The sequence below is a fragment of the Enorma phocaeensis genome, from assembly GCF_016901575.1.
Classification (GTDB): domain Bacteria; phylum Actinomycetota; class Coriobacteriia; order Coriobacteriales; family Coriobacteriaceae; genus Limicola; species Limicola phocaeensis_A.
This window is the reverse complement of the sequence record NZ_JACJKQ010000002.1, coordinates 1-229,695: the sequence shown is the minus strand read 5'-3', so window position 1 is coordinate 229,695 and position 229,695 is coordinate 1. Positions and strand designations below refer to the sequence as shown.

Here is a 229,695-nt window from a genome sequence, read left to right as displayed (position 1 = left end):
CGAAACGACTCTGCATAGCAGCTCGCCCCTCCAAAGCCCACCGACAGCGCAACCTCGGTGACCGAGGCGTCGGTATCCCTCAGCAGCTCCGTGCTTTTCCAGAGCCGATAGCGGTTGAGGTAGGCAACGGGCGACATGTTCACAAATCGGGCAAACAGGCGACAGCACGTGCTCTGCCCCACCATCCCCGCCTCGGATATCTGAGCCAAGGTGACGCGCTCGGTGTAGGAGCGCTCTATGAACAGGAGCATGCGCTTCATGGCGTCGAGGTCTCGGTCCCGGCGAGGAAGGGTTGGGACGGGGGATGCGGCGCCTGGAGGTCGACCCTGTAGGATAAAGCGACGCGGACGCGGCAGGTCTGGTGCCGGCGAGACAGGCTAGGGAGCAGACGCGGCAGGTCCGGAATCGACGCGACGAGCCCGGGGCGGGCGCGACGGGTCCGGTGCCGGCGCGACCGGTCGCGTCGCCATCGCTACTGCTCGGCTCGCGCCGGACGAATCCACGCGAGCAGCTCCTCGGCATCCGATGCCGCGAGGTCGCGCAGGGCGATGTCCCCGCTCGCCGCAGTGAGCGTGGCGAAGGTCGCGAGCTTCAGCCGGCGCTGGAAGGGGGTCGCCGAAACCGTCGCATGCTGGATGCGCGTGCGCGGCACGATCTGCATCCGGCGAAGGACGCCACCTGAGACCAGCACAAGGCGCCTCCGGTCGTGCCCGATGCGACTGCCCCGATATCGGAGGACGGCATGCAGCGCCATGCGAATGCCGAGCGTCGCGCCGACGACGGCAAGCAGCACGTCGAGCACGATCAGCAAAAGCCCCCAGACCTCTCCATCAGGCAGGACATGGCCGGCGAGGACGCCGGCGCCGACCAGCGCGCCAAGAAGCAGCGACACCCTGAGACACGTGCGAAACACCAGCCTGCGCGCCGCGGCGGGCGGAAGCCTCACCAGGCTGGACGCGGCGGGCGCTCCGGCAAATTCCGGCGCCATCGCCTCGAGAAACGCGTCGACCTCCGACAGGCGGATAAACGGATGGAGCACCACGCCGTCGGAGGTGGACGACTCCTCGGAAGAACCGATGCTCCCCACCACCGACGCACGCACCTCGGCATAGCCCATGAGCTGGCGAATCAGTCCCTGACGGATATCGATCGCCTGGATGCGCTCGAGCGCCACCGTATGCGACGTGTGGCTGAGCAGTCCCCGCTCGACCGAGATGCGCCCGCCCGCACGCTCTGCGCGATAGCCGGCAAAGCCTACCAGGCTGATGACAAACGAAGCCGCGAAGCCCACCACGAAGGCGAGCGCGAGCAGAAGCACTGCGGCTCCGACAAGCAGGCTCATCGGAAGCGCGGCGACGCCGCCGGCGGCCTCTGAAAGGTTGACCAGCTGGCTTTCCTGCAAGAAGTTCAGCGCCTGGACGATGAGGATGAGAAAGGCCGCCGCCTGCGCCACGACGCGCACCTCTGACAGCGCCGCCATGATAAGCTGGCCGCCGGTGAGGGTGTAGCGGGCGTCCGGGACAGGAGCGGACGCCGCATCGGAACCTGCCCCTGACGAGGCGGCTCCCTCTGCCAGGGGCCGCGAGGCGTCCGCAGGGCCGCTCTCGATGGCGACGGCTTCGGCAGGAGCCCCTGCATCTGCGGCGCCCCCTTCAAGAACCGCGGCCTTGCGACGAAAGAGCTCCTCGCGCAGGGCGTGCGCCATGCCCGCCTGGAGCCCCTTGATGCACGTCGCCTCGCCCTCGGAATCGGCCGCTCCCGTATCGAGGTCGAGCGTCATGAGGCCCAAGACGCGCTCGACCATGCCTGACGACATGTTGACGCTATGGATATGCTCATAGGGAACCTGGAGCTGCCTGGCGTTGACGACGCCGCTGCGCAGCATGATGCCCGCCTCGGTAAGCTCCCACGTACGCGTGCGCCACGCAACGACCGCGCCCAGCATGTTGACCGCTATGATGGCGGCCGCGATGGCGATCACCTCGGGGACCTCTTCGATCCCACCGCCCGCAAGCATCCGGGCGACGGCCACGAGCGACACGCCAAACGCGACGCCCAGACCGCTCGCCGCGCCCGTTATCAGCGAAAGCGCGCTGCCCCGGTGCACGCCCGCAAGCGTCGGGTCCGTCTGCTCGAACAGCGAGCGCTTCGGGTTGGTGAGCCGCTCCGCCTCAAGCTCGAGGCCCTCCAAGGTCACGTCGCGTGCCGGATCGGCCGAAGCGCCCGCTTCCGGCACGTCCGAGGATGCCTGGCCGGCACGATCCGCGACATCCTCGGCCGAGGCGCGTTCAGCATCGGGCGCGGTCGCGTCCGCCACGTCGGGGGCGGCAGGTCCTGCGGATACCCCCAGCTTGCCGTCTTCGACCTTCTCGTCAGCGGCGCCCATGCTACACGTCCTCCTTGGCGAGACGGGCAAGCTCGGCGACGCGGTCGCGCAGGGTGTTGGCATCGTCCGCCTCAAGCCCGGGAATCTCAAAACTCTCCCCCGCCGTCGAGATGCGCACGGCGGCCAAGCCGTTCGCCTTCAGAAACGGCCCCTGCTTCGTCTCGACGTGCTGCACGCGGACAAGGGGCACGATGACGCGCTTCTTTACGAAGACGCCGTGGTAGAGGTCAACCTCGGTGGGCGTGACGTCAAAACGCCAGGTTGCATATTCCACGCGCGGGCTGATCGCCATGTCGGCAAGCTCGATGACCACCAGCGCCGCCGTAATGATGAGCGGGATGAGCAAGGGACCCTCGAACCAGCGGACGGCAAGCGTCGCCGCCGCGCCTACGACCACGGTTCCCGCGATAAGCGCTAGCGAGCTTGCGTACCAGACCCGCAGCATGCGTGGGTCGAGGCGGCGCGAGGGGAACTCCATCGAAAACTCCTCAGAACACAGGCAGGCACTCATTGCTGAGAATGATAACATCGCAGCCCCGCGCCCCATGGGGCAAACGCGCAGCCGCGCCGAGTCGCTGCGCAGCGTTTGGAAACCCGTCCGGCTTTGTCCGGCTCTGCAATAATCTTTGCAAAGTCTACTTGTCATTTATTGCAAAGCATACTATGCTTATATTGCAAAGCTTGCTTTGCATATCGCAATCCGGATGCACCCAGGGTAAGGAGGACTATGAGGAGCCGTATTCGTGAGCTCAGGCGTGCGCAAAAGCTCAGCCAGGCTGAGCTCGCCGACGCCGTCGGCACGACGCGCCAGACCATCACCTCCATCGAGGTGGGCAAATACACCGCGTCCCTGCCGCTCGCCTACAAGATCGCCCGCTATTTTGGACTCACCATCGAAGAGGTCTTCGACTTCTCGGAAATCGACGAAGAACTGTAAACGCCACATACTGGGCAGCCTCGCCGCGCAGCGCGCCACAAGATGCGCCGCGCAAAAGACGACACGCCGCTCGAAGGGAGATGCAACCACCATGACCACCATGAACGCCCTGCGCGAAGATGCCAGCAGACGCCTCCGCCGCGAAACCGTCTCGGCCGCAGCCATCTGCCTCGTGCTCGTCACGGGAGGCGCGCTCACCGCAACCGAGAACCTGCCCGCCCTGAACGGCACCACCAGCACGTCGGCCTTCCTCTTGGGGGTGGTGATGGGGCTGTGCGCCGTTGCAGCCGTAGCCACCCTCAAAAGCATCGTGGACCTTCGCCGCGCCCTCTCCGACGACCGGGAGCTGCGGCGGCTCCATGCGAAGGAGAACGACGAGCTCCAAGCCCACATGGAGCGCGAGGTCGCACGAACGTTCATCCAGCTCATGCCCGTGCTTGCCGTGATCGCCATCTTCGTCGGGGCGCTCGTGAGCCTCGAGGCCATGGCGGCAGTTGCCGCAACGCTCGTGTTTCTCTCGGTGGCGCTGCTCATCGTGAAGGCCTCGTACAAGATCCGCCTGAAGGGCGACATCGATGGCGGGGAGGAATAGCAGGCACAGTATCTTCTAAACTATATTATGAAGTTTTATTATATACTTCTAACTATAGTTTAGAAGTTAGGAGCGAAGTCATGACAGCTGCCGATGTCACGGCTCTTGTGCGCGAGCGAATGACAGAAACCATCCCATCCCCCTCACCTCGCAAGCACATCATCCGCGAGCTCCCCGAGCCCGCGCGCTTCAACCTCGTTCACATCATTACCGGTATGCGCCGGTGCGGAAAAACGTTTTACCTCTTCCAGCTCATGCAGTCGCTGCTCGCCAAGGGCGTGCGACGCGAGCGCATGCTCTACTTCGACTTCTCAGACGAACGTCTGAAACCCTTAGACCGCAACATCATGCAGGCCATCGTAGAGGAGTACTGGAGGCAAGTGCCCGAGGCGCGCGATCAAGGGTGCTATCTCTTCCTCGACGAGGTCCAAGAGATTGACGAGTGGCAGGGATTCTGCCAGCGCATTGCCGAGCAGGAGACCGTCACCCTCGTCATCACCGGCTCCTCTTCGAAGGTCTCGTCCTCAGAGATAGCCTCCTCTTTCCGCGGGCGCTCCCATGTCCACGAAATGTGGCCGCTTTCGTTTGCCGAATACTGCTCGTTTAACGGCATCGCGATTCCAGACGCAGAACAGACAGCATTTTCCCCGAGGGAAGCAACGCGCTACGAGAGCGCCTTCGACGATTATCTCCAGTGGGGAGGCTTCCCCGGCATCCAGCAACGACCTATCGGCGACCGCATCGAGCACTTGCAGGGCTACGTCCGCGATGTGGTCGCGCGAGATGTCGCCGAGCGCTCCGGGCGAGGAGACATCTCGCTCACGATGCAACTGGCACTGTTCGCCATCCGCAACACAGCTTGTGAGCTTTCGTCTAACGATCTGTCGAAGCGCCTTACGGAGCTGGGCTACAAGGCGTACTGGAACAAGGTGACAAAGCTGCTTGAGCTGCTGCAACAGGCATACCTCATACATTACCTACCGGAATACACCACCATGTTAAAGCCAAACACGACCGCAGTGCCCAAGGTGTATGCCGAAGACCACGGCCTCGCCATGGCGGTTTCGCGCGCCAGCCAGCAAGACCACGGCAAGCGCCTGGAAACCCTGGTATACCTTGAGCTGCGACGTCGATTCTCTGGCAGGAGGACCGACGCCATCTCGTCCCTTTCTGTACCCGACGGCTCGAACGCGAAGGTCGATTTCATCACGGGCGATGCGCTGGGACTCGACCCCTACGAACTGATCCAAGTGTGCTTCGATATGAGCGCCGAGCGAACGAAGAGGCGCGAAATCGGCTCGCTCGAAGCAGGAATGCGCTTCACGCATTTGAGCGAGGGGCTCGTCCTTACGCTCCGCGAAGAGGGCGTCGTTCAAACAGATGCGGGCACCGTTCGCATCATGCCGACCTGGAAGTGGTGCTTGCTGCCCCATGAGTTTACGGAGGGACGAGCACAGGACTGGGATTTGAGAGAACAGCAAGCACAGCAAGTGTATGTACACTTGCTGAAAAGCGGTGCTTGCCATACCGGAGTGGCTTGCTGATTAGCAAGCACATCCGGTGTGGCCACACACCGGAAAAATGACGCTCCGGGCTGTCTGCCGAAGCGCCATTTTTCTATTTTGGGATAGTCCCAAACCCTTAAGCTTCAGCCTTTATCAAAGGCACTCTTGTTTACCCAAAGTTTATCTGGGTTTTACTTTCAAATGGTGGCAACCTTACTGCTTGCAATATATAAGAGACTTGAATGATTGTATACATAGCCGAAAGGAGGAGCGGCTCGTGGACAATTCGACGGCATTTTGGAGTATCATATTCCCGACGCTTCTGCCTTTTATCCTGATTATCGTTTTCTTCCTGCTGTGGCGCGTCATAAAGTGGCTGGAACGACGAAAGTGGAAGCCGATAACAGCCCGTGTCCTGCATATTGAGACAATTGACAAAAAGGATAGCGATGGCGTTTTAGAGCCGCGAAAGTACAAACTGGATCTTGTTTTTCAATGGCAGGGTATAGACTGGTATCGAAGCTGGATATTCCCCCGTATATACGATCTTCCCAAAGTGGGTGATATTCTTCAGCTGCGCTATCATCCGAAGAAGGAGGATTTCCGGCTCGTCATGAGTGCGGCTGAGAAACGGGAATACAGACACGCTCGTGTGGTAACTTGGTTGTTTTTGGTTATGATTGTTACTCTGCCAGTATTGATTAGTTTGGCGTGTTCACATTTGCCACAGGGATTTTCCCTTTCCGAAATGTCATTGTGTTTGTTTTGCGCGGTGCTGTATCTCGTTATATTCTGGATCCGGCGTTTTGTCGGCACTCATCGCTCCCGCCGTAAAATCGAGTTGGGAGAGCTACGGCCTATCACCGCTCAGGTTCATGGATTCCGCAAAGACAGCGAGGGTGATGTTTACGCCTTTTGTGTTGTCAGAGTCAATGGCGAGGAAAAAGAAGTCACCCTGCCCATTATCCATGGCAAGCGTTATGAAATTGGCCAGTGGGTTACACTTTACTTAAATCCAGAGACTGGTGATGTATTGGCCTTGCCCCGAATGGATACAAACGGCTAAGGCATTGTACCTCAACGAATCATGTTCCTATCTGTGATAAAGGGCATACACTATGGACGATGATAGAATTAATCAAGAAAAGCACAACTGCAAATCAGAGAAAAAAGGGATAAAACTATTTGTTTTGTCGCTTGTAATCCTTTTTTTCTTACCTATTACTGCCTTTGCAGTATTGGATTGGTTTGCGAGTTCCGATGCTCTTGCCATCGGAATTACAGGATACATACAAACTGTAATTGTCAATGGCGTTTTGGGACTATTGGCCGTGATTATAGCCCTCGTTTCTATGGTAAAACTGGCTCAGCCAAATAAATCGTTCAAGCAAATAATTGGAAGAACGGTTGTAATCATTGTGTGTGTGGGTGCTGCTTTTTTCCTTGTCCGCCCTCTAATCTTGGATATACCCTATCTCGAGCACCCGGAAGCCGCCTATTTGGAGCGGCTGGAATTTGAATATTCGCGAGGGATCGGGGACTATGGTTCGGACGACTATTATCTGCGCGGCGTAGATATGACCGGCGAGCGGCATTCCTTTGAAATCAGTGAAAAGAGGTACGAGGAAGGGCGCGCGCTGTGGGGCGGGAACGACTACAATCTGTTTGCGAAAGTCACCTACCTGCCGCACACCTCCACCTTGATGTCGCTCGATTTTATGACAGAACTCGACGCGTCAGGGGCAGAATTGTACCCACCATCCCCTGAACTCCCGAATGATTGGGAAAGTTTTTCAATCCAGATCAATGATACGGTTTATACATTACCAGTTCCCCTTGCGGCTTTCCTTGACGATGGGTGGGTGATTTCCGAGGAGGATGCCGGGCTTTCTCTGGCTGGCGCGGAAGGCCCGTATGCGTCCTATGAATGGGAATGGGTCTCGTTGACCAATAACCACGAGCAGGATATCAGCGTCTGTGTCTTCAACACCACCGAAAGCACGATCCCTGTCGCCGAGAGCACGGTGGGAGGTATTCATGTCATATATGGTAACTACGACTTTTCCGGTACGGAACTACGCATTCCCTGTGGGTTGATGCTGGGATGGTCAACCAGAGAAGATGTATTAAAGCTGTATGGTCAACCAAACGATAGCTTTGAGGCAACCTACGGTGGATATAGCTTGAAATACGAAATTGATAATCCTTATGATCCGGCGTCTTGGAGACTTGGTTTTGATGACTCAGGCATTCTAGACGATGTCATGGTACACCATCAGGCATATTTCCGTTCCGATTGACGGCATAGAATAAAGGAGGGACTGATGGGTGACGCTTTCAAGGTTTTTCGGCTCGCATATCACGATATGTATCCCGTGGGGACCATTTCGAGGTCATCAATGACGTTTAGCCATGACCCGAACTATCTTTCCGCGGCCTGGGCTACGCCGCTTTCGTTTTCTCTCCCCCTCTCAAATCTCCCGTACAAGCTTGATGCGTTTCAGCCATATTTCGAAGGTCTGCTACCCGAAGGGGAGGCACGACGCGCCCTGGCGGGAGAACTCAGAATTCCAGAGCAGGACTGGCTCTCTCTCCTGGCGGCTTGCGGTAGAGATTGCAAAGGCGATGTCGTCGTTCGCAGCGAAGACGACCAGGAATCGTTTGACACGCATGGATATGACGCCGTCACACAAAACGACCTTGTCAAGATGTTCATCGACCGACCGAGCCGCACATCAGAGTTCGGTCGATCCGGCGCCCGCCTCACGTGAGCGGGCGCCGGACGTTGCTACTCCCGATCGAGCAGCTGGCCCAAGGCCACGGGGTCGTTTTCGCCGAGCGGCGTCACCACGGGCTTGCCCTCAACGTCGACGAGCACGGTGATGCCGCTGCCGCCCGTCATGTTGGACGACATCAGCAGATAGTTCACCCCTGTCTGCGTGTCGACGATGATCTTGCGCACGTTGGTCACTCCCTGGGAGTACACCTCGACGAAGCGATCTTGTGCCATTGCGGTTCCTTTCTGAGACGGTTGCAAAGCTATCGTTCAAACATGTTTGATTGATACCGATGTGAGCGGCAGGCGTGATGGGACGACATGCGAGGCGACGCCGTGTGGCGAGATGCGCGGCACATGACAAAAGCGCTAGTTGCCCAGAAGCCGGGAGATGATGCCGGCGGCTCCCCATCCGCAGCAAAGCCCGACGACGATGGCGAGAACGGTGAGCAAGACCCGCCGCGCGACCCAGTGCTCGCCGGCGCGTTGGTTGTAGCGGCTGTTCACGTCGGGGTCCTCGCCCGCCAGATACGCCTCGACCGATTGGTAGGCATACAGCTGGTTGTCATGCCGCATCTTGTCGATTTGAAACGCGGCGACCGATGCGGGGATGAACAGCGCCGCGCCAACAGCCACGATGCATGCGGTGTCAAGATCCAGGACGATGCCTACGATCACCCACGCAAGGCAGGCAAGGCCGAATGCCGCCATGACGATGCCGAAGCAGTGCATCCTCTTTGATCCCGCGGCAAGGGCCTCGCGCATCTCGGGCGAGTCTTCCCTCACCATGGAGTCGATGCTCACGCCAAATAGGTTGCTGAGCAGAAGCAAGCTCTGTACGTCAGGGTAGGTGCGGTCGGTCTCCCAGTTGGATATGGTCTGCCGCGACACGAAGACCGCGTTCGCCAGGTCGGTCTGGGACATGCCCAGCCGCTCGCGATGTTGCTTGATGCGCTTTGCGAGTTCCACGCGGCCCCCTTCCGGCTTGTGCAATTTCGAACCGCGGAAACTGTAGCATCCAAGTGCTTTTACGGATACCACATTGGGCGAATAAGGGCTGTCAAAAGTTTTTGGCAGCTACGGTGAGCTGGTGTTTTGTGACGAGTGGAGGGGTTGGGGCGGGTTGTAGGGACAGAGCAGACGCTCGCGGGAACGGGTACTTTTTGGCGCTTGAGAAACCGCCTTTTACCTGCGCGTTCTCACCTGCTCTGTGACAGTGGCGGCATGCCGTGCGCCAGGCCGCGTCATAGGCGGCAATCACCGATCTCGCGCGCCGCACTTCACAACGGCGATGCCTCTGAGCTGGCAAAACCATCCCGATGTAGATATTGAATTGGAAGATATGTAGGCCCCATGACGATTTTCTTCAAGAAGGGCGCTCGCCCGTCCTATGAGGGCCGGCTATGCGCGCCGCACCGGTATCCAGATCTCGCTATACGCGGTGCCGTCATCGCGGACTCTGCTAAACGAAACCATGCGGAAGCCGTCGAGCGCATAGGGCGCGCTGCCAAGCCATTCGGCGTATATGCGCGCCGTCGTCTGCTGCATGTCCTCGGGAAACGGACCGTCGCTCGGAAAGATCGCCCATGTGCCCGCCGCGGCCTCAAGCGTGGCAAGCCCCTCCCCCACCTCAGAGGTGGGCGCCGTCGTGGCGACGCCGACAAGATGCGTGAGCATGCCCTCTTCGCGTTGGAAATCGGTGTCGGAATCCCATGAGACGTTCAGCACCTCGCGCGGCAGCGGAGCGTCCGACAGCTCCATCAGGCGATGCATCTCGTGGCGCTGCCCAGGCGTTATGGACTGCACGAGATCGGCTATCGCGGGGTTTTCGCCCTCGAACTGCATGGGCACGCGTGCCGAGACTCCAGCAAACCGAAAACCCGGTATCTCCGCAATCCTGTACTCCAAAGCCAGCCTCCTCAGACGCGCGCCTGCCTGACAACGATGGTACGCCTTTGCCGTCCCACGCGACATGCTGACAGCCTACCCGTTGGACTAGTGGGGAAAGATGAGCACACCGAGAAGGATTGCGACGACCTTGCTGCGGCGCTCAGCCTACTTCCCAAAGCAGCCCTTCTAACTTCCAAAGCATGTCGTCTCGGTACTTCCGCACCATGTCGCCACTGTACGGGCTGCCCTCGCGCCGGTCGATCTCGCTCTGGATATAGGAGCGCTGGTTTCTGGAAGCCGAGGCGAGATAGTCGCGCAGGACGCCGTACCCGTCTTCGCCGTGGTCTTCGGCGAGCGCAAGCAACCGCACCTTGGCGAAGTGCTCCACATCGAGCGTCATGACGAGAAGCAAGTCTCGCAGCATGCGATCGGTGTTCGAGAGCAACCTAAGCTGGCCGAAGTCGAGCCCGACATACTTGCCGTCGAGGCCTCCACCGACATGTTTGTCGAAGTTCTTGCGTTAGGCATAGATGCGAAAGAACTGGCATTTGGCACGCAGGTGCCCTGCCGCATCGGCCTCGGAGCAAAGGTAGAAGGTGATATCCTTGTCCTTCATGTGGGCGATTTGCTGGTCGACAGTGAGCAGAGGCTTGACGTGGGCGGGCTGCGGCTGCCGGCCACCTTGCGGTCCGGGCCGGCCATAGGCGCCGGAGGGCTGGCAACCCTGCCGCTGAATGGATGTTTCAAGCTGTTCGGCATTTGCGCGCTGGGCATGCGGATGCGAACTCTCTTGTCTCGTGTCGACGGTCATGAGCCTCCTTCGGTTTCTTGAAGGTCATTCTACCAGCGGGCATGCTGCGTGCGGGGACTCGCGCGAGCTAATGCGGTCGCTGCCCGATGCGGGTGCGGGATGGGCGGCACGCCGCCGATAAGAAGAAGGTTTCCATGGCCGGGAGGACGTGCGGATACGCGCGGGTGAAAACGCGAGGGCAGAGCCTGGAAGGACAGTTGGGCGCATTCACCGCGTTCAGGGCGGACGAGGTATTCGCGGACAAGATGCGTGGCAAAGAACTCCGAGCAACCGGAGCCGCGGAGGTTAATGGGAACGCTAAGAGCGAGCGGATGCCGCAACGAAACCATGTGGAACCGTCAGGTGCATATGCCACGCCCATGCCAAAGGAAGGCCTAGGCCCTATTCCGTCGAGTAGTACGGGCACGCGCCGTGGAGGCACGCGCCGTTTGCCTCGGATACTGCGCAGGCAGGGCTCTCGTCGTCAAGCGCGAGGTCGGTGCCCAGCTCTCGGTTAAACCACGGGACCGCCGAGCGTACCGCTATGCGGGCATCGCGCTTGCAGCAGCGCGGCGCGCCGGCATGCGCTATATGCTGCAATATGTCGGCGACCATAAGCTGGCCTTCGCTCCAGCCCTCAGGCCGAAGCGGGGCGTTGCCCGCCCTGATGGCAAACGCCATGCCGCATGAAGCGGCGGCGCCGCAGACGCCCCATTGGGCACAGGCGGCGCCAGGCACGCACGACCCGCGCCGTTCAAGCTCGGCGAGCTCCCTTGCCAGCGCGTCACGCTCCGCGGCGTCCTTCTCGCCCGCCCGGGCGCAGGTGAGAAGCGCCGTGCCCACAAGCACATGGTGCACCGGTCCAAACGCCGGACACTCTTTATGTGCCATCAGCGCCTCGAGCAGCCTTGCCGGGTCGTTTCCCTCCCATGCAAGACAGGCCTCAAGAATCCACGTGCTTTGCATTGCTCCCCCTTCGCCCGCCGCGACTTCTTGCCATGGCGTCATCTGGATATAGTATATATTGATATATATCGATGTGTTATACCAAATTGACGATTGTCGATGTATTGAGGAGCATACGCGCCAAGATGAGCAGCCTTCCCGTTGTCGCCTTTGTCTGCACGCACAACGCGTGCCGCAGCCAGATCGCAGAAGCCGTTGCACGCGCCTGGGCGGGAGACGCCCTGTCCCCCTGCTCGGCAGGAACGCACCCTGCGAAGCGCATCAACCCCGACGCCCTTCGCATGCTTCGAGACCGCTTTGGCATAGATGCCTCGTCCCAGAAGCCCAAGCCGCTCGGCGAGCTGCCCCGCGTCGACGTTCTCGTCACCATGGGCTGCAGCGTCGGCTGCCCTGCGCTTCCCGCGCGGCATCGGGAAGACTGGGGGCTCGAGGACCCCACCGGCAACGGGGACGAGGCGTTTCTCGCCACCGCCGACATGATTGTCGAGCGAACCATCGACCTCAAGGAGCGCATACAGGCAGGCTGCCTGGACGGAAGCGTCGAGCTCACGCGGCAGCTCACGGCGCGGCGCCTCAAGGCCCTCGCCGACCCCACGCGCCTGCATGTCATCCAGCTTCTCTCCCAACAGGGAGAGCTCTGCGCATGCAAGCTGCTCCCCCATCTTGGAGTAGGCCAGCCCACGCTCTCGCACCATATGACGCTGCTCTGTCGCGAGGGGCTCGTCATTCCTCGGAAGGAGGGCCGCTGGACGCACTACCGCCTTAATCGGTATGCCTTTGCCGCCCTGCGCGACATGCTGCCGGCCTGCCTGCCGGACTAGCGGAGGCGAAGCTCCGCGGGCGGCATCCTCACAAGCGCCTGCCGCCGCCCGCTAGCCGGCATCGCGCACGGCGGCGAGCAGCGCGTCGGTCTGGTCGACCATCCACGCCACGTCCTCTTTGCAGCCGCCCTCGATCCACGCGCGGGCCATGCCCACCGCGCCCCGCGCCGCGAACTCGATACGGTATTCCAACGCGCGCCGCTGCTCCTCGTCGCGGACGCCCCGCTCGTCTGCGAGGTCGCCCCACGCATCCATGCAGCCCGCACGCACCACCGTCACCACGTCGCCGAAAAACGCCTCGTTCGGCCCCTGGCCGAACACCACCGAGAACATCTCCCGGTTGTCCCGGAAGTATCCGTACACCGACCGCATGAACCCATGCGCCCCCGACGTCCTCAGGCCGTCCGCCTGCTCCAGCACCACCTGCATGAGCGCCGCCTTGAAATCGGAGCGCATGGTGTCGACCATGTCGTAGATGTCCTGAAAGTGCGCGTAGAACGTCGAGCGGTTTACATCGGCCAGATTCGTGAGCTCGGTCACGGTGATGTTGCTGAGCGGACGGTCGTGCAACAGCGCCATGAGCGCGCCGTAGAGCGCCTCGCGCGTTCTGCGCGTCCGGCGGTCAAGCTTGTCCATGCTGGGGTTGTGCCACCACGTCGGCGCCTCGATTCCCCTCTTCATGATCCCGACATCCTTTCTGCACGGCAGCGTCGGTCAACTCCCGCCGCGGGTGCCGCTTCATCGACGTCCGTCCGCCTGCTCCCTGCGCATCCGTCGTGCGCGAGCTCCTTCGAGGTTTGCAGAGCCGCCCTCGTTATACAACACTTGCCTAGAAATCTACAGGTGAGGTGAAATTACGCATCAATCACATGGCGGTGGGGCGGTCGCGCCGCAGTCCAGCCGCGCGCTTCTCGCCCCGTCGCTTCAGGCTTGCGGACGTTCCCGCCTGCGGCAGCTGTATCAAGCTTCCGGGCGCGTGCGACGCATTGCGGTCGCACAAACGGGCTGCCGGCCATGCCGACATGCAACTTTTTACGTTTTATGCCCAGAAACGTAAAAAGTTGCATGTTTTGTAGGAGCAGGGCGACGTTGACGGAACATCTGCGCCGAGTGAGGAGACCTTTGCCGGGGATGCGCAACTCAGGCCCTCGTTTGCACAACTCGGCTCCGTCGAGCGGGATGGCCGCATGGCATCCTTTACCATAATCACCGACAGAAGGCCCGCGCACGCTACAGGGAAAGGGGGCGACATGGACGTTCGCTTGATCGAAGATGCTGAAAGGGGCTCCATCGAGGTGCAGATCCTCTGTCCTCCAGCATGTGAACGCGCCGAGGCCCTTGCCGAGCGAATCCGCATGCTCGCCGGACGCATCGTTGGATATGAGCCCGGACGCGTCGAGCGCCGCGTCGTCCCCCTCTCGCATGTCGCGAGCATCGAGGTCGGCACAGGCTCGACAACCTGCATCGCCCTGCGCAATGGAAGCCTGCTGGAAACACCCCTTCGTCTCTACGAGCTGGAAGCCGCCTTGGAAGGAACCGAGGTCGTCCGCATCTCGAGACAGGCGCTGGTGAACTTCGACGCGGTCCGCGCCATCCGCCCGGAGCTCAACGGGCGCCTTGCCCTCGACCTCGATAATGGCGCGACCGTCATTGTCACGCGGACCTATGTATCGAACATCAAGCGCAAGCTTGGAATGGTTGGGAGGTAGTCCATGAACGCAACCAATCACGAGAGGACGCAACGCCGCGGGCTGCTCGCCCCCAGCGACACGCCGCCGGAAAATGCCCTCGTACGAGGCCTGCTCACCGGATCGGCCATTACGGTTGCCATGCTCCTTTTCTCCACGCTGATGGGAATTGCGGCCATCGGGATGACAGAGGGCCTCGCCATCAGCCTCTCGTCCATCATCGCAGGCATAGCAGGCGGCATCTTGCAGCAAATTTGGTTCAACCCCAACGTTCTCGGGACACGCCTCACGTACGCCTCGCGCATTCCGCTGTTCGGCATCACGTACTTCGTGGTGCTCGCGGCATGTGCGCTGATGGGCTCTTGGCTGCCGCCCACCACCGAGGCCTGGGCCACCTTCGTCGCCTGCTACCTCGCCGTGTTCTTCATCCTGACGGTCTTGTTCTCATTGAGGTATCGCAAACAGGCAAAAGCATACGCCGAGCGCCTTGCCGAATACCGCAAGCGCCAAAGGTGAGGGCACCAAGGCGCGCCGTCTTGCAGACGCACCCTCCAGCAGCCCATGCTCGGCTTGTTACGATCGCCATGCGACCCGTGTGCCGAATACGACGATGGGGCGCTCCCTTCGCCCGCCATCTGCAGCGAGCGCTCCGCCATCTCTAGCAGCCACCTGCCCCCGCCGAGTTCGCCCGCGCGTCGAGCCCGCTCACGCCGCACGGCCCCGTGCGTCGAGCCCGCTCACGCCGCACGGCCCCGTGCGTCGGCCAGCCTCGCCTTCCCAAAGTTGCATCCAAACAGCAGCCCAGCCAGCAGCAGCGCGGCTCCCAGGCCGGTATAGAAGACCGCGATGAACCGCTCGGGCGCGACCCCGCTTGCCCGCAGCGCGATTCCGCCAGTCATCATCACCGCCATGATGGCGAACGCCTTGGCGTCAAAGAACTTGAGGAAGAACTGCCGCTCCTCAAGATAGGAGCTGATGCGGTCGGTATGCTTGCGCACCAACCTGCCAAACACAAACACCTGGAACGCACCGAAGACCGCCAGGGACAGCAGCACGTTCACCACCGTGAGATAGGCAGGGTACGCCACAAGGCCGATGCGCAAGATGTTGATGCCGGCGGCGCTCCAAACCAAGCAGGCGATCAGCAGCAAGGTGTTGCGTTGCACGTTCATGGATGTCCTCCTCCACGGTGATATGCCCCGACCGCGAGGCGCCGGCATCGAGGAGCCGGCTTGGGCGAAGCGGGGCAGACGGCTAATACAAAACTCTGCGCACGATTTCTATGACGGCGCCGGCGTCATACTCTCCCCGAAACAAGGCAGAGATCATGAGGGAAAGGATGGTGTCGGCAAGGCGCTCGACCGTGATCTGGCCGTCAAACGCGTCGGGGCGAATACCGGCGTCACGCCTGAGCACGCCGCACAGCTCGTCCACGATATGCCGCCACGCCTTCGCCATCCGCTGCCTCCCGTCCACCTTGTCCCCCTGCATAGAGCTGAGGGCATGCAAGGTAAAGAAGCCCGGATAGCGCCTGGAGCCGTCCTCCATGCGGCTATACATCCACGCGATGCATGCCAGCGTGTCCTGAAAAGCTGCCGCGTCGTCGCCTTGATGGAAGATCTCGTGCCAGACGCTCTCCACCGCGGCAGAGAAAAGGTCTGCCTTGGAGTCAAAGTAGTTGTAGATGGATCCAACGGATACGCCGCATGCGGAGGCAACGGAGCGAACGCTGAGAGCCGGCAAGCCCTTCTGCCGGATCAGCTCACGACTCGCCGCGAGGATCTCCTCCCGCGATGTGACGACGGTATTCATGCACCTGCCTCCGTCCGGACGCCTCGCCTTCAAAATGAACGTTGTTCATATTAGAGCCAACGCCTCGTTTGGCAAGGGGCATCACAGAAAACCTCTGGCGGATTATGGCCGAGGAGAGGAATGTATCGGAGCAGGGAGCGGAGCGGTGGCGTCGAGGAAGACCGACGCGTCGACGTCGAGTGAGGCCAACGCGTCGACGTCGGGCGGGAACGGTGCGGTGGCGTCGAGCGGAATCGATGCCTCGACGTCGAGCGGGAGCGGTGCGTCGACGTCGAGCAGGAGCGGCGCGCAGGCACCGAGAAGGAAGGGGTGCCAGCGTTTTCGACGTCCAGGGCATCGATGCGCGGGCGTCAATCAGGGCCGATGATCCGGCACCGGGCATCTGTGTTGCAGAATGGACGCTCCGAAGAAACTTCTTATGCAGAATGGACGATAAGACCCCCTTAGGGGGCCGATAACGGCCATTTTGCACCACAAGCTTGTTTAGTGCGTCCATTCTGCACAAGAAAACCCGCGCACGTCGTCCTCCCGCTCCCTCCTACTCCTTGATGCACGAGACCTCGTCGAACCGTATGACGATGCGCTTGCGGCGCCCCTTGTCGTCGGTGGTCTCCATGAGCATCCATTCGTCGTCCACGTCCACCAGCGTGCCCTCGAGCGTCGCCGCGGGACTTACGTAGTGGGAATCGTTGAGCGAAAGCGAGCACGACCGGCCTCGATAGTCCTGCAGAAGCTTGCGCAGGTCGGCACGGCGACGCTCCCCTGCCTCGGGGTCTGCGAGACGACGGATCTGCTTTTTTGTTGGCATCGCGCAGACGATATAGATGACGAGCGCAAACGTCAGAATCTCAAACATGGCCTACTCCCTCACGTCGACGGAGATCGCCTGGACGTCCGCCAGGTCAATCAGCTGCACAACGTGTTCCTCGCCGACGCGGGGCTTGCCGAACGTAGCGGTCTTCACGACATGCGACACGCGCAGCCATCCGTTGCTCACGCCGAGAATCTCGGCGTCCTGCATGACCACGTCCCCGCATTCGACCACGCCGACCATGCCCACCAAGCCCTCCAGGACATGCAGGTCGCGCACATGGCCGCGGCGGCCCGAGCTCACTATGCTGACCCCGTCGTTTGCCAGGTCATCGAGCGAGACGCCGAAGATGCGGGCGAGCTCTGCCGCCTTGTCGAGCGAGGGGGAACCTTGGCCAAGCTCCCAGTTGCTCACCGTCTGCCGGCTCACCCCGACGGCATCGGCCACCTCCTGCTGGCTCATGCCGGCGCCGCGCCGCAGCGCCGCGATCTTCTCGTGAATCATGCACGACCTCCATCGGACTCAAAACGCTTTCGTCTCCATTGTCTCCTGCGACGGCGCCGGCCGCCAGCAAATCATCTTGGCAATGAGGCAAATCCGCTTGGCACGCGCCCCTTGCCCGGCCCGCTGTCCTCGCAGCAGCAAACATGCCGCCCCGCACGCCGAGCCGCACCCGGTAGCGCCGGAGGCACAGCGATCGAGGCGCGCCGAGGGTCAGGGCGCGGCACACATCAGCGCGACGCACGGCAATGCTGCACACATCAAGCGCCCGTCATGCAGACGTCAGGAGCGGGCAAGGCTTCCTGTCGGCGCGAGGCTCCGCGGCGGGCTGCGCCTACACTGGAGACGACACGACTCCGCGCGACACGGAAAGCGCCATGCTCGAATCACTCATTGGCTTTCTCACCACGACCATTCCAACGATCTTTGTAGGTTGGAGCATCCCGATTGTCTACATTTGCCTCTGCCTCATCTCCGGATTTGCGCGGCGGAGGCGCGAGGCGAAGATACCCGACCGCATCGAGCCCCGGCCCTGCGTGCCCTCGCTGCATCCCGTGATGCTGAGCGCGCTTCAATTCCACGGCGAGACGGCGTCGCAGGACTACAGCAACACGCTGTGCGCCGCGCTCGCCGGCATCGTGCATCTCATCGGACGCGGAAAGGTGGCCTGCACGGAAACGGTGCCGCCACCGGAGGACGAGGCGCCGAGTCCCTTCGTCGAGCGCAGGCGCAGGCGAGCCGGCATGACCGCGCGCGACGAGGTGGCACGCGCCTTCGGAGCGGACGTGCTGCTTGCGAGGCGCGACACCGACGACCGGGACCGATGCGACGCACGCACGCTCGAGCTCTTCATGCCCGACGACGCGCGAACGATAAGCGTCGAGGGCATCTGCCAGCTTCCCCGAACGCGCGACGACCTCTATCGGCGCATCAGGACGTTTCTCGATCCGTTCGAGGACGAGCTCGTCGCCATGGGCCATCCCGGCCTCGCAGCCGACCTTGCCGGGCGCGTCGAGCTGTCCTTCTCCCAGAAGGAGACGCCTCCGGGCAGCCCCAGAGACACGTCGCGCGCCAAGGCGGCGGTGCTCTTTTGCGCGCGACGCACGCGAAGCGTTCACGGGGACGTCAAGATGAGGACCTCGCCTGCCTGCCTCATCTTCGATGACCTGGAACGGCACTGCTCCAGCATGTCGTCGTAGCGCCGAGGCGATGCCTCCGCGCATGGGCGGCGACCGGACGCGCGGCGCCACGCCTCGTGAGGCATCGCGCGTCCGGGCAGCCAGCAGGAGGAGCCAGCCGTCGCGGCAGACTCCAGAAAGATGCGGACGGGCGCATGTGGACACCGGAAGCGGGCGGCGGGATCGAAACGGGCGCCTCGGCCTACTTCCTCCTGCGTCGCCGGCCGCCGAAGCTCAGCCAGCCGCGACGATGGAACACCGCCACCTCCACCAAGACGATGGCGATGCATATGCAGGTCACCAGCGGATAGCCCCACGTCGTGTCCGTCAGCCCCATGCGCGAGAAGTTCATGCCATACCAGCCTGTGATGACGGTGAGCGGCATCGCGATGGTGGTGACCACGGTGAGCCACTGCATGACGTTGTTCTGCCGCACGTCGATGCCCTCCTGATACAGGCCGCTCACCTGGAGCGCATAGTTCTGCAGCGATTCGAGCCGGGCAGAGAGGCGGTCGAGCTGGCGCGAGAGCACCGAGAAGCGGGCGCGGTCCGCCGGGGGCACCCAAGAGGCATCGGACTCTGCAAGAAGGTCGACGATGTCCGAAAGCCCCTGGTAGAAGCTGTTCAGGCCGAGCATGCGGCGCGAGTCCGCCATCATCTTGGCGCGATCGATGCGCTCGCGACCCTCCAGTATGAGCTGTTCGAACGCTTCGAAATCGCCCCGGACGCGGGACAGCGTCTCGGGATGCTCGCGCAGCAGAACGTGGAACAGGGAGCGCAGCACGCCCGCCGGAGAGCCGACGGGCGCCGCCTCGAGCACCAAGGCGTCGAGCAATGGGGCGCAGGTGCCCGTATCGTCAACGATGAGCAGCCTCGTCGGGCCCAGCTCGAAGGCGAAGCGAGGGGCATCCGCGGCGCGGCGGCCGGCCGCCGGCAGCACCACGATGCCCACGGCCCCCTCTTCGGACAGCTCGGCAAACGGCATGGCGGCATGAGGCAGCTGCTCGACCACCTCCGCGGCGAGCCTGTCGCCCAGCGCCTCCGAGGCGCGCTCGACCCCGATAAGACAAACGGTTTGCCCGCCGGCGCGCCGTGAAGCGTCGGCGCCGCCCGCAGGCATGTCCGGCGCGAGCTCGCCGCTCGATGCCAGGCAGCCGTCCAAGATCGTCCAAGCCCTTCCCATAGCCGCACCTCCACCTGAAGTGTCCCTATGTTCCCATGGTAGCCGCAGCGGCCGGGCGCGGCAAAGGCGCGGGGCGGCGCCGTCCAGGGAACGCCGCTTCATCCGCACGAAACAATCGCCGCCACACGGGGCGCCCCTCTCGCCGTGTGACACAATGGCGCATACAGGCAAAGGCGCCGGCCAGGCCAAACGGAAACGGAGGCGGCCGATGTATGACAAACGCGCGATGCTTGAGCTGCTCGACCGCGAGGGCATCGCCTATCAGCTCGCCGAACATGTAGCGGTGTTCACCGTCGACGAGGCGCGCCGGGCGCAGATCCCGTTTGCCGCGTTTGGCGCCAAGAACCTCTTTCTGCGCGACGACAAGAAGCGCGCGTATTACCTCGTCTGCATGCCCGACGATGCCGACGTGTCGCTCAAATCCATACAGGGCCGCATCGGGTCGCGGCGGCTCTCGTTTGCATCCGCCGCCGACCTTGAGCAGATGCTCCGCCTCGTGCCGGGCGCGGTCACCCCGCTCGGGGCGCTCGACGACGGCGCGCGGCACGTCGAGGTCGTCATCGACCAGGCGCTCGTCGACCGCGGCTCGGTCGCCGTGCACCCCTGCGACAACACCGCGACCGTCCTGCTTCAGACGGCAGACCTCATCGGGCTGCTGCGCCGCCACGGGCGGCAGGTGCGCGTCGTCGCCCTGCAAGGCCCGCCGGCCCCCGTCGCATAGCCGCGCTGCCGGCGAATTCGACCTTGTCACCAACGGCGCCAACGACACTCCCTGAGACACGTTTAGTTTTTAGTTCCACCATCCGATCGCTCGCTCAAAGTAATGCATCATGCTATACAATGTCATACAGAGGTGATCGTATGGCACAGTCGGTTTTGAGCGTACGCATGGATAGCGAAACGAAGGCGGCATTTGCGGCATTCTGCGAAGAAGCGGGCATGAGCGTTTCAACCGCCATCAATTTGTTCGCACGCCAGACCGTGCGCGACGGGCGCATGCCGTTCGTCATCTCTTTGCGCCAGGATAAGGGGCGCGCAAACGCCGACCAACGAAACCTCGTTCTCACGCGCGAGCACATCACACAAGCGGTAAGCGAGGCGGCCGCAAAGAAACCCGGCATCTCCAAGGTGATTCTCTTTGGATCTTATGCACGGACAGAAGCTCGCCCAGATAGTGATATCGACCTGCGCGTTGAATACGACGAAGGAAAGCTGTCCCTTCTCGAGCTCACCGATTTCGTCCAGGATGTCCAAGACGCAACCGAGAAACAAGTTGATGTCGTCTCGAGGCGCGACTTGGGCAACGATGCATTCGCCCAAGCAATAGCACGCGAGGGGGTGACCGTGTATGAGCGCTAAAAGCTCTTTGATTGAAGCGGTCCCCGCCTGGAAGTCCCTCCTCACCGAATGTGGCCGGACGCCGTGCGCCGAGGCCAGCCGCTCATGCGCATCGACCGCGAGCTCATCTCCGAGCGCAGCTACAAAACAATCGGAACGTCGTTAGAGCTTTGTTAGTTGTGCCCTCCATCCTTAGAGGCGTACCAGAAGACGCCACAGAGAAAGGATGGGCGCATGGATTGCATGCTGGAGACGCGCGGGCTCACCAAGCGGTTTGGCCGCGGTGCGGACGCGCAGACGGCGGTGGAGGACGTCTGCCTCCATGTGGAGCGAAACCGGGTGTACGGGCTTCTCGGCCCCAACGGTGCCGGCAAGTCCACCACGTTGAAGATGATCTGCGGGATGCTTCGGCCCAGCGCCGGGCAGATCCTTGTCGACGGACACCCATGGGAGCGGCGCGACCTGTACGAGATCGGCTCGCTCATCGAAGAGGCGCCGATCTATCCCAACCTCTCGGCGCGCGAGAACCTGCGGGTCCGCACCACGCTGCTGGGGCTCCCCGAGTCCCGCATCGACGAGGTTCTGCACATAGCCGACCTCGAGAACGCCGGCAAGAAGCGCGCCGGCCGCTTTTCCATGGGCATGCGCCAGCGACTCGGCATCGCGCTGGCGCTGCTTGCCCGCCCGCACCTGCTCATTCTCGACGAGCCCACCAACGGCCTCGACCCCATTGGCATCGAAGAGCTGCGCGACCTCGTGCGCAGCTTCCCCGAGCAGGGCATCACCGTGCTTGTTTCCAGCCACATTCTGCCCGAGGTGCAGCAGATGGCGGACCGCGTCGGCATCATCTGCGGCGGACGGCTCGCCTATGAGGACGAGCTGCGCCGGGACGAGGACCTCGAGCGGCTCTTCATGAGCGTCTGCCGAGAGAGCCGCACGCAGCGTCGGAGGTGGGCGGCATGACAGGCGGTGCCGCAGCCCTTCGCGCCGAGGCGCTCAAGTTTCGCCACGCCGCGCCGCTGAGGATCGCGGTCGCCATGGCGCTGCCGATGCCGGTCCTCGGAGCCATGCCCCTGAACGGCGTCCAGTCCTTCTCGGCGTGGAACTATTGGTATGCCCTGTTCATGCCTGTGGCGATATCCCTCATCGTTGGATGTGTCGCCCAGGCAGACGCCCGCCTGGGCATGCGCGCGATTCTTGGCCAAGGCGTGCCGCTCGGGCGCGCGTGGTGGGCGAAGGCGCTCGTGTGCCTGGGCCTCTCCGCGCTTTCCAATCTCATCGTGTGCGCCATCTACCTCGTCGGGTCCGTCATGAGCGCGCAGGGGCCGACCGTTGCCGGGACGCTCACCATGCTTGCCTGCGCGGCGGCAAACGTCATCACGAGCTCGTGGATGATTCCTGCAGGCCTATTCCTGACCGCGCGCGCCGGCATGCTCGCCGGCATCTTCTGCCCGCTTGCGGTGCAGATTGCCGGCAGCTTCGCCTGGTCGCTCATCCCCGTGCCGCAGCTCTTCCCGCCGTCGGCGACCGTGGTGATCCCCACGTCCTTCATTCCCGTGCTGCCCAGCGGCGAGCCGCTCGGGGCAGACATGGTGCTCGGAGGCGCGCTCGTCGGCGACGGGACGCTCACGCTGGCAGGCCTTGCCCTCGCCGCCGCCGCGTTCGTCATCCTGACTGCGGCGGGCGCCCTGTGGTTCTCGAAGTCGGAGGGACGCTGATGGACAGGTTTGCGACACGGGCCCGCATGAGCGTCCCCCGCGCGCTCGCATCCGAGGCGCTTCGCCTGCGGCGCTCTCCCCTGGCGGCGGTCCACCTCGTCTGCGCCTGCACCGCGGGCGCCGCGATCGGCGCCTACTTTGCCTTCGCCCCCTGGGACGCCGCCCTGGGAGCAGATGCCTACATGCAGATGCTCGGCGCGATGATGCCGCTCATGGTGGGCATCGTCTGCGGACTTGCCGTCGATGAGGAGCGCCGCGCCGGACGCCTTGCAAACCTGACGGGGGCTCCCTCTCGGCACATCGCGATCCTGGCAAAGGCGGCGATGCTCTGGCTTGCCGGAGCGGCGACGCTCGCGCTCGCCACGGCGATCTTTTGCGCCGCGCTTGCGCTGGCGGGAAGGCTCGCGCTCGGGCCGACGCACATCGTCCTCGCCTGGGGCGGGCTTTGCCTGGGAAGCGCCCCTCTGTACCTGCTGGAGCTCGCGCTCGCCATCCGCCTGAGCCGAAACGCCGCCATCGCCGTCGGGTCCGCAGGGCTGGTCCTCGCCTTCTTCTCCGTCGGCGGTCTCGCCCATGGCCTCATGACCGGCGAGCTCACCGGCATCGCGGGCACCGGGGTGCTCGGGACCGTCCCCTTCGCCTGGCCAGCGCGGCTGGGATCGCTCGGCGTCGAGGCGGGCATCGCGGCCGCGGCACGCGATGCCGCCCTGGGCGCGCAGATATGCGGCGCGGCATCGGCCCTTGGATGCGCCTCCCTCGCCGTGAGCGGCGCCGGGACGGCCGCGCTCGCCCTGTGGTTCAACCGTTTTGAAGATAGGAGCACCGATGTCTAGCCGTTTCGTGCACCGCCGCCATCTCGCCGACGCGCACGGCCCCTCCTCCCCATGCCCGTCGCCCATCGAGGGAAGAGGCGCCGTCCATCCTCCCGCGCGCCGGGGCGCCGGAAGGCTCCGCCGGGGAGCCGCCGCCGCGGCACTCGTCGGGGCCATCGTCGTCGCCGGGACGCTCTCGGGATGCGGCTCGTGGGGCCACGTCGCGCAGTCGGCGCTCGACCGCCTCATCAGCCCCGAGGTCACCATGTATGCGCCGGCGCCCGACGCGGAGTCGTTTGTAGATTCCTACGGAGACGCCACCGGCGCCGGGTCGAACTACGTCTACCAGGTGCCCGCCGCCACCGAAGACGGGGGCACGCGCACGCTCACCCTCATCTATTTCGGCCGAAAGGCAGACGATGTCGGGTGGCTCGAGATCGACGCCCAGGGATCTTCGGGCGTGCACTATCGCTCGATAGACGAAGAGAAGGTGCCCGAGGCCGCGGTGAGTGCGCTGGCCGAGGTCGACGCCTGAGGCGCCGGCCGGGCGAGCGCCGGCCGGCCCGCCCCGCGCACCCTTTGTGCCGCGCATCGTTATAGCTTCGTTAGAATGGTGGCGCACCATGATGGCGAGCCGCCGACACCGTCGCGGCGAGACCGCCAGACGCAGGCGGAACGCCTGCGCGACACATGACCCGAGGAGTTGAGATGGCCAACATCGTAGCGATCGATGACGAGCGGTCGATCCTCGACGCCCTGCGACGCATCCTCAAACGTGACGGCCACGAGGTGCGGGGCGTCACGGACCCTGCCGAGGTCCTGGGGCTCGACCTCGGCAGGTTCGACCTCATGCTCTGCGACGTCATGATGCCTGGGATCGACGGCTTCGAGCTCGTGCGCCGGGTGCGCCCCCGCTTTGACGGGCCCATCCTGTTTCTGACCGCTAAGGTCACCGAAGAGGACGCCGTGACGGGCTACGGCATGGGCGCCGACGACTATATCCGCAAGCCCTTTGGCGCCGCCGAGCTGCGCGCCAAGATCGCCGCCCACCTGCGTCGCGAGGGCCGGACCCACACGCATGCGCTCTCCTTCGGCGAGGTGCGCATCGACCTCGGCGCCCGCGAGGTCGCGGTGGCGGGAACGCCCGTCGCCCTCACCCCCACCGAATACGAGATCTGCGAGCTGCTGGCACGGCGACGCGGGCAGGTGCTCTCGCGCCGGCAGATCCTGGAGGCGGTGTTTGGCTGGGAGCGAGAGGCGGACGAGGCCGCCGTCTCCATGCATGTGAGCAGGGCGCGCAAGAAGCTCGCCGCAGCGGGCGTCGACCCTATCGCGACGGTCTGGGGAATGGGGTACAAGTGGCAGCTGTAACCGGCGGGCGCGAACGTCAGACGTGGCGCATGCCGCTCTCCTTCGTCATCGTGCGCTATTTCTTCTACGTGCTCGTCGCGCTCGCCGGCGTATGGACCGCCGCCTTCACCGCGCTGAGCATCGCGCTCAACGCGGGCATCGCCTATACGGCCAACTATGGCGCCGCCCATACCAACGAGACGGCGTCGGCGCTGCAGGCAGACGGATTCAGCGTCGACGCCATTCCCAGCGCCTACCGGTATCTGCTCGTCGACGACGAGGGAGACGTGCTTTGCACCGACCTTTCCGACAGCGCGCTCGAGCAGGCGCTCGACGCGACCGACGAGCTGCGCTCCGAAGGCGTGCGCGGGCCCGAGACGTTCGGCCTCGACGGCACGACCTATACCGTGGCCGAGCTCGGCGACGGCACCTCCTGCGTGCTCACAAGCACCTACCTGCCCGAATACACCTCTCGCGAGCTGCGCGACTCGCTCCCCAACCCCCAAAACCTCATGATCGCGGCAGGATGCGCGCTCAGCGTCCTCGCCATCGCGCTCGTCGCCCGGCGCGCGTCGTCGGTCCTGGTGCGCAAGATGGTCCCGCTCACCGTCGCCGCCGAGCGCATCGGGCGGGAGGAGCTCGACTTCGCGGTGGGCGAGAGCAACGTCCGCCAGATCGACGACGTGCTGGCGGCCATGGATCGCATGCGCGGCTCGCTCGCCGAATCGCTCGATGCGCGCTGGCGCGCCGAGATGGCGCAGCGCGACCAGATGGCGGCGCTTGCGCACGACCTCAAGACGCCGCTCACCGTCGTCCGCGCCAACACGGAATACGTGGCAGAAGAAGCCCTGGCGCTGGCAAAAGGCGATGCGGACGACCTCTCCGACGTCGCCGCGGCGGCACGGGACGCAGCCGACGGCTGCAGGCAGGTCGACCGATATGTGCAGCTGCTCATCGAGGCCTCCCGCGGCGAGGCAGGCGAAAAGACCGGGCGGCGAATCGACGCGTCGGAGTTCGCCCAGCGGATTTCGCGGGCGACGGCGTCGCTCGCACGCGCCGCCGGGGTCTCGTGCGCCGTCGAGCAAGACGACGCCCTGGCAGGCCAGCACCTATACGCACATGCCGAGACGCTTGAGCGCGCCGTGGCAAACGTGGCGTCCAACGCCGTCGACCACGCGCGGACGCAGGTGTGGCTGACGCTGAGGCTCGAGGATGCCGCGACGGGCTCCTGCCCGGGCATCCTCACGATCGCCGTTTCGGACGATGGGCCGGGGTTCACGCCCGCCGCCCTCGAGCACGGATGCGAGCGCTTCTTCCGCGACGACGCCTCACGTACCGGGGCTGCCTCGGGCGAGCACTACGGCATCGGGCTCTTCACCGCCTCCGAGGCCCTGCGCGCCCTCGGCGGCGACCTCGAGCTGTCAAACCGCACCTCAAGCGGAGGCGCTGTGGCGGGTGCCCGCGTCGAGATGCGCGTCCCCCTATGCCGCTAGGCGCCGGGCGGAGTCTCGGCGGCAGGGACGGGCGGCGCGTGCCGCCGCCCCGGAAGATCATTGCGCCGGAGCAAGCCCTTTGAGCTCTGAGATGAGATCTGCCAGGGAAGTCTGCGCCAGGCGGTCCTCCAGCGCCGCCTGCGCCGCGGCCACCTCGCCGTCGAGGAGGGCGTGGACGTTGCCCCCTACCGGACACGCGGGGTTGGGATGCTCATGAAAATGGAACAGGTCGCCCGAGACGCAATCGACCGCATGGTAGATGTCGAGCAGCGTGATCTGAGATGCCGGGCGCGCAAGCGTCGCTCCCCCCACGCCCGCCTCGACCGAGATCATCCCGGCCTCTTTCAGCTGGCCCAGCGTGCGACGAATCACCACGGGATTCACGCTCACGCTTCCCGCGATAAAGGCGGACGTGACCTTTCTGGTCGGCGAGAAATAGGCGATGCACAGCAACGTGTGCACCGCGATGGAAAAACGAGACGATATCTGCATGAGGTCTCCCGACTCCCTCGTTCCCACTCATTGCCCGCTACGATACCGCCCGGTGCCATACATGTACATACGAGAGTTACATCTTGCGGCCGGCGCCGCGGACTCTCCTCAACTCAGCGTCCTCGACACGCCGGCGACACGTTCTGCGCGCCCTCGGGCTTCCAGTCTCGATGGGCCGAGTCCCAGAGCGACCCTCAGGTATGGCGCTCCCGAGCCTTCTTGGCAACCGCCTTTCCACCCGCCGCGGCCACCTTGCCGCCGGTCTTCGCTACGACGGCAGCCGCCTTGGCTGCCACGACCACGCCCTTCGCCGCACCGCGCGCCACCTTGTTCGCGACAGAGGGGCCATGCTTCGCCACGGCATGAGCCGCCGAGCTTGCCAGCGCCGAACCATGCTTGGCGGCGGCATGGGCGACCCTGTCCGCAACGATCGGGGCCTCATGCGCCGCCGTCTTCGCAGCGCGCGCGGCCTGCTCTTTAGCCACCTCGCCCATCTTGGCCGCGGCATGGTCAAGCTTCTCCTCGATGCGCACGGGCTTGCGTCCCGAGAAGGTGCGCTGCCCCTTGCTGGCCAGCGCGACCCCGCCCACAATGGCAGCCGCCCCGGGGCCAGGGAGCACGCACATAGGCACGCCGGTGGCAGCGATCGCCGCGCCCGCAACCATCTGTACTGCGCCCTTCACCTTGTCACCTGCGGGAATCTCGGGACCCGCGTTCTCGCCCTCTCCCGTCGAGCCGGGCACCTCGACGCGCTCCGTCGATGGTCTCTCGTTCCCGAGTTCGACATGTGTCTCCACCGGATCGGATTTGAAATCTGTACGCGCGCGTCGCTTATTCACGAATCCTCCGCTCGCTTGTTCACCGGGTACCACCACCCTTTCGCCACATTATTCCCGTGGCTTGCACAACCGCACACGGCAAGCACCATTCGAACACATATGGGTACAAGCTAAGCAGCCGCGGGCATCAACCGGATACGTCGTTCGCGGCACCACTGAAGGGGAGCAGCATATGGACGTCATGGAAACACTTCTGACCCGCCGCAGCGTCCGCGCCTATCGGGACGACCCGGTTCCCGACGAGGTGCTCGACAAGATCCTCGAAGCGGGGACGTATGCGCCGACCGGCATGGGCGAGCAGTCGCCCATCATCGTCGCCATCACCGACCGCGCGACGCGCGACGCGCTCTCCCGCCTGAACGCGGAGATCATGGGCGCGGACTCTGACCCCTTCTACGGGGCTCCCGCGGTGCTCGTCGTGCTCGCGCGCAAGGACCGGCCGACGCACGTATACGACGGCAGCCTTGTCATGGGGAACCTCATGAACGCGGCGCACGGGCTCGGCATTGCAAGCTGCTGGATCCACCGCGCCAAAGAGGAGTTCGAGCGGCCGGAGGGCCGCGCCATCCTCGAGGGGTTGGGGATCGATCCCGACGCATATGAGGGCATCGGCCACTGCATACTGGGCTATGCGGACGGCCCCGAGCCCGCTGCGAAGCCGCGCAAAGAGGGCTACGTCTACCGCATCGCGTAGCCCCGCCGCCCAGGCTGGCCCAGCAGGCGTCGATAGATGCGCTCGTCCTCCCCGAGAAACACGTTGAAGATGACGCGCACGCCCGCCTCGGGGTGCACGTCGAGCCAATCTCGAACGGTCCCGACGGCGATGCGCGCCGCCTCCATAACAGTCCCTTTTACCTCATGCCCCTCGCCCGCAAAGGGCCGCGCCGCCGGCAATCAGCCCGCGCGGCGCGCTCCTCGGGTCCCTGGGCTTCGTTACTTGTAACTAGTATAGTTACAACACATGAGCGCGCAAGAGCCTCCGCATTTTTCCGAGGCTACGGTCGGCGAAGCACATATACGTGCTCGAGACGCCCGTCATCCTGCCCGCCGTCGGAGCGCGTCAGGCTGTGGTGGTATTCCATGCCCAGGCGCTCCATCACGCGCCTCGAGCGGTCGTTGCCGTCAAAATGGCAGGCCCAAATGGCCGTGAGCCCCGCCTCGCCGAATCCGAAGCGTACGAGCTCCCGCGCGGCCTCGGTCATGTACCCTCTGCCCCAGAACGGCACGCCCAGCCAATACCCCAGCTCCATCTCCGTCTGGCCGGCGGCGTCCACATGCTGCGAGGGCGTCAACCCGGCGCATCCCACGAGCCTGGAGGCGTCGCACGGGCCCGCCGTAGCAGATGCGCCCGCCTTCTCGAAGATCGCAAATATATAGGCGTCGGACAAAACGTCGCGGATAATCTGCCGGCTTTCGGCGACGCTGCCGTGCGCAGGCCATCCGGCGGGCTCGCCGACCCTGGGGTCGCGGGCGAGCCCGTAGAGCTCCTCGGCGTCATCATCGCTCCATGGCCGCAGCACAAGCCGCTCGGTTGTACGCACCACCTGTGGCCAGTCGTCCATCGCCATGTGCCGCCTCCGTCGTCGAGTCCATCGTCCCGCCAGTATAGGGCATTCGCGCCTTCGCGAGGCGGCCGGGCGACCTGCCCTATGCGAGCATGGCGCCAAGCGCCCGGCACGCTTCTGCCGCTGGGCCATCGGGGTAGTCCTTGGCGATGACCGTGTCGGCGACCGTGATGCCGGCGGCCTCGGCGCGCTCGCGCCACAGGTCCATCCACTCGCCGTCCGCCCAGTCGTAGCTGCCGAAAAGAGCCACCTTTCGACCGGGGAGCTCAGGCTCGAGTTCGTCCCACACCGGTTCGAACTCGTCGCTCTCGAGCTCCTCCGACCCCATGGCGGGGCAGCCGAACGCGAAGGCATCGTAGGCGGCCAGGTCGGATACCGAGAAATCAGAAACCTGGATCAGATCGGCCTCTCCGTTCGCACCGTTCACGCCCTCGGCGACGAGCTCCGCCATCGCCTCGGTGTTGCCCGTTCCGCTCCAATACACGATCGCGACCTTGCTCATCTCTCATCCTTTCTGTAGGGTACGTGGCGCCCGGTGGCACCCGGGGCGCCGGGGACCTGTGTTCACGCCCCGCTCGCGCGGGACAGAGAAACCAGCTGCTGGGGACCGGCCAGGTCGGAGAGGCTGGCGCCTCTTTGATAGAGCGCGCAGCACCGGCGCGTGCAGCGCTTGAAGCGCGAGAATCGACGCTGGGCCTGGCGCGCGTTTGCATAGACCTTCCACGCGCCCAGGCAGATGCACGCTTGTCCCCGATACTTGATGAATCCGCTGACGTCCTCGTAGGGATATCCCAAGAAGAACCCGATCTCATGGGGGATGCCGCCCAGAGCGAGCCGCTCTTCGAGCGCCCCGATCAACGCCACGAGGTCCGGCTCCCACACCTGCCGGCACGCGCCCGCCTGCCCCTCCGGCATGCGGTCAGCCGTTCCGAGGCGGCACGCAGGCGCCGGAAAACCAGCTTCTTGGCGCCGGGCCCCCAGCGGATACCCGTTGTCGGCGAGGGCGCGCACGATGCGCGCGTCGCTGAGATGGCGCGCGAGCTCGAGGGGACGATAGACGTAGACGAGCGCGCCGTAGGTCCTGCATGAGAGCACCTTGACCACCACGCCTGCAGACGCGAGCTCGTCGCATGCCTCGTCGACGAAGCGTCGAAGCGTGTTGCGGCGCTCTCGGGCCATGCGACAGGGCCTGCATGCCTCGTCCTCGGCCCTGAAACAACCTGGAAGGGTGAACAGGCTCGCAGGCTTGGCGCCCAGAAGCGTCGGGGCGCAGTTGCGCACCACGGCCTCGGTGAAGCGGCGTCGTGTGAGGGGCTCGTCCATGGGCTTCTCGTCCTTCCGAATGGCACTCCGATCCATCACCATAAGTTAACCTAGTAGAACTTTTACTCCTTGACAAGGCTCATTTAAAGTTTCATATAGATAACTTTCTGGCATACATCCCCGACAGGTCGTCGCGGACAGGGCGGAACGCAAACACGTATCATGTAAAGACGCTCGGAATCTTCCGAGCCCTTATGCCAGAAAGGAAGCCCGTGCTCTCCGACCATATCGCCCAGCGTGCCAACTCGTCCCGTCCCACGTGCGAAGAAGCCCGTGCCGCCCGCGATGCGGTGCGGGCGACGTCGATAAGGCGCCGGCGCTGCGTGCGCCTTGCCGTCGCCCTCGCCGCGGCGCTGCTCGCGCTGCCGCTCGCGGCGTGCTCGCAGGCGGCGACAGATGCCGGCTCCCATGCCGTGCCATCCGGGAGCGGCTCACGCGTCCAGGCGGACTATCGCGACACCGACCTCGGCTGCGGGTGGACCCCCGAGGAGACGGTCGCGCTCTCCTACGCCCGCAACTTCACCATCGACCGATACGCCGGCGGCTACCAGCTCATCTGCGTCTCAAACGGGGACCGGTTCCTCGTGGTGCCCGAGGGCGCGGACGCTCCTGCAGGCCTCGCCGAAGACATCGCCGTCATCCAGCTGCCGCTCGACAGCGTCTACCTCGTCTCGACAGGCATGGCCTGCCTGCTCGACAGCATCGGGGCCATCGATGCGGTCACGGTATCGTCGGTCACGGCCGACGAAAGCCCCGTCGCGGCGCTGGCTGAAGCCCTCAGCGCCGGCACGGCCGCCTTCGGCGGAACATACAGCAGCCCCGACTTCGAGCTCGTAGCCGACCGCCACTGCACGCTTGCAATCGAAAACACCAAGATCAACCATGCGCCGGAAGCAAAGCAAAAGCTCGAGGACCTGGGCGTGGTGGTGCTCACCGAGCAGTCCAGCAGCGAGCCAGAGGTGCTCGGCCGCCTTGAGTGGATCAAGCTCATGGGGGCGCTCTTCGGCCGCGAGGCAGAGGCGCAGCGGCGTTTCGAGGCGATCGCCGAGCGCGTCGAGGACGTCTCCTCGCAGGAAGCGCTGGATGCAACCGTCGCCTTCTTCTATATCAACGACGACGGCGCCGCCGTCACGCGGCGTTCGTCGGACTATTTCTCACAGATGATCGAGCTTGCGGGCGGGACCTTTATGAGCTTCGACCCCGTCGATGAGGACGCCGCGTCGTCATCGGTCCAATCGGTCGTCGATATGGAGACCTTCTACGCCCGCGCCAAAGACGCCGACGTGATCATCTACAACACCACCGTCGACGCCGGGGTCGCAACCATCGACGGCCTCGTCGCGAAAAACCCGCTCCTCTCGGATTTCAAGGCAGTGCAAGACGGCAACGTATACGCATGCGACGAGCACATGTATCAGCGCATGACCGAAATGGACCAGATCATCTCCGACATTCGCGCGGCGCTCGAGGGCACGGGCGAAAGTTCCGGCTTCATTTGGAAGCTCGACCGATGACGGCGCACCGTCCCTGCCTCGATCACAGCGCGGCGGACCCCGCGCCCGAGGGGCAGCGCGAACGCCCAAGGCCCCTTGACGACTTCCCCGCCTCCTCTCGGAGCGCCCGCTCCGGCCGCATGCCCGCGCGGCGTCTTCGGGCGCTCGCCGTCTGGGCCGCGCTGGGATGCGCGCTTGCCATCCTTCTGGTCGCCGGCATCTGCATCGGAAGCGTCGGCGCGACGCCGGCGGAGGTGCTCGACAGCATCTTGTCGGGGCCGGACGGAACGACCCTCTCGCAAATCGTGTGGCAGATCCGCCTGCCCCGCGTGCTGGCCTCGGCGATTCTTGGCGGGGCCCTGTCGCTTTCCGGCTTCCTGCTTCAGACCTTTTTCAACAATCCCATCGCCGACCCCTTTGTGCTCGGCATCTCGTCGGGCGCGCGCCTGGCGGTGGCGCTCGCCATGATCGTGCTGCTAGGCGCCCGCCAGGTCCTGACCCCGTGGGGGTCGGTTGCCGCCGCGCTTGCGGGCTCGCTTGCGACCATGGGGGCGGCCCTCGTGCTGGCACGTCGCGTGCGCACGCAAAGCATGCTCATCATCGCCGGCATCATGGTGGGCTATGTGTGCTCGGCGGCCACCAACTTCCTCATCGCGTTCGCCGACGACCAGGACATCGTAAACCTGCAGAGCTGGTCGCAGGGAAGCTTCTCGGGCTCCTCGTGGTCCGACCTCGGCGTGGCCACGGCGGCGATCGTCGCGGTCTCCATCGTGGTCTTCGCGCTGTCGAAACCCCTGGGCGCCTATCAGCTGGGCGAGGCGTTCGCCCATAGCGTCGGGGTGGACGTGCGCCGCCTTCGCGTGCTCATCGTGCTCGTCTCAAGCCTGCTCTCGGCGACCGTCACGGCCTTCGCCGGCCCCATATCGTTCGTAGGCATCGCGGCGCCGCATCTGGCGCGCCTCGCCGTCGGCTCCTCGCGGCCGCTCCTGGTCATGCCCGCATGCTTTTTGGCAGGCTCGGTTTTCTGCTGCGGCTGCGACCTGCTCGCCCGAACCCTCTTCTCGCCCGTAGAGCTTTCGGTGAGCGCCGTCACCGCCGTGTTTGGCGCGCCGGTGGTGATCGCGCTCATGCTGCGCCGGAAAGGATACCGATGATGGACCTCCGCGCACGACAAGACCGGTGCAGGCGCCCCGCCGCGCCCCATGCGCACGGCATGCGCCCCCATCCGGCCGACGCCTCAACGGGGGACGGCGCCCCGAGCGGCGCCCCAGGCGACACGCCCCTCGCCCTCGAGACGCGCGGGCTTGCCGTCGGCCACGCCTCTCGCGCCCTGGTGAGCGACGTCGATCTTGCGGTACGTCCGGGCGAGCTGCTCGTGCTCGTGGGGCCCAACGGGTCCGGCAAAACGACCATGCTGCGAACCATCGCCGGGCAACTCAAGGCGCTCGGGGGCTCCATCATGCTCTTTGGGCGGGCGCTCGACACGATCCCCGGCACCGAGCGCGCCCGCACCATGGCGGCGCTGTTCACCGACCGCCACAAAACCGACCTCATAACCTGCCAGGACATCGTCGAGGCGGGGCGCCATCCCTATACCGGCAGCCTGGGAGTGCTCTCGCCTGAGGACCGTCGCTGCGTGCGCGAGGCCATGGAGGCGACCGGCACCTGGGGGCTGCGCGACCGAGACGCCGCCCACGTGAGCGACGGCCAACGCCAGCGCGTCCTCATCGCGCGCGCCCTCTGCCAAGAGCCCAAGCTGCTCGTGCTCGACGAGCCAACCTCCTATCTGGACATCCATTCGCAGATCGGCATGCTCCAGCTGCTGAGGAACCGGGCGCGAGAACGGCGCATGGCCGTCGTGGCGTCCCTGCACGACATCGGGATGGCCCTGCGCGCGGCAGACCGCATCGCCTGCATACATGGAGGGCGCGTGATATTCCAGGGCGCGCCCGACGCCGCCCTGTCGACCGAGATGGTCTCGCGCCTCTACGGCGTCGAGCCCGCAAGCTACGACCCGGTCTCAGGCTCCGTCGAGCTTGCCCGCCCCGCCGGCGAGCCGCAGGTCTTCGTGATAGCGGGCGGCGGCACGGGAACGTCGACGTTTCGGGCCCTGCAGCGACGCGGCATCCCCTTCGCGGCGGGCGTCCTCTATCCGGGCGACATCGACGGCCAGCTCGCCGCCCGCCTTGCCGCCACGGCGATCTTTGCCGCAGATTTCGAGCCCGTCGGCCCGGAAGCCGTCGACCGGGCAAAAGAGGCGCTGCTCGCCTGCCGCGCCGTCGTGTGCCTGAGGTCGTCCTTCGGCGCCATGGACGCCCGCAACGCCGAGCTCCTCGAGGCGGCGCGCGCCGCGGGCATCCCCGTCTGCGGCGACATCGGGCAGCTCGATGGCCTCGCGTAGCGCCTGGCGACCCTACGCGAAGCTTACGGAATCGGCCTCGTGAATATGCAGGTCGGCCTCGAAGAACGCCTGGAGCGCACGGGTAGCCAGGCCCACGTCGCGCGTGCCGGCCGTCTCGAAGGCGGAGTGCATGGCGAGCTGCGGGCAGCCCACGTCTACGGCATGCATGCTTGCCTGAATGTTTGAGAGGTTGCCCAAGGTCGAGCCTCCCGCCATGTCGCTGCGGTTGGCAAACGTCTGCAACGGCACGCCCGCCCGGCGGCACACGGCCACAAAGGCGGCGCGGCTGAAGGCGTCGGTGCAGTAGTGCTGGTTTGCCGCCTCTTTGACGGCGAGCCCGCCGTTCAGGCGGCAGCGGTTCTTCTGATCGTGCTTCTCGGGGCGGTTGGGATGCACCGCGTGGGCATTGTCGCAGCTCACCAACATCGACTTTGCAAGGGCGCGCCGGTACTCCTCCGCACCCATGCCCAGCGCCTCGACCGTGCGGACGAGCACGTCGCGAAGCAGCGTGGACATCGCCCCCTGCTTGGTGTTCGACCCCACTTCCTCGTTATCGAAGCAGCAGAACACGTTGACCGAGCCCGGGTTTCGCGCCGCAAGGAACGCCTCCAGCGAGGCGAAGACGCACATGAGGTCGTCAAGGCGCGGGGCGGAGACGAACTCCTGCGCGGCGCCCCACACGCACCCCTTCTGCAGATTCACCAAGAACAGGTCGCGCGCCAGCACCTCTTCGGGGCGCGTGCCGGCGGCGTCCGCCACAAGGGCCTCAAAGCCCGCTGCATCCATGCGCCCGGCAGAGACCATGGGGCAGAGGTCGGTTGCGCGGTTGGGGGCAAAGCCGTCGTTCACACCTCGGTCGAGGTGGATCGCGAGGCTGGGAATCATCGCTATCGGCTGCTCGAGCGACACCAGGCGGCTCTCCACCTTGTCGCCGCGCTGCACGAGCACGCGGCCCGCCAGCGAAAGCGGGCGATCGAACCATGAATAGTCGATCATGCCGCCGTAGGGCTCTGTGTCCAGGCACAACGCGCCCTCCGGTCCGTCGACAACCGGAACGCTCTTCACCTTGAAGGTCGGCGAATCCCCGTGCGCGGCGGTCAGCTGAAAATGGAGCCCCTCCGGGCTGGCGGCGCGCTCCCCCACCTTGAACGCCACGACGCTCGACCCGTTGCGCGCCACATAGCAGCACGAGCCCGGCCGAACATCCCATGCGTCGCCTTCATACAGCCTTGTGAAGCCCGCATCATCGAGGCGTCGAGCGACCTCGTGGGCAGTATGGAACATGCTCGGGCAGCTGGAGATGAACTCGAGCATCCGCCCTGCCGCCGCCACGTCCTCGTCCGTCACCATATCGTCGCGCTGTGCCTGCGTGCCATCCGCTGTCATGGGCCCACCCTTCCGTTGCCGTTTGCCAGACCCATGATACACGGCATGCCCGCACTCGCCCGGCCCGACGCCGTGGACATGGACATCTCATCAAGACGTCCCTAGCGACGCATGACGCTCTTTTCAAGCTCGTCGGACGCCCGCCGGCAAGCATATCGGGCAAGCATGACGGAGGCGGCCGTCCACAGGACCATGAGCGCGACGAGCACCCCGGCGGGCGCCATGGGCTCCATGCCGTTGGCTAGACGGATCAGCTCGACCGCGGACCCCATCGGGAGCAGCCAGGTCACGGCGTGGATGTTGTCTGAGGTGAACGACAGCACGGGAGACACGGCGACCACCATGATGATCACCGACATCCAGCTGGTAGATGTTTGGTCGCGCGACAGCAAGCCGCAGGTGATCCCGCCTATAAGTACCGGCATCGACGCCACCACGCTCCATGCGGCAAACGCCGCCATGGCGCCAGGCGCGATGATGCCCGGGCCGATCGCCAGGTACATCACCGCCTCGGTGACCGCCATCGAGATCGTCGACGCGATGAGCTTCGCCACGGCGACCCTGCCCATCGACACGCCCGCCTCGGCCAAGGTGATGTGCATGCCCCGCTCTCGCTCCTCAGACATTATGTACAGCGACATCGCGCAGCCGACAAACGACGGCGCGCACGCGAGCATCGCCGCCATCAGAAACGCCGGTGCCTCGCCGGGCGCAAAACGGGTCCCGCCGCGTGCGGTCAGGGCAAAGATCGCCGCGATTGCCGCGCACGCGAGAAGCATCGCGACCGCGGTGGGATTGCGCAGCGCATCGAGGAGGTCGCGCCGCACGAGGGCGGCGGTATGTGAGGGGTTGCTTCTACTCATGGCTTCTCATGATACCCGATATACTGTGGACCCAGGGCAAGACCCAGACGCAAGCAAGAGGAGAGACATGGCTGGATACGACTCCATCGAAGAGTTGCTGGACCGCGAAGAAGGCGCGAGCGTACACATCGAGTGCGGGCGCGAGGCGGTCGACCGCGCCGTCCGCCATGTCCATGAGCGCTATGCAGGCCGACGCTGCGCGTTCTTCCTGGAGACAGACAAGGGCTTCGACCGCGACAGCGTCCGGTCATACCTCTCGTTTTTCTCGCGCATCGCGGGCGGAAGCGTCTCGGCACGCGACGCCATCGCGCATTTCGGTCTGGAACACATCGCGAGCAAGCAGCTCAAAAAGCTCACTCCCGAGCAGCGCGCCATCACCAACTTCGCCCGCATGAGCCTGTTTGAGCCCGAGGTGGTCTTTTGCGAGCGCCCCCTTGCCGACGTCACCCCCACCGCCCGCACCGTCGTCCTTACATGGATCGGCCAGGTGGTAGAGGCCGGAGGCACCGTCATAACCTGCGGCGAGCCGCTGCGCGAGGCGCTGCTCATGCCGGGAACCGCCTTCTACGAGGAGGACGGCCGCTATCTGCCGGCAAAGACCGCGCTGGGCGACTCCCCCGAAGACGTTGAGTATGCCGGAGACGAGGTCCATGTGTTCAAGGTCCCCGCGCGCTCGGGCGACGCCACGCTGCTGTTCGATCCGCGCGAGGTCGACTTCATCGAAAGCGTAAATCGCCAGAACTTCGCCTCGGTGCGCGGCGAGCTCTATCCCGTTCAGATGACGCTCGACGAGCTCGCCGACGAGCTTGAGCGCTTCGGCTTCTTCCGCTGCCACCGGTCATACATCGTGAACGTCCAGAAAGTGGCGAAGGTCGAGCGCTTTACCCGCAACAGCTTTAACCTCACGCTCTCGGACGCCGCGCAGACCTCGATCCCGCTCGCGAAGGGGCGTGCCGAAGAGATGCGCTCCCGCTACGGCTGGAAGTGACGCGCAGCGGCGGCCAGGCAGGTCGCGTTGGAGGCCCCTCAGGGGGGTTTCAAGACGCCCCGGCATCCCCCGGGGGAAAGCCGAGGCGGCCACAAGACCCCGCCAGCACCGCGCCGCCCCAAAAGCGTGTCACAACTGACATGAGGGCGCCCCATTCGAGGGGTTCGTGTCAGTTGTGACACGCTTTTTCTCATGAGGATGGAGGAACCGAAGCGGAGACGGGCATCGGACACGGGCGTGGGCGCCCATACCGATCCGCCTCCGGGAGATTCGGCTGCTCCTGTCGTCACCCCTATTGCTCCTTTCGTCGGCATCGCCGCTCCTGATAGACAAAACACCTGGTACACAAGGTGCTTCTCGACAATGATGCAGGTGTGCCGAAACGCCGGCGGCGAGGTCGCCGCCCACAGAAAGGAACGCCATGACCGAACAGCACATCGCCGAGATCGTCACCGACATCCTCGGCCCCAACGCCCCGCTCAGCCTCGAGCAGCTCTCTGTCCTCGTATTCGTGCTTGCCGTCTCGACCGTCCTGCTTGCCATGGGGCTTGGCTACCAGGCGGCAAGACTCGACCGCCGCGTCAAAACCCTCGAGGCCGCGCGCGACGCGCAGCGCGAGGAGGTGCGCTAGCCATGGAGCCCACACTCATGGGAGCGATCATCATCGCATGCTGCTTCGCCGCCGGCGTCTTTTCACACGAGGGCGGCAAGAAGAAAAGTCAGCAACGCCGACGCACGTCGAAGAAAACGATCCACGACCAGGATTCGGAGGGACGCGATGCCTAGCACCATCCTTTCCATGGAAGGCGTGACGCTTTCCTTTGGAACAAAGCGCGTACTCGATGGCCTCACCTTCTCCGTCTCGCGAGGCGAGTGCTTCGGTTTTCTGGGACCCTCCGGTGCCGGAAAAACCACCACCATCAAGCTGCTTACCCGCCAGCTCGTACGCGACGCGGGGCGCATCATGCTGTTTGGGCGGCCGATCGAGAACGCCAGCGACGCCGACTACGACCGCATCGGCATCCTCTCCGACACGAGCGCCCTGTATGACCGCATGTCTATCGAGGAGAACCTGCGCTTCTACGCGCGGCTGCGCGGGCGCGGTGCGGGCGACATCGGCAGGCTCCTCGAGCGCATGAATCTCGCACATGACCGAAAGACCCTTGTAAAGAACTGCTCTAAAGGTATGCGCCAGCGTGCGGCGCTGCTGGCGGCGCTCATCCATAGCCCGGAGCTTCTTTTCTTGGACGAGCCCACCAGCGGGCTGGACCCAGCCGCACGAACCGAGGTGCATCGAATGCTTGCGGAGCTCAGGCGCGCGGGAACCACGATCTTTCTCACCACACATGACATGACAGAGGCGACGGGCGTCTGCGACCGGGTCGCGATCCTAAACGACGGGGCGATCGTCGCATGCGACCGGCCCAAATCCCTTACACTCAAGTTCGCCCGCAATCGGCTGGTGATCGAGACGCGCACCCGCGGAGTTGTCGAGACCACAAAAGATGCCGCCGCTGCCGAGCTCGTTGGCGACCTGCTAACAGCGGGCGAATGCCTCTCCATCCACTCTGACGAGCCCAACCTCGAGGAGGTCTTCCTCGAGCTGACCGGACGGGAGTTTTAACATGAACGCATCGCTGCGCAAGATAGGCGCGCTCCTTCAGAAGGACCTTGTCGACCTGGTAAAGAACCCCGCCATGTCCGTGGTGTGCCTCATGCCCATCGGCTTCATGCTGCTCTACCGCATCGTCATCGGCGATGTCACCGCAGACGCCGGCCTCGACGCCCGGCAGGCCGCCCTTGCGGGACAAGAGATCATAAAATTCACGTTGGGATCGGCCCTCTGCATGACGATCGGCATGGTCGGCTCGATGATCGAGATCTATGGCATCGCCGAAGAAAAAGAGAAGCACACCCTCCGGACCCTCATGCTCGCCAACGTGGGAGCGGGCGAGGTCGCCGCCTCAAAAACCCTGCTCGCCCTGCTTGCGATTTCCGTGGACAACCTCGCCTGCTTCTTTATCGCCGGCGGAGACGTTTCATGGCTCGGCTCCTACATGGCGCTGGGGCTTGTCGGGTCGATTCCCGTGGTGCTCGTCTCGCTGGTCTTGGGACTTGCCTGCCGCGACCAGATGACCGCAGGCTTCTACAGCGTGCCCGTGCTGCTGGTGGCGCTCGTACCCTTGTTTGGCATGGCAGACGAGAACCTCGCCCGGATCGCAAGCCTCACGCCCCTCGGCGGCATTTACGACCTCATGGGCATGGCGGTCGACGGAACGCTGATATCCTCCGAGGCCCTCTCCCCGCTCGCCGTGACCGCCGCATGGATCGCCGCGAGCTGCATCCTGTTCGCGGCCCTCTTCAAGCGCGTGGCAAGAGACAACTAGCGGTCGCCCACCTTGGGCCAACGTGCGGCCCGCCCGTGCGGCCCTCATTGTTTTCGCAGCTCACAGTTTACGTAAAGAACATTTGACGGAGCCATTTCGCTCCAGCCGTGACGTTGTCGGGACCATTTGAGGGTACGCTTTTCCGCGTCATGTCATGGTGCATCTCGACAGGGGTGGCGTCGATCGACCGAAGGGAGCACCGCACGCGATGGAAATCGGGAAGCGCATCAAGGAGCACCGCGCACAGGCAGGCATGAGAAAGAGCACGGCCTGGTAGCCCATAGCGAGGTCTGCGATTTCTGGAGCGGCAAGCCGGTTGACCGCGGCACCGAGCGCGGGCGTCGCGAGCGCATGATTCCTCTGTGGATGAAGGTCATCCGCTCCATATGCTTCATGCTCATCGCCGCCGCCATCGGGGCATTCCTGGGCTACAACGGCACAGCGCTTGCCAACATGCTGTTCGGATAACAAAGCATGCGTCTACGACGAACGGCCGGGTCCCCATGGGGCCCGGCCGCTTCCATCTTGACGCGACCATGCCTGCACGAGCGGTCCGACAGGTCCGCTAGCGGGATTCGTCCCCCTTGTGCGGGCGGATGGAGACCTGCGAGGCGTCGAAGTATTCGATCTTGCCCGGCTCGGTCTCGACGCGCGCACGCCCCCAGCCGTCTACGCCACGCAGCACGCCCGACTCGCGGATGTCGTAGTCGGACCCCTCGGGCGAGAAGACGTCCACCGGCTCCTCGATATATGCCAGGAACTGATGGTAGTTGTCGATGATGCCCGTGAGCGGGACGGCGTTGCTGCCCGCTGCAAGCGCACGGTCCGTCCATTCCTCGACAGACAGGAGGACCCCTTCGCGCAGCAGCTCGGCGAGCTCATCGATTTCGGGAAGCATCGCACCGCTCGGCAGACAGCGCATGAGGCCCACGACCGGCAGCGAGCCGTCCGTGGGATGTTCGACATGGGGCGTGCGGAAATTGATGCCGAACCCGCACACCGCGACCGTTCGGCCTGACGAACGGCTCACCTCGACGAGGATGCCGCCCAGCTTGCCTTCGTCGACGACGATGTCGTTGGGCCACTTGAGGCGCGCGCTCTTGCACCCCAGGTGATACAGGGTCTGGACCACGCCGAGGCCGCACGCGACGGGAAGCCCGGGCAGCAGGCGGTCAGGGACCTCGGGCACCACGAGCACCGACATGTACAGGCCGCCTGCCGGAGAGGACCATAGATGGGCGCGCCGCCCCTTGCCCGAGCTCTGGGAGCGCGCACGCAAGGCGGCGCCGTGCGGGGCCCCGGCACGCGCGCGGGCCATGAGCTCGTCATTGGTAGACCCGACCTCGTCAAGAACCTCGATCCTGCCCAACGCATCTAGCTCGAGCGCTGCCATGGCTACCCTCTCCGTTCTCCACCATTGGGTGGCATCATGTTGACGATATACCGCGCATTGTACCCCCGTGCATCCGGGCGACTCACCCCCTTCCGGCGAGCGGCGCACAAGGATAGGCAGGGTGCAGGACGGGCGCGGCAAGAGGCGGCGGCGACCTGACGCGGGAGCCATGACGGCGCCGGAGGCACAAAGCAAACGGGCCGGCACAAGGGCCGGCCCGCGCATGCAGCATGCGGGATAGGGCTAGATGACGGTGACCCTGCCTTTGTTGCCCACGATCGCCTTGGTCTCGGCGATGAGCGGAACGGAGCGGGCGTTCACCCGGGCGGGAATCTCGGCGCGCATGGTCTGGCCGTCGCCCTGTTCGATAAAGAGCTCGACCCGGTCGCCGCCGGGATTCGTGGAGAGCACCGTCGCGAGGCGCGCCATGTTGCCCTGCGAGAACCGAGAGCTCGGGATCATGATCTCGAACACCTTGGGGCGGTTGTTCTCCTCTGAAAGCTCGAGGGCGACCACCTCCTGGGCGATGATCTGGTCGCCGCGGTCCGAGCGCTCGACCTTGCCGCGCACGCGGATGAACGCGTCGGAAAGCACCGCGCCGGTCTCGGGGTCGGTCTCGCCGTAGAGGAAGTTCTCGCAGCTCTTGTAGACCTTCGGGAAGATGACGACCGTAGCCTCGCCCTCCATGTCCTCAAGGCGCACGATGGCCATGGGGTCGCCATTTTTGGTGACGCGCTTGGAGACCTCGGCGACCATGCCGGCAAACCAGAACGGCTTGTTCTCGGGAATCGCCTGGTTCTGGGTCCCGCCGCCCGGCACCATGACCTCATAGCCCGTATCGATCTGGGAGAGCGCGAACTCGCGCGCCTTGCCGAGCGCATATTCATAGGGGCGCAGCGGATGGTCGGAGACGTAGATGCCCAAGACGTCGCGCTCTGCCGAGAGCTTCATGTGGCGGTCCCACTCCTGGCCGTCCGGCTCGGGCACCACGACCTCGAAGCCCGAGCCCGCCACGTCGCCGAAGATGTCGAAGAACGAGGTCTGGCCGCTCGCGCGGTCCTTCTGGCGCTTGGCTGCGGCGTCGATGATGTTCTCGGGGTTGTTCTTGTCCACGAAGCCCATGAGCTGGCGGCGCGGATAGCCCGTTGAGTCGAAGGCGCCTGCCTTGATGAGGGCCTCGATGACGCGGCGGTTCGCCTGGCTGGAGTCGACGCGGTCGACGAAGTCGTGCAGGTTCTTGAAGGGGCCGCCGTGCTCGCGCTCGGCGATGATGGCGTCGGCCACGCCCTCGCCCACGCCGCGGATGCCCGCGAGTCCGAAGCGCACGCCCTCGGCGGTCGCCGTGAACTCTCGACCCGACTCGTTCACGTCTGGCGGGAGGACGGGGATGCCGTCGTGGCGGCAGGCGGAGACGTAGTGCGTGATCTTCTCGGTCTTGCCGGTATAGGAGGTGAGCACGGCCGCCATGTACTCGTGCGGATAGTGCGCCTTCAGCCAGGCGGTCTGCATGACGAGGATGGCGTAGCCGGCGGAGTGCGACTTGTTGAATGCGTAGGACGCAAACTCGAGAACGTCGTCCCAGATGCGCTGGGCGGTCTCGCGCGAATAGCCGTTCTTCTCGGCCCCGTTCATCCAGTGGTCGTAGATGGTCTCGTCCTCGCCGTCCGACCAGTTGAAGACCTGCTCGGTGAGCATCTTGATCTTCTTTTTCGCCACGGGCTTGCGAATCCTGGAGTCGCTCTCGCCCTTGGAGAAGCCGCACATCTCGACCGAGATGAGCATGACCTGCTCCTGGTAGACCATGGTGCCGTAGGTCTCGCCCAGGATGTCGTCCAGGCGCGGGTCGTAGGAGACGGCGGGCTCCTTGCCGTTCATGCGGTTGATATAGCTTGCAACCATGCCGGCGCCCAAGGGGCCGGGGCGGTACAGCGCGATCAGAGCGACCACGTGCTTGTACTCGGTGGGCTTCATGTTCTTGATGGTCGCCGTCATGCCCGCGGACTCGATCTGGAACACGCCCGCCGTATGGCCGGCCTGCATGAGCTTGAAGATCTCCGGGTCGTCGAAGGGAATCTTGTCCACATCGATATCGATGCCGTGGTTGGCCTTGATGTTCGCCTTCGCCTTCGAGATGACGGTCAGGGTGCGCAGGCCCAGGAAGTCCATCTTGAGCAGGCCCATGTCCGCTACGGTATGGCCTTCGTACTGGGTGATCTCGACGCCGCCCTTGGTGTCGAGCTTGGTGGGCACGTGCTCGTTGACCGGGTCGCGGCAGATGAGCACGGCGCAGGCATGCACGCCCTCGCCGCGCGTGAGGCCCTCGATCGACAGGGCGGCGTCGATGATGCGACGAGAGTCGTCGTCGGTGCGGTATGCCTCGGCAAAATCGGGGTTGTAGTTCTCCTCCTTGCCCGGCACCTGCTCGAGCACCTGCTTGAGCTTCACCTTCGGGTCCGAAGAAATCATCTTCGAGAGGCGCTGCCCCATATAGACCGGGTAGTCCAGCACGCGCGCGGCGTCGTTGATGGCCTGCTTGGCCTTGATGGTCGAGTAGGTGATGACGTGCGTGACCTTCTCGGCGCCGTAGAGCTGACGAACGTGCTCGATCACCTCGAGCCTTCGCTCATCGTCGAAGTCCATGTCGATATCGGGCATCTCGGAGCGCTCGGGCGACAGGAATCGCTCGAACATGAGGCCGTTCTCGAGGGGGTCGAAGGTGGTGATGTCCATGGCATAGGCGACGATGGCGCCGGCAGCCGAGCCACGGCCGGGACCGACGCCGATGCCGTGCTGCTTCGCCCAACGCACATACTCGGCGACGATCAGGAAGTATGCGGCAAATCCCTTGTCGCAAATGACCTTGTATTCGAACTCGAAGCGCTCCTTGATGGACACGCCGTTGATGGTGCGGGTCTCCCAGTCGTCGCCGTAGCGCTTTGCCAGGCCCTCCTCGCATTCGCGACGGAACTGGCTCTCATGGGTCTCCCCCTCGTCGAGCAGGGGGTAGCGGGGCAGGATGATCTTTCCCCATTCAAGCTCGACGTCGCACTTCTCGGCGATCTCGAGGGTGTTGTCGCAGGCCTCCGGGCAATACGGAAACATCGACCGCATCTCTTCCTCGGTCTTCATGTAGAACTCCGAGCCCGTCATGCGGATGCGGTTGGGATCGTCCATCTTTGAGTTCGTGCCGATGCACATCATGATGTCCTGCACCGGCGCGTCGGCGCGGGTGAGGTAGTGGAAGTCGTTGGTGGCGATGACCTTCACGCCGATCTGTCGGGCGATGTCGATGAGCTTGCGGTCGAGCTCCTCGTCGGTAAGGCCGCTGTCGGTGGTGAGGCCGTGCTCCTGGATCTCGATATAGAAGTCGCCCGGGGCGAAGGTATCGCGGAAGGTCTCGGCCCACCTGATGGCGCCCGCCATGTCGCCATGGTCGATATAGCGCGGGATGATGCCCGAGAGGCACGCGGAGCAGCAGATGATGCCCTCGGCATGCTCTCGAAGGCTGGGGAGCGTCACGCGCGGCTTGTAGTAGAAGCCGTTCACCGCGGCGTCCGAGACCACTTTCATGAGGTTCACGTAGCCGGTCTCGTTCTTGGCGATGAGGATGAGGTGGTAGAGCTCCGGCTTGCGGTCGCGCGCGAGGGTCTCGTCGGGAGTGAAGTAGACCTCGCATCCAAAGATGGGCTTGATGACCGCGGGCGGCTTGGTGGAATCGAGCGAGCCCGTCGCCTCCCATGCCGCCATGTCGCGCCCCCACTGGGCATGGGCGCGCGGGTCACGCTCGGCATCGGGCTCTTCGATCTCGTCGGCGCGGCCTTTCTCGAGAAAGCTCTTGTCGTGGCTCCAGGTCTTGTATTCGGGCGTGCCATGGTTCACGGCATCGCAGGCAAGACCGAGCTCGGGGATGCCGTACATGTAGCCGTGGTCGGTGAGCGCCACCGCGGGCATGCCCAGCTCGACGGCGCGCTTCACCATATCGGAGACGCGGGTCGCACCGTCAAGCATGGAATATTCAGAGTGGTTGTGCAGGTGTACGAAAGCCATGGGCGAGACGCTCCTTGCCAGACGCTGTTTGCTGGCAAGCATTTTACCCCAGGGCGCGGACACTCCGCCGCCCCGCCGCCATGAGCGCAACACCTCCAGAGCGATCGTGGGGCGATGCGAGCCTGCGTCCTACGAGATGCGTCCGCGCGAGATCTGGATGTTGCGCTCGATGGAGCGCAGGGCCTTCTTCGCGTTGCGCTTCATGTCCCATTCGTAGACGCGGTCCGACAGGCCGGAGAGCACGCCTCTCGTCTTGTCCTTGGGGCGGAAGCTCTCGCAGAAGGTCACCTCGATGCCGCCCTCGTCCGCGGGCTCCACGACATATCTGATGGTCTTCACGCCTTCCGGCCACGTATGCTTGAGCTCGATGGTGCGGGGCGGCTTGAAGCCGACGCGCGTCTTGCCCCGGACGAGCTTCCTGCCATCCTGCTCGGTGCGGGCGTAGCGATACCCGTCAAGACGCGAGGTCGGAACCTCCTTGCCCGTCTCGTGCTGGATGCTGCGCTTCACGGTGCGCGCCATCTCATCAAAAAACTCCTCGACGGTCGCGTCGAGATGCCGTGCGTACTCCACATGCCCTCCCAGGGAACCACATACAAGGCGGGACGCAGCCTCTCGGCGCCCCGCCATCGCTCAGACGTCGCGCTGCTTGAGCTCGCGCTATGCCTTGTCGGCAGAATCGTGAGAGCCGGGGGCGTTCTCGGCCGCCTGAGGCGCGGCATCTGCCGCGGGCGCATCCGGGGACGGGCCGTCCGCCTCGCCCGTGGGGTCGACCCCCTCCTCTTTCAGCCTTCGCTCCTGCTTGATGTACTTCTCCATGGCAGGCAGGGTGCGCTTGGCGCGCTCGCGGACCTTGAAGTTGTAGCGCATCTGGTTGATCTTGCGGTTGAGGCCGAAGCCCGGATCTTTGGGCGAGAACTCCTCGATGTAGGTGACGTCGGTGCCGCCACCCTCCGCGGGAGCAGCCTGGTAGCTGATCAAGGTCTCGCCCTGCGGGGCGCTGAACTTGACCGTGTAGCGCTCGGGCGGCTGGTAGCTCTTGATGCGCACCTTCATCTCGGATTTGAGCCTGCCCTGGCGAACCACCTTCGTATAGCGGTGCCCGTGAATCTTGCTCGCAGAAATGACCTTGCCCGTGGCATCCTCGATATCTTTCAGGACGTTGCGCTCCAGAAGATCGAAGAACTCCTCGGGCGTGACGTCCAGATGCTGCGTGATCTCCATGGTACTCCCTCGGACGAAACCTAATGCAGTATGGTATACCCCATTTCGCGCGACGGGTCACCTCTCGTCCGCGAACGACGCCGTCTGGAACGCGGAGGGCGCGGGCACCGTAAGCACGAAGGTGGTAAGGCCCGCCTCGCTGTGCGCCGCGATGTCGCCGCCGTGCGCACGCATGATTTCTCGCGCGATGGCAAGTCCGAGCCCCGCGCCGCCGCCTGCCTCATGCGATACCCGACGCCCCACACCGTGTCGATAAAGGGGCGCGACGAATCGATCTGCGCGAGCTTCTTGCGAAGATGACGTATGCAGACCATGACGGAATTGCGCGAGGAGGCGTTATAGACCTCATGCCACACGCTCTCATAGAGCTCTTGCGCAGAGACCGGGGCGTCGCCGGCGCGCATCAGCTCTACCAGCAGCCCGAATTCCGTCGGCGTGAGCGAAACCGGCTCCCCGTTCAAGGTCGCCTCGTGCGCCGAAACGTCCAGCTTGAGCCCTGCAGAGCTCAAGATCTCACGGGGCTGCGCGGCCACGTTCGCGCGGCGGTCTCGCCTCACGCGCGCCTTGATGCGCGCCACGAGCTCGCGCGCCTTGAACGGCTTGGTAACGTAGTCGTCCGCGCCGATGGCGAACCCGCGAACCTGGTCGAGCTCCTCGTTTTTCGCCGACAAGAACAATACCGGGACATCGGACGTCTGGCGGATGCGCCGGCACACCTCGTAGCCGTCCATGCCGGGCATCATGATGTCGAGCACCACCAGGTCGAACGACGTGCGGGCCAGCGCCATGCGCTCAGCGCCGCCGCGTCTGCGCCCGCCGCGCGCATGGCGGCGACACCCCCGAGCTAGAGCCGATAGGTGACCACCTGGGGCTCTCCGGGACGGGACGGGTCTTCGATCTCCACGCGCACGAACTTGAGCGTCACGTCGGCAAACCCCGCACGGTGGAGGGCGTCCGCGTAGACGCGCGCCTGGAGCTCGTGCTTTGCCTGGAGCTCCTCTACCGTCTCGGATGCGGAGCCGCCCGTCTTATAGTCGACGACAAGGGCCTCCCCAGGACGCGCGGGGTCGCGGCACAGGACGTCGATCGAGCCTTCGACATAGGGTCCAAACCGCTCGCGCGCCTCGTCCATGCCCTCGCAGAAAAACGGCACCTCTGCCTGCACGAGAGGCCACCCCATGACCTCGCGCCGCACCGCGGAGCCCTCCCATCGGCCCAGCGCCGACTCGAGCCGCGCCCGCTGGGCATCGGAGACGCCCCAGTACGCGCAAAGCGCATCGATGCGCGCCGCCGGCACGAAATCTCGACGGGTCTCGATGAGCCACTGCGCCGCCGCGTGGAAGGCGGAGCCGAGCGCCGTGGGATCCTCGACAGCGCCGCCGGAGGGCTCGGAGGAGCCTTCGGAGGCGCTGCCAGCCGGGCGTCCGGGGGCGTCCGGGGCGTCATCGTCCCCGGCCTCGCCGTCCACGGCAGCAGCAACGACCTCGAACACCGGCGGCCGCGGAGAGGCCTCCTGCGCATCGGAAGACGGGACGAGCGGGGCGGCATCCTCCTCGAGCGCCATCTCGGCAGCATCCGTCGCGGGCCGGCCGGGCATCTCGCGGTCGGACAGCCCGCCGACGCGGTCCTCGCCCTCCCCGTGGAGCGCCGCGGCCATCGAGGTGTAGCTGTACGAGACGCGCGGAGGCTTTGCCGCCGGCACCGTCCGCACGGGCGCGCGGGCGGGCTCAACCAACGTGAAGGTGTCCATGGGGCCGTCGTCATCCGGCAAGCCGCCTGCAGCATCGGAGCCCGACGTCGGGCCGTCATGCCCGCCTGCGGCCCCTGGCTTCTCGACGCCCTCGTAAGGCACGCCCGCGAAGGTGAACCCGTCGAGCGGGAGAAACTCGAAGTCACCCGCCTGGGACCCTTCGCAATAGAGGCGATCAGCTGCAAGCGATGGCCACCCGGGAAGGATGCGCTCGAGCACGCGGCCGGTCAAGTCGGTCGTCTCGTCGAACTTGAGCGTCGGGACCTTGTTCTCGGACCCGATCTTCTCTCCCATGGCAAGTATCAAGAGCTCGCGTGCGCGCGTCATGGCGACATAGAGCAGACGCGCCCGCTCGGCAAGCTCGAGGTCCAGGTTTTCGGCGCCCATGCCGATAAACGCCCCTGCCACCGAGCCGGTGGCGCACACCTCCTCTGCAAGGTCGCCGTCAAGCCACTTCAAGACCTTCTTGAACTGCTTTTCGACATCGTCTCCCGAAACGGAGGAGCCGTCCGGAAGGCCAAACGAGGGGAACCGCGACGGCAGCAGCGCGGCGTCCACGCGGTCGCTGAAGCGTCGCACGCGAAACCTTGAGGAGTCGCCCCGCACCGAGAAGCACTCCGCGACGGCGACGACGGGAAACTCGAGGCCCTTCGAGGCATGCACGGTCATGATGCGCACCGCGTCGCCGCCCTCCTCGTTCAGGGCGCCCGGTGCCTCCTTGCCCGCCAAGAAGCGGTCGAAGGCAAGCGCGATGCGTCGCGGGGCGCATCCGAGCTCCGCCTCCGCCTCGCCCAGGGCGTCCAGCGCCTTGAGCACGTTCGCGGCGACCGCCTTGCCCTCGGGGCCGCGGTCCGCAAGCCGCACGAACCAGCCGGACTCGTTCACCACGTCGCGGGCGATGCGGGCAACAGGGTCGCGCCCCACGCGCGCGAAGGCGCGCCGCAAGACGGCACGGGCGCGCGCCACGAGCTCGAGCCCGTCAAGCCCCGGGGCGTCCTCGTCCGAGGCGATGCCGACATCGAGGTTGCGGCGGCGCGTCTCGCCCGTGGCGGGATCCCATGCCGTGGCAAGCGCCAGGAACTCTTGGGCGCCGAGGGCGAACATGGGAGACTGCAGGAGCGGCGCCAGGCCCTGGGCGGTATCAACGGGGTTGGCGAGCGAGCAGGCGAGCGCGCGCACCGCGGCGACCTCGGGCGCCTGCGAGAACACCGAACCGCCCGCGATGACGCAGTCGAGGCCCTCCGCCCTGATGGCGTCGGCATAGGTGTCGGCGTGGGTCATGCCTCCCAGCAAAAGGACCATGCCGCCCGCCGGCTGGCCGGCATCTGCGAGCGCACGGAAGCGCCGGGCGATGGACGCCGCAAGCGCCGGACGGATGTCCTCGGTGCGCTTCGCGGCGACGAAGACCGCCTGCCTGCGCGACGCCCCCCGGACCAAAAGCCCGTCGGCGCGGCCGTCGTTGGGCACCAGGTCGAGAAAATCCCTCATGATGCCGCCGCGCCCGTCGTCGAAGACCTGCGCGACGTAGTCGAGGATGTCGGCATGGCTGCGGAAATTCTTGACCAGGCGCACGATGCGGCCCCCCGCACCACTCCCCTCCCCCTGGGACGCCTGGGAGATCTCGCGCTCCTTGCGCCGAAAGACCTCCACGTCGGCGCCGCGGAAGCGATAGATGGACTGCTGCGCGTCGCCCACGGTGCACAGGTGCACGCCCCCCTCGCCCGCCAGCAGGTCGATGAGGTCCACCTGCTGCTGGGCGGTATCCTGAAACTCGTCAATCATGACCAGCTTGAACATGCCCGCATAGGCCGCGCGGACCGACTCGTGGTCGCGCAGCGCGTCATACGCCAGGCGCAACAGGTCGTCGTTGTCGAGCAGCGACTGCTCGGCCTTGAGGCTCCGATACTCCGCCTCGACGTTGCGGGCGAAGAGCAGCAGCTCGTCCAAATCGCCAGAGCCGAGTGCCACATAGGCGTTCGCCAAGGCCTCGGCGGCCTCGGCCTTGATGAGCGCTGCCGCCGCCTTGGCATTCCCGCTCGCGGCGGGAACGTCGAGATTCATGAGAAGATCGACGACCTCCGGCAGCGTCGCGGCAGACGCGTCGATCGCCTCCACGCGTTCGAGGAGGGCAAGCGCCTTCTGGGCGCCCTTGCTCTTTGCGCTCGAGACGTCCGCCAAATAGGCGCGGCATGCGTCGGCCAAACCCGAGAAGTCGACGAACCCGCGCGCGACATGCACGTCCTCCATGCCGCGAGGCAGCGAGCACGAGAGCTCGAGCAGGCGCCGCACGATGCCCACGACGCTCGTCCCCGCCTCGCCGCCGCCGGGGCGCGTCTCGCCGCGGAGCGCGAACCATCCGAGGATGCCGCGGCGGGGCGCGAGGGCGCCCTCCTCCTGCATGCGCGCGAGCACGCGCTCGACCGCCTGCCCCATGAGCTCGTCGGGGTCGCCCAAGACGGAGAACTCGGGGTCCAGTCCGAGCTCGAGTGCGTGGGCGCGCAGCATGCGGGAACACATGCCGTGGATGGTCGAGATCCAGGCGTCGTCGACGCGCAGGGCCTCGTCCTCCATGCCCGCCTTGATGAGCGCGCCGCGCACCCGCTCGCGTATCTCGGCAGCCGCATCCTTGGTGAACGTGATGGCCAGCACCTGGTCCAGATGGTCAACATAGGGCCCGGACTCCGGACTCAAGGCCCACAGGATGCGCTGCGTGAGCGTAAACGTCTTGCCGGAGCCGGCGCCCGCAGAGACGAACAGGGGGCCGTCGAGCGTCTTCACGATCTCGAGCTGCTGGGGCATGAGTGTGCTGAGGTCGATCGCCATGGCTAGGCGTCCCTTCTGGAGAATCCGAACGGATGGTTGAACGTGCAGCGATCGGCGGCGTCCGCCGCGGCGGAGACGACGCCGCGCTCGAGTTCGCCGAAGCGGTCGGCGATGCCGCGCTCCACGCGGTCGAGCAGCTCGTCAAACGACATGGAGCCTCCCTCGGCATCGGGAAAGCCGTGGCGAAGGCCGGGGATGCGGCCGTCCCCCCGCTCCTGCTCCACCAGCTCCTCGGACGCCGCCCCCACAAGCTTGGAAGGGTGCTCCTTGGTGACGAGATAGAGCGCCGCACGGACGTCGAGACCGAGGGCGCGCCGCAGCGCCTGGGCATAGATGAGCGTCTGCGTGTGCTCCGGCAGCCACCGCGGATCGTCGGCGGAAACGGTGCCGTCGCGCGCAGGCAGCGTGGGGTCCTGCAGCGCAAACTGGCGCGCACCGGTACGGTGCTTGTAGTCGATCACCACGGCGCGGCCCTCGGCGTCCACGTCGACGCGGTCGATGCGGCCGCCGAGCGGCATGCCGGCATAGGAGACGCCCAGATCGTTGAACGCATATTCCAGATATGTCGGCGCAAACGGCGAGAGCGCCTGCGCCTCCAGGCGAATGACGCCTTTGAGCAGGGGCAGAATCTCTTCGACCTGCGCCTCCTCGACCGCAGACTGCGGGGTCAGCGCCGCGGAGCTGGAAGTCTTGTTCTGCCTGTGCTCCGAGCGGACCGCCGCGAAGACGTCATCGAGCGCCTCGAGGCAGGCGTCGAGGTTCTCGGGTGTCACGCGCGCGACGCCCCGGTCGGCAAGCAGCGTATGGAGGCGATACAGCACGTCGTGTACGAAATTACCCTTCTCCATATTTCCGAAACCCGCGTCAAGCGTCTGGGGGCGCACGCGCGATGACATGAACCAGCAGAGCGGGCAGGTCGCATAGCTTTCGATCTGCGACGCCGAGAACTGGCGGGGAACCAAGCGCTCCGCACCGTCCGGGCCGCAGTCGAGGCGCTTGAGAACGAGATAGGGAACCGCCCGCGCGCTGAGGCGTTGAGGAGGCTCGCACGCCACGCGGAGGCGGACCAGCCCTTCGGCGCCCGCGTCGTCGAGGTCGCGGACGATATCGCCCTCGCCCTCAAAACGCTTCGGCGCGCCGTCGACCGCGCGCGCCGCTATCTCGGTCCACAGGGCCGCCGGGTAGCGGTCCTTCGCCTGGCGGTCGTGCGTGACCCGGGCGAGCGTTGCCGCGTCGACGGCCCTGAGCACGCGCTCGCCGCGCACGCGCAGCAGCGCGGCAGGCTCAATAGAGACGGTCTCCACGCCAAGCCCCTCCGCCATGGTGGCGAGCGGGCCCGCAGCATGCGCGAGCGGATAGCTCTGCACGTCGACGTCGGCAAAGAACGCGGCGCACGCCGCCCCCCGAGGACGCCAGACGGCGTCGGAGAGGGCCTGGAACTCGACGCGGGCGCGCGGAGCCCCCTCGGGCAGGCAGCTGACGGGCGACGAGACCGCGATGCCTTCCAGCACGGTGCAGGCAACCGCCTGAGACACGCCGAGGCGATGCGCGAGCTCGCCCACGACCTCGAGCGCACGCGTGAGCGCCGCGCGCTCGACGGACGCGCGCACGCGTGCGCCCCGCTCGCCCCATGCGGAGGCGGGAAGGGCGTCCACCTGGGCAAGCATCAGCTTGAGCGCCGTCACCGGACGCCCCTGGCGCAGGGCCTGAAACACGTCGGCGCAAATCGCCGGGACCTGCGCCCACGAAGACGTCAGGTCCATCTTCTTCCGAAGCGCGCGCTGCCTGCCTTGCAGCGATTGCAGCTGCCTCATCGCGCCTTCCGGCGTCAGGGAGCGGTCGCCGCGGACCTTTTTGTCGAACGCGCGCGCAAGCGCCGCGTCGATGCCCGAAAACGGAGAATAGAGCCAGTCGGTGAGCTCGGGCGCGGGCCACCACTCGGACGTGCTCCCTCGCCCCTCCTCCGCGTCCGCCATGCGGCGCGAAAGGTCGGAGAGCGCCATGAAGCTCGCGCCTGCCGACGTCTGCGCGAAGCGGACGAACCCGCGGACATCGCTCTCGATGCCGCGAACGGCAAGGCGTGGCGCGAGCTCGTCGAACAACTCTTGTGGCCGCGGGGCGACGACGAGCACGGTCGGCACGTCGTCCTCCGTGGAGGCGACCCCCTCCAACAGCTCGGCGATGCCGCGGGCATATGCCTCCGCGCGAGCATGGGGGCCGGCTACCTCGAGAAACGAGATCGCGGGCAGCTCCGAGACCGCCTCCGCGGGCGGCGTCCCGTCGGGGTATATCGCCCCTCGCTCGACCGCGCAGCCTCGAGCGCAGAAGGCATGCTCGAGCTCGTCGGCAAACGATTCCTGGCCGCGACCGATGAGAAACGTCACCTCGCCCGCCTCGGCGACGGCGGCAAGCAGGCGAACCAGATACCCCGGAAGGGTGAGGACGTCGCGCAGCACGACCGACTCCAAGCGGGCGGGGACATGCTCGTCCCCCGTCGCCGCGAGCCCTGCCGCCAGAGCCCAGGCGGCATCCGAGGCCTCGACCAGGCACAGCTCCCGCAGGCGGGCACGATATGCGCCGACGATGCGAGCCACGACGCCTTCGGCGGAGGAGGCGTCCGCCATGTCGGCGCCCGGGGAAGCCCCCGTCGCCGCGCCGTCCAGACATGGGGCAAGGTCTCGCGCCATGCGCGCGACCATCCGGACGGTGCCGGGATTCTTCTTCAGGGGGGCAAGCCCGCCGTCCGGCGCCTCGTCCACCAACCCGGCGATGAGCAGCTCGCGCTCGACGGCGCGCACCATATGCCGGCCGTCGCCCAGGAGCTCCCAGAGCGACTCCAGCCATGACGAAGGCGTGAGCACGTCCACGCCCATGCCGTAGCCGGCGTCGGCGAGCTCCCTTCGCGCACGCTCGCGGGCATCATATGCAGGGACGAGCAGCGTGGTCGTTTGTGCGTCGCCGGCCAAGATGTCGAGCTCGGACGCAGCGAGCGCCGCGCCGGAGCCGGTCTCTACGATTCGGATCGCCATGGTCCTCCATTCACGTCGTATCCGAATCTTATCCTATCCGCCCGTGCGGACACGAACGGGCCCTGCACGACGACACCGGGGCCCGTTGGCACGGGGGTCCCTACGATACCGGCTTCTCCATGATGTAGTCGTCCATGACAAAGCCGCCGCCGATCGGCGTCTCGACGGCGTCGACCGTGGCAAAGCCGGTCCCGGTATAGGCGCGAATTCCCAGCTCGTTGTGCTTATTGACCGTAAGATACATGGCGCGAAGGCCGCGTGACCGGCAGAGCTCCTCGTAAAAGGAGATCGCCGCGCGGGCAAACCCATGCCCCCGCTCATCTTTGAGCAGATAAATCTTTGATATGAAGAAGCGGCCCGTCTCCGGCTCTTCGCGGCCGCCCGTATAGCCCACGCGGCGCCCGTCCGGAGCGCAGACGAACCAATACTCGTAGCCATGCTCCGCCATGTCGCGGCGAATCGCCGCCAACGACTGGAAATGCTCGACCATGTAGTCGGTCTGCTCGGAGCCGATAAGCGCCGGCCAATACTCCTGCCAGATGCCCTCGGCAAGACCGGCTAGGTCGCGCTGGTCCTCAGCCGTCTTCACCGCAGAAAAGCTCGCTCGTACAGACATGGGTCCTCCTCACCGGGCAGGCGCCTCGCCTGCCTATCGAGGACTATGGTAGCGCCTCGACGCGAGGAGTCCATGCGTCGTGGCGCTCCCCGCGCCCGCGCGGCTACTCGCCGTCTTCGAGCTTGATGAGCATGCGACGGTAGCCGCCATACTCGCCGTTGAGCGCCTTCGAGACACGGCTCACCGTGGTGGACGAGGCGCCGGTCTGCGCCTGGACCTGCACATAGGGCTCCCCCTCATCCAGATAGCGAGCCACCTGGAGACGCTGCGCGAAGTCGCACACCTCGCGCGGCGTGCAGAGATCGGTCAAAAACGCCTCGATTTCCTGTTCGGTCTCCAAGAGCGAAAACGCATGGACGAGCTGACGAACGTCAGGCCGATCAAACATCGCATCAATATTCATTAGAGACCGCCAGATTCCCTCGAAGCGTTTATAAAGGATACTTGCATGACGCTAATAGAGCGCAATCTATACATGCTTTACCGAACTAAATCGGTTCGGGTGCAGTGTAGCACAACACGAACGCTCGCCACGGGTTTCTTCGGGCGGCGCGCGACGCTTCTTGCATATACAAAGAATCTCCGCAAGGGAAAACGGCGCCCGCGGACGCAGGCGCCCCCGTCGCGGCGACCTCGCCGCGACGGGGGGACCTTACAGGCGCGGCAAGGTCGGAATGATCGAAAGGTCCTCGGAGATGCCGCTCGTCCAGCTCACCCGATCGCAGTCGTCGATGACGACGGCTTCCACACCGGGGAGTCCCTCGATGAAGTCGATGGCATCGCGGGCCCCCAGCATGAACGCCGTCGTGGACCAGCCGTCGCAATCCATCGAGCGGTCGGCGACGATGGTCGCGCTCGCCACGTCGGTCCGCGCCGGCATGCCGGTGCGTGGGTCCAAGATGTGGTGGTAGGTGACGCCTCCCCGCGTGAACTGGCGCTCCTGGATGCCGCTCGTCACGACGGAACCCGACGCCAGGCGCACCACGGCGCGGTTGTGCGCGGCGTCCCGCGGGTTCACGATGCCCACGTTCCACGGCGCGCCCGCGCGCACCGGCGGCCGGCGCGCCTCGTCTGCCGGACGCCCCCCGCGCACGAGCACGTTGCCGCCCAGGTTCATGGCAAAGCGCCTCACCCCATGCCGCTCGAGAAGCCGCGCCAGGTCGTCGGCGATATAGCCCTTTGCGACCCCGCCGAGGTCGAGCACCGTCGCCGGGTCATCGATGGAGAGGGTCGCCCGTCCGCCCGACGTGGCCACATGGATATGGGAATAGCCCACATGGGGAAGGGCGCACGCGAGGTCGCGCCCGCTTGGCACCACACCGGCATGAAAGTCCCACAGCCTGGTGAGCGTGCCCATCGTGATGTCAAACAGTCCGCGGCTCCGCTCGCAATACCCCAGAGAAAGCGTCACGAGCTCGGCGGTCTCGGACGCCACCTCCACCGGCGCGGGAGCCGCCGCATGCGCTCGGGCGATATCGGAGTCCTCGCGCGTGCGCGAGAAGGCGTGCTCGAAGAACACGCAGCGGTCGCGAAAGCCCCTGAGCGCGCCATCGAGACGCTCGACGACGGCAGGGTCGCGGGCGTCTTCGTCGTCGCCTGCATATCCGTGGACATGCACGCAGGTGTTGAAAATGAAAAACGATATGACGCGCGAGCCGTCCACGCCCGAGACCGGCTCGGCCGTCTGAACATCGCCATAGGTGTATGCCTGCCGCATGGATCCTCCCTTAGCCCTCCCGCAAACGCCGGACGCCGTCCCCTTTGTGTGCCCGCCATGCAATGGATGAAATGAACCCGTCCCCAATCATCCGATCTAGGGCATAATCGGGGGGCGACGCGCCTCGCGCGCATCGTTGCCATCATAGCGCGCCCCGCGCGGGCGCCGCCGAAGAGGGAGGATGTCCCCCATGAGATTTCTGCTGAACTGGATCGTCACGTCGCTCGCCGTCTCGGTCGCGGCGTTCATCGTCCCAGGCATCGTGCCCTTCGGCCCCATGGACGCCTGGATTTGCTTCGCCTTCACCGGATTGTTCCTCGGCATTGTCAACTGGCTCGTGAAGCCGCTGGTGACGCTCATCTCGCTGCCGGTGACCATCATGACGCTCGGCATCTTCCAGCTGGTGGTGAACAGCTTCATGCTCGAGCTCGCCGGCTGGCTCTCGGTCAACCTCCTGGGCGCCGGCATCGCCATCGAAGGATTCTGGTCGGCGTTCTTCGGCGGCATCATCGTGAGCATCATGTGCTCGATCCTGGGAGTCGTGACGAAGGACTGACGGCGGACCCGACATGCGTCCGGCCCGCCGCCTTCACGCAGCGATGATGTTGAGCCGCCAAGCGAAGCCTACAGGTGCTTCCCCTCGACGAGGCACAGATCTGCCACCGTCACGTTATCCAGATAGCCGCTGATGCGCCGGTCGAGCTCCATCCACAGCGGATGCGTGGGGCAGCCCTGCGCGCGCTCGCAGGTCTCGCAGCCGTTTTCGAGGCATGAGACCGGGGCGATGGTGCCTTCCGTGAGGCGCAGCACCTCTCCGACCGTATAGGACTCGGGAGCGCGGGTAAGCCGGTAACCACCGCCCTTACCGCGCATGCCCGAGAGCATGTCGCTCCGCACGAGCACGGCCAAGATGTTCTCTAGGTACTTCTCGGAAATCCCCTGACGCTCGGCAACTTCCTTGAGGGGAACGCGCCCCTCGCCCTGATGTCTGGCCAAATCGACCAGAACTCTCAGCGCATACCGTCCTTTCGTGGAAACCAGCAAAATTGACACCCCCTTTGCATCTTTGAATATAACAGATATGCCTCGCCAAATCGTCGTTATGTCCGTTTCTGGCAAAGTGGTAGCTTTTTTGTGCTAATTAATTCCTAGTATTTCGATAGGGTATACTGCGGACATCGCGTTGACCACATGGCGCGGTGGGAAGAAAATACTGCCGACCACCCGCAGCTAGGGAGGAACCATGAGCAAGATCTATACGTCCATCGACCAACTTATCGGAAAGACCCCGCTGCTTGAGCTCGCCAACATCGAGCGCGAAGAGGGGCTGGAGGCCCGGGTGCTCGCAAAACTCGAGCTCTTCAACCCGGGCGGCTCGGCAAAGGACCGCATCGCCCGCTCCATGATCGACGCCGCGGAGGCCGCCGGCAAGCTGCGCCCGCACGAGGGCTACACCATCATCGAGCCCACCTCGGGCAACACCGGCATCGGCCTGGCATCGATCGCCGCCTCGCGCGGATATCGCGCGGTGATCGTCATGCCCGAGACCATGAGCGTCGAGCGCCGCAAGCTCATGCTCGCCTACGGCGCCGAGCTTGTGCTCACCCCGGGCTCCGAGGGCATGTCCGGCGCCATCGCACGGGCGGAGGAACTTGCCCGGACCACGCCGAACAGCATCATCGCGGGACAGTTCGACAATCCCGCGAACCCCTCTGCGCACCAGGCCACCACGGGTCCCGAGATCTGGGAGGACACCGATGGGGAGGTCGACATCTTTGTTGCGGGCGTGGGCACCGGGGGCGCCGTGACCGGCGTGGGCTCATACCTCAAGGAACGCAAGCCCGGCGTTCAGGTCGTCGCGGTGGAGCCCGCCGCGTCGCCCGTGCTCTCCGGCGGGGCTCCCGGGCCGCACGGCATCCAGGGCATCGGGGCGGGCTTCGTGCCCAAGGTCCTCGACACCTCGATCTACGACGAGGTCGTCACCGTCACGAACGAGGACGCCTACGCCGCGGCGCGGCGCATGGGCACCGCCGAGGGAGCGCTGGTGGGCATCTCGTCGGGCGCGGCCCTTCATGCCGCCATCGAGGTCGCGCGCCGACCCGAGAACAAGGGCAAGACCATCGTCGCCTTCCTGGTGGACACCGGAGAGCGCTACCTCTCCACTCCCCTGTTCTCCGAGGAGGCGTAATGCCCCGGAGGCGCGTGCTTGTCGCCATGAGCGGCGGCGTCGATTCGAGCGTCGCCGCCTGGCTGCTGCAACAAGAGGGCTATGAATGCATCGGCGCCACGATGCGCCTGTATGACGCGGAGGGCGCCGTTAGCGGGGCGACGCCCTCCTCCGTCCCCGCAAAGGCGCAAGAGGCCTGCGGCAACCTGCGGGACATCGCCGATGCCGAGGAGGTCTGCCGGCGCCTCGGCATCCCCCACCACGTGCTCGACTGCCGCGAGCGCTTCCGCAGCGACGTGATCGACGAGTTCGTGACGTTCTACGAGCACGGCCTCACCCCCAACCCCTGCACCATCTGCAACCGCCGCATCAAGTTCGGCCTGCTGCTCGAGCATGCGCGCAGCATGGGCTGCGACGCCGTCGCGACCGGGCACTATGCCCGCGTGAAGCGGCGCGAAGGCGCGGGGGCCGCACCCGTTTTCGAGCTTGCAAAGGCGACCGACGGCTCAAAGGACCAAAGCTATTTTCTCTACAGCCTGACCCAAGACGTCCTCGCGCACGTCATCTTTCCCCTAGGGGGCCTCACCAAGGAGGGAGACGTGCGCCGCATCGCCGAGCAGCAGGGCTTCTCCTGTGCCCGCAAGCGCGACAGCCAAGGCATCTGCTTCGTGCCGAACAACGATTTCGCCTCGTTCATCGAGCGTCTCCGCGGAGAGGAGCTGCCCTCGGGACAGGTGCTTGACACCTCGGGCAACGTGCTCGGCAAACACAGGGGCGCCGTCCGCTACACCGTCGGCCAGCGCAAGGGCCTCGGCATCGCCGCGGCACGGCCGCTCTATGTGACCGCCACCGACACGGCGGCGAACACGGTGACGCTCGGAGAGGAGCGGGACCTGTTCGCCTCGGCGCTCGTTGCCGGAGACTGGGTATGGAGCGCTCCTGGGCCAGAGATGGAGGCGCGCCTCGATGCCGCGCGGCAGGACACGCCCTTCGAGGCGACGGCGCAGATCCGCTACCACCAGCCAAACCAAGCGGTACGCATCAGCCGGGCAGACGAGCCCGCGGCAGACGACGCGCACGGGAGCCCGATCCGGCGGACAGCCGGCTGCCCGGAGCATGGCGCCGAATGCATTCGCATCGACTTCAAGCAACCCCAGCGTGCCATCGCGCCCGGACAGGCCGTCGTGGTCTTTCAAGACGACGTCGTCCTCGGCGGAGGCACCGTCATCCGCGTGCCCCGTGACTAGCGGAGCCGCCCCCACCCGCCGCAGACGCCCTCTCCCAAACTCCGACCAGCTCGACAAGGCTGTTCCGCGCCAAGGCCGAAAACCCGCCAGGGGGGACGGCCATGCGAGGCCCGTATACCAAAGACGCCCCAAGCGCCATGCCATCGCCGCCGAGTGACGAGGGCGCGCATCAACGATGCGCCCGACGAATAGGCAGCGAGCAGGGCACTTGGGGCGCCGAGGCGTCAGGCGGTCCTGACGTCTAGCTTATGACGCGATGAGGTCCATTACGCCATGATCTTGCGGAACAGCTCGACGACCGTGTCATGGTCGGCGTCGCGCGGGTTGCCGGGGTAGCAGGCATCCGCCAGGGCGTCGTCGGCGATCTGGTCGAGCTCGTCGGCCTTGATGGCCTCGCAGACCTGCGGAATCTCGACGTCGGCAGAAAGCTGGCGCACCGCATCGATGGCAGCGTCGGCAGCCTCGTCGGTGGTCATGCCCTCGGTGTTCACGCCCATGGCGACGGCGACCTCGGCCAGGCGCTCGGCGACGACGGGCTTGTTGAACTCCATGGCGATGGGCAGCAGCATCGCGCAGGCAACGCCGTGCGGCGTGTCATAGTGCGCGGAGAGCGTGTGCGCCATGGCGTGGTCGATGCCGAGGCCGACGTTGGAGAAGCCCATGCCGGCGATGTACTGGGCGAGCGCCATGCCCTCGCGGCCGCTGCCCGGCTTGCCGCTCTTGGCCTCGGCCACGGCGTCGCGCAGGTTCTTGGCAATGAGCTCGATCGCCTTCAGATGGAACATGTCGGTGAGCTCCCAGGCGCCCTTGGTGGTGTAGCCCTCGATGGCATGCGTGAGCGCGTCCATGCCCGTCGCGGCGGTGAGGCTTGCAGGCATGCTTGCCATCATGTCGGGGTCGACGACCGCGACCTCGGGGGCGTCGTTGGTGTCGACGCACACGAACTTGCGCACCTTCTCGGGGTCGGTGATGACGTAGTTGATGGTCACCTCTGCCGCGGTGCCGGCGGTGGTGGGCACGGCGATGGTGAACACGGCATGGTTCTTGGTGGGGGCGACGCCCTCGAGCGAGCGCACGTCAGCGAACTCGGGGTTGTTGATGATGATGCCGATGGCCTTCGCGGTATCCATGGAGGAGCCGCCGCCGATGGTCACGATCGAATCGGCCTCTGCCGCCTTGAACGCCGCAACGCCGTCCTGCACGTTCTTGATGGTGGGGTTGGGCTTGATCTCGGAATAGAGCTCCCAGGCGATGCCGGCCTCGTCGAGCAGGTCGGTCACCTTGGCGGTGACGCCAAACTTCACCAAATCGGGATCGGAGCACACGAAGACCTTCTTGAAGCCGCGGCGCTCAAGCTCTCCAGGAATCTCCTTGATGGCGCCAGAGCCATGGTAGGAGATGGTGTTGAGAACGATTCGATTGGACATGGGGCCTCCTTGCCTCGACATGGCTTACGGGCGGAGCCGCGCCTTGTGGCGACGGACGCCGTACCGGACATACCCAGATTATGCAACCGAGCGAGGACAAAATGTAACAACTTGCAAGGGTGTTTTTCTAAAGACGGCACCCGGGGCCCTCCGCCCCCATTCGAAGCCGCCCCGCATCGGCGGGCACGCCCGGTCAAGGCAGGGCCCTGCCCGAGAACGCATCGCGCAGCGCTGCCGCTACGCAAGCCACGACGCGGCCCGCGGCGACGTCGCGCCGAAAGCGCCCCTCTAGCTGCAATGCCGCCACTCGCGGTCGGTGAGCATGCGCGCCAGGGCAAGCCCCATGGGCAAAAACAGCACGATCATCACCGCGCGCACGATCCATTCCATGGCGTCGAGCGTCTCGAAGGCGCCCATGTAATAGACGGCGCGATACATGTACAGGCCGGGAACCATGATCACGATCGAGGGAACGGTGATCGAGATGCGCGGAAAGCCCGTGCGCATGCCGGCGAGCGACGCCAGAAGACCGGCCATGAGCGCCCCGAGAAACGCCGCCGCCTCAGGCGGCATGGCCACGGCGTCCACAAGGGTGAGCCGGGCGGTGTTGGCGATAGCGCCCACCACGCCCGCGGTCGCCGCCATGTTAAAGGGCGAGTTGAACAGCATCGAGAATCCGAAGACGCCGATGAAGCTCGCCAATGCCCTCAAGGCGAGAAGCATCGCGGGGTCGAGGCCGAGCGGGGTGAAATCGTCGGGCCGCAGCTGAACCACCGAGGCCACGAGCCATGCCACGAGCGTCGCCACCACGATGACCGAGCAGGCATACACCATGCGCTCGATGCCCGCGCGCAGGTCGAGCTTCGCGATGTCGAGGCCGCTCGTGATGAGCGGGAATCCGGGAATCACAAAGAGCATGGCGCCGATATAGCCCGCCTCGTGCTCCATGGCGCCGGGCACGGCAAGCGATAGCAGCCAGAGCGACCCGAGGTACACCAGGCACGCCGTCGCCACGCCCGCCCCGATGCAGGCAAAATGGGTGAGATGGCGGTCGATCATGAGCCTGCGCACCAGGTTGCCGAGGCCCGCCCCCACAAAGGCGCACCCCATCTCGATCGGTCCGCCCCCCAGCAAGAAGACGAACGCCGCGCAGGCGGCGGCGGCGGCGAGCGCCACCTGCCAGGGCGCATAATGCCCCCGCTCGTGCTCGACCTTGTCGAGCAGCCCGTGAAGCTGCCCCACGGTGAGCTCGTGCCCCAACACCCTGACCTCTCGCACGAACTTCTCCATATACCAGATGCGCTCAGTGTTCACTCCGGTGGTCGGCAGGTTCACGATCTCGGAAAACGACCCAGAATCGTCGTAGCAGGTGCACTCGATCGACGTCAGGCTCACGTCCACCGAGCAGGTGACCCCCAGCACGCGTGCGACCGTGTTCATGGCCTCGCGCACGCGCCACGTGCTCGCCCCGCCGCCCAACAGCAGCAGCCCCGCGCGGCAGATGACCGACGACTTGTCGGCAAGGCCTGCCTGAGATGCGGGAAGGTCCGCCCTATCGAGCACCTCGTGCCACTTGACCGGCATGTGCGAATGATGCGGCACGTGGGTATGCCGGGCCCGGTGGGGCCGAGCCATGCTGAGCGCCTCGTGGATGCCGGCGGCGGTGTGCGGCAGGCGGCTGGTTGAGTGGTCGTCGTGCGAAGACATGCGATCTCGCTTTCGAACGTGCGGACAGGCGGCGTCGGCCGCGAACGAGCTGTCTTTCTATCCTATCCCAACGTCGAGGAGGCGTCGTCGGCGCCGCGATGCGTCCGGGGCGCCGTCGCATCCCAAAACAGGCGAAAGCCGACGACCAGGAAGATGACCGGCACCACGAAGACGAGCGCCTCCGCCACCATCGAGAGGAGCGCGACGAAATCCGACATGAAATACGACGAAAGGTTGATGGCCGCATGCAGGATCATGCCGTCAGCCAGGCTCCCCGTGCGCCACACCACCACCGCAAACAGCAAGCCGACCACAAATGCATAGGAGCTCTGGACCAGGTTCCCGTGCAGCAGCGCGAAGATCGCCGCCTGGATCGTCGCCGCGGCGGCGAAGCGCCTCCATGAGACGGGTACGGAGGGAGCGGGCCGGGAAGGCTCAAGGGCGGCAGCCCTCGACGTCGCAGCCGCCCCCAAGGCCGGCGCGGAGGAGACGGGCTCCGCGACAGCCCCCTCTTGCCCGTCCTTCGAGGACGCCGTCGCCGCATCGCCGCTCTCTGGGGCGGCGGCCGGCATGGGGGATGCGGGGCGCTTCTTCTTGCGCAGCCAGCGCGGCCGCCACTCGGGGCACACTGCTCGAAGCGCAAACTCCATCATCACGCCGCGGCATGTCAGCTCCTCGACCACCGGGGCGCCCAAGGCGACCACAGCGACCGACAAGATGTTGAACGAGGTGGACCCCGAGTCTTCCATCAGCTCCGAGTAACCGTCAATGACCTCGGGAACGAAGAGCCATACCAGCGAGAGCGCGATGGCGATGAGCAGCTGCACCGCGACGCCCACAAGGACGATGCCCGCGACGCGACGCGCCCATGCGCCAGCAGACGCGCTGCACGCCCCGTAGCGGGCAGAGAGAAACGAGCACGGCCGGAGGCGACGCCACCAGAGGGCAAAGGTGAGAAGCGACAGCAGCTGCACGAAGAGGCTGAGATACAAGTCGGCAGCGGCAACGACGTCCATGCCGAGGGCCGAAGAGGTGGCCCGCCCCAGCACGATGCACAAGGGCTCGGTGAGCAGAATGGCCGCCACGTTGACCCCCAGATAGGCAATCACGACGCCTAGACAGGCGGCGACCCATCCCATGCCCCGCGCGATGCGCCGCGCGACACCCTCTGCTCCCATGTCGCCTCCTTGCCTCATGCCGCCGTCGACACGTCCCGCGGCTTCTCCTCGGAACCGCCCGGTCCAAACGCGCCCGCAGGCGATATGTCGAAGGGGAAGGTGCCGCATCGGTTGAATGCGGCGATGAACATGCGTATGGCGTTCGACGGCGTGGTTCCCACGCGACGGGTCGCCGTCGCGAAGGCCGCCTTCTCTTCGGGCAAGACCTTCGCGACGACCGGGGTCATATGTTCCGTCATGGTTTCCTCACAGAAACGTTGGTGCTGCGTTTGAGGCCCCGCCGACCATTGGGCATGTTGCACTACCCGATCGAAATCGCCCGCTGAGAGGCGCGGCCACTGCTGTGGTTATGTGACGTTGGTATTACTTAGTATTACTTAGTTATACCCCCGCAATCACTATACCGGAGACGCAGGCGTCTTTCAAGCTCGATCTTCATACTGGATAGCGAATAAACATCCCTCGCCTATACATCGTTTTCGATGCAAACTTTTTGCTTCGATACTGTTACAGATGAATAAACATGGCCTTTTTATTGCATTTAGTGAAAAACATGCGATACTAACCTTCAACTGTAAGCGCCCGACGCATCCGCATATTTGGGGCATGCCATCTGGGGGATGGCAGACAAGGCCCCGCGCCGGCATACATGAAGGAGAGATCATGAAGAACCTGCAGCTGAAGAAGCTTCTCCCGCAGGCGGGCGTCGCAACCGTCGCGCTCGCCGCAGCGCTCGGACTCGCCGCCTGCGGCGGCACCCCCGCGTCCACGGGATCCACCGGCGGCTCCGCCCCCGCCGAGAGCGACGGCAGCTATGAACTCGTGACCGACGGCGCCCTCACCTTTGCCACCTCGCCCGACTATCCGCCGTTCGAGAACCTGGAGAACGGCGAGTACGTGGGCCTCGACATGGACCTCGGCCGCGCCATCGCCGAGGAGCTCGGCCTTGAGTGCGAGTACACCAACATCGACTTCGACGGCATCGTGCCCGCCATCGTCGCCGGCGGCCAGGCCGACGCCGGCCTCTCGGGCATCTCCATCACCCCCGAGCGCGAGGAGCAGGTCGACTTCACCGACCCGTACTACGTTGACAACCAGGCCGTAGCGACGCTGTCCAGCAACACCGAGCTCACGGAGGACAACGCCGCCGAGGCGCTCAACTCCGCCGAGATCACCATCGCCGTCCAGAGCGGCTCCACCGGCGCGGACTTCGCCGCCGAGAACTATCCCAACGCCGAGATCCTGCCCTTCCCCAACTTCACCGACGCCTTCGCAGCCGTCGCCTCCGGCCAGGCCGACGCGGTGTGCGGCAACAGCGCCGTGGTCCAGCAGATGCTCGCCGGCGCCTACACCGACCAGCATGTGATCTTGACCTCCGCCACCGGCGAGGAGTACGCCATCGCCGTTTCCAAGGACAACCCCGAGCTTCTGGCGGCCATCAACGACGCGCTCGCCAAGCTTCAGGAGGACGGCACGATCGATGAGCTCATCGCTGCCAACATGGGCTAAACTTCCCCTCATAAGGCGCATCTGACATGGCGCGGCCCCTCCTCGGCGACGAGAAGGGGCCGCACGCCGCTTCGCCGGAAGTCGTCTCATTTGTATCTGCGTATCTGTAAGCGAGGTCAAACCGTGAGAACCCTACCCAAACGTGCGGCGGTGGCGCTATCGCTCGCGCTGGCATGCCTGGCAAGCTGCTGCGTCTGGCTCGCGCTGCCGCCCCAGGCTGCCGAGGCCATGCAGGTGGTGCGCTGCACCGGCCGCCCCAATTCGGACGACGACCCCACCGCCATCCAAGGAGCAACCCAGTCGCGCATCACCCTCGAGACGACCGTTGACGAGGGCGAGGGGGTCGACCAGCTGGTGGTCCACGTGCCCGATGGGACCTCCTTCGGCACGGACGACCTCAACGTGACCCTGCTTACCGGCGACGACCTCATGACGCGCAACGAGGTCGCCTACGACCTCTCGACCGACGGCCAAGACATCATCTTCGATTTTGATGCGCCCCTCTCCCAGGCAGGCCACCTGAACATCATCATCTACGACGTCTACTTCCCCCAGGAGGGCGGCGACATGCAGGTGGGCGCCACCTACACGCTCGCCGATGGCTCAGAGCATGAGATAGACGGCATCCCCCAGATCACCGTCGTGGGAATCACCGGGCCGGAGGCGCTCTCGCAATGGCTCGAGCAGCAGGAATGGGTCCAGGCGTGGAACTCCAACACCTTCCTGCACCTGTTCTTGGACCCCACGGTCCTGGTGACGAGCTTCCCGGTGGTCCTCAACGGCTTCTTCATGTCGGTGGGCGTCGTCGCCCTCGCCTTCCCGCTCGGCATTCCCCTCGCGCTCGTCCTGGCGCTCATGCGTCTCTCGAAGTTCTTCCTGTGGCGCGGCATCGCCACCACCTATGTGAACCTCATGCGCGGAACGCCGCTCTTCCTGCAGATCTATGTCGCCTTCTTCGGCCTGCCGCTTGCCGGCATCCAGATTCCCAACTTCCCGCTGGGCGTCATCGTGCTCATGCTCAACTCGGGCGCCTATATGTGCGAGATCTTCCGCGCCGGCATCCAATCCATCAACAAGGGGCAGACCGAGGCGGCGCGCTCGCTGGGCATGAACGGCTTTCAGACCATGCTCTTCGTCATCTTCCCGCAGATGTTCCGCAACGTGATTCCCAACCTCACCAACGAGTTCATCACGCTGTACAAGGACTCCTCGCTGCTCGCCGCCGTCGGCGTCATGGAGCTCGTCATGTACGCGCGCACCATCGTCGCCTCGACGGGCTCGATCACGCCCTATATCGTCGCCGCGCTCTTCTACCTGGTGATCACCCTGCCGCTCTCGCGCATCACGCGCGTGCTTGAAGATCGCCTGCGCGGGCACCGCAGAAGCAAGCGTCATGCGCATGCGCCCGAAGCCGCAGGCGCCGAAAAGGAGGTGGCAGCCCGATGAGCAAGACCACGACGCCGGCCCCGCCGTCTGAGGGCGAGCCGATCATCAAGGTTTTCGACCTGCACAAGAGCTTTGGCGAGACGAAGGTGCTCAACGGCATCTCGCTCGACATCCGCAAGGGCGAGGTCGTCGTAGTGCTGGGCCCATCGGGTTCCGGCAAGTCGACGCTACTGAGGTGCCTCAATCGTCTCGAGCAGCCCACCTCGGGCAAGATCATCTTCGAGGGGCAGGACATCTGTGCCGCGAAGACCGATGTGAACGACGTGCGCAAGCGCATGGGCATGGTGTTCCAGCAGTTCAACCTGTTCCCCCACCTCGACGCCGTGCACAACGTCATGCTCGCCCAGGAAAAGGTGCTGAAGCGCCCGCGCGCGGAGGCGCGCCGCATCGCGCTCAAAGAGCTTGAGCGCGTGGGCCTGGCAGAGCGCTCCGACTACTATCCCGACGAGCTCTCCGGCGGCCAGCAGCAGCGCGTCGCCATCGCCCGCGCGCTCTCCATGGAGCCCCACGTGATGCTGTTCGACGAGGCGACGAGCGCGCTCGACCCCGAGCTGGTCCGCGGGGTGCTCGACGTCATGCGCGAGCTGGCGCAGGGCGGCATGACCATGGTGGTGGTCACGCACGAGATGAGCTTTGCGCGCGACGTCGCCGACCGCGTCATCTTCATGGAAGGCGGCGTGGTCGTGGAGGACGGCGCGCCCGAGCAGCTCTTCGAACATCCCAAGAGCGAGCGCACCCGCGCCTTCATCGGACAGGTCACCGGCTAGGCCTGGCGGCACAGCGGCACGCAAACGAGAGACGGGCCCTCGGACATGTAGTCCGAGGGCCCGTCTGCATGAGATGGCATGCCGGCCGCCCGCATCAATCACTCGATGCGGGCGCATGGGCGCCCAAGGCATGGCCCGCAGCCCCTACTTTCCGCCGCGGTCTCCCGGCCGGCGGGTGGACTGGCGTGCGGCGCCTCGACCGGCGCGATCGCCCTTGCCGTCACGCGCGGCCGGGCGGCCTGCGCGCCCGCCGCGACGCCCGCGCTCTTCGGGAAGATCGCTGTTGCGCCAATCGTGCTGCGCACGCTCCTGCGGCCTCTTGCCGCCGCGACCGCGCCGCTCGGACGGCTCGGCGCCACGCTTGCCCCCGGCGCGCTTGCCCGACGTGCCGCGCTCCGCCCCCGCGCGAGAGGACCGCTCAAGGCGGCGGCCGCGTTCGGCGTCAGCCGCCCCCTCGCGGGCGCGGCGGGCATCGTGGCGCGACCAGTTGCCGTGGTCCGCGCCGCGCGTCGGCTCGGCAGACGGGGCCGCGCCCTCCTGACGGGATGCAGGCTCCGCAGCACCAGCAACCTCTTCGCGCACGCGCGTCCTGCCCGCGCGCTTGGGGCGTGCCGGACGGGACGCGCGCTCGCCCTCTCCGCGTCCGGCAGACGAGCCGCCGCGACGGCGCTTCGAGGTCGACTTGCCGCGCTTGGTCTTGCGCTTGGCGACCAGACGACCCGGCACGCGGTCCGGATCGACCGTCGGCGGCTCCTCGCCCAGCTCAAGGCCGTCCGCATCATAGATGTCAGCCGTCTTTTTCATGAGGCCCTCGATGGCGTAGAACTCCGAGACGTCCTGGCTCGTCACGAAGGTGAGCGCCCAGCCCAGCTCGCCCGCCCGGCCCGTACGGCCGATGCGATGGATGTAGTCGGTCGGCTCGACGGGCACGTCGAAGTTCACGACGTAGCGCACGTCGCTGATGTCGATGCCGCGGGACAGCACGTCGGTCGCCACGAGCACGTCGGTCTCCCCGTTGCGGAAGGCCTTCAACGCGCGCTCGCGCTGCGCCTGGGTGCGATCGCCATGGATGGGCGCCGCCGAGATGCCGGCGCGGCCGAGGCGCCTGCAGCAGGCGTCGGCGCGATGCTTGGTACGGCAGAACACGATGACGCGGCTCGCGCCCTCTTTCTTGAGCACTTGGGCGAGCAGGGCGTTTTTCGCCTCCAGGGACACCGGCAGCACATACTGGTCGACCGTGTCCGCCGTGGACGTCGCCGGCGCAATCTCCACGCGGGCGGGGTCGTCCACAAGATCGGTGATGGAGCCCACCGCCTTCTCGTCGAGCGTCGCCGAGAACAGCAGGGTCTGGCGCTCGGCGGGCGTCTGGTCGACGATGCGCCGCACCTGGGGCAAGAAGCCCATGTCGAGCATGCGATCGGCCTCGTCGAGCACGAGCACCGAGACCTCGTCCAGGTGGCACGCCCCCTGCTCGATGAGGTCGACGAGGCGGCCGGGCGTGGCCACGAGCACGTCGCAGCCGCGCTTCAAGGCGCTGCGCTGGGGGTTGTAGCCCACGCCGCCCACAACGGTCACCGCGATGTGGCGGGTACGCGCGGCGATCTTGGCGCACACCTCGTCGATCTGCTGGGCGAGCTCGCGCGTCGGGGTGATGATGAGCATGAGGGGTCCGCGGCCGCGCGCACGCTTGCGATCGCGGCCCGGGCGCACCACATGGCCCAGGTTGTTGAGCGTCGGCAGCAAGAAGGCCGCCGTCTTGCCGGTGCCCGTCTGGGCGGCGGCCAGCAGGTCGCGCCCCTCGAGCACAGCCGGAATGGCGGCAGCCTGAACGGGCGTCGGAGAGCTGTAGCGCAGGTCGCGCACCGCCTTGAGCACGGTCTCGGAGAGGCCGAGATCGGCAAAGCCGGGACCGTCCGTCGTGCCCGGCTCCCCGGACCTCTCCTCCCCCGCCGTTTCGACAGCAAGGGTCGTCTCTTCGACCGGGCCCTCGGAAGAAGCGGTCGCGAGGCTTTCGGTTGTTGACATATCTGGTAGTTCCGTTCCGCACACGGCGCAAGCGTTCCACAGCGCCTGCCGCGTAGCATATCTTCGATAAACGTCAGCATTGGTCGGGGCGGATCGCGACACGCCCCGTGACCCGGGACGAACAAGACGCGATAGAGCAGTTCCGCCGCAAGCAAGTATACGGGCAGAGCAGTCCCCTGCACGCAAAGAACACGGCCTTATGCCGGCTCGTTCTTGGCGGGCAGCCCAGGCCCCAAAAAAGGGCGGCGCATGGCGGATGGATGAGGATTGGCTCGTCGGCCCTTGGACGCGCACCCATCCAGGCGTGAGCCGACAGGGCTCGGCGCGAACTTCCGCTGCACAACGGACGTCACCAGGAACTTCTATTGCAGAATGGCCGCTCAGAAGAAGCCTCTATTGCAAAATGGACGCTCAGGACCCTTTTTCGAGGTCTTAGCGTCCATTCTGCTAAAGAAAGCTTGCGGATGCGGCCAGTCTGCATAAGAAGTGTGGGGGCGGCAGACATCACACCGAGAACGTCAGGCATCACACCGGGGGCGGGAGGCCTACTGCCTCTCGACAAGCCCTTCGTCGGCAAACCAGTCAACATGGCCGCAGCTCGTGCAGGTGAGCGTCACGGCAGAGTCCCCCGCCCATTCGACGCCGAAGAGGGACGACCCGCGCGAGTCCAGAAGGGCAGAGCCCTCGATGAACCGCGTGCCCCCGCAGTGGGGGCAGGTGACGCCTTTTCCTGCGACCATGTACCGATCCCCCGCCTCATCGCCCTTGACCGCCTTGGAGAACTCGGAGAAGAATCCCATTTCGACCCCTTTCGTTGGTCCTATATCCTGCTGATACCCCAAACGTAGAGAGGGAGAATCAGGTACTTGACACCCCCAGGGGGTGGGGGTATAGGATGGTGGTGGAACATGACGTCGTCACGCGACATCATTAAGACATGTGCGTGACGTCATCGCTATGAAAGGAGGCACGCATGGCTCACGAAACGTTTGACGTCGGCGGCATGACGTGCGCCGCATGCCAAGCCCACGTTGAAAAGGCGGTTTGCAAGCTGCCCGGCGTGGAGGGCGTTGCGGTGAACCTGCTCTCTGGGTCGATGGCTGTAGACTTCGACGAATCAAGGCTGACCGACGACGAGATCTGCGCCGCAGTCGATCGCGCCGGCTATTCCGCCGCCCCCGCCGGAGCGACGGGGGACGCGGGCAGCGTCGGGGGCGCGGGCAGAGGCGCGCGAAGGGGCGCCGCAAAGATGGAGTCCCCCACCAAGAAGCTCGAGGCACAGGCGCAGTCGATGAAAACCCGTCTGGTGACCTCGATCGTCTTTCTGGTTCCGCTGTTCTATATCGGAATGGGACACATGCTGGGCTGGCCGCTGCCATCGCTTTTCACCGACGGCACCCACGCCATGACGCTCGCCCTGACCGAGCTCATGCTGCTGCTGCCCATCCTCTATATGAACCGGGCGTATTTTACCGGAGGCTTCAAGTCGCTCTTCCACGGCGCCCCGACCATGGACGCCCTCATCGCCATCGGGGCGACCGCAAGCGTCGCATGGTCGGTCTATGCGATGTTTCTCATGGCAGACGCCTTGGCGGGAGGCACCCCTGAGTCGGTGCACGCGGCGCACATGATCGCCATGGACAACCTGTACTTCGAAAGCGCCGGCACCATCCTCACCCTTGTCACCGTGGGCAAGTATCTGGAAACGCGCAGCAAGTCCAAGACGGGCGGCGCCATCGAAAAGCTGATCGATCTCGCCCCCAAGACGGCGACCGTCGTGGATTCCGCCGGCGCAGAGTCCGTGGTCGATGTCGACGACATCCAGCTGGGGCAGACCGTGCTCGTCCGCCCCGGCGAAGCGGTCCCCGTTGACGGCGTGGTGCTCGAGGGAACGTCCGCCGTAGATGAAAGCGCCCTCACCGGCGAGTCGATTCCCGTCGAGAAGGCGCCGGGCGACACCGTAAGCGCCGCCACCATAAATCGAACCGGTTCGTTCACGTTCCGCGCCACCCGCGTCGGAGGCGACACCAACTTGGCAAAAATCATCCGCCTGGTGGAGGATGCCAACGCGACCAAGGCACCCATCGCGCGCCTTGCCGACAAGGTGGCCGGCATCTTCGTGCCGGCAGTGCTGGTCGTCGCAGCCGTCACGTTCGCGGCCTGGATGGTCGCGACCGGCGACGTGAACCACGCGCTTACCGCCGCCGTCGCCGTCGTCGTCATCAGCTGCCCCTGCGCCCTGGGCCTGGCCACCCCCGTGGCCATCATGGTGGGCACGGGCAAGGGGGCGGAGATGGGCGTGCTTTTTAAGAGCGCCGAGGCCCTGGAGACCCTGCACAACGTCAAGACCGTGGTGCTCGACAAGACGGGAACGGTCACCCAAGGCCGCCCCGCCGTAACCGACGTGCTGCCCGCCCGAGGCGCCGACGGCAAGCCGGTCATGAGCGAGCGCGCCCTCATGAAGCTCGCCGCGGCCCTCGAGCGCAAGAGCGAGCACCCGCTTGCCGAGGCGATCATGGCGCGCGCCGACGAGATGGGCGTCGTTGGACGCGTCGTCGAGGACTTCCAGGCGGTTCCCGGGCGAGGCGTCGTCGCCCGCGAAGGAGCGAACCCCATCGCCGCCGGCAACGCGCAGCTCATGGCCGAGCTCGGCATCGAGGTTCCCGCGGACGAGCTCGAGGCGTTTGCACGCGACGGGAAGACGCCGCTCTTCTTTGCCCGCAACGGACGGCTCGCCGGCACCATCGCCGTAGCAGACGAGGTGAAGCCCACGAGCGCCGCCGCGATCCGCGCGCTTGGCGAGCTGGGCGTGGAGACCGTCATGCTCACGGGCGACAACCGCCTCACGGCAGAGGCCATCGCCCGGCGCGTGGGCGTCACCCGCGTCATCGCAGACGTCATGCCTGCCGACAAAGAGCGCCAGGTGCGGGAGCTGCAGGATGGCGGGGCACGCGTTGCCATGGTGGGAGACGGCATCAACGATTCCCCCGCACTCGCCCGCGCCGACGTGGGGCTTGCCATCGGCACCGGCGCCGACATCGCCAAGGAGGGAGCCGACGTGGTGCTCATGCGCAGCGACCTCCTCGATGTCGCACGCGCCATCGAGCTGTCACGTGCGGTGATCCGCAACATCAAGCAGGACCTGTTCTGGGCGCTGTTCTACAACGCCTGCGGCATCCCGCTTGCAGCAGGGGTGTTCTACCCGCTTCTCGGCTGGCAGCTCTCACCCATGTTCGGCGCGGCGGCCATGAGCCTGTCGAGCGTGTGCGTGGTGACCAACGCCCTCAGGCTGCGCGGCTTCAGGCCCAAGGCCACCAGCCGCATCGCATCCGAATCCTCCGCGGTGTGAGAACATAGACCTGTTCCCGGGCCGCACGTCTCGGCATCGTCTCCCATGCGGACAAGACCGTTCGCAGGCAGATACTCTCGTAGGTAGACCGGCGCTCGCAGGCATCTCGCCGCCCCGCAACGGCCCCGGGCCCAAAGTCCGGGCATCATTGCCGCTGATGGCCGAGGCACCGAAGAGCGCCACCCCAAGAAAGGAGCAAACCCATGCATTACCAGATCACGACCGAGGGCCTTCACTGCGGCCACTGCGACGCATCCGTCGAGACCGAGCTCATGAAGGTCGCCGGCGTAACAGACGCCGACGCCGACCATGAGACCAACACGGTCGAGGTCGAGTGCGACGGAGAGGTCGATGTCGAGGCCCTCAAGGCAGCGGTCGCCGCAGCCGGCGACTTCAAGGCCCTCTCCGTCTCTGCCGCGTAAACCCATGCAGGCCGATACCGAAAAAACGCTGCGCCTCCTCAAGACGGCACGCGGGCAGATCGACGGCATCATCAAGATGGTGGAGGCAGACCGCTACTGCATCGACATATCCACCCAGCTCATGGCCACGCAGTCCATTCTGGGCCGCATCAATGCCGATGTGCTGAAAGCGCATATCGAACATTGCGTGCGCGGGGCCATGGAGTCCGGCTCCCAAGAGGAGAAAGACGAGAAGCTCGCCGAGGTGGAACGCGTCATCGACAAGCTTGCTAAATAGGGCAGAGACCCCGCGGAGACACCGCCCGGCGCCGCCGGCGCCCCGTCGCATTGGGCATACATCTGCGGCGGGGCGCGGGTGCCGGGCGCCCTGAGCCTGGCATCCGTCGATGCGGGCGCTTTTTTGGAACAGGATGGGCAGGCGATTGACGCCGATCGTTCTGGGTATCACTAGCAACATGTGAAAACTGCTTGGAAAGATGATGGCTCCCTATGCAAGACTTCATGAAGGACCGATATGGCGTAGACGACTTCTCGCTCGCGCTGGGCGGCGTCGGCGTCGTGCTCACCTTGGTGGGCACCATATTCTCGCTGCAGCCGCTGTCCTATATCGCGCTCGCCCTGCTCGCGCTCGCGCTCGTACGCGCCCTATCCAAAAACGGCGCGGCGCGGCGCCAGGAGAACGACGCCTTCCGCCGCATCATGGCGCGCATCCCCGGCATCGGGGCGCGCTTTGGAGGGCCTGCCCGCACGAGCGGCCGCAGCTCTGCACGACCGTCTGGCGCAGGCGGCGCGACGGCAGACTTCAAGCGCCAGGCCCGCACCGCAAAAAAGATGTGGAAAGACCGCAAGACGAAGGCGTTCCTCAAGTGCCCCACCTGCGGGCAGACCCTTTCGGTGCCAAAAGGCAAGGGCAAGATCATCGTCACCTGCCCCAAGTGCCACACCCGCATGGAGACCAAGTCCTGACGTGCCTGCCAAGCCTCGCGCTTGACATACATGTTGAGATCCTGCGCCGGCATCGCTGTCAAGAGCGATGCCGGCTTTTTTCGCACGGTTTTTTCTCGGCAAACCATCTTTCATCTTTTCTTGTTTGAGACTCTGACCTGTGCGTTTATGCTCTAGCGAGACATTTGGAAAGAATGATGAGAATTCCTGTTAGAACATGGCAAGACGGTCGGGTCTAACCTACTCGCAATCTCGGCGATCACTTCGCGCGCCGACCACGAGCGAGGAGGCACATGATGGACGCTCCGCATCACCGCAGCACGTCAGACCGCGAGCGCCGGCTCCAAAAGACGCGCAGGCTTGCCCAAGCGGCGCAGACGGCCGTAAGCGCCGCGGCAGAAAACCTGATAGCCCGAAAGCATGAGGCGCTCGGGCTATCCAGCGAGCTGTTCCTGGAGTTTGTCGACCCCGCCATGTTCCATGGCGAGGAGCCGCTTCTCGACGAGGAGCATTTCAACACCCTCTTCACCGAATGGGTCCTCTTTGAGTTCCCCGCCTTTGAGGGCCGGACGCCGCTTCAGGAATACCTCGCCCACCCTCCTGCACATGCCGCCAAACAGGATGTCGCACTCATCCGCAAGGTCATCGAAACGCAGTTCTTCTCACGGTTCGAGATTCGCTACAAAGATACGGGCACGGGAATCTGCACGCTCGTGGACGTGTGCACCGACAGGCGCTATGACGTGTTCAACGAAGCGCTCTGCGCCACCGACCGCTGGAGAGACGGGACCATCGCCCTGCGCATAGCCCGCATCGAAGACACTTGGCTGCACGTCGGCCACGTGCAGCTCTATGACCGCGCCGCGCCGATCCATACGAGCGTCGACGGCCCGGGGTTCTTTCACCCCGAGGACCGCATCCGCAAGCCACAGGCTGAGCATGCAGGCTTCTACCTGCGCCTTATTCGCGACATCATAGGCATTGACGGTCGATATCGCCGTACAGCAACATTCGCTCCCTACGGCATGGACAACCGATGACCGCCCAAGATCCGCCCCGGATGTCGAGGCAGACCGCCACATCGATGCGCGTCGAGACGCTTCTTGTCGCGTCAAAACGAATGCGCGCATGCCCTGCTCGACAAGATATACGTCATCTCAAAGAGACAGCCGCTCAGGCAGCAGGTATCGCGGGCAACAACGAGCCTCATCCCCATCTCGTCACGCACGCCGTCTCCTCGAGACCGCGTTGAAATGCATGGCGGAATCCCCGTCACGGGGTTTACCCAGACGGTGTTCGAATGCCTTCGCGAGGCGCCCTTCTCCCTCGGACTCGCCATCGCCGATTCTGCCCTGCGACGCACCGGGCAGTCCCCTGAACAGCTTTGCGCACAGATCGCGCGCGAGCAGAAGCGCCGTCACGGGCTGCGGAGGGCGGCGGAGGTCATCTCGTATGCCGACGGCCGCAGCGAGAACGGAGGGGAATCGCGCGTCAGGGCATTTCTCATCGAACAGGGCTACCTGCTTCCCGAGCTGCAGGTCGAGCTTCCAAACCCGCTCGACCCCCGCGGAGTCTACCGCGTCGACTTCCTCTGGCGCCTTCCCGATGGGCGCATCGTCGTTGGAGAGTTCGACGGAATGGGCAAGTACACCGACGAAAACATGCTGGTAGGCAGCACGACCGCGAAGGCCCTCGTCGCAGAGCGACAGCGCGAAAGCAGGATCACGCTTCTCGGCTTCCCGGTGCTGAGATTCACCTATCAGGACCTGGCCCGCCCCTATCGTCTGCACAACCTGCTCCGCGCAGCCGGAATTCCCCGCAGCCAAGACGCTGCGAGGCGTTTCCACGCATCGTGGAATGCGGCACAGGGCAACCATCCAAAGAGGCGTCCGTAGATACAGACCTAGGCCCGGACTCTGGCTGGACCGTTGCAGAGCCCAGGCTTCCGGCTCTGGCTAGACCATTGCGGGCCCGGGCTCCGGCTCTGGCTGAATCTATACAGAGCGCGGGTTCAGTGCACGGCCCGAACCTCTCTATGGTGCAGACCCGGCATGCAGGCGGACTTCTTGAGAATACAAGCCCGGCACGCTGGTCAACTCCCTGCACGACCGCAGGCCCAGTATGCAGGTCAACTTGTATGGCAAAATGGACGCTTTGGAGAATCTTCTTATGCAGAATGGCCGCTAAGCCCCCAAAAAACGGGTCTTAGCGGCCATGCCCGTGGGAGTAAGACAACGACCACGGGCATGGGATCAAGACTTCGTAGGTGCCGCTTGTACGTTACTCGACAGCCGCCGGGTTACAGACCAAGGGCGTCGGCGACCTCACGTGCGCAGGCGAGGGCGTCGGCCATGGCGTTGACCACGAGCGACGAGCCGGTGCGGGCGTCGCCGGCCACATAGATCGGCGGCGTCTCCGACGAGCCGCACGAGACATGCTCCGCGTCCCGTTCAGACGAGTCCGGCACGCCTGCCGAGGCGCGCCTACCTGCCCACGGCACCTGGAACGTCTCGTTCCTCGCCTTGACGCAGCGATGGGAATCAGGCGCCGTGATCGGCAGAGGACGTCCTTCAGTGGCGACGGCGACCCCTAAGGCGTCGAGCACGCCGCGCTCGGGACCGGTGAAGCCGCAGGCGATAAGCACCAGCTGCGCGGGGATCTCATGCTCAGAGCCCTCGATGCGGACGGGCGACCCGCTCGTCCAGTCAAGATCGACCACGCGCAGCGCCCGGACATGGCCCCCATCATCAAGCTCGACGGCAACCGTATCCTGTGCCCACGTGCGCATCTCGCCACCCATGAGGGCGATGGCCTCTTCTTGGCCGTAGTCGGTCTTGCGCACGAGAGGCCATTCGGGCCAGGGGTTTGACGGCAGCCGGCGCTCGGGCAAGGCGGGCATGAACTCGAGCTGCCGCACCGAACGGGCTCCCTGGCGAACCGCGGTGCCCACGCAATCGTTGCCCGTGTCGCCTCCACCGATCACCACCACGTCGAGGCCCGCGGCACTCAGGGCAGGCTGCTCCCCGGAGAGGACGGCCTTGGTCGAATCGGTGAGATAGTCGACCGCCAAGACCACGCCCGGCGCATCGGCATGCTCGGCCGAGATGCCGCGCGCCGCCCCGGCGCCCACCGCGACCACGACGGCGTCGAAGTCGCGCGCGAGCCCCTCCGCTACCGACCCCTGCGAGGCGTCGGTGTTCAGGAGGAACTCGATTCCAAGCTCCTCCATGAGAGACGTCCTGCGCTCGACCACGTCCTTGGGCAGCTTCATGTTGGGAATGCCATACATGAGCAGGCCGCCGGCGCGGTCCGAGCGCTCCACCACCGTCACGCGGGCTCCCCGGCGCGCGAGCTCCCACGCGGCGACCAGGCCCGCAGGCCCCGATCCCACCACGGCGACGCATGGTGCATCTTCCGCGGCGGGCCCGAACCGACGAGGTCCGCCATGCGCCCACTCCCAGTCGGAAATGGCGCGCTCGTTGTCATGGATGGTGGTGGGCTCGTCATTGACGCGGCCCAGGTTGCAGGCGGCCTCGCAAAGAGCCGGGCACACGCGGCTCGTGAACTCCGGCATGGGGCTCGTCAGCGCCAGACGGGCAGCAGCCTGCTCCCACTGGCCGCGCCACACCAGCTCGTTCCACTCGGGGATGAGGTTGTGAAGCGGGCAGCCGCTTGGCCGAGCCGTTCCAAACGAAGCCCCCATCTGGCAAAACGCCACGCCGCACATCATGCAGCGGCTTGCCTGGACGCGCTGCGACTCGGCGTCGAGGTTCACATACAGCTCTTCGAAGTCGGCCGTGCGCTCTTCCACCGGCCGCAACCCGTGCGCTTGTCGGTCGTGGTCGAGAAATGCCCCCGGCTTGCCCATCTTGGTGTCCTCTCTCTTTTCGCCCGCCTGGCGAGCAGGCGGGCGTGAAACTATCTGCGTTCGATACCTGCGCCCTACGTTCGGCGCCCGCGCGGCAACAAGGCGGCGCGGCCGACAGACATGCCCGCGTCGCCCCGAGGCCGCCTGCCGGGCTATGCGGTCACGGCCTCGAAAGCCGCTTCGAGCGCATCGGCGCGCGAGACACCGCGGCGCTCCTCGGCGGCGACGATGGCTATCACGCGCTCGTAGCCGGGCGACACCACCTTGCGGAAGTGGCGCGAGACGTGCGCGAAGCGATACAGCAGCCGAATGCCGCGCGGACTCGCCGTATAGCGCACGTGCTCCTCGATCAGGGCATGAATCTGCTCGAGCTCGGCATCCGAGGGCGCCACCACATGCACGCTGCCGGTGTTGCACATCGAGTCGAGTGTGCCGTACTCGTCGTAGACAAATGCGACGCCGCCGGTCATGCCCGCGGCAAAATTCTGTCCGACCTCTCCGAGCACCAGCACGCAGCCGCCGGTCATGTACTCGCAACCGCAGGTGCCCACGCCCTCCACCACCACGGTGGCACCGGAGTTGCGCACGCAGAAGCGCTGGCCGGCAAGACCGTTTACGAAGCCCTTGCCGCCCGTGGCGCCGTAGAACGCGACGTTGCCCACGATGGCGTTCTCGTCGAACTTATAGGTCGCGGCCTCAGGCGGACGCACCGAGACGATGCCGCCCGAAAGACCCTTGCCAAAGTAATCGTTGGCGTCGCCCTGCACGTTGAGGGTGATGCCGGCGGGAAGGAAGGCGCCGAAGCTCTGCCCGGCCGAGCCGTCGCAGTCCACCACAATAGACCCTTGCGGAAGCCCCTCGGGATGGGCGCGCGTGACCTCGCTGCCCAGGATGGTGCCCACGCAGCGGTTGACGTTGGCGATGTCGGCACGGAACCGCACGGGGCGCAGGTGCTCGCGAGCATCGCGGGTGAGCGGCAAGAACAGGGTCGCGTCGAGGGTGCGCTCGAGCTCGACGTCGGCGGCCATGCTCGGCAAGAAGTGCCGCCCCTCCGCTCCCTCGATATGTGCGCCGAACTCGCACGACGCGTTCGCAAGCACCGGCGAGAGGTCCATGAGTCCCGCCTTCCAGTTGCCCTCGACCTCTATCTGGCGCAGGCACTCGGGATGCCCCACCATCTCGTCGACGGTCCTAAAGCCAAGGCGCGCCATGACGCCGCGCATCTGCTCCGCCACGAACAGCATGAAGTTCTCGACGTGCTCGGGCTTTCCGGCAAAGCCCTGGCGAAGCCGGCAGTTCTGCGTCGCGATGCCCGCCGGGCAGGTGTCCTGCTGGCAGTCGCGCTGCATGAGGCAGCCCATGGCGACGAGGGGCATGGTGGCAAAGCCGAATTCCTCGGCGCCCAGCAGGCAGGCGACCGCGACGTCGGTGCCGTCCATGAGCTTGCCGTCCGCCTCGAGCACCACGCGGCTGCGCAGGCCGTTGCGCACGAGCGTCTGCTGCGCCTCGGCAAGGCCCAGCTCGAGCGGGAGGCCCGCATGCCAGATGGAATCCCGCGGCGCGGCACCGGAGCCGCCGTTATGGCCAGAGATCAAGATCTTGTCGGCAGCGCCCTTGGCGACGCCGGTGGCGATGGTGCCGACGCCCGCCTCGCTCACCAGCTTCACGCTCACGCGGGCGCGCGGGTTGGCGTTCTTCAGGTCGAAGATGAGCTCCGCCAGGTCCTCGATGGAATAGATGTCGTGGTGCGGCGGCGGAGAGATGAGCCCGATGCCCGGCGTCGAGCGACGGACCTCGGCGATCCAGGGATACACCTTCTTGCCCGGCAGGTGCCCGCCCTCGCCCGGCTTGGCACCCTGCGCCATCTTGATCTGAATCTCGGCGGCAGACCCAAGGTAGCGGCTCGTCACGCCGAAGCGCCCCGATGCGACCTGCTTGATGGCCGAGTTCGCCGAGTCGCCGTTCGCGCGAGGCGTCTCGCGGCGCGGGTCCTCGCCGCCCTCGCCCGAATTTGAGCGTCCATGCAGGCGGTTCATCGCAATGGCGAGGCACTCGTGCGCCTCGCGGCTGATCGACCCGAAGGACATCGCTCCGGTGTTGAAGCGACGCACGATATCGCGAGCGCTTTCGACCTCTTCGAGCGGCACCGGGCTGCGGCCGGAGGCGTCGAAATCCAGAAGGTCGCGAAGCCGCACCGCACGTCCGGCACGGTGGAGACGCCCGCTGTAGGCCGCAAAGGCGTCGGCGTCGTTCTCGCGGCAGGCCTTCTGGAGCAGATAGATGGCCTCAGGGTCGATAAGGTGGTCCTCCCCGCCCAGCGGGCGCCATTTGGTGAGGCCCAGGCTCGGGAGCTCGCCCGGGGCGGGACTTGCCAGGATGCGATCGGCGTCGTCGACGCGCTCGCGCAGCTCGCGCTCGATGTCTGCGACGCCCAGACCGCCCACGCGGCTCACCGTCCCGGCAAAGTGCCTCTCGACAAGCTCCTGGTCGAGGCCGACCGCCTCGAAGATCTGGGCCGAGTGATAGCTCTGCACCGTCGAGATGCCCATCTTGGACATGATCGACACGATGCCCGCCGTCACCGCGCGGTTGTAGTTGTCGATTCCCTCCTCGGCGGCAAGGGCGCGCCCGTCTTTTGCCTGCAGGTCGCCTCGAGCAGCGAGGCGGCGGATGCAGTCGTGCGCAAGGTAGGGATAGATGCCGCTCGCCGAATAGCCCACCAGGGCCGCAAAGTCATGGGCCGAGACGGCGTCCCCCGTCTCCACCACGAGGTCCGCAAACGTTCGCACGCCGGCCCGAATGAGATGGTTGTGCACGGAGGATACGGCCAAAAGCGAGGGTATGGGCACCTCGTCGACGCCGGCGCGGTCCGAGAGCACGATGATGTTCGCCCCGTCGCGGACCGCCTGCTCCACGTCGCGCGCCAGGCGCTCCAGCGCCTCCTCGAGCGCGCCCGGACCCGCCGCGCGCACAAAGACCGCGCGGAAGCGGCGCGCCTTGAACCCCACGCGCTCCACCGCGCAGATGCGCTCGAAGTCCTCTTGGGTGAGCAGCGGGCCGGGCAGGCGAACAAGCTGGCAGGAGGTGCGGGAATCCTCCAGCAGGTTGCCGTGGTTGCCCAGATAGAGCACGGTCGAGGTCACGAAGCTCTCTCGCAAGGCGTCGATGGGAGGATTGGTGACCTGCGCGAAGAGCTCGAAGAAGTAGTCGAAAAACGAACGATGGCGCGCCGACAGGCACGCAAGCGGGGCGTCGATGCCCATGGAGGCCAGAGGCGTGGACGCGGTCTGCGCCATGGGGCGGATCACCTCGTCCACATCGTCCCAGTGATAGCCCAGCCGCGCCATGCGAACCACCGGGTCCACCCCGGAATCCGCCGCAAGCGGTGCCGCCTCAGGCAGCGCGAGGTCGCGCACCTCGAGGGTCTCCTCGGCGATCCAGTCGCGATAGGGCTTCTCCTTGGCGAGGCGCTCGCGCAGCTCGTCGTTGCACACCACGCGCCCGGCGCCCAGGTCGACCTCGAGCATCTCGCCGGGCCCCAGGCAGCCTGCGGTCAGGATGTTCTCCGGCTCGACCTCGATGGTGCCAACCTCGCTCGAAAGCAGGAACCTGTCGTCGCGCGTCACGTAGAAGCGCGCCGGACGCAAGCCGTTGCGGTCGAGCGCCGCGCCCAGGGTGCGCCCGTCGGTATAGGCGATCGCCGCGGGGCCGTCCCAGGGCTCCATCAACATGGACTGGTAGGCATCGTAGGCACGGCGGACATCCGAGAGGGCCTCGTTGTGGTCCCACGGCTCGGGAATCAGCAGCGACGCGGCGCGTGCGAGCGGCCGGCCGTTCATGACGAGAAACTCGAGGACGTTGTCCAGGATCGCCGAGTCAGAGCCCTCGCGGTTGATGATGGGCAGCACGCGCTCCAGGTCATGCTGGAGCAGCGGCGAGTACAGGTTGGGCTCGCGCGCCCGAATCCAGTTCACGTTGCCCTTCAAGGTGTTGATCTCGCCGTTATGGATGATGTAGCGGTTGGGGTGCGCGCGCTCCCAACTGGGCGTCGTGTTGGTCGAGTAGCGCGAATGCACGAGCGCCACGGCGGTCTTCACCGCCGCGTCGTTGAGGTCGGTGAAGAACCGACGCATCTGGGTGGCGACGAGCATGCCCTTGTACACGATCGTGCGAGAACTCATCGAGCAGATGTAGAAGATCTTGTCGGCGAGCGCGTGCTCGGCGTCGGCGCGCTTCTCGATCATGCGCCGGCACACATAGAGGCGCCGCTCGAACGCATCGCCCGGCTCCACCCCCTCGGGCAGACCGAGGAACGCCTGCAGGATCGTAGGCATGCACGCGCGCGCCGTCTCGCCCAGATCATGCGGGTCGACGGGCACCTCGCGCCAGAACAGCAGCGGGACGCCCGCCTCGGCGCAGCCCGCCTCAAAGACGCGGCGGGCATCGGTCACGCCCACCTCGTCCTGCGGGAAGAACAGCATCGCCACCGCATAGCCGCCCTCGTCGGGAAGCAGGTGGCCGCACTTCTGCGCCTCCTTGCGAAAGAAGGTGTGCGGCATCTGGAAGAGGATGCCGGCGCCGTCGCCGGTGTTGTGCTCCAACCCCTTGCCGCCACGGTGCTCCAGGTTGACAAGCACCGAGAGGGCGTCGTCGAGCATTTGGTGCGAACGGGTGCCATTCATGCTGGCCAGGGCACCGATGCCGCAGGCGTCATGCTCAAACTCGGGGCGGTACAGCCCCGTCGCCTTCGACGCGTGCACGCGGGTTTCCTTGCTCGTCTGCATCTGCAACTCCTTCGTCTTCGGTCAGGCGCCCGTCAGGGCGCCCATGATGCCGGCCGCCCCGCGATGCGTCCGCCGTATAAAACAGGCATCGGACCACGGGCGTGGCAAGAGGTGTCGCCACGCCCCCGCCCGCCCCGCCACGCAGGCGGAGAAGGGCGATGCGACAGGGCCGCGCGGCAGCGCCGCTCGGGTGCGAATCGGGCTGACTCATGGTAGGGCGCCCCCGTTGCCAAACCGTTGCCCCCGTGTTTCGCCCCCGTTTCGAAACGAAGGCGTAACGGAAGGCGGGGCATCTGATGATTCTTGACAATCGAGCCCCATGTAAGCGCACGGTAACAATTCGCCACCAAGCAATGTCAGCCATCGTCAGGGCTGTGACAAGTTCTTGCGGCGAGCGAATAGTCACGCACCCGCATCGGTAACGTTGCGAACGGAAACATGCGCAAACGGCCGCAGATCATCTACCGTGCGGTATCCGGCAGTCGCCGGGGCGGCATGCGCATTCAACATCGCATGAGAATAGGAGCACCCGTGAACAAGAGCATGCATGGTCACGCCATGGGACACTCGGTGTCCCGCAGGTCGTTTCTCGCCCTCGTAGGCGGCGCCGCGGCGGTTGCCGTGTCCGCCGGCCTCGGCCTCACCGGCTGCGACGGCGAAGACGCCGCCGCTGCCGTCGACTACAACAGCATGTCGCTCGACGACATCATCGCCCAGGCCAAGGAGGAGGGCGAGATCCAGTCCGTGGGCATGCCCGACACCTGGGCAAACTGGGTCGAGACCTGGGAGGACATCGAGGCCGAGTACGGCATCACCCACGCTGACCAGGACATGTCTTCCTCCGAGGAGCTCGCCATGTTCCGCGAGGAGGGAACCGACGGCACCAAGGACATCGGCGACGTGGGCCAGTCTTGGGGCCCCACCGCCGAGGAGCAGGAGCTCACGCTCAAGTACAAGACCAGCTACTGGGACGAGATCCCCGACTGGGCGAAGGACGACGACGGCGACTGGATCGTGGGCTACTACGGAACCATCTCCATCATGTCCAACGATGACGCGGTGGACGCCCCCACGAGCTTCCAGGACATCCTCGACGGCGACTACACCGTGTGCGTAGGCGACGTCACCGCCGCCGCGGTCGCCCAGTACGCCGTGCTCGCCGCAGCCTACGCCTTCGGCGGCGGCATCGACGACATGCAGCCCGGCTATGACTTCCTGCAGCAGCTCGCCGACCAGGGCCGCCTCGACGTCTCCGACGCGTCGCTCGCCCGCCTGGAGTCCGGCGAGATCGAGGTCTGCCTCAACTGGGACTACAACTCGCTCAACTACCGCGACCAGATCCAGACCAACAACCCCAACGCCTCGTTCAGCGTCAACATCCCCAGCGACGCCAGCATCCAGTCCGGCTACTGCACGATCATCAACAAGAACGCCCCGCACCCCGCGGCCGCCTGCCTCGCGCGTGAGTACATCCTCTCCGACGAGGGCCAGATCAACCTCGCCCGCGGCTACGCAACCCCCATCCGCGACGTCGAGCTGCCCGAGGACGTCGCCGCCCTGCGCCTTCCCGACGAGCAGTACGGCGACCACGTCCAGACGGTCGACGAGTCCGTCTGGAGCGGCGTGTGCCAGGACATGATCACCTGGTATCAGGAGAACATCATCCCCGCGCTGGGATAGTCACACCCGAAAGGAGCGTGACGGGGCGGTCCCAGCGACCGCCCCGTCGTCATTATGGAAAACGTTTTGCAACAAGACGTCGCCAAAGAGCAGGCGACGCAGACATCCCGCACGAAGGTGGCGAAACGGCGGCCTTGGATGGGTTATCTGGCCATCGTTCCGTTCTTCGTCGTGGTCGTGCTCTTCGAGCTCGCGCCGCTCGCGCAGCTTGCCATCGATTCGGTGATCGGACGCGACTCGGGCGTCCTCGGCCTTGAGAACTATCTCCGCGTCTTCACCACCCCGCTGTATACCCAGTCCATCTGGAACAGCGTGTGGATCAGCCTCGTGTCCGCCGTGGCGGGCATCGTCGTGGCGTTCCTCGCCGCGCGCTTCTGCTACGATGCGAGCCCGCGCGTGCGCGACGCCTTCACCATGGTCCTCAACATGATGTCCAACTTCTCGGGCGTGCCGCTCGCCTTCGCGTTCATGATCCTCATGGGCAACGCGGGCGTGCTCACGCTTATCGGCGAGCGCTTCGGCATCCCGTTTTTGGCGAACTTCAACCTCTATGGCGCCGACGGCCTCGTCATGATGTACATCTACTTCCAGATTCCGCTGGCGACCCTGCTGCTGATCCCCGCCTTCGCCGGCATCCGCAGGGAGTGGCGCGAGGCGGCGACGATCCTCAAGGCGTCGACCTTCGACTACTGGTTCCGCATCGTCATCCCCAACCTCATGCCGTCTATCCTGGGCACGCTCTCGGTTCTCTTCTCGAACGCGCTTGCCGCCTATGCCACGGCCTACGCGCTCGTCATGAACAACTACGCGCTGCTGGCCCTGCAGATCACCTCGCGCTTCCGCGGCGACGTTCAGACCGACGCCGCCACGGGCGGCGCGCTCGCGATGGTGCTCATCGCCCTCATGGTGGCCTGTACCCTGATCAACAACTACTTCACGCGCCGCGCCGCCAAGGGGAGGGAGATCGTATGAGCAAGCAAGCCGTCGCCGGCAAGACGTCCCTCGGCGCCAAGATCTTCTTGGGGCTTGTCGCCTTGTATCTGCTGGTCCCCTTTGTCGTGACGCTCATCTACTCGCTGTTCGTGGAGTGGACCGACATCCTGCCGTCCGGATTCACCCTGCGCAACTACGTGGAGCTCTTTAGCAACACCACCTTCTGGATGTCCATCGGGCGCACCCTGGTGCTGTGCATCGTGAGCGTGCTCATCACCATCGCGCTCATCCTCACCGCCATGTACGTCGTGGTGGCCGTGAACCGCAAGTTCTCAGGCATCATGCAGTTCCTCTGCATGATTCCCTATGCGCTGCAGGGCGTCATCCTGTCCATCGGCATCATCTCGTTGTATACCGGCACGGGCACCATCTTGTCGAACCGCCTGTTCATGCTGTTCGGCGCCTACACCATCCTCGTGCTGCCCTACATCTATCAGGGCATCCGCAACGCGCTGAACTCCATTGACGCCGAGCGCCTCATCCAGGCGGCCGAGATGCTCGGCTGCGGGCGCTTCCGCGCCTACGTGCAGGTCGTGCTCCCCAACATCTGGTCGGGCATCCTGGTCTCGAGCCTGCTCGCCGAAAGCATCATCTTCGGCGACTTCGTGCTCGCCAACAACATCGCCGGCACCAACTACCAAAACATCCAGGTGTTCCTCCAGGCCAATATGGATGTCTCCAGCGGCCTGTCCAGCGCCATCGTCGTGGTCATCTTCGTGGTGGTCGCGCTCGTCACCGCGCTGGTGCTCAAGCTGCAGAACACCACCACCAGGAAGGAATCCAACTAATGGCCTACATCGAGTTCCACAACGTCGTCAAGCGCTTTGGCGACAACACCGTCCTCGACCACATCGACTTCGGCATCCAGAAGGGCGACCTGGTGACGCTGCTCGGCCCCTCCGGCTGCGGCAAGTCCACGCTGCTGCGCTGCCTCTCCGGCCTGGAGACCGTCACGGAGGGCTCGATCATCCTCGACGGCGTCGACGTCACCGACATGCCCGCCTCCAAGCGCAACATCGGCATGGTGTTCCAGCAGTACAGCCTGTTCCCCAACATGAACGTGGAGCAGAACATCGCCTTCGGTCTTAAGATGCAGAAGGTTCCCGCCGACCAGATCGCCGAGAAGGTCGCCCACGCCATCGAGCTCGTCGAGCTCAAGGGCAAGGAGCGCACCTACCCCGCGAGCCTCTCGGGCGGCCAGCAGCAGCGCGTGGCGCTCGCCCGCTCCATCGTGACCGAGCCCAAGGTGCTCCTGCTCGACGAGCCGCTCTCGGCGATCGACGCGAAGCTCCGCAAGGCGCTGCAGTCCCGCATCCGCGAGATCCACCAGGAGCTTGGCCTCACCTCCATCTTCGTGACGCACGACCAGGACGAGGCCATGGTCATGTCCGATGTGATCCAGCTGTTCCACGCGGGCCGCATCGAGCAGTCCGGCAGCCCCGTCGAGGTGTACACGCAGCCGGTCTCCGAGTTTGCCGCGAGCTTCATCGGCAGCTACAACCAGCTGTCGCGCGACGAGTTCCATACCGTCACCGGGTCGCAGGTCGCAGCGGGGCACGTGGTCGCCATCCGCCCCGAGACCATCGGCATCTCGAGCGCGCCGGCCGCTCCCAGCGACGACGCCTACCAGGTCAAGGCCATGGTGGTCGACAGCGTCCCCCGCGGCAACGTGTTGCGCTACACCGTGCGCGTGGGCGCCGTGAAGCTGTTCGTCGATACGCTGTTCCGCAGCTTCCAGATGTTCGATCCCGGCGCGGACGTCTATCTGAGCATTCCGAAGCACGATTGCCTGGCCATCCCCGAGGGCGCGCTGCGCGAGGCCGCCTAAGGCATCCCGCACCGCCAAGAGCAATCCACTCCCCTGCCCCCGGCGGTTCCGCTGCCGGGGGCATCGACGTATGAAGGAGCCTTCATGTCGTTTGCCAACCAGACCGCCCTTCCCGCCGCGACGCCTCGCTTCAAGGGCAACCTGCACTGCCACACCACCAACTCCGACGGCCACTGGACGCCCCAAGAGGCTGCCGAGCGCTTCCGCGAGCAGGGATATGACTTCCTCTGCCTGTCCGACCACGACCTCTATACCGACTACAGCCCGCAGCTTGACCGCAGCGACTTCATCATCCTGCCGGGCCTCGAGGCGTCGGCGGTCCTGCTCGACGAGGACGCGTCCGGGGCGCGCCTCGCCACGCACCACATGCATGGCATCCTGGGCACCGACGAGATGGTCGAGGCGGCGCCCGAGCGCTTCAGCCACATGCAAGAGCTGCCGCCCATCGAGCGCCATGGCGGCTGGGACGGCCTCGCGGTCGCCCAGGAGCTTGCAGACACCCTGTCGCGCCATGGATGCATCGTGACCTACAACCATCCCATCTGGAGCCGCGTGGAACCGGCAGACGTCGTGGGACTGACCGGCGCCTTCGGCATCGAGGTCTTCAACTACGACACGCACAACGAGTCGGGGACGGGATATGACACCGTCTATTGGGACCTCATGCTGCGTCGCGGCCAGCGCATCTCGGGCATCGCGGCGGACGACAACCATAACCACGGGCTGTTCGACGATGCCTTTGGCGGATGGATCGTGGTATGTGCGCCCAAGCTCACCCGCAACGACATCGTGCGCGCGCTCCTCTCGGGCGCGTATTACTCGACCTCTGGGCCCGCACTTGACAACTGGGGCGTCACCGATGGCACCGTCTGGGTTGAGTGCAGCCCTTGCGAGCGGGTGAACCTCGTTGCCGGAGGCTACATCAATGCAGGCGCGACCGTGATCGATGAGGGTGGGCGCGGCCTCACCCATGCTGAGTTCAAGCTGCGCGGCGACGAGACGTACCTGCGTGTGGAATGCGTCGACGCCCAGGGCCGCACCGCCTGGTCGAACCCCTTGTACGCCGAATAGGAGGCTCCCGGACCCGAGGGCCCGCGCGGTCGCGAGCGTGAACGCCTGCGGCCCGCGCGGCCGAGAACGAGGCGGGCGGATACGATATGCTTGTGCGCAAACGACCAAGGAGGATGCCATGGCACATTCCGCCCGCATCGATACCGACCGTTTCTGATCACCGAACTTGGAGGGATTTCCCATGGCCACCCCACTGCCCGCCCGATCCATCGTCGACACCCACACGCATACGCACTTCTCTGACGGCGTGGGCACGTTCATGCAAAACGCCGATGCGGCCGTCGCGACCGGATGCCGCGTCATCGTCTCGACCGACCACCTCACCCTGCCGCGCATCATGGACCCCGCCGGAGACGTCCAGGTGGTCGAAGACGAGCTTGCCGCGCATCGCGCGGCGTGGCAGGAGGCGGCCGACGCCCACCCGGAACTCGAGTACATCTATGGCTTCGAGTGCGACTGGTATGAGGGGTGCGAGGACAACATCGTCCGCTGGAGCGAAGGCGCCCGGGTACGCCTGGGGTCCGTCCATTGGCTGGGCGCGCAGGACGACGGCGCCTGGATCGACGACGCGACCGACCAGCACATCTGGCAGGAGCTTGGCCCCGACGAAGTCTGGCGCCGATACGCCGCCACGTGGTGCCGCGCCTGCGAATGCCCGCTGTTCGACACCATGGCCCATCCCGACCTTGCCATGCGGTTCGTGAACGCCGGGTTCGCTCCGACGATCGACCTCGCGCCGCTCTGGGACGAAATGGCAGCGTGCGCACACGACACCGGCAAACGTGTCGAGCTCTCGACCGCCGGATGGCGCAAGGGCGTGGGCGACTACTATCCTGCAGAGGGCCTGCTCGCCCGATTCCAGCAAGCCGAGGTTCCGCTCACCGTGGGGTCGGACGGCCATATGCCCGACGACATCTGCGACGGCATCCTCAAGGCATACGGCCACGCCGCGCGGTTCGGATACCGCTCCATCGACGTCCCGCGAGCCGACGGCAGCTGGGAGGCGATGCCCATCGTCTAGCGCGGCGGTGGATGCTGGGCCAACAAGGCAACGCTTGGCTCTGCGTATTGTATAAACAGTTACTAGATACAGGCTTCAAATATATATGGCGCCCACGACCTCATAATTGGAGGGCGTGGGCGTCCCGTCTCTATGCAAATTATTCTTTTAGAACATCGCGAATGAGCAATGTTACAGAACGTAAAAACCACTCTGTCAGGAAACCAGAATCTTCCAGCCTCGCCGACTTTCTATTGTTCTACTATCTGAGGTTGAGACCCTAGTTGATCTATCAGCTTATTATGATAAGCTTCGATTTCTGATTCAGTCATTACCGTCGCATAGCTTGATGATTCTTTTTCTGCGATACGCTTCATTTCCAAATAGTATTCTTTTGGAAGGAGACCGGATTCGTACTCTGTCTTTATCTTTTCGAACTGGTCAATGGCGTTCACCTCACTGAGCTTCTCCGAACTCATGCTCAGCGTTGCTTGTTGTAGCTCGTTTACTTGAACAACATCTCCACTCATCGGGCTTTCAAAACCAGATTCCGTTTGAATCCAGCATCCGGCCTCACCGCCAATCAGATAAAATTGCGGCCCCTCTGTGTTGTAATCTGACCCATCAGCAATTGAATAGAGAAACAGAAGATAGGTGGCACCGTCCTCCAGCGTTGCAGCCCCATTGTTAACCATCTTTATTGAGCCCACTTCTCCCCCTCTTTGACGCACTGTCAGCCTATTCTCGGACTCCTTGGGCTGACCTTTATACACAGAGGAAATGTCAAAGTAATAATCAGTAAAAATCATGGGATCAGCGCCGTTCAGCGGCCTAACCATCATACCATCTGAGCATCCAATATAGGACGCAGTGCATATTAGGGTTGAATTAGCATAATAGTCCGATATTGAAAAATCCGCGAGCGTTGCATCGATTGTCTGAACGATTTCCCATGATGCTTTATTAGACATGTCATCAGAACTAATATCGCTTACGCTGTCATTTGAGAAATGATAGTCAGCATCATATCCAGTTGAGGTTCTAGCTGCAATTTGAGCACCCAACGTAATAATAATTGCAATAAATAACGCGGCTACAATATGAAGAGGGGATAGTTGCTGAAAGAGCTTATGAAATACGTTGCGCTTACACATGCTGTGGCTCCTTAGTATGTTAGGAATAGCAAGCGTTTATTCCATTGATGTCATCCGTAGTGGGCCAATCGCGTATTTCTCCCTTATCGAAGTTTTTATACATTACCGCTGATCTCCTAGTGTCCTGAGTGTGTCCCAGCCCTATCGTATGACCGGTCTCATGTAGAAATACACTTCGGACATCGAAAGCATCTGCAGCATATCCATTAATCCACTTCTTATTACTATTGATATTGATGTCAGACTCTATCAAGTAGGTAATGCCAGAATACGTGGCACGATAATAACGGTTATACGCAAGGTTCTGAGGATCGCTACTTGGGGTTTTATAAATCAAGTTTCTGCCATCTTGGAAAGGAAAATTGGCAAAAGGATGGGTCGTGGAGTCAAAGCAAACCCTTCGATATTCGGGAAGATAGGCGTTCCAACGCTGCATCGCCGTCCTGAACGATTCTTTTGTATCAGCATAAAAAGAAATAGAGGGTCTGTACCAAAACTGTTGGGACATTTGGTGTCCGTTTAGAGTATACGCATGCGCAGGAACAGGGAAAACCGTGACTGACAAAAGGAGTAATAGCAGGATGGATATTCTTCGAAACATTATTGCATCTCCCTTCTGGTGGGATTGGCTATAGCATGATTTTAAAAAAGTATTTACTTGCTTATCCAGAAAATTGAATGATTGCATCTCGAAATAGCCAAGCGGTCTATTTTTCCTGCTCTGCGGCAAGCCGAGGTTCCGCTCACCGTGGGATCGGACGGCCATATGCCCGACGACATCTGCGACGGCATCCTCAAGGCATACGAGCACGCCGCGCGGTTCGGATACCGCTCCATCGACGTCCCGCGAGCCGACGGCAGCTGGGAGGCGATGCCCATCGTCTAGCGCGGCGACGGATGCGCGCAAGGCAGGCAAACCTCATGCGCATGAAAAAAGGACCCGGTCTCCCGGGTCCTGTCCACAGCAAAAAGCCTGTTTCGCCGAAGCTACTCCTCGACCAGCTCAAACTGATCAGGGCCGACGCCGCACACGGGGCAGACGTAGTCCTCGGGCAGCTCGGGGGTGTCGACCTCGACCTCGAAGCCGCAGACGACGCACACGAACTTATACTTCTTCTCGTCAGCCATGGTAAGTCCTTTCATAGGCGATGAACGTATGGCTAGTATATCCGTCAGGCGGCGATTCAAACCCGCGATTCTGCAGGCGGCGCATCTCCGCAAATAGGACACAATATCAGTAGTAATTTACGGATTGACGCCGACCGACAACAGATGGGAACGTTACCCCTGGTAGGAGGACGCCTTAGGCGGTGTCTTGCCCTTCAGCGTCGAGTGATAGTAGCTGTAGGTGAGCGGTTCCTCATCGGAAAGCTTCTGGGCGTCGACGACGTCGCCGATGAACAGGTAGTGCGTCCCCACATCGACCGTATCGATGAGCTTGCAAGCGTAGACGGCGCAGACGTGCTCGGGAGAATAGGGGCTGCCCACCGCCGAGGTCTCGCAGCCATATTTCTCGAACTTATCGTAGCCGGCGCTCGTTCGGAACCCGAAGTTGCCGATATAGGGCATGTCCGCCGTCATGTCGAGCGCCGTCACGGTAAAGGCCCCCGCGCGCTGAATGACCTCCGTGGTCACGTTGTCCTTGTGGACCGCCACCATCATGCGCGGCGGCTCGGCGGTGACCTGCGTGGCGGTATTGATGATGCAGCCGGCCTTTTGGCCCTCGGCCTCCGCCGAGACCACATACAGGCCGTAGGTCATCTTGAACAGAGCTGTGAGATCCATGGCATTCCCCTCACTCGCGGAGACGTCGGCGCGACATCTCCTGCTTACACCTATGAGGGTAGCACACTGGCATTTCTTATGCCCCTGAAGCGGTAGGGAAATCGATGGACGGGGCCGACCGGGCGGACAGCCCTGCCGGTCGGCCCGACATCCTTGCTGGTTCCCCTACCCCTTCGCCTGCAGCACGCATCGGCGCCCCGGTTCCGGGAAGCACCGGCTGCACGAGACGCAACGAGGCCAGTAGGCCGGGTCTCGCTGCCATATGCGTGGAAGATCGGGCTCGCAGACCAGCGGACGCGCCAGGCCAAAACCGGCGATGTCGGTGGTATCGAGAAGTCCCTGCAGCTCGGATACCAGCCTGTTGCCGCCCGTCAGAATGACGGGTATGTCGAGGAGCTCCGCCAAGCGGGCGGCGTAGCGGGCGTAGAGGCACCGGTGCCCTTCCGGCCCCGCGATCTTGACCTTGCCGTAGGTGGTGCCGCTCACCTCTATGGCGTCGACCATCTGCGCAAGCGCCTGCGAGACCACCAGGCTCTCGTCCTCGGTCATGCCCCCTTCGACGCCGTCGGAGCTGTTGATCTTCACCAAAAGGGGAAAGCCGGGACCGACCGCCGAGCGCACCGCAGCGGTGACCTGGAGCGGAAAGCGCATGCGCGCCTCGATGGGACCGCCAAACTCGTCCTCGCGACGATTCCAAAGCGGATTGAGGAACTGGCTGAGCAGGTATCCATGTGCGGCGTGAATCTCGACGCCGTCGAATCCCGCCTGCTGCGCGCGCCGCGCGGCGGCGGCGAAATCAGCCGCGAGCAGGTCCATATCGTCTTTTGTCATGGCGCGCACCGGTCGCTCGCCATCGGGCGACATGCCGTCGGACGGGCCGAGGGCGCCCTCCGCAAAGGGCGGCTTTCCCGCATTCGCGCTGTTGGGCCGCTAGCGGTTGCGCTCCTTCAGCGCACGGTCGATCTCGCGCTGCATGTCGCGCTTCGCCATGTCCTCGCGCTTGTCGTACAGCTTCTTGCCGCGTCCCAAGCCCAGCAGCAGCTTGACGCGACCGTCCTCGTTGAAATACAGCTCCAAGGGCACGAGCGCGTAGCCGCGGTTGCGCAGCTTGGCATCCAGATGGTCGATCTCCTTGCGATGGAGCAGCAGGCGGCGCCTACGGTCGGGATCGCGGTTGAAGATGGAGCCGTGGCTGTAGGGATGAATGTGCACGCCCATGAGCCAGCACTCCCGCTGGCGGATGAGCGCGAAGGTGTCCGTGATCTGGCAGGCGCGCTCGCGCAGGCTCCGGACCTCGGTGCCCGCGAGCTCGATGCCGCACTCGTAGGTCTCCTCGATAACGTATTCGTGCCTCGCCGAGCGGTTCTTTGCGATAAGCTTTCGCTCCTTGCGACTAGGCATGGTCGTCCTCCCCAGCCTCCCGAACATCCCCGGCCTCCGCGCCCGAGGACGCCTGCTCCTGCGCAAGCTCCGCATCGGACTCGCGGATCAGCTTGATGAGGGCCTTCGCGGCGGGCTCGCCCACCAGGTTGCGGGCACGGACCGTCAGGCGCGTCGCCTCGTCTCTATCGCCCTCTGCAGCGGCATCGGATGCGCACATCAGCAAACAGACCGCGATCTCGGCGTTCGGGCTGACCGAGATGCCCTGCTCGGCAAGGGTCGCCAGCGCCTCGGCGTCTTCGATCTCCTGCCACTCGGGACGCTCGGAGTTCAGGCGTCCCATGAGCCGGGTGGTTCGCGCGTCGCCGCCCGCAGAGTTCAGGGCGAGGCGCGCGCAGCCCACCGCCGCAGCCAGATTGTCCTCGTCCAAGAAAAACTGGCCGAGGTTCGCATAGGCGCGTCCCCCCGCCGTCGGGTCCGAGGCGCGCTCGATCACCGACGCGGACAGGGCTGCCCACTCCTGGGTGTTTCCCAGGGCGCGGAAGAGCTCGGCGAGGTCCAACCGATAGTTGCAGTTCATGGGGTTCCAGCGGACCGCCTGCATGAGGGCGTCGCGCGCGAGCACGTATTCCTGCTGGCGAATGTAGGCAAATGCCAGGTCGGAATAGAGGCGGTCGAAGGGCGCGCCCACCTGGACCAGCGTGCGCGGATCCTTTTCAACGCGTCGATACGCGAGGCGCTCGAACGTGTCGGCAAAGCTGAAGAACTGCGTGTCATCGGTTGTCTGGCACTCCGCATCGATATATTCCTCGGCCTCGTCGCGCAGGGCAAGCAGCAGCGGCAGGGCGGTACCCATATCGCCTTGGGCGAGAAAGTTCTCGGCGTACTGGATGTCACGCTCGGTAAATGGCAAGTCCATGGTATCTCCTCCGAAGGTGGTCGGACTATCAGTGTAGCGCATGGCGGAGCGCGGACGGCAGGGAGACGATGCTCAGGTTGAGATGTCCCCGCACCTGGTTCACGCCCGCTATCTCGACGATCACGCGGTCCCCCACCTGGATGCGGCGCCCCGTAGACGCTCCGGTAAGGGCGAGGGCCTGCTCATCGAAGTCGAACCATTCGTCTCCCACGGCACTCATGTGCACGAGGCCCTCCGCATGGGTCTCGTCCAGGCGCACGAACACGCCGAGCTGGTCGATCCATGAGACCACCCCGGCCAGCCGCTCCCCTATGCGATCGGCATAATACTGGGCGACCTTTACCTTCTGCGAGGCATGGGCCGCCGCATCGGCTAGCCGCTCCCGGTCGCTGCTCGACCGACAGACCTGCGGCAGCACCGCATCGAGCGATTCCCTGCCCGCACCCACGAGATGCCCCGCGCGCAGCTTTGCCTCGCGAGCGCCCAAGCGCTCCCGCGCGAGCACGCCTTTGAGCACGCGATGCACCACAAGATCGGGATAGCGGCGAATCGGGCTGGTAAAGTGGCAATACGCCTGGGCGCCCAGCGCGTAGTGCCCCTCGTTGTGAGGCTTGTAGAGCGCGCGCTGCATCGCGCGCAGCAACAAGGCGTTGGCGACCTCGGACGCCGGGGTTCCCGCCGTATCGGCGAGCACCCGCTGGATCTGCCGGACATCTCCCGATGCGATCGCCGACGCCTGCTGCCTGTCGACGACGCCCATTCCCTGAAGCACCTCGGCCGCGGCATGCAGGTGGTCGGGCGTCGGCGGCTCGTGTACGCGATATGCCGCCGCGACGTCGTCGCGTGCGAGATAGTCCGCAACGCATTCGTTGGCGAGCAGCATCGCCTCCTCGACAAGGCCCGTCGCAGGGGTCCGGCGACGGGCCGCCAGCTCGACCGGACGGCCGTCGTCATCGAGCAGGGCGTGAATCTCGACGGTATCGAAATCCACCGCCCCGCGTGCATGCCGGACATCCTGGCGCAACTTTGAAAGGGCGTAGGCGTCGCTCAGAAAGCCGGCGAGATCGACCCCTTCGCCGGCCGCCGCGCGGACATGGGGGGACGCGCCGGCAGGAGCGGACGTCCCGTCGTCGCATGCGATAAGCGCGTCGGCCTCGTCATAGGAAAGCCGGACGCGCGAACGCATCACGCTCGGATACATCCGGTAGTCGCGCAGGCACCCCCTCCTATCGAGCCTCATGTCCACCGTGAACGCAAGACGGTCCTCTCCAGGCCGCAGGGAGCACAGGTCGCATGAGAGCCGCTCGGGCAACATGGGAAGCACGCGGTCGGCGAGATATACCGAGGTGCCGCGGCGCCGGGCCTCCAGGTCGATGGAGCTTCCCCAGGCGACATAGTGCGACACGTCAGCGATATGGACGCCCAGCCTCCATCCCCCATCGGGCTCGGAGGATAGCGAGAGGGCGTCGTCAAAGTCGCGCGCATCCACCGGGTCGATCGTGAGCGCAAAGCGCTCGCGGATGTCCCGGCGCAGGGGGTCGCGAAGCGCCTCCGCGATGTCGATCGCAAGGCCATCCGCCTCTTCAAGGGCACCGGCGGGATATCCGTCCTCGAGGTCGAAGCGAGCCATGACGCAGCGGATGCCCACGTCGGGAGCGTCCGAGGTGCCAAGCCGCCGCTCGATCGTGACCACGCCCGACTCGTACCGCGTCGGATGGCTCACGATGCGCGCCTGCACCACGTCGCCCACCTCTACGCCCGCATCAGCCGCCGAAGTATCACGCGGCAGCACAAAGAAATCTGCCTTGATGCGCGTGTCGAGCGGATGCACCACGCCGAGCGGACCCGCCACGCCATAGGTGCCCACCAGCGCGTTCTGGGCACGCTCGACCACGTTCTCGATGACCGCTCGCCGCTCGCCATGCGGCCCGCGATGGAGGCTCACCACCGCGGTGTCGCCGTTCATGACCTCACGCACCCCGCGCGAGGTCAGGCGAAACTGACCCTCGGCGGTCTCCACCACACCGCCTGCGTCGGTAAGCCGCACGGTGCCCGTAAGCCCCGGCCGCCGCTGCGATCGCGTGGGCCTGCGGCCTCCTCCGTGTCGTTTGCGCCCCATGCGCACCTCCTGTCACTGCTACATGCATCAGCATGCTCGTTCTCAAGCCGTTGCAGCCGGCTGCCGGCGTACGACGTCAATCGCCATGCCCATGCACGCTTGCGCCCGCGCATCTCCAACGCATGTGCATCCACGACGACGAAAGCAGAGAGGCCCCCTCACTGCCTGAGCGCTTCCGCAGCCGCGTCGCGATGCGGCAAGGCGGGGACCAGCGAAGGCAGCAAGGGGGCCTCTCGATGGGATTGAACCGCTGTTACACCTTCAGATACCGCCTCATCGCGATGGCAGATCCAAACAGGCCGATCACAATGCCCACGACTACCAGCGCGGCATACGTGATGAGGTACATCTCAAACGGAATGTTGAACGACAGCCAGGGAATCGCCGTCTGAATGCGCGGAATCAAAAGGTTGCGGCCAAGCTCCAGCACGCCGATGGCAAGCAGCGCGCCAAGAATGGCCTGGATGACGCCCTCAGTCACAAACGGCCCGCGGATGAAGCTGTTCGACGCGCCCACGAGACGCATGATGCCGATCTCGCGGCGACGCGCGGTGATGGACAGGCGAATCGTGTTGTTGATGAAGATGAACGCGATGAAGGTGAGCAGCGCCACCAGCACCACGGCGGCAAGACGGATATAGCTCGTCACCTCGAAGAGGCGGCTGACCTCCTCTTGGCCGTAGAGCACGCTCGCATCCACGTCGCCTCCATCTACGATCTGCTGGAAATCCGAATCCTGCTTGATCTGGTCTGCCATGTCCTCAACCTGCGAGGGGTCCTCCATCTCGATCTTGTACGAGCGGGGCAGCGGGTTCTCACCGTCGAGCGCGGCCAGCGTGGCGTCGGCGTTGCTGGACATGCTTCGGTAATCGTCCACGGCGTCGTCTTTGTCGTTGAACTCGACGCTCTTCACGTTCTCCCAGCTCTGGAGCTTCTCCATGAAAGCCTCGACGTCCTCGTCCGAGGCGTCGTCCGAGATGAATGCGTTGATGGTGACCTGGTCTTCGATCGTACCGATGGCCGAGGTGATCATCGCCGAGCCCACAATGAAGAGGCCGATGATGAAAAGCGACAAGAAGATGGTGATGACCGCGCCGAGCGACGTGGTCCAGTTGCGCGCAAAGTGGCTGCCCGCCTCGCGCAGCGAATATCCAAGGTTGCTAGGCGCCATAGTTACCGTAGCCTCCCCTCTCCTGGTCGCGGACCACGTGCCCCGCCTCGAGGGCGACCACGCGGCGATGCATGGAGTCGACCATCTCGCGGTCGTGCGTCGCCACGATGACCGTGGTGCCCGTGCGATTGATGCGCTCCAGCAGCTTCATGATGCCCAGCGAAATCGCCGGGTCGAGGTTGCCCGTGGGCTCGTCGCAGATGAGCAGCGGCGGTCGGTTGACCATGGCGCGGGCGACCGCCACGCGCTGCTGCTCGCCGCCGGAGAGCTGGTCGGGCATGGAGTCCATCTGGTCCGCAAGGCCCACGAGGCGCAGCACCTCGGGCACCTGGCTGCGGATGACGCCACGCGGCTTGCCGATGCACTCAAGCGCGAATGCGACGTTCTCGTAGGCGGTCTTGCCGGGAAGCAGCTTGTAGTCCTGGAACACCGTGCCGATCTGGCGACGGAAGAACGGGACCTTGCGATTCTTGATGCGCATGAGGTCCTGGCCAGCGATGAGGATGCGACCCGACGTGGGCTTCACATCACGCGTCATGCTGCGCAGAAGCGTGGTCTTGCCCGAGCCGGAGTGGCCTACGAGGAAGACGAACTCGCCCGGATACACCTCGAGGTTCACGTCATCGAGCGCAGGCTTGTTGGGCTGAGCCGGATAGACCTTCGTCACATGCTCCATGAGGATCACCGGGTCGACGCCGGCCTCTCGCGCCATCTTGCGACGAGAATCGCCTACCGGAGCAAAAACCGAGGTGAAGCCGGGGTCTTGAAGCGCCGCGTCAAGGTCTGCGACCTCGGCCTGCTGGTCTGCCGTGACCTCGGGAACCACGCGTACGTCCGGAACCTGCGGAGGCAGGGACGGGTCGGGCACCGAGGGGATGCTCGGCTGGGCCTGCGTGACCTCGGGAACAGAAGACATGAAGAGGCGCGACTCGTCCGGATCGGACTTCGGTGCGTCCGGCGCCGGCACGGTCGGCACGGCAGCGGCGGGCGCGGCCGCATCGGGCGCCGGGGCAGCAACGTCCACCGGCATAGGCTGGTTCAGATCGGGGTTGTACGCAAACGGATCCGGCTCGCTCGCCGTCGCCACAGGAGCGGCCTGCGGCTCCGCGGAGGCCTGCCCCGCGACATCCGGAACAACGGTAAAGTGCGAAGCGACAACATCCGGCGTCTGCACGGAGGATGCGCCCTCACCGTCCCCGGGCTTACGGAAGTGGTTACCCACTGGAACTCCTTCGTGTCGTGCGTTTCAACTACATAAACGGGTTCATTTTACCAGTAGCCCCGCTGCCACACAGAAGCGACACGGGAGACGCCGCAGGTTGAACACCGAAAGACTCGTTTGAAGGCGGCATGTGCCCCGCGAATAGCCGAACGTCAACGCCACAGATTAGGCCCGTTCGTTGCAATATGCACCATCCATGCTCGAAGACGGCGTTTTATACACATGAGATGCCGCATCGATTCTGCCGCTCCCCGCCCGCGAGAGACCCTGCAAGCAGCCGCACGTCGAAGGCAGCTATGATTGCCAGCGCTGCGATGGCAATGGCCAACACGTGGCGCTGCTTCAAAGATACTCGTCGCTCGCGCATCCTCATCGCCCCCGCCCAACAGACGCTTATATCTGCTGCATAATCCGTTATGCACGATTCTATGCTAATGGGACCGTTCTATTCGTAATGTAATGCGCTTCTCTCGCAGCGCACCGTGCCTCGTGGTCAATTCGCACGTTCTCTGGGCACGCGCCGGCTGTTGTGGACAAGCCCTGGGCTCTGCCAAAGCGACTAGCTGCCCAGCACGGCACATTTCTGACCAGAATCTCCGACTACCCCTTCACCACGGTGCCGGCGATCTCGGTAGATTCGTTGGTGGGGTCGCCGAAGAGGAAGGGCATCCGTGTGTAGTCGCCGGTAAAGTCGAAAACGATGGCGCCGTCGAGGCCAAGATAGCCCTCGATGTGAGCCGTGTTGTCACCGCCCGTGCTTGAGCCGTCGCCCGTGAAGGCGTAGGCATATCCATCCGCCTGCCGATATCCCCGCGCGGCGTCCGTCGCCGTGACGGCCGAGATGGTGCAGGTGATGACGCCCGATATGGCCTCGCTTCCAAATCCGGAGGGCGTCGCCTGGTACTCCACCACAAACGTGCCCGCCGCCGCATCGACGTTGGTCACCCTGAAGGCGGTCATGCGTGTGGCGTCCCCACCCTGCGATGTATACTCGCCCACCAGCGCATCGGAGCTATATGAGACACTCGACTGAGCGTCCCCCTGGGAACGCGTCCAGGCGTCCCCGTCGAACGAATAGGTATAGGGGGTCTGCACCGACCGCGTGCCAAACCACAGGTCGTAGCTCGTCTCAGTCGTAAACGTGCACGTCTGGGACGCCTCGTCAAACGTGGGCGTGAAGTCACCCGAAATCTCGGCGTCCTCGGTGACTCCCGAGATCGCCCGCGTGGCGGCGGAGCTATCAAGCACCACGCCCACCCACGCCGCACGGTCGAGCCCTGCGGCCTCGATGTCGGAGAACTGGGCAAACGACGACGCATCGCCCGCACGCACAAAGAGCAGCGTCACCGAGCAGTCACTCTCGAAGCTCTCGTTAGTGAGGAGTGCCGTCGCCTGGACGGTGACCGACCCGTCCTGCCCTTCGCCGGTGTTCACGATCTCGACGTTCGAGAGGTCATACGCCGAAGGCGTCACGTAGTCGTTTGAGGCAAAGCCATCCATGAAGTCGGCGTCCGCCTCAAGCGTCCGCTCGACGTCCGCAACGCTCACCTGGGCAAACAGAGCCGGTCCGCCCATGACGAAGAAGCCCCCGATGGCGATGGCTGCGACCACCGCCACAGCAGCGATGACGCCCACGATGACGTTTCGCCGCGTTCGGGACTCCGTTACCTCCGCGCTGTCGCCGTCGTGCCCAGCCGGCTTGGGCTCATCGGCGGACGCCTCGGGAACCTTGGGCATCTTCTGAGTGCCCGTCACCGATCGCGAGCCGCCGGGAAGCGTCCAGGTGGTCGAGGGCTGGCCCGCAAGCGACCGGATCGCCTCGTCACGCTCGCGCATCTCCTGCTCGGCGATCGAGGCGCGCTCGCAGGCATCGGCGAAAAACGCCGCAGAGGCGTCCTCGACGGCCACGTCGGCACGGGGCCCGTCGGCCTGCTCGTGGCCGTCGCGGGCCGCCGCAGCCGCACCCTCTCCGCCCGGCCCTCCCGCCGAGGCGTCTGCCAAGGAGACCGTCGGCGCCGAGGCGTCATCGAGCACCGAAGATACCTGCTCGTCGCGTGTGTTGTCCTGGGATTCGGTCATGATGGGCTCCCGAAATCGATGTGGTCACCCCATTGTAGCAGCGCGCCATACAATTCCTGTAGAGCGCCGCGGCCCCAGCCCCGGCAAGGCCGCCGGAGCCGCCAGGCCACAGACGGGCTAAACGTCCAGCCCTTTGAACCCCTCACCAAAGGCCTCGTTCACATCGGTGATGACCATGATGGCACGCTCGTCGTGCTCGGCGACGATCGCCTTCAGGATGGTCACCTCGCGCTTCCCCAGAATCACGAACAGCATGGGGCGATCCTGGCCGCTCCACATGCCGTGGGCATCGATGAGCGTGGCGCCTCGATTCATGCCCCGCATGATGTCTTGCGCGATGGCCTCATAGCGCTCGGACACGATAAAGGCGGCGCGGCGACGGTTGCCGCCGTCGACCACCATATCGACCACATAGCCCATGATCACCATGGACAGGGCGGCATAAAGGGCGTTACCGACCGAAAACACCGGCGCGCTCGCCACGCACACCGCGACGTCGATAGCCATGACCGTGCTTCCCACGGGCAGCGACGTCTTGCGCGAGATGATCTGGGCGACCGTATCCGACCCGCCCGTGTTCGCACCGCTTCGAAACACCAGCCCATAGCCCAGCCCCGAGATGATGGCGCCCCAGAGCGCCGACAGCATGAGGTCGTCGGGCACGAAGGGGGCGACGAACGGCGCAAAGGCGTCGGTAAAGAAGCCGAGCAGCACGAAGCCCACGACGGTTCTCAACGCATAGCGAGCTCCGCCCGCACGATATGCCAGCAACAGCAGAAGCGCGTTGAACACGATGGTCTGGATACCGACGGGCAGAACGACGCCGGCTCGCGAACCCAGCGCGGCGATGATGGTCGCCAGGCCCGTAACGCCTCCGGCAGCAAGGCCGTTGGGCACCATGAACGCATCGATGCCGAGCGCGGCGACGGCGCAGCCCGCCGTCACAAGCGGCAGGTCGTGCACGAACTGAGACTTGATAATGGCCTTGGCATCCATTCGACGAACCATGCGTCCCCCTCCCCGGCGCGACAGGCAGCAGCAGCCGTCGGACGTAGTAAAGCGCTCGGCAAGAATCCACCAGCATGAGCCCAGCCAATCAGCCCATCCCGATCGGTTCTTGCCGGAGCTTCGAGAATAATGCTATGCCGTGATGCTCGGGGCGCTACATGTCGTCGGCCTCGGAGGTCGGCGCGTAATCCGCGTTGCCGGTAGCCCAACGATGGTAGCCAACCACAAAGGCGTCCAGGTCTCCGTCTTCGAGGACCGCATCGACGTTGCCCGTCTCCACTCCGGTACGCAGGTCCTTGACCATCTGGTACGGATAGAGCACATAGCTGCGAATCTGGTTGCCAAAACCGATGTCGTGCTTGGGGCCGCGAATCTCGTCGAGCTTGTCCTCGCGCTTCTGAAGCTCGAGCTCGTAGAGACGAGCCTTGAGAATCGCCATGCACGCAGCCTTGTTTTGGATCTGGCTGCGCTCGTTTTGGCACGTGACCACGATACCGGTCGGCAGGTGCGTCACGCGCACGGCGGAGTCGGTGGTGTTGACGCCCTGGCCGCCCGGGCCGCTTGCGTGGTACACGTCCACGCGGATGTCATCGGGAGAGATCTCGATATCGATGTCGTCGGGGAGGACGGGAATCACCTCGACGCCGGCGAAGGTCGTCTGGCGACGCTTCTTTGCATCGGTCGGCGAGATGCGCACCAGACGGTGCACGCCCGCCTCGGCGCGAAGCATGCCGAAGGCGTCCTTGCCCTCGACCGTGAACGTCGCGCGATCGATGCCGATTCCCTCCGCCGCCGGACAGTCGTTGACCGTCACCTTCCAGCCGCGGCGCTCGCAATACTTCATGTACATCTTGAACAGCATGAAGGTCCAGTCCTGGGCCTCCAGCCCGCCCTGGCCGGGCTTGATGGTGACGATGGCGTCGCCGTGGTCGAACTCGCCGGTAAACCAGCTCGTAAGCTCCATCTGGTCGACGGCGCGGGCGAGCTCCTCGGCAGAGCGAGCGGCCTCGGCAAAAAGCTCGGCAACCTCGTCGTCGCCCTCCATCTCGGACGCGAGCTCGAGCGCGGCGCGGGCGTCTGCAAGCTGGGCATGAGCCGCCTCGACCGCCTTCACGTCGTCGCGCGCGGACGAGAGCTCGGCCATGGTGGCGCGGGCACGCGCCGCGTCGTCCCAAAAGCCGGGAGCGGCGGTCGCCTGCTCGAGCTCGGAGACGCGAGCCCGCTTCTCGTCCACATGCAGATATGACTCGACTTCCGCGAGGCGTGTCTCAAGCGCGTCCAGCTGCTCGACCACCGGGGCGACGGTGTCCGCCATTAGCGGTCCCTGCCGTGGCAGTTCTTGAACTTCTTACCGCTTCCGCAGGGGCACGGGTCGTTGCGGCCCACGTTGGCATACGGGTCGCCGGACTCGCTCTTCACATAGGTCTTCACCGTGCCCTGAGAGGGCGCGGGCGCCTTGCCCGCCGCGTTGGCGGCGTTCGCGGCCGCCTGGCGCGTAATGGTCGAAGAGCCGGCATCGGCGTCGGAAGGTCCCGAATAGGTCGCTCCCGAAAGCTCAGAGGGCTGGGGCTGGCGAGCGGCGACCGGGGCCTGTTTGACCTCGATGCGCAGCACCGTGCGCAGATAGTCCTCATACATGGTGTTCACCAGCAGGTGGAAGGCGGCAAACGCCTCGCTCTTGTACTCGACGAGCGGGTCGCGCTGGCCAAAGCCGCGAAGACCGATGCCCTGCTTGAGGTAGTCCATCTCCTGCAGGTAGTTCATCCAGCGGGTGTCGATGACGCGCAGCATGACCTGGGTGTTGAGCTCGCCCATGAGCTCGTCGCCCAGGCGCTCGGCCTTCTGGTCGTAGCAGGCCTTGACGTAGTCGAGCACCTTGTCCTTGAGCTCGGAGGCGTCCTCGAAGTCGTCCTCGAACGTGGGGGCGTCGAGATGCCCGGTGAGCTCGACGAGCCACTTGTGCAGCCCCTCCATGTCGCGCTCGCCCTTGTGGGAGTCGCTCGGCACGAACTCGCCCACGCACCGGGTCACGGTGTCGTCCATGACCTCGGTGATATGGCCGGCGAGGTCCTTGCCGTCCAGGATCTTGTTGCGCTCGGCGTAGATGACCTGGCGCTGCTTGTTCATGACGTCGTCGTATTCGAGCACGTTCTTACGCATGGAGAAGTTGATGTTCTCGACCTTGCGCTGGGCGCCCTCGACCGACTTGGAAATGATCTTGTGCTGGATGGGCAGGTCGTCCATATCGGCGTTTGCCATCATGGCCGAGATCTTGTCCATGCGGTCGCCGCCGAAGAGCCTCATGAGGTCGTCTTCGAGCGACAGGTAGAACTGGGTCTCGCCCGGGTCTCCCTGACGGCCGGCGCGGCCGCGCAGCTGGTTGTCGATACGACGGGACTCGTGGCGCTCGGTACCGATGACGCACAGGCCGCCGGCGGCCTTCACGCGCTCGCGCTCCTCGGCGCAGGTGGCCTTGGCCTCCTCGCGCAGCTTTGCGACGAGCTCGGGATCGGCCTGGTCGCGCTCGATGCCGCGGTCGGCGAGCATGCCGTCGACGAGCTCGTCGGGGTTGCCGCCCAGAAGGATGTCCGTACCACGGCCGGCCATGTTGGTGGCGATGGTCACGGCGCCAAAACGGCCAGCCTGGGCGACGATGTGCGCCTCGCGCTCATGGTACTTCGCGTTGAGCACCTGGTGCTTGATGCCGCGCTTGTTGAGCAGGCGCGAAAGGCGCTCAGAGCTCTCGATGGACACGGTGCCCACCAGCACCGGCTGGCCCTTGGCGTGGCGCTCTGCGACGTCGTCGGCCACCGCGCGATACTTCGCGTCGATGGTGCGGTAGACAAGGTCGTCATGGTCGATGCGCTGGACGGGCCTGTTGGGCGGAATGACCTGAACGGGCAGGTCGTAGATCTCGCGGAACTCGGCGTCCTCGGTGATGGCGGTACCCGTCATGCCCGAGAGCTTGTCGTAGAGGCGGAAGTAGTTCTGCAGGGTGATGGTGGCGAGCGTCTGGTTCTCCTCGCGCACGAGCACGCCCTCTTTTGCCTCGATGGCCTGGTGCAGGCCCTCAGAGTAGCGACGGCCCTCCATGATGCGACCCGTGAACTCGTCGACGATCTTCACCTCGCCGCCCGTGACCACGTACTGCTTGTCGCGATGGAACATGTACTGGGCCTTGAGCGCCTGCTGGAGGTGGTTCACCAGCTGGCCGGAAAGGTCGGCATAGATGTCGTCGATGCCCAGGCGCTGCTCGATCTTCTTCAGACCCTGCTCGGTCGCGGCGATGGTGTGCTTGGCCTCGTCCATGACGAAGTCGCCGTCGGGCTCGGGAGCCGGCTCGGGATCGAGCGGGTCATGGATGACCTCCTCGGCGCGCTTGAGGCCGCGGACGGCGCGGGCGAAGTCTTTGTAGGTGCTGGCAGACTTGGTGCCGGCACCGGAGATGATGAGCGGGGTGCGGGCCTCGTCGATCAAGATCGAGTCGACCTCGTCGACGATGGCGAAGGCATGTCCGCGCTGCACGCGGCGCTCGGCGCGCGTGACCATGTTGTCGCGCAGGTAATCAAAGCCGAACTCGGAGTTGGTGCCGTACGTGACGTCGGCGGCATAGGCAGGACGCTTGAGCTCGAGCGGCATGCCGTTCTGCAGCAGGCCCACCTTCATACCGAGGAACCGGTAGATGGAGCCCATCCACTCGGAGTCGCGCTTGGCGAGGTAGTCGTTCACGGTAACGATGTGCACGCCCTTGCCGGGGATGGCGTTGAGATAGCCGGCGCAGGTAGAGACGAGCGTCTTGCCTTCGCCCGTCTTCATCTCGGCGATGCGGCCCTCATGCAAGGTCATGCCGCCGATGAGCTGAACGTCGAAGTGACGCATGCCCACCGTACGCTTGGCCGCCTCACGCACCACGGCAAATGCCTCAGGCAGCATGCTATCCAACGACTCGCCGCCCTCATAGCGCTCGCGGAAGAGCACCGTCTGGTTGGCAAGCTCGGCATCGTCCATCTTCTCATAGGTGGGCTCGAGCTCGTTGATGCGCGCCACCGTCTTCCAATAGCGCTTGAGCTCTTTGTCGGAGCCAAACGAGAGCAGCTTTGAAACGAATCCCATGCGGTTTTCCCTTTTCGTGGTAGCGTCGGAGGAACCCCGCGCAGGACCGGCATCGCAGCAGGTAGTACGCGTGAAACCCCCGACGGACATACTCAGACGCAGGCTATTCTATCCCTTTGCCTTATACGGGGTCATGAAGGATGCCCAGCGCCACGGAGAAACCACGGCGCGCCCGCGTCCGGCGTCCCCGTCTGGCACCCGCATCTCAAACGGAGACTCCGCAACGCTGCACCGCGGTGCAAGGTGCCGTGCTACGAAAAAACGCCCTGCGCCGATTTGACGCAGGGCGTTCAATCCCGAACTATCGAGCAGGGCTACTCGGCGGCAGCCTCGGTCTCGGCGGTCTCAGCCGGAGCCTCGGCGGGCTTGGCAGCCTCGGCCTCGGCCTTCTTGGCGGCCTCGGCGGCGTACTTCTCGGCACGCTTGGCCTTCTCGGCAGCCTTGGCCTCGCGCTCGGCGGCCTTCTTGGCAGCGGCCTCCTCTGCGGCCTTCGCGCGAGCTGCCTTCTTGGCGGCCTCGCGCTCGAGGGTGGCCTGAGCGGCGCCACCGAACTTGTCGGCGAAGCGCTGGACGCGTCCACCGGTGTCAACGAACTTCTGCTGACCGGTGTAGAACGGGTGGCACTCGTTGCAAAGCTCGACGCGGATCTCCGGGACCGTGGCACGGGTCACGAAGGTGTTGCCGCAGGAGCAGCGAACGGTGCACTCCATGTACTCGGGATGAATTCCAGGTTTCATGCAGGGACTCCTTATGATCGTGTCCTGGTTACCAATCAGGACGTAAGGCGTCTTGGTTTCCGACCAAGACAGAACAAGTCGGTAGTGTAGCACACGCCGCTCGCCTCGCGCGATTGGAGCTGTGCGCCACAAAAGGTCCACCGGGCAGGGTCGATGCTCCCGCGGGGGCATCTAGGACTTTCGCCATATCGAAGGCTTTATTCGCGCACAAAAAGCCGCCGGGCGCGCGTGGCACCCGGCGGCGGGACCCTTGTGCGCGGGGGGAGCCTACTTCGCGCAGCGGACGACGGCGGCCTCGGCGGCCACGGAGGGCGGCGTCGCCGGCGCGGCGGGGGCGGGCGCTTCCTTCTTCTTGAACATGTCGAACAGTCCCATGATCATCAGATCCCCTTCTAATCCAAGTCCTCTCCATTGGACTCGATGACCTTCTTATACCACCAGAAGCTCTTCTTACGCCGACGTTCGAGCGTTCCCTCGCCGGCGTCGTCGCGGTCGACGTACACGAAGCCGTAGCGCTTGGACATCTCGCCGGTGGACGCCGACACCAAGTCGATCGGCCCCCAGGTGGTGTAGCCGAGAAGCTCCACGCCGTCCTCAGTGACGGCGTCGCGCATGGCCTCGATGTGGGCGCGCAGGTAGTCGATGCGGTAGTCGTCGTCGATGGAGCCGTCTGCCTCCACCACGTCCCTCGCCCCCAGGCCGTTCTCCACGATGAACAGCGGCTTCTGGTAGCGGTCCCACAGGTCGTTCATCGTGATGCGGAGCCCCAGCGGGTCGATCGCCCAGCCCCACTGGCTCGCCGCCAGGTAGGGGTTCTTCACGCCGTGGAACGCGTTGCCCGTCATCTCGGCGCCCTCGGGCGGCTCGGCTGCCGTGCAGCGCGACGAGTAGTACGAGAAGGACACGAAGTCCACGGGGTTCTCGGCGAGCACCCGCTCGTCCTCGGCGGTCATGCCCACGTCGATGCCGTCGCGCTCGAACTTCTTCAGCGCGTAGGCCGGGTAGTGCCCGCGGGCCTGCACGTCCACGAAGAAGTAGTTCTCCTGGTTCTTGAGCTGGGCGTCGCGCACGTCGGCGGGGTTGCAGCTGTAGGGGTAGTAGCTGCCCGCGGCGAGCATGCAGCCCACCTTGTTCCCCGGGTCGACCTCGTGGGCGATCTTGGTGGCCCAGGCGCTCGCGACGAGCTCGTTGTGGGCGGCGAGGTACTGGGCCTGTTCGCGGTCCTCGCCCTCCGCAAAGACCAAGCCCGCGCCCATGAACGGAAGGTGCAAGATCATGTTGATCTCATTGAAGGTGAGCCAGTAGCGTACCAAGCCCTTGTAGCGCGTGAAGAGCGTGCGCGCCAGGCGCTGATAGAAGCCGATGAGCTCGCGGTTGCGCCAGCCGCCGTACTCCTCGATGAGGTGGACGGGGAGGTCGAAGTGGGTGATGGTCACGAGCGGCTCGATGCCGTGATCGCGGCAGCAGCGGAAGACGTCCTCGTAGAAGGCCAGGCCCGCCTCGTTGGGCTCCTCCTCGTCGCCGCCTGGGAAGATGCGCGTCCAGGCGATGGACATGCGGTAGACCTTGAAGCCCATCTCGGCGAGCAGCGCGATGTCCTCGCGATAGCGGTGGTAGAGGTCGATGGCCTCATGGCTCGGGTAGTAGTGGGCGTCGTCGCAGGAAAGCGGCGTACCGTCGCCGCGCATGGCAGGCCCGCGGTCGGGGCCGTGAGGAATCACGTCCACGTTGGCGAGGCCGCGGCCGCCCTCGTCGTAGCCGCCCTCGCACTGGTTGGCGGCGGTGGCGCCGCCCCATAGGAATCCTTCTGAGAATGGCATGGGTTGCTCCCCTCTTTTGGTTGGAACCCACCTGCGGTGAGGTGGCTTCCAGTGTATCGGACGCGCCGGGGACCGTCTATGACCCGCCGCGTCAGGCTTATGTGAAGGCAAGGCTTTCGTTCAGGTGGGCGTCGAGTTCCTTGCGCGCCAGGTCGGCGATGTCAGATGCCACAAGCAGCACGTCGTCGGTGATCGACGCCGCGGCGGCGATCTCGGGATTCACGTCGCGAAACACGCGCTGCACGGCAGACGTATCGTCAAACTCGTAGGGCGTGGCGGGAAAACCGACGCCGCGGCCAAAGATCACCAGGTCGTTACCCTCGGCGTCTTGGGCGAGGGCAACGTTGTTGTTGATCTTTTTGGTAACGAGCATGAAAAAACTCCCCTATCGAACACATCACCGCGAGCTGTCCGCACATTATGAGCTGCCTCCACCCGGAACCCTGTGGGAGCCGCGTGGAGCGGACACAACTGCGAATGATGCCTCTTGGGGAGTAACAACCTCTCAGATGTAGTTTACGTGCAAGCGTCCCGAGGACGCACTTCAAGAATTATTTGTGAGCAGCCAGACGTTTTTGTTCCTTACGACCGCTCACCGGCACATCCCCGCCGCTCACGGCGTACAGCCTCCTTAATGCACGTTCACATGTGTGTTACCTGCGTGTGTCATCGGGACCAGCGCGAATGAAGGGCTCGACAGCATGGGTACAATGTCGAATACGTGTATCGCCCACCGCCGATGTCTCGGCACAGGAGGCGCTACTTGAATCTCGCAGGCGCAGGTCGCCGGCGAGCCCGGGAACCTGCCGGTCTCCCGGCCCCACCTCCGTCGGGCTCGCCCCGCCTACCAGAAAGGACCACCATGGCCGACCTCGCCTCGAACCGTATCGTCATCACCGTCCTCGGCAAGAACCGCCCCGGCATCGTCGCCAGCATCTCGCGCGTTCTCGGCGAGGCGACGGTCGATATCCGTGATATCACGCAGAGCATCATCGAGGACATCTTCACCATGACCATGCTCGCCGACATGGGCTCTTCCTCGCTCGACTTCACGCAGCTGCAAGAGAAGCTCGTCGAAGCCGGCGACGAGATCGGCGTCACGGTGCAGATCCAGCGCGAGGACGTCTTCAACTTCATGTATCGCCTGTAAGGCGATGCCGCAAGCGGAGCCCGAGCGCTCCGCTTTCATAATCTGACGCAAGCCACACAGGGCTCCAGACGCCACCTGATGGCGCCCAGTTCGCTACAACCATAGGGACTCAAGGATGGGAGGCGGCTGTGATCGACCAGTATTACAACCACAGCACCGTATACCAGCGACGTACGCAGGACTTCGCAAAATCGCGCCGCATCTCGCCCGCCTCGACGCGCCTGTACACCGGCGCGTCGATGGAGCCCTATGACGAGGAGCTCTTCCGCGAGCACGACGTGAAGCGCGGCCTGCGCAACGCCGACGGCTCGGGCGTGGTGGCGGGCCTCACCCGCATCTCGGACGTGCATGGCTACCGCAAGGAAGACGGCAAATTCATCCCCGACGAGGGCAAGCTCACCATCTGCGGCTACGACATCGCCGACCTTATCGACAACGCGCACGCCGAGGACCGGTTCGGCTACGAGGAGCTTGCCTACCTGCTGCTCACCGGGGCGCTCCCCCGCTACGACGAGCTCGAGAGCATCGGTGCCCGTATCGGCGGGCTCCGCCTGCTCGAAGACGAGTACATCTCCGAGTTCCCCATCACCACCAAATCGAAGAGCATCATGAACGTGCTGCAGCGCGCGGTGCTGCTGCTGTACGCCTTCGACGAAACCCCTGACGACACCTCCGCCCCGCACGAGATCGACGTGGCCCTCTCGCTGCTTGCGCGACTCCCACGCATCGCCGCGATCGCGCACATCACCCACGAGGCGGAGACGAGCGGCGTCCGCGTGGTGGTCCCGGCGCCCAACGCCTCGTCTTCGATGGCAGAGGCCATCCTCGAGGTGCTGCGCGGCGGCCCCGACTTCACGCACGAAGAGGCCATGCTCCTCGACGTCATGCTCATGCTGCACGCCGAGCACGGCGGCGGCAACAACTCCACCTTTGCCTGCCGCGTGCTCTCATCCTCGGCGACCGACGCATACTCCGCCTACGCCGCGGCCATCGGCTCGCTCAAGGGCCCCCGCCACGGCGGTGCGAACTCCCAGGTCACGCGCATGCATGCCGACATCCGCGAGCATGTGGAGCACTGGGATGACGACGACGAGGTCGCGGCATATCTCGCAAAGATCCTCCGCCGCGAGGCCTTCGACGGGTCCGGCCTCATCTACGGCATGGGACACGCCATCTACACCCTTTCAGACCCGCGCGCGCAGATTTGCAAGCGCTATGCGCGCAGCCTCGCCCAAACCAAGGGCAAGGGCGAGGAGTTCGCGCTCATCGAGCGCATCGAGCGGCTCGCCCCCGAGGTCATGCGCGACGTGCGCGGCACCACGAAGCCGATCTGCGCGAACATCGACCTGTACACGGGCTTCATCTACAATATCCTCGGCGTGCCCGAAACCCTGTATACGCCGCTGTTCGCCGTGGCCCGCATGGCCGGCTGGGCGGCACATCGCATGGAAGAGCTGTATGGCGCGCACCGAATCATCCGCCCCGCGTATAACTCGGTCATGGACGACGTGACCTATGTGCCCATCGCCGACCGTCACTGAGCAGCGCGCTCACCTAAGGACCGCATCCATGATTGTGTTCTCAGACCTTGATGGCACCTTCTTTGACTCGCACAAACGCATCACCCCGATCAACCGCCAGGCGCTCGACGAGCTCGCCGCACGCGGCATCGAGTTCGTGCCCTGCTCGGGCAGGCCGCTCATGGGCATCGTTCCCGAGATCTTGCAGCATCCCGCCGTCCACTATGCCGTCTCCGCAAACGGGGCGCTGGTGAGCGACCTTGCCAGCGGCAAAGCCCTGCATCGCGTCGACCTCGGGCTGGAGCGCGCCCTGTGGTTCTTTAGACTTGCCCAGGGACACGACGTCGTGTTCGACTTCTTCGCCGACGGCCATGACTACATGCTTTGCGAACAGATCGAACGGCTGCCCGAGTTTGTGAGCGACCCCTACGTGCTGGGATCCATGCGCTCGACGCGCACGCCCTTTGAGGGAGACCCCGTCGAATTCGCCCACTCGCTCGGGCATATCGAGCGCGTAGGCGTCTATTGGCGCGACCCCGCCGATCGCGACGCCATCGAAGAGGCGGTCCGTTGTGATCAGAGCGTGGCCGTGGTGCGCTCGTACGCAAACAACATCGAGGTATCGGACCGCGATGCCACCAAGGGAGCCGCCCTCACGTGGCTCTGCGGGCATCTGGGCATACCTCGCGAGGACGCGCTCGGCTTTGGCGACAATATCAACGACATCTCGATGATCAAGGCCGCCGGCACCGGCGTCGCCGTGGCAAACGCCGAACCCGAGGTGCGCGCCGCCGCAGACGTCGTCGCCATGTCGAACGACGACGCCGGCGTGGGACGCTTCGTGTTGGACCGGCTCGGCGTGTCGCTATAGCGAGATGCCGAGCCGCATGGAGCCGACGGCACCATTCGAGCAACTCCCGAGGTCGTTGCTGGGGAAGCGGGCGCTTTCAAAAACAACTCGCTTCGGTTTTATGCAGATAATTTCCGACTCGTCGAGCAGAGCCAACAATTGAGGCTCTGAATCCTGGGGTTTTGTTGTTAAAAACATGCCTCTACTCGGCGCATCGAGAAAAATCTGCATAAAACCGAAGCGAGTTGAAATCTCGAGACAAAAAGAGGCTGCCGGAAGCCGTTGCCCCGCAATCCTTCCCGTATCCGAAGGCGTCGAAGGCGCCCGCCGCACCTTTTACGAGTGGCACCCGACCGCTCACCCACCTCCCCGTGACTTCTCACCGGTTTGGCCTATCGTGAGAAGTGGTATATACATTTGAGTGTGATAATAATTTCTTACTGTCAATCAAGCTCATCAATATCTTGAAGGCACCAATGGGCGACATCCATGCAGACGTATCGCCGCGTCCGCAGATGATGACAAGGAGGGACCGTTATGCCATTTGAGAACGACAGCTCGTACGGCGCCCTGGGCGAGATGTGCTCGAATACCAGCCGCAGGCTGGGAGCCAATGCCCGCGGAACTTGCCCGGTGGACATGACCCGCGCGCTCGTGGGCGTCGCGCATGCCCAAAGCTGCGGCAAGTGCACGCCGTGCCGCGTGGGTCTGGGCGCCATGACCGAAATGCTCGAGAAGATCATCGACGGCTCCGCCGCCCCGGGCGCCATCGAGCTCCTGGAAGACCTTGCGGAGCAGATCCGGGTGAGCTCGGACTGCGCGGTGGGATATCAGGCCGCCGAGCAGGTGCTCATGTCGGTCAAGGCCTTCCGCGACGACTTCGAGTATCACGCCTCCACCGGCAAGTGCCTGCGTGCGACCAGCCAGGGCGTGCCCTGCGTGGTCTCGTGCCCCGCGCACGTCGACATCCCCGGATACATCGCACTCACCGCGGCAGGCCGATTCGACGAGGCGGTGGAGCTCATCCGCAAAGACAACCCCTTCCCCAGCGCATGCGCCTACATCTGCGAACATCCCTGTGAGGAGACCTGCCGTCGCACCATGGTGGACGACGCGGTAAACATCCGCGGCATCAAGCGCTACGCGGTAGACCACGCCGGCGCGCCGCGCGCCACGAGCCGTGAGGCGGCCTCGGGCAAGCGCGTGGCAGTCGTAGGCGCCGGCCCATCTGGACTCACCTGCGCCTACTTCCTCTCACGCTGGGGCCATGACGTCACCGTCTATGAGCAGCGCGAGAAGGCCGGCGGCATGCTGCGCTACGGCATCCCCAACTACCGCCTTCCCAAGAGCATCCTCGACGACGAGATCGCCTCCATCGAGGCCGCCGGCGTGAAGATCCTTCTCGACCAGCAGGTCGACGGCGCTAGCGAGGCCACCCTCGCATCGCTGCGCCGCGACTATGACGCCGTCTATCTCGCCATCGGCGCACACGGCGACAAGAAGCTCGGCATCGCAGGCGAGGACGCCGCGGGCGTGGTGCCCGCGGTGGAAATGCTGCGCAACATCGGCCTAGGCGCCGCAGACGACTACACGGGACTCGATGTCTGCGTCATCGGCGGCGGCAACGTAGCGATGGATGCGGCCCGCTCCGCCATGCGCCTGGGCGCCAAGAGCGTCACCGTGGTCTATCGACGTCGCGTCGCCGACATGACCGCGCTCGCCGAAGAGATCGACGGCACCGTGGCAGACGGCTGTGAGATCGCCTCGCTCATGGCCCCTCTCGAAATCCTGACCGATAGCGACGGGCGGGTACGCGCCCTCAAGGCCCAGCCTCAGATCATCGGCCCCGTGAAGCGCGGCCGTCCGGCTCCGGTGACCGCCGAGCGCGAGGCGGTCGAGTTCCCCTGCCAGGTTGTGATCATCGCCATCGGGCAAGACATCCAGTCCGAGCCCTTCGAGGCCGAAGGCGTCCCGTGCACCTGGAAGCGCATGGACACCGACGACCAGCTGGGCGTGCCCGGCATGCCGGGGGTCTTTGCGGGCGGCGACTGCATGCGCGGACCCGCGACCGTGATCTTGTCCATCGCCGACGGCAAGAAGGCCGCACGCGCCATCGACACCTACCTGGGCTTCCACCACACCGTCGACCCCGACATCGACGTGCCCGCCCCGCGTCTCGACGACCGCGTCCCCTGCGGCCGCTCCGTCATGGGAGAACGGCCTGCAGAAGAGCGGAGACGCGACTTCGAGCTGGTGGAGTTCGGGCTTTCGGACCAAGAGATTCGCCAAGAGACGCTCCGCTGCCTCAACTGCGATCATTTTGGCTGCGGCATCCTGCATGAGAACGGGAGGACGGCATGGTAAGCAACGGCATGGTCTCCATGACCATCGACGGCGTGAAGATCCAGGCACGCGAAGGCGCGACCATTCTGGAGACCGCGCGCGAGCATCATATCGACATCCCCACGCTGTGCTATCTGAAAGAGATCAACGAGATCGGCGCCTGCCGCGTGTGCCTGGTCGAGGTCGAGGGCATCGACCACCTGGTGGCGGCCTGCAACAACCAGGTCGCAGAGGGCATGGTGGTCAACACCGACACCCCGCGCGTACGTCGTGCCCGCATCTCCAACCTGCAGCTCATCCTGTCGCGGCACGACCGCCGTTGCCCCACCTGCTTCCGCAACGGCACCTGCCAGCTCCAGGCGCTCACCGACCGGCTTTGCGTCCACGAGATTCCCTACGAGAACAAGCTCTCGGGCGACGCCGTCGACGGGCGCTTCCCGCTGGTTCGCGAGCCCGACAAGTGCATCTCGTGCCTGCGCTGCGTCTCCACCTGCCAAAAGGTCCAAGGCTTAGGCGTATGGGACCTGGTCGACTCGGGATCTCGCGCCCATGTCGACGGAGCCGCCGAGCTCGACTGCACGTACTGCGGCCAGTGCATCACGCATTGCCCGACAGGGGCCCTGCACGAGCGCGACGACACCCAAAAGGTCTTTGACGCCATCTACGACCCCGAAAAGATCGTGATCGCCCAGGTCGCCCCCGCCGTACGCACATCTTGGGCCGAGGGGCTCGACCTCAAGGGCACCACGCCTTCGGTGGGCCGCATGGTGGCCGCCATTCGTCGCCTTGGCTTCGACTACGTCTTCGACACGGACTTCGCCGCCGACGTCACCATCATGGAAGAGGGAAGCGAGCTGCTGCATCGCCTTGCGAAGGGCGAGCAGGGCCCCATGTTCACCTCGTGCTGCCCCGGCTGGGTGCGCTTCATCAAAGAGCGCCATCCCAACCTGCTGGGCCACGTCTCGAGCACGAAGTCTCCCCAGCAGATCTTCGGGGCGCTCGCCAAGACCTACTATGCGCAGCTGCTCGACGTCGACCCCGCCCGCATCTTCGTCGTCTCCTACATGCCCTGCGTGGCAAAGAAGATGGAGGCCGCCTACCCCGACATGCATTCGACCGAGGCCGGCCCCGACGTTGACGCCGTCCTCACCGTGCGCGAGCTCTCGCGCCAGCTGCGCAGCCGCTTCGTCAACGTCGACCTGCTCGACGAAGAGGAGTTCGACCGCCCGCTGGGCGTCGCCACCGGAGCCGGACACATCTTTGGCGTGACGGGCGGCGTCATGGAGGCGGCCCTGCGCTCGGCATACTATCTGACCACGGGCGAGAACCCCGACGTCGACGCCTTCCGCGAGGTTCGCCACGAGGGACCCGACCGCCTCTGGCGTGAAAAGACCTTTGACCTGGCGGGCCATACGCTGCGCATCGCGGTGACCAGCGGCCTCAAGAACGCCGACGCGCTGTGCCGGGCCATAGAGCGCGGCGAGGTCGACTATGACTTCGTCGAGGTCATGGCCTGCCCCGGCGGCTGCGTCGGAGGCGGCGGACAGCCCATCCATGAGGGCGAGGAGCGCGCAGCAGACCGAGGCGGCACGCTTCGCGCCATCGACCGCGCGAGCCAGCTGCGCTTCAGCCACGAGAACCCCGCCGTTCAGGAATGCTATAAGACATATCTCGGCGAGCCGCTGTCGGAGCGCGCCGAGCGGCTGCTGCATTCCGACCACACAGCATGGAGCATGCCGTTCCGCGTGACGGCGGACGGCCAGCAGGCATAACGGATTGGATATCTGGGAGGTTTTCCATGAGGACACAGGCAAGCGCTTGGAGCGGCGCAGACGATCAGCGGGACACCGAGGCCATGAGGCGCTCGCTCGGGAGGCGACCGGTCTCTCGGCGCGCCCTCATCACCGGCAGTCTCGGCGTCCTCGCCGGCCTGGCGCTTGCCGGCTGCAGCGGCAACGAACACGGCGCCGGCAGCGCCTCCACTCCCGCCGGATCCGCCGAGGCGCCCGACGCCGTGACCACCATGCGCATCGGGGCGCTGTCGGGCCCGACCGGCATGGGCCTCGTTGGCCTCATGGACAACGTGGGGGCGATCGATGCGCCGGAAGACGGCGGCGGCAGCCCTGTCGGCACCAACCCCGCCGGCATCGGCTCGCTCGCCAACACCTACGAGTTCACACTCGCGGGCTCGGCGGACGAGCTCGCCCCACGTCTCATCCAAGGCGAGCTCGACGCCCTCTGCGTGCCTGCAAACCTCGCCGCGACCCTCTACCAGAAAACCGACGGCGCGATCGCCGTGGTCGCAATCAACACCCTCGGCGTCCTCGACATCGTCGAGGCGGGCGAGGCGATCCAGTCCGTGGATGACCTCGCAGGCAAAACCATCCACTCCGCGGGACGCGGTTCGACGCCCCAGTACGCCCTCGAGTACGTCTTGCGCGCACATGGTCTCGAGCCCGGCGCAGACGTCGCCATCGAGTGGCACAGCGAGCACGCCGAATGCCTCGCGGCGCTTCAGGCGGACGCCGCCGCCGTGTGCATGCTGCCGCAGCCCTTTGCGACCAGCGCGCTCGCCAAGATCGAGGGGGCGCGCATCGCCGTCGACCTCAGCGACGCCTGGGACGAGGCCGCTGCGGAGGCGGGAAGCGACGCCTCGCTCATCACCGGCGTGGCGGTGGTCAGGCGCGCGTTCGCCGAAGACAACCCTGCGACCGTCGAGGAATTCTTGGGCGCCTATGAGCAGTCGGTCGCCTTCGTGAACGACGACCCGCAGACGGCGGCTCAACTCATCGAGGCGGCGGGGATCATCGACGCCGCGGTCGCCGAACGCGCCATCCCCTATTGCCATATCGTGTGCGAGTACGGCGAGCCGATGCGCGGCAAGCTGGAGGGCTATCTCCAGACGCTGGCAGACGCCGACCCCGTGAGCGTGGGAGGCGCCATGCCCGACGACGAGTTCTATCTGGTCGACGTCGCACAGGCATAGCCGTCCATGACCGGGGGTCGAGGGACAAGGCGTGGGCGGCGCGAAGGGACGGGCCGCCCCTCGAGAAACACCAGGGCGCACAGGACGGGCGGCCTCGCCCTTTGGTCGGTTGCGCTCTGGCTGCTCGCATGGCACCTGGCAGCGCTCGCGCTTGGAAGCGAGCTGCTGCTCCCGGCGCCGCTGACCGTCGCCACGCACCTCGTCGCAGACCTCGCACAGCCCTCAAGCTGGGAGCGCATCGCCTTTTCGCTTGCGCGCGTCGTCGCGGGGTTCGCCGGCGGCATGGCGGTGGCGGCGGCGGGGGCCGCCCTCGCTGCGCGCAACCGCCGCCTCGAAGAGCTCTTTGCCCCGCCCATAGCCCTGGCAAAGAGCGTTCCTGTAGCCGCGATCACCGTGCTGGCCTTGGTGTGGCTGCGCTCGAGCGAGCTATCCGTCCTTGTCGTGATGCTCGTCGTGGTGCCGCTCTCCTACGAGGCGCTGCTCGCGGGGATCCGCGCCTGCGACCCTCGCCTCAGCGAGATGGCAAGAGTCTTTCGCCTTGGCTGGCGGTGTCGCATACGATTCGTGCTCTTTCCCCAGCTCGCGCCCGCATTGAGCGCCTCATGCACCACGGGGCTCGGCATGGCGTGGAAGGCGTGCGTCGCGGCAGAGATCATCGGCATTCCCATGGGATCGGTCGGCGAGGCCTTCTACGACGCAAAGGTTCATTTCGACACCGCCGACCTGTTTGCGTGGACGGTCGCCGTGGTGGCGCTGTCGGTATGCATGGAGCGCCTGCTCACCCTCGCCCTGCGCGCCCTGCACGCGGCAGCGCTCAGGGGACCCGCCGCCGCGCGCCGGCACGCCTCCGATGCGCACCGGGGGCAGCAGGCAGCGTCGGCGTCTGGCGTCGTGCTTTGTCTCAGGAACGTGTCCCGACAGTTCTCGCCCTCGTCCGGACTTGGCGCCGTCTCCTTCGACGTGGCGCCCGGCAGGCCCGTGGCCGTCATGGCGCCGTCGGGAACCGGCAAGACGACGCTGCTGCGCATCGTCGCGGGACTCGAGGATGCCGACGGCGATGTCGAGGGCACCGAGCATGCCCGCATCTCCATGGTCTTTCAGGAGGATCGCCTCATCGAGGGGGCGAGCGTCCTTGCCAACGCCCTGCTCGCCGCGTCACCGAGGGGCAGCTCGCCCGATGAGGCCATCCGCCTGCTCGGCAGCCTTGGCCTCGGTTCCTGTCTGGACCAACCCGTCGCAACCTGCTCGGGCGGCCAGCGCCGCCGCGTCGCCCTCGCCCGCGCGCTGCTCGCGCCCCACGAGATCTTGCTGCTCGACGAGCCTTTCGCGGGTCTAGACGACAGCGCGCGCGATGCCGCGGCGGCACTGGTGAGCGAGCGCGAGGGCCGGGCTTGCATGCTCGTCGCCACGCATGACCGACGCGACGCCGCGCTTCTGGGCGCCCGCGTCGTCGAGCTTCACCGCGCACGAGAGGGGCGGCCGTAGGGCGCGCCGCCCGCATGCCCCGCGGTAGCACGATGCCCCGCGCGCCACGATGGCGGCGGGCGGCGCCCGCCCCGATGTCCTCGCCCGGGTTAGACGAAGCGGAAATGCAGCGCGTCAAAAAGCCCTTCGGGGCGGATGCGCAGCACAGGAATCACGGGAAGCGGCAGGAAGATCATTCCCATGATGGGGTCGAGCGGGGGTTCGATGCCCATCGAGCGCGCCTCCGCCATGAAATGGTCATGCTGCCGCGCGACCTCCTCGGCGGGCAGATCGCTCATGAGGCCGCCGAGCGGCAACCCGATGCGTGCGACCACCTCTCCGCCCCGAACGAGCACGAATCCGCCCTGGCCCACCGCCTCGACCGCGGCAAGCATGTCCGAGGGGTTGTCGCCCACCACGCACACGTTATGCGAATCATGGCCGATGGTCGAAGCGATGGCGCCGCCCGAGATGGTGTAGCCGCGCACCCAGCCGCGCCCGACGTGCTTGCCCACAAGGCCCGTGCCCGCGGGCCCGTCGCCGTCTGCCCCGGCATCTTGCGCCGCCGCCCCGCGCCCATGGCGCTCGATAAGCACGATGCGGCGCAGACCGTCGGCGTCCTCGGGCTCCACGATGCCTGTCGCAGCGTTTCCAGGAACCACATCGATGGCGGGCGTGCCCGGCTCAAAGGGATATGAGAACAGCTCTTTGGAAAGCCGAGGAAGGCGCACCGAGCCCCTGAGCAGACCCTCCAGGCGCTCCACCTCCTCGTTTGCGGGCTCGACCTCGCCCACGAAGGCCCCGTCGGCAGCGACGAGACGCCCCGCGGCGTAGACGCGCGCGGGCGGCCGCTGGAAGGTGAGGTCATCAAGAAGCAGCATGTCGGCCCGCTTGCCCGGAGCGATGGCGCCGCGGCGCTCCTGGGGGCTGGGCATGCCGTGGTCGAACCCGAAGCACTCAGCGGTCGAGAGCGTCCCCATCGAGATGGCGGTCACCGCGTCGATGCCCGCTTCGATAGCCATGCGGCACGCGTTGTCGATCATGCCCGTGCCGAGCGCATCCGACGGCGCACGGTCGTCGGTTGCCAGGCAGCAGCGCCGGGCGCGTGCGGGGTCTTCCAGCACAAGTGGGGCGAGCTGCGCCAGATCGTGGCTGCAGGTCCCCTCGCGCAACATGATGTACATGCCCCGCGAGAGCTTGTCGAGCGCCTCGGCGGGACCGGTGCACTCATGGTCGGCTATGATGCCCGCCGCGGCATAGGCGTTGAGGTCATGCCCCTTGGCGAGCGGCGCATGGCCGTCTACCTGGCCAGACGTTGTTGCCGCAGCGACAGCGATGCGCTCCAAGGTCTCGCCGTCCGCGCCATAGACCCCGGGCATGTTCATCATCTCGCCCAATCCGAAGATCTCGCCCGGATGACCCTCGATATACGCGCGCATATCTGCGGCCGAGATGCTCGCGCCCGCTTGCTCGTCGGGCAACGCCGGAACACAGGAGGGCATCATGAACTTGATGTCGAGCGGGGCTCGGCGCGCGTCTGCGATCATGAACGAAAGGCCGTCGAGGCCGCAGACGTTTGCGATCTCATGGCAGTCGGCGACCGCGGTGGTGGTCCCTCGCGTAAGCGCCATGCGAGCGTATTCTGCTGGACGGATATTGCTCGACTCGATGTGCAGGTGCCCGTCGATGAAGCCGGGGGCCAGGTAGCGGCCGCCGCAGTCGACGACCTCTTTGGCCGCGCCGTCAGGCACGTCGGCGTCGCGGTCGTCGAACAGCACGGAGGCGATCGCTCCGTCGCGCACCGCTACGCGACCCGAAGCCACGCGGTGGCCGTACACGTCGACGATGCGTGCGTTCACGAACAACACGTCGGCCGGCTCGCGTCCCTCCGCCACGTCGATCAGTCGCCGCAGCGCCCCGGCGCCGCCCCCGACAGCCGCCCCGCTCGCCAGCATGCCATTCGCCTGTCCCGTCTCGCCCGCCATATGCGCTCCCTTCGATGTCCCTCGTTGGATGCATCGTACCCGAGAGCCGCCGTCTCGATGCATCGGATCGGAATCGCGCTGCAGCCACGCGGGCGACCACGTGAGCGCGAGCGGGCGCCGCGGCGGGAGGACGCGCGGCCTCGAGTCAGGCACAGGCATATGGGACCGACCTTGCCACCGGCTCTATGGCTTGCCCGACATCGGAATCGCCCGCAGGCGAGCGAGGCCATGAAAAGGAGGACCCAGGAGACCTCACGATGCCGGAGGCGCGCCCAGCCAGGGGGCATCTTGACCACCGGCACCGCCTCGCCGCACATTCCGTGCCCACAGATGATGAGAATCGATCATCCCCTGCCCCACGCCGCGATCCGTCCACCTGGCGCGCAGAAAAACCATGCGTCGGCGATGCCGCGCAGCGAGATCGATACGAAGGGGCGTCGTCCCAAGGTACATATAGCAATGGGGCCGCGACCCGAAGGCCGCGACCCCATCGATGAGCACGCTATCGGTTGCACGCTACTTCAGGCGGGCAAACTTGCGCTTGCCGACCTGCAGGACGCATCCCGCATGCAGAAGCGACGGATCGACGTTGTAGCTCTTCGGAGCCACCGGCTGCTGGTCGATCTTCACGCCGCCGCCGTCGATCAGGCGGCGAGCCTCGCCCATGCTCGAGGCGAGCCCGGCGGCGTGCAGGACGCCCGCCAGGTACACCAGGCCCTCGTCGTTGGGAGTGAGGTCGACCTCGACCTCTGCGATGTCCTCGGGCAGCTGGCTCTCCTTGAACACGTGGTCGAAGGCGGCCTGCGCCTCGTCGCCGGCACCGGCGCCGTGATAGGTGTCGCACAGGTCGCGGCCAAGCGCGCGCTTGAGCTCGTAGGGGTCGGCGGAGCCGTCCGCAAGCGCGGCCTCGATGGCGTCCACCTCGTCGGGGGTCTTGGAGCTCGCCAGACGGTAGTACTTGCCGATCATCTCGTCGGGAATCGACATGGTCTTGCCGAACATGTCCGCCGGCGCGTCGGTCAGGCCGATGTAGTTGCCGTAGCTCTTCGACATCTTGCGCACGCCGTCGGTGCCCTCGAGCAGCGGCATGGTCAGCGCCACCTGCGGCTCCATGCCCATCTTCTCCATGAGCTCACGGCCTGCCAGCAGGTTGAAGAGCTGGTCGGTGCCGCCCATCTCGACGTCGGCGTGGATCTGGACGGAGTCGAACGCCTGCATCACGGGGTACAGGAACTCGTGCAGGGCGATCGGCGTCTGCGACTGGTAGCGCTTCGTGAAGTCGTCGCGCTCCAGGATGCGCGCCACGGTGAACTTGGAGCACAGCTCGAGCATGCCCTTGAGGTCGAGCGACAGGATCCAGTCGCCGTTGTGGACGATGGTGGTCTTCTCGGGATCGAGGATCTTCATGGCCTGGCTCACGTAGGTGGCGGCGTTGGCCTCCACCTGCTCCTGGGAGAGCTGCGGACGGGTGGTGTTCTTGCCTGACGGGTCGCCGATCATGGCGGTGCCGTTGCCGATGATGAGCGTCACCTTGTGGCCAAGGTCCTGGAACTGGCGCATCTTGCGCAGCGGAACGGCGTGGCCAAGGTGCAGGTCGGGGCTGGTGGGATCGACGCCCAGCTTGATGTTGAGCGGCACGCCTCGCTCGAGCTTCTTCCTGAGGTCCGCCTCCGGCACGATCTGTGCGGCGCCAGACGTGATGATGCGCATCTGCTCGTCGACTGACAGCAAAGCTCTGTCCTCCTCATGAGATAGCACCCTCGCCTCAACCGGCTGCCGAGGCGGTGCTGGTGTTCGCGTAACCTATCTAATATAGCCGAGAAATCCTCTCGTCGTGAATGATTCACGCGATGTGGGAAATCCCGAGGGAGACAACGCCTCGCCGACCCTACAGCTGCGAGTGATATCCCACGATGGAATCCTTGCCATACCACTGGGCGAGCCGGTAGTTGATGTAGTTGTCCATGTTGTCGCGGATGTCGCCCATAAAGAGCACCTTCGGACCGACCGTGTAGAACGGCACCTCGACGACGGGCTGGGAGGTCGACTCGATAAGGTCGATTCGCTCCCACACCTGCTGGTCATATTCTTGCGCGACGCCTGTCACCAGCGAGGTCGCCGCCGAGATGGACGTGAGGTCGTCGACGTAGCGCTCGTCCACGGACAGCGCCACGAACGACAAGGCGAGCACGCCCGCAAGGGTCGCGTAGAGCGCCGTCGTCGCCCGCGGGGCCAAGCGGCCGGCCGCCATGGCGCCAGACGCGCCCCGCAGGTAGCCGCCCGCCTCGACGCGGCGGACGCACCAGCCCACAAACCATCCCACGCATAGGAACGCGAGCAGCACGAAGAGGTCGTAGCGGATGTTCTGCACGCGCCCGGGGCCGACGTTTCCCATCGAGAAAAACGTTGGGGTGAAGCTCGCCATAAAGAGCAGCAGCGACGCCACCGCGGGCACCGCGGGGAGCCGATACGAGCACCGCGACCGGCGGGCAAGATAGGCAGCCGGCGGCACGAACGCCGCGAGGGCGATGACGAGGTATCCGTTCGTCCACAGCACCAGGTACTCCACGCCGGCAAGGCCGCTGCGCACCAGCGTGAGCAACACGCCCAGGTTGTCGCCCGCGAACTGCGAGGTCTGGCGCGCCTCGTTGCCCGGCGCCGCCATAGAGAACACAAAGCCCGCAACGAGCACCACGAGGGCGGGGACGAGCAGCGCCGCGCGTCGGGGGCGCCTGAGAAGCCCCGCCACCGTCGCCGAAAACAGGGCAACGGCCGTGACGAGCCCCGTCACGAAGTTGCCGCCGGCGACCACGAGCGCCAGCAGCACGAGAAGGACGGCGCGCACAGCGGAGCCGGCGCCCGAAAGCTCCCCGCGCCTCGTTCGCGCGCGAAGCAGCCGCACGGAAATCCCCGCCATGAGGAGCATGAGGGAGTGATAGAAGGTGTAGTAGATGGCCGAGTTATACCACCAGAACCCCTCGACCGGGCTGGGCAAAAGCTGCGTCTGCAGCAACAGCACCATGCTGGTAACAGACAGCCAGAGCGCCCGCCCGCCGCCGCAGACGTCCCGCACCGCCACCGATGCGACGTACCCCGTCGACAGCACGAGCACGGCCATGATGCCCACGGCGCCCAAGCCATAGAGCGACTCCGAGAACACCCCGGGCTGCAGCGCCATGAGCACGATGGCAGAATAGGTGCCCTGCCAGGAGGTATAGGTGTCGACGGCTTCCTGCACCGCGGCGCGCACCGCCTCCACCAGGCCGCCGCCCGCCTGAAGCGCCAGATAGGCGTCCACGCCGTAATGCCAGTCATCGGCATAGCTGTGATCGAACGCGGAGATGGCGAGCATGGGCACGAAGGCAAGCACGAGCAGCGCGACGAGCGCGGTCGCCAGCAGGATGAGCCAGCGGGGCGAATGCGCCTCGCCCGACTCCACAGGAGGGTCTTCGACGACGGGCGCCACGTCCGCTACGCCCGACGCAACGGCCTGGTTGCGCGCATGCCTCCCGAGGACGCGGCCTTCGGGAGGCTCCGGGGCGCCGTCCTCGGACGCCGCCTCCCGCCCGCCCCCGGCGGGCCGCACATGGGCAAACCTACTCGTCGGCATCGATGCCTCCTTCTGTATCGGGGTGTGGTTGGAAGCGTGGGCCCACATGGCGGGACACGCCTGCGTCCGCAGCCCAGGCGACGCCGGCGCCCAGCGCCGCGACAAGATCGCGCCGCTCGACGGGTCCCTCGTCAAAGATGCGCGTCCGGCCATGCGCGTCCACGCGCACCGGCAGCCAGGCCCCGCCCCTCTCCACGAGGTAGCGGGCCCCTCGACGTCGCTCGCAGCGCGCACAGTCGCCCTTGCAGGCGCCCTCCGCGGTCAGCAGGCAATGCTCGCACACCATAAGCTCCGCCCGCTCCCGTGCCACGACGCCGAGCTCGACCTCCCCCGCCAGCTCAGACGCCGCCTCCGCCGCATCGCGGGCGGAAAGCTCTCCTGTCAGCCAGACGCGGCGCGCCCCGATGTCTGCGTAGGCACGCGCCGCCTCGGCATTGGCGGCATACAGCGGAGCCATGACGTCGAAATCCGCGCCCGCGCGGCGGGCGACCTCCACCTCGCCCAGGTTTCTGCATACCACCCGCGCGGCGGCCTGGCACATCCTCTCGACAGCGGGCACGTCCGCCGGACGCAGCACCTCGTCTAGCACCACGGTGATGTTGCCGAGCATGTCCTCCCAGGCGCCGGGATCGTCCGCCATGCGCCACGCATAGGTGGCGACCTCGCTCCCCGTCGATGTTTCGAGACGGCGCCTCGCCTCGCCGGGGTCGTCTACCAACACGACGGCGGTCGACGGCGACGTCCCGGGGCGCTCCCGTCCCGGGCCAGTGAGGTCAAAGGACGTCTCCTCGGTGACCAGGCATCCGACGGCGGGAGCCCCCGTCCCCCTGTCGGCGCCTGCGACACCCGGGCCGGCGCAGGCGCCTCGCCCGGCGCTCCGGGCAGCGTCCGCCCACGCGTCATCCGCATCGCGCGCGACGCCTGCCCGCTCGAGCGCCGCCACCTCCTTGCGGGCGGCGTCGAGCAGGCGAGCGGTCTCGTCGAGCACTCCCGCGCTCCGAACAAGGTGCACCACGCTTCCGACCGAGACCTTGCGCTTGCAACGAATCCAGACGGCGTCGCCCGGCGCGCCATCGACGGAGCAAGGCACCTGCGGCCAGCGCGCCGGCGCGTCGGGAGCCGTCTCGGCATCGGGCACGAAGCGGATCTCGAGCGTGTCGCCGGCAGCCACCGCCGCCTCGAGCTCGACCCGCACCGCCTCATGCCTGCGCTCCACGACCCTGCCCACGCGGACGCCCTGGTTGCACGAGCGCTCCCAGCTCATCAGATCAGACCCGCTTCGCCCCAAAAGGTAGCCGTCGGTAAAGCCACGGTTGAACGAACGCCCCAGCTGCCGCGTGAGCGCACCGACGTCGACCGCGCGCCCGCCCAGGGCGGCGTCGAGCGCGGCACGGTAGGCGCGCGTCACGTTGTAGACGTAGTCGGGGTTCTTCATGCGTCCCTCGATCTTGAGGGACGACACCCCCGCTTCCACGAGCTCCGCGACATGCCCTACCCCCAGATAGTCGCGCGGGCACAAGAGCCTGTCTCCCGACACCCGGGCACGTTCGCGCCCCTCGCCGTCCACCAAGCCATACGAGAGGCGGCAGGGCTGCGTGCAGTCGCCTCGCATGGCCGATCGCCCGCGGCGGCGCTCTGAAAACGCGCATGCCCCCGAATACGAGATGCAGATGGCGCCATGGCAGAAGGTCTCGATAGGGACGCCCGTGGCGGCAAGCGACGCGATCTCCGCCACGGCGAGCTCCCGCGCGCACGTGACGCGGGCAAAGCCCAGGGAGCGCGCCATGCGAACGGCCTCGGGAGACTGGGCGCCGGCCTGGGTCGAAAGGTGGAGCTCGATATGGGGATCCTCGCGACGCAGGCGCGCGGCGAGGCCGATGTCGGCGACGATGAGCGCGTCGGCACCAGCCTCGACGACCTGACGCGCAAGCGCCGCCGCCTCGTCGAGCTCGCGTTCGAACACGAGCACGTTGAGGGCGACGTACACGCGGGCGCCGCGCTCATGGGCGTACGCGCATCCTAGCGCCAGGCTGCGCGGCGTGAAGCCCTCCGCGCTCACGCGGGCGTTCAGGCGGCCCGCGCCAACATAGACGGCATCCGCGCCGGCGTTGACGGCGGCCAGCAGCGCGTCCATGCCGCCCGCCGGCGCCAGCAGTTCGCAGGCGCCATTCAAAACCTGCGCCGTCATGCCCTCGAACCTCCTTGTCGCCGGTAAAAGGTATGCAATCGGTCTGGAATTTGACTGGGACTAGGATACACGAGGGCCCGCGCGCACGTGTTGCGCTAATGTGTAAACACTTATGTTCCTCGCTATCCCCTGGAACTCCTCGTTTTGGGGCATCTTTGGAGGTATTCATGGGTCCACGCGAACGACACCGTCGCAACGTTGCCAAAACGCATACCGCGCCCATCGTCATCGTCTCGCTGCTAGGCTTCTTCCTCGTCGCAGGCGTTGCCTTTGGCGTCGGCATGCTCGGCAACGTCAACCGCTGGCTGCAGAATCTGCCCGACTACACCGACACCGACCTCTACCTCACGAGCGAGCCCAGCGTGGTGCTGGACTCCGCGGGCAACGAGATCGCGCGCTTCTACACGCAGAACCGCACCAACATCTCGTGGGACGAGTGCTCCGACTACGTGAAGAGCGGCATGGTCGCCACCGAGGACGAGCGCTTCTACGAGCACAACGGCGTCGACCTCATCGGCATCATGCGCGCCGTGGTGGTCCAGCTCACGGGCGGCTCCGAAGGCGCCTCCACCATCACCCAGCAGCTCGTGCGCAACACCATCCTGTCTGACGAGCAGTTCGACATCACCCTTGAGCGCAAGGTCCGCGAGGCCTACCTTGCGCTCAAGGTCGAGGAGACCTACTCCAAAGAAGAGATCCTCATGATGTACCTCAACGCCATCTACTACGGACATGGCGCCTACGGCATCGAAGCCGCTTCTCAAACCTACTTCTCCAAGCCCGCGAGCGACCTCACCCTGGCTGAGGCGGCGCTGCTCGTCGGCCTTCCCAACTCCCCCTCAACCTATGACCCCACGGTCAACCCCGACCTCGCCCTCCAGCGTCGCAACACGGTTCTCGACCGCATGCTCTCCAACGGCGTGATCACGCAGGAGGAGCACGACGCCGCCCAGGCCGAGGAGATCGTCCTCAACGTGACGGAGAGCTCCGGCACCGGCAAAGACGTCTACGCATATCCGTACTTCGTCGACTACGTGCTCGAGCAGCTGCAGTCGCAGTTCTCCTACACCGCCATCTTCTCGGGCGGCCTCACCATCCAGACCTCGATCGACCCCACCGTGCAGCAGGCAGCAGAGCAGGCCGTGACCGATCGTTTGAACACCGTCGGCCTCGACGGACTCGAGGCGGGCGTGACCATCATCGACAACAAGACCGGCCAGATCAAAGCCATGGTCGGCGGCCGCGACTACTATGCCGACGAGGGCCACACCAACCACGCCACCTCCGGCCGCCAGGTGGGCTCCTCGTTCAAGGGCTTCACCCTCGCCACCGCCATCAACGAGGGCATGAACCCGAGCATCCCCATCAACTGCAACTCGCCCATGACCTTCGACAACGGCGTGAACGAGATCCATAACTACGGCAACCAGAGCTACGGCACCATCACGCTCGCCCGCGCGACCGAGCTCTCGTCGAATACCGGCTACGTGCAGGTGGCAAAGGCCGTGGGCAACAGCAACATCATCGATCTGTGCCGCCAGCTGGGCATCGACGCCGACATCCCCGACGTGACGAGCACCACCCTGGGCGTCGCGAGCATCTCCACCCTTGAGATGGCGGAGGCCTACTCCACCTTCGCCACCGGCGGCGTTCACCGCGATGCCGCCGCCATCGTGTCGGTCACCAACCGCGACGATGAGGTCGTCTATCAGCAGGACACCACGGGCGAGCAGGTGCTCGACACCGGCGTGACCGAGGTCGTGACCGACATCCTCTCCGGCGTCATCACCCGCGGCACCGGTAGCGCCGCGCGCCTCTCGGTGAACCAGCCCTTCTCCGGCAAGACCGGCACCACCACCGACGTTGCCGACCTGTGGTTCTGCGGCTACACCCCGCAGTACACCATCGCCACGTGGACGGGCTACTCCGAGGGAGCCATCCCCATCCGCATCGGCGGTCGCGATGCGCTCGGCGACGACCTCACCCTGCCCATCGTGCGCAACATCATGAACACGATCCTCGACGGCGTCGCACGCGAGGAGTTCCCCACCGGGGAGACTCCCACCTACAAGAACAACAGCGTCTGGCAGGTCGAAGGCAAGTCGCTCGTCGGCATGCAGTCCGCCACCACCGACGACGCCGAGACGGAAGAGCCGGAGACCCCCGAGACCGTCGAGTCTCCCGACTCGCCGAACTCCCCGTCCACGAGCCCCTCGACGCCTGACACGCCTCCGGCGAGCACGACCGACCCCAGCACCCCGGCTACGAATCCCGACCCGCCAGCCACGACCGACCCTGGTGCGGGCACCGACCCCGGTACCGGCGGCGGAGACGGAGGCGGCGGCGAAACCACAACGCCCGCCTCATAGCACGACAGCTTCGTAACGAGAAAAGGCCCCGCAAGGGGCCTTTTCTCGTTACAGGCATGTCATCGAGGAAGGTGCCGTCCACCCAACACGCGATTCCGGATGATCGCCGCCGCACCCCCTCCCAGACGCTCCTACTGCTTACGCGTATGCAGGAAGTAGTACACCAGCAAGGCAATCAGGGCGATAGGGAGAAGCATCACCAGCGCCATGATCAGGATATGGAGAAATGCAATCACGATCGATTCCTTCTTCGCTCAATAGATCTTGCCTGAGGCAGGCCCTGCGGGCCCGCCCATGAGTGTACACGAAGCAGCCAGGGTTCGCAGCCCGTCTCAGTCCGCTCCCGATTCAGCATGCGCCATCGGAACGTGCCGCATGCGGGCTCAAGCTTGGCCGTGCTGTAGGCCCCTTCCACAACGCACGTGCGAGGCCGAGGCCTCGTCCCGATCCAAAAATGGATGCGCTTTTCCGACATTGCAGGTTCTTTTTTCAAGGAGACGCTGAATAGTCAATATGAAAACCGCTGGCAGACGGCTTATCCCACCAGCGGTTACTCATAGGGTATTCTCAAAATGTCGGAAAAGCGAAACGACGTCGTTCAATCGGATGGCCCTGGGCATTTCATCGCGCACATGCCGCCGCGCCCTCGCCCCTTCGCTAGCGATGGGGGTTGCACAGCTTGCTAATCAACGCCTCCAGGCGCTCGCCGTCCTCTGCCGTCCGAGCAATGACCAGGATCGTGTCGTTTCCTGCAAGGGAGCCCAGCACATCGGGCAGCTCAGCGGCGTCGACCGCCGCCGCGATTCCCGATGCGGTGCCAGGCTGCGCCTTGATGAGCACGAGGTTCTCCGTACGGAGCACCTCGATGACAAGCTCGGAGACCATGCGCTGCAGATGAAGGTCTTCGGCCAGGACATAGACGCCTTCCGGGAGCTTCCTGAGTCCCATATCGGCGATATCGCGCGACACGGTCGCCTGCGTGCAGTCGTATCCGCACGCCTTGAGCTCATCCACCAGCATGCGCTGCGTGCGGATGTTCTTGTTGCGCACGATGTCTCGGATGGCATCCTGACGCCCGTTCCGCTTTTTTGCCATACCCTATACCTCAAATCTGAAAACACCTGAGAGAATTTGCTTTAGATGCATAGTTTACTCAAGAATCTTCGCAAAGGTGTATAGAGCACCAATAAATTCAAAATGTAACGGATGATGAAGGCATCACGAACGTCGGCAGCCGCCGCTGCCGCCCGCCACGCTACGCCGCGGAGCCCGCACTGATAAACGGCAGGTGCGAACCACGGGCGAAGCGATTGAGGCGCGCGCCGAAGCAGCAGGCAGCGACGTTGCCCTTCGCGATCGGCGAGAACATGAACCCGAACCGACCACGGTCCGCCTGAAGGGCAGAAACGGTCTCACGCGTGCTCGGCGCCTCGATCATGTCGCGCACCCGCTCCGAGCGCTCGATAGAGGATATCGCGCGCGTCGCGCAGACGTTCTCGATGCTCAGGATGACCTGGCTCAGGTGCCGGCGATGGATGGCCCGCATGAGCTCCGCATCCTCCAACATGGACCAACGGCTCGCCAGGCCCACGAGGCGCTCGTGCTCCCGCTCGCAGCGCGTATAGAGGTAGGGGTCGAGCGAGGTGGGTGCCACCTCTTGGGGACGAGGCGCGTGATAGACCGACTCTTCGACCGCGGCCACGCGCTCGACTGTCTCCATATATCCCAGGATGACGTCGGCCGGGTCGCCCGCGATGCCGAAGCGAAGCCCCATCTCGTCTACGCGGTCGCGCAGCATGAGCTTGCCTTTATGCAGGTCAAACAGGCCTTCGTCAATGAGCATGTGTGCGTTGTGCCTAAATTCCTGCGCCGTCGAGGTGGCATCGCTTGCAAAGCTCACCCTATGCGAGGCACGCTCGCCGCTGTCGTAATAGGTGTCGAACGAGAAGGAAGGGATGATGAGCTCAAGACCGTCGCGCCCGGCGGCGTCGACCATGTTTTCCAAGCCGCGCATGCCAAACCAGTCCTCCTGCTCCATAAAGAGCAGATAGGTCCCGCGCGCCTCCTCGATTCCCGCATCGAGGCCCCGGCAAAGATCGTCGGTATCGAGGTGAATCACATCGAGCCGCATGTCGCGCTCGGCGGCACGCGTGCACATCTCGAGCGTGCGGTCGCGCGAGTCGCAATCCACCACTATCAGTTGGACACTCTGAAGTTCTTGCCCCAGTACGCTCTCGGCGAGACGCGCGATGCTCGATGCGGCATCATGCACTGCCGCCACAACGGTCACACGCGGACGCTGTTTCACTCGACGCGCCAACTGTTCAGCCTCCAGAACGACGGGACTCTGCCTGTTCTGCCATGGTATCACCACCAAAAACAGGCTATCCGTCAACAGTCGGGATGCACGCCATGCACAGATTGTCACCACGCATGCCACACACTTGCCCGCGCGGCATGCACGGCGCTTTCGGGCGCCTACTCAACGGGAATGAGCACACCCTCGTCATAGGTCACGCCAGCGAAGGTGAGCCCGCATGCCGGGGCAGTCGGCCCCGCCGCCGTCCGCTCGCAGGCAGCGAGCGCATCGGCCACCCAGGAGGGGCTCCGCCGATGGGTTCCGACCTCGACCAGGGTCCCCACGATGGTGCGCACCATCGAATGCAGAAACGCGTTGCCCGTGATGGTGAAGGCGAGCACGTCCTCCCCCATCTCGCAGGTGCGCTCGAAGCCGACGCCCATGACGTTGCGACAGGTGGGCTTGTCGATTGCCGAGGCGACCTTGCAGAAGCTCTTGAAGTCATGCTCGCCGATCAGATGCTGTGCTCCCTCGAGCATCGCCTGCTCGTCGAGCGGGAAGCGATGCCACCAGACGTGGCTCCGCGTGAGCACCGGGCGATCCGGACGGTCGGCAATGCGGTAGACGTAGGTCCTCGCGCGCGCGTCGAAGCGCGCCGAGAAGCCCTGTGGGGCGTGATAGACCTCGCCCACGGCGATGTCGCGCGGGAGCAGGGCATCCATGGCGCGCAGCCAGCGACGGCGCGGGATGGCGAGCTCTTCTGCCGTGGCAGGCATGCTCACGTACTGCGCAAGCGCATGTACGCCCGCATCGGTGCGGCCCGCGCACGTAAGGTCCACCCCTCGCCGCAGAAAGGTCTCGAGCCCACGCCTCAGCTCACCCGCCACGGTATGGACATCCGGCTGGGGCTGCTCCGCAAACCCGCTATACGCTCCGCCGTCATAGGCGATACGCAGCACGAGGGCCCCCGCCTCAGAAGTCCCTTCACCGAGGACGGAAACGCCCGACTTGCCCTCTTGGTTCATGACACGCTCCTTCGGCTCCCGGGGTCAACCCGAAACCATCCACGACACGATCGCTATCGCCACCATGATGCCACAGCTCAGGCAAAGCGTCCTGATGTCGCGCGACCCAAGCGGACGCCTCGGCGCCTCGGCAGCGGTCTCTTCGCTGCTGCACCGGGCGTCCATGGACTCGGCGACGCGGTCGGCGCGGCGGAACAGCGACACGACGGCCGGCACCAACACCGCCCCCCAACGTCTCACGCGGCGAATGGCCCCGCCCTCGTCGAGCTTGACCCCGCGCGCCCGCTGGGCGGAGGCAACACGCGTCACCTCCTCCATGGCAAGAGGTATGAAGCGGAGGGCGAGGGAGAGGGTCAGGCCAAAAGACCCCACGGGGACCCCGACCCGCTTGAGGGGACGCATGAGCCGCACCACCGCATCCGCCAGCTGCGTCGGCGTCGACGTTTCCGAAACCACCAGCGCCGCGGCAACGAGCAGAAGAATGCGCGCCATGGCCATGAGGGCACGGCATGCTCCCGACAGGCTGAGGCCGAACGGCGTGGCAAGCATGACCTCGGCCGTCCCATCAAGGGAGATGAGATTGCACACGACGATGATCGCAAACAAAATGGAGAGCGGCCGCAGCGCATGGACCGTGCGGCGAAACCCCACCCCTGCCAACCGCAGGGCGACGGCTATCGATGCCGCCCAGAGCGCAAGCGCCACGGGCTGCGGCACGGCAAAGACCGCCGCCGTCAACGCGAGCAGCACCACGATCTTGACGCGCGCATCGAGGTCGCGCACAGCCCGCCCGCGCTCTGATCTCCCCCTGCGGGCATGGCGCTCCGTAGCGCCATGCCCGGCCCTCGGCACGCCCCCTGCGGGGCAGGTCCCATCGAGCGCCCAGCCGACGCTCCACGCCTCGGGGGCCGACAGGCCGGCCTTGCTGAAGGCGGCGGCATCGGCCTTCAGGTCCGCCACCGATCCGCTCCAGGCAACCCTGCCGTCGCGCAAGAACAGCACGCGGTCCGCGATGTCAAGCCACTCCTCCAAATCGTGGCTTACGACCATGACCGGCATGCCGTCACGCGCCAGGCTTCGCACGAGCGCATGCAGGTCGCTGCGTCCACGCGTATCAAGGCCGCTTGTAGGCTCGTCGAGCACCAACGCCCTGGCGTCCAGGGTCAAAACGCCGCCGATGGCCACGCGCCTGCCCTGACCGCCTGAGAGGGAAAAGGGGTCGCGCGTCATGAGCTCGGGGGGGATTCCGACCCTCACGCGTGCATCTTCGACGCGGCGCGCGACGACCTCCTCCGGCTCGCCTTGGTTTCGAGGGGCAAACGCGAGCTCGCGCGCGACGCTCTCAAGAAACAGCTGGCGCTCTGGATGCTGAAACGACAGGGCGACATCCCCCGCGTGCGGGGCAGCGCCGCCAACCGCGACCGTGCCGGCGAGCGGCTGCTCGAGTCCAGCGACCAAAGCGGCGAGCGTCGATTTTCCCGATCCCGTTGCGCCCGCGACGAGCGTTACGGATCCGCGCGGCACCTCCACGCTTACATCCGACAGCGCCGTCTCAGGATGGATGAGGCCGGCATGGGGATCATCGTATGCAAAGAACGCGCCGTCGACGATGATGCCCGGCCCTCTCGCGCCCTCATGCTCCTCGCACGAAACGCTCGAAGCGGCCTTGGAGCCCCATTTCATCGCATCGATGATCGCCTGACGCGCCCCCCGTCCCTCAGAGGTCGAATTCACCCACGAGATGAGGTCCTCGGGCTCAACACCCCTGGAAGGGTCATACCCTGCCGTAAAAGCCGCCTTGAGCCCGTCAACGTAATGGCTTGGCGGCAAGGTCTCGCCCCATAGCGTCGGATGCTCGACCAGCAGGGCCCGGGGCTCCCCTTCCCACACGATCCCGCCCGCGCGGACGACTACGACGCGGTCGCCCATGAGCACCTCGAGCGGGTCATGGGTCACCTGGACCACGCCGCAGCTCCGACGACGAGCAAGCTTGCGAAACAGCGCGCGAAACTGGGGGCGGGCAGCGCTGTCGAGCTGCGAGGTCACCTCATCGAGCACGAGATAGCCCGGCTGCATGGCAAGCACGGCGGCGATGGCGAGGCGCTGCTGCTCGCCACCCGACAGCTCCTCGACCTCACGGGCCTCATACCCGGACAACCCGACCGCATCGAGCGCATGGCTCGCGGCCCGGGCGATCCTCTGCTCGTCCCAGCCAAGGTTGCGCGGACCAAACGAGACCTCATCCAGGACGAGGGTGGACACGATCTGGTCGGCGGGATTTTGAAAGACGTGCCCGACGCTTCTGCGGACCTGGCGACGCGCAAGGTCACCGTCCGCAGGATCGACGCCATCAACCACAACCACGCCAGGCTCTCCGACAAGGGCGCCGCACATCAGGTTGACCAGCGTCGACTTGCCCGAGCCGTTCGCGCCGACCACGGAGACGACCTCCCCCGGCCGCACGCGGAGGCTTACGTCGCCGAGGGCTACAAGGGGTGAGCGGGAGCCGGCGTGACCGGCCTCATCCGAAGTCGATGCCGGGGCATATTCCATATGTGCGTGGATGACCTCGATCATCATGCTCCTCACGCAGAAGTTGCATACATACAAAAACGAGGGGCGCATACGCACCCCTCGCGATCAGGCACTATAGCCATAGCTGCGATGTTACTCAGCAGCGTTCTCCTCGGTGGCCTCGACGACCTCGGGAGCCTCCTCGGCAGCGGGCTCCTCGGCCTTCTCGACCTTGGTGGGAGCAGCAGCCTTCTTGGGAGCAGGAGCGACCTTGCGCTCCTTCTTCACCACGGGCTCGGAAACGATCTCCATGATGACCATAGGAGCGTTGTCGCCCTTGCGGGGGCCGAGCTTCATGATGCGGGTGTAGCCGCCGTTGCGGTCGGCCCACATGCCCTGAGCGGCCTTGTCAAAGACCTCGGCGACGAGGTGCTTGTCGCCGAGCTTGGCAATGGCGAGACGACGAGAGTGCAGGTCGCCCTTCTTGGCCCAGGTGATGATGGGCTCGACATAGCTGCGCAGCGCCTTGGCGCGCGTCTCGGTGGTCTTGATGCGATCGTTCTCCAGAAGGGCCTTGGCCAGGCTCTTCTTCATCGCACGGGTGTGAGCGGCGTCGGTGCCAAGCTTCAGACCCTTCTTCTTGTTGTGACGCATGTGTACGTTCTCCTCTATACGCGAAGCATTAAGCCTTCAGGCTCAGGCCCATGGACTCAAGCTTGTCTTTGACTTCCTCAATGGACTTCACGCCAAAGTTGCGGATGTTCAGCAGGTCGTTCTCGGAGAACTCGACAAGCTGACGAACCGAGTGGATGCTGGCACGCTTGAGGCAGTTATAGGAGCGGACGGAGAGGTCCAGGTCCTCGATCTGCTTGTCGAGCTCGGCATTGTCGCTCGAGACCTCGGGGGCGAAGATCGAGACCTCCTCCTCAACCTCGGGGGTGTCGGCAAGGTTCATGAAGGCCTGCATGTGCTGATTGATGATGTTGGCAGCCTGCACCACGGCGTCGCGCGGCGTGAGCGCGCCGTTGGTCTCGATCTCGAGAACGAGACGATCGTAGTCGGTGTGCTGACCGACACGGCAGGCCTCAACGAGCTTGGCGCAGCGACGAACGGGCGAGAACAGCGAGTCGACGTGAATGACCCCGATGGGATCGTTGTCACGCTTGTTGCCCTCGTAGGAAACGTAGCCACGGCCATAGCCGATGCGCATGCTCATGGTGAGGTGGCCGCCCTCGTTGAGGGTGGCGATGTGCTGCTCGGGGTTGACAAGCTCAAACTCAGACGGGATGAAGAAGTCCGCACCGGTGACCTCGCAGGGACCGTCGACCGAGATGGTCGCAGTCGCCTCATCGGTGGTGCCGAGAGACCTGAAGACCAGGCCCTTGACATTCAGGACGATGTCGGTGACGTCCTCGACCATGTTCGGGATGGTCGTGAACTCATGCTGGGCACCATCGATCTGAATCGCCTCGACCGCAGCGCCCTCCAGGGACGACAGCAGGACGCGACGCAGGGAGTTGCCCAGCGTATCACCGTAACCGCGCTCAAGCGGCTCAACGGAGACGCGTGCAGACGTCTCGTTGATTTCATCGACCTGAACCTGAGGCCTAATGAATTCTGACATGTATAACCTCCAGCCTCAGCAGCCCAAATGGACTACTTGGAGTAGAACTCGACGATGAGCTGCTCTTTGATATCGGTGCTGATCTGCTCGCGCGAAGGGAGCGAGAGAACGTTGCCGGACAGCTTCTCGATATCCACCTCGAGCCAACCAGGAACCTCGAAGCGCTCGGACTGGATGAGAGCCTCTTTGATGGGAAGGAGGTCGCGATACTTCTCGCCCACGGCGATGACGTCACCCGGCTTCACGAGGAAGGAGGGGATGTCGACGCGGCGGCCGTTCACGGTGAAGTGGCCGTGACGGACGGTCTGGCGAGCCTCACGACGAGTGCGGGCGAAGCCAAGACGGAAGACAACGTTGTCGAGACGGCTCTCGAGCAGCGTCATGAGGTTCTCACCGGTGACGCCGGGCATCTTGAGAGCGCGCTCGTAATAACGGTGGAACTGCTTCTCGAGCACACCGTAGATGAACTTAGCCTTCTGCTTCTCGCGCAGCTGCATGCCGTACTCGGACTCCTTGCGGCGACGCTTGGGCTGACGAATAGATTCCTTCTTGCTGCTGTAGCCCAGCTCAACGGGATCGATCCCGAGCTGGCGGCAGCGCTTGAGAACAGGCGTCCTGTCGATTGCCATTGTATTTCGATCCTTTCAGAGTTACACGCGACGACGCTTCTTGGGGCGGCAGCCGTTGTGCGGGATGGGGGTCTTGTCCTGAATGCTCGTGACCTCGAGGCCAGCAGCCTGGAGCGAGCGGATAGCGGTCTCGCGACCAGAACCCGGACCCTTCACGAACACGGCGACCTTGTGCATGCCATGCTCCATAGCGGCCTTGGCGCAAGCCTCGGCGGCCATCTGAGCGGCGAACGGCGTGCTCTTGCGGGAACCCTTGAAGCCGACCTGGCCAGCGGAGCGCCAAGCGATGACGTTGCCCTGGGGATCGGTGATCGACACGATCGTATTGTTGAAGGTGGAACGGATGTGAGCCTGACCCACCGAAATGTTCTTGCGGTCCGCGCGCTTGATACGGGTGGCGGCGCCGCGCTTGTTCTTTGCAGTAGCCATCTTCTAGCGCTCTCCTTATTTCTTCTTCTTGGCACCGATCTGACGCTTCGGGCCCTTGCGGGTACGAGCGTTGGTGTGGGTGCGCTGGCCGCGGACCGGCAGGCCCTTGCGGTGACGCAGGCCACGGTTGCAGCCGATGTCCATGAGGCGCTTGACGTTCTGGTTACGCTCACGACGGAGGTCGCCCTCGATCATGAGGTGATTCTCGTCGATGTATTTACGGATGACGTCAACCTCTTCCTCGGTGAGGTCCTTGACGCGGGTATCCGGATTGATGTTCGTGTCCGCGCAGATCTTGCTGGCGGTGGTGCGGCCGATGCCGTAAATGTAGGTAAGACCGATCTCGACACGCTTCTCGCGCGGCAGATCGACACCGCTAATACGGGCCAACTTAGTTCTCCTCTCTTAACCCTGACGCTGCTTGTGGCGCGGATTCTCGCAGATGACGAGAATCTTGCCATGACGCCTGATGATCTTGCACTTGTCGCACATCTTCTTGACCGAAGGACGTACCTTCATCGTTCTTCCTTTCGGTAGTGCTCAGACTTCAACCTACTATCTACTCGCCCAGCCGCAGGCGTGAAACACAATGGCTGGATCTCAACATGCAAACGCGACCGCAGGTTGAGCAGGCCTTGCGATCGCACATGCATACATGTTGTGCTGACGCTACTTGTAGCGATACGTAATGCGCCCGCGCGTGAGGTCATACGGGGAAAGCTCCACGACAACCTTATCGCCGGGAAGAATGCGGATATAGTTCATGCGGATCTTGCCCGAAATGGAGCAGAGAACCTTATGACCATTCTCGAGCTCAACGCGGAACATGGCGTTGGGCAGGGGCTCGGTGACCGTACCCTCGAGTTCGATTGCATCTTCCTTCTTCACAAGCACATCTTTCTCTCGAAACGACAGCAACTGAGCATGATACAACACAAAAGTGCTATATCTCGCTTTTTCGTCAACGCTTCACAAATTGTTGCAGCGTCGCTTCTCGCCATCTGGCGGGGCATATGTCCCCGTGCTCAGACAGCGCTGTCGCGAACTGCGCGCGGGGACATATGCCCCGCCTGATGCCTCAAGAGCGTTGACCCTCCAAGGGCATCGACCGCGGGGAATCACATAACCGTCATCCCCGCTTGAGACACCGGGTGCCCGTCCGGTATCTACCGTCCCGCGCGCAGTTCGCAAAGCGCTGTCTGAGCACGGGATGGTTGATACCGGACGGGCTCCCGTGATAGGTGTTACATAACGCCGCCCTGCATGGAGCACCATTCGCCCTGGGCGTCGGCCGTAAGAATGATCGGGCCGTCATCGGTGATCGCAATGGTGTTCTCATAGTGAGCTGCAGGCAGGTGGTCGTTCGTGCGAACGATCCAGCCATCGGCGCCTACGGTCACTCGATGGGTACCGAGCGTGATCATCGGCTCGATCGCGATGACCATACCGGCCTGGAGACGAACGCCCCTGCCCTTCTTGCCATAGTTGGGGACGTTCGGATCCTCATGCATGTTGCGCCCGACGCCATGGCCGACGTAGTCGCGCAGCACTCCGTATCCGTTGCTTTCTGCGAGCGTCTGAACGGCATGGCCGATGTCGCCGATATGATTGCCCGGAACGGCCTGGGCGATTCCGGCCTTCAGGCAGTCGCGCGTGACTTCGCAAAGCGCCTGAACCTCAGGAGCGACGTTCCCGACGTAGAAGGTCCATGCGTTATCGCCTACCCAGCCATCGACGATCGCACCCGTATCGATGGAGATGATGTCTCCATCTCGCAGGATGACGTCGGGATTGGGAATGCCGTGGACCACGGCATCGTTCAGCGATGCACAGATGGATCCGGGAAAACCGCCATAGCCCTTGAAAGCGGGAATGCCGCCATGCATGCGGATGATCTGCTCGGCAAGCTGGTCGAGCTCGAAGGTCGAGACGCCCGGGCGCACCATGGCCCCAACGTGCCGGAGCACCATCTTCGACAGTGCTCCGGCCTTCTTCATAGCCTCGATCTCTTGGGGAGACTTGATCTTGATCATAGACCGAGCGCTTCCTTCACGGATGCATAGACCTCGTCGATCGCATGGGCTCCGTCGACAGCCTTGAGGAGACCCTGTCCACGATAGTACTCGACAAGCGGGCTCGTCGACTTCTCGTAGACATCAAGACGGTTCTTGATGGTCTCGGGCTTATCGTCATCGCGCTGATACATCTCGCCGCCGCACTTCGGGCAAACGGCGTCAGCAGCGGTGCCGGTGTAGCCGCAGGCGCGGCAGGTACGGCGACCGGAGAGGCGCTCGACGATGACCTCGGGCGCAACGTCGATGAGCAGCGCGCAGTCGATGGTACGATCCATGGCGGACAGCTCGGAATCGAGCGTCACGGCCTGGACGGTGTTGCGCGGGAAGCCATCGAGGATGAAACCCTCCTGCGCGTCATCGGCAGCGAGACGCTCCTTCACCAGATCGATCACCAGCTGGTCAGGAACGAGCTCTCCTGCATCCATGTACTTCTTGGCCTGAATGCCAAGCTCGGTTCCGCCCTTCACGGCGGTGCGAAGCAGGTCGCCCGTGGAGATGTGGGCGATGCCGAACTCTGCGACCAGACGCTGGGCCATGGTGCCCTTGCCGGCGCCAGGACCACCCAACAGCACGATATTCATGAGGGTCTCCTTTCTCCCTTACATGAAGAAGCCGTCGTAGTCGTACATCTTCAGCTGGCTCTCAACCTTGGCGATGGTGTCGAGAACGACGCCCACCATGATGAGGATAGAGGTGCCACCGAACGACTGGATGAGCTGGTTGTTGGTGAACGAGAACACGATGGACGGAACGATCGCGATGACCGCCAGGAAGATGGCGCTCGGAAGCGTGATCTTGTTCAGCGCGTTCTTGATGTAGGCGGCCGTAGCCTTGCCCGGACGCACGCCCGGAATAAAGCCGCCCTGCTTCTTGAGGTTGTCTGCCGTGTCATCGGGATTGAACACCATCGAGGTGTAGAAATAGGCGAAGAACACGATGAGGACAACGTTCAAGATCCAGTTGAGCCATCCGGAGGACAGGGCACCCGCGACGGCCTGCACCCAGTCGATGCCCGGGAAGAACACCGCGAGCTGAGCCGGGAAGTACAGAAGTGCCGAAGCAAAGATGATCGGCACGACGCCGGCGGTGTTGACCTTGATCGGCAGATAGGTGGACTGGCCACCCATAAGACGACGGCCCACGACGCGCTTGGCGAACTGTACCGGAATGCGGCGCTGGCCACGCTCGATAAAGACAATGAGCGGAATGACCAGAAGAATCACCACGAAGATGACGACGGTGATGATCACACCGGTGGCGCCACCCTGCATGGAGGAGATGATCGCCTGAGGCAGGCCGGCCATGATGTTCGCGAAGATGATGAGCGACATGCCGTTGCCGATGCCACGCTGGGTGATGAGCTCACCGATCCACATGATGAGCATGGCGCCCGCGGTGAGCGTGCCCACGATCATGATGTCGAAGATGATCTCGGGAGCGCCGGCGCCATTGAAGTTGATGCCGAAGCTCTTGAACAGGAAGAGATAGCCGATCGAGTTGAGAATGGCGAGCGCGAGCGTAAGGTAGCGAGAATACTGGGTGATCTTGGTCTGACCGACCTCGCCCTCGCGGGCAAGCTCGTGCAGGCTGGGTACCACGCTCTGCAGCATCTGCAAGATGATGGAGCTCGTGATGTAGGGCATGATGCCCAGCGAAAAGACCGAGACGTAGCTCAGCGCGCCGCCGGAGAACAGATTCAGCAGCGCCATGGCGCCGGCGGCAACGGAGTCGTCACCGCCGAAAAGGCCCAGCATCCCCTGGACGGGGACGCCGGGCACGGGAACGTGCGCACCGATGCGGTACGCAACGAGCATCGCTATGGTGAAGAGAATCTTGTCCCGCAGTTCTTTGACGCGGAACGCGTTCTTCAGACCATTTAGCACGGCTGCTCGACCGACCCTCCTGCTGCCTCGATCTTAGCCTTGGCAGAGGCAGAAACCTTGTCGACCTTGACCGTGAACTTCTTGGTGGTCTCGCCCTCACCAAGAACCTTGACGGGCTCATACTCCTTCTTGATGATGCCGGCGGCCTTGAGGGAGGCGCCGTCAATCACAGCGCCGTCCTCGAACTTCTCGTCGAGACGGGCGATGTTGACCGGAGTGTACTCCACGCGGTTGGGGTTGCGGAAACCCGGGAGCTTGGGCAGGCGCATCGCGAGCGGGGTCTGACCACCCTCGAAGCCCGAACCCTTGCCGCCGCCAGAGCGGGAGAGCTGGCCCTTCTGGCCGCGACCGGCCGTGGTGCCGTGGCCGGAGGAGTTACCGCGGCCAATACGCTTACGCCGATGCGTGGAGCCCGGCGCGGGAGTGAGATCATGAAGCTGCATTTGCTACTCCTCTACAATCTCAACAAGGTGCTTGACCTTGAAGATCATTCCGCGGACAGACTCGTTGTCGGTGATCTCGCGGGTGCGGTTGATCTTGCCGAGGCCGAGGGCGCGGACCGTCCTAACCTGGTCCTTCTTGCAGCCGTTGGTGCTGCGGACCTGCTTGATCTTGATGGTGTCAGCCATGCTTACTGCTCCTTACCAACGAACATCTCGGCGACGGTAAGGCCACGACGCTGCGCGACCTCCTCCGGACTCGAGAGCTCCTTCAGGCCCTCGGCAGCGGCCTTGATGATGTTGAGGCCGTTGTCGGTGCCCAGGGACTTGGCGAGAACGTTCTTGATGCCGGCAAGCTCGAAGAGGGGGCGCACGGCGCCGCCGGCGATGACGCCGGTACCCTCGACAGCGGGCTTGATGATGATGCGGCCAGCACCAAAGTGGCCGATGACCTCGTGCGGGATGGTACCGGTCTCGGTCACAGGCACGTGGAACATGTTCTTCTTGGCGTCGAGCGAAGCCTTGGAGATGGCCAGAGGCACCTCGGCGGACTTGCCCATGCCAAGACCCACGTTGCCCTTGCCGTCACCCACGACGACGAGCGCCACGAGCGACATGCGACGACCGCCCTTGACGGTCTTGGAAACACGGTTGATGAAGACGACGCGCTCCTCGAACTCGGAGGCCTCGCGCTGCTGCTTGGGATTACGAGCCATGTGCTACTTACCTCCTAGAATTCGAGTCCGGCGGCACGGGCGCCGTCGGCGAGGGCCTTGACGCGGCCGTGGTAGATGCGGCCGCCACGGTCGAACGTCACCTTGGTGATGCCAGCCTCGAGGGCGCGCTTGCCAACGAGCTCGCCGATCTTCTCAGCGGCCTCCTTGTTGGAGTTGTGGCCGCCCTTGAACTCGGCCTCGAGCGTGGAGGCGGAGACGAGGGTGTGGCCCTTGGTGTCGTCGATGATGGCGGCATAGATGTGGGCGTTGGTGCGGGTCACGCGCAGGCGCGGACGCTCCGGGGTGCCGAAGATCTTGCCACGAACGCGACGCTGGCGACGCTTCAGACCTGCGAGCTTCGCTTTGTTCTTGTTCATTGAGACTCCTTAGTCTTCTGCCAGCACCTGACGGGGTGCTGGTCTTACGAGTGAGTTCCCTACTACTTAGCGGCCTTACCGAGCTTGCGACGGATGTGCTCGCCAACGTAGTGGATACCCTTGCCCTTGTAAGGCTCGGGCGGACGCTTGCCGCGGATCTCGGCGGCAACCTGGCCCACCTGCTGCTTATTGATGCCCTTGACGTTGATGTGGGTGTTGTCGGGCACCTCGAAGGTGATGCCTTCGGGAGCGGGATACAGGACGGGGTGCGAGAAGCCCAGCGAAAGCTCGAGGGTGTTGCCCTTCAGGACGACACGGTAACCGACGCCGGCGAGCTCGAGGGACTTCGTGAAGCCCTCGGAGACGCCCACAACCATGTTGTGGATAAGGGCGCGGGTAAGGCCGTGACGAGCGCGGGTCTCACGCTCATCGTCAGGGCGGACGACTGTGAGGACGCCGTCGGCGACCTCGATGGAGAGCTTGTTGTAGACATCAAGCTCGAGCTGGCCCTTGGGGCCCTTGACGGTCACATGCGAACCGTCCACTGCCACGTCGACTCCGGCGGGAATCTGGACAGGCTTCTTACCGATACGGGACACGGTGTTCTCCTTTCCTTCTACGCGCCTAGCCGCTTACCACACGTAGGCGACGATCTCGCCGCCGACGCCCAGCTTACGAGCGTCGCGGTCAGCCATGACGCCCTTGCTGGTCGAGATGATGGCGGTGCCGAGACCGCCACGGACGCGGGGAAGGTCCATGACACGGGCGTACTTGCGCAGGCCCGGCTTGGAAATACGGCGGATGCCGGAGATGACCTTCTGCTTCTTGGGGCCGTACTTAAGGGTGATGTGGAGGGTCTTCTGGGGAGTCGTGTCCTCGACGGTGTACGACTCGATGTAGCCCTCCTCGTAGATGACGCGAGCGATCTCCACGAGCTTCTTGGAGCTCGGCATAGAGACCGTGGCCTTGTTCGCAGCGTTTGCGTTACGGATGCGCGTAAGCATATCTGCGATCGGGTCTGTAAGGTTCATACAGATTCTCCTTCGTTCTTGATGAACTCGCACATGCGGTTCTCGTTCACCCGTGGCGAACAAGCCAGATCATGTGCGCTCTTCCCTGCACGCGGCGATCGGACCGCATGCACTGGCAGTGACTTACCAGCTGGCCTTCTTGATGCCAGGAAGCTCGCCCTTGAGCGCAAGCTCGCGGAAGCAGACACGGCAGATGCCGAACTTGCGGTAGACCGAATGCGGACGGCCGCAACGCTGGCAACGGGTGTACTTGCGGGTCGAGAACTTCGGCTCGCGCTGCTGCTTGACGATCATCGATGTCTTAGCCACGTATTTCCTCCTTACACGTATGTACAGTCCCAGGCCGGCAGGACCCCTTGCCCTGCCGGCCTCGCTGGGACAGTTCTACCTTATTTCTTGAACGGGAAGCCGAAGCCGTCGAGAAGCGCGCGGGCCTCTTCGTCGGTCTCAGCGGTGGTAACGATGGTGATGTCCATACCACGGGTGCGGTCCACCGAGTCGAACGGGATCTCGGGGAAGATGAGCTGATCGGTCACGCCCATGGAGAAGTTGCCACGGCCGTCGAAGCTCTTGGGCGAGATGCCGCGGAAGTCGCGGATACGGGGGATGGCCACCGAGGTGAGGCGGTCGAAGAACTCCCACATGCGGTCGCCGCGCAGGGTGACCTTGGCGCCGATGGGCATGCCGGCACGCAGGCGGAAGGACGCGATGGACTTGCGAGCGCGGGTCACCATGGGCTGCTGGCCGGTGATCAGGCGCAGGTCGCGCACGGCACCGTCGATGGCCTTGGAATCGGTCGCGGCCTCGCCGACGCCCATGTTCACGACGATCTTCTCCATCTTCGGGATCATCATGACGTTCTTGTAGTGGAACTTATCCTGAAGCGCGGGACGCACCTCATCGAGGTACTTGGTCTTCAGGCGGGGGACATACTTCTCTTCAGCCATGTTCACTCCTTCATGGGGTTTTAAGCACGGGGCTTGGCCACTCGCGGGCACCCGGTGTCTCCGGAGCGCCTGGTCGGGTTGTCCTCGTGCCTCCTGCCGTCGGTGCGTCGCGTAGGCTGTCGCGGCACGCCGAATGGCCGACAGGAGCCGGGCAATACGAGTCGGTATGATACGCGTGTGCGCGCCGAATTGCCAGAAAAACTCCGCGACCTGTTGAAATTCACAATGTCCCGATTGCTTGGGAGCTGTCTAGCCGCCCCCGAGGCGTACCTGTGACGGAGCCTCCGCCGGCGGCAGCGCCTCTGGGCCGGAGCGCACCATGTGCGCAAGGAGCGGTATCATGACGAGCGGATTGACAGCCCTCCGTCGAAGGAGACCCGATGACCTACGATTTTACCTCCATCATGGATCGGCACGGGCAGGACGCCGTCGCCGTCGACGGCCTTGGCACCGGCGGCGGTGCGCCCGAGCGTCCGCGCGAAGGCTTTGACTGCATACCCATGTGGGTCGCCGATATGAACTTTCCCGTCCTCCCCGCGATCACCGATGCGGTCGCACACCGTCTTCAGCAGCCGCATTTCGGCTATTTCGAGCCGCGCCAGGAATACTTCGATCGCATCATCTCCTGGCAACGCGACCGCAACGGCGTCACCGGCCTCACCCCCGAGTGCATCGGCTACGAAAACGGCGTCTTGGGCGGCCTCGTCTCGACCCTCGAGGCCTTTACCGCGCCCGGCGACTCCGTCTTGGTGCATAGCCCCACCTACATCGGCTTTACCAAGAGCATCGAGAACATCGGGCGCCGCATCGAGCTCTCCCCTCTTGTCCTTGATGATGGCGGCTGCTGGCACATGGACTATGCGGACATGGAGCGTCGTCTCGCGGATGGCAGGATCCACGCCGCGGTTCTTTGCTCTCCGCACAATCCCTGCGGTCGCGTGTGGGAGCGCTGGGAGCTCGAGCGCGCGCTCGACCTCTATAGGAAATACGACGTCGTCGTCATCTCAGACGAGATCTGGTCTGATATCGTGCTTCCAGGCCATACGCACATCCCGACCCAATCGATCAGCGCGGACGCGCGGCGGCGGACCGTCGCCCTCTACGCCCCGAGCAAGACCTTCAATCTGGCAGGCCTTGTAGGCAGCTACCACATCATCTATGACGACTACCTGCGCGACCGCGTCGTCTCGCAGTCCTCCAAGAGCCACTACAACGCCATGAACGTACTCTCCATGCACGCCCTCATCGGGGCATATAGCGAGGAAGGCCGCGCCTGGGTCGACGAACTCCGCCAGGTCATCGACGGCAACGTCACCTGGGCCTGCGACCTGGTCGACGCGCATTTCCCCGGCATCTCCGTCGTTCGTCCACAGGGCACCTATATGCTCTTCCTCAATTGCGAGGAATGGTGCTCCGCACACGGCCGCGACGTCGGCGAGCTGCTGCGCCGCGGCTGGGACGTCGGCGTCGGCTGGCAGGACGGCCGGCCGTTCCACGGCCCGCACCACATCCGCATGAATCTCGCGCTGCCCCTCTCGCGCGTTCAGGATGCCTTCCAGCGGCTCCAGCGCCACGTTTTCACTGATTAGCCGCCCAGGGACCCCGCCCTTCGCCTTCTTTCATCCACTTGCTTCGGTTTTATGCAGATTTTTCCCGACACCTCGAGTAGGCCCGATCGTGTGCCGAATCGTGGTGTCCGGCCTCTGCCCGAGGGCGGCGGCCGCGCCCTAGAATCGATATCGCTGAAACGTCGATTCGAGAAGAAGGGACACGGCCACCATGGACACTCTACAGGAAAACGGGATGCTGGAGAACCTCCCGGTCAGGGACGACGGGACTCTCGACCTCACGGAGCTCGCGCGGCGGGCCCTGGAGTCGATACTCAACCAGGTGATGGACGCGCAGGCCGACGAGCTGTGCGGGGAGGGGAACAGGAGGAACGGCTACCGGGAGCGGACGCTGCTCACGGTCGTCGGGGAGATCACGCTCCGGATACCGAAGCTCAGGGAGGGGAGCTACTTCCCGGACGACATCGTGAGGCCCTACTCGCGCGTGGACCGGGCGATGGTCGCCTGCGTGCGCGAGGTGTACGTGCGGGGGCTCTCGACCAGGAAGATAGAGAGGGCCGCCGAGGCCCTCGAGTTCGCGCGCCTCTCGCCGTCGCGCGTGTCGCGCATGACCGCCGACCTCGACGAGGAGGTCGCCTCGATGCGCGCCGAGCGCTTCGACGGGGCGCGCTTCCCCTACCTCTGGCTCGACGCGACCTACCTCAAGTGCCGCGACGAGGGGCACGTGCAGTCCAAGGCCGTCGTCACCGCCATCGCGTGCGGCGAGGACGGGTCGAGGAGGTTCGTCGGCTTCGGGTGCGTCGACGCCGAGAGCGCGAGCTCGTGGAAGGCGTTCCTCAGGGGCCTCAGGCGCCGCGGCGTCTCGGGCGTGAGGTGCGTCACCTCCGACGCCCACGAGGGCCTCGTCCAGGCGGTCTCCGAGGTCTTCCCGGGCGCCGCCTGGCAGCGCTGCATCGTGCACCTCGAGCGCGACGCCGCCGGCTGGTTCAGCCGCCGCGACGACCGCGCCTGCGCGCTGGCGGCGCTCAAGGCGGTGTTCGCCGAGCGCGAGCCGTCGCTGGTCCGCGCCGCCTACCGCAGGGCCTGCGAGGAGCTGGGCGCGATGTCGGCGCGGGCCGGCGAGCTCCTCGAGGACGCCGAGGCGGACGCGCTCGCCTACCTCGACTTCCCCTTCGAGCACCACGTGAGGCTCCGGACGAACAACGTGCAGGAGCGCGCGAACGAGGAGATCAAGCGCAGGACCAAGGTCGTCTCGGTCTTCCCCTCCGTCGAGGCGATGGAGCGCCTCGTGGGCTCCGTGCTCATCGACGTCAACGAGGAGTGGATGGACATGAACTTCATCGACGCGGCGTCGCTGCGCGGAGTCGAGAGGTCGACTGCCGAGCCGGAGCCGCCGTCGCCCGAGGTCGTCGAGCGGGCGAGGCTCATCGTGGTCGGGGCGATCGAGGAGAGGAGGAGGGCCGCATGACGGGAAAGGTGTAGTATCGGGGAGATCGGTCCTAGGGCGACCGGCCGCCCCGCAGCGTGGCGGACACCAACAATCGGCACACAACCGTAGGCCCGGTATCGAAGCCAAGATAACCTGCGGGTTTCTTCTCTATATTCGCCGGCTACTCGGCCTCTTTGAAAGTATCTGCATAAATCCGAAGCGAACATCATTTGCGCCCGCTTCCATCCTCTTCGAGATGGGTTGCGGGCGTTTTGGTTGAGCCTGTCCCGCGCAGGCAGGCGACGCTTATACTTTCGCTAAGACATGTTTCGTTTCGTTGACTCGTGGCAGGACATCATGGATCACCAAACCGCATTGACCGGCTCCGAACCCGCTGGCCCCCGCCGGCCCGAGTTGCTGGCACCTGCCGGCGGCCCCGGGCCGTTTGCAGCGGCGCTTGCCGCAGGAGCGGACGCCATCTACTGCGGCATGGGCTCGTTCAACGCCCGTCGCAAGGCCGATAACTTTACCGATGAATCCTTTGCCGCCGCCTGCCGCGCCGCCCACCTAGCCGGAGCGCGCGTCTACGTGACAGTCAACATCGTCATCAAGGACGCCGAGATGGTGGATGCCCTCGAACTCATCCGTCGCTGTGCGGCGCTCGGTGCCGACGCCTTCATCATCCAGGACTGGGGCCTCTTCTTTGAAGTTCGCCGCCTGATGCCAGACATCGAGACCCACATCTCCACCCAGGCGAACATCCATGATGCGCGCGGCACCGCCTGGTGCAAGCGTGCAGGCGCCGATCGGGTCACCCTGTCGCGGGAGCTCTCGCTGGACGAGATCGCCGCTATTCACGAGCGCGTCGACATCGACCTCGAGGTGTTTGCCCACGGATCGATCTGCTTTAGCTATTCCGGCGTCTGCCTGCTTTCAAGCTTTGCCTGCGCCGGTCGCTCCGCTAACCGCGGCATGTGCGCACAGCCGTGTCGGCTTCCCTACGACCTCGTGACCGAAGAGGGCCGTGTCCTCTCTCCCGCCGGACGCGGCCGGCCGCTCTGCCCGCGCGACACCAACACGTCCGAGCTGCTGCCGCGACTGCTCGCCACGGGCGCCCATGCGCTCAAGCTCGAAGGTCGCATGAAGGCGCCCGACTACGTCTATTCTGTCGTCGACGCCTACCGTCAAGAGCTTGATGACCTCCTCGCCGGCCGCAAGGCCCCTGCCGAGCAGCGCGAGGCGCGCGCACGCCAGCTCAAGCGCTGCTTCAATCGAGACTTCACCCATGCCTACCAGGACGGCACCTCCGATGACGACATGATGAGCTATGAGCGTTCCAACAACCGCGGCCAGCTCGTCGGCGAGGTCGTGGGCTTCAACCCCCGCAGCCCGAAAACCCGCTCAGAACGTTTCCGCGAGCGCGACAAGGGCCCTGCCGGAACCGCACGCATCTCGCTGTTCGAGCCTGTTGGCGCCGGCGACCTTCTTGAACTTCGCCATGATGCAGAGCCCGACCAGTTCTTGACCGCCATCGCGCGCGCCGACGCCACCGCCGGCGACGTCATCGAGGTCTCCGTACCGCGCCGCATGCCCTCGGGATGCCGCGTTCGCATCATTCGCAGCCAGCGTGCCATCGATGCGGCAGACGCCGTGCTCAAACGCGAGATCGCACGCAAGCGCCCCGTTCACGTTCTCATTCGCGCTCGCATCGGCGAGCCCTTTAGCGTGGAGCTTTCATGCGTCGACGACCCCGCATTGAAGGCGCGCGCCGTGGGTTTTGTAGTCGAGCCCGCACGCACCAAGGCGGTCAGCCGCGACGATCTTATAGAGCATGTTGGTCGGCTTGGGAGCTCCCCATTCGAGGCCTCCACGTTTGAGGTGGAGGTTGACGAAGGCTGCGGCATGGGATTCTCCGCCGTCCACAAGATACGCTCCGAGGCATGCCGCTTGCTTGAAGCATGCATTCTCGCACCCTACGGTCGGCGTGCGCAGGCACTGTCGGTCCTTCCCTCCTTCTCCTCTGTCGCGCTCAGCGCCGAGACCGCATCCGCCTCTGACCCCGCCTGTGCCACGACCCGGGCGCGAAGCCTTGAGCAGCCCTCCGTCTGCGCCCTGGTAACCTCGCTCGAAGCCGCCGAGGAGGCCCGCCGCGCTGGCGCCGTGCGAATCTACCTCTCTGCCGACGACCTTGACGCCGAGGGCGTCTCTCCGGCAGACGCCCTCGGGCGCGGCTATATCCCCCTGCTCGATGAGGTATGTCGCGAGAAAGACCGCGGCAGGCTCGATCGCTGGGTCGCCGCCAAGGCGCCTGTCGCCATCGGCAACATCTCCCATCTCGCGCTCAGCAGCGACGCGGGCGCCCTCCCGGAGCTGCGCTCGTGCATACCCGTCCACAACCTCGCCGCCTGCATGCACCTGTTTCATCGCGGCGCGCGAGGGTTTTGGCTCTCCCCTGAGCTCACCATCGACGAAATCGAGCGGTTTGTTCCCCACGCGCCCATTCCCGCCGGCATCACGGTCTTTGGACGGCCCCGCGTCATGACGAGCGAGCATTGCATTCTTCAGGTCGCCGATGCATGCGTCCATGACTGCCGGCGCTGCCGCCTGCGCCGTCAAAGCCTTTACCTGCGCAACATCGATGACCGCCTGCTGCCCGTTCATACCGACGTCCATGGTCGCTCACGTCTTTACGCCGCCCAGCCGCTCGACCTGACGCCTCAGGTTCCGCGCCTCCTGAATGCCGGGGTCAGTCGCTTTTTGGTCGATGCGACGCTCCTCGACCCATCTGAAACCTACGTCCAGGTGCTGCGCGCGGCCCGCTCCCTCGACGCCTCCCTCGCAGGCAAACGTCCCTCCCCGCGGCAGCATGGCGCAAGCGCCGGATGCCTTTTCGTCGGCGTGGATTAGGAGGCGTCACGATGCACTCATCGGCACCGGCACTCCCCTGCCCCGTGCTTTACGAGAGCCAGACGCTTCTCGCGCTGGACAAGCCTGCCGGCATCATCGTGCATGGCGACGGCTCCGGGGCAGAGACCCTCAGCGATCTGGCCCGCCAGCTCCTCTCCGGGCACGATGACGAGCAGCTGGATTATCACAGCAACCCCAAAGAGCTCCAAGCGCTGCAGCGCCTTGATCGCGAAACGACCGGCATCGTGCTCTATTCACGACAGAAAAGCTCGCAGCCGCTCTACGACCGCATGATTGCGGAGCATCGTGCGACGAAGCGCTATCTCGCCATCGTTGAGGGCGCCTTTCCCTGGCATGAGCACACCTTTGATACGCCCATCGGCCGCGACAGGCACGATGCTCGGCGCATGCGCGTCAGCCGTACCGGAAAGCATGCCGTCAGCCGTGCAAGGCTCTTGCGCAGCGCGACTATAGGCCACCGCACCTTTTCGCTGCTCTCCGTGGTCATCGAAACAGGCAGGAAGCACCAGATTCGCGTTCACCTGAGCAGCAGCGGCTTTCCCATTGTGGGAGATGCCCTATACGGGCATAACCACCCCTTAGGCCTCATGCTGCATGCGCGCGAGCTGTCCTTCACAGATCCGGTCGACGGCAATCCGGTCGACATCGTCTCTCCTGTGCCCGCGCGCTTCGCCGCCATAGCCGCTGAATTTGAATCTGAAGCTCCCATTGGCAGCCGTCGGAGCTAGCTGCGCAGGGCGGTTCGGAAGCCTCCAAAGACCTTCTAACACGCAGCGTTCCGAGGGCTGTGATGCCCTTCCATTATCCTTTCCACCTGCAGGCAGGGCGGTTTTCCTGGAAGGGCTCTGCATTACACGAACGTAAGCATTGAAACAGAAAAAGCCTCCGACCAGAAACGGTCGGAGGCTTTCTTGACACAGTCAAAGGCAGAACTTAGAACTCGTGGCCGCACTTCTTGCAGACGCGAATCTTGGTGCGATGACCGTCGAGCTCGCCCTGCTTGTGGCCCACACGCGTGGCAGCGCCGCACTTGGGGCACACGAGCATAGCGTTGGAGGCGTCGATCTTGGCCTCCTGCGAAACGATACCGCCCTGCTGGTTCTGCTGGTTGGGGCGAACGGCCTTCTTGACCATCTGAACGCCCTCGACCTTGATCTTGCCTTCAGCGGGATACGCGCGCAGAACGACGCCCTGCTTGCCGCGATCCTTGCCGGAGAGAATCTTGACGGTGTCGCCCTTCTTGATGGACATAGCCATAGCTGCTCTCTCCTTTCTTTACAGGGTCTCGGGAGCAAGCGAGACGATCTTCATGTACTTCTTGTCGCGCAGCTCGCGGGCAACGGGCCCGAAGATACGGGTGCCCACGGGCGAACCGTCGTTGTTGATGACGACGGCGGCGTTGTCGTCGAAGCGAATGTAGGAGCCGTCCTTGCGACGAATCTCCTTCACGGTGCGGACGACGACGCACTTCACAACGTCCTTCTTCTTGACGTTGGCGCCAGGGGTGGCCTCCTGGACGGCAGCCACGATCACGTCACCGATTCCCGCATAACGGCGCTTGGAACCGCCAAGCACCTTGATGCAGCGAACCTTGCGCGCACCGGAGTTGTCGGCGACGTTGAGCATGGTTTGCATTTGAATCATGGTAGTTCCTCCGAACTTCGGTCGGCGAGAGGTGCGCGCATGCCTGTTGGGCCTTAGGCCGCACGGCGCACGTCGCCGACGGATAACGTCTTAAGACAGCTTACTTGGCGCGCTCGATGATCTCGACAAGACGCCAACGCTTCATCTTGGACAGAGGACGGGTCTCCATGACGCGGACACGGTCGCCCACGCCAGCGGTGCACTCCTCGTCGTGTGCATGAAGCTTCTTGGTGAAGGTCATCATCTTGCCGTACTTGGGATGACGCTTGCGCTCCATGGTCTCGACAACGATGGTCTTGTTGCCAGAGATGGAGACGACGACGCCCGTACGGACCTTGCGCGAGTTACGCTCAGTCTTCTCAGTCATGCTTTACTCCAGGTCTACTCTGCGGCAGCGGTCTTCTCCGCTGCAATCTGACGGGCGCGCTGCTCCGTGAGGATACGAGCGATGTCCTTCTTCACGGTCTTGACGCGAGCGGTGTTGTCGAGCTGGCTGGTGGCCATCTGGAAACGAAGGTTGAACAGCTCAGCGCGGCATTCCTTCAGCTTCTCGACGAGCTGGTCGTCGGAGAGCTCACGAATCTCTGCGGGCTTCATTTACTTATCCTCCCCGTCCTGATCTGCGCGGGAAACGATCTTGGTCTTGATAGGCAGCTTGTGCTGGGCCAGACGAAGGGCCTCGCGGGCGATGGGCTCAGACACGCCGGAGATCTCGAACATGATACGACCCGGCTTCACGACGGCCACCCACTCCTCGGGGTTACCCTTACCAGAACCCATGCGGGTCTCGGCGGGCTTCTTGGTGATGGGCTTGTCGGGGAAGATCGTGATGAACACGCGGCCGCCACGCTTCATGTAACGGGTCATGGCGATACGCGCAGCCTCGATCTGGCGGTTGGTGATCCAGTGGGCCTCGAGAGCCTTGATGCCGTAATCACCGAAATGCAGCTCGGTGTTACCCTTGGCCTGGCCCTTCATGGAGCCACGCTGCACCTTGCGGTGAAGAACACGCTTAGGGGCAAGCACTACTGACCCCTCCTCTCGGTATTACGACGACGAGGACGGCTGGAGCCCTCGAGCGCAGGATTCGGAACAGGCTGGCCCGGGAGCTTCTCGCCCAGGTAGATCCAGACCTTCACGCCAGTGGAGCCCATGGTGGTGTGGGCGGTGGCGGTGCCGTAGTCAATCTTGGCACGCAGGGTGTGCAGCGGCACGCGGCCCTCGCGGTACCACTCGCGACGGCCCATCTCTGCGCCGCCGAGACGTCCGGAGCACTGGATACGAATACCCTTGGCGCCGGCCTTGCGGGCGGACTGGACGGCCTTGCGCATGGCGCGACGGAAGGCGACGCGGCCCTCGAGCTGCTCAGCGATCGACTGGGCAACGAGCACGGCGTCGAGCTCGGGGCGCTTGACCTCGATGACGTCGACGGAGAGCTGGCCCTTGGAAACGCCGGCGACCTTCTCGAGCTCGCCACGAAGGGTGTCGATCTCGGCGCCCTTCTTGCCGATGACGATGCCGGGGCGGGCGGTGAGGATGATGACCTTCACCTTGTCGCCGGCACGCTCGATCTCCACGCGGGAGACGGCGGCACGATGGAGGCGCTTGGCCAAGAACTTGCGGATCTCGAGGTCGTTGCCGAGAGTCTCAGCATAGTTCTTGTCCGCGAACCAGCGGGAGCGCCAGTTCTCGGTGATGCCGAGACGGAATCCGGTGGGGTAGACTTTCTGACCCATGGCTCGTTATGCCTCCTTTCGAGGAGCGACGACGACGGTGATGTGGCTCGTGCGCTTCAGGATGCGGGAAGCGGAGCCCTTGGCGCGAGGACGGATACGCTTCAGCGTGGGGCCCTCGTCGACATAGGCGGCAGCGACAACGAGGTTGTCGGCGCGCATGCCGTTGTTGTTCTCAGCGTTCGCGACGGCGGAGCGCAGGACCTTCTCGACGTCCACGGCTACGGCGCGCTCGCAGAAATGCAGGATATCGAAAGCCTGAGCGACCGGCTTGCGACGGATGAGATCGACCACGAGGCGAGCCTTGCTGGGGGACACGCGCACGTACTTGGCGACGGCGCGCACCTCGCGGGTCTCGGTATCGGTAGCTTTAGTTGCCATTTACGTGAAACCCCCTACTTGGCCTTGTGGCCACGGAACGTACGAGTCGGCGCGAACTCGCCGAGCTTATGACCGACCATGGACTCGGTGACATAGACCGGGACGTGCTTGCGCCCGTCGTGGACGGCGATGGTATGACCGACCATCTCGGGGAAGATGGTGGACGCGCGGGACCAGGTCTTCACGACGTCCTTCTTGCCAGCCTCGTTCATCGCGATGATACGCGAGAGAAGGCGAGCTTCCACGAAAGGCCCTTTTTTGAGACTTCTGCTCATAGGTGCTAACTCCTAATACTCGGTATCCGAAAACTACTTCTTGCGACGACGGATGATGAGGCTGTTCGACGCCTTCTTCTTCTTGCGCGTACGATAGCCCTTCGTCGGCTTGCCCCAAGGAGTGACGGACGGACGACCAGAGGTGTGGTTCTTGCCCTCGCCACCGCCGTGCGGGTGGTCGACCGGGTTCATGACCGTACCACGAACGGTGGGACGGACGTTCATGTAGCGCTTGCGGCCAGCCTTGCCGATGACGATGTTGGAGTGATCGGCGTTGCCGACCTCGCCAACGGTGGCGCGGCAGGTAGCCAGGACGCGACGCATCTCGGAGCTGGGCATGCGCAGGATGGCGTACTTGCCCTCCTTGCCCATGAGCTGGCAGGCGGTGCCGGCGGAACGGGCGATTGCGGCGCCCTTGCCGGGCTGGAACTCGATGGCGTGCACGAGCGTACCGACGGGGATGTCGGAGAGCGCAAGGGCGTTGCCCGGCTTGATGTCGGCCTCAGGGCCGGAAAGCACGGTGTCGCCCACGTTGAGGCCCTTGGGGGCCAGGATGTAACGCTTCTCGCCGTCCACATAGTGGAGCAGCGCGATGCGGGCGGAGCGGTTGGGGTCGTACTCGATCGTGGCAACCTTGGCGGGCACGCCGTCCTTGTTGCGCTTGAAATCGATGCGACGATAACGGCGCTTCACGCCACCGCCCTGGTGACGGGTCGTGATGCGGCCCTGGTTGTTGCGACCGGCCTTCTTGGGCAGCGGCTCGAGAAGCGACTTCTCGGGCTTGGTGCAGGTGATCTCGGCAAAGTCGGAGATCGTCTGCCAACGGCGACCCGCGCTGGTCGGCTTAAGATGCTTTACAGCCATTCCCTATCCCTTTCAACTTCTATCCGTTGGCCGTCGCAGGCAGGGATGTGAGGCTCTCGCCTCGGGGTGCGACGACACCGGATTACCACGGTACCGGGCGGCTCCATAATCTGGGCCCGGAACCACTTAGACCCTCGCCTCCCTTTCGGGAGGCGACTAGACAACCCGAGTCTTAGGCCTGGTTGCCGTAGATCTCGATGGACTCGCCCTCGGCGATGGTCACGACGGCCTTCTTCCACTGACGGGTATAGCCGGCAACGTAACGCACGCGCTTCTTCTTGGGCTTCACGTTGAGCGTGTTGACGCGAACGACGTGAACACCGAAGAGCTCCTCGATGGCGTCCTTGATCTGATACTTGTTCGCGTTGCGAGCGACCTCGAACGTGTACTTGTTCTCCTCCATGAACGAGAAGGAGCGCTCGGAGACGATCGGGCGAATGATGATCTCGTGGGCGGTCATTTAAGCAAGCACCTCCCCGAAGTGAGCGGCAACATCGGCGGGCATCAGCAGGGCACCGTTGTTGAGGAGGTCATAGGTGTTGGCCTCGGACGGGGTGATGATGAACGTCTTGGGGATGTTGCGGAACGACAGGAACGCGTTGATGTCATCCTCGCGAACGATGATGGTGAGACGCTTGCCCTCAAGGCCGAGAGCCTTGAGCATGGCGACGGCGGCCTTCGTGGAAGGCTTCTCGAAGCCGTAGTCGTCCACCAGCACGAGCTCGTTGTCGCGCACCTTCGAAGAAAGGGCGGAACGCATGGCGAGCTTGACCTCTTTGTTGTTCATGCGCTTGGTGTACAGACGGGGCTTGGGGCCATGGATGACGCCACCATGACGCCACTGGCCGGCGCGGGTCGAACCCTGGCGGGCGCGACCGGTGCCCTTCTGACGCCACGGCTTGGCACCGCCACCGGAGACGTCGCTGCGTCCCTTGGTGGACTGGGTGCCCTGACGCCAGCAGGCCATCTGGCACTTGACGATGTGATGCATGACGTGGATGTTGGGCTCGATGCCGTACACCTCAGCGGCGAGCTCGGCGGACGCTACCGTCGTGCCCTCCGTATTCTTGACTTCAAACTTAGACATTCTGTGTTCTCCTTGGTATGACGCTGGGCGTTAGGGACTGGCCCTTAAGCCATACGGATGGCGACCAGACCGTTCTTCGCGCCAGGGACGGCACCCTTGACGAGAATGAGGTTCTGCTCGGCATCGATGCGGACAACGGACAGGTTCTTCACGGTCACGCGCTCGTTACCCATGTGACCGGCCATCTTGACGCCCTTGAGGACGCGCGCGGGGTAGGCGCACTGACCGATGGAGCCCGGGTGACGCTTGAAGTGAGAGCCGTGGGTCATAGGACCGCGACGCTGTCCCCAGCGCTTGATGCGACCCTGGAAGCCCTTACCCTTGGAGGTGCCGATGACATCGACCTTGGCGACGTCGGCGAAGTCGGCGACGGTAACAACCTCGCCCACCTTGTGGTCCTCGCCGTTCTCGACGCGGACCTCGCGCAGGTAGCGCACGGGCTCGACGCCGGCCTTGGCGAAGTGACCAGCCATAGGCTTGTTGACGTTCTTGGCCTTGATGGCGCCGAAACCGATCTGAACGGCGTCATAGCCATCGGTCGCCTTAGTTTTAACCTGCGAGACGGCGCAGGGGCCAGCCTGGATGACCGTGACGGGGACGACGTTGTCGTTCTCGTCCCACACCTGGGTCATACCGATCTTGCGGCCGAGAATCATGCTGATCATTCAATGATCCTAACTCTCGGTGGTCTTGGGACACTGCATCCGCCCCTTGCGGATGCCCCTAGAGGACCACTACCAACTTGCGTCTAACGTTTGCATTCCGGCACGTGAAGCTGCGAGCAACCCTGATATGCAGCAATTCGTCGAGACAGAATCCTCCCGATTGACACAGCTGCTTAGTATACACGCGCACGGGCGTCTCCATGTATTGCTCACAAAGGAATTGCTGGTCGCAGCAGGAGGGCTGTCGGGGAAGGGGGCTGTGCTTCGGCTGGTCCTCGGCTTTGCCTGCGGAAGCGCCAAAGCGCAGTCCCCTTCCCCGACAGCCCTCCCTCACCTGCAAATCGATGTTCGCCCGATAAGAATATCCCTGGGGGTATCCGACGCCGCAACGTACCCAGATACCCCCAAGGATATTAAATGGTTGGCGACCCCTAGGGCCTGTAAACGTAGGAAACCCCCAAGGAGATTCCAAAGCGAACATTCCGCAGCCCACAGGGCGAGGACGTTCGCGTGGAACTCCTTGGGGGTTTCCGGTGAGAGTTCTAAGACCCTATCGCTTAGAGCTTGATCTCGATGTCAACGCCCGCGGGGAGGTCGAGACGCATGAGCGAATCGACGGTGCCGCTGGTGGGGTCGAGGATGTCGATGAGGCGCTTGTGGGTGCGCATCTCGAACTGCTCGCGGGAGTCCTTGTCCTTGTGCGGCGAGCGGATGACGGTGTAGAGGTTGCGCTCGGTCGGCAGGGGGATGGGGCCGGAGACGCGGGCACCGGTCTTCTGGGCGGTGTCGACGATGAGCTTCGCGGACTGGTCGACGACCTCGTGATCATAGCCCTTGAGGCGAATCCTGATCTTCTGGGTAGACAACGTTACCTCCTTGATGTGCGAGGGCTTCCTCGCGATGACTAGCTTACAAATGATCGCGAGAGCCTACGCGTTGCCGCCGGCCTTGCTAACAACCTCGTCAGTAACCGACTTGGGCGCCGGCTCATAGGAGTCGAACTGCATGGTGTAGGACGCACGGCCCTGGGTCTGCGAACGAAGGTCGGTTGCATAGCCGAACATCTCGCCCAGGGGCACCTTGGCGCGGATGACCTTGGAGCCGGAGCGATCGTCCATGCCCTCGATCTTGCCGCGACGACCAGAAAGGTTGCCCATGACGTCGCCCATGTACTGCTCGGGGGTCTCCACCTCGACGGCCATCATGGGCTCGAGGAGGATCGGATCGGACTTCTTGAGGGCGTCCTTGATGGCCATGGAACCGGCGATCTTGAACGCGGCCTCGGAGGAGTCGACCTCGTGGTAGGAACCATCGAAGAGGGTCACCTTGACGTCGACCACCGGGTAGCCGGCGATGACACCGGTCTCGAGGGCCTCCTGGATGCCCTTGTCGATGGACGGGATGTACTCCTTCGGCACGACGCCGCCGACGATGGCGTTGACGAACTCGTAGCCGAAGCCCTCCTCCATCTTCTCGAGCTTGATGACGGCGTGGCCGTACTGGCCGCGACCACCGGACTGACGGACGAACTTGCCCTCGGCGCGCTCGACGTCGTGGCCCGGAGCCTCACGGTAGGCGACCTGCGGCTTGCCGACGTTGGCCTCGACCTTGAACTCACGCAGGAGACGGTCGACGATGATCTCGAGGTGCAGCTCGCCCATGCCGGCGATGATGGTCTGGCCGGTCTCGTGGTCGGTGCGCACGGTGAAGGTCGGGTCCTCCTCGGCGAGCTTGGCAAGGGCAAGAGACATCTTGTCCTGCTCGGCCTTGGTCTTGGGCTCCACGGCGACGTCGATAACCGGGTCGGGGAACTCCATGGACTCGAGAACGATCTCGTGGCCCTCGGCGCACAGGGTGTCGCCGGTGGTGGTGTTCTTGAGGCCCACGGCGGCGAGGATGTCGCCGGTGTGGGCGCCGTCGACGTCGATACGGTCGTTGGCGTTCATCTCGAGGATGCGGCCGAAACGCTCGCGCTGGCCGTTGGTGGCGTTCACCACGTAGGAGCCGGCGTCGACGTGACCGGAGTAGACGCGGAAGAAGGTGAGCTTACCGACGAACGGGTCGGTAGCGATCTTGAAGGCGAGTGCGGCGAAGGGCTCGTCCTCGCTGGCGGCACGGGTCTCGGTCTCGCCGTTGTCGGGGTTGGTGCCCTCGACAGCGGGGACGTCGAGCGGGCTCGGCAGGTAGTCGACGACGGCGTCGAGGAGCTCCTGGACGCCCTTGTTCTTGTAGGCGGAACCCACGAGAACCGGGTTGAGCTCGTTGGCGAGAACACCCTTGCGGATGGCGGCCTTGAGCATGTCGACGGGGATCTCCTCGTCCTCGAGGACCATCATCATGAGCTCGTCATCGTACTCGGCGGCAGCGTCGAGCAGCTCGGAGCGCTTCTCAGCGGCGATCTCGGCGAACTCGGCAGGAATCTCGTCCATGGGCTCGGGATAGGTCATGCCCTTGTCGTCGGCCTTGAAGTCCCAAGCGGTCATGGTCACGAGGTCGATGACGCCCCAGAACTGGTCCTCGGCGCCCATGGGGACCTGGATAGCCACGGCGTTGGCGTTCAGGCGCTCCTTCATGGTGTCGATGGCGTGCCAGAAGTCGGCGCCGATGCGGTCATACTTGTTGATGAAGGCGATGCGCGGGACGTTGAAGTTGCGGGCCTGACGCCACACGGTCTCAGACTGCGGCTGAACGCCGGCAACGGCGTCGAACACGGCGACGGCGCCGTCGAGGACGCGCAGAGAACGCTCGACCTCGGCGGTGAAGTCAACGTGGCCGGGGGTGTCGATGATCTGGATGCGGTAGGCAGGGCCCTCGCCAGCCTTGCCGCCCTTGTGCCAGAAGCAGGTGGTGGCAGCAGACTGAATGGTTACGCCGCGCTCCTGCTCCTGGACCATCCAGTCCATGGTGGCGGCACCGTCGTGGACCTCACCGATCTTGTGGGTCTTGCCGGTGTAGTACAGGATGCGCTCGGTCGTGGTGGTCTTACCGGCGTCGATGTGGGCCATGATGCCGATGTTGCGGGTGTCGGAAAGCTTGTACTTAGCCTTAGCCATGAGTATCTACCCTTCCTGGATTACCAGCGATAGTGCGAGAACGCGCGGTTGGCCTCCGCCATCTTGAAGACGTCCTCGCGACGCTTCACGGAAGCGCCGACGCCGTTGGAGGCGTCGAGGATCTCGTTGGCGAGACGCTCAGCCATGGTCTTCTCCTTGCGAGCACGCGAGAAGTTCACGATCCAGCGGATGCCCAGCTGGGTGGAACGACGGGAGTTGACCTCCATAGGAACCTGATAGGTAGCGCCACCGACACGCTTGGGCTTGCACTCGAGCGTGGGCTTGACGTTCTCCATCGCCTTCTTGAAGACGGCGAGGGCGTCCTGCTCGGACTTCTTGGCGACGATGTCGAACGCGTCATAGACGATGCGCTCGGCAACGGACTTCTTGCCGTCGAGAAGGACCTTGTTGATGAGCTGGGTCACGAGGCGGTTGTTGTACACCGAATCCGGCATGACCTCGCGGCGGTGATTCTTGGATGCACGACGCGGCATGTGTTATCTCCTCTGTAAGAAACTTCGCTTCTGCTATGCCCGGGCGCGATCACGCGGCCCGAAGCGAATGAGATGTGTAAACCTTATTTCTTCGGACGCTTCGCGCCGTAGCGGGAGCGGGACTGCTTGCGGTTGTTGACCGGAGCGCAGTCGTAGGCGCCGCGGATGATCTTGTAGCGGACACCAGGCAGGTCACGGACACGGCCGCCACGGATGGCGACGATGGAGTGCTCCTGGAGGTTGTGGCCCTCACCGGGGATGTAAGCGGTGACCTCGATGCCGTTGACCAGACGAACACGGGCGACCTTACGAAGGGCCGAGTTCGGCTTCTTGGGGGAGGTGGTGAACACACGGGTGCACACGCCGCGCTTCTGCGGGTTGTGCTGAAGTGCCGCGTTCTTGGACTTCGCAGGCTTGGACTTGCGGCCCTTGAGGACCAGCTGGTTAATAGTAGGCAAAGCGTACTCCTTCTTCAGATGATTCCAGCTTTACTTGGTGCAACGGCTTGAATCGAGGCGTCAGCATCCACCTTCGAAACACGCAGTTCGCTAGAATACGCGCGCGAGCCTGCAGTGTCAACAGACCACGCCACCGGGCGTTTCCTTAATTTGGTGCTTTTTCGGAAAGTCTCCACATTGTTTGATAGAGATGTGGGCCCGCTGCTTTGACCGGGGCGCCCCAGCCCCTCTTCCCCACCTCCCCGCAACCGTCAATGCCGCCTCGAGGCACTCCCGCATGCGCGCCCCTCCGACACGCATGCGAACTATGAGCACATATCGAACCAGTAATCAGCGTCGCAATACCTGCCCCCATAGAGGGCGCTGGCGTTGTTTGCCGCACACCACTTTGCCAATTCGCGCGCGATCTCACGCCGCTGATACCCCCGCGCGACATCGAAGGCGCCAGCCGTTGCGCAACAATCGCGCCGCGGCACGCATGCAGCCCATCGATACAGCGAGCGGCCCGCCTCCGGAAGGAAGCGGGCCGCTCGTGTATAGGTCGATCGCCGTGGGGCGAAAGCCGCTATGGGTCGCAAAGCACCCGATGTGCCTCGCTAGCCGATCGTCTCCTCGTCGGCATCGTCATCGGTATCGACAAGCTGGTTCAGAAGCTCGTCGAGGGAGGCCATGTCCTCGTTGATGACACCGGAGCCGCTCTTCTGAGAGCTCTCGGCGGGGGCGCCGATCATCTCCTCGTCGTCATAGTGACGCGGGGCGGAAGTGCCCAGCAGGATGTCGTCCGGTCCGTCCGGCGAGAACACCATCTGCAGCAGCTGCGACAGGTCCTCCTCATCCGCGACGTCGTCGTTGTTGTCGAGGATAAAGAGCAGGTTGTGGGCCTCAAGGCCGTCGCGCAGCTCCTCGATGGCCTTCGCACCGATGCCGTCGATGCGAAGCAGGTCCTCCTCGGACTTGCCCACGAGGTCGCCCACGGTCTCGATGCCGACCTCGCTGAACTTGTTGGTCCAGCGCTGCGACACGCCCAGGTCGTCAAACAGATACAGGCGCGCGTCCTCGGCGGAGATGGTGCGGCCGTTGCGGGTGAAGGACCCGTCCGGGCTGCCGTACTCGTCGAAGCTTGCCCAGTCGACCTGCTGCGGAAGCTGCTCGTCGAGATCCTTGAGCTCCTCGGGCGCCCACTCAGGCAGCGACTTTGCGTTGGGCGAGGTGGGGCCGTCGATTGCCTGGTAACCGTCCGCGGTGCGATACGTGAGCGTGGCGTTCGCATACGGCTTGAGGCCGGTGCCCGCCGGGATCTTCTTGCCCACGATGACGTTGGACTTGAGGTCGAGCAGGTGGTCGACCTTGCCCTCGATGGCGGCCTCGGTGAGGACGCCTGCCGTACGGATGAACGACGCGGAGGACAGCCAGGAGTCGATGGAGGACGCGACCTTGAGCGTACCCAGGATGGCGGGCTCGGCAGACGGGGCCGTGCCGCCGATGCGGGCGACGCGCTCGACCTCGTCGGCGAACTCGTAGCGGTCGACGTACTGGCCGAGCAGGTACTTGGAGTCACCGGGGTTGGTGATCTGGACGCGACGCAGCATCTGACGGGCGATGACCTCGATGTGCTTGTCGTTCAAGTCGACGCCCTGCGAGGTGTAGACCTCCTTCACCGACTGCACGAAGGTGTGCATGGTCGACTCGATGTCGGTGAGCTTGCGCAGGTTGCGGAAGTTCACGAAGCCCTTGGTGAGCTGGTCGCCGGCGCGCACCTCGGCGCCGTCCTCGATGCCGGGCATGAAGCGCACGGACGCGGGCACGCGGATCTCGTCGATGATGCGCGACGGGTTGTCGCGGTCGGTGATGGTGAGCACGTACTCGGACTTCTCGGGCTTGATCGAGAGCATGCCGGAGTGCGGGGCAAGGTCTGCCTCGCGGCCCAGGATCTTCTCGTTCACGTTGCCGACGACGTCAAACATGCGGCCGACCGTAGGCAGGCCCTGCGTGATGTCGTCGACGCCCGCGACGCCGCCGGAGTGAATGGTACGCATCGTCAGCTGCGTGCCGGGCTCGCCGATCGACTGGGCGGCGATGATGCCCACCGCGGTGCCGATAGCGACCGGACGACGGGTGGAGAGGTCCCAGCCGTAGCACTTCTGGCACACGCCGTACTTGGAACGGCAGGTGAGCAGCGCGCGCAGCTTGACCTTCTTGAGGCCGGCATCCAGCATGCGCTGGATATCGTCGGTGCTCTCGATGTACTCGTCGGTGTGGAAGAGCACGTCCCCGTCCGGGGCCACGACGTCCTCGATGAAGCAACGGCCCACGAGGTCGGCGTTGATCTCGCCGGTCTCCGGGAGGGTGAGGCGATAGGTCACGCCCTCGGTGGTGCCGCAGTCCTCCTCGCGGACGATGACGTCCTGCGCCACGTCGACCAGACGGCGGGTGAGGTAACCGGAGTCGGAGGTGTGCGACGCGGTGTCGACCAGGCCCTTACGTGCGCCGTAGGTGGAGATGAAGTACTCGAGCGGCAGCAGGCCCTCGCGGAAGTTGGCCTTAATGGGAAGGTCGATCGTCTCACCGGACATGTCCGCCATGAGGCCGCGCATGCCGCCGAGCTGACGCAGCTGGGTCTTCGAACCACGGGCGCCTGAGTCGGCCATCATGTACAGCGGGTTCTCCTCGTCGAACATGTCGAGCATGAGGGCCGCGACCTTGTCGGTCGCCGCGGTCCAAGCGTTGACGACCTCGGTGTGACGCTCCTGCTCGTTGATGAAGCCGTCCTCGAAGTACTCGTTGATCTGGTCCACGTCGGCCTGCGTCTTGGCCAGGATCTCGGGCTTCTCCTCAGGGATGAGGGCGTCCCACAGCGAGATCGTGAGGCCTGCGCGGGTGGCGTAGTGGAAGCCGGTGAACTTGATGTTGTCGAGAATCGGAGCCACCTCGGAGGAGGGGTAGCGGTCGCAGCACTCGGCCACGAGGCGCTTCACGTCGCCGGAGCCCATCTTGTAGTTGATGAACTCGTAGTCATCGGGCAGGCACTGGCGATTGAAGACGATGCGGCCGATGGTGGTCTCGAAGCGGCAGGTCTTGGTGCCCGTCACATCGTAGTCCACGATGTCGCCGCGGCCGTTGTTCACGCGGAACAGGCGCGTGCCGTCCTCGTTGATGACGTTTGCCTCCGCCGCGGACACGCGCACCTGGATCTTGGCCTGAAGGTCGATCTCGGTACGGGCGTCATAGGCGTTGAGCGCGTCGTCGAAGCTGGCGAACACATGGCCCTCGCCCTGCATGCCGTCGCGCTCCTGGGTGAGGTAGTACACGCCGATGATCATGTCCTGGCGCGGGGTGTTCACCGGCTTGCCGGACGCGGGCGAACGCAGGTTGTTGCTCGAGAGCATGAGCACGCGAGCCTCTGCTTGCGCCTGCTGCGAAAGCGGCACGTGGACAGACATCTGGTCACCGTCGAAGTCGGCGTTGAAGGGCTCGCAGACGAGCGGGTGCAGGTGGATAGCCTTGCCCTCGACGAGCACGGGCTCGAAGGCCTGAATCGAGAGACGGTGCAGGGTCGGTGCACGGTTGAGCAGCACGAGACGGCCGTCGATGACCTCTTCGAGGATGTCCCACACGAAGCTGGCGCCGCGGTCGATGGCGCGCTTGGCGCCCTTGATGTTCTCGACCTTGCCGAGCTCCACAAGGCGCTTCATGACGAAGGGCTTGAACAGCTCGAGCGCCATGGTCTTGGGCAGGCCGCACTGGTGCAGCTTGAGCTTCGGGTCGGTAACGATGACCGAACGGCCGGAGTAGTCGACGCGCTTACCGAGCAGGTTCTGACGGAAGCGGCCCTGCTTGCCCTTGAGCGACTCGGCGAGCGACTTCAGCGGACGGCCGCCGCGGCCGGACACCGGACGTCCACGACGACCGTTGTCGAACAGGGCGTCCACGGCCTCCTGGAGCATACGCTTCTCGTTGTTCACGATGATCGCGGGGGCGTCCAGGTCGAGCAGGCGCTTGAGACGGTTGTTGCGGTTGATCACGCGACGATACAGGTCGTTCAGGTCGGACGCGGCGAAGCGGCCGCCGTCGAGCTGCACCATCGGGCGCAGGTCGGGCGGGATGACCGGAATGACGTCGAGGATCATGTTGGCCGGATCGTTGCCGCCCTTCAGGAAGGCGTCCACGACCTCGAGGCGCTTCACGGCCTTCTCGCGCTTCTGCTTCTGGCCGTCCTCGTCAGCGATGATGGCCTTGAGCTTCTCGGCCTCGGACTCGAGGTCGATCGCGGAAAGCAGGTCACGGATGGCCTCGGCGCCCATGTCGCCGGAGAAGTACATGCTGTAGTAGCGCTTCATCTCGCGGAACAGGGGCTCGTCGGAGATGAGGTCGCGCTCCTGGAGCTTCATGAAGGCCTGGAAGGCGTCGGAGCGCAGCTGCTTCTCGTCGCGGGTCTCCTCCTGGATATCCACGATGCCGGCAGCGATCTCCTCCTGGGTGAGGGGCTCCTCATCGGAGAACTCGTCGAAGTTCTCGGGGTCGCCCTGCTCCTTCAGGCTCTCGATCTGGCGCGCGCACTCGGCGTCGAGCTCCTCGAGGTCGGCAGCGAGCTCCTCGCGGAGGTCCTCGGCGTCGGCCTCGCGCGCCTCATAGTCGACGTGCGTAATGATATAGCTGGCAAAATAGAGCACCTTCTCGAGGTCCTTGGACTTGATGTCCAGAAGACGGCTCATGGGGAAGGTCGTGGGGCTCTTGAAATACCAGATGTGGCTGACGGGGGCCGCCAGCTCGATATGGCCCATGCGCTCGCGACGGACCTTGGAGGTGGTCACCTCAACGCCGCAGCGCTCGCAGACGATGCCCTTGAAGCGGATGCCCTTGTACTTTCCGCAGGAGCACTCCCAGTCCTTCGCAGGACCGAAGATCTTCTCGCAGAACAGGCCGTCCTTCTCGGGCTTCAGGGTGCGGTAGTTGATGGTCTCGGGCTTCTTGACCTCGCCATAGGACCACGAGCGGATCTGGTCGGCGCTGGCAAGTGAGATCTTTACCGCGTCAAAATCAGTAGCTTCGAATTCTGCCACAGTCAACTACTCCTTCTCAGTGGTGGTGGCGATGAGGTCTTCGGAGGCGTCGAGAGCGGGCGAGGCGGCCTCGCCGTCGATCTCGGGCAGGTCGGTGAAGGGATCGAGCTCGAGCTCGTCCTCCTCGACGACGGCTGCAGCGGGTGCGGGCTCGGCGTCGTGGAGCGGCTCGATGTCGAGCGCGAGCGAGCGGATCTCCTTCACGAGAACCTTGAAGGACTCGGGCACGCCGGCCGTGGGGATGTTCTCACCCTTGACGATGGACTCGTAGGTCTTGACGCGGCCCACGGTATCGTCGGACTTGACGGTGAGGATCTCCTGCAGGACGTTGGAGGCGCCGTACGCGTAGAGCGCCCAGACCTCCATCTCGCCGAAGCGCTGGCCGCCGAACTGCGCCTTGCCGCCGAGCGGCTGCTGGGTGACGAGGCTGTAGGGGCCCGTCGAGCGCGCATGGATCTTGTCGTCGACCATGTGGCCGAGCTTCAGCATGTAGGACGTGCCCACGGTGATGGGCTCGCGGAACTCCTCGCCGGAGCGGCCGTCGTAGAGCGTGGTCTTGCCACGGTCGTCGAGCTGCGTCACGAACTCGGGGCGCATCTTCTCGCCGTAGCGCTCGCGCGCCAGGTTGATCATGTTCTTGTTGGCGCGACGGATGACCTCGGCGATCTCGTCCTCGGAGGCACCGTCGAAGACGGGCGTCGAGACGAAGAAGGGGCCGGGCACGTAGGTGTCGGAATCGGCGTTCTCGGGATCCCAGCCGCAGGCGGCGGCCCAGCCGAGGTGGCACTCGAGCAACTGGCCCACGTTCATACGCGAAGGCACGCCGAGCGGGTTCAGGATGATGTCGACCGGGGTGCCGTCGGCCATGTAGGGCATGTCCTCGACCGGCAGGATCTCGGAGATGACGCCCTTGTTGCCGTGGCGGCCGGCGATCTTGTCGCCCTGCTGGATCTTGCGGCGCTGGGCGACGTAGACGCGCACCTGCTCGTTCACGCCCGGAGCGAGGTCGTCGCCAGCCTCGCGGCTGAAGCGCACCACGTCGATGACGCGACCGTAGGCACCGTGCGGCATCTTGAGCGAGGTGTCGCGGACGTCGTGGGCCTTCGCACCGAAGATGGCCTTGAGCAGGCGCTCCTCGGCGGTCTGGGTGCTCTCGCCCTTCGGGGTGACCTTGCCCACCAGGATGTCGCCGGGGCCGACCTCGGCGCCGATGCGGATGATGCCGTCCTCGTCGAGGTTCGCGAGCATGTCCTCGGAGAGGTTGGGGATCTCGCGGGTGATCTCCTCGGGGCCGAGCTTGGTGTCACGGGCATCGATCTCGTGACGGGTGATGTTGATGGTGGTGAGCAGGTCCTCGGCAACCACGCGCTCGGACACGACGATGGCGTCCTCGTAGTTGTAGCCTTCCCAGCTCATGTAGGCGACGGTGAGGTTCTGACCCAGCGCGAGCTCGCCGTGATCGGTGGAAGGACCGTCGGCGATGGGCTGGCCCTCCGCCACCTCGTCGCCCACGCGCACGAGCGGGCGGTGGTTGATGCAGGTCGACTGGTTCGAGCGCTGGTACTTGGGCAGCCTGTACTCGTCCAGGCCCTCGGCGCTCTTGATGGTGATCTTGGACGCGTCGGCGAAGATGACCTCGCCTGCATGGCGGGCAAGGGTGACCTCGCCGGAGTCGATGGCGGCGCGGCGCTCCATGCCGGTGCCGACGTAGGGGGCGGCGGGGTGCACGAGCGGCACGGCCTGACGCTGCATGTTCGCGCCCATGAGGGTACGCTTGGCGTCGTCATGCTCGAGGAACGGGATGAGGCAGGCGGCGACCGAGATCATCTGGCGCGGCGAGACGTCCATGTAGTCGACCTCGTCCACCAGAACGTCGGCGGGGGCGCCGAAGGAGCCGTCGAAGTCGCGCGTACGGGCAACGATTGCGTGCGGACGCACGAGGTTGCCGTCGGCGTCGAGCGTCACGAACTCGCCCGTCTTGGGATCGATGGGCGTGTTCGCCGGCGCGATGATGTGGTCCTCTTCCTCGTCAGCCGTCATCCAGTCGATCTGGTCGGTCACGCGACCGTTCTCGACGCGGCGATACGGGGCCTCGATGAAGCCGTACTCGTTGACGCGCGCATAGAGCGCCAGCGAGCCGATCAGACCGATGTTGGGGCCTTCGGGGGTCTCGATGGGGCACATGCGGCTGTAGTGCGAGTTGTGGACGTCGCGGACGGCCGTCGGCACGTTGGTGCGGCGGCTCGAACCCGACTTGTGGCCGGCGAGGCCGCCGGGGCCGAGCGCCGAGAGACGGCGCTTGTGGGTAAGGCCCGTGAGCGGGTTCGCCTGGTCCATGAACTGGGACAGCTGGGAGCTTCCGAAGAACTCCTTGATGGCGGCCACGATCGGGCGAATGTTGATGAGCGACTGCGGGGTGATCTCGTCGATGTCCTGGGAGCTCATGCGCTCGCGCACGACACGCTCCATGCGGCTCATGCCGATGCGGAACTGGTTCACCACCAGCTCGCCCACGGTGCGCACGCGGCGGTTGCCGAAGTGGTCGATGTCGTCGGTCTTGAAGCCAGGCTCGCCGGCGGCAAGCGAGAGCAGGTAGCGGAGGGTGGCGATGATGTCCTCGTCGGTGAGGATGGTCACCGTCTCCTCGGTGGTGAGGCCGAGCTTCTTGTTCACCTTGTAGCGGCCCACGCGCGCCAGGTCGTAGCGCTGCGGGTTGAACAGCAGGCCCTCGAGCAGGCTGCGGGAGGCATCCACGGTGGGCGGCTCGCCCGGGCGCAGACGGCGGTAGATCTCGATGAGGGCGTCCTCGCGGGTGAGGGCCGTGTCGCGCTCGATGGAGCGCTTCACGACGTCGGAATCGCCGAGGAGCGAGTAGATCTCGTCGTTGGTGACGGCGATGCCCAGCGCGCGCAGGAACATGGTGGCAGACTGCTTGCGCTTGCGGTCGATGGAGACCACGAGCTGGTCGCGCTTATCGACCTCGAACTCGAGCCAGGCGCCGCGGGCGGGAATGACCTGCGCCTTGTAGACCTGCTTGCCGCCGTCCATCTCGGTGGAATAGTAGACGCCCGGCGAACGGACGAGCTGCGAGACGACGATGCGCTCGGTGCCGTTGATGATGAAGGTGCCCTGGTCGGTCATCATGGGGAAATCGCCCATGAACACCAGCTGCTCCTTGATCTCACCGGTCTCCTTGTTGGTAAGGCGGACATCGGTGAGCAGCGGCGCCTGATAGGTCATGTCCTTCTCGCGGCACTCGTCGACCGTGTGGGACGGGTCGCCGAACTGGTGCTCGCCGAAGGTGACCTCCAGCACATGGTTCTGGCTCTGGATGGGGCTGGACTCGCGGAAAGCCTCGCGAAGGCCCTCGCCCATGAACCGCTGGAAGGACTCCTTCTGCACAGAGATGAGGTTGGGCAGCGGCATCGCCTGCGGGATCTTCCCGAAGTTGACGCGTGCGCGCTCGGTTGGTGTTGCTTGCGGGATAATCGTTGCCACCAGGTGTTTCCTCCTTCAAGATAAAGGCGGGTTGGTTGGCCGGGACGCAGACGGGCGGCCGATGGGGGCCGGCGCTGCCTCTCTAGCCAGTTATCGCAACCTATAAGTTTACCAATCGCCTACCGTTAGGCAAGAAAATGCTTGACTCGTGGGCAAGCTTGGGCTAGCAAAGTTTTTTTCTTACAGAATGCCTGCTCAGGGCCACTATAACGAACAGATGTTCATGAGTTTTAGGTGAAGCCAAACGCAAGGAGCCCCACCGACGAGCGGCAGGGCTCCCTGATTTCATGCGATATGTTTACCGTTTTGCTCGGTTGCCGGCCGCGAGGCGCCTAGCGCTTGAGGCCGCCGCGCTCGTCGATGGCCTCCCAGAAGGCGTCGCGGAAGCGAGGGTCCTCGGCCGCCATGAGGGCGTTGGTGGCCATCCAGCCGGAAGGCGTGCCCGTATCGTAGCCAGACAGCGGATCGATGACCACGGCATACATGTTCTCACGGTCGAGCGAGCGGGCCATCGCGTCGGTCAGCTGGATCTCTCCGCCGGCGCCCGGCTCCTGGTCTGCCAGAAGCTCCATGACGTGCGCGGAAAGCAGATAGCGGCCCACGATGTAGAGGTTCGAGGGAGCGTCCTCGGGCGAGGGCTTCTCGACAAGGCCGGAGATGCGCCACACCGCGCCCGGCTCGTCGTCTGCCACGTCCTCAGAGCCGGGGAGCGAGCCTGCGCGCTCGCCCGCGACGACGCCGTAGCGAGAGACCTCGTCGGGGGCACAGGGCGCCACGGCGATGACGCTCGCGCCGCCATGGGCGCGCGACACCTCGAGCATCTTGGTGCAGATGTCGCGGGCGGGCACCACGTAGTCGCCCAGAAGAACCAGGAAGCTCTCCCCCGCGCAGGCGTCCGCGGCAGAGCGGATGGCGTGACCGAGGCCGCGGGGCTCATACTGGTAGCGGAAGTCGACCGGCAGCGAGCCCACCGCGGCGACGGCGTCGGCATAGGCGCCCTTCCCGCGCTCGCGGAGCAGCCCCTCGAGCGAGCGGTCGGGCTGGAAGTAGCTCAGCAGCTCGGGCTTGCCCGGAGACGTCACGATGATGACGTCATCGACCTCGTCGGGCTCGAGCGCCTCCTCCACTACATACTGGATAACCGGCTTGTCGAGAACCGGCAGCATCTCCTTGGGGGTGCACTTCGTCGACGGCAGGAAACGGGTTCCAAGACCGGCGGCAGGAATTATGGCCTTCATGAGGTTCCTTTCGGGCGCCGAGGCGTCGGCGCAGGTGTATGCCCCACGGTGTCATGCCTGAGCGCCGCGGGACGTTGGTACGCGATACGTGAGCAATAGTACCTCGAAGCCCGCGGCTAGGAAGAAAACTCAAGCAAATCACAAGGGGTCGCCGAACGACTGTCCCCGGGCGGCATAAAAAGCCGGGCGAGCGGTCGAGATGGGCGAGCAGCATGCGCAGCCCGCAACCAGCCACGGCGAACGCGGCGCGCCCATGCCGCCCAGATGACTATCAGATTGACCGGCGAGCGCCCCCCTAGCGACTCGAACGCCGCAGATACGCATGGGGCACTCGCTCGCCCGGGTGCTCTCCCCGACGAGCCGCATGAAAAAAGGGGCCCCGCATCTCTGCGGAGCCCCGATAAGCGGCAGACGTGAAGCCTGCGAGCACTTACTTGAGGGAGACGGCAGCGCCAGCAGCCTCGAGCTTCTCCTTGGCGGCCTCGGCGTCCTCCTTCTTGGCACCCTCGATGACGGCCTTGGGAGCGCTCTCGACGACCTCCTTGGCCTCCTTGAGGCCAAGGCTGGTGAGCTCGCGCACGACCTTGATGACCTGGATCTTGTTGTCGCCGAAGCCCTCGAGCACGACGTCGAACTCGGTCTTCTCCTCCTCGGCGGGAGCGGCGGCAGCCGGGCCGGCCACGACGGCGGCGGGAGCGGCGGCGGAGACACCGAAGGTGTCCTCGATGGCCTTCACGAGCTCGGAAGCCTCGAGCAGGGTCATTTCCTTAAGGGCCTCGATGATCTCATCGTTGGTAAGCTTAGCCATGGTAAGCAATCCTTTCAGTTGCCGTGCCCTGTGGGCACGGAGCTAAAACACATGTCAGGCGGCGCGACGTGCGCGCCGGGGTGCGGCGATGACGCCGCAGAAGGCCGCTAGGCAGCCTTCTGCTCGGAGATCTGCTGGATCTGACGGGCAAGACCGCTGGAAACGCCGTTGACGCAAACTGCGATGTCGCGGGCGAAGCCGTTGATAAGGCCGGCGATCTGGCCAAGCAGCTGATCCTTGGTGGGCAGGTCGGCGATGGCGCTGACATCTTCAGCGGTCACAGCCTTCCCCTCGGAGATACCACCCTTGATCTCGAGCACGCCCTTGGACTTCTGCGCGAACTCCTTGAGAGCCTTGGCGGGCTCGACGGGCTCGTTCTCGTAGAAGACGTAGGCGGTGGGGCCAAAGAGAACGTCGTCGATCTCGGGCTGGTCCTGGTTCTTGAGGGCGAGGCGGACGAGGTTGTTCTTATACACCTTCATCTCGGCACCGACCTCACGAAGCTGATGGCGCAGCTCCTGAGCCTGCTTAACGGTCAGGCCCTTGTAGCCCACGACAAACACGCCGTTGGTGTTTGCGATATGGGACTCGATCTCGGCGACCTTGTCGATCTTGTACTGCTGGGGCATTCGTGTACACCTCCTCTGAAACTTTCCGGGCACGACCCTCCGCAGAGTGGCGGGGATGCCTCGAAAAAGAGAAACCCCCGCGCTGCATGAGCGACGGGGGCGAGAAGGCAAATCAACTCGACCACCTCGGCTGGCGGGTACCCCCTTTGAGCCTTGGGGCTTGCCCCTTGGCACCGGCTGTCTCTGGCAGCGGGTTCGTGCGTGAACCGTTGCATAGTATGCAGGCTGCCGCCCCACACGTCAAGCGTCGCGGCGGACTCGCGCAGGAAACGTGCACATTTTCCCTATCGCGCGCGACGCGGCGCGTGGCATCGGGACCTGACGCCCCATGTTCGACCGAGGCGAGGCCCATCGCAAACAACTTGGGGTACCATACGGGCCAAACAGCGTCGAAAGGAATTCCCGTGGCCGACCGCAAGCGTTCCGTCACCCTTCGGACCCTTCACTACTACTGGGGCGTCACCCGCAGCCAGCTGCCCATGTTTGTAGCAGACGTAGCCGTGACCCTGGGATACGTCTTCTTCCTCACGTTTGCCAACCCCCTTATCGTGGGCGCCATCGTCGATTTGGTCAGCGAGGGCGACGTGGCGCCCAACGAGGTGCTCCCCACCTTCGGTCCCTATATCATCGCGCTCGTGGCGGTCAATGTGGCCGGCCAGGTCTGCAGCAAGCTGCAGGATTACACCTGCGCCCGCCTGGAGATACATGCGGGCTATGAGCTGGGCCGCCAGGCATTCGACACTCTCTCCAACCAGTCGATGACCTTTCACACCAACCGCTTCGGAGGCTCGCTGGTCAGCTCGACGCAGAAATTCATCTCGGCATACAGCCTCCTTATGGATAACTTCACCTACTCGGCGCTGCCCACGGCGGCCACGGCGGTGCTCACGCTCGCCATGCTCGCGCCCGTCGTGCCCGCCTACGTCGCCATACTCGCCGTGGTGCTCGCCCTCTACGTTGCGATCGTCTTCAAGCTCTACCGCAAGATCCTGCCCATCAACGCGGCGGCGTCGGCGGCGCAGAACCGCCTGTCGGGAGAGCTCTCGGACTCCATCACCAACATCCTCGCGGTCAAGACCGCCGGACGCGAGGCGTACGAGCAGGACCTGTTTGAGGCCGCCAACCAAGAGGTGCGCGCCGCCGACAGCCAGCGCATGCGCCGTACCGTGAAGACCGGGGCGGTCACAAGCTCGCTTATCGTGCTCATGATGGGCATCACGGCGGTGTTCATTGCGGGCGGCGGCGCCTGGTTTGGCATCTCGGCGGGAACGCTCGTCATGATGTTCACCTATACCAACACGCTCTGCAATCGCTTCAACATGCTGTCGCAGATGTTCCAGCAGATCAACCGCGTGTTTGGCGAGGCTCACGACCTTACGGTGGCGCTCGACGAGCCACGCCTCGTGGCCGACGACCCCGCGGCCCCCGCGCTCAAGGTCCCCCGAGGCGCCATCGAGTTTCGCGACGTCGATTTCCGCTACGCCGACGCCGGGGCCGACGACGCGGTGTTCCGCGGATTTGACTTTGCGATCCCGGCCGGGCAGCGCGTAGGGCTCGTGGGGCGCTCGGGAAGCGGCAAGACCACGCTCACCACGCTGCTGCTGCGCCTAGCAGACCTCTCGGGAGGGCGCATCCTCATTGACGGACAGGACATCGCGCATGTGAGCCAGGTCAGCTTGCGCCAGCATATCGCCTATGTCCCTCAGGAGCCGCTGCTCTTTCATCGGACCGTGCGCGAGAACATCGCCTACGGAAGGCCGGACGCGACCGATGAGGAGATCCGCCGGGCAGCCGCCGAGGCAAACGCGCTTGAGTTCATCGAGAAGCTTCCGCTCGGCTTCGACACGCAGGTGGGCGAGCGGGGCGTCAAGCTCTCCGGCGGGCAGCGCCAGCGCATCGCCATCGCCCGCGCCATCCTCATCGACGCCCCCATCCTCGTGCTTGATGAGGCGACGAGCGCCCTTGACTCCGAAAGCGAACGGCTCATCCAGGAGGCGCTCGCCAACCTCATGCGCGGGCGCACCTCCCTGGTGATCGCGCACCGCCTCTCGACCGTGGCGGAGCTCGACCGCATCGTCGTGATACGCGACGGCGAGATCGTCGAAGACGGGTGCCACGAAGACCTCGTACGGGCCGGCGGCGAATATGCCCAGCTTTGGAACCGCCAGTCGGGCGCGTTCTTGGGAACGGAGTAGACGCCGCGCCCGGTCGACCTCCCCGCACGCCCGCGCCCGACAGCCCGCCGCGTCGCGCGGACCTGGAGAGACGAACCCGGGGCCGGGCGCCCGCTTCCGCCTGAGGCTCTGGCGGCGGCCGCCGTGATTCTAGGCCGCCATGCCCCCGTTCTCGTCCCCCCTGGCCCAAAAGGACGCCCCGTCTCGCTATGCAAGCGATGATTGCGCAGATGGACGATATGACATCCGCCGCTTGCTAGCCTCTCCCCCTTCTCACGGATACACTGGCATCAAGAAGGCGGCAGCCAGCGCCATCGTAGAGACGACGGTCGGCACCCGCCTGAGCCCTGCACCTTTCATCGCGAGAGGAGAAGCCATGAACGTCGAGGTCGCCCGACGCCTCGCTGAAGCGCGTCGCGCTCGCGGCATCACGCAGGAGGAGCTGGCGGGTCGCCTGGGCGTAAGCCGCCAGGCGGTGTCGAATTGGGAGCGAGGGGAGACGTCGCCCGACACAGACAACCTCATCGCCCTGGCCCGCCTGTATGGGATGAGCCTCGACGAGCTGCTGGGTATCGAGCGGGACGATGCCGGGGCGGGCGACGGCGTCGAGGTGGCTGCACCAGGCAACACGCAGGAGCCTAACGCATCGTCCGGCCTTGACGCAGATGCTGGAGAGGCGCTGGCACAGGTGGCCGCCAACCTCGAACAGGGCAAGGCGAAGATTCGCGCCGCGGGCAAGGCGGTCCTGGCACTCATTGTCATCGCAGCCATCGCCCTGGTGGTTTCTTCGCTGGTGAGCACAGCGGCCCGACCGACCATCGTCCAGCTCGAAGGCAGCGTCGTCGACCTCGATGCGCAGGGAGGCTCGTTCACGCTCGTGCTCGACGAGCCGTTCCGATGGGCAAACGACGTCGATACCTATACCGAGTTTCGCGTCGAGCTCGCCGATGAGGTCCTCATTTGGGACGAGCGCGTGAGCGCCGCCGAGCGGGAACCTGCTGCTGCGGCGACGCTCAGAGAGGGAGACCATGTAAACGTCAGCTATGAGACGACCTGGATGGAGTCCCGGAACATGCCAGAGGTCGTCGAGGCGACGCAGATCACCATTTTGGATGATGCGGCAAGCGATGCGGAGGCTTCCCTATGAGCGCGCTCCGCAACATTCCCCGCACCGTGGCCGTCGCCACGGCGTCACCCGATGCGATCGACGGAGACGGCCTGGACGATGCCTCGCATCTTGTAGCCGCAGACGTTCTGGACGCCTACCAGGCCTACGAGCATATCTCCGCCCTGAGGCTCAACGCCGCTGAGGGAGGGGCGCGACTCCTTCGCCTTGAGGTGTCCGCCCGCGGAAAGCCCGTGTTCGAGGTCTGCGCGCAATCTTCCTCGAAGTCGGGGCCTCCCCAAAGCGAGGCTTTTGACGAAGGGTCCCGATTCGACGAGACGATCGCTCGCGGCGCGTCACCATGCCCGGGTGCAGGCGGTGCGCCCTCATGCCATCCTTGCCCTGACGCCCTCATCGTCATCGGCGCTGCCCCCGCCAACGACGGCGCGCGCCCCGGCAGCGCCGCGACCCTCACGCGGCTGCTCGACCGCCTTCACGCCGCGGGCTGGACCCCTGGCGCCATGGGCGTCTTTGGCATCGCCATCACGCCCGATAGGGATTGCGGGGCAGCCATCGCCGAGCTCGAGAGGCTTCGCTCGAGGTGCGGCGACTATGGACTTGTGTGGTCCGGCGGCATCGCGGCGGGAGGCGGGACCCTGCTTGAGCGCCTCATGCGCTGCCCGCGACTCGGCATGTGGAGGCGTCCGCTCTCGGAAGCCATCGACAAGATGATCGCCGCCGTCCGCATGGGATATACCTTGCCCGAACTCGATCGCGGCACCATGGCATTCGGCGCTCTACAGGTGCCGAAGCGTGCAGGCGACCCCACAGCCCGAGAAGCACCCCAGGTGTATGACTCACCCGGCGCAGCGCGGAGCGACGTTCTCGCCGTCCCCTGCCGCCTTCCTCGTCTGCTCTATACGAAGCTGCAAGCGCCCCGATAGCGCGCCGACGCAAACGCCGAGACGAGCGGCCAGCCACACTCCTTTGTGCGCCACCCCATGCGCTGCCCGGCCCTACCCCACCGCGGCGCCGCCGATATAGGGAAGCAGGGCCTCCTGCCACCTCGCCTGCAGGCGCTCGTATGACCATGAGGCGTTCGCAGGACTCGTCGACGGCAACACCTGGGCGACCAGACCGACCTTCTCTTCAAGATGGCGGCGGTACAGCCGTCCCGCGGTTCCCCCGTTGCACAGCACCGCCTCAAGCTGAGCCACGTCCACGATGCGATCGATGCGCGCCGGCACGACATGCTTGATGCTCGCGTCGCTCGACCCCTTGATGTCACAGCTCTCGATGACATCCCATAACGCGACGCCATGGCGCAGCAGCATCCTGCGCTTCGCCTCGATCGACATCTCCTCAGACACGGCGCCCGCGGCGTTTGGCGGCACCTCTTCGCCGAGGCATGCCGCCATGACGCGCCAGAAGCGATTCTGCGGATTGCCGTAGTAAAAGCTGTGCGCGCGAGACAGCACCGATGGGAAGGAGCCGAGGACGAGCACGCGCGAGCGCTCGTCGAAAACCGGCTCGAACCCATGCGATATGTGCTGGTATTCCGCCATGCCCGCCCCCTCACGCCCTGCGCGGCGCATCCGTCCGCCCGGTATTCTCAGTATTATCTCTCGCGATCGACGGCGCTCCGGCGAGAACGCCCCCACGCTACAATGAACCAACGACACGTTCCCCACGCAATGGAGGCAGCCATGGGAAAGCGCTACCTTATCGTCATCGACATGCAGAACGACTTCGTAGACGGCGCCCTCGGCACACCCGAGGCGCAAGCCATCGCGCCCGCCGTAGTCGAAGCGGCGCGCTCGTTCGACGGCGAGGTCGTCTTCACGCTCGACACGCACGGCGACGACTACCTCTCCACACAGGAAGGCACAAATCTGCCCGTCGCGCACTGCATTCGGGGCACCGACGGCTGGCAGCTCATCGACGGCCTTGACGCCATCCGGCGCGACCGCGAATCCCCCGTCTTCGAGAAGCCCGCCTTCGGTTCGCCGGCACTCGCCCATTGGCTGGCGCAAGAGAACGCGGCCGACCCCATCGAGTCCATCGAGCTCGTGGGCGTCTGCACCGACATCTGCGTCGTCTCAAATGCACTCATCATCAAGGCGACGCTGCCCGAGGTCCCCGTCTCGGTCGATGCCAGCCTCTGTGCCGGCGTAACGCCCGAGGCGCATCGGGCGGCGCTCATGACCATGGCAAGCTGCCAGGTGGCCATTCTCAACCGCGCGTCGTAGCAACCCGGCGCAGCCTGCGCAAGCGAGGGCCCGGCACGCCTGTATGCCGGGCCCTCTTCTGACTCTCCTGCCTGCATGCGGCGCGTCCGCGCCCGGGCGTTCGCGCTACGCCAGCCCCAGCGCCATGCCGCACAGCCTCACCGCAAGCGCGACCACCCACGCCACGCCGCACTGCATGAGCACCACGATAAGGGCGTAGCGGCCGCCGAGCTCGTTCTTCACGGCAGAGATCGCCGCCACGCAAGGCGTGTACAGCAACACGAACGTCAAGAACACAAATGCCGTGAGCGGCGTGAACAGCTGCGCGAGCGCCGCCGTCGAACCACCCATGAGCACGGTAAGGGTCGCGACGACGTTCTCCTTCGCACCAAAACCAGCCGCCAGCGCCGAGGCGGAAATCCAGTTTCCAAATCCCAGGGGCACGAACACCGGCGCGATAAGCGTGCCGAGCGCCGCGAGCATGCTCTGCGCCTGATCGGTCACCACGTTGAAGCGAATGTCGAAGGTCTGCAGGAACCAGATGACCACACTTGCCACGAAGATGATGGTGAACGCCTTGGTGGCAAAGCCCTTCGCCTTGTCCCACGCCAAAAGCAGCGTGGTCTTCGCAGAGGGCAGACGATAGTTGGGAAGCTCCATCACAAAGGGGACGGGATCGCCGTGAAACGCCGTGTGCTTGAGCACGAGCGCCACGAGCACACCGACCACCATGCCCAGCAGATACAGCGACACCATGACCAGCGGCGCATAGTCGGGGAAAAACGCAGCCGAGAACAGTGCATACACCGGAAGCTTTGCCGAGCAGCTCATAAAGGGCGTGAGCATGACCGTCATCTTGCGGTCGTGTTCAGAGGGAAGGGTGCGCGTCGCCATGATGGCGGGGACGCTGCAGCCGAAGCCGATGAGCATGGGCACGAAGCTTCGACCGGAAAGGCCCAGCTTGCGCAGGATCTTATCCATGACAAAGGCGACGCGCGCCATGTAGCCAGAGTCTTCGAGCACCGAAAGCAGCAAGAACAGCACCACGATGATGGGCATGAAGGACAGCACGCTGCCCACGCCGGCAAAGACGCCGTCGATCACCAGCGAATGAACGACCGGATTGACGCCAAAGTCGTACAAGGCGTGGTCAACGATGCCCGTGAAGGCCTGTATCGCAAGCTCGAGCAGGTCGGAAAGGCGCTGGCCGACCACATCGAAGGTAAGCCAGAACACGAGCATCATGATGAGGATGAAGACCGGGATCGCGGTGTATTTGCCGGTAAGGACGCGGTCGGCCGCCACACTGCGCAGATGCTCTCGGCTTTCGTGCGGCTTCACGACGCTTTGGGCGCACACATCCTCGATAAACGAGAACCGCATGTCGGCAAGGGCTGCCATGCGGTCGGTGCCCGACTCCTCTTCCATCTGGGAGATGATGTGCTCGACGGCGTCGAGCTCGTTTTGCTCCAGCGCAAGCGCCTGCGTGACGAGCCGGTCGCCCTCGATCAGCTTGGTCGCGGCGAAGCGCACGGGAATGCCCGCCGCCTGCGCGTGGTCGTCGATGAGGTGGCAGATGCCGTGGATGCAGCGGTGGAGCGCCCCGCCGTCGGGACCGTCGGGAGCACAGAAGTCAACGCGGCCGGGACGTTCGCGATAGCGAGCGACGTGCAGCGCATGCTCGACGAGCTCTCCGATGCCCTCGTTTTTGGCGGCAGAGATCGGCACCACGGGAATGCCGAGCGCCGCCTCAAGCGCGTTCACATATACCGACCCGCCGTTGGCGGACAGCTCGTCCATCATGTTGAGCGCGAGCACCATGGGCAGGTCGAGCTCCATGAGCTGCAGGGTGAGGTAGAGATTGCGCTCGATATTGGTGGCGTCCACGATGTCTATGATCGCATCGGGATGCTCGTCCAGGATGAAGCGCCGGCTCACGACCTCCTCGCTCGTGTAAGGCGACAGCGAGTAGATGCCCGGCAGGTCGGTGATGCGCGCGTTCGCATGCCCCCTGATCTGGCCGTCTTTGCGATCGACCGTGACGCCCGGGAAATTGCCCACGTGCTGATTCGAGCCGGTGAGCTGGTTGAACAGCGTGGTCTTGCCGCAGTTCTGGTTGCCGGCAAGCGCAAACGAGAGCGGCGCCGACTCGGCAAGCGCCGAGCCCGAACGCCGCGGCCGGGCGGCGCCCTCGCCAAATGCGGGATGTGCGACCGAGGGGCCCCTGGAGTCACGTCGCGGGCGGTCGTGTGCGTCATGCACCCCGGTGAGCGCGATGTGCGCCGCGTCGTCTCGGCGCAAGGTGAGCTCATAGCCGCGCAGACGGATCTCCATCGGGTCGCCCATCGGGGCGTACTTCATCATGGTGACCTCGGTACCCGGCGTGAGCCCCATATCCAGTATGTGCTGGCGCAGTGCCGCGTCATCGCAGTCGACCGACGCGATGATTGCATCTTTTCCTATTTCAAGCTGCTCGAGGGTGGTCTGGCCACCCTCTCCCCCATGGCGCATGTCTTTCATACCGTTCCTCACAACGATGTTAACCGTAGCTATTTTATGTATCTGGCGCCGCGGTGGCGAGCAGAGTCGATACGAGCATGGGATGTACAATGCGTTAGCTATGGCTAACTCTCAAACAGCCTTCGACGCGCTTCCACATCAATGAGGATGAGCCGCCCCCTATCGCGGAATAAGGTGTGCGTAGGCACGCTTGAGGTCGCGGATGCGATCAAGGCCTTCAAGCGCCTTCCCATCCAGACGCGCGCCAACAGCCACCACCAAAGCATCAAGCAAGGCGACGGCGCTCGTCATGGAATGATAGGCGCGCGGCTCCCCACGATAGGTATACAGAATCACATCCGCCTTCTGACCTCCCCCTTGCACCATTCGATCGGTAAAGATGACGGTCGTGCAGCCACATCGTCTGCCCACATCGATGAGCACCTGCCCTTCGACCGGCACGCGCTGAAAGCCAAACAGCACGATAGCGTCGCCGGCACCGGCATAGGCAAGACCTTCCATGAGTTCCGAACCACCAGATGCCAGTCGCTCTACGGCGATTCCATACCGCTTCAGCCTGAACTCCAGCAGCTCTGCCAGCGCGCCGGCAGCGCCCTTGCCATGAAGGTAGACCCTACGCGCGCCGGCCACCGCCCCAACCGCCCGTTCGAACTGAGCCGCATCCAGGCCTTCCAGCGTGGTCTCGATGTAATCACGCTGCTGGATCATGAACGCACGCGCGTCTCCCCCGCTTTCGTCAATGCTGGCGGATATCTTGTCCGCAGGACCTAGCGTCTGCGACGCCACGCCGTTTTTTAGCGCTTTGAAGTCGTCGAATCCGGCATGGCGCGCAAAACGCGAGATGGTGGCTTCGGACACCTCGAGGCGGCGCGCAACCTCTTTGATTGAGAGCAGCAGAAACTCCTGCGGATTCGTGACGATATAGTCCATGATCACCTGTTCAGCGGGAGTATAGGCGGTCTGCTGCCTAAACAGCGCCGGGTCGGTCATGGCGGCCTCCTTTGGATAGGGAAACGGTGCAGCGGCCTTGCCGCCAGCCATCTCGTGGCTCGTCGGGCGAGCCGTTACTCGGCGCCGGCAAGCAAAACGTCCACATAGCTACCGCCTAAACGGTCGATCTCCTTCAGAGCGCGCTTGAGAAGGCCGGCAGTCCTCACCCGAAATGCAAGGTCATCGGCAAACTCGATAGTAAACGCACCCGCGAGCACCTGTTTGCGCAGCTCCGAAACCGTGTCCACGGCACGCTCCATGCATGTCGCAACGCAGCCGTATTGAAATGCCTGGTGCGTATCGCTACCCGACACCATGGGAATCCCCAAACGGCGTGCGAAGGCACCGGTGCGCTCGATGGCGTCATCCCGACCATGGGCGAGATCTTTGCCGTTCAGATCAACGAACTCAAACGCCTCGAGCGCCTCATCCGGCTGCTCTGGAATATGCCCGGGCTCGCGGAATGGGTGCGCGCACCCAAAGAACAGCTCGCGCCGGCGCACCTCTTGCCCCAGCTCCGCCAGGGACAGAAAGGAGCCCTTTGGCTTATGGAGCTCAAGCGCGCGGTTGAAATCAAGAATCTCCTCCATGGTACCCAGCACCAACGTATGGCCGCCTTCCGCGACATCGATCTCCATGCCGGGAAAGACCAGAAGGCCGCCCACGTCAAAGGCGTCTCCGCGACGATCATAACGCGCAGCGATATCTGCATACACCTCTTCAAATCCCAGCGTGTTGAAATGCTCGGTCAAACAGATGGCGTCAAGACCGGCGCGTCGCGCCTCGGAAAATAGCCAGTCGGTATACGCGGGCGAGTACTTCAGGTACTTAGCAAGCTTGCCGTGGGTGTGAAAATCGATACGCATCTACAGGACCTCCAGAAGGGCGGGCAGCGCCAAGCAGAACAACGCATAGGCCGCCGACGCAGCGATGAAGACGGCGTCGTTGCTGCCGACAGCAAGCGACGAGAGGCGGATCTTGAGCACGTCTGGATTGGCAGACGCGTAGCGGTAGCCTTTGAGTTCAAGAGCCTCGACCGTGGTGCGGGAGCGCTTCGCCATGTTGAGCATAAGCGGATAAAACGACTGCACGATGGTTTTCACCTGATAGACCAACCAACGCAGTTTTCCCAGCAGGGTGTCGTGCGCAGGTGCCCTGCCTCGCAGGCGAAATGAGAGCAGTATGTTCTGCAGCTCTTCCATCATGATGGGCAGGATGCGGTAGGCAAATGAGATAGAAAACGACAGCCGCTCAGGAAAACCAAACCACAGCAGGCCGCTTGAGAGCCTGTCAGGGTCAAGGCCCGAGAACACCGTAATGGATGCCAACGAGCAGGATGCGACTTTGAGCGTAAGCACCAGAAGCGGCGTCAACGTATCGGCGTTGCCCCCAAAGACCAGCGCGGCCACAAACATATAGCCCGTTTGCGCGAACACGCCCACGGCAAAGATGACCAGCACCAGAGGCGCCACGCGCGCCAAGCGTGTTGTGACGGCAGTAAAGAGAAACATCGCCAGCAGCATGGGTACGCTGCCCATAAACCATGGTGCTATACCGAAAAAGAGGTACCAGACAATGAGCACGCGCGGATCCAAGGCCGCAATGGGAGTATCGTCATTTCCGTAGGCGTTTTTAAGCACCTGGTTTCGCACATAGTCGATAGACACCTTGTCCATCACATTTTCCGAAAGCTTCTCAAGCATGGAAAGCCAGTCTCCTTTCGTCTAGGCAACCAGGCTCCTGCTCCCCATCTCCTGCCGGAGCATCCTCCGCAGCCGCAAGGGCAAGCGCACGATAGCCATCGAAACACATGAGAAAATCCTCGATGTCGTAGCACACGGCACCTGGATCGAGGGCATGTGCCATTCGGAAAATCTCAGGCGGGCGAATGCCTGACGCCTCGACCACCCGCCGGTCTTGAAACACCTCGTCCGGGGTTCCATCCCCTATCACGCGTCCATGGTCAAGCACGATCACCCGGTCTGCAAACTGGCACACAAGCTGCATATCATGGGTAGCGATGATTACGGTATCGGTAATGCCGCGTAGGTCGGCGACCGTGCGAACGATTTCCCGACGCGTAGCGATATCCAGATTTGCAGTGGGCTCATCCAGCAACAATATCGGGGGATCGAGCGCGATGCCGATGGCAAGAGAGGCGCGCCGCATCTGGCCGCCAGACATGAGGCGACCGTCGCGATCGGCGAGGTCATGCAAGCGGAAGCGATCGATGAGCGCCTGAGCGCGGTCTCGCCGGCCGTCCACCCCACGGGCGCGCATGGCAAATTCAATATCTGCCCGAACGGTATCTTTGATGAACATCTGCTCGGGATTTTGATAAACCAGCGACACCCGATCCGAAAGCTCCTCCGGAGCAAGCTCGCGCGTGGAGGCGCCCGCCAGCGCCACCGTCCCGCTTGTCGGCTTTACAAGCCCGCACATGAGCTTCATGAGCGTTGTCTTGCCTGCGCCATTTGACCCGACCAGCGCCACTTTCTCGCCCGCATGGATGGTAAGGTCCAACTGGTCGAAGACCGTGACCGGGTCGCCCTTGACGCTGCGATAGGCGACGCAGACCTGCTTAAAGGCGACGGCCGGCTCATCGCTCGACGAAGCGGAAACGCCCGGAGCACCAGCGGCGTGAAATGGAATGCCCGCGAATGCGCCGACCCCCTCATCAACCGTTGTCGGCAGCGGGACCGCCGCGTCGAGGATTCCCGTGTCCTTGAGCTCTTGCGCCGCCTGGGCAATTTGTGGCGGATATATATCGCTCGCTCTGAGGTCGTCGAGCTGACGCAGAGCATCGCGAGCGGGCATCACCCATGAGACGGCGCCGCCGTTCATGAGCACGGCATGGCGGCAGAACTCCGCGATAAAGTCGGTGTGATGCTCGATGACGATGACGGTCTTGCCAAAGCGCTCGTTCAGGTCGCGCAAGACCTCGTAGGTCTGGTGCGCGTGAAGGGGGTCGAGCTGCGCCACCGGCTCATCCAGAATAATGACCTTCGGCTCCAAAGCGAGGGCGCCCGCGAGCGCGAGCAGATGCTTCTGGCCGCCGGAAAGCGACCAGACGTAGTCGCGAGCCCGTTCGGAAAGACCGCAGAGCTCGAGCGCACGCATGCCACGCTCCACATAATCAGGCTGAGCATAGTTGAGACATGCAAATGACGCTTCATCGAGCACCGTAGGGCGAACGAGCTGGTTCTCAAAATCCTGATAGACATAGCCCACATGACGTGCGAGCTCTCCGATAGAAACCGTCGGCGCATCCAGCCCGTCCACCACAAGCGAGCCGGACAGGTCGCCCGCGATAAACTGCGGAATAAGGCCGTTGATCGCCTTGCACAGCGTCGATTTGCCGCAGCCATTCGCCCCCATCACCGCAAGGAAGTCGCCCTCCGCAACCTCAAGATCCACATTGCGGAGGGTAGGCTTCTCGGCGCCGGGATAGGTAAAGGTAAGGTCATGAATTGAGATGATCGGCATGTCCCAGCCCCTTGGAACCTAAGCTCGGCTCAGCTTCGCGGAGCGGAAAAGGCAGTAGCATGCGACCAGCGCAATCACAACGGCAACCAGCAGTCCGACAAAAATCGCCTGCATATCGCCTGCCCAATCCGCCTCCCACTCGACAATGCTCATGCCGGCCTCGGAAAGGCAGGCGGCGCCCGCGGCGACGACGAACAATGCAACGGATGCGGCGGCGAGCCTGCCTACGACGGGACGCGGGGCGTTTTCGGGGGTGCGTGGCTTCATGCCCAGCAGAGGCTCAATCTTTCCATAGAGGCGCGGCACCAAGAAAAGCGTCGGCAGCAGGCAGAACAGTATTCCCGAAAACAGAAGGTCGTTCACAGCGGCAAAGCCCTCAGTAAAGAAGACCGACTCAGGCAGGCCCGGAACAGCCTCGAACTCCTCAACCGCAAAAACCACCTTCAAGATGTCCACACCGGCGCTCATGGCAAGCTGCAAGGCGGTGGCGCCAAAGGCAGCGACGCCCACCAGCTTGAGATTGCGCGGGTCGTGCACGACCGTTCCAGCAAGATAGACCGCGATGCTCACGGTAAGAAACTTCTCAACCTCGCCTATTCCTCCAAACTGGCCGAGCATTATCTCGCTGAATACCAACTCTCCCGTGGCTGCGCCGAGCGCGACCGAGAGCGGGTCGAACAGCATGGCAAGCGTAAGCGGAATAAACAGGAAAAACTCGACCGAGAACTCAACGATACCCACCTGTACCGACGGGATGAGCTCTGAAACAAGCGTTGCAAGCCCGTAGAGCGACATGCTCAGCACGAAGACCATGAGCTTATGCGACTGAGCGGTTTGCTCCGCAGATGTAACCGACATGGGATTCCCCTCTCTGTGACAATGTGACAAATGAAAGAACTCAGTTTTTGAATGAAAATGGCCATAATCAGCTGCCTTACAAAACGCTGACAAAGCTCACCGCCCTGGGCCAACGCCGAAGTGTTCACAGATGCGCATATACTTGTCGTTGACATTCGCGCCACAAGCGCCACCAACATGAACGGAGGAAACATCATGTACGGAAGCACCGCTGCCCTTCGCGCCGTCGTCTTCGATATGGGCGGCGTGCTCATGACCTTCGACGGCCTGTTTTTTGCCCAGCAGTACACCGACTCCGATGAGGACGCGCACCTGCTTGCCGGCGCCTACTTTGGACGCCGCGAATGGTCGCTGCTCGACGCCGGCGTCATCGCCGTGCCCACCATGGAGCGCATTGCCCAAGCGCACCTGCCCGAGCGCCTTCACCCCAACCTGCACGCATGTGCCGCGGAGTGGCAGCGCTACTCTCGGCCCATCGAACCCACCAACCGCCTTGCCCTGCGCCTCAAGGATGAGGGCCTGAAGGTCTATCTGCTCTCCAACGCATCGACCGAAATCGACAAGCAACTCAATCACTGCCCCGCCTACCAGGTTATGGACGGACGCGTGGTCTCCGGCTTCGAGCGCCTCATGAAGCCAGACCCCGCCATCTATACGCTGCTGTGCGACCGCTATGGGCTCGACCCCGCGTCCTGCCTGTTCATCGATGACAACCAGGACAACTGCCGCGGAGCCGAGGTGGCGGGCATGAGGGCGTTCCATTTCACCGGAGACGCCGACGCCCTTGCCGCGTTCATCGACGGGCTGCCCCGCTAGAAAGCAGGACCGCCGGCATCCCAAACGGGTGTCCCGAGGCGCCATCGCCTCCGACGCCTCGCCCCTTGCCAGGCCAGCACCGGCCAAGAGCAGGGAGGGCCCGCCGCGGGAGCCGGCGCGCCCTCGAGAACGGCCCCGGATCGCATGCGCCCTTGGGCGTGTAGAATCCGACCGCCGAACGTCCTAATCGCATGAGCGGCCCACCTTTTCGGTATGATGGGTGGGAAGACCAGCGGCAGCGCCGCAATCCTGCATACCTATAGGAGGATGCACATGAAACTCTGGGATAAGATCAAGGGCACCGTCACGCCCGACTCGGGCGTCGAGACTCCGCAGGCTGCATCGTTCGCAACCCGCCCGGACACCATCTACTCGCCGGTATCCGGTATCCTCATGCGTCTTGAGGAGATCAACGACGAGGTCCTCTCCGCCCACCTCTTTGGCGAGGGCTACGGCATCCTTCCCACCAGCCGCACGCTCTATGCCCCTGCAAACGGCCGCATCGCCGCGACCACGGTGACCAACCATTCCATCGGCATGCTCACCGACGACGGCGAGGAAATCATCATGCACATCGGTCTGGGCACCGTGAACATGAACGGAAAGGGCTTCACCTGCTTCGTCAACCAGGGCGATGTCGTGAAGGCGGGCACCCCGCTCATCGCCTTCGAGCCCGAGGCGATCTCCTCTGCCGGCTATGAGGATGTCGTGACGCTCATCATCTCCAACGTGGGCGACAGCGTCCGCGTGAATCACATCGGCAGCTCGGGTACCCTGCTCGGCGGACGCCCCCTCGTGAAGGTCGGCGACCCGCTGCTCGTCGTACGCAAGTAGCCTGCGCTTTGACCTGCGCGAACACATCAGCTTGCAGCTGGCGCGAACGCGTCAAGCTGCCTTGGAACTGACGGGGGCCCGCACGGGCCCCTTTGCTTACCGAGTAGTTACGCGCGGATATCGAAATCTTTTTAAGAATCCGTCCTAATAGCTACCAATCCGGAAACATTTAGCGCATAATAGTCGTGTACGCGCGCGGCAACCGGAGAGGGACCGAAGGGACCGGGTCGCCGCGCAATCGCCTGCGTTCTAAGGAGAACAGCATGAAGTTTGTTTGCCCCGTCTGCGGTTATGTCGAGGAGTTCGACGGCGAGGAGCTGCCCGCCGACTTCAAGTGCCCCCAGTGCGGCGTCTCCGGTGACCGCTTCATCAAGCAGTCCGAGACCGAGATGACCTGGGCCGCCGAGCACGTCGTGGGCGTCGGCAAGCTGCCCGAGGTCTCCGAGGACATCGTCAACGACCTGCGCGCCAACTTCGAAGGCGAGTGCAGCGAGGTGGGTATGTACCTGGCCATGGCTCGCGTCGCCCATCGTGAGGGCTATCCCGAGATCGGCCTGTACTGGGAGAAGGCAGCCTTTGAGGAGGCCGAGCACGCCGCCAAGTTTGCCGAGCTTCTGGGCGAGGTCGTGACCGACTCCACCAAGAAGAACCTCGAGATGCGCGTCGAGGCCGAGAACGGCGCCACCGCCGGCAAGACCGACCTTGCCAAGCGCGCCAAGGCTGCCGGCCTGGACGCCATCCACGACACCGTGCATGAGATGGCTCGCGACGAGGCCCGTCACGGCAAGGCGTTCGCCGGCCTGCTCAAGCGCTACTTCGGCTAATATCGCTCGCTCGAGCGCAGCAGAGCACCGCGTAAGCAAGAGGCGCCTCCGAGAAATCGGGGGCGCCTCTTATTTTATGGCCAATGTGGAACCGCAACCTTGCCAGAATCGCCAACGGCCTGGACCTCGGAGAAAAAGGATTCGCTTTTCCTACATTTAGCCGAGGGGATGAACATGATCGCGAAATGGACAAGGCTTCTACCAGGCTTTTTATTACACGACTAGAGCGCTCTATCTCACACTGCCGCCGTAAATGTCGGAAAGGCGCGCTTGTTTGAACGAAGACCGCCCCAGCAGCCTCGAGCAGAGGAGCTGGGGCGGTCCAAAGCCAATAGCTCATACCTTATCGGCACGAGAATCTCCGGTTGCGTGACGGCACGCGTCGGCGCAACCCAGGAGCGGCGTGCGGGTGCCTAGTAGCGACCGCCGCGTCCGCCGCGATCGCCGAAGCCGCCGCGTCCGCCACGGTCGTTGTGGCCACCGAATCCGCCACGACCGCCACGGTCGCCGAAGCCGCCGCGGCCGCCACGATCACGGTCGCCGAAGCCGCCGCGTCCGCCACGGTCGCCGCCGAAGCCGCCGCGGCCGCCACGGTCGCCGAAGCCTCCGCGTCCGCCACGGTCGCCGCCGCGGCCGCCGCCGAAGCCGCCGCGTCCGCCGCGATCGCCGAAGCCTCCACGTCCGCCGCGATCGCCGCCGCGGCCGCCGCCGAAGCCGCCGCGGCCGCCACGGTCGCCGCCGCGCTCGTCGCGCTTCTCGGCGGGACGGTCGAGACCCATCTCGGTGAGCGGGTCGATGACCATGTCAAGCAGGGAAAGCAGCTGCTCGGCGGACTCAGCAGAGAGCTGCGGGATATACTTCTTGCGCTTCTTGCCCTGGGCCTCGGCGAGCTCCATGGCATCCTCGCTGGCGAAGACCACCACGTGACGCATGTCGTTGTCCTCGGGCTCGACGCGAGCGACGATGTCCTGCTTCTCGGCCTGGATCAGGATGTCGTTGAGCTCACGGAGACGCATGCCCATGAGGTCGGCCATCTCCTTCTCCTCCATCTTGGGCTTGAGCTCAAGAAGCTTGAGGGCGCGCTTCAGCGTGTTCAGGCGCTCGGCCTCCTCGGCCGCCTGCTCGGCGAGCACGTCGCGGCGGGCACGCATAAGGCGAGCGGCACGGTTCAGCTTATCGAAGAGCTGGTCGTCCAGGTTCTCAGGAGCCACCTTGCCGTCCTGATCGGCAGCCTCGTCCTCCTCGCTGTCGTCCTCGGCCGCATCCTCGGCCTCGTCGTCGGCCAGAATCGACGCGTCCTCAACATCCATCTCGTCAAACTCGGACACGCCTGCGATCGCGGCGGCCTCGGCCATCGTCTCGTCCATCTCGTTGTCCATCTCTTCAACTTTGCCGAACTCAGTCATGCACGTTCCTCCTGCGCCTTCCGGCGCTTGTCATGGGCGCGAATCTCGCGCCAGTCTTTCGTGGGCCCATCGCCCGATATTCCAGCCTTTCGGCTCGTTGCAAGTGTAGGCGGGATGATCGTCCGCACCACGAAGAATCTGTGTGCACACAAAATCGCCCCGGCCTTCAGACCGGGGCGATAGACCGCGTCAATCCCTGAGGCGCGCTGAGGCGCGCCGCCGTCCGGACTAGATGCCGGCGGCCTGGCGCGAGGGCTGCGCCACCATGAGCTCGCGGGCGAGGCGCACCGCCTGAATGCCGAGCGGATAGGTAATAAAGGAGAGGAAGAAGACGAAGCTCGACAGGTCGATGAGGGCTCCCGCGTCCGCGCTCATGCCAAACGCCTTGATGAACTGGCTCAGGATGATCATGGCATAGGTACACCCCACATATTTGAGCACCTTGCCCTTAGTTCCGGTGAACTCGCTCTCGCGCACCAACTTCACGTTCATGGTGCACCACCTTCCCGCCTGTCCCGCGTCCCCGCATGGGGACGACTATGCATATTCAACCTACCCGTGACACACAAAGCGCCTGTCAGGTAATTGTCAGCGGAATGTAAGATGCCGCGAACGTTGCCAATAGAGCCGTGAACGGCGCCGGACCCGCCTCCGACGCCGTTCGCCGCCGCTAGTTTTGACGATAGTGCTCGAAGAAGTCCGCAAGGTCGTCGAGCGCCTCGCGCAGAATACCCATACGCGGCAGATAGACGATGCGGAAGTGGTCCGGCTTGCCCCAATTGAAGCCGCCGCCGCGCGTGATGAGGATGCGTTTCTCGTGCAGCAGGTCAAGCGCGAACTGCTCGTCATCCGTGATGTTGAAGCGCTCGACATCCATCTTCGGGAAGATGTAGAAGGCTGCCTTCGGCTTGACCGCGGTGATGCCCGGAATGGCGTTCAGCGCCTCGTAGACATAGTTCCGCTGCTCATACACGCGCCCGCCCGGCGCCACGTAGCCCTTCACGCTCTGATGGCCGCCGAGAGCGGTCTGAACGATGGACTGCGCGGGCACGTTCGAGCACAGGCGCATGTTGGAGAGCATGTTCACACCGAGGACGAAATCGCGCATGCAGCGCTTGTTGCCGGAAAGAATCATCCATCCGATGCGGTAACCGGCGATCATATGGCTCTTCGACAAGCCCGAGAACGTCACGCAGGGAAGATCGGGGGCGAGCGAGGCGATGGAGACGTGCTCGATGCCGTCCATGCACAGGCGGTCGTAGATCTCGTCAGAGAAGATCATGAGCTGATGCTTCCGAGCGATCTCGACGATCTGCTCGAGCACCTCGCGCGGATAGACCGCCCCCGTGGGGTTGTTGGGGTTGATGATCACGATCGCCTTGGTGGCAGAGGTGACCTTGGACTCGAGGTCGGCCAAGTCGGGGTTCCACTCCGCCTCCTCGTCGCAGATGTAGTGAACCGGCGTGCCGCCGGCAAGGGTTGCGCAGGCAGTCCACAGCGGGTAGTCGGGGCTAGGGATGAGAATCTCGTCACCCGTGTCCAGCAGCGCGTTCATGCACAGCTGGATGAGCTCGGAAACGCCGTTGCCGGTGTAGATGTCATCCATGCCAACGTTTGGCAGCCCCTTGAGCTGGGCGTACTGCATGATTGCCTTGCGTGCTGAAAACAGGCCGCGAGAGTCCGAATAGCCTTCGCACTCCGGAAGCTGCTGGCGCATGTCGGTGACGACCTCGTCGGGGGTGCGGAAGCCGAAGGGTGCCGGATTGCCGATGTTGAGCTTCAGGATGCGCAGCCCTTCCGACTCCATGCGGGCGGCCTCATCGGCAACGGGGCCGCGCACGTCATATAGAACGTTGTCAAGCTTGGAAGACTTTTTGAACTCACGCATGGGGATGCTCCTTTGCGAAACTGATGATGACGGAACGGGCGCCGCCGCCTGCGACGCGACATGAGCTGAGTCCCGAGAAGACGGGCCCCGACGGGCGGCCTCACGCCGCGCGGAAGCTCGCCCTCCGCTTGATGCGGCTTTGCCCGCCCCGGCGCCCTTGGCGCATGCGCCCTGCATGTCCGCGCCGGCGAGCCACGCCGCATCGACCGAAAGGATGTCGGCGAGCAGGCGCATCACGTCGCGCCGCGGCACGGTTTTTCCGCTTACATATTGGCTTACCTGGCTTTTTCCCAACCGCTCGCCACGCTGGGCGGCGCAACGAATGAGATCGGCCTGCTTCATGCCGGCATTCGCCAAGGCATGTCTTAGTCGCTCTGAAAACGTCTCGCCCACGGCATGTCACTCCCGTCAGATTCAAAATTGAACTTAGGTTCAATTTTTATGGGAGTATACCACGTTGATATTGAACTATTAGTTCAATTTTCACATCATGCGATGCACAAGGTTCAAAGTTATACGCGCACCACCCACGACACGGACGCGCCGACAGCCGCCGCCCCCAAGAGGGGCGCGCGCCGGCGGCGCGACGGGCCTTGGAGTCCGGCGGCCATCTATCCCCCCAACGCGGCTCGGTACAACGCCTTATAGGTGACACCCTCCTGCGAAAGCACGCTTTTGAACAGCGTGACGCGGCAGGCCGTGGCCGGAGCGGGGAACATCGGGCCGTCCAGCGGCCGCCTGGGCAGCGCCGCGCGGCGCGCCAGGGTGATATGCGGACGAAAGGCCTTCTGGTCGTAGCCGACGCCCGCGACATCGAGCTGGTCGCGCACGGCAGATGCAAGGGCATCGAGCTCAGGGGTCAGCCGTAACCCCAGCCACAGCGTGGCGTCGTGCGGACGGCCGAACGTGCCGAGGCCGTCGGGGACAAGCTGGATGGCAGGCGCGCCGCCGCAAGCAAGATCCATGGCGTCCACCACCTGGCGCGCAGCCGCCTCATCGATCTCCCCAAGAAACGCCAGCGTCACATGGTAGGTGTCACGCCGCATGAAGCGGCCGCGGACCTGCGCCTGGAGCTGACGCGCAAGCACGGCGACGTCCGCCTCGAAATCTTGCGGAAGCTCCAGCGCGATGAACGCACGCACACCGATCACCTTCCCCTATACCAAAGGAGGCGCCACCCCCTGGATGCCGCCTCCCCCGTCGAGTCACCTTGAAGGGCCTCGCTACTCCCTGCCATCCCAGCAGTAGGTGCATACCTTCGCGGGATCGATGCCGATGGCCTCGAGCATGCCCGGCAGGCTCTGATAGCTCAGAGAATCGAACCCCAGCTGTTCGCAGATCTGACGCAGCATGCATTTGCCGCGCTCGGTCGAGCTGTCAGCATACTCATCGAGGTGCTTGTCGCCCTCCTCGCCCTCAAGCTCGCGCACCACGCGGCGCGCGATGAGGTCCTGGTCGGACTTGCCGCGCGAGAAGCTGAGGTATTTGCAGCTGAACATAATCGGCGGGCAGGCCGAGCGCATGTGCACCTCGGTGGCACCCGCCTCGTAAAGAAAGTCCACGGTGTTGCCCAGCTGCGTGCCGCGGACAATGGAGTCGTCGACGAGCAGCAGGCGCTTGCCCTCGATAAGCTCGGGCACGGGAATCTGCTTCATCTCGGCGATGCGGTCGCGAACCGCCTGGTTGGTAGGCATGAAGGAGCGCGACCAGGTGGGGGTGTACTTGATGAACGGACGAGCAAACGTGACGCCGCACTCATTGGCATAGCCGATGGCATGCGGAAGGCCGGAATCCGGCACGCCGGCAACGTAGTCGACCTCGGGAAGCGTGCCCGCCGCCGCCTCGTCGCGCGCCATGATGCGTCCGTTGCGATAGCGCATGACCTCGACGTTCACGCCCTCGTAATTTGAGTTGGGATAGCCGTAGTACACCCACAAGAAGGCGCAGATCTTCATCTCCGAAGTGGCTGGCGAGAGCGTCTCGTAGCCCTCGGCCGTGACGCGCACGATCTCGCCCGACCCCAGCTCGTAGGCGTCCTCGTACCCCAGCTTATGGTAGACAAAGCTTTCAAACGAGATGCAGTAGCCCTCGCCGGCCGTGTCCCGCCCGATGATGACCGGCAGACGGCCCATGCGGTCGCGCGCCGCGAAGATGACGCCGTCTTCGGTCATGACAAGCAGGGTGAGTGAGCCCTCGACCTGCGATTGGGCAAACTTGATACCCTCGACAAGGTCGTCCTTCTGGTTGATGAGCGCCGCCACGAGCTCGGTATGGTTCACCGCGCCGGAGCTCATCGCCATGAACTGGGCGCCGCCCTGCTCGAAATAGCGCTCGATGAGCTCGTCGGCGTTGTTGATGATGCCCACGGTCGTGATGGCGAACGTCCCGTGGTGGCTGCGGACGAGCAGCGGCTGCGGATCGGTGTCGGAAATGCAGCCGATGCCGCTCGTGCCATGAAAATGCTCGAGGTCCTTGTCGAAACGGGAGCGGAACGGAGCATTCTCAATCGAGTGGATCTCCTTTTGGAAACCGCCCGTTCCCTCACAAAACACCATGCCGGCACGTCTGGTCCCCAGATGCGAGTGATAGTCCACGCCAAAGAAGACGTCCAGCACCACGTCGCGCTTGGATGCCGCGCCAAAGAAACCGCCCATATGCTCTCCCCTTGCAAATCGCGTCGTTTGTCGTTGTGTCGCGGTGGCCGATTCGAGGGCTTCATTATAGGACACACAACCTGCACCGCAGGTGGAGCAGGCATATCGCGAAGGCAACACAACTGGGCGGCGCCTCGCCTACTCTTTGACAACCTGCCCCTGGTCGTCCTCCGGCGAGATTCGCCCGCCCGCAGCGCGCGCTTCCTCAAATGCCGCCTTCATGGTCTTGTTGCCCCGCGTGAGCTTCTTGATGGTGAGGTCTTGGGCCTTGTCGTTTGCCAAGCGGAGGTTGCGGTCGCTCGAAAGCAGGGCCTCCTTGGTCTTTTGCAGGTGCGCGATGGTCTTGTCGATCTCCTCGATCGCCGTCTGAAACTTACGGCTCGCAAGCTCATAGTTGCGAGAGAAGCCGTCTTGGAACTTAAGCAGCTTCTCCTCAAATGTGGTGACATCGATGTTCTGCTGGCGCACCAGCGCGAGTTCTTGCTTGTAGGAAAGCGAGCTCAGCGCGGCGTTTCTGAGCAGGGTGATGATAGGGATGAAAAACTGGGGGCGAATCACGTACATCTTGGGGAAGCGATAGCCCACATCGACGATGCCCGCATTGTAGAGCTCGCTCTCCGGCTCGAGCAGAGACACCAGAATCGCGTATTCGCAGCCCTTCGTAGTGCGGTCATGATCGAGCTTCTTGAAGAAGTCCTCGTTTTTATGTTTGGTGGCAGTCGTGTCGTTTTCGTTTTTCATCTCAAACATGATCGAGACGATCTCGTTGCCCGCCTCGTCGCATTCGCGGAAGATATAGTCCCCCTTCGTACCCCCGCTCACATCGTTGTCCTTCTCAAAATAGGCATGGGGGAACGCCGTCATGCGAATGCGATTGAACTCGGTCTCGCAGTGCTGCTCGAGCGACTCTCCGACCATCTTGGTGGACAGGCGCGCCTTCATGTCGCGCAGGCGCTCGATCTCTTCATCCTTGTAGCGAATCAGGGCCTCGCTCGTTTTTGCGGCCTGCTCGAGTTCGAGCGCATGGGAGGCCCTGAGCTGCTCGCGCTCGGAAGCGCGCACGGCACGCTCGCTCGCGAGCTGCGAGCGGGCCTCGTCTCGCTCGGAAACAACCTTCGCCACCGCGCGCTCGCGCTCGAGCGCCGCAGCGTTTTTCTGCTCACGCAGCTGGGAGCGCAGCTCCTCGGCAGCGGCCTGCGCACGGCCCATCTCTTCTTGAAGATGCCGGTCGGCCTCGGCCTGAACCTTTTGCAGCTCAAGCTCCTGGCGCCCCTCGAGCGACGCCAGCTCCGCCTTCAGGCGGTCGGCCTCGCGTTGAAGCTCCGCCTGGACTCGCCCCGCCTCGGCGCGCGCCTCGGCCGCCGCCTGCTGGCATGCATGCTCGCGCTCCGAGGACGCCGCCTCGAGCCGCGCGGTCAGCTCGGCGATCTTCGTGTCGCGCTCTGACACGCCCTTTTGAAGGCGGGCCTCCGCCTCCTGCTGGGCGAGCCTGACTGCCTGGTCGCGCTCCTGCTGCAGCAGCTGCTCGCGCTCCCCCAGCTCACGCTTGAACTCATCGGTGCGGACTTGACGCAGAATGTCTGCGTAGCCGGTCTCGTCGACCCGGAACACCGTGCCGCATTTGGGACATTTGATCTCGTTCACGACGCCCCCTATCGAACGTAGGCCATCATGGCATCGAAGGTCGCCTCGGCATCGCGCCGGCCCAAGTCATACACCTGTTGCAACAGCTCTGGATCCTTGACGACCGTGGGCAGCACGATCGGCTCCGATGGGCGAATCACAAATACCTCCCCCTCGCTCTCGAGGCGGGAGAGGCGGTCGCGCTGGTCGTTGTAGCGCAGATGGCGGTTGGCGAGCAGCTCGACCAGCTTGGGATAGCGATGCAGCCAGACCTTCAAAAACGGCATGAGGCCATTGGGCTGCTTGCGATATGAGCCGTCCTGCGTGCACACCACCACACAGCGGCCATAGCCTTGCGAGAGCATCCAATCGTATGGAATGGAATCTGCCGTGCCTCCGTCGAGCAGCTTGCGCCCCTCGAGATGTACGGGACGAGACAGCGCGGGGATGGACGCCGAAGCGCGGATCCACTCGATATCGTCCTCTTGTCCGAGCTCAAGGTCGTGATAGACCGCCTCTCCCGTCTCGATATCGGTTGCCACGACGGTAAATCGCATGGGATTCGCCTGGAAGGTCTCCACATCGAAGACGTCAAGCTCCCATGGCAGGCGTCCATAGGCGAACTTCTTGTTGAAAAGGTCGCCCGTGGTGATGAGGCTGCGCAGGCTGGCATAGCGAGGATCCGCGCAGAAGCGCTTGTTGTACCTGAGCGAGCGTCCGATCTGCAATGACTTGAAGTTGCAGCCGAACGTGGCGCCCGCCGACACGCCCACCGTAGCCGTAGCGGTAAATCCGCGCTCCATCCACACATCGGTGATGCCGGCGGTGTACATGCCACGGAATCCGCCGCCCTCGAGCACCACGCCGACGCTCGGGGCGCCCGGCGCCGTCTGCGGAACAGAAACCCCCCGAACAAATACCTTTTCCTCTTGCTGGGCCACGTCGATACCTCCCTTTGTGATGGAAGGTAGTATAGCGCGGCGCCCGGACACACGCCGAACGCCGCGGGAGAACCGCCGGGCGGCACCCGTCGGCACGCTGCGGGAATCCCCGTCGACGCCGCAGCGTCGACGGGCCCAGGGCTAGTCTCCGCCGAAGATCTCCATGATGTCGGAAAGGGCGGACATGGGGTTTTGCTTCTTCTTTTTCTTGTCCTTGTAGTAGCGGTCATCGTCGTAGCGGCGCTCTTCGCGACGGCGCTCGTCGCGGCGGCGCTCCTCATACGAGTCGCGATCGTCGTAGCTGCTATAGGCCCGACGATCGTCACGCGCTTCGCGACGGTGCTCCTCGCGATAGCTCTGCTCGGCGGTACGGGCGCGCTCGACGATCTTGTCGAGCTCTCCGCGGTCGAGCCAGATGCCGCGGCACTCGGGACAGTAGTCGATCTCCACGCCGTTCTTCTCGCTCATGAGCAGCGTGACGTCTTTGCATACGGGACATTTCATGGTCGGCCCTCTCCACACGAGGTCGGCTCCTCGGCATGACGCGGGCGGCGTCACGCCGGAAGATGGTCACGAGGGTCCTTATACCCAGCGCCTCTCGATATGTTGCAGACGTGGCATCAAAACGGCATGCGCGCAGGCAGGACCGGCCTCCGCGGCGGCACGGGCGTCCAACGAAGGGGCGCCGCTCGGTGACTACACGCCCGAGGAGTTCGACAGCATCATCGACATCAACGTCAAGAGCGTCCTCAACGGCTGCCAGGCAGCCTCCCGCGTGCTTGAAGAGGGAGGCGTGATCATCAATACGAGCTCCATGGTGAGCAAGATGGGCCAGCCCTCCGGCGTGGGCTATCCCATGAGCAAGTTTGCCGTTAACGGCATCACCATCTCGCTTGCCCGCGAGCTGGGCCCGCGCGGCATCCGCGTGAACGCGGTCGCGCCCGGCGTCACCGCAACCGATATGGATGCATCCCTCCCCGAGGAGATGATCAAACCCATCGCCGACGCCATCCCCATGAAGCGCGTCGGTCGGCCCGAAGACGTTGCAAACGCCTTCGTATTCCTGGCGAGCGACATGGCGAGCTATGTCACGGGCGCCGTGCTCCCCGTCGACGGAGGCATGACGGTCTAGCCCAGAAGCGGGTCGCTGGGATTCACGCCACCCAAGCCATGCGCCCGTCCGGCACCATCGGCCAGTCCAAGGCGCTCGACGGTCATCCGCCGGGCGCCCTTTCACACGTGTCGCCGCATCGGTTACCGATTGGAGTCGAGAGCGATCAGGTCTGTTCTCGAAGGCGTGGCGGCGCTAAGCTGGATGGGTTCGCTACAGCGCAGCGCTTCGTGCGGCGCATGGCGCCCGCTGCACCGCTCAGCGCGATCGATACAGACGCGACCGCGCGAAGCGCCCACGGGGAGGGAATCGGCATGGCGATTGATAAGGTTCGTTCGTTTCTGCGCGAACGCGGCATGGAAGACCGCGTGATGGAGTTTGACACCTCGAGCGCCACGGTGGAGCTCGCGGCGCAGGCAGTCGGCGTCGAGCCCGCACACATCGCCAAAACGCTCTCGTTCTACGTCGGAGACCGCGTGGCGCTGATCGTCGCCGCAGGCGACGCGCGCATCGACAATCCAAAGTACAAGGCGCAGTTCCACACCAAGGCCAAGATGCTCTCGGCTGCCGACGCTGAAGAGCGCATCGGCCATGCGGTGGGCGGCGTGTGCCCGTTTGCCGTCAACGACGGCTGCGACATCTATCTCGACGCCTCGCTCAGGCGCTTCGAGGAAATCTATCCTGCCGCAGGAAGCTCGAGCAGCGCCGTCCGCCTCACCTGCGACGAGCTTGAGCAGCTCTGTGCCCCCTGCACCTGGATCGACGTCTGCAAGCTGCCGTCGTAACAACGCTTTGGCGCGTATATACGCCGCGGCAGCGCCGCCCTGGTTCGGACCCGCCCCCGCGCCGAATCAGGGCGGCGCTCCATTTGAGTCCAGAGGCAACGTAGTCTCAGTTTCTTGCTCGAAACGAGGTCAAAAGCGAGACCACGGCCCTTATAGTCTCACTTTTGGCTTGGCACGAGGAATCCAGGGGTCGTAGCGAGCGACGTTCGAATCGGTTGGGGGAGTTCGCGCGCCTACCTGCACCGGCACCCACCTGCACCGCCTCATCACCACATGGCTCCTAGCGCAGCAAGCCTGAGCGCGACCTCTGGTGCGCGCACAGCCCGCACGCCAGTGCCAGCGCTGCCGCGGCAACGAGCGCAAGTGCAGCAGCCTCCCCGCCGGGCGGAATCACCCAGTCTGCACCAGACCACGGCTCGCGGATGCAAAATGTCGCATCGAAGAGCATCGGAGACGCAAGCGGACCCAACACCACAAAGAGCGGGATCGCCTTGAGCAAAACGCCCACGTATCCTGCGCTCACGCGCGAGAGCGCAAACGCGAAGGCAGCCGTCGCAAGTCCGAGCATGAGCACCATCGCCGCACGGATACCAAGATAGAGACCCATGCTCATATCGAACCAGGGGAAGCGCACGTCCCACGCGAGACTCCCGACCATGCTGCTGCCCAGGTCGAACACGCCGAGCACTGCGAGCGGCACCGCATAGGCTGCCAAGCACACCACAGCGATGCCCGCCGCGCTCACAAGCGTCGCCACTAACTGCGCCCACAGCACGCGCTGCCCGCTGCGCGAGGTCAGCTGTAACGGCCGGACCCGGTGCAACCGATCCCGCACGAGCACAGGCGACACGAGCACAAGCGTCGCAGCGAGCACGTGCACGGCTAGATAGCGCATATAGAATCCAAGCATCTCCATGATGTACACGGATAGATATCCATCCTCTGCACGCATCCCGAGCTCGCGAACACGTGCGAAGGCAGCATCCCCAACATACGAGGGCAGCGCAACGGTATAGTCCGGATCGGCGGCGCGAGCGTCCCACCCCACGAGATAGGCCTCCATCTCTTGGATCAGGTAGCCGTCTGCATCCTCGAGCACCGCGGACCACAGCTCGGAGAAGCCATCGTCAGGCAGCTCCATCCCGGCGGCGGCATCCTCCAGACGTGCCTCGTCCGCCGCCCGCAGCTCGTCCCAGCTCGTGATGCCGAGCGCCTGCGCGCGCTCATCCGTCGCAAGAAAGGCCGCCAAGCGCCCCTGCTCCTCCGCGAGGTCCTGAGCGATCTCGGCCCGCTCGCGCGCATCGATGGTAGGGCCGAATCGCCCGGCCCAGGAGCGCGCGAGCATCAGCGTTGTATGCGCCGGCTCGTTGCGTCCCAGGCCAACGGTCACATAATAAGACGGAAAGAGCAAGTAGAAGAGAGCACTGAGCAAAAGCAACGCAAGGACGATCGACAAACGCCAGAGCTTGCGCAGCTCACCGATCACAAGTCTCATACCACCACGTCCCTCCGGGAAAACCGCCGGTACGACCAACCAGCCATCGCCGCCACGCCAACAAGTCCCACGCCCACCGCGACGGCCTCGTGCCAGGGAATGAAGGAGAAGCGCCCTTGGTCGGTAAACCATGCCCAAGCCCGCAGCCATACGTTGACCGGCAAAAATGAGGCTGCCGCGTACATCTCCCACGCCCCCATCCGCGCCGCCATGTCCGAGATAACGGGCATCGACACGCAGGCGGCCGCAAGCGCAAGCGCCGTGCGGTACGCATCGCGAAACAGCGTGCCCCAGGCACTCGCCGTCACCACGGCCATAAGCACCAAAGCCGCCCCGAGCGCACATGTGGCAAGCAAGTATCCCGCTACCGTGAAATCGCCCCAGGTCATGAATGGCTTGATGAGGTTCCCCTCGACCAAGAAGTTGAACTGGCTCGACACGTTCGCACCCATGAGGTCGCCCGCACCTAGGAAGAAGACCGCGCCGCCGAGCGTAGCCGCCGCGAGCAGCACGTAGCACGCAAGCCCCACCGCAGCCGCGCATGCGAGCTTAACCGGCATGATGCGACGGCCAATAGCAGAGGAGAAGAGCATCTGGCGCGTTCCGGCCATCCGCTCCACTTCTTGCAACAAGAGGGCGACAGCAATGCCCGCCAACGCTCCCTCGCCGATCACCGCGGGCATAAGTCTGCCAAAAAGCAGCTGGTGCACGTCGTGGGTGTAGGGCCCTGCGTAGAGATCAAGGGCTGCGCCTGTCGCGGCAAGGTGGTCCACCCGCGCCTGCAACGCCTGGTACTTGCGCTCGATCAGAGCTGCGAGCGACGAGGGTCCCAAAGGGGCTGTGTAGTGCGCGGAGAGCTCTGCCGTATCCATGCCCTCAAAGATGTTCTCGGCCGTCGCCACCGCATCGCCCAGCAGCGCGCGGTCCTCCTCGGTCGCGCCCGCCGCAAAGGCTTCCCGCATCGTCTCGTCGATACGCCCCCCAAAGGAGCGCGTCACCCCAGCCGCCGAGCGCACGTACGGGACCAGGTATGACGACCCCGCAACGATCAATGCGTTGAAGAGCAGGCTCAGTGCAAGGAACCCCGCGAGCACCGGCATCATGGCGAGCTTGCGAAACTCCGCGACCATCAGGGCCCTCATCGGAACCCTCTCCAATTGCGCCACGGAGCGCCCCGGCGCGGACCCGACGCATCCACACCGTCCACGTGCGCGTCGCGATATAGCACCAAGAAGGCATCCTCGAGCGTCGGAGCGCTTGCCACGGCTCCCGCAGGGAGCTCTCCTGCTGCGATGGCTTGCGGCAGCGCAATGCGACGCACCGGTCCCGCCGTACCCTCCCGCTCGCCGAGCCTGAGCTCGCCAGGTAGCTCAGGGGCATCGAGCGGAACCTCAAGGATGCGCCCGACAAGCGGGGCGGTGAGCTCGGATGCGTGCTGATACGCCTTCACCTGCCCGTCGCGAATCAGCACGATCTGCCCAGCGATAGTTTCTATATCTGAAACGATATGTGTCGAGAGGATCACCGTGCGCGTCGCCGCGAGCCCGTGGATGACGCTCCGGAACCGCGCGCGCTCGCGGGGGTCGAGGCCGGCCGTGGGCTCATCGAACAAAAGGATGTCGGGGTCGGCGATGAGCGCCTGCGCGATGCCCACGCGCTGGATCATGCCGCCCGAGAACGTCCGCATGCGGGTGTCGGCCACCTCGGCCAGACCCACCAGGTCGAGAAGCTCCCCGATGCGAGGGTCGGCAACGCGACGCGGCACGCGCTGGAGCGCCGCCACATAGCGCAGGAAGCGCCGCGGCGTATAACTCGGGTATACGCCGACCTGCTGCGGCAGGTATCCAACGTGGGCGCGGTAGGCCTCCCCGAGGCCGTAGATGTCCTCACCATCGAGGAGGATACGGCCCTCACTCGGCGTCTGCAGGGTTGCGAGCATCTTGATGAGCGTCGTCTTCCCCGCGCCGTTGGGCGCAATGAGACCAGTAACGCCGTGCCCGCAGACCAGGGAGGCACCCTCGATTATGGTGCGCTCTCCAAAGCGCTTCGTTACCTGCTGCAGTTCCAGCATGACTCCTCCTCGCCCTCACACATCTGCCGCCGCGGGACGCGTCCCGCCGCACCCGCGCCACACAAAGGTGCGGAGCTCGACCAGATAGCACCCGACGGCCGACAGCGCGATGACCACGAACACGACCGCAGGAACGCGCATCACGAACGCCGCGCCGTGCGCATCGTGCAGCAGAACCGCCCCCACCACGGTCCAAAGCACCACCGGCGCGGCATATGCCCCCATCTGCGCCACGGATCCCCGGCCATCGGCCGCGAGCAGCGACGCAAGCGCGAGCGCCGCAAAGACGCACAAGCCTGCACAGGCAACCGCAAACAGCCAAGCCAGCGGCACCGCTCCCGCCGCAAGCAGCCAGAGCGCCCCCGTTGCGGGAACACTTGCCGCAAGCGATACGACTCCGAAGGCGAGCATGCGCAGCGCGCCGACCTCGTATACCGTCACTCGACACGTGCGCCGCCAGGCCGCCAGACTCCCCCGGGCGTCCTTCCACATGGTGAGCGAAAGCAAGAGCCCATAGAGCACCGGCGCCCCCATAAACGCCGCTACCGGCACCACGCTCGCGGTAGATGCCGAGGACAACGCGAGCGCGATGCAGGCAAACACTGCCGCAGCCCCCGCAACGGCACAGGCAACCGCATCGCCCACGCCGGCAAAGAGCGTGACCGGCGTGAGCGTTCGCAGTGCCTCCCGCAAACGGGCCTCAGGGAGCTCGAGCTGGCCCAGGCCCTCTGCGACCGCCTCCCGAATCATCCGCTCGCGCACTGCGGCATCGAGCGGGGGCATCTGCGCATCCGCCGCGCTCCGGCACGCCGCCGCCAGCGCGTCGTCGGTATCCCATGTTCCAGGTGTATCCGTGACACCACCTGTGAGCACGCCGCGTTGCGCCTCAACCGCCCGCACCACCATGCCCCCGTCTTTGCAGGGCACGTTCGTGAGCCTATCGCGCCGCCCCGCAGCCCGCCCACGAGCTGCAACCGAGCCCTTCGCCCCATTCCTTGGAATCCGATCTTCCCTCACGATGTCCCACCTTCCTCGCGTCCCACCGCATCCCGCTCCAGCTCCGCGCGGAACCGCTGCATAAACCGGTGGTACTGGGATTTCACCGCCGCCTCGCTCTGTCCCGTCTCCGTGGCGATCTCGCGGAATCCCATCTCGCCAAAGATGCGCAAGCGCACCACCTCCGCCACCCGTGCGTCTCCCGTTGCAAGCGTCCGATCGAGACGAGCTAAGAGCCCGGTCTCGTCGAGCACAGGGCGCGCCGCTGCAAGATCCTCCAGCTCGACCGATTCGACGGGCACCGTAGGAGGCCGCCGCATGCGCCAATAGTCTGTGAGCCGGTTCGTCGCGATGTGGAACAGCCAGGTACGAAACGACGCGCGACGAGCATCGAAGCGTGGCAGCGCCCGCAATGCCGCAATGAAGACGTCTTGTGTCAGGTCACGCGCCCCGTCCGCATCATGCAGCCGCCGCGCACAGTAGCGGTACACCTCGTCGTAATGCCGTCTCACCAGCGCATCTGCCGCATCGCGCGACCCGCGACGCACCACGGCACGCACCAAGCGTGCATCGCGGCGCGCCTCATCCATGCGCCCCTCGCTGCCCCATGCCACTGACTCACCTCCCTTTATTGCTATGTACGAACAGCCCGTCCCCTTCGTTGCAGCCATACGCAAAAACCCGGCCGCCGCAACGGGCGTGCCGGGCTTCTGCTGAATTAAGGCGTAGGAAAGAGAACGGGCCGCCGCGGCTACGCGTCAGGATGCCCTACCAAACCAAACCGGTAAGCCAAAAGTTATTTCTTGATCCAGGAGAACATGGAGCGGATCTTCTCGCCCGTCTTCTCGATCTCGTGCTCGTTGATCTTCTCGCGCTGCTCAAAGAGCCACTTGTGGCCGTTGTTGCAGTCGTCGACAAACTCCTGGGCGAAGCTGCCGTCCTGGATGCGTGCCAGGATTTGCTTCATGGCGGCGCGAGACTCCTCGTTGATGACCTTCGGGCCGGCGTAGTACTCGCCGTACTCGGCGGTGTTGGAGATGGAGTAGTTCATGAAGTGAATGCCGCTCTCGTACATGAGGTCGACGATCATCTTCATCTCGTGGTAGCACTCGAAATACGCGAGCTCCGGCGGATAGCCCGCCTCGGTCAGGGTCTCGAAGCCGGCCTTGACGAGCTCGACGAGGCCGCCGCAGAGCACGGCCTGCTCGCCGAAGAGGTCTTCCTCCGTCTCCTCCTTGAAGGTGGCCTTGATGATGCCGGAGCGGGCGCCGCCGACGCCCCAGCAGTAGGAAAGCACGATATCCCAGGCGTCGCCGGTAGCGTCCTGCTGCACGCACGCGAGGTCGGGCACACCGGAGCCCTCGGTGTACTGACGGCGCACGATGTGGCCCGGGCCCTTCGGGGCGCACATGATGACGTTCACATCCTCGGGAGGAACGATATAGCCGAAGTGGATGTTGAAGCCATGGGCGAAGGCGAGGGTGTCGCCGGGCTTGAGGTGGGCCTTGATGTGCTCCTCGTACACCTTGGGCTGGGTCTCGTCGGGAGTGAGGATCATGATGACGTCGGCTTCCTCAGCCGCCTCGTCCATGCTCGTGACCTTGAGGCCCGCCTCCTCGGCCTTCGCCCAAGAACTGGAGCCCTCACGCAGGCCGACGCGCACGTCGCATCCGGAATCGAGCAGGTTCAGGGCATGGGCATGGCCCTGGGAGCCGTAGCCGATGATGGCAATCTTCTTGCCCTGGATGACCTTCGGATCGCAGTCGGATTCGTAATAGATCGTAACAGCCATGTTCTTCTCCTTAGTTGTTCGTGGCTGGTGTTACCAAGTAATGGGAAAATAGGGGGCTTCTGAGACGAATGGGCTGAAGGCCGAGCGACGCCAGAGAGCGGTCATGGCCGGGGCGGGTCGGCTTGATAGGAGGCGAAAGCACGCTTCGGCATGCGATCAGCGATTGAAAGCCGAACCCGCCGCACGACGGCCGCACGGCGCCGACCAGCCGCGCCTACGAATCTCGCGCCCCACGCGACATGGCGATCTTGCCTGTTCGCGTGAGCTGGCGAATGCCATAGCCGCGGAAGAGGTCCTCGAGCGCGTCGAGCTTGCTCTGCGTGCCCGTCGCCTCCACCGTGAGGGAGTTCTTGCCCACATCCACGACGTTCGCGCGGAAGATGTTGGCGATCTCGATGATCTCGTGGCGACGGTCGGGCGGAGCGAGCACCTTGAACAGAACAAGCTCGCGCTCGATGGCGTCTTCGTCGGTGAGGTCGGAGATCTTGTAGACGGACACAAGCTTGTGCAACTGCTTGGTGATCTGCTCGTAGCCGACCTCGTCCGCCTGGACGATGATGGTCATGCGGCTCATGGTGACGTCTTCGGTAGGCGCCACGGTGAGCGAATCGATATTGAAGCCGCGACGGCTGATCAGCCCGGTCACGCGGGAGAGCACGCCCGGCTTGTTCTCGACGAGCACGGAGAGGATGTATTTCATCTCACTCGCCTCCCTTCGCGTCGGCGACATCCGCAGGCTTTGCCTCGGCGCCCATCTCGGCATCCGCCGAAGAGACCTTCGTGGCACCGGCGACGCGCGAGGCGCCGTCCGTCCGCGCCGTAAGCGGCAGGGGCTCTGCCACCGTGCCACCCATGGAGCCTGCCGGGCTCATGCCCTTCTCGGTCACGCGCACGCCGCCGAGCGTCACGTCGATGGCGCCGATGATGTCATCGATGGCGGCACCGGGGGCAACCATGGGATAGACCGTCTGGGCCGTCGGGATGATGACGTCCAAGAGGTACGGGCCATCGCAGGCGAGCATGCGGTCGAGCGCGGCGTCGATCTGGTCGGGATGCGAGATGCGCTCGGCAGCCCATCCGTATGCCTCGGCGAGCTTCACGAAGTCGGGGTTTGCCGTGAACTCGGTGCACGAATAGCGCTCGTGATAGAACAGGCGCTGCCACTGGTGCACCATGCCGAGGGCATTGTTGTCGATGAGCAGGACCTTCACCGCCACGCCGTTGCCGACGGCGGTCGCCATCTCTTGGATGTTCATCTGCAGCGATCCGTCGCCGGCGATGCACACCACCTGGGCGTCGGGCCTGCCGATCTTGGCGCCGATGGCCGCCGGGAAACCGAAGCCCATGGTGCCCAGGCCGCCCGACGAGATGAAGGTTCGAGACTCCTCGCGATGGATGTGCTGGTGCGCCCACATCTGATGCTGGCCGACCTCGGTGGTGACCACGCTCGCGTGCGGATCGAGCTTCTCGGACAGCCGCTCGAGCACGACCTCGGGTGCGATGCGGTCAGGATAGTCGGTGAAGTCGGCGGTGTAGAACGGCCAGCGCTCGCGCCACTCGAAGCACTGCTCGACCCACTTCTGGCTCACCGGCTGCGCGCCGACCTTGTCGAGACGAATGTTGATCGCTGCCACGACGTTGCGCGCATCGCCCACGATGGGCACCTGCGGGTCGCGCACCTTGCCGATCTCGGCGGGGTCGATGTCGATATGGATGACCCTTGCATGCGGCGCGAACTCGGAAAGCTTGCCGGTCACGCGGTCTGAGAAGCGCGCGCCCACGGCGATGATGAGGTCGGATTCGGTGACCGCCATGTTGGCATACTTGGAGCCGTGCATGCCGACGGGACCCAGGTTGAGCGGGTTCGAGCACGGCATGGCCGCCTTGCCGAGCAGGGTGGTCACCACCGGGATCTGCATCTTCTCGGAGAGCTCCACGACCTCGTCGCAGGCATGGCTCGACACCACGCCGCCGCCCACCATGAGCAGCGGGCGCTCGGCGGCACGGATAAGCTCGACGGCCTGACGCACCTGCTTGGCGTTGCCCTTGTAGGTCGGACGGTAGCTGGGGATATCCACATGGTCGGGATAGTGGAAGACCATCTCGGCGCCGGCAAGGTCGGAGGGAACGTCGATGAGCACGGGGCCGGGGCGCCCGGTCGACGCGATATAGAAGGCCTCGCGGAAGGTACGGGTCAGGTCGTCGTTGCTCTGCAGCAAGAAGCTGTGCTTCACCACGGGCATGGTGATGCCGACGATGTCTGCCTCCTGGAAGGCGTCGGTTCCGATGACGCCGCGCGTGACCTGGCCGGTGATTACCACGAGCGGAACAGAATCCATGTAGGCGGTGGCGATGCCCGTCACGGTGTTGGTGGCGCCGGGGCCGCTCGTCACGAGCACCACGCCGACCTTGCCCGTGGCGCGGGCATAGCCGTCCGCCTCGTGCACGGCACCCTGCTCGTGGCGCGCGAGCACGTGATGGATGGTCTTCGAGTCGTAGAGCGCGTCGTAGATCTTGATGGCCTGGCCGCCCGGATACCCAAAGAGCACGTCGACGCCCTCGGCCTCAAGCGACGCGATGATTGCCTGGGCGCCGGTCATGGTCTTGCCCTCGTGCTCGGTAGCACTACCGGGACCAAAGGGCTTGCCGCTGATGGCGAGCTCCTTCAGAGCGAGGCGTTCGGCGCGTGTGGTGCCGGTTCCCGATGTCGCCTGAGCCGCAGAGACGCAGATGTGCTGGCGAATATCGTCGGGCATGTCGGGAGTACGCGGGCTGCCGGCGAGCGAAGCCGCCTGGTTGATGTCTGTCATGAGAGATACGCCCCCTTGTCGGCACTGGTGACGAGCTTGGCATAGCGAGAAAGGACGCCCGTGGCATACTTCGGCGCGGGCGCTTTCCAAGCGGCGCGGCGGCGTTCGAGCTCAGAGGCGTCCACGCGCAGCTCAAGCGTTCCCGCCTCGATGTCGATATCGATGATGTCGCCTTCCTGAACGAGCGCGATGGGGCCGCCGGCAGCCGCCTCGGGCGAGACGTGGCCGATGCACGGGCCCTTGCTCGCGCCGGAGAAGCGGCCGTCGGTGATGAGGGCGACAGAGTGGTCAAGCCCCATGCCGCAGATCGCCGAGGTTGGCGTGAGCATCTCGCGCATGCCCGGACCGCCGGCGGGGCCCTCGTAGCGGATGACCACCACGTCGCCTGCGTTGATCTTGCCGCCGAAGATGGCCTCGCAGGCCTCCTCCTCGCTGTTGAAGACGCGGGCGGGGCCAGAATGGCGCATCATGTCGGACGCGACGGCGCTGCGCTTCACGACCGCGCGGTCGGGCGCCAGGTTGCCATGCATGACCTTGAGGCCGCCGATGGGGCTGTAGGCGTTGTCCACCTCGCGCACGATCTCGCCGTCCGCCGGCGGGCAGGCTGCGATCCAATCGGCCATGCATCCGTGGCACGTGCAGGCGTCCTCGCGCAGCAGCCCCGCGCGACCGAGCACGCCGATGATGGCAGGGATGCCGCCGACGGAGTTCAGGTCCTCGATGTGCAGGGGGCCTGCCGGCGCGATGCGCACGATGTTGGGCGTCTCGGAAGAGACGGCGTCCCAGTCGTCCATGGTGATGGGGCAGCCCGCCGCATGCGCTATGGCGGTGAGGTGCAGCATGGTGTTGGTCGAGCCGCCAAAGGCCATGTCGAGCACCATGCCGTTGTGAATGGCTGCCTCGTTCAGGATATCGAGGGCGCTGATTCCCTTGCGGACGAGGTCCATCACCTGCATGCCCGTGCGCTTGGCGAGACGGATGCGCTCGGAATACACGGCGGGCACGGTGCCGTTGCCGGGAAGCGCCAGGCCGAGCGCCTCGGCGAGGCAGCAGATGGAATTGGCGGTAAACATGCCCGAGCAGCTGCCGCAGGTGGGGCAGGCGGTGTTCTCGAGCCAGGCGCACTCCTCCTCGGTCATGGTGCCGGCGGTAACCTGGCCCACGGCGTCGAAGAGCGTGTTGAGGTCGGTCTGGCGCCCGCACCGGTCGCGGCCGGCGAGCATGGGGCCGCCCGAGACGAGCATCGTGGGGATATTGAGGCGCGCAGCCGCGATGAGCATGCCCGGGACGATCTTGTCGCAGGAGGGGATGAGCACCATGGCGTCGAACTGATGGCCCTGGATCACGCACTCCACAGAGTCCGCGATGACCTCGCGGCTTGTCAGCGAGTAGCGCATCCCCTCGTGGTTCATGGCGATGCCGTCGCACACGCCAATGGTGTTGACCTGGAGCGGGGTTCCGCCCGCCATGCGCACGCCCGCCTTGACGGCGTCAGCGATCTGCTGGAGGTGGATATGTCCGGGAATCACTTCGTTCTGAGCGGAAACCACCGCTACGAGCGGCCGGTCGAGCTCCTCGTCGGTGAGGCCGTCGGCCTTCAGCAGGCTTCGGTGCGGCGCTCGCGCCAGCCCCTTCTTGATGGCATCGCTACGCATCTGCATGTGCGCCCTCGCTTCCTCTCGCGCTTCGACCAAGAAATGCGAGACGGCAGGCGCTCCTGCCCGATGCCCATCACGGAGGCTCCGGCGCGACGTTGGTGCCAGCGCTCACACGGGGATCGCCCATGGCCGCTCACACGTTTGGCCGCACTGCTCGGGGGTGTGTTCTCGACCGTCCACCGCAGGTTCTCACCGCTCTCTGGCGCTGTGGCGCCTGGAGTGCTTCGCACCCTGCTCGCTGTGGGATGGCACGTCCGATACTCGTCCCGTCATCGCATTTGCTAAGTCGTGAGTATCTCGCTGACGGCATAACCTGATTCTCCAGGCGCGATAATGAAACGCATTCGAAACACTTTATTCGGCGAAAGTGGTCTCATACGTACATGAACGGTAACCCGCGCGCTCTCGCGCGCACGCCGCCATCAATCGATGGCATCGCTCGGCGCCGGAGGCCTCGATAGAGCCGCACCTTCAAGCATCCGGCGCTACTCCTCTTGTTCCTCGATGCAGTCATACCAGACGCATCCGATCAAGCGCCGCGCCCCGGGACGATTGTCCGCTACAGCGAGGTCTGGACCAGCGTGGGATCGAATCCTCCCGCGCGAAGCGCCTCCACGATCTGCTCCTTATGGGCTGGGCCATACGCCTCGATGGTCACGCGCAGCTCCACCGCCGCGTTGCGGTTGGTGCTTACGAACTGGTTGTGCTCGAGCTTGATGACGTTGCCGTTCTCGCCGGCGATGATCGACGCCACCTTGACGAGCATGCCGGGGCGGTCGGGCAGAAGCACGCTCACCGTGAAGATGCGGTCGCGGGCGATAAGGCCGTGCTGCACCACGCTCGACATGGTGATCACATCCATGTTGCCGCCCGAGAGGATCGACACGATGCGCCTGTTCTCGGCAGGCAGGTGCTTGAGGGCAGCCACCGTAAGCAGGCCCGAGTTCTCGACGATCATCTTATGGTTCTCCACCATGTCGAGGAAGGCGACGATGAGCTCGTCGTCGGGCACGGTGATGATGTCGTCGAGATTCTGCTGCAGGTAGGGAAACACCTTGTCGCCCACCTCGAGCACCGCGGTGCCGTCGGCGATGGTGTTGGCAGAGTCGAGCTTCACCGGATGTCCCGCCTCGAGCGCACGTGTAAGCGACGCCGCCCCCTCGGGCTCCACGCCGACCACGCGAATCTTGGGGTTATAGAGCTTGGCGAACGTCGATACGCCGCAGGCGAGGCCGCCGCCGCCCACCGGAACCAGAATGGTGTCCACGAGCGGCAGCTCTTGAACGATCTCCATGGCGATGGTGCCCTGCCCCGTAGCGACCACCGGGTCGTTGAAGGGATGGATGAACGTATAGCCCTCTTCCTCGGCGAGGCGCATGGCGTAGTCGCACGACTCGTCATACACGTCGCCGTAGAGCACCACCTCGGCGCCGTAGCCCTTGGTACGCTCCACCTTGATGAGGGGCGTGGTGGTGGGCATGACCACGATCGATCGCGCGCCTGCCCGCGTGGCGGCAAACGCAACACCCTGGGCATGATTGCCTGCGCTCGCGGTGATGATGCCGCGCCCGAGCTCTTCGGGCGTGAGCGTCGAGATCTTGTAGTAGGCGCCGCGCACCTTGTAGGCACCCGTGCGCTGCATGTTCTCAGGCTTGAAGAACACGCGATTGCCCGTCTGTTGGCTGAAGTGGACGCTCTCGACGAGCTCGGTTTTCTGGGTGACTTCCTTAACCTTCTCGGAGGCCTGCTCGAACGCATCGAGCGTTAGCATCTCAGGCATAACGCACTTCCTTTGCTCACGTATACGCTTTGGTGTAGTAAAGTAGCGTAGCATATTCGAGCGGACACGAGGCAAGAGGAAGGGTATGGTCATGGGAACCGAGGAGCTGAACGAAGAGGAAGCCAACGTCGAAGGGAGCGCCCCTTTGTTCTCGCTGCGCGACGCACAGGTGGTTCGCGGCGGCAAGACCATCCTCGACGTGCCGAGCTTCGACCTCGCGGAAGGCGAACATGTGGCGCTGCTCGGTCCAAATGGCGCAGGAAAGTCGACCTTCATCCAGCTGCTCACCCGTGAGGTCTTCCCGCTGTGGCGCGAGGAGCCGCCGGTGCGCTTCCGTGGCTCCGCGCGGCCCGAACTCTCCGACATCAAGCGTGGCCTGGGCATCGTGAGCGCCACCATGCACGACCAGGTCCGCGTGCATCTTCCCGTCATAGACATCGTATGCGGCGGCATGTTCGGCACGCTTGGCCTTCCTCGTCACGTCGAGATGACCCCTGAGGTCCACAGGCGAGGCATGGACGCGCTCGAACGCCTGGGCATCGCGGAGATCGCAGACCGCGACGTCATGACGCTCTCGACCGGCCAGGTGCGCCGCGCGCTCGTGGCGCGGGAGCTCATGAGCGACCCCAGCGTCCTCATCTTCGACGAGCCCTGCACGGGGCTCGACCCCGAGGGCATGTACCACGTGCGCGACACCATGCGCATGCTGGCAAGCGAGGGTCGCTCGGTCGTGCTGGTGACCCATTATCCCGAAGACATCATCCCCGACATCAAGCGCGTGCTGCTCATCAAAGAGGCGACCATCTTTGCCGACGGCCCCAAAGATGAGCTGCTGACAAGCGAGACCATGACGGAGCTCTTCGGCGTGCCGCTTGCGGTCGATGAATCGCACGGCTGGTACTCCCTGCGCGGACGCTACTGAAGCGCCGGGAGCATCTCTTCCCACACAGAGGCACCCTCCTGAGACGCGCCCTCGTCTTCCTCCCAGCTGTCGCCCGTAGCATAGTCGATGCCGATGCCCGGCTGGATGTTGCGGCACACCACGTTAAGCGACACGCCAGCGCCGTCGTCCTCAAGCGAGACAGCCTCCATCTCGACCGCGCGCGCCACAAGCTCCGTCCCCTCGAATATCGGGGTCACCCGATAGAGCACATGGTTTCCCGTGTCGTCGATATAGCGGGCGACCTCTTCCTCGAACGGCAGCATGAGGTCCGCATTCATGAAGCGCGTGCCGGTGATGAGGTTGCGCTCGTTGGCGTTCTCCCCGCTCAAGAGCCAACCTATGAGATGGGAGCGGTTGTAGAGGCTGCCGTTCTCCACGATGTCATAGCTCACGCTGTGCCACCCCGATGGATGGATGTCCCCGATGGATTCGCGCTCCTCGTCGGGACCGGGCATGGTCTCCGGCCCGACGCATGCCATGGCGACCCCGCACCGCCCCAACAGATCGAGCATGCTATACGACTCATATCCCAGATGGTCGCGCGCATACGCGAGGTCGTCCTCGGAAAACGACGGGACGCCCTCGTTGACGTCTGTCACGGCGTCGTCGGCGATCGCGAGGGCGTCGAGCACCTCGGCGGGATAGTCGCGCCCGACAAGCTCCCCCAGCGCCTCGCCCACGACCGAGGGAATCTGCGAACAGCCTCCCAGAACAAGCGCGACGCCCAGCAGCAACGCCGCAAGGGCAGACGCCCTTCGTAGGTGAATCGATCTCATGTCATGAACCTCCCTTGGGGCAAGTATCCCACGTTGCCCAGACACAGATCGCGCGCGACCGCGGCGGGAGATTCCCTCATAATGGCTCTACGAAGGATAGGCGCGCGTTGGCTACAAGGTGGGAAACGATCATGACAAGCAGGAAGCCCTCGGCACGGGCGCGGCAGCGTGACGACTTCTTGAACTCGGCAGGAGGACTGGACGACCTCTTTGCCGCAGGTCGCCGTGGGCTCGACGAGCTCGATGCGCGCCGCGAGGAGGCCAGGATCGAGCGCGCATGCAGCTCGAAGGCGCGCTACGACACCAAGGCGGATGCACTCGAGGCCATCGCCGCCTGCGCCGAGCATGGGCGACGCGGCCTGAGCTGCTACAGGTGCCCGCACTGCGGCGGCTGGCACCTCACCTCACACCCCAGGCGCGGCTAGCACGCCCCCGCAACGGCGCGCAGCAGCTCCTCCTTTGAGGAAGCCGCCACGACCCTCTTCCCCGCCTTCACATAGCAAGACCCCTTGAGCTCCGGATGCTTCTTGGCGCAGACGCCGAAGCATCCGACTTTGCGATGCTTTTTCTTGACGACGCCTTTGAAATCGCCGGGCTGCACTCCCGAGCATTTTTTGCAGATGCGGACCTCGGTTGCCATGGACGCTCCTTATCTGGCGACGCTCGGCGCAAGGCGTTGGCACCGTGCGCGCTGTTAATTGCTACAAGGATTCTTACATATTAGTTAGCCATGTGCAACCACCACTTCAAGCCTTCTGCCTGCCGCTATTCTTTCCTATAACATTCATAGGTTTTTGGAAATGGCATGTAATCGCGCCTCAACAATCCATTGACGAAGTGTCAGTGGGGTATAACTGCGTCGCACCTGGACATACCTAAGCCTCCGCGCTCAAAATCCGCAGCGCGGCACCGCCCCGTCCGGGGCGCGAGATGCGAAAGGAACTTCATGGCATACAGCAAAATCACCCCCGTGGTGCTGGGGACGCTTCTGGCGGCAAGCCTTGCCCCGGCAAGCGTCGGCGCAGCCGATGCCTCGCACGCCGGGCAACCGACAGACGGGCTTTCTCTAGAGACGGTCGGGCCTTCCGGGACCGAGACGCTCGATGTGGTGGGCCCTCAGCCAAGCGACGCAAGCTCGAACAGCGAGACCGCAGGGGCGCAAGGGCGCGCCGCATCTGAGGAGGAGCATTCGCCTGCAGCCGAGGCGCCTGTTGAAGCCAGCGGCGTCACGCTCGTTCGCGGGGCGGAGCGCATGCCTGCAGAATCGCTCCCCGCGGCCTTCAAGGCAGCGCAGACGGGCGATGTCATCGAGGTCGCGGGCTCTGTCAGCATCACGGAGCCCGCGGTACTCGACGCCGGGCGCGCCGTCACGCTGCGCGCCGCCTCTGCAGCCACCATCACCCGGGCGGCGGGCTATCCCCTAGAGGGCGGCAAGGCTGCCGGCATGTTCCGCGTCCTCGGCGGAGCCTCGCTCACCCTCGAAGCGGCCGATCCGGATGCCGGCGAACTTGTCCTCGACGGCGCCGCCACCGATTCCAACGAGGCCGTCGCGACCGTCCGCGAGGGGTCGAGCCTCACCATGCGTGCAGGCACGGCCATCGAGCGCGCCCAGTGCTCCTGGAAGCCATGGGGCGCCGTCTATGTCCACAGCGGGACCTTCGTGCTCGACGGCGGCGAACTCCGAGGCGGCTTTGCGATGCGCAACGCGGCGGTTGCCGTGGAGCGCGGCGCGACCTTCGAGATGCGAGCCGGAGCCATCACCGGCAACCGCACAAGCTACTCGCAGTCAATCGTGTGGACCAAAGGCGTCGTCCGCATGACAGGCGGCAGCATCGCGGGCAACTCGTCAAATGTATCGAGCGACGGCGTGGTGCACGTGCTCGACGGCGGAACGCTCTCCATTGCAGGCGGCACCATCGGAAACAACAATCCCAACAACACCTTCGGCATCCGTATTGACGCAAACGCCTCGCTCGAGCTGGGCGAGGGCGCGCGCCTCGAAGGCGCGGACCGCATCAACCTCGCCCAGGGGGCAGCGCTGAGCTTCGCAGGCGCCCCTACGTCGCACAGCGTCGACGACCCGATCGAGGTGGTGCTGTCCGGCACCTGGGCCGAAGGCTCGACCGTAGCCGCGGCATCGTCTCCCGAGGTGGCCCGCGCCGCCCTTGAACGTCTCTCGGTAAAGCGCTCCGGCACGCCCGAAGCCATCGCATCGGTGGGCATCGATCCCGCCGACGACGCGCGCATCTCCCTTGCCGCCTCCGACGTGGTCGCCGCGTTTGACGAGCTCGAGCATCCTTTTGCCGACAACCTCGCGCTGGACCTGCGCGAAGAGTTGAGCCAGCCCGGCGCCGTCGAGGGCCTGCGCGCCATGGTGGAGGCACACTTCGCCGGCATCGACACGCCCGAGCGCCGCATCCGCCTGCAGCAGGTCGATCGCATCGAGCGCTATGCCGCCTACCTGGAAGCAAACCGCGAGGCACTCGCCGACTCGGTGCAGACGGCATCGCAGCTGGGCGACCCCTGGGCAGAGGCGCGCCGCACGAACCAGGGGTATCAGTTTGACAACCTCGACGCCACGGGCCTGTATCTCAAGCCGGGCCAGAAGAATGAGATCGTCGTCCATGTCGACGCCGACGACCCCAGCAAGCTCGCGATCGCCTGGCGACAGGTGGGCTTGACGGACACCTCGAACTACCCCTCGCTCAACATGGAGCAGCGCTCGAAGCTGGTCAACGGCGAGAACCGCATCACGATCGACCTCACGACCAAGACCTATGGGTCGATGCTCTACCTGCGCAACAACTCCACCGACAACAGCGCCCGCGTGCGCATCGAGGCTGCGGACGCGCCCGACGTGGCCGCAGCCGCCGTCCCCAGCGCCGGGGGCGCCCTTGGCGGCGGCGCGGCCGCGGGCGAAGCCGGTCAGGCGAGCCCCTTTCTGGGCACGAGCCTCGGCGAGCACCCCTTCTACGAGCACGACCCGGCTCATCCCGAGCGCTTCTGGACCTACGTGCAGGACATCCGCGCATATGCCGAGCTGGCGCGAGCCGGCAAGGCGGCGGATATGACGCTCATCCAGATGGGCGACGACGGGCATGCGCAGTTTGCCATCAGCGCGACCGCCATGGCGAAGGCCTACGAAGGCCTCGCCTCGGAAGCGGACGCCAAGGCCTATGTCGAGCGCTCGAACACCGCCATCCAGAACAGGCTCGAGTTCTATTGGGCTTTTGACGGATTCGATGCCGGCGAAGCGAGCGGCCCGAACGCGATCACCACGGCGCGCGTGCACACGGCCTTCACGCGCACGGTCTCCAGCCCCTCCACCATGTATGCCTACGGAAGCTATTTCCACATGCCCGAAAGCTCGGCCGCGTCCTTCCTGTCGGGCGAGAGCATGTATGGATGGGGCATGTCGCACGAATACGGGCACATGTTGGACAACAACGTGATCGCCGTCGCCGAAGAGACCAACAACCTGTACTCCATCGCGGGGTCGCGCCACGGCGGCATCGAGGAGGCGCGGACGGCGGGCATCGCGTTCAACCCGTCCCGGTACTACCACGTCAACGCCATGAACGCCACGAGGCGCCGCGACGCCGAGCTTGCCCGGATGGCGGAAGACCCCTCCTATGTCCCCGACTGGATGAACGGCGACGATTGGGGCACCTATATCTGGACCCACGTGACCACCTGGTGGAACGGCCTCCACTTTTTCGACTCATGGGACTACTCGGACTACGATTTCTCCGCAAGCCCCTATACGGAGCAGATCGCGGCAGACGTGAAGAAGTACGGCGCCTATGGGGCGACGGTGCGCATTCTGCGCGGAGACCCCGACGCCGTGAAGACCATCCAGGACCTGGCATCGAATGCCGCGACCGGCGTGAAATACAACCGCATGGCCGTGGCGTTCACCATGGGAACCGGCTACAACTTCGCCGAGTACCTCTACGAACTCGGCGAGCGCGACCTGGCGCCCCAGGTCCTGGAGTGGTGCGCACAGTACCCCTCCATGCCGCGAAAGGTACGCTACTTCTCGCTGGACACCGACGCCGCGATCATCAATGGCGCAAAGTCATACGCCGAGCTTGTGGGGTCCGACGGCACGGTTGAGCCCGAGCTCGAGGTCACGCTCGCCGACGGCGTGGCTCGCGTGAGGGCCACCATGCCAAACGACGACCTCGCCAAGGCGACCTGCGCCTGGGAGCTCTATCGCGACGGAGAGCTCGTCGGGTTCTCGCGTGACGGAGCATTTGAGGTCGCAGCAGAAGACCTTGCAGGCACGAACGACCCAGAGACGCCGGGAGCTACGTCCCTTGCAGCCGATAGCGGCGCCTCGGATACGCCTGGCCATACAGGGTTCTCCGTGGTGGCCTATGACGTCAGACTCAACCCGAGCACAGACTTCGCCCCCGATGACGATGTCGAGAACGGCGGAGGGGAACAGCCCGACGGAGACGGCTCCGGCGAGGTCGCGCCGCCCGAGAACGGAGATGGCGAGAACGGGGGCGAGACAAATCCCCCCGGCAACGGAAGCGGCGACGGCTCCGATGGGGACGATCAGGCGCCGCCTAGCAACGGCGGCTCCGGCGATGGTGACGCTTCGAACGGAGGAGCCGGCGACAACACCGAGGGCGACGGGGAGGAAGGAGCCCCGAACGAGCCAGACGGGTCCAATCCCGACAACGGCAGCCAGCAGCCCGGAGGCGACGGCGGCACGGACGAGAAGCCGGATGACGGACAGGGAGGCGCAGGCGATGCCGAAGGCGGACCGGGCACCGACCCTGGCGATAAGCCGGAGGGCGACGTGCCGGACCTCCCCGACACGCCCGGAGGCGAGGGCTCTGGCGGAAGCGATGACGATGGAGAGGACGGCTCCGGCGACACCGGCAGCGCCGAAGACGGCTCGGGAACCGGCTCACCGGGACGGCCCGGCGGAGACGACGGCGAGGGCCCCTCGAACGGCGCCGCTGGATCTGACGGGGCCGGCCCCGAAGGCAGCGACAAGCCCGGTGGCCACGCCGCCGGCACCGAGGGCCGCGGGGAAACCCTCGCCCAGACGGGCGACGCGTCCGCGCTGCTTGTCGGCACAGGCGTGATCGGCGCCGCCATCGCCTTTATTGCAGCAGCCATCGTTCGTCGTAGCAGGACGTCTTAGTTCTGGAGCACACCTGCAGCCCGCTGCCGCCAGGGCACCGCGCAAAAGAGCGCCGAGGCCCGCCGTCCGAACAGCTCGGGCGGCGGGCCTGTTGGATTGAGGACGCTCTTGCCCTAGCATTACGGACAACCGCACAGAAGGGTAGCCGGATATGCTGGACATCATACGGGTTCTCAAAAGCGCCAAATCCCACGAACGAGGCGAGCTTCTCCCGCTGTCGACGCCATGGGGAGACTCGATCGACCCCGCCTACGTCCTTCCGGAGCATCCGCGCCCGACCTTGCAGCGCGAAGCATACACCATGCTCAACGGTCGCTGGGACTATGCCGTAACACCGCTTCCCCAAGGAAGATCCGGTCCTCTCCCCGCTCCAAAAGCGCGCAAAGCGGTATCCGAAGCTCCCCTGCCCAGCACATGGGACGGAAAGATCTTGGTCCCCTTTTCTCCCGAGGCCCCGCTCTCAGGCATGGAGCGCCATCTCTCGCCTGACGAGCTGCTTTGGTATCGACGGGATGCCAAGATGCCCGCGTGCGCCCGGCACGAGCGGGTACTCCTGCATTTCGAGGCCGTCGACTGGATCTGCGCCGTCTACGTGAACGGCTCTCTTGCGGCCGTGCACCAAGGCGGCTACCTGCCCTTCGACGTCGACATCACACCCCATGTGGCACGCGTCGACACGGACGATGCAACCTCTCGCGACGGCGACGCCCCGGACACCACCTCTCCCCTGCAGGCGGGCGGCAGCTTTGAGATCGCCCTCTGCGTCTATGACCCCTCCGATGCCGGCACCCAGCCGCGCGGCAAGCAGCGGCTTCGCCCCGGCGGCATCTGGTACACCGCGCAGAGCGGCATCTGGCAGAGCGTTTGGCTCGAAGTGGTTCCCGCGATCTACATAGCCGGGCTTGCGCTGCAAGGAACCGCCCGGGGCGAGCTTGAGGTCCGGGTGACCGCCATCGATGCCCGAGACGTCCGCACCGACAGCACTGAGGCGCCCCGGCCATCGCGACGCGACGGCACCTCCCCCGCCGACGCGACGCTCCAGGTATGCCTGCGCGACTCAGACGGGGCCATCGTGGCGCGCTCGTCTCTCGCCCTCGCACCAAGCGAGAAGTGCGCACGGCGGCTGCTCGCCCATGCCACCCTGAGCGTCGATGGCCCCCGCCTTTGGTCGCCGGACGAGCCCTATCTCTATGACGCCTTCGTCACGCTTGACGCGAACGCCCCGGAGGTTCCCCGGGACCGCGTCCGCAGCTACTGCGCGTTTCGCACCGTCGAGGTGAAACGGGACGGGGCCGGATGCCCCCGTCTCCATCTAAATGGAACGCCGCTGCTTGTCCGCGGCGTGCTCGATCAAGGCTACTGGCCTGACGGGCTCATGACGGCGCCTTCCGATGCGGCGCTTGTGCATGACATCCAAGAGATGCGCTCCGCCGGGTTCAACATGCTGCGGAAGCACATCAAGATCGAGCGGCAGCGCTGGTATTTCCACTGCGACCGGCTCGGGATGCTCGTGTGGCAGGATGCCGTATCGGGCGGAGGGGCATACAGCCCTTGGCACACCAGCCGGAAGCCCACGCTCTTTCAGGCATCGTGGAGCCGCTTCCGGGACGACACCCCCTCGCACCGGGCGGCGCTCTCGGCTGCAGACGCCGAATACCGCCACGAATGGACTAGGTCCTGCGAGGACATGGTGCGCCTTCTGGCGGGACATCCCTCAATCGTGACCTGGGTGCTCTTCAACGAGGGCTGGGGCCAATTCGACGCTGCCGCCGCTTGCCGGGCCGTGCGGGCACTTGACCCCACGCGGCCCGTCGATGCGACAAGCGGCTGGTATGACCAGCGCTGCGGCGACTTTCTTTCGCATCACAACTATTTCCGACCCTTGGGGGCGCTCCGCGACCCGGCTGGACGCGCCTTCGTGCTCTCCGAGTTCGGCGGGCTCACGCAGCTCGTCGCCGAGCACAGCGCCTCGCCCATAGGATACGGCTACGGCAACTACCCCTCGATCGATGCATGGCGCCAGGCGGTGCTCCGCGAGATCGGCCGGGCCCAGGAGCTTTCCGCCCAAGGGCTGGCCGGCTATGTCTACACCCAGCTCTCCGACGTCGAAGACGAGCTCAACGGCATCCTCACCTATGACCGGCGCGTAAACAAGCTGAAGAAATGAGCGGCCCCCGCCCCGACGCATGCGGCGCATTGCGTGCACGCGTGGGGCCGGGCCCGCTCGACAGGCCTTATGCCGCCTTCGGCTGGTCGCGTCGCGAGGGGCGCGTCAGCGCGATCGAGGGAGTCGTCGCCAGGCCGGCGAGCACGATGACGGCGCCGACCACGTATGCGGTGCGCACCGCCCCGAGCCTGGCGTCGGCCTCGATGCCTACCAGCTCGCCTCTCTCGGACGACGTGAGGTCGAGCTTGGCAATCTCGTCCTCAAACGTGCGGTCGCTGCCCAGATCGATGGTCACGCCCGCAAGTTGCCGCTGGGCCTTCTCCGAGATAGAGGCGTCCGCCGCCCTCTCGCGCACCGTCCCGGTTATCCCGAAAAGGAGAACCGCTCCAAGCAGGGCAACGCCCAAGGCCTGGCCGACGTTGCGCATCGTGCTTTGGATGCCGCCCGACTGGGAAGCCTCGCGCTCGGGCAGGGCGGCTGCGACGACATTGCTCGCATGCGAGGAGACCGTTCCCGCACCGACGCCGGCAAGGAATGCGCCCAGGTAGACGAGCGGGGCGCTCGCGCCGTCCAAGGTCACCGAGAGCGCCATGACGCCCAGGGCCAGCGCCATGACCACATACCCCGCCTGTATCACGCGGCGCGGCTCGGCGTGCGGCGCGAGCTTGGGGATTCCCAGGGCAAGCGCGAAGGTGGGCACGCCCGTGACGATGGAAATCGCACCCACGGCAACGGGCGACCAGCCTGCGACGAGCTGCAGGTAGGGCGCCATGAGAATGGACTGGGCGCCCATGAAGAAGAACGTGAGGGCACATGCCACGAGGCCCGCGCGGACCTGAGGCGTCGTCAAAAACACGCTCGGCAGCACCGGAATGCCGCCACGCTCCTCGACGCGACGCTCCACGACCACGAGGACTCCGAGGACCGCCAGGCCGGCGAGGGCGAGCGGCAGCGCCGGAGAGATGCCGAAGATGGTGAAGGGCGCTCCCGCGAGCGGGGCGACGAGCCCCCACGAAGAGATGCTCGACAGGCCGATGAGCAGCAAGAAGAGGCCTGACGCCGCCAGCCCAACGCCCGCCGCGTCAAACGAGGACTTGGCACGCCGCTGCTCGATATGTGGGAGCGCGAACGAGCAGGCAAACACGATGGCAAAGTAGGCGGCCAGCGTCAGGAAGGTCGCCCGCATGCCGGCGGCCTCCATGACCACGCCAAGACCCAGCGGCAACAGCGCCGACAGCCCCGACGCCGCGCCGATCGCGCCAAAGGCGATGGTCCTGTTTGCCCCTTGATAGATGAGCGGGATGAGACCGAGCACCGAGGGAATCATGAAGCTCGCACCGAGGCCGACGAGCACGCGGCCGCCCCAGATGAACACTTCCATGGACGGTGAGAGCGCGAGCACGACCTCTCCCAAGGCGCAGAGCAACATGCCGCCTCGGAAGGTCCGCGTCCAGCCGACGATGGTTCCCGCCAGGCCGCCCGCGATCATGAACGCGCCGCCAACGAGCGGATAGACCATATTGGCAAGCTGGATCTGCGCCGTGGTGGCGCCCAGATCGCTTGTGAGCGCCGACGCCGCGAGCGAGAGCGCTCCGTTGTCGCCGGTGGCCCCCATTTGGGCCAAGATGAGAATGATGATAGGTGTTACGAGGAACTTCGCCGCCCTCGCGGCATGGGCGTCCCCAACGGGCCGAGGGGCCCGCTCCGTCAAGGTGATATGCACGATGTGCCCTTTCTTAAGGACGAAAAGATGAAATGGGGCGAGGCGGCCAGGGCGGACCCTTGTCTCTACCCTGACCGACCGCTTCTGTGGGATGCGGCGCTATGCCGCCTGGGCAACAAAGGGCTCGGTGCCGCCCAGGTCGTACGCGGCAAGATGGTATGCCCGAATCTGCGGATCAGAATAGGTGGCATGGTAGTAGGTAAGGCTCGCCGCAGCAAAGCAGCTGGTGTAGAGGGTGATCTCGAAGGAACCATCGGACATCTGCGCCGCGCCCATGGGAACCGCAACCGATGCGAGCGTGCGGAAGAGCCGCGTGACGTTTGCCCCTTCGGTGTCCTGCACCGGGTAGTGGCTGTTCACGAACGCCGCCTTCACAAAGCGAGCGGGGCCGCTGTAGTCACCGGGCATCCCCTGCAGGCCCATTCCAGACCCGAAGGGCGCCAAACGCGCTCGGTCCCACGTCGCCGCCTCCGGCTCAGCGCCCGAGAGCATGAGGTAGTTTCGCAGATTCTGTCGATGCCAGCCAAAATCAGGCTCGTTGGTGAGCACGTCGACGTCGTTTTCCCACACGCGCAGACCACCCTCCAGGCATTCGACCACGACGCTACCCGTGGCATCACCGATCATCCAATGCAGATTGGCAACCGGGAGCTGGGGCGATACCGGCTTTGCAACCACCGTCACGCGTCCGAGCACCTCTCGCGCGTCATCCAGCGTCGCGAAATTGCGCGCGACCCAGAACGGGAACTCGTAGGCCGCGACGTTGATGGGATTGCTCCCTCGATCAGCCCCGACAGCGCCGACCCGCCTCTTAGACGAGGTGGAAGGCCCTGCTTCTTGTTCGGAATCCCCCGCCACCACCGACGCCGGATCCGCCGCATAGCGCGCGCTCTGCGGGAAGTTGAGACCCGCCACCGCAAGGCCTGCGTCGTTGCCGCAGTCAAAATAGAGCGGAACGCCCTCGGCGATGATGCCCATACCGATCACCGCATGAGCGTGCTTTGCATCAAGGTCGCCGGAACGCTCGAAGGCAGCCGGCACCTGCGCGGCAGGGGGCGTCACCACCACGCGCTCGCCGTAGCCCTGGGTCCAGTCAAGGTTGCGACCGAAATACATGGAACCGTTTGAATCGGTAAAGCGGATGCCCGTGCACATGGGCCCGCCCCCTTTCTTGCCCGGAGCATGCAGCAGCCGGGTCGAAGTGGTAGATGGCTCTCTTCTGCCCGGGCGCCTCCGATTGTTTCCAACACAGTACTTAGGAATAAATGAAGGGGGATTCTGGCCGCTTTACCTGCAAAGAATATTGTTGCTTTGTTGATGACACATCGTATGAGCACATCATGCCGACAGCTCGTAGCGCCACATCGACCAATGCTGCGGATACGCATAGACATCGAACGCGCGCCCCGAGGACGACGGATACGTCTGAATGGACCCATCGCGCACGAGTCGCCATGTAGGGCGGGCGAGATAGGCGTAGGTCTCCCCGTTATCCGACATATGGATGAGCGTGACGGGACGCACGGCCTCGCGCTCAATCTTGTCGAGAAAAGCAACGAGCACCGAGGTATCGAAGGGGTTGAACAGATAGTAATGGCTAAAAGCTGCCAACGGGATCTCGAGCACGCTCCCCTGGATAACATCGAGGCGAGGAAAGCGAGCAGCCCAGGCAGCGGCGACCGAGGCAAGCTGTGGGTCGAGCTCGACGCCGGTGACGCGACAAGGCAGCTGCCCCGCGGCGTAGGCAAGCACGCGTCCGGCGCCGCACCCCACGTCAAGCAGATGATCGTCCGGGGTGAGCCCAAGCGGCTGCAACAGCTCTTCGAGAATGAAATACGGCGTCGGCGTAGGATCGTGGGCGCCCCTGTCTGCCATACGCGTCCGCTCGGGAGGCATCGTCGCGAGCGCGTGCCCGCAAATCGCGCGGTCGCGCTCGGCATCGGCAGCAAGCAGCTGCTCTTTTGAGGCAATCACCATAGCGGCACCCCCAGCACCCCCATCGCGTGGCCCTTGAAGTGGGTGAGCACAAAGAGCGAGTCATAGTTGGAGAGGTTCTTGCCAACATGCATCTCATGGAACCACTTGCCGCCCTCGACCGGGAAGGTGGTGACGCCGTCCTCATCCATGATGTCGACGGGGCAGAATGTCCAGCCGTTTACCTCAAGCGTCTTGCGGTGCTGCTCGGTGGTATAGCGATCGCCCTTGTAGAAGGTGTTGGTCTCGACGACCGTGGCCCCGGGAAGGTCGGTCTCGATGAGGCTCTTCACCCACGGACGAGAAATGATGTTGGGACCGTTCTGCTCCCCCGTATGAAGCTTGATGGCGACCTTTCCGGTCATGCCCGCCTTCACGCGCTCGAAGATCTTGCGAAGCCCCTCTGCCGATAGGTCGCGCGTGAAATAGACCGTCGACTCCGCTCCTGCGCGCTCGCTCATGGGGACGTAGGCCTCGCCGCCGGTGCCGGGTACCGTTTGCATATGATCGCATGCCATGACAAATCCTTCCTCTCGCATTCGGTTCTTAAGCGCGATTCTATTCCCTGGAGTCCACTCAAGAGGTAGGGTCAATTGCCTGATTGGGGCATAGTTTTTCATGTATGCCCACAGGGGTTTGCGCCTCACCTCCAGATACTATGGAGGTGCAGCAAAAACCGGCTCGAACGGACAACCATGGTCCGACAGGGGGAGCACATGAAGCGGATCCATTTTGATGTCGACTTTACCGTGGACGAGCACCGCAAGCGCTATGGCAGCGAAGGCGCTACACGAGAAGGAAAGATACGGCGAAATAAGGTCGCTGCAGCGATATGCGGATGCGTCGCCATCGTTTTGCTCGTCGCATTCGCGCTTCTTTTTGACCTGCCGCAGATCGCCAGCGAGACCCGTTCGGGCAGCGGACCCTCGCCAACGCTTATGGCATCGTTCATCTGCGCGACGGCGGGCCTCCTTGCCGCGGCATGCGCAGGCAGATGCCTGGTAAGCGCACATCGCCTCCGGCGCGGCATGATCGCGTTCATCGACGACGAGCGACTTCGCATAACCACCGATGGGTATCTGCTCTTTGGCAGCCGGGAGCCATATGTATGCGGGTCTGTGACCGGGCACATCCACAAGAGCCCCACCGCCGAGCGCGTGCGGCTCCGGCTGGCATATCTGCCGTGGTGCAGCTTCCGCTACGACCCCTCGGCAGAAATCGTGGTCATACAGGCGCAGCGGCACGGAGCCATCGGCTTTGAGATCTTTGCCTCGCGGGCGATTTTCGAGGGGACAGGCTATGGCAGCGCGCTCGTACGCGACCTTGACCCCTCGGATTTCGCCCAGCGCTATATGCCGGACGGCATCGAATCCTTCCCGCTCTTCAACTGCTTCGAGCCCGACCTGGTGGAGACCCTCCGCAACCTGGGCGTGAAGGAGGATGCCGCTTAATTTGAGGCAGCCCCACGTAAGCCTCTTCAAACGTGGCAAACCTTATTTGAGCACCATGCGGCAGTAGCCATAAAGAACGAGCGCGAGCCTCATGCCTATCATGCTCCTCGCAGCAGAATTTACGGACTGCCAGGGATTCTACCCATCAAGTCACCCGGACCGGCGCAGACACCGAGACGCTACACGCATGTGAAAGATCCCAGATGAGCCTCACTCGATGTTTAGCAACTCTTTGAACATGAGGAAGTTCTGGAGCACCACGCCCCGACGGAGCACCGTGTTCTCTCGCACCACGCAATAGCCCATGCTCTCAAAGAAGGGACGGGCGGTGATCGAGGCATAAGCCGTAAGATGCGAGCTGCCGCGGCGGCACGCCTCCTGCTCGAGCGCCTGAACAAGCGCGCGGCCGACGCCACGACGAAGATGCCCGGGGTCCACATACAGCATGTCGAGCTCGCCGGCCCCCAAAAGGCTCCCAAAACCCACCAGCGTGTCGCCGTCGCACGCTGCGAGCGTCAACGATGAGGCAAGCTTGTTCTGCAGCTGCGCCCTAAACGCGGCATCATCCGGCGCCCATGCATCGAGCTGCTCGGGCGCGTAGTCTGCCCGGTTAATCTGATGCACCGCATCAACAAACAGACGCACTGCGTCGCCCAACTCTTCCGGCCGCATCAAATCAATCTTCAACATGTACCTCCTTTGGATTGATGCTAGCGCGGTTCCATATCTCGGTCCAATCAGGGAATTGAACGCACCTTGCTTATGGATAACCGCGCTCACAGAACAATCCTTCGCAAGCTGGGGGTTGCGCCCTGGCGCTAAACATCCGACGAACATCACGCACGGCGTCAGCATGCACGCAATGCCGGCTATTTCATGACCGAATGCTTCGGCAGGTGCCAGTCACAGCTTTACCGCCACCGATTACCGCCAAAATGGCGGTAATCGGTGGCGGTAATACAATGCACGCAATCCGAAGGGAGCTATTGCCGACCTTGCGCAAGTGCTCGCTTGCTCGAAACGTTCGACGGAACGTTTGGTCAGCGAGCTTCGCGCAGACGGGAAGCTCGAGCGGCAAGGTAGCCCGCGAGCGGGCACGTGGATAGTCGTGAACAGGTAGGGCGGCGAGCGCCGCGCTTATTACCACCAACGATCTTGGCGCTCCTCAAGCTCGATCAGCGCGGCGAGCAGCGCCTCACGAAGCTCGTCCTTCTTGAGACTATTCACGTAACGGACGAGCTCTGCGCGATGGGCCTCCTCTTCACGCTGGAAAGCCAGCTCCTCCTGCTCGACCTCCCATTTGAATGCATCGACCTGTTGGGGATAGGCGGTGAACACCGTCGCCACCATGTGCTTGCAGATGCGCTTCGTACCCGCCGCGTGCGGGCAGTCACAATGGGACTGCCGGACGTGCACGGTGTCCACGTGAACGGTGTAGGGCAGATTCGCCGTACCCTCCACCTCGGCATCGAAGACACCTTCGCCGCCGGGTCGGAGGTTCTTCACGCGCCCCTGCTCCACATAGTCGAGCCCGCGCCACAGAGAGGCTCCGCTTGCCATCCGGAGAATTGAAAGCAGCTGCATGCGAGGCCTCCTTCGGAGTTGTGCCAATACGCCCCCTATTCCTCTTCCAGCCAGAAGAATATGCAAGGCGCGCTTATTAAGGATAGCCGTACAGCGCGAACAATCTCGCAGCAAATGGATATGTGATACGATGTATATGCAATGTCAATGCAAGGAGTGACAATGGCTAAGAGCGCATCGATCAGCATGAGGGTCAATCCGCAAATCAAAGCAGAAGCAGAATCAATTTACGAAAGCCTCGGAATGACGCTCACCGAAGCGATCAACATCTTCCTGTACAAATCGATTCTCGAGGGCGGACTGCCCTTCGACGTTCGGCAGCCGCGATACAACAGCGAGACCGAAGCGGCGATGCGCGAAGCTCGCGGTATCCTTGCAGGGGAGGTTGCCGCTGAGTCCTATGACTCGGCGTCGGCCATGTTCGCCGCATTAGACGAGTAGCTGAACGCTGGGATGCACTAAGCAGGGTAATTATGATTTGATTCGGCTTCCCATGCGCAGCTCATAAATACCCATTGAATGGAACAGTGAATCGACGCTGTTTTGCGACGTGCGTGACAAGCATGCAAAGCCCCATCGCCTTACCACCGTCCATGCAGCTAAATGATTATTTGCTCGAGATAGTTTTGACTAAAGATGATTAGTTGTTCGGGACATGCAACCCAGCAAAATCAAATGGGTGTATATCTGATTTTGGAATACTAACCGGAGACGCACCCTATCAAAAAACTGAGCTCCATTGCCAAAATGGGATTGATTGGATTTACTCCTCGTAATCCGTCAAACACAAACGACATTTCCATCGCTAATGGCGCTGACGACATTACCCAAATTGGATACGAATCTTGTAGCACAAATAATAATGCCCAAAGGCGGCATTCTGTTTAGTGTCTAGCACGCGTAAATAGTACCGCTGTTCCGCCTACCGAGTACCGGCGTTCCGCGCACGCGGTACCGGCCCCAACCGAATAGCCTTTCCTCAGGAGGGGGCGCCGCCCGGGT

The 229,695-nt window shown here is 64.6% G+C and carries 211 protein-coding genes and 2 pseudogenes (1 of these 213 only partly in view); 73 read left to right on the top strand and 140 right to left on the bottom strand.

The genetic code is table 11. From position 1 onward, the window contains the following. From H6A15_RS02745 to H6A15_RS02735, 3 genes are all read right to left on the bottom strand, one after another. Positions 1-260: the 5' portion of a helix-turn-helix domain-containing protein gene (locus H6A15_RS02745; RefSeq protein WP_204672162.1), read on the bottom strand. Its footprint begins 70 nt before the window's first position; 260 of the gene's 330 nt are visible here — the first part of the coding sequence; the start codon lies at positions 258-260; its stop codon lies off the left edge, out of view. Positions 261-472: 212 nt separating this feature from the next. Then, positions 473-2,386: a PH domain-containing protein gene (locus H6A15_RS02740; RefSeq protein WP_204672161.1), complete on the bottom strand. Its 1,914-nt coding sequence runs from the start codon at positions 2,384-2,386 to the stop codon at positions 473-475. Between the two features lies 1 nt (position 2,387). Next, entirely contained in the window at positions 2,388-2,864 is a 477-nt protein-coding gene (locus H6A15_RS02735; protein ID WP_204672160.1) for a PH domain-containing protein, read from the bottom strand. Positions 2,865-3,113: 249 nt separating this feature from the next. On the opposite strand from H6A15_RS02735, the gene H6A15_RS02730 reads away from it, so the two are divergent. The 6 genes from H6A15_RS02730 to H6A15_RS02705 all read left to right on the top strand — a co-directional run bounded on the left by H6A15_RS02730 (position 3,114) and on the right by H6A15_RS02705 (position 8,191). Then, positions 3,114-3,323 carry a helix-turn-helix transcriptional regulator gene (locus H6A15_RS02730; RefSeq protein WP_019127722.1) on the top strand — a complete coding sequence of 70 codons (210 nt, stop codon included), beginning with the start codon at positions 3,114-3,116 and terminating at the stop codon, positions 3,321-3,323. Positions 3,324-3,414: 91 nt separating this feature from the next. Then, positions 3,415-3,915, top strand: coding sequence for a hypothetical protein (locus tag H6A15_RS02725; RefSeq protein ID WP_204672159.1), 501 nt, complete (start codon positions 3,415-3,417; stop codon positions 3,913-3,915). 80 nt (positions 3,916-3,995) lie between these two features. Next, entirely contained in the window at positions 3,996-5,459 is a 1,464-nt protein-coding gene (locus tag H6A15_RS02720) for an ATP-binding protein (protein ID WP_204672158.1), read from the top strand. A 238-nt stretch (positions 5,460-5,697) separates the two neighbouring features. Beyond that, on the top strand, positions 5,698-6,486 hold the full coding sequence (locus H6A15_RS02715) for a hypothetical protein (RefSeq protein WP_204672157.1): 789 nt from the start codon (positions 5,698-5,700) through the stop codon (positions 6,484-6,486). A gap of 52 nt (positions 6,487-6,538) precedes the next feature. Next, entirely contained in the window at positions 6,539-7,720 is a 1,182-nt protein-coding gene (locus H6A15_RS02710; protein ID WP_204672156.1) for a phage holin family protein, read from the top strand. Between the two features lie 24 nt (positions 7,721-7,744). Continuing rightward, positions 7,745-8,191, top strand: coding sequence for a HipA N-terminal domain-containing protein (locus H6A15_RS02705; protein WP_204672155.1), 447 nt, complete (start codon positions 7,745-7,747; stop codon positions 8,189-8,191). A gap of 17 nt (positions 8,192-8,208) precedes the next feature. On the opposite strand, the gene H6A15_RS02700 is transcribed toward H6A15_RS02705, so the two are convergent. From H6A15_RS02700 to H6A15_RS02675, 6 genes are all read right to left on the bottom strand, one after another. Then, a complete protein-coding gene (locus H6A15_RS02700) occupies positions 8,209-8,430 on the bottom strand; it encodes a DUF6440 family protein (RefSeq protein ID WP_204672154.1) in 222 nt (73 codons plus the stop codon). A gap of 135 nt (positions 8,431-8,565) precedes the next feature. After that, a complete protein-coding gene (locus H6A15_RS02695) occupies positions 8,566-9,165 on the bottom strand; it encodes a helix-turn-helix domain-containing protein (RefSeq protein WP_204672153.1) in 600 nt (199 codons plus the stop codon). Positions 9,166-9,597: 432 nt separating this feature from the next. Then, complete coding sequence (locus H6A15_RS02690; RefSeq protein ID WP_204672152.1) at positions 9,598-10,104, bottom strand: GyrI-like domain-containing protein; 507 nt, start codon at positions 10,102-10,104, stop codon at positions 9,598-9,600. A gap of 142 nt (positions 10,105-10,246) precedes the next feature. Next, positions 10,247-10,510 (bottom strand): hypothetical protein, encoded by a 264-nt coding sequence (locus H6A15_RS02685; RefSeq protein ID WP_239462294.1) that lies wholly within the window; start codon positions 10,508-10,510, stop codon positions 10,247-10,249. A gap of 96 nt (positions 10,511-10,606) precedes the next feature. Then, complete coding sequence (locus tag H6A15_RS02680) at positions 10,607-10,897, bottom strand: hypothetical protein (RefSeq protein ID WP_204672150.1); 291 nt, start codon at positions 10,895-10,897, stop codon at positions 10,607-10,609. 381 nt (positions 10,898-11,278) lie between these two features. After that, positions 11,279-11,842 carry a DUF5714 domain-containing protein gene (locus H6A15_RS02675; protein ID WP_204672149.1) on the bottom strand — a complete coding sequence of 188 codons (564 nt, stop codon included), beginning with the start codon at positions 11,840-11,842 and terminating at the stop codon, positions 11,279-11,281. 125 nt (positions 11,843-11,967) lie between these two features. Here H6A15_RS02675 and H6A15_RS10525 point away from each other — a divergent pair, with 125 nt between their 5' ends. Then, complete coding sequence (locus H6A15_RS10525; protein WP_204672148.1) at positions 11,968-12,663, top strand: metalloregulator ArsR/SmtB family transcription factor; 696 nt, start codon at positions 11,968-11,970, stop codon at positions 12,661-12,663. Positions 12,664-12,714: 51 nt separating this feature from the next. Here the strand turns inward: H6A15_RS10525 and H6A15_RS02665 are convergent, their stop codons facing one another. Beyond that, entirely contained in the window at positions 12,715-13,344 is a 630-nt protein-coding gene (locus H6A15_RS02665) for a TetR/AcrR family transcriptional regulator (RefSeq protein WP_204672147.1), read from the bottom strand. Between the two features lie 569 nt (positions 13,345-13,913). On the opposite strand from H6A15_RS02665, the gene H6A15_RS02660 reads away from it, so the two are divergent. Next, positions 13,914-14,372 carry a LytTR family DNA-binding domain-containing protein gene (locus tag H6A15_RS02660; protein WP_204672146.1) on the top strand — a complete coding sequence of 153 codons (459 nt, stop codon included), beginning with the start codon at positions 13,914-13,916 and terminating at the stop codon, positions 14,370-14,372. A gap of 3 nt (positions 14,373-14,375) precedes the next feature. Further along, positions 14,376-14,867, top strand: a complete 492-nt coding sequence (locus H6A15_RS02655; RefSeq protein ID WP_204672145.1) for a DUF3021 family protein — start codon at positions 14,376-14,378, stop codon at positions 14,865-14,867. A 221-nt stretch (positions 14,868-15,088) separates the two neighbouring features. Here the strand turns inward: H6A15_RS02655 and H6A15_RS02650 are convergent, their stop codons facing one another. From H6A15_RS02650 to H6A15_RS02635, 4 genes are all read right to left on the bottom strand, one after another. Next, positions 15,089-15,523, bottom strand: a complete 435-nt coding sequence (locus H6A15_RS02650; RefSeq protein WP_204672144.1) for a hypothetical protein — start codon at positions 15,521-15,523, stop codon at positions 15,089-15,091. An 82-nt stretch (positions 15,524-15,605) separates the two neighbouring features. After that, complete coding sequence (locus H6A15_RS02645) at positions 15,606-16,163, bottom strand: TetR/AcrR family transcriptional regulator (protein ID WP_204672143.1); 558 nt, start codon at positions 16,161-16,163, stop codon at positions 15,606-15,608. Positions 16,164-16,701: 538 nt separating this feature from the next. Continuing rightward, the gene (locus tag H6A15_RS02640) at positions 16,702-17,019 is read right to left on the bottom strand and encodes a hypothetical protein (RefSeq protein WP_204672142.1); all 318 of its coding nucleotides are present in this window, start codon (positions 17,017-17,019) and stop codon (positions 16,702-16,704) included. 3 nt (positions 17,020-17,022) lie between these two features. Then, positions 17,023-17,478 carry a helix-turn-helix transcriptional regulator gene (locus H6A15_RS02635; RefSeq protein WP_204672141.1) on the bottom strand — a complete coding sequence of 152 codons (456 nt, stop codon included), beginning with the start codon at positions 17,476-17,478 and terminating at the stop codon, positions 17,023-17,025. Between the two features lie 374 nt (positions 17,479-17,852). Here H6A15_RS02635 and H6A15_RS02630 point away from each other — a divergent pair, with 374 nt between their 5' ends. Continuing rightward, complete coding sequence (locus tag H6A15_RS02630) at positions 17,853-18,674, top strand: hypothetical protein (protein ID WP_204672140.1); 822 nt, start codon at positions 17,853-17,855, stop codon at positions 18,672-18,674. Between the two features lie 181 nt (positions 18,675-18,855). Here H6A15_RS02630 and H6A15_RS02625 read toward each other — a convergent pair whose 3' ends face one another. Further along, on the bottom strand, positions 18,856-19,836 hold the full coding sequence (locus H6A15_RS02625) for a CorA family divalent cation transporter (RefSeq protein ID WP_204672139.1): 981 nt from the start codon (positions 19,834-19,836) through the stop codon (positions 18,856-18,858). 208 nt (positions 19,837-20,044) lie between these two features. Here H6A15_RS02625 and H6A15_RS02620 point away from each other — a divergent pair, with 208 nt between their 5' ends. From H6A15_RS02620 to H6A15_RS10640, 8 genes are all read left to right on the top strand, one after another. Beyond that, entirely contained in the window at positions 20,045-20,557 is a 513-nt protein-coding gene (locus H6A15_RS02620; protein WP_204672138.1) for a prolyl-tRNA synthetase associated domain-containing protein, read from the top strand. A 140-nt stretch (positions 20,558-20,697) separates the two neighbouring features. Beyond that, a complete protein-coding gene (locus H6A15_RS02615) occupies positions 20,698-21,195 on the top strand; it encodes a type II toxin-antitoxin system RelB/DinJ family antitoxin (protein ID WP_204672137.1) in 498 nt (165 codons plus the stop codon). A gap of 213 nt (positions 21,196-21,408) precedes the next feature. After that, positions 21,409-22,137: a lantibiotic protection ABC transporter ATP-binding protein gene (locus H6A15_RS02610; protein ID WP_204672136.1), complete on the top strand. Its 729-nt coding sequence runs from the start codon at positions 21,409-21,411 to the stop codon at positions 22,135-22,137. Continuing rightward, positions 22,134-22,892 (top strand): hypothetical protein, encoded by a 759-nt coding sequence (locus H6A15_RS02605; RefSeq protein ID WP_204672135.1) that lies wholly within the window; start codon positions 22,134-22,136, stop codon positions 22,890-22,892. The genes H6A15_RS02610 and H6A15_RS02605 overlap by 4 nt, the downstream gene beginning before the upstream one ends. Positions 22,893-22,918: 26 nt before the next feature. Next, positions 22,919-23,725 carry an ABC transporter permease gene (locus H6A15_RS02600; RefSeq protein ID WP_239462293.1) on the top strand — a complete coding sequence of 269 codons (807 nt, stop codon included), beginning with the start codon at positions 22,919-22,921 and terminating at the stop codon, positions 23,723-23,725. Then, positions 23,718-24,239, top strand: coding sequence for a hypothetical protein (locus H6A15_RS02595; RefSeq protein ID WP_204672133.1), 522 nt, complete (start codon positions 23,718-23,720; stop codon positions 24,237-24,239). Before H6A15_RS02600 ends, H6A15_RS02595 begins: the two co-directional genes overlap by 8 nt. 173 nt (positions 24,240-24,412) lie before the next feature. Next, a complete protein-coding gene (locus H6A15_RS02590) occupies positions 24,413-25,075 on the top strand; it encodes a response regulator transcription factor (protein ID WP_204672132.1) in 663 nt (220 codons plus the stop codon). Continuing rightward, positions 25,063-26,547 (top strand): ATP-binding protein, encoded by a 1,485-nt coding sequence (locus H6A15_RS10640; RefSeq protein WP_204672131.1) that lies wholly within the window; start codon positions 25,063-25,065, stop codon positions 26,545-26,547. The genes H6A15_RS02590 and H6A15_RS10640 overlap by 13 nt, the downstream gene beginning before the upstream one ends. 57 nt (positions 26,548-26,604) lie before the next feature. On the opposite strand, the gene H6A15_RS02580 is transcribed toward H6A15_RS10640, so the two are convergent. Together H6A15_RS02580 and H6A15_RS02575 are read right to left on the bottom strand one after the other, a co-directional pair. Continuing rightward, a complete protein-coding gene (locus H6A15_RS02580) occupies positions 26,605-27,039 on the bottom strand; it encodes an Rrf2 family transcriptional regulator (protein WP_204672130.1) in 435 nt (144 codons plus the stop codon). Between the two features lie 194 nt (positions 27,040-27,233). Continuing rightward, a complete protein-coding gene (locus H6A15_RS02575) occupies positions 27,234-27,878 on the bottom strand; it encodes a hypothetical protein (protein WP_204672129.1) in 645 nt (214 codons plus the stop codon). 172 nt (positions 27,879-28,050) lie between these two features. Here H6A15_RS02575 and H6A15_RS02570 point away from each other — a divergent pair, with 172 nt between their 5' ends. Beyond that, complete coding sequence (locus H6A15_RS02570; protein ID WP_204672128.1) at positions 28,051-28,572, top strand: nitroreductase; 522 nt, start codon at positions 28,051-28,053, stop codon at positions 28,570-28,572. Here the strand turns inward: H6A15_RS02570 and H6A15_RS02565 are convergent. The 4 genes from H6A15_RS02565 to H6A15_RS02550 form a co-directional block, all read right to left on the bottom strand. Then, positions 28,557-28,718, bottom strand: a complete 162-nt coding sequence (locus H6A15_RS02565; RefSeq protein ID WP_204672127.1) for a hypothetical protein — start codon at positions 28,716-28,718, stop codon at positions 28,557-28,559. The genes H6A15_RS02570 and H6A15_RS02565 overlap by 16 nt on opposite strands. Before the next feature lie 155 nt (positions 28,719-28,873). Next, a complete protein-coding gene (locus tag H6A15_RS02560; protein ID WP_204672126.1) occupies positions 28,874-29,446 on the bottom strand; it encodes a GNAT family N-acetyltransferase in 573 nt (190 codons plus the stop codon). Positions 29,447-29,525: 79 nt separating this feature from the next. Further along, complete coding sequence (locus H6A15_RS02555; RefSeq protein ID WP_204672125.1) at positions 29,526-29,945, bottom strand: flavodoxin; 420 nt, start codon at positions 29,943-29,945, stop codon at positions 29,526-29,528. Positions 29,946-30,007: 62 nt separating this feature from the next. Beyond that, positions 30,008-30,766, bottom strand: coding sequence for a DUF3793 family protein (locus tag H6A15_RS02550; protein ID WP_204672124.1), 759 nt, complete (start codon positions 30,764-30,766; stop codon positions 30,008-30,010). Between the two features lie 194 nt (positions 30,767-30,960). Between H6A15_RS02550 and H6A15_RS02545 the strand changes: the two genes are divergently transcribed. Genes H6A15_RS02545 through H6A15_RS02535 form a run of 3 tightly spaced genes read left to right on the top strand, consistent with a single transcriptional unit; the run spans position 30,961 to position 34,660 of the window. Next, positions 30,961-32,280, top strand: coding sequence for an ABC transporter substrate-binding protein (locus H6A15_RS02545; protein WP_204672123.1), 1,320 nt, complete (start codon positions 30,961-30,963; stop codon positions 32,278-32,280). Beyond that, positions 32,277-33,413, top strand: coding sequence for a FecCD family ABC transporter permease (locus tag H6A15_RS02540; protein ID WP_239462292.1), 1,137 nt, complete (start codon positions 32,277-32,279; stop codon positions 33,411-33,413). Before H6A15_RS02545 ends, H6A15_RS02540 begins: the two co-directional genes overlap by 4 nt. After that, positions 33,410-34,660, top strand: coding sequence for an ABC transporter ATP-binding protein (locus H6A15_RS02535; RefSeq protein WP_204672122.1), 1,251 nt, complete (start codon positions 33,410-33,412; stop codon positions 34,658-34,660). The genes H6A15_RS02540 and H6A15_RS02535 overlap by 4 nt, the downstream gene beginning before the upstream one ends. A 12-nt stretch (positions 34,661-34,672) precedes the next feature. Here the strand turns inward: H6A15_RS02535 and H6A15_RS02530 are convergent, their stop codons facing one another. After that, positions 34,673-36,046, bottom strand: a complete 1,374-nt coding sequence (locus H6A15_RS02530) for a M18 family aminopeptidase (RefSeq protein ID WP_239462291.1) — start codon at positions 36,044-36,046, stop codon at positions 34,673-34,675. Between the two features lie 101 nt (positions 36,047-36,147). Continuing rightward, the gene (locus H6A15_RS02525) at positions 36,148-36,909 is read right to left on the bottom strand and encodes an ABC transporter permease (protein WP_204672121.1); all 762 of its coding nucleotides are present in this window, start codon (positions 36,907-36,909) and stop codon (positions 36,148-36,150) included. Between the two features lie 67 nt (positions 36,910-36,976). On the opposite strand from H6A15_RS02525, the gene H6A15_RS02520 reads away from it, so the two are divergent. From H6A15_RS02520 to H6A15_RS02500, 5 genes are all read left to right on the top strand, one after another. Next, positions 36,977-37,897, top strand: coding sequence for a LytTR family DNA-binding domain-containing protein (locus tag H6A15_RS02520; protein ID WP_204672120.1), 921 nt, complete (start codon positions 36,977-36,979; stop codon positions 37,895-37,897). 421 nt (positions 37,898-38,318) lie between these two features. After that, positions 38,319-38,528, top strand: coding sequence for a hypothetical protein (locus tag H6A15_RS02515; protein WP_204672119.1), 210 nt, complete (start codon positions 38,319-38,321; stop codon positions 38,526-38,528). Between the two features lie 2 nt (positions 38,529-38,530). Beyond that, positions 38,531-38,683, top strand: a complete 153-nt coding sequence (locus H6A15_RS02510; protein WP_204672118.1) for a hypothetical protein — start codon at positions 38,531-38,533, stop codon at positions 38,681-38,683. Beyond that, the gene (locus H6A15_RS02505; RefSeq protein ID WP_204672117.1) at positions 38,676-39,521 is read left to right on the top strand and encodes an ABC transporter ATP-binding protein; all 846 of its coding nucleotides are present in this window, start codon (positions 38,676-38,678) and stop codon (positions 39,519-39,521) included. The genes H6A15_RS02510 and H6A15_RS02505 overlap by 8 nt, the downstream gene beginning before the upstream one ends. Before the next feature lies 1 nt (position 39,522). Further along, positions 39,523-40,284, top strand: a complete 762-nt coding sequence (locus tag H6A15_RS02500) for a hypothetical protein (protein WP_204672116.1) — start codon at positions 39,523-39,525, stop codon at positions 40,282-40,284. Positions 40,285-40,849: 565 nt separating this feature from the next. On the opposite strand, the gene H6A15_RS02495 is transcribed toward H6A15_RS02500, so the two are convergent. From H6A15_RS02495 to H6A15_RS02445, 11 genes and pseudogenes are all read right to left on the bottom strand, one after another. Further along, positions 40,850-41,677, bottom strand: a complete 828-nt coding sequence (locus H6A15_RS02495; RefSeq protein ID WP_204672115.1) for a biotin--[acetyl-CoA-carboxylase] ligase — start codon at positions 41,675-41,677, stop codon at positions 40,850-40,852. A 243-nt stretch (positions 41,678-41,920) separates the two neighbouring features. Continuing rightward, positions 41,921-45,724, bottom strand: a complete 3,804-nt coding sequence (gene dnaE, locus H6A15_RS02490; protein WP_204672114.1) for a DNA polymerase III subunit alpha — start codon at positions 45,722-45,724, stop codon at positions 41,921-41,923. 129 nt (positions 45,725-45,853) lie between these two features. Continuing rightward, positions 45,854-46,297 carry a DUF3284 domain-containing protein gene (locus H6A15_RS02485; protein ID WP_204672113.1) on the bottom strand — a complete coding sequence of 148 codons (444 nt, stop codon included), beginning with the start codon at positions 46,295-46,297 and terminating at the stop codon, positions 45,854-45,856. A gap of 87 nt (positions 46,298-46,384) precedes the next feature. Next, positions 46,385-46,948, bottom strand: coding sequence for a DUF3284 domain-containing protein (locus tag H6A15_RS02480; RefSeq protein ID WP_204672112.1), 564 nt, complete (start codon positions 46,946-46,948; stop codon positions 46,385-46,387). A gap of 57 nt (positions 46,949-47,005) precedes the next feature. After that, a pseudogene (locus tag H6A15_RS10700) lies at positions 47,006-47,161 on the bottom strand (ATP-binding protein); the annotation flags it as partial. Between the two features lie 20 nt (positions 47,162-47,181). Continuing rightward, a pseudogene (locus H6A15_RS02470) lies at positions 47,182-47,736 on the bottom strand (response regulator transcription factor); the annotation flags it as partial. 56 nt (positions 47,737-47,792) lie between these two features. Then, a complete protein-coding gene (locus H6A15_RS02465; protein ID WP_239462290.1) occupies positions 47,793-51,521 on the bottom strand; it encodes a UvrD-helicase domain-containing protein in 3,729 nt (1,242 codons plus the stop codon). A 2-nt stretch (positions 51,522-51,523) separates the two neighbouring features. Next, positions 51,524-54,550 (bottom strand): PD-(D/E)XK nuclease family protein, encoded by a 3,027-nt coding sequence (locus H6A15_RS02460; protein WP_204672111.1) that lies wholly within the window; start codon positions 54,548-54,550, stop codon positions 51,524-51,526. A 100-nt stretch (positions 54,551-54,650) separates the two neighbouring features. Next, a complete protein-coding gene (locus tag H6A15_RS02455) occupies positions 54,651-55,166 on the bottom strand; it encodes a GNAT family N-acetyltransferase (RefSeq protein WP_204672110.1) in 516 nt (171 codons plus the stop codon). A 103-nt stretch (positions 55,167-55,269) separates the two neighbouring features. Continuing rightward, complete coding sequence (locus H6A15_RS02450) at positions 55,270-55,569, bottom strand: YerC/YecD family TrpR-related protein (RefSeq protein ID WP_204672109.1); 300 nt, start codon at positions 55,567-55,569, stop codon at positions 55,270-55,272. A gap of 249 nt (positions 55,570-55,818) precedes the next feature. Further along, the gene (locus H6A15_RS02445; protein ID WP_204672108.1) at positions 55,819-56,883 is read right to left on the bottom strand and encodes an FAD:protein FMN transferase; all 1,065 of its coding nucleotides are present in this window, start codon (positions 56,881-56,883) and stop codon (positions 55,819-55,821) included. Between the two features lie 190 nt (positions 56,884-57,073). Between H6A15_RS02445 and H6A15_RS02440 the strand changes: the two genes are divergently transcribed. Next, positions 57,074-57,439 carry a phage holin family protein gene (locus H6A15_RS02440; RefSeq protein WP_204672107.1) on the top strand — a complete coding sequence of 122 codons (366 nt, stop codon included), beginning with the start codon at positions 57,074-57,076 and terminating at the stop codon, positions 57,437-57,439. A 68-nt stretch (positions 57,440-57,507) separates the two neighbouring features. On the opposite strand, the gene H6A15_RS02435 is transcribed toward H6A15_RS02440, so the two are convergent. Continuing rightward, positions 57,508-57,936: an Rrf2 family transcriptional regulator gene (locus tag H6A15_RS02435; RefSeq protein ID WP_342635794.1), complete on the bottom strand. Its 429-nt coding sequence runs from the start codon at positions 57,934-57,936 to the stop codon at positions 57,508-57,510. Between the two features lie 190 nt (positions 57,937-58,126). Here H6A15_RS02435 and cysK point away from each other — a divergent pair, with 190 nt between their 5' ends. Then, the gene (gene cysK, locus H6A15_RS02430) at positions 58,127-59,071 is read left to right on the top strand and encodes a cysteine synthase A (protein WP_204672105.1); all 945 of its coding nucleotides are present in this window, start codon (positions 58,127-58,129) and stop codon (positions 59,069-59,071) included. Next, the gene (mnmA, locus tag H6A15_RS02425) at positions 59,071-60,297 is read left to right on the top strand and encodes a tRNA 2-thiouridine(34) synthase MnmA (RefSeq protein ID WP_204672104.1); all 1,227 of its coding nucleotides are present in this window, start codon (positions 59,071-59,073) and stop codon (positions 60,295-60,297) included. The genes cysK and mnmA overlap by 1 nt, the downstream gene beginning before the upstream one ends. A gap of 266 nt (positions 60,298-60,563) precedes the next feature. Here mnmA and fucO read toward each other — a convergent pair whose 3' ends face one another. From fucO to H6A15_RS02405, 4 genes are all read right to left on the bottom strand, one after another. Next, on the bottom strand, positions 60,564-61,724 hold the full coding sequence (gene fucO / locus H6A15_RS02420) for a lactaldehyde reductase (protein ID WP_204672103.1): 1,161 nt from the start codon (positions 61,722-61,724) through the stop codon (positions 60,564-60,566). Positions 61,725-62,012: 288 nt separating this feature from the next. Continuing rightward, positions 62,013-63,431: a threonine/serine ThrE exporter family protein gene (locus tag H6A15_RS02415; protein ID WP_204672102.1), complete on the bottom strand. Its 1,419-nt coding sequence runs from the start codon at positions 63,429-63,431 to the stop codon at positions 62,013-62,015. Between the two features lie 62 nt (positions 63,432-63,493). Next, positions 63,494-64,609, bottom strand: coding sequence for a CPBP family intramembrane glutamic endopeptidase (locus H6A15_RS02410; protein ID WP_204672101.1), 1,116 nt, complete (start codon positions 64,607-64,609; stop codon positions 63,494-63,496). Positions 64,610-64,623: 14 nt separating this feature from the next. After that, positions 64,624-64,848, bottom strand: a complete 225-nt coding sequence (locus H6A15_RS02405) for a type II toxin-antitoxin system RelB/DinJ family antitoxin (RefSeq protein ID WP_204672100.1) — start codon at positions 64,846-64,848, stop codon at positions 64,624-64,626. Positions 64,849-65,272: 424 nt separating this feature from the next. Between H6A15_RS02405 and H6A15_RS02400 the strand changes: the two genes are divergently transcribed. The 3 genes from H6A15_RS02400 (at position 65,273) to H6A15_RS02390 (ending at position 68,331) form a co-directional block, all read left to right on the top strand. Next, positions 65,273-66,118, top strand: a complete 846-nt coding sequence (locus H6A15_RS02400; RefSeq protein ID WP_204672099.1) for an ABC transporter substrate-binding protein — start codon at positions 65,273-65,275, stop codon at positions 66,116-66,118. 123 nt (positions 66,119-66,241) lie between these two features. Next, positions 66,242-67,564, top strand: coding sequence for an amino acid ABC transporter permease (locus H6A15_RS02395; RefSeq protein WP_342635793.1), 1,323 nt, complete (start codon positions 66,242-66,244; stop codon positions 67,562-67,564). Next, positions 67,561-68,331, top strand: coding sequence for an amino acid ABC transporter ATP-binding protein (locus tag H6A15_RS02390; RefSeq protein ID WP_239462289.1), 771 nt, complete (start codon positions 67,561-67,563; stop codon positions 68,329-68,331). The genes H6A15_RS02395 and H6A15_RS02390 overlap by 4 nt, the downstream gene beginning before the upstream one ends. 144 nt (positions 68,332-68,475) lie before the next feature. Here H6A15_RS02390 and H6A15_RS02385 read toward each other — a convergent pair whose 3' ends face one another. Together H6A15_RS02385 and H6A15_RS02380 are read right to left on the bottom strand one after the other, a co-directional pair. Then, entirely contained in the window at positions 68,476-70,356 is a 1,881-nt protein-coding gene (locus tag H6A15_RS02385) for a DEAD/DEAH box helicase (RefSeq protein WP_204672098.1), read from the bottom strand. Between the two features lie 545 nt (positions 70,357-70,901). Continuing rightward, on the bottom strand, positions 70,902-71,156 hold the full coding sequence (locus tag H6A15_RS02380; protein ID WP_204672097.1) for a DNA-binding protein: 255 nt from the start codon (positions 71,154-71,156) through the stop codon (positions 70,902-70,904). Between the two features lie 173 nt (positions 71,157-71,329). Between H6A15_RS02380 and H6A15_RS02375 the strand changes: the two genes are divergently transcribed. The 6 genes from H6A15_RS02375 to H6A15_RS02350 all read left to right on the top strand — a co-directional run bounded on the left by H6A15_RS02375 (position 71,330) and on the right by H6A15_RS02350 (position 76,967). Further along, on the top strand, positions 71,330-73,705 hold the full coding sequence (locus H6A15_RS02375) for a heavy metal translocating P-type ATPase (protein WP_204672096.1): 2,376 nt from the start codon (positions 71,330-71,332) through the stop codon (positions 73,703-73,705). Positions 73,706-73,908: 203 nt separating this feature from the next. Continuing rightward, positions 73,909-74,127 carry a heavy-metal-associated domain-containing protein gene (locus H6A15_RS02370; RefSeq protein ID WP_204672095.1) on the top strand — a complete coding sequence of 73 codons (219 nt, stop codon included), beginning with the start codon at positions 73,909-73,911 and terminating at the stop codon, positions 74,125-74,127. A gap of 4 nt (positions 74,128-74,131) precedes the next feature. Beyond that, a complete protein-coding gene (locus H6A15_RS02365; protein ID WP_204672094.1) occupies positions 74,132-74,404 on the top strand; it encodes a metal-sensing transcriptional repressor in 273 nt (90 codons plus the stop codon). Positions 74,405-74,628: 224 nt separating this feature from the next. Beyond that, the gene (locus tag H6A15_RS02360) at positions 74,629-75,093 is read left to right on the top strand and encodes a hypothetical protein (RefSeq protein WP_239462288.1); all 465 of its coding nucleotides are present in this window, start codon (positions 74,629-74,631) and stop codon (positions 75,091-75,093) included. A 272-nt stretch (positions 75,094-75,365) separates the two neighbouring features. Continuing rightward, entirely contained in the window at positions 75,366-76,112 is a 747-nt protein-coding gene (locus H6A15_RS02355) for a hypothetical protein (protein ID WP_204672092.1), read from the top strand. A gap of 63 nt (positions 76,113-76,175) precedes the next feature. After that, positions 76,176-76,967, top strand: coding sequence for a hypothetical protein (locus tag H6A15_RS02350; RefSeq protein ID WP_204672091.1), 792 nt, complete (start codon positions 76,176-76,178; stop codon positions 76,965-76,967). A 404-nt stretch (positions 76,968-77,371) separates the two neighbouring features. On the opposite strand, the gene H6A15_RS02345 is transcribed toward H6A15_RS02350, so the two are convergent. Both H6A15_RS02345 and gltB read right to left on the bottom strand, forming a co-directional pair. Continuing rightward, positions 77,372-78,940, bottom strand: a complete 1,569-nt coding sequence (locus H6A15_RS02345) for a glutamate synthase subunit beta (protein WP_204672090.1) — start codon at positions 78,938-78,940, stop codon at positions 77,372-77,374. Between the two features lie 152 nt (positions 78,941-79,092). Beyond that, the gene (gltB, locus tag H6A15_RS02340) at positions 79,093-83,724 is read right to left on the bottom strand and encodes a glutamate synthase large subunit (RefSeq protein WP_204672089.1); all 4,632 of its coding nucleotides are present in this window, start codon (positions 83,722-83,724) and stop codon (positions 79,093-79,095) included. A 531-nt stretch (positions 83,725-84,255) separates the two neighbouring features. On the opposite strand from gltB, the gene H6A15_RS02335 reads away from it, so the two are divergent. From H6A15_RS02335 to H6A15_RS02310, 6 genes are all read left to right on the top strand, one after another. Next, entirely contained in the window at positions 84,256-85,404 is a 1,149-nt protein-coding gene (locus H6A15_RS02335) for an ABC transporter substrate-binding protein (RefSeq protein ID WP_342635792.1), read from the top strand. A gap of 138 nt (positions 85,405-85,542) precedes the next feature. Next, entirely contained in the window at positions 85,543-86,376 is an 834-nt protein-coding gene (locus H6A15_RS02330) for an ABC transporter permease (RefSeq protein WP_204672088.1), read from the top strand. Continuing rightward, complete coding sequence (locus H6A15_RS02325; protein ID WP_204672087.1) at positions 86,373-87,185, top strand: ABC transporter permease; 813 nt, start codon at positions 86,373-86,375, stop codon at positions 87,183-87,185. Before H6A15_RS02330 ends, H6A15_RS02325 begins: the two co-directional genes overlap by 4 nt. Then, positions 87,185-88,225, top strand: coding sequence for an ABC transporter ATP-binding protein (locus H6A15_RS02320; protein WP_204672086.1), 1,041 nt, complete (start codon positions 87,185-87,187; stop codon positions 88,223-88,225). The genes H6A15_RS02325 and H6A15_RS02320 overlap by 1 nt, the downstream gene beginning before the upstream one ends. An 84-nt stretch (positions 88,226-88,309) precedes the next feature. Continuing rightward, positions 88,310-89,296 (top strand): PHP domain-containing protein, encoded by a 987-nt coding sequence (locus H6A15_RS02315; protein ID WP_204672085.1) that lies wholly within the window; start codon positions 88,310-88,312, stop codon positions 89,294-89,296. Positions 89,297-89,477: 181 nt separating this feature from the next. Continuing rightward, complete coding sequence (locus H6A15_RS02310; RefSeq protein ID WP_204672084.1) at positions 89,478-90,317, top strand: PHP domain-containing protein; 840 nt, start codon at positions 89,478-89,480, stop codon at positions 90,315-90,317. 230 nt (positions 90,318-90,547) lie between these two features. On the opposite strand, the gene H6A15_RS02305 is transcribed toward H6A15_RS02310, so the two are convergent. Together H6A15_RS02305 and H6A15_RS10695 are read right to left on the bottom strand one after the other, a co-directional pair. Next, the gene (locus H6A15_RS02305; RefSeq protein WP_204672083.1) at positions 90,548-91,450 is read right to left on the bottom strand and encodes a hypothetical protein; all 903 of its coding nucleotides are present in this window, start codon (positions 91,448-91,450) and stop codon (positions 90,548-90,550) included. Positions 91,451-91,469: 19 nt separating this feature from the next. Continuing rightward, complete coding sequence (locus tag H6A15_RS10695; protein ID WP_204672082.1) at positions 91,470-91,958, bottom strand: matrixin family metalloprotease; 489 nt, start codon at positions 91,956-91,958, stop codon at positions 91,470-91,472. A gap of 240 nt (positions 91,959-92,198) precedes the next feature. Between H6A15_RS10695 and H6A15_RS02295 the strand changes: the two genes are divergently transcribed. Beyond that, positions 92,199-92,336, top strand: coding sequence for a hypothetical protein (locus tag H6A15_RS02295; RefSeq protein WP_204672081.1), 138 nt, complete (start codon positions 92,199-92,201; stop codon positions 92,334-92,336). A gap of 101 nt (positions 92,337-92,437) precedes the next feature. Here H6A15_RS02295 and H6A15_RS02290 read toward each other — a convergent pair whose 3' ends face one another. The 15 genes from H6A15_RS02290 to H6A15_RS02220 form a co-directional block, all read right to left on the bottom strand. After that, complete coding sequence (locus H6A15_RS02290; protein WP_204672080.1) at positions 92,438-92,578, bottom strand: rubredoxin-like domain-containing protein; 141 nt, start codon at positions 92,576-92,578, stop codon at positions 92,438-92,440. Between the two features lie 153 nt (positions 92,579-92,731). After that, complete coding sequence (locus tag H6A15_RS02285; protein WP_204672079.1) at positions 92,732-93,235, bottom strand: flavin reductase family protein; 504 nt, start codon at positions 93,233-93,235, stop codon at positions 92,732-92,734. A gap of 165 nt (positions 93,236-93,400) precedes the next feature. After that, the gene (locus H6A15_RS02280) at positions 93,401-94,099 is read right to left on the bottom strand and encodes a hypothetical protein (protein WP_275060812.1); all 699 of its coding nucleotides are present in this window, start codon (positions 94,097-94,099) and stop codon (positions 93,401-93,403) included. Positions 94,100-94,165: 66 nt separating this feature from the next. Next, on the bottom strand, positions 94,166-94,636 hold the full coding sequence (smpB, locus tag H6A15_RS02275; RefSeq protein WP_204672077.1) for an SsrA-binding protein SmpB: 471 nt from the start codon (positions 94,634-94,636) through the stop codon (positions 94,166-94,168). Beyond that, positions 94,629-95,534: a hypothetical protein gene (locus H6A15_RS02270; RefSeq protein ID WP_204672076.1), complete on the bottom strand. Its 906-nt coding sequence runs from the start codon at positions 95,532-95,534 to the stop codon at positions 94,629-94,631. Before H6A15_RS02270 ends, smpB begins: the two co-directional genes overlap by 8 nt. A gap of 28 nt (positions 95,535-95,562) precedes the next feature. Then, positions 95,563-97,653, bottom strand: coding sequence for a ribonuclease R family protein (locus H6A15_RS02265; protein WP_204672075.1), 2,091 nt, complete (start codon positions 97,651-97,653; stop codon positions 95,563-95,565). 253 nt (positions 97,654-97,906) lie between these two features. Continuing rightward, positions 97,907-98,824, bottom strand: a complete 918-nt coding sequence (gene ftsX, locus H6A15_RS02260) for a permease-like cell division protein FtsX (protein WP_204672074.1) — start codon at positions 98,822-98,824, stop codon at positions 97,907-97,909. Further along, the gene (gene ftsE, locus H6A15_RS02255) at positions 98,814-100,046 is read right to left on the bottom strand and encodes a cell division ATP-binding protein FtsE (protein ID WP_204672073.1); all 1,233 of its coding nucleotides are present in this window, start codon (positions 100,044-100,046) and stop codon (positions 98,814-98,816) included. The genes ftsX and ftsE overlap by 11 nt, the downstream gene beginning before the upstream one ends. A gap of 600 nt (positions 100,047-100,646) precedes the next feature. Beyond that, positions 100,647-102,125, bottom strand: coding sequence for a hypothetical protein (locus H6A15_RS02250; RefSeq protein WP_204672072.1), 1,479 nt, complete (start codon positions 102,123-102,125; stop codon positions 100,647-100,649). Positions 102,126-102,242: 117 nt separating this feature from the next. Further along, positions 102,243-103,133, bottom strand: coding sequence for a YitT family protein (locus H6A15_RS02245; RefSeq protein ID WP_204672071.1), 891 nt, complete (start codon positions 103,131-103,133; stop codon positions 102,243-102,245). A gap of 154 nt (positions 103,134-103,287) precedes the next feature. Beyond that, complete coding sequence (gene prfB / locus H6A15_RS02240; protein ID WP_204672070.1) at positions 103,288-104,448, bottom strand: peptide chain release factor 2; 1,161 nt, start codon at positions 104,446-104,448, stop codon at positions 103,288-103,290. After that, the gene (gene secA, locus H6A15_RS02235; protein ID WP_204672069.1) at positions 104,448-107,246 is read right to left on the bottom strand and encodes a preprotein translocase subunit SecA; all 2,799 of its coding nucleotides are present in this window, start codon (positions 107,244-107,246) and stop codon (positions 104,448-104,450) included. Before secA ends, prfB begins: the two co-directional genes overlap by 1 nt. A gap of 314 nt (positions 107,247-107,560) precedes the next feature. After that, positions 107,561-107,983, bottom strand: a complete 423-nt coding sequence (rpmE, locus tag H6A15_RS02230; RefSeq protein WP_204672068.1) for a 50S ribosomal protein L31 — start codon at positions 107,981-107,983, stop codon at positions 107,561-107,563. Positions 107,984-108,375: 392 nt separating this feature from the next. Then, positions 108,376-109,803, bottom strand: a complete 1,428-nt coding sequence (locus H6A15_RS02225) for a 6-phospho-beta-glucosidase (RefSeq protein WP_204672067.1) — start codon at positions 109,801-109,803, stop codon at positions 108,376-108,378. 97 nt (positions 109,804-109,900) lie between these two features. Continuing rightward, positions 109,901-110,176 (bottom strand): CAT RNA binding domain-containing protein, encoded by a 276-nt coding sequence (locus H6A15_RS02220; RefSeq protein WP_204672066.1) that lies wholly within the window; start codon positions 110,174-110,176, stop codon positions 109,901-109,903. A gap of 489 nt (positions 110,177-110,665) precedes the next feature. Here H6A15_RS02220 and H6A15_RS02215 point away from each other — a divergent pair, with 489 nt between their 5' ends. From H6A15_RS02215 to H6A15_RS02185, 7 genes are all read left to right on the top strand, one after another. Then, complete coding sequence (locus tag H6A15_RS02215; RefSeq protein WP_204672065.1) at positions 110,666-110,953, top strand: ACT domain-containing protein; 288 nt, start codon at positions 110,666-110,668, stop codon at positions 110,951-110,953. A 128-nt stretch (positions 110,954-111,081) separates the two neighbouring features. Further along, entirely contained in the window at positions 111,082-112,494 is a 1,413-nt protein-coding gene (locus H6A15_RS02210; protein ID WP_289544800.1) for a citrate synthase, read from the top strand. A 28-nt stretch (positions 112,495-112,522) separates the two neighbouring features. After that, positions 112,523-113,344, top strand: coding sequence for a Cof-type HAD-IIB family hydrolase (locus H6A15_RS02205; RefSeq protein WP_204672064.1), 822 nt, complete (start codon positions 112,523-112,525; stop codon positions 113,342-113,344). Positions 113,345-113,860: 516 nt separating this feature from the next. Further along, positions 113,861-115,687, top strand: a complete 1,827-nt coding sequence (locus tag H6A15_RS02200; protein WP_204672063.1) for an NAD(P)-binding protein — start codon at positions 113,861-113,863, stop codon at positions 115,685-115,687. Continuing rightward, positions 115,681-117,438, top strand: a complete 1,758-nt coding sequence (locus tag H6A15_RS02195; RefSeq protein ID WP_239462287.1) for a [FeFe] hydrogenase, group A — start codon at positions 115,681-115,683, stop codon at positions 117,436-117,438. Before H6A15_RS02200 ends, H6A15_RS02195 begins: the two co-directional genes overlap by 7 nt. A gap of 26 nt (positions 117,439-117,464) precedes the next feature. Next, complete coding sequence (locus tag H6A15_RS02190) at positions 117,465-118,652, top strand: ABC transporter substrate-binding protein (protein WP_239462286.1); 1,188 nt, start codon at positions 117,465-117,467, stop codon at positions 118,650-118,652. 6 nt (positions 118,653-118,658) lie between these two features. Beyond that, positions 118,659-120,137, top strand: coding sequence for an ATP-binding cassette domain-containing protein (locus tag H6A15_RS02185; RefSeq protein WP_204672062.1), 1,479 nt, complete (start codon positions 118,659-118,661; stop codon positions 120,135-120,137). 89 nt (positions 120,138-120,226) lie between these two features. Here H6A15_RS02185 and H6A15_RS02180 read toward each other — a convergent pair whose 3' ends face one another. The 4 genes from H6A15_RS02180 to H6A15_RS02165 all read right to left on the bottom strand — a co-directional run bounded on the left by H6A15_RS02180 (position 120,227) and on the right by H6A15_RS02165 (position 127,899). Continuing rightward, positions 120,227-122,101 carry an adenine deaminase gene (locus H6A15_RS02180; RefSeq protein WP_239462285.1) on the bottom strand — a complete coding sequence of 625 codons (1,875 nt, stop codon included), beginning with the start codon at positions 122,099-122,101 and terminating at the stop codon, positions 120,227-120,229. A 516-nt stretch (positions 122,102-122,617) separates the two neighbouring features. Next, complete coding sequence (gene tyrS, locus H6A15_RS02175) at positions 122,618-123,832, bottom strand: tyrosine--tRNA ligase (RefSeq protein ID WP_204672061.1); 1,215 nt, start codon at positions 123,830-123,832, stop codon at positions 122,618-122,620. Between the two features lie 157 nt (positions 123,833-123,989). Beyond that, on the bottom strand, positions 123,990-125,711 hold the full coding sequence (locus H6A15_RS02170) for a hypothetical protein (RefSeq protein ID WP_204672060.1): 1,722 nt from the start codon (positions 125,709-125,711) through the stop codon (positions 123,990-123,992). Further along, positions 125,698-127,899 carry a peptidase U32 family protein gene (locus tag H6A15_RS02165; protein ID WP_204672059.1) on the bottom strand — a complete coding sequence of 734 codons (2,202 nt, stop codon included), beginning with the start codon at positions 127,897-127,899 and terminating at the stop codon, positions 125,698-125,700. The genes H6A15_RS02170 and H6A15_RS02165 overlap by 14 nt, the downstream gene beginning before the upstream one ends. Before the next feature lie 167 nt (positions 127,900-128,066). Here H6A15_RS02165 and H6A15_RS02160 point away from each other — a divergent pair, with 167 nt between their 5' ends. Beyond that, positions 128,067-130,268: a transglycosylase domain-containing protein gene (locus tag H6A15_RS02160; protein WP_204672058.1), complete on the top strand. Its 2,202-nt coding sequence runs from the start codon at positions 128,067-128,069 to the stop codon at positions 130,266-130,268. Between the two features lie 657 nt (positions 130,269-130,925). On the opposite strand, the gene H6A15_RS02155 is transcribed toward H6A15_RS02160, so the two are convergent. The 22 genes from H6A15_RS02155 to rplE form a co-directional block, all read right to left on the bottom strand. Continuing rightward, positions 130,926-131,363: an arginine repressor gene (locus H6A15_RS02155; RefSeq protein ID WP_204672057.1), complete on the bottom strand. Its 438-nt coding sequence runs from the start codon at positions 131,361-131,363 to the stop codon at positions 130,926-130,928. A gap of 160 nt (positions 131,364-131,523) precedes the next feature. Next, positions 131,524-132,576: a glycosyltransferase gene (locus H6A15_RS02150; protein WP_204672056.1), complete on the bottom strand. Its 1,053-nt coding sequence runs from the start codon at positions 132,574-132,576 to the stop codon at positions 131,524-131,526. A gap of 170 nt (positions 132,577-132,746) precedes the next feature. After that, positions 132,747-133,592: a tRNA pseudouridine(38-40) synthase TruA gene (gene truA, locus H6A15_RS02145; RefSeq protein WP_204672055.1), complete on the bottom strand. Its 846-nt coding sequence runs from the start codon at positions 133,590-133,592 to the stop codon at positions 132,747-132,749. 24 nt (positions 133,593-133,616) lie between these two features. Then, the gene (locus H6A15_RS02140; protein ID WP_204672054.1) at positions 133,617-136,217 is read right to left on the bottom strand and encodes an energy-coupling factor transporter ATPase; all 2,601 of its coding nucleotides are present in this window, start codon (positions 136,215-136,217) and stop codon (positions 133,617-133,619) included. A 42-nt stretch (positions 136,218-136,259) separates the two neighbouring features. Next, on the bottom strand, positions 136,260-136,760 hold the full coding sequence (gene rplQ, locus H6A15_RS02135; protein ID WP_204672053.1) for a 50S ribosomal protein L17: 501 nt from the start codon (positions 136,758-136,760) through the stop codon (positions 136,260-136,262). 28 nt (positions 136,761-136,788) lie between these two features. Then, positions 136,789-137,730: a DNA-directed RNA polymerase subunit alpha gene (locus H6A15_RS02130; RefSeq protein ID WP_204672052.1), complete on the bottom strand. Its 942-nt coding sequence runs from the start codon at positions 137,728-137,730 to the stop codon at positions 136,789-136,791. 32 nt (positions 137,731-137,762) lie between these two features. Next, positions 137,763-138,359 (bottom strand): 30S ribosomal protein S4, encoded by a 597-nt coding sequence (gene rpsD, locus H6A15_RS02125; protein WP_204672051.1) that lies wholly within the window; start codon positions 138,357-138,359, stop codon positions 137,763-137,765. Between the two features lie 21 nt (positions 138,360-138,380). Beyond that, positions 138,381-138,788 (bottom strand): 30S ribosomal protein S11, encoded by a 408-nt coding sequence (gene rpsK, locus H6A15_RS02120; RefSeq protein ID WP_087411525.1) that lies wholly within the window; start codon positions 138,786-138,788, stop codon positions 138,381-138,383. Between the two features lie 15 nt (positions 138,789-138,803). Next, positions 138,804-139,178, bottom strand: a complete 375-nt coding sequence (rpsM, locus tag H6A15_RS02115) for a 30S ribosomal protein S13 (RefSeq protein WP_204672050.1) — start codon at positions 139,176-139,178, stop codon at positions 138,804-138,806. 15 nt (positions 139,179-139,193) lie between these two features. Then, positions 139,194-139,307: a 50S ribosomal protein L36 gene (rpmJ, locus tag H6A15_RS02110; RefSeq protein WP_016309305.1), complete on the bottom strand. Its 114-nt coding sequence runs from the start codon at positions 139,305-139,307 to the stop codon at positions 139,194-139,196. A 150-nt stretch (positions 139,308-139,457) separates the two neighbouring features. Then, positions 139,458-139,676, bottom strand: a complete 219-nt coding sequence (infA, locus tag H6A15_RS02105; protein WP_087411546.1) for a translation initiation factor IF-1 — start codon at positions 139,674-139,676, stop codon at positions 139,458-139,460. 356 nt (positions 139,677-140,032) lie between these two features. Next, positions 140,033-140,821, bottom strand: a complete 789-nt coding sequence (map, locus tag H6A15_RS02100) for a type I methionyl aminopeptidase (RefSeq protein WP_204672049.1) — start codon at positions 140,819-140,821, stop codon at positions 140,033-140,035. After that, positions 140,818-141,444: an adenylate kinase gene (locus H6A15_RS02095; protein WP_204672048.1), complete on the bottom strand. Its 627-nt coding sequence runs from the start codon at positions 141,442-141,444 to the stop codon at positions 140,818-140,820. Before H6A15_RS02095 ends, map begins: the two co-directional genes overlap by 4 nt. A gap of 18 nt (positions 141,445-141,462) precedes the next feature. Then, entirely contained in the window at positions 141,463-142,746 is a 1,284-nt protein-coding gene (gene secY, locus H6A15_RS02090) for a preprotein translocase subunit SecY (RefSeq protein ID WP_204672047.1), read from the bottom strand. Next, positions 142,740-143,189, bottom strand: coding sequence for a 50S ribosomal protein L15 (gene rplO / locus H6A15_RS02085; RefSeq protein ID WP_204672046.1), 450 nt, complete (start codon positions 143,187-143,189; stop codon positions 142,740-142,742). Before rplO ends, secY begins: the two co-directional genes overlap by 7 nt. Before the next feature lie 3 nt (positions 143,190-143,192). After that, entirely contained in the window at positions 143,193-143,375 is a 183-nt protein-coding gene (gene rpmD, locus H6A15_RS02080; protein WP_204672045.1) for a 50S ribosomal protein L30, read from the bottom strand. A gap of 2 nt (positions 143,376-143,377) precedes the next feature. Next, complete coding sequence (gene rpsE, locus H6A15_RS02075; RefSeq protein ID WP_204672044.1) at positions 143,378-143,902, bottom strand: 30S ribosomal protein S5; 525 nt, start codon at positions 143,900-143,902, stop codon at positions 143,378-143,380. Between the two features lie 14 nt (positions 143,903-143,916). Next, positions 143,917-144,279, bottom strand: a complete 363-nt coding sequence (gene rplR / locus H6A15_RS02070; RefSeq protein ID WP_204672043.1) for a 50S ribosomal protein L18 — start codon at positions 144,277-144,279, stop codon at positions 143,917-143,919. A gap of 62 nt (positions 144,280-144,341) precedes the next feature. Next, positions 144,342-144,878 (bottom strand): 50S ribosomal protein L6, encoded by a 537-nt coding sequence (gene rplF / locus H6A15_RS02065; protein WP_204672042.1) that lies wholly within the window; start codon positions 144,876-144,878, stop codon positions 144,342-144,344. A gap of 33 nt (positions 144,879-144,911) precedes the next feature. Next, entirely contained in the window at positions 144,912-145,310 is a 399-nt protein-coding gene (gene rpsH / locus H6A15_RS02060; protein WP_087411535.1) for a 30S ribosomal protein S8, read from the bottom strand. A 123-nt stretch (positions 145,311-145,433) separates the two neighbouring features. Continuing rightward, entirely contained in the window at positions 145,434-145,619 is a 186-nt protein-coding gene (locus H6A15_RS02055; protein WP_087411536.1) for a type Z 30S ribosomal protein S14, read from the bottom strand. Between the two features lie 80 nt (positions 145,620-145,699). After that, positions 145,700-146,257 (bottom strand): 50S ribosomal protein L5, encoded by a 558-nt coding sequence (gene rplE / locus H6A15_RS02050; RefSeq protein ID WP_204672041.1) that lies wholly within the window; start codon positions 146,255-146,257, stop codon positions 145,700-145,702. Between the two features lie 380 nt (positions 146,258-146,637). On the opposite strand from rplE, the gene H6A15_RS02045 reads away from it, so the two are divergent. The 4 genes from H6A15_RS02045 to H6A15_RS02030 all read left to right on the top strand — a co-directional run bounded on the left by H6A15_RS02045 (position 146,638) and on the right by H6A15_RS02030 (position 152,910). After that, positions 146,638-147,846, top strand: coding sequence for a MalY/PatB family protein (locus tag H6A15_RS02045; protein ID WP_204672040.1), 1,209 nt, complete (start codon positions 146,638-146,640; stop codon positions 147,844-147,846). 190 nt (positions 147,847-148,036) lie between these two features. Beyond that, entirely contained in the window at positions 148,037-149,293 is a 1,257-nt protein-coding gene (locus H6A15_RS02040; RefSeq protein WP_204672039.1) for an IS256 family transposase, read from the top strand. Positions 149,294-149,611: 318 nt separating this feature from the next. Next, a complete protein-coding gene (locus tag H6A15_RS02035; RefSeq protein ID WP_239462283.1) occupies positions 149,612-152,161 on the top strand; it encodes a U32 family peptidase in 2,550 nt (849 codons plus the stop codon). A gap of 11 nt (positions 152,162-152,172) precedes the next feature. Then, positions 152,173-152,910, top strand: coding sequence for an RluA family pseudouridine synthase (locus tag H6A15_RS02030; protein ID WP_204672038.1), 738 nt, complete (start codon positions 152,173-152,175; stop codon positions 152,908-152,910). Between the two features lie 205 nt (positions 152,911-153,115). On the opposite strand, the gene rplX is transcribed toward H6A15_RS02030, so the two are convergent. The 21 genes from rplX to rplJ all read right to left on the bottom strand — a co-directional run bounded on the left by rplX (position 153,116) and on the right by rplJ (position 174,069). Then, complete coding sequence (gene rplX / locus H6A15_RS02025) at positions 153,116-153,439, bottom strand: 50S ribosomal protein L24 (protein WP_239462282.1); 324 nt, start codon at positions 153,437-153,439, stop codon at positions 153,116-153,118. 18 nt (positions 153,440-153,457) lie between these two features. Beyond that, entirely contained in the window at positions 153,458-153,826 is a 369-nt protein-coding gene (rplN, locus tag H6A15_RS02020; protein ID WP_204672037.1) for a 50S ribosomal protein L14, read from the bottom strand. Between the two features lie 100 nt (positions 153,827-153,926). Then, on the bottom strand, positions 153,927-154,193 hold the full coding sequence (gene rpsQ, locus H6A15_RS02015; RefSeq protein WP_204672036.1) for a 30S ribosomal protein S17: 267 nt from the start codon (positions 154,191-154,193) through the stop codon (positions 153,927-153,929). 14 nt (positions 154,194-154,207) lie between these two features. Next, entirely contained in the window at positions 154,208-154,423 is a 216-nt protein-coding gene (gene rpmC, locus H6A15_RS02010) for a 50S ribosomal protein L29 (RefSeq protein ID WP_204672035.1), read from the bottom strand. Next, on the bottom strand, positions 154,424-154,852 hold the full coding sequence (gene rplP, locus H6A15_RS02005) for a 50S ribosomal protein L16 (RefSeq protein ID WP_204672034.1): 429 nt from the start codon (positions 154,850-154,852) through the stop codon (positions 154,424-154,426). After that, on the bottom strand, positions 154,852-155,562 hold the full coding sequence (gene rpsC, locus H6A15_RS02000) for a 30S ribosomal protein S3 (protein ID WP_204672033.1): 711 nt from the start codon (positions 155,560-155,562) through the stop codon (positions 154,852-154,854). Before rpsC ends, rplP begins: the two co-directional genes overlap by 1 nt. 6 nt (positions 155,563-155,568) lie before the next feature. Continuing rightward, positions 155,569-155,940, bottom strand: coding sequence for a 50S ribosomal protein L22 (gene rplV, locus H6A15_RS01995; protein ID WP_204672032.1), 372 nt, complete (start codon positions 155,938-155,940; stop codon positions 155,569-155,571). 14 nt (positions 155,941-155,954) lie between these two features. After that, positions 155,955-156,215, bottom strand: coding sequence for a 30S ribosomal protein S19 (rpsS, locus tag H6A15_RS01990; RefSeq protein WP_006720289.1), 261 nt, complete (start codon positions 156,213-156,215; stop codon positions 155,955-155,957). Between the two features lie 33 nt (positions 156,216-156,248). Further along, positions 156,249-157,079, bottom strand: a complete 831-nt coding sequence (gene rplB / locus H6A15_RS01985; RefSeq protein ID WP_204672031.1) for a 50S ribosomal protein L2 — start codon at positions 157,077-157,079, stop codon at positions 156,249-156,251. 172 nt (positions 157,080-157,251) lie between these two features. Then, positions 157,252-157,539: a 50S ribosomal protein L23 gene (rplW, locus tag H6A15_RS01980; RefSeq protein WP_204672030.1), complete on the bottom strand. Its 288-nt coding sequence runs from the start codon at positions 157,537-157,539 to the stop codon at positions 157,252-157,254. Then, positions 157,540-158,166, bottom strand: coding sequence for a 50S ribosomal protein L4 (rplD, locus tag H6A15_RS01975; protein WP_204672029.1), 627 nt, complete (start codon positions 158,164-158,166; stop codon positions 157,540-157,542). A 44-nt stretch (positions 158,167-158,210) separates the two neighbouring features. Further along, positions 158,211-158,831, bottom strand: coding sequence for a 50S ribosomal protein L3 (rplC, locus tag H6A15_RS01970; RefSeq protein ID WP_087410592.1), 621 nt, complete (start codon positions 158,829-158,831; stop codon positions 158,211-158,213). Positions 158,832-159,388: 557 nt separating this feature from the next. Next, complete coding sequence (gene rpsJ, locus H6A15_RS01965) at positions 159,389-159,697, bottom strand: 30S ribosomal protein S10 (protein ID WP_204672028.1); 309 nt, start codon at positions 159,695-159,697, stop codon at positions 159,389-159,391. 63 nt (positions 159,698-159,760) lie between these two features. Beyond that, positions 159,761-161,884, bottom strand: a complete 2,124-nt coding sequence (gene fusA, locus H6A15_RS01960) for an elongation factor G (protein ID WP_204672027.1) — start codon at positions 161,882-161,884, stop codon at positions 159,761-159,763. Positions 161,885-161,904: 20 nt separating this feature from the next. Continuing rightward, on the bottom strand, positions 161,905-162,378 hold the full coding sequence (gene rpsG / locus H6A15_RS01955; RefSeq protein ID WP_204672026.1) for a 30S ribosomal protein S7: 474 nt from the start codon (positions 162,376-162,378) through the stop codon (positions 161,905-161,907). 83 nt (positions 162,379-162,461) lie between these two features. Continuing rightward, positions 162,462-162,836, bottom strand: a complete 375-nt coding sequence (rpsL, locus tag H6A15_RS01950) for a 30S ribosomal protein S12 (RefSeq protein WP_204672022.1) — start codon at positions 162,834-162,836, stop codon at positions 162,462-162,464. A 596-nt stretch (positions 162,837-163,432) separates the two neighbouring features. Continuing rightward, a complete protein-coding gene (locus H6A15_RS01945; protein ID WP_204672020.1) occupies positions 163,433-167,896 on the bottom strand; it encodes a DNA-directed RNA polymerase subunit beta' in 4,464 nt (1,487 codons plus the stop codon). A 6-nt stretch (positions 167,897-167,902) separates the two neighbouring features. After that, positions 167,903-171,322, bottom strand: coding sequence for a DNA-directed RNA polymerase subunit beta (locus H6A15_RS01940; RefSeq protein ID WP_239462302.1), 3,420 nt, complete (start codon positions 171,320-171,322; stop codon positions 167,903-167,905). Between the two features lie 404 nt (positions 171,323-171,726). Further along, complete coding sequence (locus tag H6A15_RS01935) at positions 171,727-172,632, bottom strand: UTP--glucose-1-phosphate uridylyltransferase (protein WP_204672018.1); 906 nt, start codon at positions 172,630-172,632, stop codon at positions 171,727-171,729. Between the two features lie 430 nt (positions 172,633-173,062). Continuing rightward, positions 173,063-173,440 carry a 50S ribosomal protein L7/L12 gene (gene rplL, locus H6A15_RS01930; RefSeq protein WP_204672016.1) on the bottom strand — a complete coding sequence of 126 codons (378 nt, stop codon included), beginning with the start codon at positions 173,438-173,440 and terminating at the stop codon, positions 173,063-173,065. Positions 173,441-173,547: 107 nt separating this feature from the next. After that, on the bottom strand, positions 173,548-174,069 hold the full coding sequence (gene rplJ / locus H6A15_RS01925; protein WP_204672014.1) for a 50S ribosomal protein L10: 522 nt from the start codon (positions 174,067-174,069) through the stop codon (positions 173,548-173,550). Between the two features lie 404 nt (positions 174,070-174,473). Here rplJ and H6A15_RS01920 point away from each other — a divergent pair, with 404 nt between their 5' ends. The 3 genes from H6A15_RS01920 (at position 174,474) to H6A15_RS01910 (ending at position 178,292) form a co-directional block, all read left to right on the top strand. Continuing rightward, the gene (locus H6A15_RS01920) at positions 174,474-176,264 is read left to right on the top strand and encodes an ABC transporter ATP-binding protein (RefSeq protein WP_342635788.1); all 1,791 of its coding nucleotides are present in this window, start codon (positions 174,474-174,476) and stop codon (positions 176,262-176,264) included. A gap of 355 nt (positions 176,265-176,619) precedes the next feature. Beyond that, a complete protein-coding gene (locus tag H6A15_RS01915) occupies positions 176,620-177,390 on the top strand; it encodes a helix-turn-helix transcriptional regulator (protein WP_204672012.1) in 771 nt (256 codons plus the stop codon). Next, entirely contained in the window at positions 177,387-178,292 is a 906-nt protein-coding gene (locus H6A15_RS01910) for a hypothetical protein (protein ID WP_204672010.1), read from the top strand. The genes H6A15_RS01915 and H6A15_RS01910 overlap by 4 nt, the downstream gene beginning before the upstream one ends. A 72-nt stretch (positions 178,293-178,364) precedes the next feature. Here H6A15_RS01910 and H6A15_RS01905 read toward each other — a convergent pair whose 3' ends face one another. Continuing rightward, complete coding sequence (locus tag H6A15_RS01905) at positions 178,365-178,913, bottom strand: DNA-deoxyinosine glycosylase (protein ID WP_204672005.1); 549 nt, start codon at positions 178,911-178,913, stop codon at positions 178,365-178,367. A gap of 141 nt (positions 178,914-179,054) precedes the next feature. Here H6A15_RS01905 and H6A15_RS01900 point away from each other — a divergent pair, with 141 nt between their 5' ends. Next, positions 179,055-179,597, top strand: coding sequence for a cysteine hydrolase family protein (locus H6A15_RS01900; RefSeq protein ID WP_204672004.1), 543 nt, complete (start codon positions 179,055-179,057; stop codon positions 179,595-179,597). 105 nt (positions 179,598-179,702) lie between these two features. Here H6A15_RS01900 and feoB read toward each other — a convergent pair whose 3' ends face one another. From feoB to H6A15_RS01870, 6 genes are all read right to left on the bottom strand, one after another. Continuing rightward, a complete protein-coding gene (feoB, locus tag H6A15_RS01895; RefSeq protein WP_239462280.1) occupies positions 179,703-182,096 on the bottom strand; it encodes a ferrous iron transport protein B in 2,394 nt (797 codons plus the stop codon). Positions 182,097-182,255: 159 nt separating this feature from the next. Beyond that, the gene (locus tag H6A15_RS01890; RefSeq protein WP_204672003.1) at positions 182,256-183,086 is read right to left on the bottom strand and encodes a MurR/RpiR family transcriptional regulator; all 831 of its coding nucleotides are present in this window, start codon (positions 183,084-183,086) and stop codon (positions 182,256-182,258) included. 74 nt (positions 183,087-183,160) lie between these two features. Continuing rightward, positions 183,161-183,952, bottom strand: coding sequence for a PHP-associated domain-containing protein (locus H6A15_RS01885; RefSeq protein ID WP_204672002.1), 792 nt, complete (start codon positions 183,950-183,952; stop codon positions 183,161-183,163). Further along, positions 183,953-184,789 carry an energy-coupling factor transporter transmembrane component T family protein gene (locus H6A15_RS01880; RefSeq protein WP_204672001.1) on the bottom strand — a complete coding sequence of 279 codons (837 nt, stop codon included), beginning with the start codon at positions 184,787-184,789 and terminating at the stop codon, positions 183,953-183,955. It abuts the gene before it with no gap. Then, positions 184,782-186,572: an ABC transporter ATP-binding protein gene (locus H6A15_RS01875; protein ID WP_204671999.1), complete on the bottom strand. Its 1,791-nt coding sequence runs from the start codon at positions 186,570-186,572 to the stop codon at positions 184,782-184,784. Before H6A15_RS01875 ends, H6A15_RS01880 begins: the two co-directional genes overlap by 8 nt. An 18-nt stretch (positions 186,573-186,590) precedes the next feature. Then, a complete protein-coding gene (locus H6A15_RS01870; protein ID WP_204671997.1) occupies positions 186,591-187,430 on the bottom strand; it encodes a hypothetical protein in 840 nt (279 codons plus the stop codon). Between the two features lie 195 nt (positions 187,431-187,625). Here H6A15_RS01870 and H6A15_RS01865 point away from each other — a divergent pair, with 195 nt between their 5' ends. The 3 genes from H6A15_RS01865 (at position 187,626) to H6A15_RS01855 (ending at position 189,904) form a co-directional block, all read left to right on the top strand. Further along, positions 187,626-188,246: an HAD family hydrolase gene (locus H6A15_RS01865; protein ID WP_239462279.1), complete on the top strand. Its 621-nt coding sequence runs from the start codon at positions 187,626-187,628 to the stop codon at positions 188,244-188,246. 273 nt (positions 188,247-188,519) lie between these two features. Continuing rightward, the gene (locus H6A15_RS01860) at positions 188,520-189,080 is read left to right on the top strand and encodes a PTS sugar transporter subunit IIA (RefSeq protein ID WP_204671993.1); all 561 of its coding nucleotides are present in this window, start codon (positions 188,520-188,522) and stop codon (positions 189,078-189,080) included. A gap of 263 nt (positions 189,081-189,343) precedes the next feature. Continuing rightward, complete coding sequence (locus tag H6A15_RS01855; protein WP_204671990.1) at positions 189,344-189,904, top strand: ferritin family protein; 561 nt, start codon at positions 189,344-189,346, stop codon at positions 189,902-189,904. 413 nt (positions 189,905-190,317) lie between these two features. Here H6A15_RS01855 and H6A15_RS01850 read toward each other — a convergent pair whose 3' ends face one another. From H6A15_RS01850 to H6A15_RS01815, 8 genes are all read right to left on the bottom strand, one after another. After that, positions 190,318-191,310: a hypothetical protein gene (locus H6A15_RS01850; RefSeq protein ID WP_204671988.1), complete on the bottom strand. Its 993-nt coding sequence runs from the start codon at positions 191,308-191,310 to the stop codon at positions 190,318-190,320. Between the two features lie 228 nt (positions 191,311-191,538). Continuing rightward, positions 191,539-191,802 (bottom strand): hypothetical protein, encoded by a 264-nt coding sequence (locus H6A15_RS01845; RefSeq protein WP_204671986.1) that lies wholly within the window; start codon positions 191,800-191,802, stop codon positions 191,539-191,541. 178 nt (positions 191,803-191,980) lie between these two features. After that, positions 191,981-193,540 (bottom strand): aminotransferase class I/II-fold pyridoxal phosphate-dependent enzyme, encoded by a 1,560-nt coding sequence (locus H6A15_RS01840; protein ID WP_239462278.1) that lies wholly within the window; start codon positions 193,538-193,540, stop codon positions 191,981-191,983. Between the two features lie 269 nt (positions 193,541-193,809). Then, positions 193,810-194,340, bottom strand: a complete 531-nt coding sequence (thpR, locus tag H6A15_RS01835; protein WP_204671983.1) for an RNA 2',3'-cyclic phosphodiesterase — start codon at positions 194,338-194,340, stop codon at positions 193,810-193,812. Between the two features lie 81 nt (positions 194,341-194,421). Then, positions 194,422-195,852 (bottom strand): amidophosphoribosyltransferase, encoded by a 1,431-nt coding sequence (locus tag H6A15_RS01830; protein WP_204671981.1) that lies wholly within the window; start codon positions 195,850-195,852, stop codon positions 194,422-194,424. Positions 195,853-195,990: 138 nt separating this feature from the next. Continuing rightward, on the bottom strand, positions 195,991-197,496 hold the full coding sequence (locus tag H6A15_RS01825) for a DUF2130 domain-containing protein (RefSeq protein WP_204671979.1): 1,506 nt from the start codon (positions 197,494-197,496) through the stop codon (positions 195,991-195,993). Positions 197,497-197,504: 8 nt separating this feature from the next. Further along, positions 197,505-198,416, bottom strand: a complete 912-nt coding sequence (locus H6A15_RS01820; protein WP_342635787.1) for a patatin family protein — start codon at positions 198,414-198,416, stop codon at positions 197,505-197,507. A 141-nt stretch (positions 198,417-198,557) separates the two neighbouring features. Next, positions 198,558-198,920, bottom strand: coding sequence for a zf-TFIIB domain-containing protein (locus tag H6A15_RS01815; protein ID WP_204671977.1), 363 nt, complete (start codon positions 198,918-198,920; stop codon positions 198,558-198,560). Here H6A15_RS01815 and H6A15_RS01810 point away from each other — a divergent pair. Both H6A15_RS01810 and H6A15_RS01805 read left to right on the top strand, forming a co-directional pair. Beyond that, positions 198,919-199,548 (top strand): SDR family NAD(P)-dependent oxidoreductase, encoded by a 630-nt coding sequence (locus tag H6A15_RS01810; RefSeq protein WP_239462277.1) that lies wholly within the window; start codon positions 198,919-198,921, stop codon positions 199,546-199,548. The genes H6A15_RS01815 and H6A15_RS01810 overlap by 2 nt on opposite strands. 218 nt (positions 199,549-199,766) lie before the next feature. Then, on the top strand, positions 199,767-200,312 hold the full coding sequence (locus H6A15_RS01805; protein WP_239462276.1) for a YbaK/EbsC family protein: 546 nt from the start codon (positions 199,767-199,769) through the stop codon (positions 200,310-200,312). Between the two features lie 280 nt (positions 200,313-200,592). On the opposite strand, the gene H6A15_RS01800 is transcribed toward H6A15_RS01805, so the two are convergent. The 10 genes from H6A15_RS01800 to ilvA form a co-directional block, all read right to left on the bottom strand. After that, positions 200,593-201,807, bottom strand: a complete 1,215-nt coding sequence (locus H6A15_RS01800) for a hypothetical protein (RefSeq protein WP_204671975.1) — start codon at positions 201,805-201,807, stop codon at positions 200,593-200,595. Next, a complete protein-coding gene (locus tag H6A15_RS01795; protein WP_204671973.1) occupies positions 201,804-202,949 on the bottom strand; it encodes a hypothetical protein in 1,146 nt (381 codons plus the stop codon). The genes H6A15_RS01800 and H6A15_RS01795 overlap by 4 nt, the downstream gene beginning before the upstream one ends. Then, positions 202,946-203,878, bottom strand: coding sequence for an ATP-binding cassette domain-containing protein (locus H6A15_RS01790; RefSeq protein WP_204671971.1), 933 nt, complete (start codon positions 203,876-203,878; stop codon positions 202,946-202,948). The genes H6A15_RS01795 and H6A15_RS01790 overlap by 4 nt, the downstream gene beginning before the upstream one ends. A 15-nt stretch (positions 203,879-203,893) precedes the next feature. Then, the gene (locus tag H6A15_RS01785; RefSeq protein ID WP_204671967.1) at positions 203,894-204,805 is read right to left on the bottom strand and encodes a hypothetical protein; all 912 of its coding nucleotides are present in this window, start codon (positions 204,803-204,805) and stop codon (positions 203,894-203,896) included. A gap of 86 nt (positions 204,806-204,891) precedes the next feature. Beyond that, the gene (locus tag H6A15_RS01780; protein WP_204671966.1) at positions 204,892-205,464 is read right to left on the bottom strand and encodes an RNA polymerase sigma factor; all 573 of its coding nucleotides are present in this window, start codon (positions 205,462-205,464) and stop codon (positions 204,892-204,894) included. Between the two features lie 206 nt (positions 205,465-205,670). Next, positions 205,671-206,666, bottom strand: a complete 996-nt coding sequence (ilvC, locus tag H6A15_RS01775) for a ketol-acid reductoisomerase (RefSeq protein ID WP_204671964.1) — start codon at positions 206,664-206,666, stop codon at positions 205,671-205,673. Between the two features lie 214 nt (positions 206,667-206,880). Then, on the bottom strand, positions 206,881-207,366 hold the full coding sequence (gene ilvN / locus H6A15_RS01770) for an acetolactate synthase small subunit (RefSeq protein ID WP_204671962.1): 486 nt from the start codon (positions 207,364-207,366) through the stop codon (positions 206,881-206,883). Position 207,367: 1 nt separating this feature from the next. Then, positions 207,368-209,476 (bottom strand): biosynthetic-type acetolactate synthase large subunit, encoded by a 2,109-nt coding sequence (gene ilvB / locus H6A15_RS01765; protein ID WP_342635786.1) that lies wholly within the window; start codon positions 209,474-209,476, stop codon positions 207,368-207,370. After that, positions 209,473-211,137 (bottom strand): dihydroxy-acid dehydratase, encoded by a 1,665-nt coding sequence (gene ilvD, locus H6A15_RS01760; protein WP_204671954.1) that lies wholly within the window; start codon positions 211,135-211,137, stop codon positions 209,473-209,475. Before ilvD ends, ilvB begins: the two co-directional genes overlap by 4 nt. Before the next feature lie 556 nt (positions 211,138-211,693). Beyond that, positions 211,694-212,914, bottom strand: a complete 1,221-nt coding sequence (ilvA, locus tag H6A15_RS01755) for a threonine ammonia-lyase (protein ID WP_204671952.1) — start codon at positions 212,912-212,914, stop codon at positions 211,694-211,696. An 85-nt stretch (positions 212,915-212,999) separates the two neighbouring features. On the opposite strand from ilvA, the gene H6A15_RS01750 reads away from it, so the two are divergent. Continuing rightward, positions 213,000-213,836: an ABC transporter ATP-binding protein gene (locus H6A15_RS01750; protein ID WP_239462275.1), complete on the top strand. Its 837-nt coding sequence runs from the start codon at positions 213,000-213,002 to the stop codon at positions 213,834-213,836. Here the strand turns inward: H6A15_RS01750 and H6A15_RS01745 are convergent. Further along, on the bottom strand, positions 213,830-214,633 hold the full coding sequence (locus H6A15_RS01745) for a DNA/RNA non-specific endonuclease (protein ID WP_204671950.1): 804 nt from the start codon (positions 214,631-214,633) through the stop codon (positions 213,830-213,832). The two genes, H6A15_RS01750 and H6A15_RS01745, sit on opposite strands and share 7 nt — an antisense overlap. 131 nt (positions 214,634-214,764) lie before the next feature. On the opposite strand from H6A15_RS01745, the gene H6A15_RS01740 reads away from it, so the two are divergent. Beyond that, positions 214,765-215,058, top strand: coding sequence for a hypothetical protein (locus H6A15_RS01740; protein WP_204671948.1), 294 nt, complete (start codon positions 214,765-214,767; stop codon positions 215,056-215,058). On the opposite strand, the gene H6A15_RS01735 is transcribed toward H6A15_RS01740, so the two are convergent. Continuing rightward, positions 215,055-215,273 (bottom strand): hypothetical protein, encoded by a 219-nt coding sequence (locus H6A15_RS01735; protein ID WP_204671945.1) that lies wholly within the window; start codon positions 215,271-215,273, stop codon positions 215,055-215,057. The two genes, H6A15_RS01740 and H6A15_RS01735, sit on opposite strands and share 4 nt — an antisense overlap. Positions 215,274-215,579: 306 nt before the next feature. On the opposite strand from H6A15_RS01735, the gene H6A15_RS01730 reads away from it, so the two are divergent. Together H6A15_RS01730 and H6A15_RS01725 are read left to right on the top strand one after the other, a co-directional pair. Then, positions 215,580-219,794 carry a M60 family metallopeptidase gene (locus H6A15_RS01730; RefSeq protein WP_204671943.1) on the top strand — a complete coding sequence of 1,405 codons (4,215 nt, stop codon included), beginning with the start codon at positions 215,580-215,582 and terminating at the stop codon, positions 219,792-219,794. Between the two features lie 151 nt (positions 219,795-219,945). Beyond that, complete coding sequence (locus tag H6A15_RS01725; protein ID WP_204671936.1) at positions 219,946-221,961, top strand: glycoside hydrolase family 2 protein; 2,016 nt, start codon at positions 219,946-219,948, stop codon at positions 221,959-221,961. Between the two features lie 67 nt (positions 221,962-222,028). On the opposite strand, the gene H6A15_RS01720 is transcribed toward H6A15_RS01725, so the two are convergent. The 4 genes from H6A15_RS01720 to H6A15_RS01705 all read right to left on the bottom strand — a co-directional run bounded on the left by H6A15_RS01720 (position 222,029) and on the right by H6A15_RS01705 (position 226,176). Then, positions 222,029-223,585, bottom strand: coding sequence for an MFS transporter (locus H6A15_RS01720; RefSeq protein ID WP_342635785.1), 1,557 nt, complete (start codon positions 223,583-223,585; stop codon positions 222,029-222,031). 198 nt (positions 223,586-223,783) lie between these two features. After that, entirely contained in the window at positions 223,784-224,839 is a 1,056-nt protein-coding gene (locus tag H6A15_RS01715) for a linear amide C-N hydrolase (protein WP_204671934.1), read from the bottom strand. A gap of 183 nt (positions 224,840-225,022) precedes the next feature. Beyond that, positions 225,023-225,661 carry a class I SAM-dependent methyltransferase gene (locus H6A15_RS01710; RefSeq protein WP_204671932.1) on the bottom strand — a complete coding sequence of 213 codons (639 nt, stop codon included), beginning with the start codon at positions 225,659-225,661 and terminating at the stop codon, positions 225,023-225,025. Next, the gene (locus H6A15_RS01705) at positions 225,655-226,176 is read right to left on the bottom strand and encodes a DUF362 domain-containing protein (RefSeq protein WP_204671930.1); all 522 of its coding nucleotides are present in this window, start codon (positions 226,174-226,176) and stop codon (positions 225,655-225,657) included. The genes H6A15_RS01710 and H6A15_RS01705 overlap by 7 nt, the downstream gene beginning before the upstream one ends. A gap of 198 nt (positions 226,177-226,374) precedes the next feature. On the opposite strand from H6A15_RS01705, the gene H6A15_RS01700 reads away from it, so the two are divergent. Further along, entirely contained in the window at positions 226,375-227,109 is a 735-nt protein-coding gene (locus H6A15_RS01700) for a hypothetical protein (RefSeq protein WP_204671928.1), read from the top strand. 210 nt (positions 227,110-227,319) lie between these two features. Here H6A15_RS01700 and H6A15_RS01695 read toward each other — a convergent pair whose 3' ends face one another. Beyond that, positions 227,320-227,799, bottom strand: coding sequence for a GNAT family N-acetyltransferase (locus H6A15_RS01695; RefSeq protein ID WP_204671926.1), 480 nt, complete (start codon positions 227,797-227,799; stop codon positions 227,320-227,322). A 450-nt stretch (positions 227,800-228,249) separates the two neighbouring features. Beyond that, entirely contained in the window at positions 228,250-228,693 is a 444-nt protein-coding gene (locus H6A15_RS01690) for an SWIM zinc finger family protein (protein ID WP_204671924.1), read from the bottom strand. A 162-nt stretch (positions 228,694-228,855) separates the two neighbouring features. On the opposite strand from H6A15_RS01690, the gene H6A15_RS01685 reads away from it, so the two are divergent. Then, entirely contained in the window at positions 228,856-229,134 is a 279-nt protein-coding gene (locus H6A15_RS01685; RefSeq protein WP_204671923.1) for a type II toxin-antitoxin system RelB/DinJ family antitoxin, read from the top strand. Positions 229,135-229,695: the final 561 nt, after the last annotated feature.

What these genes read in the sequence shown, in the direction of transcription:
- H6A15_RS02740 (WP_204672161.1), bottom strand. Translation starts at nt 2,386, where the DNA reads ATGGGCGCCGCTGACGAGAAGGTCGAAGACGGCAAGCTGGGGGTATCC.
- H6A15_RS02735 (WP_204672160.1), bottom strand. Translation starts at nt 2,864, where the DNA reads ATGGAGTTCCCCTCGCGCCGCCTCGACCCACGCATGCTGCGGGTCTGG.
- H6A15_RS02730 (WP_019127722.1), top strand. Translation starts at nt 3,114, where the DNA reads ATGAGGAGCCGTATTCGTGAGCTCAGGCGTGCGCAAAAGCTCAGCCAG.
- H6A15_RS02725 (WP_204672159.1), top strand. Translation starts at nt 3,415, where the DNA reads ATGACCACCATGAACGCCCTGCGCGAAGATGCCAGCAGACGCCTCCGC.
- H6A15_RS02720 (WP_204672158.1), top strand. Translation starts at nt 3,996, where the DNA reads ATGACAGCTGCCGATGTCACGGCTCTTGTGCGCGAGCGAATGACAGAA.
- H6A15_RS02710 (WP_204672156.1), top strand. Translation starts at nt 6,539, where the DNA reads ATGGACGATGATAGAATTAATCAAGAAAAGCACAACTGCAAATCAGAG.
- H6A15_RS02705 (WP_204672155.1), top strand. Translation starts at nt 7,745, where the DNA reads ATGGGTGACGCTTTCAAGGTTTTTCGGCTCGCATATCACGATATGTAT.
- H6A15_RS02700 (WP_204672154.1), bottom strand. Translation starts at nt 8,430, where the DNA reads ATGGCACAAGATCGCTTCGTCGAGGTGTACTCCCAGGGAGTGACCAAC.
- H6A15_RS02685 (WP_239462294.1), bottom strand. Translation starts at nt 10,510, where the DNA reads ATGCTGCGAGACTTGCTTCTCGTCATGACGCTCGATGTGGAGCACTTC.
- H6A15_RS02680 (WP_204672150.1), bottom strand. Translation starts at nt 10,897, where the DNA reads ATGACCGTCGACACGAGACAAGAGAGTTCGCATCCGCATGCCCAGCGC.
- H6A15_RS02675 (WP_204672149.1), bottom strand. Translation starts at nt 11,842, where the DNA reads ATGCAAAGCACGTGGATTCTTGAGGCCTGTCTTGCATGGGAGGGAAAC.
- H6A15_RS10525 (WP_204672148.1), top strand. Translation starts at nt 11,968, where the DNA reads ATGAGCAGCCTTCCCGTTGTCGCCTTTGTCTGCACGCACAACGCGTGC.
- H6A15_RS02665 (WP_204672147.1), bottom strand. Translation starts at nt 13,344, where the DNA reads ATGAAGAGGGGAATCGAGGCGCCGACGTGGTGGCACAACCCCAGCATG.
- H6A15_RS02660 (WP_204672146.1), top strand. Translation starts at nt 13,914, where the DNA reads ATGGACGTTCGCTTGATCGAAGATGCTGAAAGGGGCTCCATCGAGGTG.
- H6A15_RS02655 (WP_204672145.1), top strand. Translation starts at nt 14,376, where the DNA reads ATGAACGCAACCAATCACGAGAGGACGCAACGCCGCGGGCTGCTCGCC.
- H6A15_RS02650 (WP_204672144.1), bottom strand. Translation starts at nt 15,523, where the DNA reads ATGAACGTGCAACGCAACACCTTGCTGCTGATCGCCTGCTTGGTTTGG.
- H6A15_RS02645 (WP_204672143.1), bottom strand. Translation starts at nt 16,163, where the DNA reads ATGAATACCGTCGTCACATCGCGGGAGGAGATCCTCGCGGCGAGTCGT.
- H6A15_RS02640 (WP_204672142.1), bottom strand. Translation starts at nt 17,019, where the DNA reads ATGTTTGAGATTCTGACGTTTGCGCTCGTCATCTATATCGTCTGCGCG.
- H6A15_RS02635 (WP_204672141.1), bottom strand. Translation starts at nt 17,478, where the DNA reads ATGATTCACGAGAAGATCGCGGCGCTGCGGCGCGGCGCCGGCATGAGC.
- H6A15_RS02630 (WP_204672140.1), top strand. Translation starts at nt 17,853, where the DNA reads ATGCTCGAATCACTCATTGGCTTTCTCACCACGACCATTCCAACGATC.
- H6A15_RS02625 (WP_204672139.1), bottom strand. Translation starts at nt 19,836, where the DNA reads ATGGGAAGGGCTTGGACGATCTTGGACGGCTGCCTGGCATCGAGCGGC.
- H6A15_RS02620 (WP_204672138.1), top strand. Translation starts at nt 20,045, where the DNA reads ATGTATGACAAACGCGCGATGCTTGAGCTGCTCGACCGCGAGGGCATC.
- H6A15_RS02615 (WP_204672137.1), top strand. Translation starts at nt 20,698, where the DNA reads ATGGCACAGTCGGTTTTGAGCGTACGCATGGATAGCGAAACGAAGGCG.
- H6A15_RS02610 (WP_204672136.1), top strand. Translation starts at nt 21,409, where the DNA reads ATGGATTGCATGCTGGAGACGCGCGGGCTCACCAAGCGGTTTGGCCGC.
- H6A15_RS02605 (WP_204672135.1), top strand. Translation starts at nt 22,134, where the DNA reads ATGACAGGCGGTGCCGCAGCCCTTCGCGCCGAGGCGCTCAAGTTTCGC.
- H6A15_RS02600 (WP_239462293.1), top strand. Translation starts at nt 22,919, where the DNA reads ATGAGCGTCCCCCGCGCGCTCGCATCCGAGGCGCTTCGCCTGCGGCGC.
- H6A15_RS02595 (WP_204672133.1), top strand. Translation starts at nt 23,718, where the DNA reads ATGTCTAGCCGTTTCGTGCACCGCCGCCATCTCGCCGACGCGCACGGC.
- H6A15_RS02590 (WP_204672132.1), top strand. Translation starts at nt 24,413, where the DNA reads ATGGCCAACATCGTAGCGATCGATGACGAGCGGTCGATCCTCGACGCC.
- H6A15_RS02580 (WP_204672130.1), bottom strand. Translation starts at nt 27,039, where the DNA reads ATGCAGATATCGTCTCGTTTTTCCATCGCGGTGCACACGTTGCTGTGC.
- H6A15_RS02570 (WP_204672128.1), top strand. Translation starts at nt 28,051, where the DNA reads ATGGACGTCATGGAAACACTTCTGACCCGCCGCAGCGTCCGCGCCTAT.
- H6A15_RS02565 (WP_204672127.1), bottom strand. Translation starts at nt 28,718, where the DNA reads ATGGAGGCGGCGCGCATCGCCGTCGGGACCGTTCGAGATTGGCTCGAC.
- H6A15_RS02560 (WP_204672126.1), bottom strand. Translation starts at nt 29,446, where the DNA reads ATGGCGATGGACGACTGGCCACAGGTGGTGCGTACAACCGAGCGGCTT.
- H6A15_RS02555 (WP_204672125.1), bottom strand. Translation starts at nt 29,945, where the DNA reads ATGAGCAAGGTCGCGATCGTGTATTGGAGCGGAACGGGCAACACCGAG.
- H6A15_RS02550 (WP_204672124.1), bottom strand. Translation starts at nt 30,766, where the DNA reads ATGGACGAGCCCCTCACACGACGCCGCTTCACCGAGGCCGTGGTGCGC.
- H6A15_RS02545 (WP_204672123.1), top strand. Translation starts at nt 30,961, where the DNA reads ATGCCAGAAAGGAAGCCCGTGCTCTCCGACCATATCGCCCAGCGTGCC.
- H6A15_RS02540 (WP_239462292.1), top strand. Translation starts at nt 32,277, where the DNA reads ATGACGGCGCACCGTCCCTGCCTCGATCACAGCGCGGCGGACCCCGCG.
- H6A15_RS02535 (WP_204672122.1), top strand. Translation starts at nt 33,410, where the DNA reads ATGATGGACCTCCGCGCACGACAAGACCGGTGCAGGCGCCCCGCCGCG.
- H6A15_RS02530 (WP_239462291.1), bottom strand. Translation starts at nt 36,046, where the DNA reads ATGACAGCGGATGGCACGCAGGCACAGCGCGACGATATGGTGACGGAC.
- H6A15_RS02525 (WP_204672121.1), bottom strand. Translation starts at nt 36,909, where the DNA reads ATGAGTAGAAGCAACCCCTCACATACCGCCGCCCTCGTGCGGCGCGAC.
- H6A15_RS02520 (WP_204672120.1), top strand. Translation starts at nt 36,977, where the DNA reads ATGGCTGGATACGACTCCATCGAAGAGTTGCTGGACCGCGAAGAAGGC.
- H6A15_RS02515 (WP_204672119.1), top strand. Translation starts at nt 38,319, where the DNA reads ATGACCGAACAGCACATCGCCGAGATCGTCACCGACATCCTCGGCCCC.
- H6A15_RS02510 (WP_204672118.1), top strand. Translation starts at nt 38,531, where the DNA reads ATGGAGCCCACACTCATGGGAGCGATCATCATCGCATGCTGCTTCGCC.
- H6A15_RS02505 (WP_204672117.1), top strand. Translation starts at nt 38,676, where the DNA reads ATGCCTAGCACCATCCTTTCCATGGAAGGCGTGACGCTTTCCTTTGGA.
- H6A15_RS02500 (WP_204672116.1), top strand. Translation starts at nt 39,523, where the DNA reads ATGAACGCATCGCTGCGCAAGATAGGCGCGCTCCTTCAGAAGGACCTT.
- H6A15_RS02495 (WP_204672115.1), bottom strand. Translation starts at nt 41,677, where the DNA reads ATGGCAGCGCTCGAGCTAGATGCGTTGGGCAGGATCGAGGTTCTTGAC.
- dnaE (WP_204672114.1), bottom strand. Translation starts at nt 45,724, where the DNA reads ATGGCTTTCGTACACCTGCACAACCACTCTGAATATTCCATGCTTGAC.
- H6A15_RS02480 (WP_204672112.1), bottom strand. Translation starts at nt 46,948, where the DNA reads ATGGAGATCACGCAGCATCTGGACGTCACGCCCGAGGAGTTCTTCGAT.
- H6A15_RS02465 (WP_239462290.1), bottom strand. Translation starts at nt 51,521, where the DNA reads ATGGCGATCGACCTCAGCACACTCATGCCCCAGCAGCTCGAGATCGTG.
- H6A15_RS02460 (WP_204672111.1), bottom strand. Translation starts at nt 54,550, where the DNA reads ATGGCGATCCGAATCGTAGAGACCGGCTCCGGCGCGGCGCTCGCTGCG.
- H6A15_RS02455 (WP_204672110.1), bottom strand. Translation starts at nt 55,166, where the DNA reads ATGTCTGTACGAGCGAGCTTTTCTGCGGTGAAGACGGCTGAGGACCAG.
- H6A15_RS02450 (WP_204672109.1), bottom strand. Translation starts at nt 55,569, where the DNA reads ATGAATATTGATGCGATGTTTGATCGGCCTGACGTTCGTCAGCTCGTC.
- H6A15_RS02445 (WP_204672108.1), bottom strand. Translation starts at nt 56,883, where the DNA reads ATGCGGCAGGCATACACCTATGGCGATGTTCAGACGGCCGAGCCGGTC.
- H6A15_RS02440 (WP_204672107.1), top strand. Translation starts at nt 57,074, where the DNA reads ATGAGATTTCTGCTGAACTGGATCGTCACGTCGCTCGCCGTCTCGGTC.
- cysK (WP_204672105.1), top strand. Translation starts at nt 58,127, where the DNA reads ATGAGCAAGATCTATACGTCCATCGACCAACTTATCGGAAAGACCCCG.
- mnmA (WP_204672104.1), top strand. Translation starts at nt 59,071, where the DNA reads ATGCCCCGGAGGCGCGTGCTTGTCGCCATGAGCGGCGGCGTCGATTCG.
- fucO (WP_204672103.1), bottom strand. Translation starts at nt 61,724, where the DNA reads ATGTCCAATCGAATCGTTCTCAACACCATCTCCTACCATGGCTCTGGC.
- H6A15_RS02415 (WP_204672102.1), bottom strand. Translation starts at nt 63,431, where the DNA reads ATGTCTTCGCACGACGACCACTCAACCAGCCGCCTGCCGCACACCGCC.
- H6A15_RS02410 (WP_204672101.1), bottom strand. Translation starts at nt 64,609, where the DNA reads ATGGGAGCAGAGGGTGTCGCGCGGCGCATCGCGCGGGGCATGGGATGG.
- H6A15_RS02405 (WP_204672100.1), bottom strand. Translation starts at nt 64,848, where the DNA reads ATGACGGAACATATGACCCCGGTCGTCGCGAAGGTCTTGCCCGAAGAG.
- H6A15_RS02400 (WP_204672099.1), top strand. Translation starts at nt 65,273, where the DNA reads ATGAAGAACCTGCAGCTGAAGAAGCTTCTCCCGCAGGCGGGCGTCGCA.
- H6A15_RS02390 (WP_239462289.1), top strand. Translation starts at nt 67,561, where the DNA reads ATGAGCAAGACCACGACGCCGGCCCCGCCGTCTGAGGGCGAGCCGATC.
- H6A15_RS02385 (WP_204672098.1), bottom strand. Translation starts at nt 70,356, where the DNA reads ATGTCAACAACCGAAAGCCTCGCGACCGCTTCTTCCGAGGGCCCGGTC.
- H6A15_RS02380 (WP_204672097.1), bottom strand. Translation starts at nt 71,156, where the DNA reads ATGGGATTCTTCTCCGAGTTCTCCAAGGCGGTCAAGGGCGATGAGGCG.
- H6A15_RS02375 (WP_204672096.1), top strand. Translation starts at nt 71,330, where the DNA reads ATGGCTCACGAAACGTTTGACGTCGGCGGCATGACGTGCGCCGCATGC.
- H6A15_RS02370 (WP_204672095.1), top strand. Translation starts at nt 73,909, where the DNA reads ATGCATTACCAGATCACGACCGAGGGCCTTCACTGCGGCCACTGCGAC.
- H6A15_RS02365 (WP_204672094.1), top strand. Translation starts at nt 74,132, where the DNA reads ATGCAGGCCGATACCGAAAAAACGCTGCGCCTCCTCAAGACGGCACGC.
- H6A15_RS02360 (WP_239462288.1), top strand. Translation starts at nt 74,629, where the DNA reads ATGAAGGACCGATATGGCGTAGACGACTTCTCGCTCGCGCTGGGCGGC.
- H6A15_RS02355 (WP_204672092.1), top strand. Translation starts at nt 75,366, where the DNA reads ATGATGGACGCTCCGCATCACCGCAGCACGTCAGACCGCGAGCGCCGG.
- H6A15_RS02345 (WP_204672090.1), bottom strand. Translation starts at nt 78,940, where the DNA reads ATGGGCAAGCCGGGGGCATTTCTCGACCACGACCGACAAGCGCACGGG.
- gltB (WP_204672089.1), bottom strand. Translation starts at nt 83,724, where the DNA reads ATGCAGACGAGCAAGGAAACCCGCGTGCACGCGTCGAAGGCGACGGGG.
- H6A15_RS02330 (WP_204672088.1), top strand. Translation starts at nt 85,543, where the DNA reads ATGGGTTATCTGGCCATCGTTCCGTTCTTCGTCGTGGTCGTGCTCTTC.
- H6A15_RS02325 (WP_204672087.1), top strand. Translation starts at nt 86,373, where the DNA reads ATGAGCAAGCAAGCCGTCGCCGGCAAGACGTCCCTCGGCGCCAAGATC.
- H6A15_RS02320 (WP_204672086.1), top strand. Translation starts at nt 87,185, where the DNA reads ATGGCCTACATCGAGTTCCACAACGTCGTCAAGCGCTTTGGCGACAAC.
- H6A15_RS02315 (WP_204672085.1), top strand. Translation starts at nt 88,310, where the DNA reads ATGTCGTTTGCCAACCAGACCGCCCTTCCCGCCGCGACGCCTCGCTTC.
- H6A15_RS02310 (WP_204672084.1), top strand. Translation starts at nt 89,478, where the DNA reads ATGGCCACCCCACTGCCCGCCCGATCCATCGTCGACACCCACACGCAT.
- H6A15_RS02305 (WP_204672083.1), bottom strand. Translation starts at nt 91,450, where the DNA reads ATGTGTAAGCGCAACGTATTTCATAAGCTCTTTCAGCAACTATCCCCT.
- H6A15_RS10695 (WP_204672082.1), bottom strand. Translation starts at nt 91,958, where the DNA reads ATGTCCCAACAGTTTTGGTACAGACCCTCTATTTCTTTTTATGCTGAT.
- H6A15_RS02290 (WP_204672080.1), bottom strand. Translation starts at nt 92,578, where the DNA reads ATGGCTGACGAGAAGAAGTATAAGTTCGTGTGCGTCGTCTGCGGCTTC.
- H6A15_RS02285 (WP_204672079.1), bottom strand. Translation starts at nt 93,235, where the DNA reads ATGGATCTCACAGCTCTGTTCAAGATGACCTACGGCCTGTATGTGGTC.
- H6A15_RS02280 (WP_275060812.1), bottom strand. Translation starts at nt 94,099, where the DNA reads ATGTCGCCCGATGGCGAGCGACCGGTGCGCGCCATGACAAAAGACGAT.
- smpB (WP_204672077.1), bottom strand. Translation starts at nt 94,636, where the DNA reads ATGCCTAGTCGCAAGGAGCGAAAGCTTATCGCAAAGAACCGCTCGGCG.
- H6A15_RS02270 (WP_204672076.1), bottom strand. Translation starts at nt 95,534, where the DNA reads ATGGACTTGCCATTTACCGAGCGTGACATCCAGTACGCCGAGAACTTT.
- H6A15_RS02265 (WP_204672075.1), bottom strand. Translation starts at nt 97,653, where the DNA reads ATGGGGCGCAAACGACACGGAGGAGGCCGCAGGCCCACGCGATCGCAG.
- ftsX (WP_204672074.1), bottom strand. Translation starts at nt 98,824, where the DNA reads ATGGCGCCTAGCAACCTTGGATATTCGCTGCGCGAGGCGGGCAGCCAC.
- H6A15_RS02250 (WP_204672072.1), bottom strand. Translation starts at nt 102,125, where the DNA reads ATGACCGAATCCCAGGACAACACACGCGACGAGCAGGTATCTTCGGTG.
- H6A15_RS02245 (WP_204672071.1), bottom strand. Translation starts at nt 103,133, where the DNA reads ATGGTTCGTCGAATGGATGCCAAGGCCATTATCAAGTCTCAGTTCGTG.
- prfB (WP_204672070.1), bottom strand. Translation starts at nt 104,448, where the DNA reads ATGGCGGACACCGTCGCCCCGGTGGTCGAGCAGCTGGACGCGCTTGAG.
- secA (WP_204672069.1), bottom strand. Translation starts at nt 107,246, where the DNA reads ATGGGATTCGTTTCAAAGCTGCTCTCGTTTGGCTCCGACAAAGAGCTC.
- rpmE (WP_204672068.1), bottom strand. Translation starts at nt 107,983, where the DNA reads ATGAAACCTGGAATTCATCCCGAGTACATGGAGTGCACCGTTCGCTGC.
- H6A15_RS02225 (WP_204672067.1), bottom strand. Translation starts at nt 109,803, where the DNA reads ATGCCATTCTCAGAAGGATTCCTATGGGGCGGCGCCACCGCCGCCAAC.
- H6A15_RS02220 (WP_204672066.1), bottom strand. Translation starts at nt 110,176, where the DNA reads ATGCTCGTTACCAAAAAGATCAACAACAACGTTGCCCTCGCCCAAGAC.
- H6A15_RS02215 (WP_204672065.1), top strand. Translation starts at nt 110,666, where the DNA reads ATGGCCGACCTCGCCTCGAACCGTATCGTCATCACCGTCCTCGGCAAG.
- H6A15_RS02205 (WP_204672064.1), top strand. Translation starts at nt 112,523, where the DNA reads ATGATTGTGTTCTCAGACCTTGATGGCACCTTCTTTGACTCGCACAAA.
- H6A15_RS02200 (WP_204672063.1), top strand. Translation starts at nt 113,861, where the DNA reads ATGCCATTTGAGAACGACAGCTCGTACGGCGCCCTGGGCGAGATGTGC.
- H6A15_RS02195 (WP_239462287.1), top strand. Translation starts at nt 115,681, where the DNA reads ATGGTAAGCAACGGCATGGTCTCCATGACCATCGACGGCGTGAAGATC.
- H6A15_RS02190 (WP_239462286.1), top strand. Translation starts at nt 117,465, where the DNA reads ATGAGGACACAGGCAAGCGCTTGGAGCGGCGCAGACGATCAGCGGGAC.
- H6A15_RS02185 (WP_204672062.1), top strand. Translation starts at nt 118,659, where the DNA reads ATGACCGGGGGTCGAGGGACAAGGCGTGGGCGGCGCGAAGGGACGGGC.
- H6A15_RS02180 (WP_239462285.1), bottom strand. Translation starts at nt 122,101, where the DNA reads ATGGCGGGCGAGACGGGACAGGCGAATGGCATGCTGGCGAGCGGGGCG.
- H6A15_RS02170 (WP_204672060.1), bottom strand. Translation starts at nt 125,711, where the DNA reads ATGCCGACGAGTAGGTTTGCCCATGTGCGGCCCGCCGGGGGCGGGCGG.
- H6A15_RS02165 (WP_204672059.1), bottom strand. Translation starts at nt 127,899, where the DNA reads ATGACGGCGCAGGTTTTGAATGGCGCCTGCGAACTGCTGGCGCCGGCG.
- H6A15_RS02160 (WP_204672058.1), top strand. Translation starts at nt 128,067, where the DNA reads ATGGGTCCACGCGAACGACACCGTCGCAACGTTGCCAAAACGCATACC.
- H6A15_RS02155 (WP_204672057.1), bottom strand. Translation starts at nt 131,363, where the DNA reads ATGGCAAAAAAGCGGAACGGGCGTCAGGATGCCATCCGAGACATCGTG.
- truA (WP_204672055.1), bottom strand. Translation starts at nt 133,592, where the DNA reads ATGAACCAAGAGGGCAAGTCGGGCGTTTCCGTCCTCGGTGAAGGGACT.
- H6A15_RS02140 (WP_204672054.1), bottom strand. Translation starts at nt 136,217, where the DNA reads ATGCGCCCCTCGTTTTTGTATGTATGCAACTTCTGCGTGAGGAGCATG.
- rplQ (WP_204672053.1), bottom strand. Translation starts at nt 136,760, where the DNA reads ATGCGTCACAACAAGAAGAAGGGTCTGAAGCTTGGCACCGACGCCGCT.
- H6A15_RS02130 (WP_204672052.1), bottom strand. Translation starts at nt 137,730, where the DNA reads ATGTCAGAATTCATTAGGCCTCAGGTTCAGGTCGATGAAATCAACGAG.
- rpsD (WP_204672051.1), bottom strand. Translation starts at nt 138,359, where the DNA reads ATGGCAATCGACAGGACGCCTGTTCTCAAGCGCTGCCGCCAGCTCGGG.
- rpsK (WP_087411525.1), bottom strand. Translation starts at nt 138,788, where the DNA reads ATGGCTACTGCAAAGAACAAGCGCGGCGCCGCCACCCGTATCAAGCGC.
- rpmJ (WP_016309305.1), bottom strand. Translation starts at nt 139,307, where the DNA reads ATGAAGGTACGTCCTTCGGTCAAGAAGATGTGCGACAAGTGCAAGATC.
- map (WP_204672049.1), bottom strand. Translation starts at nt 140,821, where the DNA reads ATGATCAAGATCAAGTCTCCCCAAGAGATCGAGGCTATGAAGAAGGCC.
- H6A15_RS02095 (WP_204672048.1), bottom strand. Translation starts at nt 141,444, where the DNA reads ATGAATATCGTGCTGTTGGGTGGTCCTGGCGCCGGCAAGGGCACCATG.
- rplO (WP_204672046.1), bottom strand. Translation starts at nt 143,189, where the DNA reads ATGCAGCTTCATGATCTCACTCCCGCGCCGGGCTCCACGCATCGGCGT.
- rpmD (WP_204672045.1), bottom strand. Translation starts at nt 143,375, where the DNA reads ATGGCTGACACCATCAAGATCAAGCAGGTCCGCAGCACCAACGGCTGC.
- rpsE (WP_204672044.1), bottom strand. Translation starts at nt 143,902, where the DNA reads ATGGCTCGTAATCCCAAGCAGCAGCGCGAGGCCTCCGAGTTCGAGGAG.
- rplR (WP_204672043.1), bottom strand. Translation starts at nt 144,279, where the DNA reads ATGAACAAGAACAAAGCGAAGCTCGCAGGTCTGAAGCGTCGCCAGCGT.
- rpsH (WP_087411535.1), bottom strand. Translation starts at nt 145,310, where the DNA reads ATGAACCTTACAGACCCGATCGCAGATATGCTTACGCGCATCCGTAAC.
- rplE (WP_204672041.1), bottom strand. Translation starts at nt 146,257, where the DNA reads ATGGCTGAAGAGAAGTATGTCCCCCGCCTGAAGACCAAGTACCTCGAT.
- H6A15_RS02045 (WP_204672040.1), top strand. Translation starts at nt 146,638, where the DNA reads ATGACCTACGATTTTACCTCCATCATGGATCGGCACGGGCAGGACGCC.
- H6A15_RS02040 (WP_204672039.1), top strand. Translation starts at nt 148,037, where the DNA reads ATGGACACTCTACAGGAAAACGGGATGCTGGAGAACCTCCCGGTCAGG.
- H6A15_RS02035 (WP_239462283.1), top strand. Translation starts at nt 149,612, where the DNA reads ATGGATCACCAAACCGCATTGACCGGCTCCGAACCCGCTGGCCCCCGC.
- H6A15_RS02030 (WP_204672038.1), top strand. Translation starts at nt 152,173, where the DNA reads ATGCACTCATCGGCACCGGCACTCCCCTGCCCCGTGCTTTACGAGAGC.
- rplX (WP_239462282.1), bottom strand. Translation starts at nt 153,439, where the DNA reads ATGGCTATGTCCATCAAGAAGGGCGACACCGTCAAGATTCTCTCCGGC.
- rplN (WP_204672037.1), bottom strand. Translation starts at nt 153,826, where the DNA reads ATGATTCAAATGCAAACCATGCTCAACGTCGCCGACAACTCCGGTGCG.
- rpsQ (WP_204672036.1), bottom strand. Translation starts at nt 154,193, where the DNA reads ATGACTGAGAAGACTGAGCGTAACTCGCGCAAGGTCCGTACGGGCGTC.
- rpmC (WP_204672035.1), bottom strand. Translation starts at nt 154,423, where the DNA reads ATGAAGCCCGCAGAGATTCGTGAGCTCTCCGACGACCAGCTCGTCGAG.
- rpsC (WP_204672033.1), bottom strand. Translation starts at nt 155,562, where the DNA reads ATGGGTCAGAAAGTCTACCCCACCGGATTCCGTCTCGGCATCACCGAG.
- rplV (WP_204672032.1), bottom strand. Translation starts at nt 155,940, where the DNA reads ATGGCAACTAAAGCTACCGATACCGAGACCCGCGAGGTGCGCGCCGTC.
- rpsS (WP_006720289.1), bottom strand. Translation starts at nt 156,215, where the DNA reads ATGAGCAGAAGTCTCAAAAAAGGGCCTTTCGTGGAAGCTCGCCTTCTC.
- rplB (WP_204672031.1), bottom strand. Translation starts at nt 157,079, where the DNA reads ATGGCTGTAAAGCATCTTAAGCCGACCAGCGCGGGTCGCCGTTGGCAG.
- rplW (WP_204672030.1), bottom strand. Translation starts at nt 157,539, where the DNA reads ATGACCGCCCACGAGATCATCATTCGCCCGATCGTCTCCGAGCGCTCC.
- rplD (WP_204672029.1), bottom strand. Translation starts at nt 158,166, where the DNA reads ATGTCTAAGTTTGAAGTCAAGAATACGGAGGGCACGACGGTAGCGTCC.
- rplC (WP_087410592.1), bottom strand. Translation starts at nt 158,831, where the DNA reads ATGATCAGCATGATTCTCGGCCGCAAGATCGGTATGACCCAGGTGTGG.
- fusA (WP_204672027.1), bottom strand. Translation starts at nt 161,884, where the DNA reads ATGGCTAAGGCTAAGTACAAGCTTTCCGACACCCGCAACATCGGCATC.
- rpsG (WP_204672026.1), bottom strand. Translation starts at nt 162,378, where the DNA reads ATGCCGCGTCGTGCATCCAAGAATCACCGCCGCGAGGTCATGCCGGAT.
- H6A15_RS01940 (WP_239462302.1), bottom strand. Translation starts at nt 171,322, where the DNA reads ATGCCGCTGCCCAACCTCATCTCTGTGCAGAAGGAGTCCTTCCAGCGG.
- H6A15_RS01935 (WP_204672018.1), bottom strand. Translation starts at nt 172,632, where the DNA reads ATGAAGGCCATAATTCCTGCCGCCGGTCTTGGAACCCGTTTCCTGCCG.
- rplL (WP_204672016.1), bottom strand. Translation starts at nt 173,440, where the DNA reads ATGGCTAAGCTTACCAACGATGAGATCATCGAGGCCCTTAAGGAAATG.
- rplJ (WP_204672014.1), bottom strand. Translation starts at nt 174,069, where the DNA reads ATGCCCCAGCAGTACAAGATCGACAAGGTCGCCGAGATCGAGTCCCAT.
- H6A15_RS01915 (WP_204672012.1), top strand. Translation starts at nt 176,620, where the DNA reads ATGAACGTCGAGGTCGCCCGACGCCTCGCTGAAGCGCGTCGCGCTCGC.
- H6A15_RS01910 (WP_204672010.1), top strand. Translation starts at nt 177,387, where the DNA reads ATGAGCGCGCTCCGCAACATTCCCCGCACCGTGGCCGTCGCCACGGCG.
- H6A15_RS01905 (WP_204672005.1), bottom strand. Translation starts at nt 178,913, where the DNA reads ATGGCGGAATACCAGCACATATCGCATGGGTTCGAGCCGGTTTTCGAC.
- H6A15_RS01900 (WP_204672004.1), top strand. Translation starts at nt 179,055, where the DNA reads ATGGGAAAGCGCTACCTTATCGTCATCGACATGCAGAACGACTTCGTA.
- feoB (WP_239462280.1), bottom strand. Translation starts at nt 182,096, where the DNA reads ATGAAAGACATGCGCCATGGGGGAGAGGGTGGCCAGACCACCCTCGAG.
- H6A15_RS01890 (WP_204672003.1), bottom strand. Translation starts at nt 183,086, where the DNA reads ATGACCGACCCGGCGCTGTTTAGGCAGCAGACCGCCTATACTCCCGCT.
- H6A15_RS01885 (WP_204672002.1), bottom strand. Translation starts at nt 183,952, where the DNA reads ATGCGTATCGATTTTCACACCCACGGCAAGCTTGCTAAGTACCTGAAG.
- H6A15_RS01880 (WP_204672001.1), bottom strand. Translation starts at nt 184,789, where the DNA reads ATGCTTGAGAAGCTTTCGGAAAATGTGATGGACAAGGTGTCTATCGAC.
- H6A15_RS01875 (WP_204671999.1), bottom strand. Translation starts at nt 186,572, where the DNA reads ATGCCGATCATCTCAATTCATGACCTTACCTTTACCTATCCCGGCGCC.
- H6A15_RS01870 (WP_204671997.1), bottom strand. Translation starts at nt 187,430, where the DNA reads ATGTCGGTTACATCTGCGGAGCAAACCGCTCAGTCGCATAAGCTCATG.
- H6A15_RS01865 (WP_239462279.1), top strand. Translation starts at nt 187,626, where the DNA reads ATGTACGGAAGCACCGCTGCCCTTCGCGCCGTCGTCTTCGATATGGGC.
- H6A15_RS01860 (WP_204671993.1), top strand. Translation starts at nt 188,520, where the DNA reads ATGAAACTCTGGGATAAGATCAAGGGCACCGTCACGCCCGACTCGGGC.
- H6A15_RS01855 (WP_204671990.1), top strand. Translation starts at nt 189,344, where the DNA reads ATGAAGTTTGTTTGCCCCGTCTGCGGTTATGTCGAGGAGTTCGACGGC.
- H6A15_RS01850 (WP_204671988.1), bottom strand. Translation starts at nt 191,310, where the DNA reads ATGACTGAGTTCGGCAAAGTTGAAGAGATGGACAACGAGATGGACGAG.
- H6A15_RS01845 (WP_204671986.1), bottom strand. Translation starts at nt 191,802, where the DNA reads ATGAACGTGAAGTTGGTGCGCGAGAGCGAGTTCACCGGAACTAAGGGC.
- H6A15_RS01840 (WP_239462278.1), bottom strand. Translation starts at nt 193,540, where the DNA reads ATGAAGCAGGCCGATCTCATTCGTTGCGCCGCCCAGCGTGGCGAGCGG.
- H6A15_RS01830 (WP_204671981.1), bottom strand. Translation starts at nt 195,852, where the DNA reads ATGGGCGGTTTCTTTGGCGCGGCATCCAAGCGCGACGTGGTGCTGGAC.
- H6A15_RS01810 (WP_239462277.1), top strand. Translation starts at nt 198,919, where the DNA reads ATGGTCGGCCCTCTCCACACGAGGTCGGCTCCTCGGCATGACGCGGGC.
- H6A15_RS01815 (WP_204671977.1), bottom strand. Translation starts at nt 198,920, where the DNA reads ATGAAATGTCCCGTATGCAAAGACGTCACGCTGCTCATGAGCGAGAAG.
- H6A15_RS01805 (WP_239462276.1), top strand. Translation starts at nt 199,767, where the DNA reads ATGGCGCCCGCTGCACCGCTCAGCGCGATCGATACAGACGCGACCGCG.
- H6A15_RS01800 (WP_204671975.1), bottom strand. Translation starts at nt 201,807, where the DNA reads ATGAGACTTGTGATCGGTGAGCTGCGCAAGCTCTGGCGTTTGTCGATC.
- H6A15_RS01795 (WP_204671973.1), bottom strand. Translation starts at nt 202,949, where the DNA reads ATGAGGGCCCTGATGGTCGCGGAGTTTCGCAAGCTCGCCATGATGCCG.
- H6A15_RS01790 (WP_204671971.1), bottom strand. Translation starts at nt 203,878, where the DNA reads ATGCTGGAACTGCAGCAGGTAACGAAGCGCTTTGGAGAGCGCACCATA.
- H6A15_RS01780 (WP_204671966.1), bottom strand. Translation starts at nt 205,464, where the DNA reads ATGGATGAGGCGCGCCGCGATGCACGCTTGGTGCGTGCCGTGGTGCGT.
- ilvC (WP_204671964.1), bottom strand. Translation starts at nt 206,666, where the DNA reads ATGGCTGTTACGATCTATTACGAATCCGACTGCGATCCGAAGGTCATC.
- ilvN (WP_204671962.1), bottom strand. Translation starts at nt 207,366, where the DNA reads ATGAAATACATCCTCTCCGTGCTCGTCGAGAACAAGCCGGGCGTGCTC.
- ilvB (WP_342635786.1), bottom strand. Translation starts at nt 209,476, where the DNA reads ATGACAGACATCAACCAGGCGGCTTCGCTCGCCGGCAGCCCGCGTACT.
- ilvD (WP_204671954.1), bottom strand. Translation starts at nt 211,137, where the DNA reads ATGCAGATGCGTAGCGATGCCATCAAGAAGGGGCTGGCGCGAGCGCCG.
- ilvA (WP_204671952.1), bottom strand. Translation starts at nt 212,914, where the DNA reads ATGCCTGAGATGCTAACGCTCGATGCGTTCGAGCAGGCCTCCGAGAAG.
- H6A15_RS01750 (WP_239462275.1), top strand. Translation starts at nt 213,000, where the DNA reads ATGGTCATGGGAACCGAGGAGCTGAACGAAGAGGAAGCCAACGTCGAA.
- H6A15_RS01745 (WP_204671950.1), bottom strand. Translation starts at nt 214,633, where the DNA reads ATGAGATCGATTCACCTACGAAGGGCGTCTGCCCTTGCGGCGTTGCTG.
- H6A15_RS01740 (WP_204671948.1), top strand. Translation starts at nt 214,765, where the DNA reads ATGACAAGCAGGAAGCCCTCGGCACGGGCGCGGCAGCGTGACGACTTC.
- H6A15_RS01735 (WP_204671945.1), bottom strand. Translation starts at nt 215,273, where the DNA reads ATGGCAACCGAGGTCCGCATCTGCAAAAAATGCTCGGGAGTGCAGCCC.
- H6A15_RS01730 (WP_204671943.1), top strand. Translation starts at nt 215,580, where the DNA reads ATGGCATACAGCAAAATCACCCCCGTGGTGCTGGGGACGCTTCTGGCG.
- H6A15_RS01725 (WP_204671936.1), top strand. Translation starts at nt 219,946, where the DNA reads ATGCTGGACATCATACGGGTTCTCAAAAGCGCCAAATCCCACGAACGA.
- H6A15_RS01715 (WP_204671934.1), bottom strand. Translation starts at nt 224,839, where the DNA reads ATGTGCACGGGCATCCGCTTTACCGATTCAAACGGTTCCATGTATTTC.
- H6A15_RS01710 (WP_204671932.1), bottom strand. Translation starts at nt 225,661, where the DNA reads ATGGTGATTGCCTCAAAAGAGCAGCTGCTTGCTGCCGATGCCGAGCGC.
- H6A15_RS01705 (WP_204671930.1), bottom strand. Translation starts at nt 226,176, where the DNA reads ATGGCATGCGATCATATGCAAACGGTACCCGGCACCGGCGGCGAGGCC.
- H6A15_RS01700 (WP_204671928.1), top strand. Translation starts at nt 226,375, where the DNA reads ATGAAGCGGATCCATTTTGATGTCGACTTTACCGTGGACGAGCACCGC.
- H6A15_RS01695 (WP_204671926.1), bottom strand. Translation starts at nt 227,799, where the DNA reads ATGTTGAAGATTGATTTGATGCGGCCGGAAGAGTTGGGCGACGCAGTG.
- H6A15_RS01690 (WP_204671924.1), bottom strand. Translation starts at nt 228,693, where the DNA reads ATGCAGCTGCTTTCAATTCTCCGGATGGCAAGCGGAGCCTCTCTGTGG.
- H6A15_RS01685 (WP_204671923.1), top strand. Translation starts at nt 228,856, where the DNA reads ATGGCTAAGAGCGCATCGATCAGCATGAGGGTCAATCCGCAAATCAAA.